We start from the raw sequence: 226,951 nt of genomic DNA, 5'->3' as shown, positions 1-226,951 counted from the left end.
AGAACTGGTCTGAAGGCATCTATAGCCGCCACACGACAGGTATGAAAAAGGCCGCATCCGGGGAAATCGGATGCGGCCTTTTGCGGTCGCTGCGCAACCGATCGCAGGCTGCGCCAGCGGCTACCGATCGCGAGGGCTTTCAAAGCCGCCAGAACGGCTTGAGCCCTTCCTGCCGCGCCTGTTCGCGACTCAGGCCGATATCGCGCAACTGTTCGGTGGTCAGCTCAAGCAGTGCCTTGCGTGTACGCAGTCGATGCCAGTACAGGCCCCAGAGACCGAGGCCGGACGGCGCATTGTGGACGGACGTCGCCCCTGCTGCCCGCTCCTGCCCAGCCGCCAGTTCCTGACTGTGTAACGACAGACGCACATCGCTCAAGCCGTTCATTTTTGCTGCTCCTGTTTACTTGGGTCGCTATGAGCAGACATCATGCACGGGAGCCAAAAACCATTACAGATTCAAAGTACCGCTATTATCTCCATACAGAATTTCCCCTATCCGGGCTGAATCCTGTAATTTTGCGCCATCTGTACTGGTTACCCGATTCAATCACCCCGAGGCTGCGCCATGACCCTGTATGTCAATCTCGCCGAACTGCTGGGCACACGTATCGAACAAGGCTTCTATCGCCCCGGCGACCGACTGCCCTCGGTACGGGCCTTGAGTGTCGAACACGGGGTCAGCCTGAGCACCGTGCAGCAGGCTTATCGGGTGCTGGAAGACAGCGGCCTGGCGACGCCCAAGCCCAAGTCCGGCTACTTCGTGCCGGTCAGCCGTGAGTTGCCGGCACTGCCCGCAGTGGGTCGCCCGGCGCAGCGGCCGGTGGAGATTTCGCAGTGGGACCAGGTGCTGGAACTGATCCGCAGCGTGCCGCGCAAGGACATCGTCCAGCTGGGCCGCGGCATGCCCGACGTCACCAGCCCGACCCTCAAGCCCCTGCTGCGCGGGCTCGCCCGCATCAGCCGGCGCCAGGACATGCCCGGTCTGTATTACGACACCATCTACGGCGTGCACGAACTGCGTGAACAGCTGGCGCGGCTGATGCTCGATTCCGGCTGCCAGCTCGGCGCCAACGACCTGGTGATCACCACCGGCTGCCATGAAGCCTTGTCCACCAGCATCCGTGCCACCTGCGAGCCCGGGGATATCGTCGCCGTCGACTCGCCGAGCTTCCACGGCGCCATGCAGACCCTCAAGGGCCTGGGCATGAAGGCCCTGGAAATCCCCACCGACCCACTCACCGGCATCAGCCTCGACGCCCTGGAACTGGCCCTGGAGCAATGGCCGATCAAGGCCATACAGTTGACCCCCAACTGCAACAACCCGCTGGGCTATATCATGCCGGAGTCGCGCAAGCGGGCCCTGCTGACCCTGGCCCAGCGCTTCGATGTGGCGATCATCGAAGACGATGTGTATGGCGAGCTGTCCTACACCTACCCGCGCCCGCGGACCATCAAGTCGTTCGACGACGATGGCCGGGTGCTGCTGTGCAGTTCCTTTTCCAAGACCCTGGCGCCGGGCCTGCGCATCGGCTGGGTCGCCCCCGGGCGCTATCTGGAACGAGTGCTGCACATGAAATACATCAGCACCGGCTCCACCGCGCCGCAACCGCAGATCGCCATCGCCGAGTTCCTCAAGAGCGGCAATTTCGAGCCGCACCTGCGGCGCATGCGCACCCAGTACCAGCGCAATCGCGACCTGATGATCGACTGGGTCAGCCGCTATTTCCCCACCGGTACCCGCGCCAGCCGGCCGCAGGGCGGGTTCATGCTGTGGGTCGAACTGCCGGAAGGTTTCGATACCCTGCGCCTGAACCGCGCGCTGCTCGGCCAGGGCGTGCAGATTGCCGTGGGCAGCATCTTTTCGGCCTCGGGCAAGTACCGCAACTGCCTGCGGATGAACTACGCTGCCAAGCCAACGGCACAGATCGAGGAAGCCGTGCGCAAAGTCGGCGCAGCCGCCATCAAGCTGCTGGCTGAAGATTGCGCAACGGACTGACCTTTTCCTGTGAAACCGGCGTCACAGCTAGACCATCGCAGCGATTCGAGATGAGCTGACTTGAGATCCAGACAGGCCCTGGCCTTCCTTATGCTGATCGCGCTGTGCCTGAGCGGCTGCGTCAGCCTCGATGTGCCTCACGAGCCCAGCCAGGCACTGCCGGCCACCGACTCGGCCTTCGGTCGCTCGATCCAGGCCCAGGCCGCCCCCTATCAGGGACGCTCGGGCTTTCGCCTGCTGTCCGACAGCAGCGAAGCCTTCATGGCCCGCGCCGAGCTGATCCGCAACGCCCAAAGCAGCCTCGACCTGCAGTACTACATCGTCCATGACGGCATCAGCACCCGGATGCTGGTGGACGAACTGTTCAAGGCCGCCGACCGCGGCGTGCGCATCCGCATTCTGCTGGACGACACCACCAGCGACGGCCTGGACCAGATCATGGCCACCCTCGCCGCCCATCCGCGGATACAGATCCGCCTGTTCAACCCCCTGCACCTGGGGCGCAGCACTGGCGTGACCCGTACCATGGGTCGTCTGTTCAACCTGTCGCTGCAACATCGACGCATGCACAACAAGCTGTGGCTGGCGGACAACAGCGCGGCCATCGTTGGCGGGCGCAACCTGGGGGACGAGTACTTCGACGCCGAACCCAACCTGAACTTCACCGACATCGACATCCTCGGTTTCGGCCCGGTGGCCGAACAGCTCGGGCACAGCTTCGACCAGTACTGGAACAGCGCCCTGAGCAAACCCATCGGCGAGTTTCTGTCGCGCCTGCCATCGGCCCGGGAGCTGGCCAACACCCGGCTGCGCCTGCAGCAATCGCTGGACGACGCCCAGCAGCAGGAGCATGCCCTGTTCCAGGAACTCAAGGCCTATCGGACCCAGCCACGCATGGACGTCTGGCGCAAAGAGCTGATCTGGGCCTGGAACCAGGCGCTGTGGGATGCCCCGAGCAAGGTCCTGTCCAACGGCGAGCCCGACCCGCACCTGCTGTTGACCACCCAGCTGGCGCCGGAGCTACAGAGCGTCAGTAAAGAGTTGATGATGGTTTCGGCCTATTTCGTCCCCGGCCAGCCAGGCCTGGTCTACCTCACCGGACGTGCCGACGCCGGGGTTGCGGTGAGCCTGCTGACCAACTCCCTGGAAGCCACCGACGTGCCGGCGGTCCACGGCGGCTACGCGCCGTATCGCAAGGCGCTGCTGCAACACGGCGTGAAACTCTATGAACTGCGACGCCAACCCGGTAACGGCGGCGGCAGCGCTCCTCATCTGTTCCATAGCGCGTCGTATCCTGGCTCGGACTCCAGCCTGCACAGCAAGGCGATGATTTTCGACCGCCAGAAATCCTTTATCGGCTCCTTCAATTTCGACCCGCGCTCGGTGCTGTGGAACACCGAAGTCGGGGTGCTGGTGGACAGCCCCGAGCTGGCCGAACGCGTTCGCGGCCTGGCGCTGCAAGGCATGGCGCCGGCCCTGAGCTACGAGGCGAAGCTGCAGGACGGCAAGCTGGTCTGGGTCACCGAAGACAACCAGCAACTGCACACCCTGACCCGCGAGCCTGGCAGCTGGTGGCGGCGCTTCAATGCCTGGATGAGCAATACCATCGGCCTCGAACGGATGCTCTGAGCGCCTGTAGGAACAAGCTGGCTCGCAATGGCGGAATCACACTCAGCCAGGCTGTTGACTGTCAGCCCCTTATCGCGGGCAAGCCTCGCTCCTACAGGGTTTGTGGCTGGGCCGCGCCAAACGCGCCTTCGCGCAACAACAGCACAATCAGCCCCAGGGCCCCGGCCGCCATCAGCAACAGCAAGGCATGCCCGCTGACCCACTGGCTGCCCGCCCCCGCCACCAGCGGCCCGATCAGGCAGCCAATGCCCCACAGCTGGGCGACGTGGGCATTGGCACGCACCAGCGCATCGTCGCGGTAGCGCTCGCCGATCAGGATCAGCGACAAGGTGAACAGGCCACCGGCGCTGGCGCCGAACAGCACCCACAGCGGCCAGATCAGCAGGGTGTCGAGCAGCAACGGAATGGCCAGGCTCGACAGCAGCAGGATTACCGCGCAGCCGGCGAACAAGGCGCGCCGCGATACGCGATCGGCCAGGGCGCCGATGGGCAGTTGCAACAAGGCATCGCCCACCACAACGGTGCTGACCATCGCCAGGGCAATGTCCTCGGTAAACCCCTGGCGCAGGCAATAGACCGGCAACAGGGTCAGGATCATCGCCTCGAACGCGGCGAACAGCGCCACCGCCCAGCCAATGGCCGGCAGGCCACGACAGAAGCGCCACAGATCACCGAAGGTCACGCTGCAAGACTCGCTGCTCGGCGCGCCGCTGCGGCCCATCAGCAACAGAGGCGACACCACCAGCAGCACGACGCCCACCCAGAAACCGTAGTCATGCTCGGTGCCCAAGGCGCCCAGCAGCAGCGGGCCAGCCAATTGGCTCAAGGCATAGCTACTGCCATACAGCGCCACCAGGCGACCGCGCCACTGCTCCACCACCAACTGGTTGATCCAGCTTTCGCCGAGGATGAAGACGATGGTCAGCACCACGCCGATCATCAGCCGCAGCACCAGCCATAAGGGATAACTCGGCAACAGCGCCAGCAGGCCAATGGAGATCGCCCCGCCCCACAGGCACAGGCGCATCAGCCCCGCCGTGCCGAAGCGTGCCGCCAGGCGGCTGGACACCTTCGCCCCGAGCAAGACGCCAATCGCCGGCATCGAGGCCATCACGCCGATTGCAAAGGGCCCATATCCCCAGCTCTCCAGGCGGAACGACACCAGCGGCATGCTCACGCCCAAGGCCAGCCCCACACTCAGGACAGCCGCCAAAACGGCGAAATAAGTTGCCCAGCGCATTTCCACGCTCCTGTGGATGGTTTTTTTAATACAGAGACAACGCAGCCGGACCTCCCCTGCGGAAAGTCCGGCTGCGATATGGATCGGGTAACGGTGCGCGGGGTGGCGTCTGTTCAGACGCCCGATATCCGCGCCCCTTGAATTACAGCTTGATCCAGGTCGCCTTCAGTTCGGTGTACTTGTCGAACGCGTGCAACGACTTGTCACGACCGTTGCCCGACTGCTTGAAGCCGCCGAAGGGCGCGGTCATGTCGCCGCCGTCATACTGGTTGACCCAGACACTGCCGGCCCGCAGAGCCTTGGCGGTCAGGTGAGCCTTGGAGATATTGGCCGTCCATACCGCCGCGGCCAGGCCATAAGGCGTGTCGTTGGCAATCTGGATGGCTTCTTCCACGGTGTCGAAGGCGATGACCGAGAGCACCGGGCCGAAGATCTCTTCCTGGGCGATCTTCATTGCGTTGCTGACGCCGTCGAAGATGGTCGGCTCAACGTAGGTCCCGCCGGTTTCCTGCAGGGTGCGCTTGCCGCCCACCACCAGCTTGGCGCCGTCGGCATGACCGGACTCGATGTACGACAGCACGGTGTTCATCTGCTGGGTATCCACCAGCGCGCCGACGTTGGTGGCCGGGTCCAGCGGGTTGCCCGGTTTCCAGGCCTTGAGGGCCTCGATCACCAGCGGCAGGAATTTATCCTTGATCGAACGCTCCACCAGCAGGCGCGAACCGGCGGTGCAGACTTCGCCCTGGTTGAAGGCAATGGCGCTGGCCGCGGATTCGGCCGCGGCCTGCAGGTCCGGGGCATCGGCGAACACAATATTCGGGCTCTTGCCGCCCGCCTCCAGCCAGACGCGCTTCATGTTCGATTCGCCGGAGTAGACCATCAACTGCTTGGCGATCTTGGTCGAACCGGTGAACACCAGGGTATCGACGTCCATGTGCAGGGCCAGGGCCTTGCCCACGGTGTGGCCATAACCTGGCAGCACGTTGAGCACGCCCGCCGGGATCCCGGCCTCGACAGCCAGCGCGGCGATGCGGATAGCGGTCAGCGGCGATTTTTCCGACGGCTTGAGGATCACCGAGTTACCGGTGGACAGCGCCGGCCCGAGCTTCCAGCAGGCCATCATCAACGGGAAGTTCCACGGCACGATGGCGCCGACCACGCCCACCGGCTCGCGAGTCACCAGGCCCAGTTGGTCGTGGGGCGTGGCGGCGACTTCGTCGTAGATCTTGTCGATGGCTTCGCCGCTCCAGCTCAGCGCTTGCGCCGCGCCAGGAACGTCGATACCCAGCGAGTCGCTGATCGGCTTGCCCATGTCCAGGGTTTCGAGCAGGGCCAGTTCTTCGGCATGCTTCTTCAGCAGGCCGGCAAAACGAATCATGGTGGCTTTACGCTTGGCCGGCGCCAGGCGCGACCAGACACCGGAATTGAAAGTGGCGCGGGCGTTTTCCACGGCACGTTGCGCGTCGGCGGCGTCACAGCTGGCAATACTCGCCAGCAGACGGCCATCGACCGGGCTGATGCATTCGAAGGTTTCGTTGGAAACGGCGGCGGTGTATTCGCCATTGATGTAGGCGCGGCCTTCGATTTTCAGCTCGCGGGCGCGTTGCTCCCAATCGGCTCGAGTCAGGGTGGTCATGCGAGTGTCCTCCTCTTGTTGGATACAGGCGCCACGCGATCGATGCCGGCACCTTCAGGAATTCTGCCCGGCCAGCCTGCTTCGGCCCATGGCATTCGCCACCCTAAACCAGCGGCACCCGAAGTTTCAATATATTTGACAGCGGCCAGGAAAACGCCATTGCTATGTTCATTTTAATAAACATAGACTTTGGGCTTTCCAGCCATTCGCAGCGCAATCAGGGGGGAATACCAGCATGAGCATCCAGGACATCGTCGACTTCAATCAGGCCAACACTGCGGCCGAGCGGTATCGCCCCGCCCAGGAAAAAGTCCTCAAGGGCGACCCTGAGCAAACCGTGTTCAACCACTACAACAGTCCGGGCGGCCAGATGAACGCCGGGGTGTGGGAAGGCGCGATCGGCCAGTGGACGGTGAACTACACCGAGCACGAGTACTGCGAGATCGTGCAGGGGGTTTCGGTCCTGCGTGACGGCGAAGGCAATGCCAAGACCTTGCGCGCCGGCGATCGCTTCGTCATTCCCGCAGGCTTTCGCGGCACCTGGGAGGTGCTGGAACCGTGCCGCAAGATCTATGTGATCTTCGAACCGAAAGCCTGAATCGCAGGCACAAAAAAACCCGCTTGAAGGCGGGTTTTTTTGTCAGAAGAAAAATCAATTACTTGATTTTGCCTTCCTTGTAGATCACGTGCTTACGAACAACCGGATCATATTTCTTGATCTCGATTTTGTCCGGAGTAGTGCGCTTGTTCTTGTCGGTAGTGTAGAAGTGACCAGTACCGGCGCTCGAAATCAAACGAATCAATTCACGCATGATTAGCTCCCTTAAACCTTGCCATCGCGACGAAGTTCGGCCAGCACGACATCAATGCCACGCTTGTCGATGATACGCATGCCTTTGGCAGATACGCGCAGACGCACAAAACGTTTCTCGGACTCAACCCAGAAGCGGTGATGCTGCAGGTTCGGCAGGAAACGACGACGGGTTTTGTTGTTTGCGTGGGAAATGTTATTCCCAGTCACCGGACCCTTACCGGTAACTTGACAGACTCTCGACATGCCTCAGCCCTCTAAAACCACATGCCCAACCCGGCATGGGTTGGCCGCTTAATCTCTCAGTCATTTGGCGCCAGGCGCCGCGTTTCTTTAGGGTCTTACCGGCTACACCTACAAGCGAAGGAACCGGGCCCCTAGAAAAGAGCGCTGCTTTATACCAGAAAGACCCCGTAGCAACAACAGCCGGTGTGCTTTGGATTTCGAAAAGTCCCTGTTTTCTTGCTCCGGATGCCTGCACCAAAGGCTGGCGCCATGGCTGACCGCTCGTCGCAGAATAAATTCTGCGTGGGTGAAACAAGCGGCAGAATCACCATGCACAGCCACCGCACCGCTCGTTCCACGTCAATATATGGAAAAAACCTCTGTCAATTTATGCCTAATGTGGCCATGACTGCCGGCCGCCAACAGGCTCGACGCTGCAATAAATGCCAACGTATCCGGCCCACGAGCGAAAAAAGGGGATAGTCATTTTTCAACGGGGCCACTAGGGTAAGCCTTTTTCCAGACTGCACTCGCAGATGGGCCTTCGATCTGCAAAGGAAGCCAAACATGCGCCTCGCTGCCCTCCCGCTCCTGTTCGCCCCTCTTCTTCTGAGCCCGCTGGCCCACGCCGCCGCATTAAGCGTGTGCACCGAGGCCAGCCCGGAAGGTTTCGACGTAGTGCAGTACAACTCGCTGACCACCACCAACGCCTCAGCCGACGTGCTGATGAATCGCCTGGTGGAGTTCGACGCCAGCAGCGGCAAGGTGGTACCGAGCCTGGCCGACAGCTGGGAAGTCTCGGCCGACGGCCTGAGCTATGTGTTCAAGCTGCACCCGAAAGTGAAGTTTCATCGCACCGCGTATTTCAATCCGAGCCGCGAGCTGACCGCCGAAGACGTGAAGTTCAGCTTCGACCGCATGCTCGACCCGGCCAACCCCTGGCATAAAGTGGCGCAGAGCGGCTATCCCCATGCCCAGTCGCTGCAGCTGCCGGCGCTGATCAAGAAGATCGACGCCCTGGATCCGCTGACCCTGCGCTTCACCCTCGACCACGCCGATTCGACCTTCCTCGCCACCCTGAGCATGGGGTTTGCGTCGATCTACTCCGCCGAATACGCCGACCAGTTGCTCAAAGCCGGCACCCAGGACAAGCTCAACAGCCAGCCGATCGGCACCGGCCCCTTCGTGTTCGGCCGCTTCCAGAAGGACGCATCGATCCGCTACAAGGCCAACCCCGACTATTTTGCCGGCAAGCCGGCGGTGGATTCGCTGATCTTCGCCATCACCCCGGACGCCAACGTGCGCCTGCAGAAGCTGCGCCGCAACGAATGCCAGATCGCCCTGTCGCCCAAGCCGCTGGACGTGACCGCCGCGCTTGAGGAGCCTGCGCTCAAGGTCGAGAAAACCGCGGCCTTCATGACCGCGTTCGTCGCCATCAACAGCCAGCACCCACCGCTGGACAAACCTGAAGTACGCCAGGCCATCAACCTCGCCTTCGACAAGGCCAACTACCTGAAAGCGGTCTTCGAAAATACCGCCGAACCCGCCAACGGCCCCTTCCCGCCCAACACCTGGAGCTACGCCAAGGAGCTGCCGGGTTACGCCCATGATCCGGCGAAGGCCCGCCAATTGCTGGCCAAGGCCGGCCTGAAAGACGGCTTCCAGACCACGATCTGGACCCGCCCTTCCGGTAGTTTGTTGAACCCCAACCCGAGCCTGGGCGCGCAACAGCTGCAAGCAGACTTGGCACAAGTCGGGATCCAGGCGGAGATCCGCGTGATCGAATGGGGCGAGCTGATCCGTCGGGCCAAGGCCGGCGAGCACGACCTGCTGTTCATGGGCTGGGCCGGCGACAACGGCGATCCGGATAACTTCCTCACCCCGCAGTTCACCTGCGCGGCGGTGAAGTCCGGGACCAACTTCGCCCGCTACTGCGACCCCGGCCTGGACAAGCTGATCACCGCCGGCAAGACCACCACCGAGCAGGGCGTGCGCAGCAAGCTTTACCAGCAGGCGCAAACCCAGATCCAGCAGCAGGCCCTGTGGCTACCGCTTGCCCACCCGACCGCCTTCGCCCTGACGCGCAAGGATGTCCATGGGTATCAGGTCAGCCCGTTCGGTCGCCAGGACTACTCGAAGGTCAGCCTCAAGCCCTGAGCCGCGAGCTACATCCAGCCGTACTCGGCCATCGACAGCGGCTCGCCCTCGCCGACGATGAAATGGTCGAGTACGCGCACATCCACCAGGTCCAGCGCCTCCGTGAGCCTGCGGGTCAGCACCCGATCCGCCTGGCTCGGCTCGGAAACGCCCGAAGGATGGTTGTGGCACAGGATCAGCGCGGCCGCGTTGTGCGCCAGGGCACGCTTGACCACTTGCCGCGGATAGACGCTGGTGGTGTTGATGGAGCCCTGGAACAACGCCTCGAACGCCAGCACCCGGTGCTTGGAGTCGAGAAACAGGCAACCGAAGACCTCATGCGGTTCATGGCGCAACATCGCCTTGAGGTAGTCGCGGACCGCCACCGGGCTTTCCAGCACCGAATTGCGACTGAGTTTTTCCGCCAGATGCCGCCGCGCCATTTCCAGCACCGCCTGCAATTGCGCGAACTTGGCCGGGCCCAGGCCAAGCTGCCGACTGAAGGTCAATTGGTCCGCCTCGAGCAGGCCACGCAGGCTGCCGAACTGATGCAACAGGTGTCGCGCCAGGTCGACCGCGCTTTTTCCGGCGACCCCGGTGCGCAGGAAAATCGCCAGCAATTCAGCGTCGGAAAGGGCCAGCGCGCCCTGCTCGAGAAGCTTCTCCCGCGGGCGCTCCGCCGCAGGCCAGTCGCGAATGCTCATAGCACCTCCATGTGTGTGGGCGCCGCTGTTCCATAGCGGTCGCTGTGCTATCTTAGCCCATCTTTTTGCGTGGAATTTCCCCTGGGGAGGGGGTGTTACACGCAGCAATCATTGAACTGAAAGGCAGGCCTATGCAGCGGCTGTATCGGAAACGCATCGTTCTCGGCGTCGGCGGCGGCATCGCTGCCTATAAGAGCGCCGAGCTGGTTCGCCGACTCCTCGACCACGGCGCAGAAGTGCGTGTGGTCATGACCCGTGGCGGCAGTGAATTCATCACCCCGCTGACCATGCAGGCCCTGTCCGGGCACCCGGTCCACCTGGACCTGCTCGACCCCGCGGCCGAAGCCGCCATGGGCCATATCGAACTGGCCAAATGGGCCGACCTGGTGCTGATCGCCCCGGCCACCGCCGACCTGATCGCCCGCCTGGCCCAAGGCATCGCCGACGACCTGCTGACCACCCTGGTCCTGGCCACCGACGCCACCGTCGCCATCGCCCCGGCCATGAACCAGGCCATGTGGCGCGACCCGGCCACCCAGGCCAACACCCAACTGCTGCAAAGCCGTGGCCTGAAGGTCTTCGGCCCGGCTTCCGGCAGCCAGGCCTGTGGCGACGTCGGCCTGGGCCGCATGCTCGAGGCCAACGATCTGGCGCTGTGCGCCGCCGACTGCTTCCAGCATCTGGCGCTGACCGGCAAACACGTGCTGATTACCGCCGGCCCGACCCAGGAAAACATCGACCCGGTGCGCTACATCACCAACCACAGCTCCGGAAAAATGGGCTTTGCCCTGGCCGAAGCCGCGGTCGAAGCCGGTGCCCGGGTCACCCTGATCACCGGTCCCGTGCACCTGCCGACCCCGGATCGCGTGACCCGGATCGACGTGGTCAGTGCCCGCGACATGCTCGCCGCCTGCGAGGCCGCCATCCCGTGCGACCTGTTCATCGCCTCGGCCGCGGTCGCGGACTACCGCCCGGAAGTCGTCGCCCCACAGAAATTGAAGAAAGACCCTACGAACGGCGACGGCCTGCTGCTGCAGATGGTGCGCAACCCGGACATCCTGGCCACCATCGCCACCCTCCCCGACCGTCCGTTCAGCGTCGGCTTCGCCGCTGAAACCGAACACTTGCTCGACTACGCTGCACGCAAACTCAAAGACAAGAACCTCGACCTGATCGTCGCCAACGACGTGGCCAACCCGAGCATTGGCTTCAACAGCGAGGAAAACGCCTGCAGCGTGATTGACCGGGAGTTGCACGCAACTCTCTTCGCCCAGACCAGCAAGGGCAAGATTGCCCGCCAACTGATCTCTTTCATCGCCGAACGGCTGAACCAGGTTTAACTCGCATGCACGCTTTACAAGCCAAGATCCTCGACCCACGCATCGGCAACGAATTCCCCCTGCCGCAGTACGCCACGCCAGGCTCCGCCGGCCTCGATCTGCGCGCCATGCTCAAGCAGGACACCCTCCTGGAACCGGGCCAGACCCTGCTGATTCCTACCGGCCTGTCCATCTACATCGGCGACCCAGGCCTCGCCGCGCTGATCCTGCCGCGCTCCGGCCTGGGTCACAAGCACGGCATCGTCCTGGGCAACCTGGTCGGCCTGATCGACTCCGATTACCAGGGCGAACTCATGGTTTCCTGCTGGAACCGTGGCCAGACCGCCTTCAACATCGCGGTGGGCGAACGCATTGCCCAGTTGGTTCTGGTACCCGTGGTCCAGGCGCACTTCGAAGTGGTCGAAGCCTTCGACGAAAGCCAGCGCGGCGCGGGCGGTTTCGGTCACTCCGGCAGCCATTGAACAAAAAATCCGGGCCGCGCCAGCGGCTCGCCTAAGATTGGTAGGCTGCGTTTCAGCACGAACACTCAGCAAGTTTATTCGCGGACTTGACCACCCGGAATCACGGCACAAGGTGATCGAAAAAGAGCTGACGCTCATCAGATGGCATTTTTGCACCATGAACCCAAGGGCAAAAACGCCGTCATACCCTTCAGTTTGAGCCTTCCGGTCAGTATTCCGGCCTGTCCTGCCCCCTTTTAGACGGAGCACCCCCAGTGATGAGCAATGCAGCCCAAGTCGTACCCAAGTTCCCTGAAAGCATCTTTCGCGCTTACGACATTCGCGGAACCGTTCCGGAAACCCTGAACGCTGAAACCGCCTACTGGATCGGTCGCGCCATTGGCTCCGAGAGCCTGGCCCAGGGCGAACCCAATGTTTGCGTAGGCCGTGACGGTCGCCTGTCCGGCCCCGAGCTGGTGGCGCAACTGATCCAGGGCCTGCACGACAGTGGTTGCCACGTCAGCGATGTCGGCCTGGTACCGACACCGGCGCTGTATTACGCGGCCAATGTGCTGGCTGGCAAATCCGGGGTGATGCTGACCGGTAGCCACAACCCATCGAACTACAACGGCTTCAAGATCGTCATTGCCGGCGACACCCTGGCCAACGAACAGATCCAGGCCCTGCACGATCGCCTCAAGACCAACAACCTGAGCAGCGGCCAGGGCAGCATCACCAAGGTCGACATTCTCGATCGCTACGGCAAGGAAATCACTGCCGACGTCAAACTCGCCCGTCGCCTGAAAGTGGTGGTCGATTGCGGCAACGGCGCGGCCGGCGTCATCGCGCCTCAGCTGATCGAAGCGCTGAATTGCGAAGTCATCCCGCTGTTCTGCGAAGTGGACGGCAACTTCCCCAACCACCACCCGGACCCGGGCAAGCCCGAGAACCTGGAAGACCTGATCGCCAAGGTCGCCGAGACCAACGCCGATATCGGCCTGGCCTTCGACGGTGACGGCGACCGCGTTGGCGTCGTGACCAACACCGGCAGCATCGTCTTCCCCGATCGCCTGTTGATGCTGTTCGCCAAAGATGTCGTAGCGCGCAACCCGGGCGCGGAGATCATCTTCGACGTCAAATGCACCCGCCGCCTGATCCCGCTGATCAAGGAATACGGCGGTCGCCCACTCATGTGGAAGACCGGTCACTCGCTGATCAAAAAGAAAATGAAGCAGACCGGTGCGTTGCTGGCCGGTGAAATGAGCGGGCATGTGTTCTTCAAGGAACGCTGGTTCGGTTTCGACGACGGTATCTACAGCGCCGCGCGGCTGCTGGAGATCCTCAGCAAGGAAAAATCCAACGCGGAAGAGCTGTTCGCCACCTTCCCGAACGATATTTCTACGCCGGAAATCAATATCCATGTGACCGAAGAGAGCAAATTCAGCATCATTGATGCGCTGCACGACGCGCAATGGGGCGAAGGCGCCGACCTGACCACCATCGACGGCGTACGAGTCGACTACCCCAAAGGCTGGGGCCTGGTTCGCGCCTCCAACACCACGCCGGTGTTGGTACTGCGCTTCGAAGCCGATGACGAAGCCGAACTGCAGCGCATCAAGGATGTGTTCCACACTCAGCTGAAACGTGTTGCACCTGACCTCCAACTACCGTTTTGATTTTCTTCAAGCGCCTTTATTGAAGTGCCGGAGCCCTGAATGACCCTCGAACGCGATGCCGCCGCCAATACCGCCAAGGTCCTGTCCGAAGCGCTGCCTTATATTCGCCGCTATGTCGGCAAGACCCTGGTGATCAAATACGGCGGCAACGCGATGGAAAGCGAGGAGCTGAAGACCGGCTTCGCCCGCGACATCGTGCTGATGAAGGCTGTCGGGATCAACCCGGTGGTCGTGCATGGCGGCGGCCCGCAAATCGGTGACCTGCTCAAGCGCCTGTCCATCGAAAGCCACTTCATCGATGGCATGCGCGTCACCGACGCGGCGACCATGGACGTGGTGGAGATGGTCCTCGGCGGCCAGGTGAACAAGGACATCGTCAACCTGATCAACCGCCATGGCGGCAGCGCCATCGGCCTGACCGGCAAGGACGCGGAGCTGATTCGCGCGAAGAAGCTCACCGTCACCCGCAAGACGCCGGAAATGACCACCCCGGAAATCATCGACATCGGCCACGTAGGCGAAGTGGTCGGCATCAACACCGACCTACTGAACCTGCTGGTCAAAGGTGATTTCATCCCGGTGATCGCACCGATCGGTGTCGGCGCCAACGGCGAGTCGTACAACATCAACGCCGACCTGGTGGCCGGCAAGGTGGCCGAGGCGCTGAAAGCCGAGAAGCTGATGCTGCTGACCAACATCGCCGGCCTGATGGACAAGTCGGGCAAGGTGCTGACCGGCCTGACCACCCAACAGGTCGATGCCCTGATCGAAGACGGCACCATCTACGGCGGCATGCTGCCGAAGATTCGTTGCGCGCTGGAAGCGGTGCAGGGTGGCGTGGGCAGCTCGCTGATCATCGACGGTCGGGTACCCAATGCGATTCTGCTGGAGATCTTCACCGATACCGGTGTCGGCACCCTGATCAGCAATCGCAAGCGTCCTTAAGCGCTGCAAATAAAAAGCCCCCGCCTGGGCAAGCCAGGCGGGGGCTTTTTATTGCGCCTTCTGTAGGAGCGGAGCTTGCCCGCGATAGCGGTGCATCAGGTCAGACCGCTATCGCGGGCAAGCCTCGCTCCTACAATACTCAGACGCCGAATTGCGCGCGGTAGGCTTCCACCGCCGGCAGATGCTGCTTGAGCGCCGGATCGTCCGCCAGGAACTGCAGGACCTGGGTCAGGGAAACGATGCTCACCACCGGAATGCCGAAGTCGCGCTCGACTTCCTGGATCGCCGACAACTCACCATTGCCACGCTCCTGGCGGTTCAGGGCGATCAACACACCCGCGGCCTTGGCGCCCTCCTGGGATTCGATGATCTGCATCACTTCGCGGATCGCGGTGCCCGCGGTGATCACGTCGTCGATGATCAGCACGTCGCCAGTCAATGGCGCGCCGACCAGGCTGCCGCCTTCGCCGTGAGCCTTGGCTTCCTTGCGGTTGAAACACCATGGTAGATCGCGCTGATGATGCTCGGCCAGGGCCACGGCCGTCGCCGCCGCCAAAGGAATGCCTTTGTACGCAGGACCGAAAAGCACATCGAAAGAAATGCCGCTGTCGACGATCGCCGCGGCATAAAAACGCCCCAGCTGCGCCAGGGCCGAGCCGCTGTTGAACAGGCCGGCATTGAAGAAGTAAGGACTGGTACGCCCGGACTTCAGGGTGAACTCACCGAAGCGCAAAACCCCGCGATCGATGGCAAAACGAATGAAATCGCGCTGATACGCCTGCATGAAAAAGCCCCAAATACCACGGATTTAGCTAATTAGGTAGACCTCGGGTATCATACACGCACGTGATTTTTGGGGCCATTTATGCGGATCATCAGTGTGAACGTCAATGGTATTCAGGCTGCAGTGGAGCGAGGTTTGCTCAGTTGGCTGCAAGCACAGAATGCCGACGTCATCTGCCTGCAGGACACCCGCGCCTCCGCCTTTGAACTGGACGATCCAGCCTTCCAACTGGATGGCTACTTCCTTTATGCCTGCGATGCCGAAGTTCCCGCCCAAGGCGGTGTGGCTTTGTATTCGCGGTTGCAACCGAAGGCTGTCATCAGCGGTCTCGGCTTCGAGACGGCCGACCGCTACGGGCGCTACCTGCAAGCCGATTTCGACAAGGTCAGCATCGCGACCTTGCTGCTTCCTTCCGGGCAGAACGGCGATGAAGACTTGAACCAGAAGTTCAAGCTTATGGACGACTTCGCCCGTTACCTGGATAAACAGCGGCGCAAACGTCGCGAGTACATTTATTGTGGCTCGCTGTACGTGGCGCAACAGAAGCTGGATATCAAGAACTGGCGTGACAGCCAACAATCTCCGGGTTTCCTGGCGCCTGAGCGTGCCTGGATGGACGAGATTGTCGGCAACATGGGTTATGTCGATGCCCTGCGCGAAGTCAGCCGCGAAGGCGATCAATACAGCTGGTGGCCGGACAACGAACAGGCCGAGATGCTCAACCTGGGCTGGCGCTTCGACTATCAGCTGCTGACCCCGGGCCTGCGTCGCTTCGTGCGCAGCGCACGCCTGCCACGCCAGCCGCGCTTCTCGCAGCACGCGCCGCTGATCGTGGACTACGACTGGACGCTGACCATCTAAGCGTCTTTTCGCAGCCACAAAAAAGCCGACATCAGTGTCGGCTTTTTTGTGGGCGCTCGGCCTATTTGATCAATCGCCAGGTGAACGGGTAACGGTACGCCACCCCTTCATTGGCCTTGACCCCGGCGATGATGGTCAGCACCAAGGCGCCGATCGCCAGCAGACCGAAAAGCAGGAAACCCACCAGCACCACCATCAGCAGGAAGCAGACCAGCGAGGCCAGGGCCACGGTGATCTGAAAGTTCAGCGCTTCCTTACCCTGGGCATCGATGAACGGATCGGTCTCGCGCTTCATCTGCCAGAGTACTAACGGACCGATCAGGGTGCCGAACGGAATCCAGATGCCCAGCAAGGCCGACAGGTGACAGAACATCGCCCACTGACGCACCTCATGGCTCGGGACAGGTTGCGGAAGCTGGTCGTCGTTCATGCGGCTCTCCTTGCTGAAAGCTACCGGGCAATCAGTCAGCCAGGGCTGCCTGTTGCAATTCAAAGATCTCGCTCATGCCTTTCTTGGCCAGCGCCAGCATGGCGTTCAGTTCTTCCGGCTGGAACGGCGCGCCTTCGGCAGTGCCCTGGACTTCGATGAAACCGCCAGTGCTGGTCATGACCACGTTGAGGTCAGTCTCGGCCGCCGAGTCTTCCAGATAATCCAGATCCAGCACCGGCTCGCCCTGGTACATGCCCACGGACACCGCTGCGATCATTTGCTTGATCGGGTCGCCGCCCTTCAGGCCGCCCCGCTTCTTGATCACTTTCAGCGCATCCACCAGAGCCACCATGGCACCGGTGATCGACGCGGTACGGGTACCGCCATCGGCCTGGATCACATCGCAGTCGACATACAGGGTGACGTCGCCCAGCTTGGTCATGTCCAGCGCAGCGCGCAGGGAACGGCCGATCAGACGCTGGATCTCCAGGGTGCGGCCGCCTTGCTTGCCGCGACTGGCTTCACGCTGGTTACGCTCGCCGGTGGCGCGCGGCAGCATGCCGTATTCGGCGGTCAACCAACCCTGGCCCTGGCCCTTGAGGAAGCGGGGTACGCCGTTCTCGACGCTGACCGTGCAGATCACTTTGGTATCACCGAACTCGACCAGTACAGATCCCTCGGCGTGTTTGGTGTAGTTGCGGGTGATGCGGATCGAGCGGAGCTGATCGGCAGCGCGACCACTTGGACGTTTCATAGGGAAATACCTGTACGGGGACGGAAAACTGCCGATCATTATAGAGCCCGCGGCCCTGCCTGGGCAGTTCTAAAAACCCCGGCCCGTCGGCGACGCCTCTGGAACGGCCCTCCGGTCGCCCCGCAGCGCTTTGTCACACCCGCAGTTTGGGAGCATCCACCGCACTGCGCTACAATCCTGCGCCTTCGCAGCCTGTCGGCTTCAATTCATTCATATCGGGCCCGTGCAACCCTTCGCGGTTGGCGGCGGACCTGTATCGGAGGTACCTCCATGGTGCACAGCATGACCGCCTTCGCCCGGGTAGAACGGGCCGGCACTCAGGGCACCCTGAGCTGGGAACTGCGCTCGGTCAACAGCCGTTACCTGGAACCGCACCTGCGCTTGCCGGAATCCTTTCGCGACCTGGAAGGCGCGGTCCGTGAGGCGCTGCGCCAGGGACTGTCGCGCGGCAAGCTCGAATGCACCTTGCGCTTCACCGAAGAAACCACCGGCAAACCACTGCAGGTCGACCGGGAGCGCGCCGCGCAACTGGTGGCGGCAGCCGAGTCCGTTGCCAGCCTGATCAAGCAGCCAGCGGCGCTGAACCCACTGGAAGTGCTGGCCTGGCCCGGCGTCCTGGTGGCCGACGCCAGCGACCCGCAGGCGCTGAACAACGAAGCCCTGAGCCTGTTCAACCAGGGGCTGAAAGAGTTGAAGAGCGGCCGCGAGCGCGAAGGCGCGGAGCTGGCCCGCCTGATCAACGAACGCCTGACCTCCATCGAGGAAGACGTCGTGACCCTGCGCGAACTGGTCCCGCAGATGCTCGCCACCCAGCGCCAGAAGGTTCTCGACCGCTTCGCCGACATGCAGGCCGAGCTGGACCCAACACGCCTGGAACAGGAAATGGTGCTGCTCGCCCAGAAGAGCGACGTCGCCGAAGAACTGGACCGCCTGAGCACCCACATCATCGAAGTTCGCCGCGTGCTCAAGTCCGGCGGCGCCGCCGGCCGGCGCCTGGACTTCCTGATGCAGGAACTCAACCGCGAAGCCAACACACTGGGCTCCAAGGCCTTCGACCCGCGCAGCACCCAGGCTGCGGTCAACCTCAAGGTGTTGATCGAGCAGATGCGCGAACAAGTACAGAATATTGAGTAAGGCTACCCCGACATGAACCACAGCACCGGCACCCTCTACATCATTTCCGCCCCTTCGGGCGCGGGCAAGACCAGCCTGGTCAAGGCCCTGATCGACGCCGATCCGTCGATCCGCGTTTCCGTGTCCCACACCACCCGCGCCATGCGCCCGGGCGAAGTGGACGGCGTGAACTACCACTTCGTCTCGCGCGAAGCGTTCGTGAAGATGGGTGAACACGGCGACTTCCTCGAGCGCGCCGAAGTCTTCGGCAATCTCTATGGCACCTCCCAAAGCCACTTGCAGCAGACCCTGGACGAAGGTCACGACCTGATCCTGGAAATCGACTGGCAAGGCGCCGAGCAGGTGCGCAAGCTGATGCCCCAGGCTCGTTCGATCTTCATCCTGCCGCCGTCCCAGCAGGCCTTGCGCCAGCGCCTGACCAACCGCGGCCAGGACAGCGACGAGATCATCGAAGGCCGGATGCGCGAAGCGGTCAGCGAGATGAGCCACTACGTCGACTACGACTACCTGATCATCAACGACGATTTCGCCCATGCGCTGGACGATCTGAAGGCGATTTTCCGCACCAACCAGCTGCATCAGAAGCGCCAGCAACAGCGTTTCGGCAAATTGCTCGCCGAATTGCTGGGCTGAATAGCACTTCCCAAACCCGCTGCAAGGGCTTTACATTGGCACTTGTAGCGGGTCGGAAAGCTTGGTTAAAAAATCAGCGCTTCCCTAATCGCTGGTGATTTTTTAAACTGTTGAGTCCGCTCGCCCATCCGGGCAGCGCGCATATTGCATTTGCTACGAGGAAGACCATGGCCCGCGTAACCGTTGAAGACTGTCTAGAACACGTGGATAACCGCTTTGAGCTGGTCATGCTCTCTACCAAGCGTGCCCGTCAACTGGCAACCGGCGGCAAAGAGCCGAAAGTAGCATGGGAAAACGACAAGCCTACCGTCGTCGCCCTGCGCGAAATCGCTGAAGGCCTGATCGACTACGCAGCTATCGCCGAAGCCGAAATCGTTGAAGATGAACCGCTTTTTGCTGCATTCGAGGACGAGTCCAACGAGGCCGTCTAAGCCTATGCCTGGTCGACGTAGCACGGCGCGGGATCACAGCTTACGGCAGGAGTCATCATGCCGAGCATAGACGCCCTCGCCGATCGCTTATCGACCTATCTCGGCACGGATCAGGTCAATCTGGTCCGCCGAGCGTATTTCTACGCCGAACAAGCCCATGACGGTCAGCGCCGTCGCAGCGGCGAGGCGTACGTCACGCACCCGTTAGCGGTCGCAAACATTCTCGCCGACATGCATATGGACCATCAGAGCCTGATGGCGGCCATGCTGCATGACGTGATCGAAGACACCGGTATCGCCAAGGAAGCGCTGCAAGCGCAGTTCGGTGAAACCGTGGCCGAACTGGTCGACGGGGTCAGCAAACTGACCCAGATGAATTTCGAGACCAAGGCCGAAGCCCAAGCGGAAAACTTCCAGAAGATGGCCATGGCCATGGCGCGCGACATTCGCGTGATCCTGGTCAAGCTGGCCGACCGCCTGCACAACATGCGCACCCTGGAAGTGCTGTCCGGCGAAAAACGCCGGCGGATCGCCAAGGAAACCCTGGAGATCTATGCACCCATCGCCAACCGCCTGGGCATGCACAGCATCCGCATCGAATTCGAAGACCTCGGTTTCAAGGCCATGCATCCGATGCGTTCCGCGCGGATCTACCAGGCGGTCAAGCGCGCCCGGGGCAACCGCAAGGAAATCGTCAACAAGATCGAAGAATCCCTGAGCCACTGCCTGGCCATCGACGGTATCCAGGGCGAGGTCAGCGGCCGCCAGAAGCACTTGTATGGCATCTATAAAAAGATGCGCGGCAAACGCCGGGCCTTCAACGAGATCATGGACGTCTACGCGTTCCGGATCATCGTCGACAAGGTCGACACCTGCTACCGCGTGCTCGGCGCCGTACACAACCTGTACAAGCCGCTGCCGGGTCGCTTCAAGGATTACATCGCGATCCCCAAGGCCAACGGCTACCAGTCGCTGCATACCACGCTGTTCGGCATGCACGGCGTGCCGATCGAGATCCAGATCCGCACCCGCGAAATGGAAGAGATGGCCAACAACGGCATCGCCGCCCACTGGCTGTACAAATCCAGCGGCGACGAGCAGCCCAAGGGCACCCACGCCCGGGCTCGCCAATGGGTCAAGGGCGTGCTGGAGATGCAGCAACGCGCCGGCAACTCCCTGGAATTCATCGAAAGCGTGAAGATCGACCTGTTCCCGGACGAGGTCTACGTGTTCACGCCGAAAGGCCGGATCATGGAACTGCCCAAAGGCTCCACGGCGGTGGACTTCGCCTATGCGGTACACACTGACGTCGGCAACAGCTGCATCGCCTGTCGGATCAATCGCCGCCTGGCGCCGCTGTCCGAACCGCTGCAAAGCGGCTCCACCGTGGAAATCGTCAGCGCCCCGGGCGCACGCCCCAACCCGGCCTGGCTCAACTTCGTGGTCACCGGCAAGGCTCGCACCCACATCCGCCACGCACTGAAACTGCAACGCCGCTCCGAGTCCATCAGCCTGGGCGAACGCCTGCTGAACAAGGTGCTCAACGGTTTTGACAGCGCCCTGGAAAAGATTCCGGCCGAACGCGTGCAAGCGATGCTCACCGAGTATCGCCTGGAGCTGATCGAAGACCTGCTGGAAGACATCGGCCTGGGCAACCGCATGGCTTATGTGGTCGCCCGCCGCCTGCTCGGCGAAGGCGAACAGCTGCCAAGCCCGGAAGGTCCGCTGGCCATTCGCGGCACCGAAGGCCTGGTCCTGAGCTATGCCAAGTGCTGCACGCCGATCCCGGGCGACCCGATTGTCGGCCACCTGTCCGCGGGCAAAGGGATGGTGGTGCACCTGGACAACTGCCGCAACATCAGCGAAATCCGCCACAACCCGGAAAAATGCATCCAGCTTTCGTGGGCCAAGGATGTCACCGGCGAATTCAACGTCGAGCTGCGCGTCGAGCTGGAGCACCAGCGCGGCCTGATCGCCCTGCTGGCCAGCAGCGTCAACGCGGCCGACGGCAATATCGAGAAAATCAGCATGGACGAACGGGATGGTCGCATCAGCGTGGTCCAACTGGTGGTCAGCGTGCACGACCGCGTGCACCTGGCCCGCGTGATCAAGAAACTGCGCGCCCTGACCGGCGTCATTCGCATCACTCGCATGCGTGCATAGCTCGCTATATAGCCCGCCCATTACAAGGAGTCATTCATGACCAAGACCGTTATCACCAGCGACAAGGCACCCGCCGCGATCGGCACCTATTCCCAGGCGATCAAGGCAGGCAACACCGTCTACATGTCCGGCCAGATCCCGCTCGATCCAAAGACCATGGAACTGGTGGAAGGCTTCGAAGCCCAGACCGTCCAGGTATTCGAGAACCTCAAGTCCGTGGCCGAGGCCGCCGGTGGTTCGTTCAAGGACATCGTCAAACTGAACATCTTCCTCACCGACCTGAGCCACTTCGCCAAGGTCAACGAGATCATGGGCAAGTACTTCCAGCAGCCTTACCCTGCCCGTGCCGCCATCGGCGTTGCCGCCCTGCCAAAAGGCGCGCAGGTTGAAATGGATGCCATCCTGGTCATCGAGTAACACGTCCGGCGCGGCTACCCAGGCCGCGCCGTCTCCGTTCTGAAAGGATTTTCTCATGCGCAAAGCGCTAGCCCTCTCGTTGTGCGCCCTGTTCCTCGGTGGCTGCGCCAGCGATCCCGCCGACCGTGACATCAGTGGTACCTGGATCAATCAGGTCGCCATCGACGCCGCCGCCAAAGGCGGACCGCTGCGCGAAGCCCTGCAAGGCTACGGCCCGAACCTGGAATGGGACGTCAACACCAAGGCCAGCCAGGCGCGCTACACCAATGGCTTCGAAAACGTTGAAGGCAAGGTGTTGGCTGAAGAGTCCGGCGCCTGGAAAATCGATTTCTACGGCAGCTCCGCCAGCGAATTGAAGCGCGACGGCAAACAGCTGCTGCAAGAAGCCAACGACAACGAGCCGGAACAGGTCTTCGATCGTCCCAAGGACCCGGCCCCGGAAGGCGCGCCACTGGGCGCCAACTTCGAGCGCGCGCTGTACTCGGCTTACCTGGGCGGCGAATGGAAAATCGTCAACGGCCCGGGCGAAGGCGGCACCGTGCTGTTCCAGTCCAACGGCCAGGTCATGGGCCTGCCGGGCGCCGATCGCTACGCACTGTGCCTCGCCGGCGACTGCGCCTCGATGAGCGGCGGCTACGACAACCTGTGGCTGCAGCTCAACGGCCAGGGCAACCCGTGGATCTTTGCGCGCAACGGCAAGCAACTGGAGATCTTCCAGCCCATCAACGCCTCCCAGGCGAACGAGGTACCTTCCCTCACCCCGGGTACGCGCCAGTGGCTACTGGAAAAACAGTGATCCAGCAAAAAGGAGCCGAAAGGCTCCTTTTTCTTTATTCATGATGCGGCTCAGCCCTGCCCTTCGATAATCTGCGCATACCCCTCGCGAAAACTCGGATAACGCGGCGCCCAGCCCAGGGCCCTGGCGCGGGCATTGCTGCAGCGCTTGCTGCCGGAACGCCGCACGCTCGAGCTGTCCGCCCACTCGGTCACGCCCAGGTACTCCCGTAGCCAGCCCACCACCTCGGCCAAAGGCACCGGTGCATCGTCGACCCCGATATAGCAATCCTCAAGCACCACGCCGCGCCGATCGGCCTGCAACAGGAAGGCCAGCAACCCCGCGGCATCGTCGGCATGAATGCGGTTGCCATACAGCGGTGGATCGATGGCGACGCGATAACCCTGACGCACCTGATTCAACAGCCATTCCCGCCCCGGGCCGTAAATCCCGGTCAACCGCACCAGGCTGGCTGGAATGCCACTCTGCAAGGCCACTTGCTCGGCCTCGAGCATCAGCCGCCCGGAATAGCCGTCGGCCTGGGCCGGCGAGGTCTCGTCGATCCACTCGCCATTTTTCTGCCCGTATACGCTGCTGCTGGAAACGAACAGCAAGCGTTTTGGCGACTGCCCGTTCTGCTTGAGCCAACCCAGGACATGGGTCAGCCCCTCGACATAGGCCGCACGATAGCCCGCCTCGTCATGCTCGGTCGCGGCCGCGCTGTACACCAGGTAATCCAGCGACGTGGTGGGCCAGGCTGGCGGACACTGCTCACTGAAAAGATCGCCCGCCACGCCGATCACCCCTTCCGGCAATTGCGAAACCGTGCGCCGCAGGCCGTAGACCTGCCAGTTTTCAGCCAGCAGTTGCTTCGCCAGACGGCTGCCGACATCACCGCAGCCAGCGATCAGAACAGAAGGGGCGGACATCAGAAAACTCCTATCAGAAAGGCACAGACTAGCGTCGGCAATGGACGAGCGGCTAGCAATCAAAGAAAAAAAGATACTCTATTACTTCTGTTAACAAGAATTAGTTGCAATAATGACGGCCCATTTGTTCTCGGCCCTGCGAGGCCTAGAAGGACACTTACCCTTTTCCCTCTCAGGTCCGGCCAGCATGACACGCAATCAATTCTCCGCTTCGCCAACCCAACGCCCAAGCCCGCTGCGCGCCATGAGCGCGGCCGCAGCGTTGCTGTTCAGCCTGCTGCTGGCACCGACCGCCGCCTTCGCCGATGAGCAGGCCCCGGCTGGCGCCGCGACACCTGCGGCAGCCCACGCGCCGGCCGACGCCACGGCGCCGGTAGCCACTCCGGTCGCTGCAGCGCCGGCACCTGCCGAAGGCGAAGCAGCCGTTGATGCACCTGAAGTCCTCGAAGCGGACAACTCCCTGGGCATGGCCCACGACCTGTCTCCCTGGGGCATGTACCAGAACGCCGACATCATCGTGAAGCTCGTGATGATCGGCCTGGCCATCGCCTCGATCATCACCTGGACCATCTGGATCGCCAAAGGCTTCGAGCTGATGGGCGCCAAGCGTCGCCTGCGCGGTGAAATCCTCAACCTGAAAAAGGCCACCACCCTCAAGGATGCCAGCGTCACCGCCGCCAAAGAAGGCACCCTGGCCAACCTGCTGGTCCACGACGCCCTGGAAGAAATGCGCCTGTCGGCCAACAGCCGCGAGAAAGAAGGCATCAAGGAACGCGTCAGCTTCCGCCTCGAGCGCCTGGTAGCCGCCTGCGGCCGCAACATGAGCAACGGCACCGGCGTGCTCGCCACCATCGGTTCCACCGCGCCCTTCGTCGGCCTGTTCGGTACCGTGTGGGGCATCATGAACAGCTTCATCGGTATCGCCAAAACCCAGACCACCAACCTCGCCGTCGTCGCCCCCGGCATCGCCGAAGCTCTGCTGGCAACCGCCCTGGGTCTGGTCGCGGCCATTCCAGCGGTGGTCATCTACAACGTCTTCGCCCGCTCCATCGCCGGCTACAAGGCCCAGGTCTCCGACGCCTCCGCGGAAGTCCTGCTGCTGGTCAGCCGTGATCTCGATCACCTGCCGACCGCCGAGCGCTCCGCGCAACCTCATGTGGCCAAAGTAGGGTAATCCGCCATGGGCCTGCATTTGAAAGAAGGCGCAGAAGACGATCTCGCCGAAAACCACGAAATCAACGTCACGCCGTTCATCGACGTGATGCTGGTACTGCTGATCATCTTCATGGTCGCCGCGCCGCTGGCGACCGTGGACATCAAGGTCGATCTTCCGGCCTCGACGGCCAAACCGGCACCACGCCCCGAGAAACCGGTGTTTCTCAGCGTCAAGGCCGACCAACGCCTGTACCTCGGCGACGACGAAGTGAAGGCCGAAGCCCTCGGCGCCACCCTCGACGCCAAGACCCAGGGCAAGAAAGACACGACGATCTTCTTCCAGGCCGACAAAGGCGTGGATTACGGCGACCTGATGAGCGTGATGGATGCCCTGCGGGCCGCCGGATACCTGAAGGTCGGCCTGGTCGGACTTGAGACGGCTACCAAGAAATGATCACGACGCGCCAAAAACTGACGCGTTACAGCGGTAGCCTGGCCATCGTATTGGGGGTCCATGCGGTCGCGATCCTGCTCGCGCTCAACTGGAGCTCCCCCATGCCGGTCGAGCTGCCACCGCAGGCGATGATGGTCGAGCTGGCGCCGCTTCCGGCACCGCCTCCTCCCGCGCCGCCCAAGGTCGTGACGCCACCGCAGCCGCCGGCTCCGGTCGAAGAGCTGCCGCTGCCCAAACTCGCGGAAGCGCCGAAACCGACGATTTCCGTGCCCAAGCCGGTCAAACCCAAGCCCAAGCCGCAACCGCCCAAGCCGGTGGAGAAAAAGCCGGAACCGCCGAAGGAAAAGCCGAGCGAAGAGAAGCCTAGCGACGCTCCGCCGACGCCCACCGCGGCACCGTCCTCGGCACCTGCTCCGGGCCCGTCGCCGGCGCAGATCGCCGCCAAGGAAAGCTGGCAAGGCACGCTGCTGGCGCACCTGGCCAAGTACAAGAAGTACCCGCCGGGTGCCCAGGCGCGCGGCAAGGAAGGCCTGAACCGGCTGCGCTTCGTGGTCGATGCCCAAGGCAACGTGCTGTCCTATGAACTGGTAGGACGCTCGGGCAACGCCGATCTGGACCGGGCCACCCTGGAAATGATCCGCCGCGCCCAGCCGCTGCCCAAGCCGCCGGCGGACATGCTCAACAACGGCTCGATCGAGATCGTCGCGCCCTTCGTTTACTCCCTGGAGAAACGTCGCCGTTGACAGCACCAGCGCCTTTGTAGGAGCGAGCTTGCTCGCGATGAGGCCAGCGCAGCTACCGCCGGATAAGCGGGCATTTGGCCGCTTAGGCGGATCGCGAGCAAGCTCGCTCCTACAGGGCATGAGGGCGGCAGCGCAAACCTATTAAAGGCACCCAAAGGTGCCTTTTTGCTTTTCCAGGCATGACCGGCATGCATTGCCCGGTGTCACAGCGAGCATTGAGTCTGATAACGTGCGTCTATCGATTGCAGCCGGTATGCTTGGCCCGCAACCTCATGGACGTCCGCTATGACTCTTACTGAATTACGCTACATCGTTACCCTCGCCCAAGAGCAGCACTTCGGCCACGCGGCCGAGCGTTGCCATGTCAGCCAGCCGACCCTGTCGGTGGGCGTGAAGAAGCTTGAAGACGAACTCGGTGTGCTGATTTTCGAACGCAGCAAGAGTGCGGTACGTCTGACGCCGGTCGGCGAAGGCATTGTCGCCCAGGCGCAGAAGGTCCTCGAACAGGCCCAGGGCATTCGCGAACTGGCCCAGGCCGGCAAGAACCAGCTGACCGCCCCGCTGAAGGTCGGCGCCATCTACACCGTCGGCCCGTACCTGTTTCCGCACCTGATCCCGCAACTGCACCGGGTCGCCCCGCAGATGCCGTTGTATATCGAAGAGAACTTCACCCACGTGCTGCGCGACAAGCTGCGCAACGGCGAACTGGACGCGATCATCATCGCCCTGCCGTTCAACGAAGCCGACGTGCTGACCCTGCCGCTGTACGACGAACCCTTCTACGTGCTGATGCCCAGCACCCACCCCTGGACCCAGAAAGAGACCATCGACGCCAACCTGCTCAACGACAAGAGCCTGTTGCTGCTGGGCGAAGGCCACTGTTTCCGCGACCAGGTCCTGGAAGCCTGCCCGACCCTGACCAAGGGCAACGACGGCGCCAAGCACACCACGGTGGAATCCAGTTCCCTGGAAACCATCCGTCATATGGTCGCTTCCGGCCTTGGCGTCTCGATCCTGCCACTCTCGGCGGTGGACAGCCATCACTACGCTCCGGGCGTGATCGAAGTGCGGCCGCTGACCGCGCCCGTGCCGTTCCGCACCGTGGCGATCGCCTGGCGCGCCAGCTTCCCGCGGCCGAAAGCCATCGAGATCCTCGCCGACTCGATCCGCCTGTGTTCGGTGGCCAAGCCGCCTGCCGCGAGTTAAACCGTCGCGATGACTGAGCTGTCGAACGTGCCGGTCACGGCACTCAAGGGCGTCGGCGAAGCCATGGCCGAAAAGCTGGCCAAGGTCGGCCTGGAGAACCTGCAGGACGTACTGTTCCACCTGCCCCTGCGCTATCAGGACCGCACCCGCGTGGTGCCGATCGGCGCGCTGCGTCCCGGGCAGGACGCGGTGATCGAAGGCACCGTCAGCGGCGCCGACGTGGTGATGGGCAAGCGCCGCAGCCTGCTGGTGCGCCTGCAGGACGGCACCGGCGGGCTCAGCCTGCGCTTTTACCATTTCAGCAACGCGCAGAAGGAAGGCCTCAAGCGCGGCACCCGCGTGCGCTGTTATGGCGAAGCCCGTCCCGGCGCCTCGGGGCTGGAAATCTACCACCCGGAATACCGCGCCATCAGCGGCGATGAACCGCCGCCCGTGGACCAGACCCTGACCCCCATCTACCCGCTCACCGAAGGCCTGACCCAGCAGCGCCTGCGCATGCTGTGCCAGCAGAGCCTGGCCCTGCTCGGCCCGCGCAGCCTGCCGGACTGGCTGCCGCAAGAGCTGGCGCGGGATTACCAGCTGGCGCCGCTGGACGATGCGATTCGCTACCTGCACCACCCGCCGGCCGACGCCGATGTCGACGAACTGGCCCTGGGTCACCATTGGGCCCAGCATCGCCTGGCGTTCGAAGAGCTGCTGACCCATCAGCTGTCCCAGCAGCGCCTGCGCGAAAGCCTGCGCTCGCAACTCGCCCCGGCGCTGCCCAAGGCCACCCGGCTGCCGGCGCTGTACCTGAAGAACCTCGGCTTTCCACCCACCGGCGCGCAGCAACGGGTCGGCAACGAGATCGCCTATGACCTCAGCCAGCCCGAGCCGATGCTGCGGCTGATCCAAGGCGACGTGGGGGCCGGCAAGACCGTGGTCGCCGCCCTCGCCGCCCTGCAGGCGCTGGAGGCTGGCTATCAGGTGGCGCTGATGGCACCGACCGAGATCCTCGCCGAGCAGCACTTCATCACCTTCAAGCGCTGGCTCGAACCGCTGGGGCTGGAAGTCGCCTGGCTGGCCGGCAAGCTCAAGGGCAAGAACCGCACAGCGGCCCTGGAACAGATCGCCGCCGGCGCGCCGATGGTGGTCGGCACCCATGCGCTGTTCCAGGACGAAGTGCAGTTCAAGAACCTGGCGCTGGTGATCATCGACGAACAACACCGCTTCGGCGTGCAGCAGCGCCTGGCCCTGCGCCAGAAAGGCGTGGGCGGACGCCTGTGCCCGCACCAGCTGATCATGACCGCCACGCCGATCCCACGGACCCTGGCCATGAGCGCCTACGCCGACCTCGACACTTCGATCCTCGACGAGCTGCCCCCTGGCCGTACGCCGGTGAACACCGTGCTGGTGACCGACTCGCGGCGGGTCGAAGTCATCGAGCGGGTGCGCGCCGCCTGCGCCGAAGGGCGCCAGGCCTATTGGGTGTGCACGCTGATCGAGGAATCCGAAGAGCTGACCTGCCAGGCCGCGCAAACCACTTACGAAGACCTGAGCAGCGCCCTGGGCGAACTGCGGGTCGGCTTGATCCACGGGCGCATGAAGCCGACGGAAAAGGCCGAGGTCATGGGCCAGTTCAAGGCCGGTGAATTGCAGCTGCTGGTGGCCACCACCGTGATCGAAGTCGGCGTCGATGTGCCCAACGCCAGCCTGATGATCATCGAGAACCCCGAGCGCCTGGGCCTGGCCCAGCTGCACCAGTTGCGCGGTCGCGTTGGTCGGGGCAGCGCCGCCAGCCATTGCGTCATGCTCTACCATCCTCCCTTGTCGCAGATCGGCCGCCAGCGCCTGGGCATCATGCGCGAAACCAACGACGGTTTTGTCATCGCCGAAAAAGACCTGGAACTGCGCGGCCCCGGCGAGATGCTCGGCACCCGCCAGACCGGCCTGCTGCAATTCAAGGTCGCCGACCTGATGCGCGATGCCGACCTGCTGCCGGCCGTGCGCGATGCCGCCCAGGCCTTGCTCGAGCGCTGGCCGCACCACGTCAGCCCGCTGCTGGAACGCTGGCTGCGCCACGGGCAGCAATACGGCCAAGTGTGAGCAGCGTCTCAGTTAAGGGGCGAATGCCCCGATCAAGCTGGTTATACTCCTGAAATTGTTTGAAAACGGATACAGACCATGACAGAAGTTGCCCTCGCCACCGCAGCCCCGCACGCTCCGTCTGTAATCCGGCTGCTGCTCGGCAAGCTGGACATCGGTTTCACGGAAGTCCTCGACCATCCTGGCCTGCCGGCCGCGCGCAAGGTACAGGCGGTCCTGCTGGACGACGCCGTCGGCGCGCTGATGGTGCTGTTCCCACAGAGCCAGTTGCTGGACCTCAACCGCCTCGCCGAACTGACCGGCCGCCGCCTGACCGCCGTCTCCACGGAACGCCTGGAGCGCATGCTCGGCAAACACAACCTGAGCCTGCTGCCCGGCCTGCCGGCGCTCACCAGCTCGCCCTGCCTGTATGAAGAAAGCCTGCTGCGCGAGCCGACCCTGCTGATCAACTCCGGCGAGCCGGGCCTGCTGCTGGAAATCACCAGCGACGCCTTCAAGAGCATGCTGAGCAAGGCCAGCGCCGGCAACTTCGGCGAGGCCCTGAGCAGCATCCGCCCGAACCTCGACCGCCCGGACGACGACCGCGAGGAAATCACCCAGGCGATGCAGGCCTTCACCGCCCGGCGCATCCAGCAACGCCTGGAAGCGACCATCGAGATTCCGCCGCTGGCCGAAACCGCGCAGAAGATCATCAAGCTGCGGGTCGACCCCAACGCCACCATCGACGACATCACCGGCGTGGTGGAAACCGACCCGGCCCTGGCCGCGCAAGTGGTGAGCTGGGCCGCTTCGCCCTACTACGCCTCGCCGGGCAAGATCCGCTCGGTGGAAGACGCCATCGTCCGCGTGCTGGGCTTCGACCTGGTGATCAACCTGGCGCTGGGCCTGGCCCTGGGCAAGACCCTGAGCCTGCCCAAGGACCACCCGCAACACAGCACACCGTACTGGCAGCAGTCGATCTATACCGCCGCCGTCATCGAAGGCCTGACTCGCGCCATGCCGCGCGCCCAGCGCCCGGAAGCCGGCCTGACCTACCTCGCCGGCCTGCTGCACAACTTCGGCTACCTGCTGCTGGCCCACGTCTTCCCGCCGCACTTCTCGCTGATCTGCCGCCACCTGGAGGTCAACCCGCACCTGTGCCACAGCTACGTCGAACAGCACCTGCTGGGCATCAGCCGCGAACAGATCGGCGCCTGGCTGATGCGCTACTGGGACATGCCGGACGAGTTGTCCACCGCTCTGCGCTTCCAGCACGACCCGAGCTACGACGGCGCCTACGCCGAATACCCGAACCTGGTATGCCTGGCCGTGCGCCTGCTGCGCAGCCGCGGCATCGGCTCCGGCCCTGTCGAAGACATCCCTGACGCCCTGCTCGAACGCCTCGGCCTGTCCCGCGACAAAGCCGAAGACGTGGTCAGCAAAGTCCTCGAAGCCGAAGTGCTGCTGCGCGAACTGGCCTCGCAGTTCAGTCAGCACTGACACCCAGAAAAAAGCCCCGCTCCCGTAGGAGCGAGGCTTGCCCGCGATCATCTTCCGGCTGGTATACAGCCCGCCCTCAAGCCTTCGGCTTGGCCTTCTTCGGCTTCAGGTACTTGGTCAGCCCCTGGAACCAGATCACCAGCGCCGGGTTGCCCTTGATCTGGATCGACTTGTCCTGAATCCCGGTCATAAAGGCCAATTGCTTGTTCTTCGCCTGCATCGTGGCAAAACCATAGGCCGCGTCTTTAAAGGCAATGGCGAACGCTGGCTCGGGATACACACCCGCCTTGCTGGTAATCCGCTGATCCTTCACCCGGAAATGCCGCGCCACCTTGCCATCCAGCGTCTGCAGCTGGAACACCAGTTCCTTGTCACCCAACTGCTGCTGGAACGCCGGATTGGTCCGGCTGGCCTTGCCCATCAACAGCCCCATCATCCACAGCAGAAAACGAAATTTCATGCGCAAAGCCCCAAAGGAAAAATGAACGGCTGGCGCAGTGTAGCGGCTTCGGAGGGGAACGCCACCGTTATGCAGCGTTAGAGAAAGATGACTGTCTTTTTAGCGAAAATGACCACCAAGTCACTTCAGACTCCCTGTAGCCGCTGCCGCAGGCTGCGATCGAGTGCGCAGCCCTCGCAAAGGGATGTGGACCCAACACTATCGTTGCTCAAGGCAACTGCTGTAAGCCCGAGCAAAACGCTCGTCATACCTCAACACCACCGGTTCCTCAGGATCCACCGTGATATCCAGCAACGACCCATCGTTCACACCATACCTCACCCACCCGAGCGTTCCCGTTCCCTGCGTAGCGAAAAACACCTTGGCCCGAATCGTCTCGCCATCGTCCTCGTCGATCAGCAAGTTGGCCTTCTCGTTGGCGACCTCCCGAAAGGGAAAGTTACTGCTCCTGACCAACTCGGTGAGGTAACCGTAACAACCCTCTCCCGACTCTTGGCCTTTCGCTGAACACGTCATGATCGGCAACAGTGTTCCGAGCAAGACACCAGCACCGAGTCGGCTCATACGCTTTACAGAGAACAGGCCTTCAAATGCGTTAAAGGAAGGGTGCTGAATGACAAACCTCATGGATTTTCCACCTTAAACAAGAGAACTCGCGACAACTCGCCATAGTCATGCCTGGCGGCCTCCATCCTCATGAGGCCCCAAAACTGATCAAAGAACCGGGCACGCTGCCGGCTCCTTCATCTGGAAGTATTCCCGGTCGGGGTAGTTGGGATTGCTGGGCGTATAGCAGGTTGTCGATACCCGCACCTGATCGCAGGGAAGGAAGTGAACCTGGAGTGCACAGACTTTCTCCCCGTACTGCGGGATATCCACAGCAGCGCGATGTTGGGTGTACTTGGCAGCGTGCTTTCGGTATGCCTCGCGATAAGCGTCCGTTCCAAGGGGAGGCCAATTTACAGACTCACCTGGGTGGGGATCCTTTTCCCACGTCACTGTTGCCTTCAAACCCGGGCGCCAATCGCGGGGTAAGACAGCGCAACAAACCTCACCCCCACCAGCCAAATTCGGACCAAGATTTGGGCCTCCGGCCCCGTTAATAGTGAAGGAGTTGATAGTCGCCGAAGTGTGGTTGTATCCGGTTACTGGTGCGCTCAACATTTCCGGACTGGTCTGACACGCTAAAAGCACCAGCATCCCAGCTATTCCAACTGTCATTCGCCCAGGCAACGCTCCCCACCTCATAGCACGCCTCATCAGTCCGGACATACTTTGGGCTCCGGCATATTCATCGGAAAGTTGTAGGGATAACCAGGGTACCCAGGAGTAATGCCTGTAGCCGAAACCCGCACTTCATTACACGGAAGAAAGTGAACCTTCAGGCTTCCTGGTTCATCATATTTTGGTATTTCCACTGTCATTTCATGACGTGAATATTGTTTTTTATGCACTGCCATACGCGCCCTCCATTCATCAGAGTAAGGGCGCTCACTCCATTTTCCGTAAGCATAGGGCGCGGGATCCTTTTCCCACACCACAATAGCTCGCAAGCCTGGAGTCCAGTTTCGCGGGACCATGCCACAACACACCTCACTGCCACCCGCCTGATGCGGACCCGCATTACCACCTCCAGCGCCATTGACGCTGAACCAGTTGATCGCAGCCGAGGTGTGGTTGTACCCCGCCACCGGAGCACTCAGCATTTCCTGACGGACCTGGCATGCAGAAAGCATCAGCGCCCCCAACATCCCCAGCGCCATTCCTCCGAACAATCGCTGCTGGTTCATATCAGCCACCGCATCGGTCGTTGGTAACAACGAAGGAGTCATCCTTCGGCCCTTCTTTATTCGCCGCCAGCTCACCACAACCTGGGTCATAGCAATCAAAGCCAGGCAGAGAGTTGAAGTACTTTTCGTTGAAGAGGATGAACATTGCTTACTCCCTGTCGATAGCCATCCATTACGTCCGTGAGGCCATGAAGAGTTGCTCATCGAAGCCCAACGAGAAACTCACAAGACGCTACCAAGTTGAGCGTTTGGCGAATGTAGGAAAACACCAATTTAGCGGCACGATGATTCCTATTTGATGCACGACGAATAAGGATTTGGCTGGAAACGATCGCGAAGGCTTACTGAAAGGCCCGACACGTATGTTGTTGGGCCAGCTTTATGAGAAAACGAGGGACCATCGTTTAAATGTGATGCAGTCTTGCTCAACCACCTGCAAAAGCACGGTTGAATCAGCAAGCAAAGGGCGACTCAACGAGTACCGCCCTTTACTGCCTTACAGCTACACCTTCTTCTCGGACGATTTCAGATTGCCGACCTGATTCGCCAGCATGTCTTTCCAGCCACCGGGCTTGTCCTCATCGTTGGCAGCTTTCGCCAACATCCCGGCCAATGATCCCGCGTCCTTGTTGCGGGCGGCCTCTATAGCCTCCAGCGCCTGGTGCGCCACCAGGATTTTCTGCAACGCTGGCGTGTTGGCGGTCGCTTCGTTCAATGGCAACAGTGGCGGCAATGCCGCGACTTTAGCGGTGAGATCTCCCGGTGCCTTGGTGAACGCCCGCAGCGAATCCATATTGCTCATCATTGGCAGGGCAATGCCCGTGAGTGGATCGAAGGCGCTGACTTCCGGCTGTTCCGGCAGGCCGACCTTGCCGCTGAGCACTGGCAGCGCCAGGGAGGGCAAGAATAGACCTAACAACATGCGCGGGTCTTTCTTCTTGATACTCAGGCCAACACTGGCCACGGCGATACCGAGCCCGATTACCCGGCCAGCAGTAGCCAGCAACGACAGCTGCTTGTTTGACTCGTTGTCGAAGTGCACCAGGCGAATACGGAAGTAATCGGTGAAGGGCTCACGAGGCACAACGCCGGAGCTGTTCATGAACCATGCGCGAGAGTCGTGTACCTGATCGTCAAACAGCGACACTAACGCTTCCTGACCTGCTCTAGGCTGGTTGGGTGCACTGAACATCTCTTCGTAACGATCCGTACCTTCTTTATGGAGGTAGGCGTACTCCTCGGCTTCATCCTCTTCGTTGATCAGGTACACCGTGCCACCAAGCAGCATGTCGATAACCGCAACACTGGTATGACCGTCGCCGACCAACCCCCACTCGCGCCGATAGTCATGACGGAACTCGGCAGCCGCTCCAAGCAACTGACGGGTATCGAGCGAAGGCTCGAAGGCTTTTTCCCAACGGGCGTTTTCGTACTTGTCCTTGCCAACGATTTGTATGTTGAGCTGATGCTCTCTTTCCTCGCTCTCGGAATAAGTCGGTGCAGGTTTCCCCTCCGCAGCTGCAGTGGTTTCGGCTTTGTGGCGTTTCTCCAGCGCCTCCCACGCATCGATCTTGGCCTGAGGCATATCGGCAGACACGTTTTTGAAAAAATCACGCTGTGCCAGGCCACCCGCGTAGCGGTCGATACGCCAGGCGGTAATCAATGCTTGCTGGCGTTTGATCATGTCTTCGAGCGGACCGCCGCCTTGGCTAGCGGCATCGGATTGCCAAGCGTTGAAGCGAGTGATGAGTTCGTCGGAGACGTTGAACTCATCAAATGTATCTCTATCCATCACCCGCCATTCGTCGTGAGTGCCTTCTTGTCGAGCGAGCGCCGGCACTTGCAAAGGTGCTCCAGCTTGAAACGCCTCTGCGTAGAGATGTTGCAATGCGATCTGAGAAAGTAGATGACCTGTACCAGCCATGGCTTTTCCCTGATCTTTCGGTGGATAACCACCACCGACGTCTGAGTGCACACCGGGATACAGATACTCAACAGTTCCACTACGGTAGCTGGATGGCTGACTCGTGTCTCGCTGCCCGGTGGCGTTTTTTGGACGACGACGAATCGAGTCCAGTGGGAAACTGGCTCGCTGTTCATGTGCAGACGCCAAGTGCACACAGCGCTTTAGAAAGTGGCAGTCTTCCGGCAGCGATGTCTCCATGCACTGTTCTACGACCTCATCAGGCAAACGCATGGTGCCATCAGCCCAGTCCATATGCCCGGCAGCAAAGGGGGCACTGTCGGCAAGGCCCACAGCCGCCACTGTGTCGCAGATACCAAGAAACTCAATGGAGATCGGCAACCCAGCAAAACGATACTCCACCTTGCCATTACTGCCTTGGCAGCGCGTGAGCGCCTGGAGCCAGTTGGTGAAGGTCCGCGCCTGTGCCGCCCCCCGGGAGAACCCATAAACATACAAACGCATGGCCAGAATATGTGGCTTCTCTTCAGAATCCTGGCGTTGCTTCAGGACTTTTTCCAGCTCGTCCATATAGGGGCGCATGGCGGCTTCGCGTTTTTTTCCGCCATTTTCCAGAAGACCCGCGCTAAAGACATTGCCGTACCAATTAGTGGCCATGGCATCCACCAGTGCCTGAGTGTTAGCCAGCGAAAGAGGATCTTGTCCTGGGAGCGCATCCTTTAACACTGCAATCATCCGAGTCAGGCCCCAGTTGATCCGGTTTTCACCACCGCTGGCCGCCACCAACCCCATATTTTTTGGTGTGAATTCACGAATGTCGGGAAATACAGTTCCCACGCCAGGGCTGTAATAACGATAAAAACCTTCTGTCTGGGTAGTTGGGTCCGCACCCAAGCTCGCATGAAAGAGCCGTGCGATATTGCTACATGATGAAGGCGTCGAGGCACTATCGGCTTGATCATTGTTATTAGTGCCATCGAAAGCCACCGTAACATGAAGCGTTTTGCAGCATGGCGCGCCAATATTTGCATCACCCTTGGCCTGAAGCGACTTACGTTGCTGATTGCCAAATGCAGTTTCGTCACGCTTTTGGTGCTTGATATTTTCCGAAAGCTGCTTGGGATCCGTAGGTAGTCGTCCACCTATCGGGAAAATTGGTGCAATCTTTGCTGCACTAGGACGCGGCTTAACTCCTTTGCTCATGGGTTCGGACATACCTTTGGCTCCTCCATGTTCATCGGGTAGTTATAAGGATATCGAGGATCACCTCGCTTGATATTATCCGCAGAAACACGAACTTGATCACATGGTAGAAAGTGGACCTTAAGACTTCCTGCTATTTCGTATCTTGGGATATCGACAATAACTTTATGATGTGAGTATTCTTGTTTTGCCTTCTCCATACGTTTATTCCACGCATCTGAATAAGGACGCTCAGGCCATTTTGCATAAGAATATGGATCAGGATCCTTTTCCCACTCGACAATTGCCCGCAACCCCGGAGTCCAGTAACGAGGAACCATGCCGCAGCAAACTTCACTGCCCCCCCCCTGATGAGGAGCAACGTTCGGGCCTCCAGCTCCATTGACCGTGAAACGGTTGATTGCTGCTGAAGTATGGTTATAGCCGGTCACTGGTGCCGATAACATCTTGGACTCAGCTTGACAGGCACTTACGCCCAATAATCCAAAGACCAGTAAAATCCGATAACTAGAGACTTCAAAGCGCCTAAATTTGAAGACACTCCGCCTGAATACAGAAACGCCTACTCTTAACCTCAATAGACCAATCACAGCACCCTTTACTATTAATCGGAACATACCTTCGGCCCCTCCATGTTCATCGGGTAGTTATAGGGATAACCCGGAGAGCCGGGTTTAATATTGTCAGCAGAAACACGTACTTGGTCGCACGGAAGAAAATGCACCTTCAAACTCCCCGCTACAGCGTACCGAGGGATCTCAACCGTGACTTTGTGGCGTGAGTAGTTGGCGGCATGGCGCTTGTAGTCCTCAGGATCAAGCTGACCATACTGGTCTCGTTTGATGTAGCCGCCAGGATCAGGATCCTTTTCCCACTCAACAATCGCCCTAAGTCCCGGTACCCACTCGCGAGGAACAACACCACAGCAAGCCTGTTTTCCCCCTCCCTGATGAGGCCCCAAATTCGGCCCACCAGCACCATTGACCGTAAAACGGTTGATCGCCGCGGACGTGTGGTTGTAGCCCGTCACCGGCGCGCCCAGCATCTTGGAGGGGCTCTGGCAGGCCGAGATCATCAGCACACTGCTGACACCCAACAACAGCCGTAGCACCAGGCTGTTGGCGCTTCCCTTAAAAGACCGATTCATATCAACGGCCTCGCTGGCTCGTCGATGACGAAAGGCGAGTTATCCAGCAGCCATTCCTGGATAAAAGGCTGGCGCTCTTCCGGCTCCTTGAGGCCTTTTTTATTGGCGGCCAGCTGGCTGTGGAACAGGTGGCGGATCAGGCCTTCCTTGCGGCTCATGCCGTAGTCCTGCGGGGTGGCGCAACGTTCGATGCGGTAGTTGTCGGCCTCGGTCCAGGCCAGCAGGTTGGCCACTTGCGGGTGGTCGAACATGAAGGGCTCGATAACCGGTGGCGGCGCGTGGCGCACGTAGTTGCCGGGCAGGCTCTGGGCCTGCTGGTCGCGGTCGAGCCAGTGCCAGACGATGACCGGGGTGTGGAAGGCCTGGCCTTGCGCCGGAGTCAGGGTTTCGCACACCGGCACGAACATGCGCGGGTCGTAGTAGCGCAACACACCTTCGGAGCGGCCCTGGTTCCAGCGCGCCTGGGTGCAGCTGCACAGGTGCCCGGCCAGGGCTTCGAAGCTCCAGGGGCTGAACAGCGCCAGCACATGCTGATTGCAGTCAACGGCGCTGATAAAGGTTTTCAACCAGGGCTTCTGCGCCTTGTTCACCCGCAGCAGCAGAGGGCCGAAATCGGCGATCGCCACTTCCGGGGTGTTGTCGAACAGCTTGGCCAATACCGGTGCGTCCGGCTGGTTCGCCAGTTCCTCCAGCAACGGGTAGTCGAGGCTGGTGGCGTCGATCAGCAGGTCGATATGCTCCTGGCCCAGTCGTTGGGTTTCGTCCCATAACAGCTCGTGCCACTGCGGATTGCTTGCGTACATGTCAGGGTCCTTTAGCGTGCCGCCAGGGCTTGGCTGTTACGTTTGGCCCGGGCGAGGCATTCCTTGCACACGGGTGGCGGTGGCATGGGCGTGTTGCCAGGTGCAACCAGGGGCAAATCACCCGCCTTGTCCTTGTCCACCAACCCCGGCAACGTCGGCGGTTTGATCCCAATCCCGGTCCCACTCCCCGGCGCTCCCCCGGCATTGATCTTCACCACCGCCCCCACCACCGTGACGCCGCCGGCATCGAGTTTGATAAAGCTGCCGCCGGCCTTGATCGTCAGTTCGCTGCCCGCCTCGATCACCATCTTGGCGCCAGCCTTGAGGTGGATTTCCTGGCCGGCTTTGGTCAGTTGCGCGGTGCCGAGTTTGATGTGCTGGTTTTCGCCCACGGTGAGGTGGTCGTCGACCTTGGTTTCGATCTTGCGGTCGGCGTGGGTGATGCGGTGTTCTTCGGCCTTGAGTTCGGTGTAGGTGTTCTTTTCCACGGTGTCGTGGCGTTCGTGGCCAATGCGGATTTTCTGGTCGTGCTCGATGTTTTCGTCCCAGTCGCGCTGGGCGTGGATGAAGATCTGTTCGGCGCCTTTTTTGTCTTCGATGCGCAGTTCGTTGTAGCCGGCGCCGCCTGGTGAGCTCATGGACTTGAACACCGTGCGGGTCTTGTTCGCCGGCAGGGCGTACGGCACCGGGTGTTCCTTGTGGTACAGGCAGCCGGTGATCAGCGGCTGGTCGGGGTCGCCTTCGAGGAAGGTCACCAGCACTTCCATGCCGATCCGCGGGATGACGAGGGCGCCGTAGCGGTCGCCGGCCCAGCTGGAGGACACGCGCAGCCAGCAACTGGTCTTGTCGTCGGCCTTGCCTTCGCGATCCCAGTGGAACTGCACCTTGACCCGGCCGTACTGATCGCAGTGGATTTCTTCGCCCTTGGGCCCGGTGACCACCGCGGTCTGGCTGCCGAGGACGCGCGGTTTCGGGTGGTTCAGGGCCGGGCGGTAGAACACCTGCCAGGGCGTGGCGAGAAAGCGGTTGCGGTAGCCCTGGTGGAAGTCGTCCTTGTTGTCGGTGGTGTCGCTGGTCACCGACTCTTCCAGCACCTGCGGCTGCTTGCCTTCATGAACGATATGGGTCAGCAGCCACAGGTCGTTCCACTCGCTGCGCGGGTGCTCGGACAGTTCCAGGAAGTGGCCGCTGACCAGTCGTGTCTGGTCGCCCCAGCCTTCGGCCTGCTGATAGTCGGCACGGTGGCGTTCGAGGGCGCGCTGGCTGAGGAACTTGCCACGCGCGCGGTCGGTGAAACGGCCCGGGTAGTCGTAGTCTTCCAGGTCCGGTTCTTCACTGTCGGTCTCGGGTTTATAGGCCGCTTCCAGTTGCAGGCGCGGCTTCTCGAAGTCGTAATCGCGGCGGGTGGTGCGGCGGGTGCGGGTCTCCAGGCGCAGGTTGAAACCCTTGATCACCGGCTCGTCGGCGACCATGCCACTGCCCTGGATATAGGCGGTGGGCTGGCCAAGTTTGGGGAACACGGTCTGGTCGTCGCCGAACACCAGCAGATGGCCCTGCGGGCTGTGCTGGAAGTGGTAATGCAGGCCTTCCTCTTCGCACAGGCGCTGGATGAAGTGCAGGTCGGTCTCGTCGTACTGCACGCAGTAGTCGCGCTCCGGGCACGGGGTGCCGAGCTGGAACCGGTAAGCGTTGCCCTGGATGCCGTGCTCTTCGAGGATCAGCGCGATGATCTTCGGCGCCGACAGCTGCTGATAGATGCGCTGGTTGGTGCGGTGTTCGAGATAGGCCAGTTGCGGCACCAGCGACACCTTGTAGCGGGTCAGGCGCTTGCCGGCATCGCCCTGGGCCACGCGGTAGATCTGGCCGTGGATGCCACTGCCTTGCGGATCAAACGCTAGAAAAGCCTGCTTGTGCAGCAGGGTTTCCAGGTCCAGGTCGGGGTTCTCGCTGACCAGCTCCAGATCGAAACGGAACGGCTGGCTGATGCCTTCGATCCCCTCGAAAGACAGCACCTGCAAGTCACCCTGGAAGTCGTCGACCGTCAGGCTGAAGTGGGTTTCATTGGAAGGATTGAACATAGCTTGCTCCCTGTTCGATGGTCATCCGTTACGCCGATGGAACCAGCGTTGCAGCCAGGACGAATCCGCGCGCATGGCGTCGCGCAATGCTTGGGCGGAAATGGTGCGCTCCGCCGCGTCGAGGGCCAGCGCCGCGCGCAGGGCTGGCCAACAGTGTCTGGGTAGATGCCTGGGCGCCTGTAGCGAGCGGTCCAGGCGTTCGTCGCGGGCCTGGGTCGACGGCAACCGGCGATACGGGTGCTTGCCGCAGGCCAGTTCATAGATCACACAGGCCACCGCGTACAGGTCGGCGCTGGCCGACAAGGTGCCGCCCTCCAGCAATTCGGGGGCGGCATAGCCAGGCGTCCAGGCGTTGAAGCGGCTGCGGCTCAGTTGCGGCAGGCCGGGAAGGATGCCCTCCTCGGCCTGACTCAGGCCGAAGTCGAACAGCCGCACGCCGTCTTCGCAGAGCATCACGTTGCTCGGCTTCAGGTCGCCGTGCAGCACACCGCGAGCGTGGCTGTACGCCAGGGCATCGAGCAGTGGCCGCACCACATCGCGCAGCTCTTTCCACGGCAGCCCCAACGGCCGCTCGCAGAGCAGTTTGTCCAGGGTCAGGCCGCGCATCAGTTCCATGGTGATGAAGGCGCGCTGGCACTGGGTGTCCACCTCGAAGCTGTGCAGGCGCACGACGTTCGGGTGGCGCAGGCGTCGGGTCAGGGCGAACTCGCTGTAGAGCAAGGCGCTGGCATCCGGCGTCTCGGAAAATTCTTCGCTCATGACTTTGAGCGCTATGTAAGGGTCGGGATCGCCGAACTGCTCATGCAGCAGGTCCCGCGCGCGGTAGACCGCGCCCATGCCACCGGCCCCGAGCAGGCGCTCGAGGCGGTAACGTCCGGCCAATACGTCCGGCAACCCGCCCACCGGCGCCCCGGCCTGGGCCTTGGAGCGGGGGCGGTTCCTGGAGCGGTTGCGGCCTTTGCCCTTGGCCTTGGGCGCCACGGGACGCGGCGCCTCATTGGCCTTGGCGAAGGCGAAATAGGTCAGGTTGCTGGCCTCTTCCTCGCTCATCAGGATGTTATCCAGACCGGATTTGAGATCACTCATTGGCGGATCACCACGGCTGTCAGGTTGTCCCGCGCCGAACCACGCAGGGCGCCGTCGAACAGACGCTCCAGCGCCACTTGCGGCGAAGCCAGGCTCAAGGCATTGCCCAGCGCGTCGCTGGTCAGGCCCTGGTACAGGCCGTCGCTGCACAGCAGGAAGGCATCGCCGGGGTAGACCTGCAGCTCCAGCACATCCAGGGTCAGCTGCTCGCTGGCGCCCACCGCCCGGGTCAGGGCATTGGCCGCCGGATGGGCCCGCGCCTGCTCGACGCTCATCTGCTGCTCGTCGATCAGTTGCTGCTGCAGCGAATGGTCCTTGGACAGCTGGTACAGACGCTGCCCGCGCCACAGGTAACAACGGCTGTCGCCGGCCCAGATGCACGCCGCGCGGTCGCCTTCCAGCAACAGCGCGACCACGGTGCTGCCCATGATGCTGTCGTGGCGCTCGGCGGTGACAGTCAACTCCTGGCCCAGGCGCCGGTTGAGCCAGTGCAGGCACTGGCGCAGGCCCTTGAGCCGCTCGTCGAAGCTGTCTTGCGCCGGCAACTCGGCCAGGCTGGCGACGATCAACTGGCTGGCGATGTCGCCACCCTGATGCCCGCCCATGCCGTCCGCGACCACCCAGAGCCCCTGCTCCGGACAGTCGAGGAAGGCATCTTCGTTGCGCGCCCGAACCTTGCCCGGGTCGGTACGCGCAGCGCTGCGCCAGGTACTGGCAACCAGCATCAGAGCTGCACCGGCATGCGGAAGGTACGCAGCACGCCCATGTCGAACGGGTTCGGCGTGCGCTGGCTCATCAGCAGATAGTTGGCGCGCAGGCCGCCCAGGTCGGCCTTGAGCACCAGCACGTCACGGCCGGTCAGGTACTCGGTCTGCATCAGGTCGAACAGACGGAACAGCGACCAGGGGCCGGTGTTCTTTTCGATACCCACCGGGCGCCCGGCCATCTTGTCCAGCACCAGGCTGGTGCGACCGTCTTCGGCATCAGTCGGCCACTTGAAGGACACCGGCACGATCGGGCCATGGCGGTATTCCATGGTCTTGTCGCCGAAGCGGAACTCGGAACGGCTCACCGCCGGGTCCAGGGTGTAGGGCTCCAGCTTGAACTGCACCTGCGGCTCCGCCGGGTTCTCCGAGAAGAAGCTCTGGCGGATCACCTGGGCGGCGGCCATCTGGTCGAGGTAGACCTTGGACATCGGCAGGCTGTGGCCGTCGATGCTGCGCAGGCGGTAGTTGCCTGGATCGCCGCTGACGAAAGGCCGCATGTAGGTTTCAAAGAAGCGATCGGCGATGCCCTGGGCCTTGAAGAACTCGCGGAAGTCGCTGATGGCGACATCGCTGGTGCTGTGGGCGCTGAACGGATAACGCTTGCTGATGGCCTTGCCGTAGAAGCTGTACAGCTCGCTCTGATAGCGCTGGTTGAGGTACTGGTAGGAGTCGTTGAGCACCAGGCGCCAGGTGTCTTCCGCCAGCACGTTGAACCACACGCTCACCGGACGCGGCAGGCGCACCGAGGCGTTGCGCAGGTTGCTCAGGGCATCGCGCTGGCCGCTCATGCGGGTCTTGGCCATTTCGAACGCCGCCTGCTCGGGCGCGCTGGCACGGGCCAGGCCGGCCAGTTGCAGTTGCAGGTCGTTCAACGCTTGCAGCGCTGGCGTCAGGTCCGCCGCCGGGCCGTTGTTGTCATCCAGCAGGCGGTGCAGCGGTTCGAAGCGACGTTGCAGCGACTTCTTCGCGGTGTCCGGCAGGTTCTTGGCCAAAGCTTCCTGGGCCTTGCCCGCGGCAGCCGCCGCGACCTTGCCCAGCGCCCCGCCCTTCTCGGCGGCTTTATCCGCCGCGGCGGTCACGTCTTCGGCGCTTTCGGCGATGGCCTGGAAGCGGGTGTTCTCACGCACTTCCACCAACAGTTGCAGCACCGGCGAGTTGGCCGAGGTCAGGCCGGCGACCTGATCGGCGCCTTCGCCGGCATCGTTGAACGGCTGCAGGCCGACCTGGCCCACTGCTTCGCTCCAGAAGTTGGCGTAGTCGCGGAAGTACAGCTGCTCCAGCTCCACCATCAGGCGGCGCAGGTCCATGCCGCTGATGCCGCTGCCTTCGCCCAGCACCCAGTTGTCACGCAGGATATCGGTGACCAGCGCCGTGCCCTGGACCGAGAAATACTGCTGGTAACCCTGCTGGGTGTAGAAGCCCGGGATCGCGTAGTCGGTGCCGACAAACAGGCTGCCCTGCGGCCCCAGGTGCTGGCTCAGGCGGTACTCCGGCAGGCTCCGCGCCTGTTCGCGCAGCACGCGATAGACCACGTTGGCCAGCGACTCGCTGCGCAGCACCTGGCGCGCCTGGGCCACCAGCGTGTCGTTGAGCGGGTAGCTGAACGGCAGCTTGAGCAGGCGTTCGAAGTGCGCGCCCAGGCCGTTCTGCACCGCGGTGTTGCCGGCGTAGCGCGTCGACCAATCAGTGGCCACCCAATCCTTGAGCCAGGACGGATCGCGGCGATCCTGCATGTTCAGCATCAGGTACGCCCGCAGGCTGTTGAGCAGGCGGTCGCGGTCGCGCATGTTGCTGCGGATCTGCCCTTCGAGCATCTGCGCCACCCGTGGCAACAGCTGCGCTTGCAGCTCACGCTCGTAGGCGCTGAGCACCACCGGGTTGCTTTCCTCGCCCTGGTACAGGCCGACCCGCTCGTGCAGTGATACATCACCCTTGGCCGGGAACACCTTGGTGGCTTCGAAGCTGGTGTCCAGGGTCTTGAGCGCCGCCATCGCGTCGTCGCGGGCGGTCAGCGCGGTGCGCTGCTGGTTCCAGTTCTGCGCCAGGGAGCGCAGGTTTTCCAGGCGCTCGTAGTTGGCGGAGAAACCGCCGGCCCAGAGCAGGCCGAACAAGGCCAGGGCCACCAGCGCGCCAACGTACAGCGCACGCTGGCCCCAATGGATGCGATTACGCTCGCGCTTGTCCAGGCCAGCCAGGTCGGCCTCGGGGAAAATCACCCGGCTCAGCAGGTGGTGAATGAAGCGCGAACGGCCGCTGCGCAGGGTCGGCAGCACGCCGGCCGCCATGCCCAGGCTGGCGCCGATGCTGGCGGTGTCGGGGTCGAGCTTTTCGGTCAGGTGCGGTGCGCTGGTCAGGTAGAAACCGCGCAGCTGGCTGGCCCGCTGGTAGCGGTTGCCGGTGAACGCCATGTCGACGAACAGGCACAGGCGCTCGCCGATCTGGCCCAACTGATGCGGGAAGTCGAGGATGCGGCCACGGCGCTGGGTGTCGCGCTCCTGGTGCATGCGCATGATCACCTGGCTGTTCAGGCGCCGCAGCAGCTCTTCGAACTCCTGGCGCAGCACGGCGACGTCGGTGCCGTTCTGTTCCTTGCGGAAGCTGGTGCCGAGCACCTGGTCGCTTTCCTCGCGGCTCAGCTGGTCGAAGAACTCGTCGAAGCCCAGCAACTGGTCGGCCTTGCTCAGCACCAGGTACACCGGCACATCGACATGCAGTTTCTGGTGCACGTCCTGCAGGCGCGCGCGGACCTGGCGCGCCAGGGTCTCGAGATCCTGCTCGTTGCCGCTCAGCAGCAGCTCCACCGGAATGGTCACCAGCACGCCATTGAGCGGACGCCCGCGACGGCGCTTGCGCAGCAGGTTGAGCAAGGTGCTCCAGGCGCTGGCGTCGACTTCCGCGTCGGGCTGGGTCAGGTAGCGGCCGGCGGTGTCGATCAGCACGCCATGGTCGGCGAAGTACCAGTCGCAATGCCGGGTGCCGACGGTGTCGCGGGTCAGCTTGCGGTCGATCTTGTTGATCGGGAACTCAAGGCCCGAGAAGTCCAGCAGGCTGGTCTTGCCGCTGCTCTGCGGACCGATCAGCAGGTACCAGGGCAGGTCGTTGCGCCAGCGCTCGCTGCGCCCGCGGTACAGGCTGGAGGTTTTGAGGGTGCGCATGGCTTCCTTGAAGCGGCTGCGCAGCTCTTTCTGTTCCTCGTCGATCAGCTCTTCGCGGCGCAGGCGTTCCTGGCCGTCTTCGCTGTCTTCCATTTCTTTCTTGCGGACCCCGGCGCGCCAGCTGACGAAGACCATGGTCAGGCCCCAGATCAGGAACAGCACGCTGATGGTCAGCAGGCGCGAGGTCGCGCTTTCCCAGAACTTGTAGTCGTTGACCGCCAGCAGCGGCCCGACGAACCACACCAACAGTGCCACGAACAGCACCAGCAACAGCGTCCAGACCCACGTCTTGCGCAGGAAGGCGCCGACTTTCTTGAAGAAGTTTTTCATCACACATCCCTGTATTACGGCTGGGGCTGGACCACGGCCGGGTCAAGCTGCTGATAAGGTTGCAGAACGGTCTCGCGCTGCTCGCCCAGAACCCAGGCGAACCCCGAATACATCACCACCAGGCAGACCACCGTGAACAGCGCGACCATCCACCACGGCACGATGCGCACCAGGCTGCGGCGCTTGTCGTGCAAGCCTTCCCAGTGTGGCGACAGCTCGCGCGGCACGTCGCCACGCAACTGACGGATCTGCCGGTACAGCGCATCGCGAATGCCTTCGAGTTCGAGCATGCCGCGGGCCATGACCCGGTACTTGCCCTCGAAGCCCAGCGACAGGCACAGGTACATCAGCTCCAGCATCGGCAGGTGCTTGACCGGGTTCTTCGACAGCCGGTCCAGCAGCTGGAAGAACTTCTCGCCACCAAAGGTCTCGTTGTGGAAGCTGCTGAGCAGGCTCATCTGCGACCACTCGCTTTCATTGCCCCACGGGGTGGTGACCACCGCCTCGTCGACCACGGTGCACAGCACGTAGCGGGCGGCCATGACCTGGCTGCTTTCGGCGCCGTTGTGCAGGGCGCGCACCTCGAACAGCTTCAGGGCCGAGGTCAGGCGCTCGTTGAGCGCGTACAGGTCTTCGCGGGTGTCGCTGTGCTTGAGGCGCACCACTTCCGACAACAGGTCCGAGGCCGCCGCCACCAGCGCGTTCAGGCTGATGTTGAAGGCCTCGGCCGGGCGCAGGCGCGCGGCGTAGATCATCCGTTCTTCCAGTTGCTCGAAGCGCGGCGGCGCGGCGAAATCGGTCAGCGGACTCTGCGCCGGGCCATGGCCCTGGCGATCGAGCAGGACGGTCTTGTCGTCCTGGTTGTGTTCCATGTCCTTGATCATGTCGGTCAGTTCCTGATGGCCCAGAATTTCAGTTCAAGCTCGGCGAATTCGCCGGACACGTGGAAGGCGAAACCGCCGGAACGCTCCAGTTGCGCCAGGTCTTCGGAACTGAGTTCGAGGATGAAATAGGTTTTGTTGGAGTGGAACGCGATCTGCCGTGGCGCCACCGGCAAGGGTTTGACCTTGATCCCCGGCAGGTGCAGGTTGACCAGCTGGCGAATCCGCTCCACCGGGCCGACCTTGAGGTGCGCCGGCAAGCGATGGCGCAGTTCTTCGGAGTCGCAGTTGGCACTGGCGGCCAGGACGAACGAGGCCGAACCCAGCAGCTTGTGGTCGTGCAACGGCGACACGATGATCCCGTACTGACGCGCCTGCAGCACCAGCTCGATGGCGTGCTGTTCGAGCACCATCGACAGCACCTGGCGGATCGCGTCCATCAACTTGCGAAAGCTCGCGCCCTGGTCGCTGTGCTGGTAGCGGCTGTCCAGGCGCGGGCGCTTGCTGTCGCTGGCGAAGGTCGCCAGATCGCCGAGCATGGTCAGCAGCGTGCGGTACAGCTCTTCCGGGTGCACCTGCTCCAGGCCCAGGTAGTGGCGCAGCAGCAGTTCGGTGCGGTTGATCAGTTGCAGCATCATGAAGTCGCCGACTTCGGCGCCGCCGACCTTGCCGTTGGAGCGGATCCGGTCGGCAATGGTGTCGCCGCGGTGGCTGAGCATGCTGATCACTTCTTTCAGGCACGACAGCAGGTAGCTCGAGGCATGGGCGTGGATGAAGGTCGGCACGAAGTCCGGGTCGAGGCTGATCACCCCGTCGGGCGTGGTGTCGAGGACTTCGCAGAGCTTGAGCTTCACATAGGCCTGGTCGCTCTGTTGCTCGCCCAGCAGCAGGCGGAAGTCCGGCCGGGCACAGCTGACCTGGCTGCTGGAATCGTCGCCGGCGTTGGAGTCGGCCACCTCCGCCTCGTAGGCGGTGTAGCGCGCCAGCACGTCGGACTGCTCCGGACGGCGCGACTCGATGTGGTTGCCGGTCACCAGCGGCAAGGCCAGGTAGACCGGGGTGTTGCCGGTGTTCGGCGGCACGTCGAGGGCCAGCGGCTCGGTGTTGCCGCCCAGCTCGAACAGGCTGCCGTCGGGCAGGATGCCGGAGGCCTGACTGATCACCAGCTTGCCCATGTTGAGGAACTGCAGGTCGATCTCCAGGCTCAGGAATCCCCAGGAATAACTGCCCAGCAACTGGGTGCGGGTTTTCATCTGGTAGTCGTAGTAGCGATCGTTGTGCTGGAAGTGCTGCGGGCGCAGCAACATGCCTTCCTGCCAAATGACTTTATGCACGTTCATGATTACTTGTCCGCCTTGGCGAGCGTTGCGTTGCTGGTGCGGATACCGGCCTGGTCGAGGGTCAGGTCGGCTTCGGTCAGCTCCACCGGAGTGAGCTGCACCACATAGCGCCACTGGGCTTCGGAGATATCGCGGTAGGCCGCCAGCACGCCGACGTAACGGCTGCCTTCTTCGACGCTGAGCTTGAGTTCCACGGTTTCACCCGGACGCAGCTCCAGCTCTTCGCTGGCCACCATGTCCGGGGCCAGGGACTCCTTGGCGCGCTCGTAGAGGCTGAAGAAATCGGCGTTCTCGAAGGCCACCGGATGCTTGAGCTCGATCAGCCGCACCACGATCGGCGACGGGCGACCGTTGAGGTCCGGGTTGAGCTGGTCGCTGGCGGTCAGTTTGAGGTTGAGCTTGGTCATGGTCGAGTACGGCGACAGCGACGAGCAGCCGGCCAGCAACGCCAGGGCGGTCAGCATGGCCAGCGTCTTGAGTAACAGGGTCGAGCAGCGAGACATGCGCATCATCCTTGGTGTTCGGTGTGAAGGGTGGAGATCAGGCGGATCTGTTCTTCGTAGGCCTGGGCGAAGTCACGGGCCAGCAGGCGTTCGCTCCAGTCATCGTCCTGACGCAGGGCCTGGTGATAGCGGTTGTAGGCTCTCCAGCGGCTGCCGGAGGTGGCCAGCAACGGCTTGTTGTCGCGCTCGAAACGCAGGGTCAGCTGCTGCGGCGAGAAATGCTCGAGGGTGCCGCGCACGGCCGCGCGGCTGGCGGTCAGCAGCGCCACCTGATGCGCCTGCAGATCGCGGAAGGCACGGGAGATCGCCTGCTCGGCCGGCAGCTGGCCAGGCTTGTTGCCTTGCAGCAGGATGCCCAGCGCTTCGCTGGCGTCCACGGCGAACTTCAGTGGGTTCTTGCTGCCGCCCTGGGCGGTGGTCAGGGCCAGGCGCAGTTCGTTTTTCAGCTCGCTGCGGGTGCGCAGGCTCTGCTGCAGGCCACCGATGCTTTGCTTGAGCAGGCGCGCGGCATTGAGCGCCAGGGCTTCGCGGCTGTCGTGGTCGAGGCCTTTGAGGTCCACCCCCAGCGCCGCGCCGAAATGCTCCCAGAAGCCTTCGCTCTGGCGTTCCACCGGGGCCGGCTCGACGGCGACCGGCGCCTCGGGCTGCGCCACCAGTTCCGGCACCAGCAGGCTTTCCATGTCGATGCGCGCATAGTCCGCGCGCTGGCGTGGTTCCTGGCGCGGCGTGTTGAGCGCGGTCAGCTCGTCGATTTCCGAATACACCCGCTCCTGCTGATCCAGCGCGTTGAGCGGGTCGAGGTCGAGGAATGCGTCATCGGGAATGATGCTGCCAGCGGCCTGCGGACGCCCGACTTCGGCGTCGAAGGTCGCCGGATCGCGCACCAGGCGCGCACGGATCTCGAAATCCCCCAGCACATAGATGCTGCCGTGCTCGATACGCTGCGGCTCGCCCTTGCGCAGGCGCGCGCCGCTGTCGCTGGCCTGGATACCATTGCTGCTGGTATCGGTGAGGAAGAACGTACCGTCGCGGTAGCTGACGATCGCGTGGTGATTGGACAGGTGACGCTTGCGGTCCGGAATGATCCAGTCGCAATCCTCACCCCGCCCGATCACCCCGCCGGCCTGCTTGAAGGTTTTGCTGCTCAACTCCGTGGGCACGAACTGCTTGGTGTTCAGCATTTCGAAAACCAGTTCCATGATGATGCTCCTTGCGGTCACTTGCCGCGATTGACCGCCTGCGGATCACCCAATGGGCGATAGGTGTTGTCGTTGAATTTGTAATTACCGCTACAGCCGCCGAGGCCGCTGAGAACGATCAGAGCCAGCAGGGCGGCTTGCCAGTGACGAACAGACATCAGAGGGTCTCCATGGGTAGACAATGCACAAAGCGCCGACCCTTGCGGGCGACGCCTGGCGAAACGAAAAAGGCGCTGGGGAAAGTCATGTCGCGCTAACCCTCGAAGTCGCCAAGATTGATGTTCAGCCGCCCGAGGCGGTACAGCAGCGTGCGCCTGGGCAACCCCAGCTCGCGGGCCGCCAGGGTCTGGTTGCCGTCGTTCTTGCGCAGGCAATCGAGCAGCAGATGACGCTCGACCTTCTCCAGGCGTTCGCGCAGGTTCAGCCCGGGTTCCTCCGGCAACGCTTCGATGCTCAGGGAGAAATGCTCGGCCAGCAGCTCGCCGCCTTCGCACAGCAGCACCGCCCGCTCCACCAGGCCCTTGAGCTCGCGCACGTTGCCCGGGAAGGTGTAGCCCGAGAGGTGATTGAGGGCGGTTTCCGACCAGCTCACCGGGTCGCGCTGGAGGAAGGCGCAGGCCTTGTCGGCGAAGTGCCGGGCCAGGTCGAGGATGTCGCCTTCGCGCTGGCGCAGGGCCGGCAGCTCGATCGGGAACTGCGCCAGGCGGTAGTACAGGTCCTCGCGGAACTTGCCCTCGCTGACCAGCACCGCCAGGTCGCGGTGGGTCGCGGCGATGATGCGCACGTCGATCTTGTGGGTGTCGTTGGAACCCAGCGGACGGATCTCGCCCTCCTGCAGCACGCGCAGCAGCTTGGCCTGCAGGGACAGCGGCATGTCGCCGATCTCGTCCAGCAACAGGGTGCCGCCATTGGCCGCGTCGAACAGCCCCGGCCGGTCGCGATCGGCGCCGGTGAAGGCGCCCTTGCGGTAGCCGAACAGCTCGCTCTCCAGCAGGTTCTCCGGGAACGCCGCGCAGTTCTGCACGATGAACGCCTGGGAGCGCCGCGGACCGTAGTCGTGGATGGCCCGCGCCACCACTTCCTTGCCGGTGCCGGTCTCGCCGCGCAGCAATACGGTGTAGGGGCTGTGCAGCACCTTGCTGATCAACTGGTAGGTCTGGCGCATGGCCGTGCTGTTGCCGATCAGCCCGTAGCCGCTGGCGCTGACCAGGGTGCTGGCCACCGGCGCCGCGTCGCCCACCGGACGCCGCAGGCGTTGCAGCAGGTGCAATTGCCCGAGCACGAACGAGCCCAGCTGGCCCATGGAGTCGGCGAAGCCCTGCAGGTCGACATGTTCGCGACTGGCGCACAGCAGCAGGCCCTCGACAGCCTTTTGCGTGTTCACCAGCGGCACGCACAACAGCGACTGCCAGGGCGTGTCCCGGGCCGGCAGGAAACTGGTTTCGTGCAGGCTGCCGCTCAGCCCCACCAGGCTCACCACGCGGTTCTGGCACAGGGCGAACTGCAGCAGCTGCTCACCGTTGTAGTCCGCCGGCAGGCTTGCCGCTTCCCGCGGTTGCAGGATGCCGCCCAGGCATTCGGCGCTGAGGCCGAGCCGGGTATGGGTGGCATCGAGCAGGTACAGCTGGCTCAGCTCGCAACCGCTGAGCCCGGCCACGCCGCGCACGAAATCGCCCAGCAGCGCGCCACCGTCGGCCGCCCGCGACAGGCTGGCGAACTGCGCCAGCAGCGCCTCGGCGTAGATCAGCGGTTGCGGTACACGAGTGAACATCACACCCACCTCAGGCGAACTCGCAGGTCACGCCGCCGCTGCTGTCGAGCGTCGCGTGCACGCGCTTGAGGTTCTCGCCGGTGGCCATGGCGTCCAGCAGGCGGTCGGCCACCAGCGGCAGTACGTGCAGGTCGAGCAGATGATCGATCAGGCGCGCGCCGCTTTCGCTCTGGGTGCAGCGCTCGGCCAGATGGTCGACCAGGTTCTGGCAGTGAGTGAAATCCAGCTGGCGACGGTTCAGGCGCTCACCTAAACGGCCCAGCTTGATTTCGATCAGTTCGCGCAGCACCGGGCCGCCCACCGGGTAGTACGGCACCACGCGCATGCGCGCCAGCAGCGCCGGCTTGAAGTGCTTGCTGAGCACCGGACGGATGGTCTCTTCCAGGGTCTCGGCGCTCGGCCGCTCGCCGTTCTCGCACAGCGCGCTGATGCGGTCGCTGGCCAGGTTCGAGGTCATCAGGATCAGCGTGTTGCGGAAGTCGATCTCGCGCCCTTCGCCGTCGTTGGCCACGCCCTTGTCGAAGATCTGATAGAACAGGTTGAGCACGTCCGGGTCGGCTTTCTCGACCTCGTCGAGCAGAATCACCGAATAGGGTTTTTGCCGCACCGCCTCGGTGAGCATCCCGCCTTCGCCGTAGCCGACGTAGCCTGGAGGCGCGCCGATCAGGCGCGACACGGTGTGCTTCTCCTGGAACTCGGACATGTTGATGGTGGTGATAAAGCGGTCGCCGCCGTACAGCAGGTCGGCCAGGGCCAGGGCGGTTTCGGTCTTGCCGACGCCGCTCGGGCCCACCAGCAGGAACACGCCCACCGGCGCGTCCGGCTTGTTCAGGCCAGCGGCGGTGGCGCGCATCGAACGATCCAGGGCGTGCACCGCCTGCTCCTGACCACGAATGCGCGCGCGCAGGTCGGTGGCGAAACTCGCGACCTTGGCGTTGTGCTCGCGGGCCAGTTGCGTCAGCGGCACGCCGGTCCAGGCACTGATCACTTCGGCCACCAGGCGCGGGCAGACTTCGAAGCTGACCAGGCGCTCCTGGCTCTGGGCATCGCTCAGGGCGCGATGGGTTTCGTTGAGGGCGGCTTCCAGCGCCTCGACGCTCTGCCCCTCTTCCACTTCGGCGGCGAGGGTCTCGATCACCGTGCCTTCGGCATCTTCTTCAACGCTGACGGTCGGCTCGACCGCCGCGGCCTCGCGGGCCTTGGCCAGTTGCTGGCGCAGTTCGAGCAGGCGCTCGGCCAGGGTGCGCTGTTCGCTCCACAGGGTTTCCAGGGCTTGCTGCTCGGCCTCGGCCTCAGCCAGACGGGCCTCCAGCGCGTCCAGGGCTTCCTGGTCGATCACCAGGCCGGCCTCGGCGTCGCGGCGCAGCGCCTGACGCTGACGGCCACCTTCGGCCAGCTCGCCACGCAGGCGCTCCAGGCTCTCCGGCGCCGCCGCCAGGCTGATGCGCACCCGGGCACAGGCGGTGTCGAGCACGTCCACCGCCTTGTCCGGCAGTTGGCGGCCGGCCAGGTAGCGGGCCGACAGTTCGGCCGCGGCCACCACCGCGTCGTCGCGCAGGTAGATACCGTGGCTTTTCTCGTAGACCTGGGCCAGGCCACGCAGGATGGTCACCGCCTCGCTGACGGTCGGCTCGTGCAACTGCACCGGCTGGAAGCGACGGGCCAGGGCCGGGTCCTTCTCGAAGTACTTCTTGTACTCGGCCCAGGTGGTGGCGGCGATGGTGCGCAGCTCGCCACGGGCCAGGGCTGGCTTGAGCAGGTTGGCCGCGTCGGAACCGCCGGCGTTGCCACCGGCGCCGATCAGGGTGTGGGCTTCGTCGATAAACAGAATGATCGGCTTAGGCGAAGCCTTGACCTCGTCGATCACGCCCTTGAGGCGGCGCTCGAACTCGCCCTTCACACTGGCGCCCGCTTGCAGCAGGCCCATGTCCAGCGACAGCAGCTCGACGCCCTTGAGCACTTGCGGCACTTCACCGGCGGCGATGCGCGAGGCCAGGCCTTCGACCACCGCGGTCTTACCGACGCCGGCCTCGCCGACCACGATCGGGTTGTTCTTGCGGCGACGGGCGAGGATGTCGACCATCTGGCGGATCGCGCCATCGCGGCACAGCACCGGGTCGAGCTTGCCCTCGCGCGCCTGCTGGGTCAGGTTGTGGGTGAAGCGCTGCAACAACGATTCGCCCGGCGCTGCCGGCTTGCCGCTGGCCGGCTCTTCCTTCTGTGACAGGGCGAAATCCTTCAGGCGCTCGATGTTCAGCTTGGCCAGCAGCGGCTGGTAACGGCTACCGGCATAACGCATCGGATTGCGCAGCAGCGCGAGGATCAGCGCCGCCTGCTCGACCTGGCTCTGGCCCAGCTCGAGGTTGGCCACCAGCAAGGCGTCCTGCAGCCACTGCACCAGCTCCGGGGCGAACACCGGGTTGCGCGAGGCGCTGTGTTCGACCCGCGATTGCAGCGCCGCGCTCAGCTCGCCGGCATCCACTTCGGCGTCCTGCAACGCGCGTGCGAGCAGGCCTTGCGGACGCTCCAGCAAGCCCAGCAGCAGGTCTTCGACCAGGATCTTGCTGCCGCCCCGGGCGACGCAGCGTTCGGCGGAGCTTTCCAGGTCACGGCGGGTTTCGGCGTCCAGCGCCTGGATCAGTTGCTGCAGGTCTACGTTGATCATGTCATCTGTCCTTAATGAATTTTGCTGCCCAGGGTCACCACGCCGTCCGCGCGTTCGCGGCCGAGCCAACTGGTCCACCCCAGGCGACAGGCGTTCTGCTCACCGATGCGCAGTTCGCGGATTTCTTCCTGGCGCAGGACCAGGCGAATGTCGTAGTCCAGCGGGTCACGCAGGGTGAACCGCACCAGCGCGCACAGCGGCTGGTAGCCGAAACCGATCGGCAGGAATTCGTGGAAGCGTTGCCAGTCGAGCTGGCGGATATGGATGCGGAACTTGCCGCTGCGGTCGCGCACCCGTTCGCCCAGCACCAGGTCTTCGCCGAGCTGGCTGTTGGCGCGGCCGAGGCGGTTGCGCTGCTCTTCGAGAATCTCCACCCGGCGCTCGATGCACTGCTCGATCACCAGGTCCGCATGCTTGAAGTAGTAGCGCAGCACGGCTTCGATCAATGCCGCCGAGTGGGCCCGCAGGCTGAGCAGGCCGAGGTACGGCAGCAGGCGCTTCCAGTTCAGTTCCTTGGCCTTGCGGATGTCTTCGCCGCCGAGGCCGATCAAGGCGAACAGCTGGGCGGAAAACGGGTCGAGCGCGCCGCTCTTGAAGCTGGCGCGGTAGCGGTACTTGCGCCAGATCGGCAGCATCAGCCGTTGCAGGCGATGGTGGAACAGGTCGAGGAAGTTGCGGGTCGGGTTGCCGTCTTCGCTGTCGCCCAGGGCTTGTTCACCGTAGAACGCCGGCAGCGGCGAGCCGGAACCGAACAACCCGATCAGGTTGAAACGCAGGCGCGCACGCATCTGCCCGTGCTCTTCGAAAAACTCCACGCGATCGACGTCGCTGCCAGGGAAACCCAGGCTCGGATTGGCCTGGAATTCCAGCTGGTCGTAGAGATCCTCTTCGCTCAGGCCCGGATGGGAATCGCGCAGCCGGTCCACCACCAGCAGCACGGCCTGAAACAGCGAGTACTCGCGAATGACCCGGGTCAGCCCGCTTAAAGCAGGGGCTGTAGACCCATACGTGGTGTCCATTGGTACACCTCTCCCTGTGTACTTTTTACCCGCAGCTCGTGGTACGAGTTGAGACTGGCGTAAAGAGCGAAAAACTCGTTGAGAACCGAGGCGAAGACGAACATGTCGCCTTCACCGATATAGCCTTCCGGATCGATGGTCAGCTCGGTGCGCAAACCGCGCAGCGGCAGGCCCCGATGCAGCCGGTCGACATGCTCGTGGCGGATCGACTTGAGCCCGCCCAGCAGGCGCTTGCTGACCTTTTCCAGGTGCTGGTCGTAGTAGCGCGGCAAGTCGTAGGTTTCGAGAATCACCTTGAGCGCATCGACGTTGGCCAGCGACAGATAGTTGAGCGACATGTTGCTGATCAGCTTCCACAGGAAGTCGCGGTTCAGCGGTGGCGCGTAGCTCGAGGTGGCCGGGGTGATGTTGCGGAAACTGAGGAACTCCGGGGTTTCCTCGCACGCCTGGTTGATCTCGCCGAGCTTGAGCCGGCGCGGCAGGTTCTGGTTGGTGCAGGTCAGCTCGATGGACAGGGTTTCGTGGGCTTCGGTGTGGCGGATGCCGAAGCTCAGGTAAGTGTCCAGACCGTCGTGCAGCAGCGAGGAACGCTGGCGGATGCTGTAGTGCGGGCGGCTTTGCGGGACGTCGAAACTCGGGTCGTGCTCGAAGGATTCGAACGGCACGTATTCCTGGTAACCCAGGCCGCCGGGCTTCCAGCCGGTCACGGTTTCCACCGAGAATACGCCGCAGTTTTCCAGGTCGTACTCAGCCGGCAGCAGCAGGTACTCGTCCTGCTTGCCGTCGAGGCGGATCGGCAAGGCGTCGTGCTTGAACAGGTTGGCGATCGGCGTGCAATACAGCTTCACGTTGTCCAGGGTCGGCCGCAGGCGCTGGATACCGCTCTTGCGGATGTCGAAGCGCACTTCCAGGCCGTGCAGCTGCTTGAGGGTGTCCTCCGGCAACGATTTGAGCAGGTCCAGGCCGTTCAGGTCGACGAACAGGAACTTGTCCTGGAAGGCGAAATACTCCTGCAGGTAGCGATAGCCGCGGAAGGTATTCAGCGGATACGGGATCAACGCCTCTTCCTCGGCAAAGCCCACCGGCTGCACGCGGTTGCCGGGCATCTTGAACGACATGGCATTGCCGCTGACACCCGAGAATGGCTTGCCGTCCATGCCCAGCGGCACCAACTCGATGCCTTCGAGGTTGCGCAGCAAGCTCAGGTAAAGCATCTGGCTGATGTAGCGCTCGCCCGCCAGGTGCAGGCGCAGGCGGCTCAGGTTCAGCTCGCCGAGGTGGCCGTCGCAGCTCATCTCCAGGCGCAGGCTGAGCAGCGCGCCGTCGCCTTTCACCGAGTAGTTCAGCGCCGTCAGGTCCAGCGGCAGGACTTCGGTCGGGTAGCAGGTGCGGAAGCGGCAGCGCACGTCATCGATGGGCTTGCTCTCCACCGGCGTATCACGCTCCACGCGCAGGGCCGGCCCGGACTGCTTCAGCGGGTCGAACTGCAGAATGCTGAACGCCGGCAACGGCCGCATGTAGTTCGGCCACAGCAAGTGCATCAGCGAGTGGCTGAGTTCCGGCAGCTCGTCATCGAGCTTCTGCCGCAGGCGACCGGTGAGAAAGGCGAAACCTTCGAGCAGGCGCTCCACATCCGGATCCCGTCCGGCCTGGCCCAGGAACGGCGCCAGGGCCGGACTACGCTCGGCGAAACGGCGACCCAGCTGGCGCAGCGCGGTGAGTTCGCTTTGGTAGTAGTGGTTAAAGGACACGGGGGTTACCTGTCTGATCAATAATTTTTTAGTTCGAAAGCTGCACGCACTTCAATTCCGACCGCCCCATCGTTCCACAACCAATCGCGCAACTAACGCCAACCCGCTCATAGAAGCCGTAAGCCCACCATATGCAATTGCCCTTACCGGGTTATCCGGAAGAAAATAGAACAACACAACACCCAACATCAAAACCAACAGTAAAATTTTCAAATATATCTTCGGTACAAAAAAAACAACAAAGTTAACAAAAATAAAAAAATAAAACGTCAACTCAGCAGTACCACCTATCGCTGCTCCACGGTCTGTAAACCCGCCCATATTTTCTTTGTAGTAAGCAACGCCAAAATCATGAACAAAGAAATACAAAACACCAGCCAAAAAATAAACTACAGCGCCCGCAAAGATTTTCAATTTCATGGCTTCCACGTTTTATATTTCGCCAATGTGCCGGAATCAATCAAAGTTTTCAGTCGCGTAGCTGAAGATGGCTTGAATACTGTACTCGCCACCGTTGCCCCACTAGGCCCGAACCTCTGAGCACTCACCGGCCTTTTCTCAAGTACCAATTCAAAGTTTTCGGACGCCCATAAACATGCCCTTATGATTATGAAATTGTCGTATACGTTCTCACTTCCATTGTCACTTCCACCGAGTGTTCCATCAGCCCAGTCGAGTCCGGTCTGACCTGTTTTCAGAATCGCGGCATCAACCTCGCGGGTTTCCTCCCAGTACTTCCGGAAGGTATCCACCGCAAATGGAATCTGTCCCAGGCCGTCAGTCCAATAAGGATCACCTTCGACTAAGCAAAGTAGAAATTTAGCGCCCCCTTCAGATTGCTTTTTCCAATCCCCTGGCAGATTTCTGTAGTAAACAAAAGATGGTCGGTCAACAATTGCAAAATCTATAATCGTTTGCCATGTGTGCTGTTTGTAGGCATCGTACACCTCCGAGCCTTCAACACTACTCTTAGGATTTACCCATAGCCGCTCACGATAGAAGTCAGCCAACGGCTCAAACCATTGAATCTTTTCAGCGTAAAGTTTATCAGCACTTAAAATTCGAAATGGCTTATCACAGACATCAGGCCGCACTGCAAATAAAGGCATGCCATTGGAGCGAGTCACCAACCAGATATCTGGAAGATGCAGATCCGCAGGATTTGTATCATTACTGGCAGTGGTTTTATTATCCAGCCTTAATGCAGTAGTACCATTTTCCGTAACAAAGGTGTAAGGCACACCATCAACTTCAACTATTGTTTCCAAGGCCTTACTCCGACGTTACAAAAATCGAGACAGCCTCAGGATTCTGCCCCGTAGAAAAACAGCCAGTTTTTCCGGCCTGTGCAGTACCGAACTTTTCTATCCCACTTTCGGACGTGATTCGGTAACTCAACCCATCTACCGCCTTCCCACTGGCCGTTTTAAAGGCAAACACTCGATTGAAAACACCGGGAATAACTACCGGCAACGGCGGCACAAACTGCGCTGGCGAATGCGAATTGCCGATAATCACCGTCCCCGAGCCGGCCGTGACTGTGTTGCCGTGGGTGCCCACCGAGCCGACAGTCGCCGCCGGCTTGCCATTGATCAGCACGGTAGTCGCCAGGCCACCGGACATCGCACCACCACACGCCGAGGCATCGCCCTGGCGGGCGGCCGCGAGGCCATCGAAGAACACATCGCCGGAACCGGCGGCGATCGGGTTGGTTGCGTGGCCGGGGAGCGGGCAGGCGGTGGGGTCGCTGACGCGTGCTGCGGGTTTACCTGACATCCTCGTCTCCTTAACTGACCTTGACCTGACCGCTGCCATCCAGGCGCGCGGAAAAACTGACCTGGCGCTTGAACCCGTCCACCTCAAGCAGGCCTTCGATATTGAAAGCCAGCTTGAGCTGGTCGTGATCACGCGGCAGGGAAACGACACGCACGTTGCTCAGACGCGGCTCGTAGGCTTCGATGAAGCTTTCGATGGCCAGGCGGGCCTGGCTCAGGGCGTCGTGCAGGCTCAGGCGCATGTCGTTGAGATCGGGCAACCCGTAATCGGACAGCGTCTGCACGCTGCCCGCACGGGTGCTGAGCATCTTGCCCAGATGGGCAGCCACCGACGCCATGGCGGAAACCTCGCGGCTCCAGCCGACACGTTTGTCGGCCTCGCCACTCAGGCGTTCGAAAAGGCTGCCGTATCCGGTCATGACCTAGCTCCTGGTTACTCTTTGTCCAGCTTGCCAACCAGCGACAGGGTGAAATCGGCACCCATGTACTTGAAGTGCGGGCGCACGTTCAGGCTGACGCGGTACCAGCCCGGCTCACCTTCCACATCGCTGACGATGATCTGCGCGGCGCGCAGCGGACGACGGCCACGCACTTCGGCGCTCGGGTTTTCCTGGTCGGCGACGTACTGGCGGATCCACTTGTTGAGTTCCAGCTCGAGGTCGGTACGTTCTTTCCACGAACCGAGTTGCTCGCGCTGCAGCACTTTGAGGTAGTGAGCCAGGCGGTTGACGATCATCATGTACGGCAGCTGGGTGCCGAGCTTGTAGTTCAGCTCCGCAGCCTTGCCTTCGGCGCTGATGCCGAAGAACTTCGGCTTTTGCACCGAGCTTGCGGAGAAGAACGCCGCGTTGTCGCTGCCTTTGCGCATGGTCAGGGAGATGAAGCCTTCCTCGGCCAGTTCGTATTCACGACGGTCGCTGACCAGTACCTCAGTCGGGATCTTGGTTTCGATTTCGCCCATGCTTTCGAAGTGGTGCAGCGGCAGGTCTTCTACCGCGCCACCGCTCTGCGGGCCGATGATGTTCGGGCACCAGCGGAACTTGGCGAAGCTGTCGGTCAGCTTGGTACCGAACGCGTACGCGGTGTTGCCCCACAGGTAATGCTCGTGGCTGTTGGCAACGGTTTCCTTGTAGACGAAGGATTTGACCGGGTTCTCTTCCGGATCGTACGGGTTGCGCAGCAGGAAGCGCGGTACGGTCAGGCCGATGTAGCGCGAGTCTTCCGACTGGCGGAAGCTCTGCCATTTGGCAAATTGCGGGCCTTCGAAGTGATCTTTCAGATCCTTCAGGTCCGGCAGGCCGGTGAAGCTTTCCAGACCGAAGAATTTCGGACCGGCCGCAGCGATGAACGGCGCGTGGGACATGCAGGCAACGCTGGACACGTATTGCATCAGCTTCACGTCTGGCGAGCTTGGCGACATGAAGTAGTTGGCGATGATCGCGCCCACCGGCTGGCCACCGAACTGGCCGTATTCAGCGGTGTAGATGTGCTTGTACAGGCCGGCCTGCATCACTTCCGGCGAATCTTCGAAGTCGTCCAGCAGGTCCTGCTTGGAGACGTTGAGGATTTCGATCTTGATGTTTTCGCGGAAGTTGGTGCGGTCGACCAGCAACTGCAGGCCACGCCAGGCCGATTCCAGGGACTGGAAGTCTTCGTGGTGAAGGATTTCGTCCATCTGGCGGCTGAGCTTGGCATCGATCTCGGCGATCATGCGGTCAACCATGGCCTTCTTGACTGGCTCGCCATCGTTCTGAGGCTTGAGCAGCTCTTCGATGAAGGCCGACACGCCGCGCTTGGCGATGTCGTAGGCTTCGTCGTCCGGAGTCAGGCGGGTTTCGGCGATGATGCTGTCGAGAATGCTGTACTCGCCGTTCTCGTTGCTTTTCTGTTGTGCTGCACTAGTGCTCATAGTGTTTGGCTTCCTTGACTGATAGAGACTCAGGCTTCGGTGGCTGCGGCGTTCAGGCCCAGCTCACCGAGTACACGACCGCGCGATTCGTCGTCGGCGAGTACGCCTTCGATGGCTTTACGGAATGCAGGGGCGTTACCCAGCGGACCCTTGAGGGCCACCAGCGCGTCGCGCAGTTCCATCAGTTTTTTCAGCTCAGGCACTTGCTCGACCAGGCTGGCCGGGTTGAAGTCCTTCATCGAGTTGACGCGCAGCTTGACCGCCAGCTCTTCGGTGTCGCCCTCTTCCTGAAGACGGTTAGGCACGCTCAGCGTCAGGCTCAGCTCCTGCTTGGCCAGCACTTCGTCGAACGTCATTTTGTCGATGCTGATCGGCTTGCGGTCTTCCACTTTGCGCTCGTCCACGCGCTGGGTGTAATCACCGATTGCCAGTAGCTTCAACGGCAGTTCAATCTCTTCCTGAGCACCGCCGGTGGCGGGTTTGAAGGTGACGTTGATGCGTTCCTTGGGGGCTACCGAGCCTTCTTTGGCCATGGCTTTTCTCCTTGCGGTTGTTGGCCCTGGGGCCTATTCGAGTACCACTTCGAGGTCGAGGTGGCACAGCCTGCGATAAATCTCTTCCTTGCGTTCTCGCACTGCGTGGTTCTGCGGCAACAACTCACAGCAGCTATGCAGGAGGTGCAGCACTTCCAACGCAAGATCCGGCTCCCAGGCATGCAGGCCCGAGCTCAGTAATTCTTGATCGAGGGTTTCGAGCTGGGTCTTGGCCAGCTCGTATTTCTTGGCCATGAAGCACAGCCGCGCCAGGCTGAACTGCCAGAAAAACCTCACCCGCCCGCCATGGGCGTTCTGCAGGCCTTGCTTGAGGATCTGCACGGCGGCCTTGAGGCCGTCCTTGCGCAGGATCGGCAAGACCTCTTCGAGGGCTTCTTCCCAGGCAGGCTGGCTGGCAGTCGCTTCGACCTTGCGCGGCGCGCTGGCGCTTTGCAGATGGGGCATGACATGGGCGCTAATCCAGCCGCGGGTGGCCGGGTCGGCGAAAGGCGCGCCGTCGTGGAAACGCAACTCGACCACCCCCGGCAGGCGCTGCAACAGGAGCGCGAAGTGAAACTCCACTTCGCGCATCGCCTGGTCGGCGTTCAGCCCCTGCAGGCATTCCCAGACCATGCGCTGGCCGTCGAACCAGAACGGCGCCCTGGCCAGGCTGGCTTCGAGTTCCACCAGCAGGTCGGCGTATTGCCCATTGGCAAAACGCTCCTGGTAGGTCTTGAGCTTGTCGGCCGGCAGCCCGCGCAACGCAGTGATCTGCTCGGCGTTGCGCTCCGGGACGGCATCGATGGGCAACCACAGCATGGTGCGGTTCAGGCGCAGGGCGCGTACGTCAGTGGCCTTCTGCTTGAGCCACCAGGCGCTCAGTGGACGGGCGTTTTCCTGCATCGCACGCAGGGCCTTCTGCGCTTCCTTCTCGTTGTCGATCGGCGCGCCAGGCGTGAACAGCTGGGTCGCGGCCTGCTTGACCTGGGCCACCACCGCGCCCACGGCGCCGGGTTCTGGCTGATTGTCGGCGGCGCGCTGGACCATGGTCGACAGCCGCCGGCAGATCGGCAGCAGCAAGGGCGCGTTGTCACCCAGATGCTCGGTGAGCGCGGCATCGAGCCCTTCCAGGTGTTCCACCAGACGGCGGAACAGCGGCAACTGCTCCTTGATCGCGACGTTTTCGCCCAGCACCTGCTCGAGACGCGGCACCAGCCAGCCGACGGCGGCAGCCCGGGTACGCAGCTTGGCGGGGTGGATCTGCGCCCAATGCTGTTCGCACAGGTGCTGCAGAAGACCAAGGCCGGCCAGCAGGCCGGGGAAGGATTCACGCTGATACAAGGCCCAGGTGAGCCAGGCGGCCACCCGCAGATCCTTGGACTGGGTACGCAGCAGCGCGTCACTGTTCTCGAGGATTTTCAGCCAGTCGATCTGACCGCTTTCGTGCATGGATTGGGCTTTGCCCAGCTCACTTTCCAGTGCCTCGTATTCGCTGGAGAAGCGAACGTCCTCGCCCGCAAAACTCTCTTTGGAAACAGAGGCCTTGGCGAGTTCGAGGTAATGGGCAGAAAGTTTACTTGAGTAGGACATCCATGGCCTTTTTCGAGATTACGGTCTATACGCCCGCGAGACATTTTTCGCGTGCTTGACAGTATCAAAGAGCGTACTCATCCAATTGAGCCTGCTCTTTCAAGAGCGCGCATCGTAATCAGTATGATGGCCACTAGCAAGCATCCCCTCAAACAACAAGACGAACTGTCATCGGCTGTTCGTAAGAGATTGCCTTATATATGGCAGGGTTTCCCCCTAGACAACCAGTTGACCCCCTATTCCAACCAGCAACGCCAGAAGCCGCGGGCCAGAGCCTTGCGCGATATAAACCAGAGAGCGATTCAATGATTAAGGGGTAATGCCAGGCAGAATCGAAAGTGCCGGGTACGGAAATAAATCCTAATTCTGAACTTTTATGAAAGAGTGCAGTCGCGGATACCTCTAACTTTGCAAAGTGCCACTAATATGATGGCACTCAAGACGATAGTTTGCCATCAAACAGTCTGTATGTTTTTTGAGCAATACAGATGTAGTTCCTCGCGAAACTTGCTGCATGCATTCCCGTTCTTTATATGCCGAACAACCATCCATAAAAAATGGGCATCCGAATTATCGGTTTGCCCATTTTTCAATACGGTTCTCCCTACTATCGAGGGAGTTCGCAACAGTTATGGATTGACGCTGTCTTTCAGCGATTTGCCTGGCTTGAAGGCTACGGTGTTGCTGGCCTTGATCTTCACCGGCTCACCGGTTTGCGGGTTCTTGCCGGTACGGGCGCCACGGTGACGCTGCAGGAAGGTTCCAAAACCTACCAGGGTGACGCTGTCTTTGCGATGCAGGGCGCCGGTGATTTCTTCGAGAACGGCATTGAGAACGCGGTTGGCTTGTTCTTTGGTCAGATCCGCTTTTTCAGCAATTGCAGCGGCGAGTTCTGGTTTACGCATAGTGAAGCCTCTTTGACGGTTTTTTGTTGTTATGTCCGTGCTGTTCTTCCGGAACAGCGCCCAAGGCGCCGCAGGCTCTACTCTGCGGCAGACGGGTGTGAGGATGGCACGCAGTTAGGAGTGGCGCCAGTCTCTGCGCGACCTTTGTAGTGGCAAACACATGATTATTCCGACAGAACGACCGGTATTTAGGCCAACAAGCCGGGAAGCTCTTTGTTCAGGGCCAGTTTGTCCATGACCGCGGCCCCGGTCAGCGCATAGCCCAGCAGTTTGCCGCTGGCATCGCGGCACAGCGCCTTGATGTCGGCGCCCTGCCCTTCGACCGTCCACACGCCCTCCAGGCCGCGTGGCGGTGGCGAAACCACCAGCGGGCAGACCGGGGTTTTCACGGTGATCGGCATCGGGCCATAGCTGACCGCCGTCGGGTTACCCGCCAGGGTCTGCGCCAGCGCTCGCGCACAGCTCATGAGGGGCATGACGTACAACAGATTCAGCCCATCGACCTCGGCGCAGTCGCCCAAGGCATAAATGTTGGCGTGGGAGGTCTTGAGATGCCGGTCGACCACCACCCCACGGTTGACCATCACCCCCGCGGCGGCGGCCAGGTCAATGCGCGGACGCAGGCCGATCGCCGACACCACCAGATCGCAGGCAATCACTTCACCGTCGGACAGATGTGCCTCGAGGCCATCCGCCGTGCGCTGCAAGCGATTGAGTACCGGCCCCAGATGGAAGCGCGCGCCCAGGCTTTCCAGCCCGGCCTGCACCGCGGCGGCGGCCGCAGGGTGCAGCAACGTCGGCATGACCTGCTCGCAAGGCGCCACCAGGTCCACTGCATAACCGCCGAGGATCAGGTCGTTGGCGAACTCGCAGCCGATCAGGCCGGCGCCCAGCAGCAGCACCCGGCGCTTGCCGGCCGCAGCCGCGCGAAAGCGCGCGTAGTCTTCCAGGTCGTTGATCGGGAAGATCAGGTCGCCAGCATCGCCCTCCACCGGTACGCGCACGGTTTCCGCGCCCCAGGCCAGGATCAGGTCGCGGTAGTTCACCGCTTCTTCACCCATCCACAGGCGCTTGTGGCCAGGGTCGATGCCGCTGATGCGGGTATGGGTGCGCACCTCGGCCTTCAATTGCTCGGCCATGGCGCCGGGCTCGGCCATACTCAGGCCGTCGGCTTCCTTGTTCTTGCCGAAGCCGGTGGACAGCATCGGCTTGGAATAGGAACGCCCGTCATCGGCGGTGATCAGCAGCAGCGGCGTTTCGCTATCGAGCTTGCGAAACTCCCGGGCCAGGTTGTAGCCGGCCAGCCCGGTGCCCACGATGACGACAGGTGCGTTCATTCCTTACTCCTTCAGGTTCAGGGGATCACAGGGTGTGATCAGCCGATTTCGATCATTTCGAAATCCATTTTGCCGACGCCGCAATCCGGGCAGAGCCAGTCTTCAGGCACGTCTTCCCAGCGGGTACCGGGCAAGATTCCGTCGTCCGGCCAGCCATCGGCTTCGTTGTAGATCAGGCCGCAGACCACACATTGCCACTTTTTCATTTACGCGTTTCCTCAGGTTCTCAGGCTGTTGCCGGCGGGATGGTCGATGAATCGACTCTGGATGACGCCAGGGGGCGCGTCCGGCCCAGCGCGTTTTGTACTGATGAGCACCGACGGATGCAAGCACGTTCGCTGCAGGCGGCCGCTCCATTGCGGAAAAATCGCCTGGCACCATGCTAAGCTCGCGGCCTCATTTGCTGCCAATAATGACCCACTGTGCCGCACTCAATCTCTGCATTTTCCACCCCGGACTGGCTCTCGCAAAGCCGGCTGACACCCCTCCCCGACGCACAGACCCTCGACTGGCTGTTCGATGAAGGTTCGCTGACCCGGCGCCTGACCCGTCTCTCCAACGACGGCTTCAGCGTGACGCCGCTGGTCGAGGGCTGGCAGCCCCTGCGCGCCGACGAATGCGCCGCGCTGGACCTGCAGCCAGGCAGCCAGGGCTGGGTACGCGAGGTGTATCTGCGCGGTCACGGCCAGGCCTGGGTATTCGCCCGCAGCGTGGCGGCCCGCAGCGCCCTGCAGGATGGCGGGCTGAACATGGACGAGTTGGGCAGCCGCTCCCTGGGCGAGCTGCTGTTCTGTGACCAGGCCTTTCAGCGCCGCCCCATCGAGGTCTGCCATTACCCACGCCCGTGGCTGCCCGACGAGGTGCAGGCCGATGACCTCTGGGCCCGCCGTTCGCGCTTCGATCGCGCAGCCCTGAGCGTGCTGGTCGCCGAAATCTTCCTGCCGTCCCTGTGGAGCGCCGTCGGCGCCCAGCCGGAGAACCGCTGATGTATCAGAGCCTGCTCAAATCCCTCAACCACCTGAATCCACGCGCCTGGGACTTTATCCAGCTGACCCGCATGGACAAGCCGATCGGCATCTACCTGCTGCTCTGGCCGACCCTCTGGGCCCTGTGGATTGCCGGCGAAGGCTCGCCATCGCTGGCCAATATCGTGATTTTCGTCCTTGGCGTAACCCTCACCCGGGCTGGCGGCTGCGTGATCAACGACTGGGCCGACCGCAAGGTCGACGGCCACGTGAAACGCACCGAACAGCGCCCGCTGGTCAGCGGCAAGATCAGTTCCAGAGAAGCCCTGGTGTTCTTCGCCGTGCTGATGTTCATCAGCTTCCTGCTGGTGCTGTGCACCAACGCGACGACCATCTGGCTGTCGTTGGGCGGCCTGGCCCTGGCGGCCAGCTACCCCTTCATGAAGCGCTATACCTATTACCCGCAAGTGGTGCTGGGCGCGGCGTTCTCCTGGGGCATCCCGATGGCCTTCACTGCCGAAACCGGCGAGCTGCCGGCCACCGCCTGGCTGTTGTACATCGCCAACCTGCTGTGGACCGTGGCTTATGACACCTATTACGCGATGACCGACCGCGACGACGACCTGAAGATCGGGGTGAAATCCACCGCGATCCTGTTCGGCGAAGCCGACCGGGTAATCATTCTGACCTTGCAGGGCCTGGCGCTGGGGTGCCTGCTGCTGGCGGGCGCGCGTTTCGAGTTGGGTATCTGGTTCCACCTGGGTTTGCTGGTGGCGGCCGGATGTTTTGCCTGGGAGTTCTGGTACACCCGCGATCGCGACCGGATGAAGTGCTTCAAGGCCTTCCTGCATAACCACTGGGCGGGGTTGGCGATTTTCCTGGGGATAGTCGTGGATTACGCCGTTCGCTGAAGATCGTGATCGCGGGCAAGCCTCGCTCCTACGTAGGAGCGAGGCTTGCCCGCGATGAAAGCACCAAGGTCAATCAGGCTTGGCCACTTTCCAGGCGCCATCCATCTTGCCGTCGCCGGTCATGTCACCGGCTTTCTTGTCCATCACGAAGGTGTACAGCGGCTTGCCGTCGTAGGCCCACTGCATGGAGCCGTCGTCACGCTTGATGACGGTCCACTCGCCCATCGCCTTGTCACCGCTGGCGGCCATCAGCGGCGGCCAGTTGGCGGCGCACTTGTCGTTGCACATGGACTTGCCGCCGCTGTCCTTGGCAAAGGTGTACAAGGTCATGCCCTTGTGGTCGACGAACATGCCGTCTTTGGTCATCGCCGGTTCCGCAGCGAACGCCAGCCCCGGCAGGGCCAGCGCAGCGCTCAGCAACAGGGCTTTCCAGGATTGCGTGTGTTGAGTCATGGAAACCTTCTTTGGTGGTTGTCAGGATTCGGACCCAAAGCTTAGTCCACGAATGCAGCCCTCGCACCAGCACCTAAAATACTGTCACACGACTGCAATAATTCCGTTATCTAATGCGGCGCAAGACAGTTAAATGACAAGAGGATTAAGCATGGTTGGCAGGAGCATTCTGATCGTTGACGACGAAGCGCCCATTCGCGAAATGATCGCCGTTGCGTTGGAAATGGCCGGCTACGACTGCCTGGAGGCGGAGAACTCCCAGCAGGCCCATGCCATCATCGTCGACCGCAAGCCCGACCTGATCCTGCTCGACTGGATGCTGCCCGGCACCTCCGGCATCGAGCTGGCGCGGCGCCTGAAACGCGATGAGCTGACCGGTGACATCCCGATCATCATGCTCACCGCCAAGGGCGAAGAGGACAACAAGATCCAGGGCCTGGAAGTCGGCGCCGACGACTACATCACCAAGCCATTCTCCCCTCGCGAGCTGGTCGCGCGCCTCAAGGCCGTGCTGCGCCGCGCTGGCCCGACCGACGGCGAGGCACCGATCGAAGTCGGCGGCCTGCTGCTGGACCCGATCAGCCACCGCGTGACCATCGACGGCAAACCGGCCGAGATGGGCCCGACCGAATACCGCCTGCTGCAATTTTTCATGACCCATCAGGAACGCGCCTACACCCGCGGCCAGTTGCTGGATCAGGTCTGGGGCGGCAACGTCTATGTCGAAGAGCGTACCGTCGACGTGCATATCCGCCGCCTGCGCAAAGCCTTGGGCGATGCCTACGAGAATCTGGTACAAACCGTGCGCGGCACCGGCTACCGTTTTTCCACCAAGGCCTGAAGCCGGCCCCTTATTCGCCAGACGCTTACAAGGACGCGTGTTAAGTGAACCAAAACTGGCATGGCACCCTGATTCGCCACATGCTGCTGTTGGTCACCGGCTGCCTGCTGGTGGGCCTGATCAGCGGTTACTACGGCTGGAGCCTGGCCATCGGCCTGGGGATCTATCTGGCCTGGACCCTCAAACAGCTGCTGCGCCTGCATGAGTGGCTGCGCCTGCACCAACCCGATGAAGCACCGCCCGATGGCTACGGCCTGTGGGGCGAGGTGTTCGACAGCATCTACCACCTGCAACGCCGCGACCAGCGGGTACGCGGGCGCCTGCAAGCGGTGATCGACCGGGTCCAGGAGTCCACCGCGGCGCTGAAAGACGCGGTGATCATGCTCGACAGCGACGGCAACCTGGAGTGGTGGAACCGCGCCGCGGAAACCCTGCTGGGCCTGAAGACCCCGCAGGACAGCGGCCAACCGGTGACCAACCTGGTGCGCCATCCGCGCTTCAAGGAATATTTCGAGCAGGACAATTACAACGAGCCGCTGGAAATCCCCTCGCCGACCAACGACCGGGTACGCATCCAGCTGTACATCACCCGCTACGGCAACAACGAACACCTGATGCTGGTGCGCGACGTGACCCGCATCCACCAGTTGGAACAGATGCGCAAAGACTTCATCGCCAACGTCTCCCACGAGCTGCGCACGCCGCTGACGGTGATCTGCGGCTACCTGGAAACCCTGCTCGACAACGTCGAGGAAGTGAATCCGCGCTGGAGCCGCGCCCTGCAGCAGATGCAGCAGCAAGGCGGGCGCATGCAGACCCTGCTCAACGACCTGCTGCTGTTGGCCAAGCTGGAAGCCACCGACTACCCATCGGACAACCAGCCGGTGCCGATCGACGTGCTGCTGCAGTCGATCAAGAGCGATGCCCAGGCGCTGTCCGGGGAGCGCAACCAGCGCATCACCCTGGAAGCCGACGCGCAGGTCCTGCTCAAGGGTAGCGAGGCGGAACTGCGCAGCGCTTTTTCCAACCTGGTGTTCAACGCCGTGAAATACACCCCGGCCGAGGGCAACATCCGCATCCGCTGGTGGGGCGACGAGCAAGGCGCGCACCTGAGCGTGCAGGATTCGGGGATCGGCATCGACAGCAAGCACTTGCCACGCCTGACCGAACGCTTCTACCGGGTCGACTCCAGCCGCAACTCCAACACCGGCGGCACTGGCCTGGGCCTGGCCATCGTCAAGCATGTGCTGCTGCGCCATCGGGCGCGCCTGGAGATCAGCAGCGTACCGGGCCACGGCAGCACTTTTACCTGCCATTTCGCCCCGGCCCAGGTGAAAAGATTGCGTGCCGACACCCTGACCGACCAGCGGTGACAGCCACGCGCCACTAGGCAATCGCCCTGCCAGCCGCTACATTGGCTGGCTTGCGCCTGCCATTGCGCCGCGCATTTCTCTCTTTTTCGAATACACGGAACCCGCAAAACTCCATCATGGACCCTTCCCCTGGTTTTACCCTCGCGTCTCTTTTCGCCGACTTCGGCATGATTCTTTTTGCACTGCTCCTGGTTCTGCTCAACGGCTTTTTCGTAGCCGCCGAGTTCGCCATGGTCAAACTGCGCTCGACCCGGGTCGAGGCCATCGCCCACAAGAACGGCTGGCGCGGGCAGATCCTGCGCACCGTACACAGCCAATTGGATGCCTACCTTTCCGCGTGCCAGCTGGGGATCACCCTGGCCTCCCTCGGCCTGGGCTGGGTCGGTGAGCCGGCCTTCGCGCATTTGCTGGCGCCGCTACTCAGCGCCGTGGGCGTGGACTCGCCGGAGGTGGTCAAGGGCGTGTCGTTCTTTACCGCCTTCTTCATCATTTCCTACCTGCACATCGTGGTCGGCGAACTGGCGCCCAAGTCCTGGGCCATCCGCAAGCCCGAGCTGCTGTCGCTGTGGACGGCGGTGCCGCTGTACCTGTTCTACTGGCTGATGTACCCGGCGATCTACCTGCTCAACGCCAGCGCCAACACCATCCTGCGCATCGCCGGCCAGGGCGAGCCCGGCCCGCATCACGAGCACCACTACAGCCGCGAAGAACTGAAGCTGATCCTGCACTCCAGCCGGGGCCAGGACCCCAGCGACCAGGGCATGCGCGTACTGGCCTCGGCCGTGGAAATGGGCGAGCTGGAAGTGGTGGACTGGGCCAACTCCCGGGAAGACCTGATCAGCGTGGAATTCAACGCGCCGCTGAAGCAGATCCTCGCCCTGTTCCGCCGCCACAAGTTCAGCCGCTACCCGGTCTACGACAGCGAGCGCAACGAGTTCGTCGGCCTGCTGCACATCAAGGACCTGCTGCTGGAACTGGCGGCGCTGGACCACATCCCCGAGTCGTTCAACCTGGCCGAGCTGACCCGCCCGCTGGAGCGCGTTTCCCGGCACATGCCGCTGTCGCAGCTGCTGGAACAGTTCCGTAAAGGCGGTTCGCACTTCGCCCTGGTGGAAGAAGCCGACGGCAAGATCATCGGCTACCTGACCATGGAAGACGTGCTGGAAGTGCTGGTCGGCGATATCCAGGACGAACACCGCAAGGCCGAGCGCGGCATCCTCGCCTACCAGCCCGGCAAGTTGCTGGTGCGCGGCGATACCCCGCTGTTCAAGGTGGAGCGCCTGCTGGGCATCGACCTGGACCATATCGAGGCCGAAACCCTTGCCGGCCTGGTCTACGAGACCCTGAAACGGGTACCGGAAGAAGAAGAGGTCATGGAGGTCGAAGGCCTGCGCATCATCATCAAGAAGATGAAAGGCCCGAAAATCGTCCTGGCCAAGGTGTTGATGCTCGATTGAGCACGGTCTGACACCTCATCGCGAGCAAGCTCACTCCTACAAATGAACCGCGTTCATCTGTAGGAGCAGCCGGTCGAGGCTCGATTGCTCGCGATCCCCTCCCCCGATTATCACCTGTTCCGCCGATCACCCTGTAGCCGCTGCCGAAGGCTGCGATCACCTGGGCGGCACTCCGACGAAGCGGGCGCAGGATATTGAGATCGCTGAAGGCCTTCGGCCTTATCGCAGCCTTCGGCAGCGGCTACATGACTACTTTTTGCCCAGCGCGAAGTTCGGCAGGCTGCCGATGGGCTGGTTGAACTGATAGGGAATCGACACCAGCCCCAGCCCCGTATTGCGCTGCACCACGAAGTGCAGGTGCGGGCCGCTGCTGTTGCCGGTGTTGCCCGACAACGCCAGCGGGCTGCCCACCACGACCCGCTGGCCTTCACGCACGCTTACCGAGCCGCGCTTGAGGTGCAGGTACACCCCCATGGTGCCGTCGTTGTGCAACACCCGCACGAAATTGCCGGAAGGGTCGGTGCCGCGCCCGCTCTGGCGGTTCTCGGTCTTCACCACCACCCCGCCACGCGCCGCGATGATCGGCGTGCCCTCGGGCATGGCGATGTCCATGGCATAGCGGCTCTTGGGGCCGAAATGGCTGTACCGGCCGTTGGCGCCCTGGGTCAGGCGAAAGGGGCCGCCACGCCAGGGCAGCGGGTAACGATAGGCTTGGGCGGCGCCTGCAGGGTCGCCCAGGGAGTAACGAAACTGCGGGACATAGATCAGCGGCTTGCCCGCCTGCATGGCCGTGAGCTGTGCCAGGCGCTGTCGGCTGCGGGCCGGCAGTACCCGGCGAATCGGCTGCCTGGGGGCACTGCGGATGTTCTTCAGGCCGGTAAACCCCAGCTCGATCTCCACCGGCGCATACAGGTCGTTACGCACAAAGACGCTGTCCACGCCCCAGCTCTTCTCGACGTCCAGACGCACCTGGCGTTCCAGGTGCTCGACCATGCGATCGCGAAACACGAACACCTGGGCGCCCGGCGACGGACGGTCGCTGTAGGACACCACGCCGTTGGCGTCGGTGGACTTGTAGATGGTCATGGCCATGGCCGAGGTGGCAGCCAGCAACAGACCGCAGGAAAACAGCAGGTGCATGAACATGGGCAAGATTCTGAGGAAAGCCTGAAGTCAGGCTAGCAGCCCGACGTGGACTTTGTATGAATCAACCCTGCACCAGAGGTTCCATTGCCGACGGACTGAAACTGATATCGACCCCCAGGTGCGCGGCGTCGGAGAGGTTGACCAGCGCATCCAGGGAAAACTTGTTGATCTTGCCGCTGAGCACGTCGTTGAGCCGCGGCTGGGTGATATTGAGCCGCCTGGCGGCCTCCTTCTGCGAAACACCCCAGGCTTTGATGGTCTTGCCCAGCTCCAGCATGAGCTTGGAGCGCAGGCGCATATTGGCGGCTTCCTGAGGCGAACCTTCGAGCGCGTCCCAGACACTGGCGAAACGCTCGGTATGCATGTGATCGGTCATGGCGTGCACTTATCTCCTGAAGTCTGGCCCGAGCCAGCTCGATGTCCCGCGCTTCGGTCTTGCGGGTGGTCTTGCGCATGGCGTGCAGCACATAAATGGCCGCGGGCCGGTTGGCCACGTAAAACACCCGAAACGCTCCTGAATCCTCACTGATCCTGATCTCGAACACCCCCGGCCCCACGGTTTTCATCGACCGACAGTCATAGGGCGGCTCGCCCTGCTGCAACAGATCCAGCTGAAAACCCGCGGCCCTTCGCGCATCCAGCGGAAAAGCCCGGAGGTCCCGGAGCGCGCTCCCGACAAACACCACATCCTTGTGCCTAGACATCGAACCTCTCCCGTTACTGACCCCAGAGAGGTTAAACAACCCGACCGCCACAGCGCGCGACCGGGTTGTTTCAAAGCGTGGCCAGGCATAAGAAAAGCCAAAAGCACAGACCACAACCTATATCAGTACAGATATAAATCAACCTGAAAAACCGAGAATCGGACACACGGCATCAAACCACTGCCCTTTCCCCCAACGCCTTGCTCTGCGCAGCCTGCAACACATCACAACCATCATCCAGCAACAGATGCAGCGCCTGAGTGACACGCCCCAGATCACCCTCGTCAGCATGCAAAAGCGTGGTACAGGAAAGTGTTTGCAGCAGGTTTCGCGCCGCATTCAAACGCAGACTGGCACTGGCCTGCAGATCGACCAGCGACGCATCCGGGTTGATCAGTAGAACGGGGGAGTCGCCGGTGTTGGACTTGAGGGGAATTGGCTTGGACATCGATAACGCTCCTATTTTGGGAGCTGTCAGCCATCGTCGCCAAACGATAGGGTGGCAGCTGTACGCAGGTTGGCGAACCGGGTAAATAGGAAAACCGGCAGACCCGAAGGTCTCCCACGCACAGCCGCCATAACACGGCGAACACGAAATGCCCGACATGATACATGGCGCTGTTACGCCTATTAACACGAGTCGCCAAACCCGGTCGCGGAATTGGCCGCGACAAACCAGAGCCTAGGTTTGAGCCCAGAAGGAAGCAATCGAGGGATTGTGTGGGGATGTGAAAGGTCGGGGGCCAGCGGTCCGGAGAATGCAGCGTCAGAGCGGACGCTATCGCGGGCAAGCCTCGCTCCTACGCAAGCGTGGCTGCCCGTGAAACAGGGGGGCAGGAACCCCTCAGGCGCCGGGGACGAAGTGCTTCTGCGCCGTGCCGCGGGCGATCAGGCGGGAGATGTAATCGAGTTTCTGCGCATCCTGGTCGACGAAGCGGAAGGTCAGTTGCAACCACTCGCTGTCCGGCTTCGGCTCATAGGCCACCACCGCATGCAGGTAGCCGTTCAGGCGCGCCACTTCGGCATTGTCGCCCTGCTCCAGGTCCAGCACGGCGCTGTCGAGCACCTGCGGCAGCGTATCGGTGCGCTTCACCACCAACAGCGCCTCCTTGATGCTCAGCGCCTTGATCACGCATTGCTGAGTACCGTTGGGCAGGCGCAACTGCCCCTGGCCACGACCACCAGCAGACGCAGCGGCGGCAGGAGCCGGCGCCTTCACCGGAGGACTGTTGAGCAACCCACGAGACGGGGCTGCAGCGGGAGCAGGAGCGGACACCACGGCAGGTTTGGCAAACGGATTGACCGCCGCAGCCGCCGGCGCGGCGCCGATGACTTCGGCCTTGCCGCCGGTCAGTGCACTCAGGGAGTCATTGCCGAACGCCGAGTTCATCTTGGTCGGCGCGCTGTTCATCAGGGTGTCGAGCTTGCCGACCTTGTTCAGCGCCTGCTTGACCTTGGTCAGCAGTTGCTCGTTGGTGAACGGCTTGCTGACGTAGCCGGAGACGCCGGCCTGGATCGCCTGCACCACGTTCTCCTTGTCGCCGCGACTGGTGACCATGATGAACGGCATGGCCTTCATCGCCTCCTGGCCGCGGCACCAGGTCAGCAGCTCCAGGCCAGACATTTCCGGCATTTCCCAGTCGCACAGGACCAGGTCGAAGGCTTCACGGGCCAGCAGGGCCTGGGCTTTACGGCCGTTGATGGCGTCCTCGATCTTGATGCCAGGGAAGTAGTTGCGCAGACATTTCTTCACCAGGTCACGAATGAACGAAGCGTCATCCACCACCAACACACTTACCTTACTCATCGACCACCCCTTTAAAAATCCCGGCTAGCATAACGCTTTACTGATGGCACTTTGCCAAAACTCTTCAGTCACGCCGGGACTTTTCGTTCGCGGGCGCTGCTTTTCAAGTTAAATCCCCATAAACGAAAACGCCCGGCCAAAGGGCCGGGCGCTTCTCTCGGGCAACCTTACTTATCGTCAGCTTCACCCGGAACATTAGCGCTTTCGGCACTGGTGCCTTCAACTTCTTCCTTCATCCGCTTCAGGCCCAGATGGCGCACATCGGTGCCGCGCACCAGGTAAATCACCAGCTCCGAGATGTTGCGCGCGTGGTCGCCGATCCGCTCCAGGGAGCGCAGGACCCAGATGATGCTCAGAACGCGCGAGATCGAGCGTGGATCTTCCATCATGTAGGTGGCCAGCTCGCGCAGCGCGGTCTTGTACTCGCGGTCGATGATCTTGTCGTACTGGGCCACCGACAGCGCCAGGTCGGCGTCGAAGCGGGCAAAGGCGTCCAGCGCATCGCGGACCATGTTGCGCACCTGGTCGCCGATATGCCGCACTTCCACGTAGCCGCGCGGGGCTTCGCCTTCTTCGCACAGCTGGATGGCGCGACGGGCGATCTTGGTCGATTCGTCGCCGATGCGCTCCAGGTCGATCACCGACTTGGAAATGCTGATAATCAGGCGCAAGTCGGAAGCCGCCGGCTGGCGACGGGCGAGAATGCGCAGGCATTCTTCGTCGATGTTGCGTTCCATCTGGTTGATCTGGTCGTCGATCTCGCGCACCTGCTGGGCGAGCCCCGAGTCGGCTTCGATCAGCGCGGTGACGGCGTCGTTGACTTGTTTCTCGACCAGCCCGCCCATCGCCAGGAGGTGGCTGCGCACCTCCTCGAGCTCGGCGTTGAACTGCTGGGAGATGTGATGCGTGAGGCCTTCTTTACTAATCATGGTTGGCGTCCTTGGAGCGTCCGGTAAGGTGCGGTGGACCGCAGCGTCAGTTCAGTGAGCAACAACAGCTTCCTAGCCGTAACGACCGGTGATGTAGTCTTCGGTCTGCTTCTTCGCCGGATTGGTGAACAGCGTGTCGGTGTCGCCGAATTCCACCAGTTTGCCCATGTACATGAACGCCGTGTAGTCGGAGACACGCGCGGCCTGTTGCATGTTGTGGGTCACGATCACAATGGTGAACTTCGATTTCAGTTCGTAGATCAGTTCTTCGACCTTCAAGGTGGAGATCGGATCGAGCGCCGAGCACGGTTCGTCGAGCAGCAACACTTCCGGTTCCACGGCGATGGTGCGGGCGATCACCAGACGCTGCTGCTGACCACCGGACAGGCCGAGTGCCGATTCATGCAGGCGATCCTTGACCTCGTCCCACAGCGCCGCGCCCTTGAGGGCCCACTCGACGGCTTCGTCGAGGATGCGCTTCTTGTTAATGCCCTGGATGCGCAGGCCGTAGACCACGTTCTCGTAGATGGTTTTCGGGAACGGGTTGGGCTTCTGGAACACCATGCCCACGCGGCGGCGCAGCTCGGCCACGTCTTCGCCCTTGCGGTAGATGTTGTTGCCGTAGAGGTTGATCTCGCCTTCCACGCGGCAGCCGTCCACCAGGTCGTTCATCCGGTTGAAGGTACGCAGCAGGGTCGACTTGCCGCAGCCGGACGGGCCGATGAAGGCGGTCACGCGCTGCTTCGGAATGTTCATGCTGACGTCGAACAGCGCCTGCTTCTCACCGTAGAACAGGCTCAGGCCCGGGACTTCGATGGCCACGGTTTCCTGGTCCAGGTTCAGGCTCTGCTTGTCGCGGCCCAGGGCCGACATGTTGATGCCATGGGTATGTGCTTCTTGCTGCATGGGTCACTCCCTACGCTAACAAATTCGTTTCAATGAGCCGCTGGCCTCACAAAATGGGCCAGCGGTGTTGCCGTTCTGTAGGAGCGGTGTTAACTATCCAGCGCCTTGTATTTCTCGCGCAGGTGGTTACGAATCCACACTGCCGACAGGTTGAGCGTCGCGATCACCAGCACCAGCAGCAGCGCCGTGGCGTAAACCAGCGGCCGCGCGGCCTCGACGTTGGGGCTCTGGAAGCCGACGTCATAGATGTGGAAGCCCAGGTGCATGATCTTCTGGTCCAGGTGCAGGTACGGGTAGTTGCCGTCCACCGGCAGCGACGGCGCCAGTTTCACCACACCCACCAGCATCAGCGGCGCCACTTCACCGGCGGCGCGGGCCACCGCGAGGATCATGCCGGTCATCATCGCCGGGCTGGCCATTGGCAGCACGATCTTCCACAGGGTTTCCGCCTTGGTCGCGCCCAGGGCCAGGGAACCTTCACGCACGGTGCGGGGAATCCGCGCCAGGCCTTCCTCGGTGGCCACAATCACCACCGGCACCGCCAGCAGCGCCAGGGTCAGGGAAGCCCAGAGCAGGCCCGGGGTACCGAAGGTCGGCGCCGGCAGCGCTTCGGGGAAGAACAAGCGGTCGAGGGAACCGCCCAGCACATAGACGAAGAAGCCCAGGCCGAACACCCCATAGACGATGGCCGGCACGCCCGCCAGGTTGTTCACGGCGATGCGGATCACCCGGGTCAGGGTGTTCTGCTTGGCGTATTCGCGCAGGTACACCGCCGCCAGCACGCCGAACGGGGTGACGATCATCGCCATGATCAGGGTCATCATCACGGTACCGAAGATCGCCGGGAAGATACCGCCCTCGGTGTTGGCTTCACGCGGGTCGTCGCTGAGGAATTCCCAGACCTTGCTGAAGTAGAAACCCAGCTTGGTGAAGGTGCCCATGGCGTTCGGCTGGTAGGCATGCACCACCTTGCCCAGACTGATCTCGATCTCTTTGCCGTTGGCGTCGCGGGCGGTGAGGCTGTCACGGTTGAACTGCGCGTGCAGGTCGCTCAGGCGGGCCTCGACGTCCTGGTAACGGGCGTTCAGCTCGGCGCGTTCGCTTTCCATGTCGGCCTGGGCGGCGGCATCGAGCTTGCCGTCCAGTTCCAGCTTGCGACCGTGCAGGCGGATGCGCTCGAGGCCGGCGTTGATCGCGCCGATGTCGACTTTCTCCAGGGTCTTGAGCTGGGCCGCCAGCTTGTTCACTCGCTCGATCCGCGCCTGCAGTTCCGGCCAGGCCGCTTCGCCTTCGGCGATGACCTTGCCATCCTGCTTGACGTTGACCAGGTAGCCGTAGAAGTTGCCCCACTCGCGCCGCTCGATGGCCATCAGCTCCGGCGGCGTGGTCTGGTTGGTCAGCCAGTCGCCGACGATCCAGGTGAAGTCGTTGCCGTTCAGGTCACGGTTGCCGACCTTGATCAGCTCGCGGGTCATGAACTCGGGGCCTTCGTCCGGCACCGGCAGGCCGGCGCTCTTGAGGCGTGCCCGCGGCACTTCTTCTTTCTGCACCACTTCGCCGATGACCAGGTGGTTGGCCTGGCCCGGCACGTCGTAGTGGGCATGCACCAGGTCCGCCGGCCAGAAGTGGCCCAGACCGCGCACGGCGATCACCGCCAACAGGCCGATAGTCATGATGACCGCGATGGACACCGCGCCACCGCTGATCCAGACGCCCGGGGCGCCGCTCTTGAACCATCCATTCAGGGAGTTCTGTTTCACAGACTTCTACCTTTCTTAAAGCGACGAGTATTTCTTGCGCAGACGCTGACGGATCAGCTCGGCGAGGGTGTTCATGACGAAGGTGAACAGCAGCAGCACCAGCGCCGAGAGGAACAGCACGCGGTAGTGGCTGCCGCCGACTTCCGACTCCGGCATTTCCACCGCGACGTTGGCCGCCAGGGTGCGCAGGCCTTCGAACAGGTTCATTTCCATGACTGGGGTGTTGCCGGTGGCCATCAGCACGATCATGGTTTCGCCGACCGCGCGGCCCATGCCGATCATCAGCGCCGAGAAGATGCCCGGGCTGGCGGTGAGGATCACCACGCGGGTCATGGTCTGCCACGGCGTGGCGCCCAGGGCCAGGGAACCCAGGGTCAGGCCGCGCGGCACGCTGAACACGGCGTCTTCGGCGATCGAGTAGATGTTCGGAATCACCGCAAACCCCATGGCCAGGCCGACCACCAGGGCGTTGCGCTGGTCGTAGGTGATGCCCAGGTCATGGGAGATCCACATGCGCATGTCGCCGCCGAAGAACCAGTTCTCCATGAACGGGCTCATGTACAGCGAGAACCAGCCCACCAGGATGATCACCGGGATCAGGATCGCGCTTTCCCAGCCATCCGGCACCTTGAGGCGCACCGACTCAGGCAGGCGGCTGAAGACGAAACCGGCCACCAGGATGCCGATCGGCAGCAGCATCAACAGGCTGAAGATGCCCGGCAGATGGCCTTCGACGTAAGGCGCGAGGAACAGGCCGGCGAAGAAGCCGAGGATCACCGTCGGCATCGCTTCCATCAGCTCGATCACCGGCTTGACCTTGCGGCGCATGCCCGGAGCCATGAAGTAAGCGGTGTAGATCGCCGCGGCCACCGCCAGCGGAGCTGCCAGCAGCATCGCGTAGAACGCTGCCTTCAACGTACCGAAGGTCAGCGGCGAAAGGCTCAGCTTGGGTTCGAAGTCGGTGTTGGCCGCGGTCGATTGCCAGACGTATTTAGGCTCGTCGTAGTTCTCGTACCAGACCTTGCTCCACAGCGCGCTCCAGGACACTTCCGGGTGCGGGTTGTCGAGCACCAGCGGTTGCAGCTTGCCGCCGGCTTCGACGATCACCCGGTTGGCCCGTGGCGACAGGCCGAACAGGCCTTCGCCCTCGACCACCTGGTCCACCAGCAGGGTGCGGTGCGCGGTGCTGTGGAACACGCCGAGCTTGCCCGAGGCGTCCAGGGCGACGAAGCCCTTGCGGCGCTCTTCGGCAGTGATTTCGATGATCGGCGTGGTGCCCATCTGGAAGGTACGGATCTGCTTCAGGCGCAGTTCGCCGTCCGGGTCGCGGGCCATGAACCACTGGGCCAGGCCGCCCTTGGAAGTACCGATGATCAGCGAGATACCGCCCACCAGCTGGGTGCTGGCCGTCACTTCGGCATCGGCATCCTCCAGCAGTTTGTAGCGACCGTTGAGGCTCTTGTCGCGCAGGCTGAATACGTCGGCCTGGGCACGCCCGTTGATCACGTACAGCCACTGCTGGCGCGGGTCGATGTACATGGCCTTGACCGGTTCGGTCATCTGCGGCAGCTCGATGCGGTTCTGCTCGCTGGTGACCTCGCCGGTCATCATGTTTTCTTCGCGGGTCAGCTGCAGCACGTGCAGTTGCGCGCCGCTGGAACCGGCCACCACCAGCGCCGAATCGGTGGCGTTGAGGTTGACGTGCTCCAGGGCACCGCCCTGCTCGTTCAGCACGATCGGGGTTTCGCCGTAGGGGTATTCGATGGCCGGCGAGATGGTTTTCTTGCCTTCCGGATAGCTGACCTTATAGGTGTGACGGAACACCAGCGCCTGGCCGTTGGACAGGCCAACCACCACCAGCGGGCTGCCCGGCTGATCCTTGCCGATAGCGGTGACGGTGGTGCCGGCCGGGATCGGCAGGTCGACGCGGCGCAGCTCGGCACCGTTGTCGATGTCGAAGAACAGCGCCTGGCCCTTGTCGGAAACCCGCATACCGACCTGGTTCTGCTCTTCCAGGGAGAACATCAGCGGCTTGCCGGCGTCCTGCATCCAGGCTGGCGTCAGCGGGTCCTTGGCGGTCAGGTCGGCGCCCTGGAACAGGGGCAGCACGACATAGGCGAGGAAGAAGAAGATCAGGGTGATCGCGGCCAGCACGGCCAGACCGCCAACGAGGACGTACCAGCGGGTCAGGCGATCTTTCAGCGCGCGGATGCGGCGCTTGCGTTGCAGCTCAGGCGTATTGAAGTCAATGCGCTTGGGGGGAGAAGTCGGAGTCATGGTGGAGTTGGCCAGATCATTCATGCGCACACCCTAGCGATCCTGTATGACAGAAAGATGACAATGCAGTGACGCAACAAATCCGCCGCGGAGCAGAGCTGGCAGCGGATCGAAAATTGAGGGGTGTAGGAGCGAGCTTGCTCGCGATGGGAGCCGCCAGACACAGATGCTGCGTTGGCCTCGCCATCATGTCGCGAGCAAGCTCGCTCCTACAAGGTCCGGGACAGGCCCGGACCTAGGGTGTTACTTCTTTACGACTGCAGCGCCTTCCTGCAGGCCCAGGTCAGCCAGTGCCTTGGCGGCGACTTTGGCTGGCAGTGGGATGTAGCCGTCTTTCACTACCACTTCCTGGCCCTGTTTCGACAGAACCAGTTTCACGAACTCGGCTTCCAGCGGGGCCAGAGGCTTGTTCGGGGCCTTGTTGATGTACACGTACAGGAAGCGGGACAGCGGGTACTTGCCGTTCAGGGCGTTTTCTTCGGTGTCTTCGATGAAGTCGCTGCTGCCTTTCTTGGCCAGGGCCACGGTCTTCACGCTGGCGGTCTTGTAGCCGATGCCCGAGTAGCCGATGCCGTTCAGCGAGGAGCTGATGGACTGGACCACCGAAGCCGAACCAGGCTGTTCGTTGACGTTAGGCTTGTAGTCGCCTTTGCACAGGGCTTCTTCCTTGAAGTAGCCGTAGGTGCCGGATACCGAGTTACGACCGAACAGCTGGACCGGCTTGTTGGCCAGGTCGCCGGTCACGCCCAGGTCGCCCCAGGTCTTGACGTCGGCCTTGGCGCCGCACAGGCGGGTCGACGAGAAGATCGCATCAACCTGTTCCATGGTCAGGTGCTGGATCGGGTTGTCCTTGTGCACGAACACCGCCAGGGCGTCCACGGCAACCGGGATGGCGGTTGGCTTGTAGCCGTACTTCTGCTCGAAGGCAGCCAGTTCGGTGTCCTTCATCTTGCGGCTCATCGGGCCCAGGTTGGAGGTGCCTTCGGTCAGCGCAGGTGGCGCGGTGGCGGAGCCAGCGGCCTGAATCTGGATGTTTACGTTCGGGTATTCTTTTTTGTAGTGCTCGGCCCACAGGGTCATGAGGTTGGCCAGGGTATCGGAACCGACGCTGGACAGGTTGCCCGATACACCAGTGGTCTTGGTGTAGCTCGGGATAGCAGGGTCAACAGCGGCAACCGCGTGGGCAGTCGCAACGCCAGCAGCGACAAAAGTCATTGCCGCCATCAAACGCTTCAGTTTCATGCCTTACTCCTAGCAGATAGGGTGTGTTAAGTCGGGCCAAGTATCTGTAGGCCGTGTGAACACTCTATGGCTGAAATATGACAATTAGATGAAAGGCCAGCATTCGCGATGGAAGGCTGGCCTTTCTTTATAGAGCGTTTTGTAGCCGCTGCCGAAGGCTGCGATAGGGCCGCAGGCCCTTCTGCGCGTAGAAGACCGACGCGCCCCTTCGGGTCGATCGCAGCCTGCGGTAGCGGCTACAGGGGCGTGCGCAAGGCCGGGATCAGCGGCCCTTTTTCCACAGGTACAGGCCGACCAGGATCCCGATGCTGCAAATAATTGCAACATAATAGGCCGGGCCCATCGGGCTCTCCTTGAGCAGCGCGGTCACCACCATCGGCGTCAGGCCACCGAAGATCGCGTAGGCCAGGTTGTAGGAGAACGACAGGCCGCTGAAGCGCACCACCGCCGGGAAGGCCTTGACCATCACATACGGCACCGCGCCGATGGTGCCCACCAGCAGGCCGGTCAGCGCGTACAGCGGGAACAGCCAGTCCGGGTGATCCAGCAGGCTGTGGTAGAAGGTCCAGGAAGTCGCCAGCAGCAGCGCGCTGCCGAACACGAATACCCGGCCGGCGCCAAAACGGTCGGCCAGCGCGCCGGACGCCACGCAACCCAGGCTCAGGAACACGATCGCCAGGCTGTTGGCCTGCAACGCGGTGGTCGGGGTGAAGTGATAGACCGTCTGCAGCACGGTCGGAGTCATCAGGATCACCACGATGATCCCGGCGGACAGCAGCCAGGTCAGCAGCATCGAGAGAATGATCGCGCTGCGGTGGTCGCGCAGCACCGCGCGCAGCGGCACTTCCTCGGCCAGGGCCTTGCGCAGCTGCAGCTCGGCGAACACCGGGGTTTCGTGCAGCCAGCGGCGCAGGTACACCGAGAACAGACCGAACACGCCGCCGAGCAGGAACGGAATCCGCCAGGCGTAATCGGCGACTTCGCCCGGGGTATAGATGCTGTTGATCGCGGTGGCCACCAGCGACCCCAAGAGAATGCCGGCCGTCAGGCCCGAGGTCAGGGTGCCGCAGGCGTAGCCGATATGCCGCTGCGGTACATGCTCGGAAACGAACACCCAGGCGCCCGGCACTTCACCGCCGATGGCCGCGCCCTGGATCACCCGCATCAGCAGCAACAGGATCGGCGCCCACATGCCGATCTGCGCGTAGGTCGGCAGCAGGCCCATGATCAGGGTCGGCACCGCCATCATGAAAATGCTCAGGGTGAACATCTTCTTGCGCCCGAGCAGGTCGCCGAAGTGCGCCATGACGATCCCGCCCAGGGGCCGGGCCAGATAGCCGGCGGCGAAGATGCCGAAGGTCTGCATCAGGCGCAGCCACTCGGGCATATCCGCCGGGAAGAACAGCTTGCCGACCACCGTGGCGAAGAACACGAAAATGATGAAGTCGTAGAACTCCAGCGCGCCGCCCAGGGCGGACAGCGACAGGGTCTTGTAGTCATTGCGGGTCAACGGACGAGCAGGTTGCGCGGGCTGCGCGACGCTCGAAGGCACAGTGGTCATGGCAAGGGCTTCTCTTATAGTCGGTTCTGGAAGCCGCAACAGCGCTGGTTGTGGCCTGGCAGGTTCGGCACGATAGCAAATTGTTCGAAAAAGCACATAGACGGGCACAATTGACAATCAAAATCAGAACCGGATGGTCGTCGCCGGGCCTGTCGACCGATATACTCGCAGGCATTGGAGCAACGCCGCCCCGGCAAGGGTTGCTGTGCGAAAACGCCGCTGGGCGCCCCAGGCGCCGACTGGGCCAGCCGGTTTCGCAGAGTTTCCCTTTAGTACGCCTTACGAAGAACGTGACGAACGTAGTATGTTCGGGCTGAATCGTTTTTCCTCAAGACGGCTATTCACCTGAAGTACCAATGAAGAGTCACGGGTCAGAGGCACCCCCGGCATGATAGAGCTCGAACAAGAAGATCCGATCCCGCAAGGCGACCTGGCCTTGCAAATCACCGCGCTTCCCCGCGAAACCAACGGCTTTGGCGATATTTTCGGCGGCTGGCTGGTGGCCCAGATGGACCTGGCGGGTACCGCCATGGCCAGTCGCGTGGCCGGCGGGCGTGTCGCCACGGTCGCCATCGACCGCATGGCATTCCTGGTGCCGGTCGCGGTCGGCGCGCAGCTTTCCTTTTATACCCAGACCCTGGAAATCGGTCGCAGCTCGATCCAGATGATGGTCGAGGTCTGGAGCGACGATCCGCTGTCCAGCGAATGGCGCAAGGTCACCGAGGCGGTGTTCGTGTTCGTTGCCATCGACGGCAGTGGCCGCACCCGCTCGGTTCCACCCAGGGCCCGTTAAATTCGGCGTGGGTTAAACCCGGCGGCTGTTACGTGGTCCATAGCAGCCCTGCTTTTGAACGAGAACAGCACCATGCCTACCCCTCACGTTGAAACGGTGAAACTGGATGAACTGAACTGCTGGCGCATCCGCCACGGTCAGGCCGAACTGCTGGTGGCCCAGCAAGGCGCGCACATCCTCAGCTATCAATTGGCCGGGCAACCGCCGCTGATCTGGCTCAACGACGAGGCCGTGTTCAAGACCGGCAAAAGCATCCGCGCCGGCGTTCCGGTGTGCTGGCCGTGGTTCGGCAACTTCGCGCGCAACCCGCAAAGCGTCCAGGCCATGCGCCAGGGCAGCGAGCCGGCCGGCGCCCATGGCCTGGTCCGCGCCACCGACTGGGAACTGCTGGGCATCCAGGCCGAAGGCGAAAGCCTGCTGGTGGAACTGCAACTGCCGATCCCCGAAGGCGGGCTGCCAGGCTGGCCGCACCAGGTCGAGCTGAAGCTGAGCATCCGCCTCGATGAGCAACTGCACATCAACCTCACCAGCCACAACCTGGGCGACGACACGGTCACCATCAGCCAGGCGCTGCACAGCTACTTCGCGGTCAGCGATGTGCGCAAGGTGCATGTCGAAGGGTTGGACGGCCTGAATTACATCGAGACCCTGGATGACTGGAAGACTGCACAGCAGTCCGGCGACCTGCATTTCACCGGCGAAACCGACCGTATCTACCTCGACCCTCCGCCACAGCTGAGCATCGTCGACCCGGCCTGGGAGCGGCGCATCCAGCTGACCAGCAACGGCTCGCGCTCGGCGGTGATCTGGAACCCGTGGATCGCTCGCGCCGAGCAGTTCAGCGACATGGCCGACGATGGCTGGCAACGCATGCTGTGCATCGAGACCGCCAACGTGATGGATGACGTGGTGACCCTGGCGCCGGGCGCCAGTCATACCCTGGGCGTGAGCGTTACCAGCGTAGCGCTGTAACGCCGTCCTACAGATCCGACTCCTGCACCACCCGCACTTTCTGCGCATCCAGCGCATAGGCCGCGTCGGCCAGGTCGTTGCTGACCGTCTCGACCTTCAGGTGGCCGGTCACCCACAGCGGCGTGTAGATATCGTCCAGCTTCACGCCCTTGGGGAAACGCACCAGCACCAGTTGATTGGGCGGCGGTGGCGGCACATGGATACAGGCGCCCGGGTAAGGCACGAGGAAAAACAGCGTGCTGCGCCCCTTGGCATCGGACTCCAGCGGCACCGGATAACCGCCGATGCGGATGTCCTTGCCGTTCATGGCCGGCACGGTCTTGGTCGAATACATCACCGCCGGCAACCCCTTGCTCTGCTTCAGGCCGCCCTTTTCGGTAAAGGTGCCATTGGCTTCGGGGGAGTTGTGATCGATTTCCGGCATTTGCTCGAGGGCTTTCTGGTCCGACTTGGGCATCAGTTCGAGCCAGTCGGTTTCCGGCAGTTCGCCGGCATGAGCCAGGCCCGGGCCCAGCAGAACAAGAATCAACAGAAGACGGCGCATGGAGGAGCTCGGCAAGAAAGGGACAAGACAACGCCGGGCATTCTAGCCCTCTCTACCTGCGCAGCAGAGAGGGCTTTGTCGCTAAATCAGTTCTTTTTGACCAGGCCGTAGATCACCAGCAGCACGACCGCGCCAACCAGCGCGCCGATGAAGCCCGCGCCCTGGCCCGCCTGGTAGATGCCCAGGGCCTGGCCGCCGTAGGTGGCTGCCAGCGAACCGCCGATACCGAGCAGGATGGTCATGATCCAGCCCATGCTGTCATCGCCCGGTTTCAGGAAGCGAGCCAGCAGGCCAACGATCAAGCCGATAAAGATGGTTCCAATAATTCCCATGGCATTTCCCTCTGTATGAGTTAGGTATGCCAAAGCCTAGTTAGCGCATTGGCATCCTGCCATCAGAGAACGGCGGCCCCGATTGGTTCCACCGCGGCCTCAGGAAGTTATTCGGCGATCAGCGCTTCGACCTTGAGGATCTGCGCCTCGAGGGTTGCCTTGTCCTTGCAGCGCAGGTTGGCGTGACCGACCTTGCGCCCGACCTTGAAAGCCTTGCCGTAGTGATGCAGGTGGCAATCGTCGATGGCGATGACTTTCTCCACCGCCGGCACTTCGCCGATGAAGTTGATCATCGCGCTCTCGCCGACCTTGGCGGTCGAACCCAGCGGCAGGCCGGCGACAGCCCGCAGGTGGTTCTCGAACTGGCTGCACTCGGCGCCTTCGGTGGTCCAGTGCCCGGAGTTGTGCACCCGTGGCGCAATCTCGTTGGCCTTGAGGCCACCGTCGACTTCAAAGAACTCGAACGCCATCACGCCGACGTAGTCCAGCTGCTTGAGCACACGGCTGGAGTAGTCTTCGGCCAGGGCCTGCAGCGGGTGATCGCTGCTGGCCACGGACAGCTTGAGGATGCCGCTGTGGTGAGTGTTGTGCACCAGCGGGTAGAAGCGGGTTTCTCCATCGCGGGCGCGCACGGCGATCAGCGAGACTTCGCCGGTGAACGGCACGAAGCCCTCCAGCAGGCACCCCACGCTGCCCAGCTCGGCGAAAGTGCCGACCACGTCTTCAGGGCTGCGCAGGACTTTCTGGCCCTTGCCGTCGTAACCCAGGGTGCGGGTTTTCAGCACGGCCGGCAGGCCGATGCTGGCCACGGCGGCCTCCAGGTCGGCTTGCGACTGGATGTCGGCGAACGCCGGGGTCGGAATCCCCAGGTCCTTGAACATGCTCTTCTCGAACCAGCGATCTCGGGCGATGCGCAGGGCTTCGGCGCTCGGGTAGACCGGGACGAACTGCGACAGGAAGGCCACGGTTTCCGCCGGCACGCTTTCGAACTCGAAGGTCACCAGGTCCACTTCGTCAGCCAGCTGGCGCAGGTGATCCTGATCGCCGTAATCGGCTCGCAGGTGTTCGCCCAGGGCAGCGGCACAGGCGTCCGGAGCCGGGTCGAGGAAAGCGAAGTTCATCCCCAGCGGAGTGCCCGCCAGAGCCAACATGCGACCCAGTTGGCCGCCACCGATTACACCGATCTTCATCGTCAAAAACCTCAGGCGATGCGTGGGTCTGGATTGTCCAGGACGCTGTCTGTCTGCTCAGCGCGGAATTTTTTCAGCACAGTATGAAATTGCGGATGCTTGGCGCCAAGGATGCTCGCCGACAGCAGCGCGGCGTTGATCGCGCCGGCCTTGCCGATGGCCAGGGTGGCGACCGGAATGCCCGCGGGCATCTGCACGATGGAGAGCAGCGAGTCGACGCCCGAGAGCATCGATGACTGCACCGGAACGCCCAGCACCGGCAGGTGGGTCTTGGCCGCGCACATGCCTGGCAGGTGGGCCGCGCCACCGGCACCGGCGATGATCACCTCGATGCCACGCGCTTCGGCATCGGTGGCGTACTGGAACAGCAGGTCCGGGGTGCGGTGGGCAGAGACCACTTTCACCTCGTAAGGGATGCCGAGCTTTTCCAGCATATCGGCGGTGTGGCTAAGGGTGGACCAATCGGACTTGGAGCCCATGATCACGCCAACCAATGCACTCATCGTCGTGCCTCTTCTCTCTGGGCGCCCGCGGGCGCGTCAAAAACAACAAGCCACGCGGAGTGCGTGGCTTGAATGTGCGAATTATGGCCGGACGAACCGGCCGAAGGCCGCGCAGTATACCGAAAAAGGTGCATTAAACGCACTTTTGCCGACCATCTGTCATACACCATGTTTCAGGCGCAAAGCGGCGGTTTTATTGACTTTTGGGTCAGTCAGCATGGGCCAGGATCGTTGCCAGATTCCTGTAGCCGCTGCCACAGGCTGCGATCGACGGCGAAGCCGGCGCAAAGGCGGTATTCCCACTCCTTCAGACAGACCGCGTCGCCAGGTTTTGCGGCCCCTGCGACGGAGTGCCGCCCAGAGCGAGCGCAGCCTTCGGCAGCGGCTACAGGTCAGGTGTTGCCTGTGCCCTGCGCCGCGCCACCTTCGAGCTTGCGCCACAGCAGCCGGACGTTGGCCTTGCGCACCAGGGCGCAGCGGTACAGGCGGATCTCCAGCGGCACATGCCATTGCGCGCCGCCGCAGACCACCAGTTCGCCGCGGGCCAGTTCGGCGCGCACGCTCAGGTGCGGCACCCAGGCAATCCCCAGGCCTTCCAGGGCCATGCTCTTGAGGCTGTCGGCCATGGCGGTTTCATAGACCGTGGTGAACCGCAGGTTGCGCTGGCGCAGCAGCTGGTTCACCGAACGCCCGAGAAACGCCCCGGCGCTGTACGCCAGCAGCGGCACGCTGGCCTCGCCTTCCAGGTCGAACAGCGGCTTGCCGGCGGCATCCGCCGCGCACACTGGCAGCATCTCGGTCTGGCCCAGGTGCAGTGAAGGAAAGATTTCCGGGTCCATCTGCATGGCCGAGTCCGGGTCATAGAAGGCCAGCATCAGGTCGCAGCCGCCTTCGCGCAGGGCATGCACGGCCTCGCCGACGTTGGTCGCCACCAGCCGCGTGGCGATGTTCAGGCCTTCGTTACGCAACTGGGCGATCCAGCGCGGGAAGAAACCCAGGGCCAGGGAGTGCGCCGCGGCGACCTGCATCACTTCGCCCTGCCCGCCTTCGAGGTGATGCAAGTGCCGCAGCACTTCGCCCAGTTGCTCGACCACCGTGCGCGCGGTCACCAGGAACAGCTGCCCCGCCGCCGTCAGTTCGATCGGCGTGCGCGAGCGGTTGACCAGGGTCAGCCCCAGCGCCGCTTCCAGGCTGCGGATCCGTCGGCTGAAAGCCGGCTGGGTCACGAAGCGCCGTTCGGCGGCCTGCGAGAAGCTGCGGGTGGCGGCCAGGGCACTGAAGTCCTCGAGCCATTTGCTTTCCAGATTCATCACGTCCTCCCGGGGAACGCACCATTTTAGGTCACACGCTTGCCGCGCAAGCGGCGTCACACGGGCATTATGCCGTTTATGCATAGGCCAGTGTTTAACAGCATTGGCCCAAATTTTCCCGCAGGCCTAGGATTCGCAGCGTTCCGGCACAGACCGGGTCCATATCGAGATGATTTCTATCATGTCCTCCGCTGCATCTTTCCGCACAGAAAAAGACCTGCTTGGCGTACTCGAAGTACCTGCTCAAGCGTATTACGGCATCCAGACCCTGCGAGCGGTGAACAACTTCCGCCTCTCTGGCGTTCCGATTTCGCACTACCCAAAACTGGTCGTGGCCCTGGCAATGGTCAAGCAGGCAGCTGCTGACGCCAACCGCGAGCTGGGTCACCTGAGCGAAGCCAAGCACGCTGCCATCAGCGAAGCCTGTGCCCGTCTGATCCGCGGCGACTTCCACGAAGAGTTCGTGGTGGACATGATTCAAGGCGGCGCTGGCACTTCGACCAACATGAATGCCAACGAAGTCATCGCCAACATCGCGCTGGAGGCCATGGGCCACAGCAAGGGCGAATACCAGTACCTGCACCCGAACAACGACGTGAACATGGCGCAGTCGACCAACGACGCCTACCCGACCGCGATCCGCCTGGGTCTGCTGCTGGGCCACGACGCGCTGCTGGCCAGCCTCGACAGCCTGATCCAGTCGTTCGCCGCCAAGGGTGAAGAATTCAGCCACGTCCTGAAGATGGGCCGTACCCAGCTGCAAGACGCCGTGCCGATGACCCTGGGCCAGGAGTTCCGTGCCTTCGCCACCACCCTGAGCGAAGACCTGGCCCGCCTGAAGACCCTGGCGCCGGAAGTGCTGACCGAAGTGAACCTGGGCGGTACCGCCATCGGTACCGGCATCAACGCCGACCCGCGTTACCAGGCCCTGGCCGTCCAGCGCCTGGCCACCATCAGCGGCCAGCCGCTGGTACCGGCCGCCGACCTGATCGAAGCCACCTCCGACATGGGCGCCTTCGTGCTGTTCTCCGGCATGCTCAAGCGCACCGCGGTCAAGCTGTCGAAGATCTGCAACGACCTGCGCCTGCTGTCCAGCGGCCCGCGTACCGGGATCAACGAGATCAACCTGCCAGCGCGTCAGCCAGGCAGCTCGATCATGCCCGGCAAGGTCAACCCGGTGATCCCGGAAGCGGTCAACCAGGTGGCGTTCCAGATCATCGGCAACGACCTGGCCCTGACCATCGCGGCCGAAGGCGGCCAGCTGCAACTGAACGTGATGGAGCCGCTGATCGCCTTCAAGATCTTCGACTCGATCCGCCTGCTGCAACGCGCCATGGACATGCTGCGCGAGCACTGCATCACCGGCATCACCGCCAACGAGCAGCGCTGCCGCGAACTGGTCGAGCACTCGATCGGCCTGGTCACTGCGCTGAACCCGTACATCGGCTATGAAAACGCCACCCGTATCGCCCGCATCGCCCTGGAAAGCGGCCGCGGCGTACTGGAACTGGTGCGCGAAGAAGGCTTGCTCGACGACGCCATGCTCGCCGACATCCTGCGCCCGGAAAACATGATTGCCCCGCGTCTGGTCCCGCTCAAAGCCTGACCAACGCCCGCCCTGGCCACAGGGCACCGCTCACCAGGTCGAGGGACTAGACACCTCTCACCTTTTGAGGGCTTGGAGATTCTTCTCCAAGCCCTTTTTTTTGCCTGTTCCTTTACCTGCCCTTGAAACCGCCGCGCCCGCTTCGCGGTCGATCGTAGCCTGCGGCAGCGGCTACAGATCCAGGCCTTCGCGATACTTTGCCCAGGCTTTGGCCAGGCACAACCGGCCATCAGGGTAGATAATCGACCTCCCGCCGCGACCGGCAACGAATACCAAGGCATCCCGTCGATGGACCCGACGCACATCCAGGCCCTTCAACAACTGCGCAACCTGATCCCCATCGGCCTGCGCCACGCCCAAACCCTGCTGGCCCGCTGCGCGGGCAATCCCCAGCAAGCCGCCGAGCTCTACAAGTCCGAGCTGTTGCAGTTACTGGTGGACAAGTCCGGCCTGCCTCCCGAGCAAGCCCGCGAACACCTGCACAACGCCGGCTACGACCTGAACCGTGCCCTGCACGCTATAGAAGAAGCACGCTTCACCCTGACCCAGCGCATCCTGCGCAAACATCACCGAGACAAGGGCCGGGCCCTGGACCTGATCGCCCAGGCCATCGAAACCGAGGAGCAACTGCCGCGCCAGTACTGGCTGGCCTTCAAGCCGCTGGAACAACTGGCACCGGCGCCGCGCTGCTTCATGGTGCTCCACGAGTGGCTGGCCTTTGAGGACTGGGAAGGCTTTGACAGTGCCCTGCACTTTCACCTGCCCCAGGTCATCGCCCAATTCAGGCACCTGCAACTGGACGCCCTGGCGGACACCCTGGAACAGGCCGATCAGCGACAGAAACACCTGAGGGCGAGCCATGCCGGGAGCGACAGCCCCAGCGCGTTGGCCGCGCGGATCAATCAGGACCCGCTCTTCAACAGCCATCAGGGCGCCTACAACCGCTACCGAGCGCTGCTCGACGAGCGCCTGTTCGAGTGGGTGGAACAGCATATACAGCAGTTTCCAGCCTGAGCGGCGAATGGCCGGGGCGTTACCTGACATAAGGGCCTGGCCTGCCGCATCGCCAAACACAGTGACCTCATGCCGCCCCAGGAGTATCGACAAGGACTGCAACCGTTCTTGAGCACATGCCCGGTAACCCCCGAGCCGGCCTGGTCCCGCTTGCAGATACTTTTCTTGAGGACCACAAACGCCCTCAAGGCCTCTTTCTTCCCCTGATAAAGCGACAACTTTTACTTGCTCTGTTTCATATACAAAACAAGTAAGCGATTTATCCCGCTTTTTGCGTTACCCGAACAAGCACCGACTTCTTGCAACTTCCCAGGCTTTGCCCGGGCAGTGTGCAATTTCGTGCCAAATAAGAAACCATGTTTCATATATGGAACGTTTCATTTTCAACTAAATAACTACAACTCATTAATAAACAAGGACTTTTAAACTAAAACACCGCGTTATAAAGCACTGGCATTGTTCATGCACTAAACGGCGTATCACCTATAAAACAGACCAGAGTACCTTCCCAATGGCTGTGAAAGAGATGTACGCCGTCGCCCCTCAATGGAATAAGCCCGCTCCCAAGGAAGATCTGGAGCCGACTGAAATTGAATTTCGCAATGTCGGCAAATGTTTCCCGGCCAAGGGCCAATCCGCAGCGCCATTCGCTATTCGCGAGGTGAACTTCAAGATTCGCCGGGGTGAAGTGGTATCGATCATCGGCCCTTCCGGTTGTGGCAAGAGCACCATCCTCAATATGGGTTCCGGCCTGTATCGCCCCAGCGAAGGCGAAGTGTTCGTCAGCGGCGAGCCGGTCACCGGCCCGGTACGCCAGGTCGCCTTCATGTTGCAGAAAGACCTGCTGATGCCCTGGCGCAGCATTCGCCGCAACGTCGAGCTGGGCCTGGAGATCCAGGGCGTGCCCGCCGCGACCCGGCAGACCGTGGCCAACGACCTGCTCGAACGCTGCCACCTCAAGGGCTTCGCCGATCACTACCCGTTCCAGCTGTCCGGCGGCATGCGCCAGCGCGCGGCCCTGGCCCGGACCCTGGCCATCGACCCGCAGGTGCTGTTCCTCGACGAGCCGTTTTCCGCCCTCGACGCCCAGACCAAGATGATCCTGCAACAGGACATGGCGCGGATGCTCTACGACGAAAAGAAGACCGCCCTGTTCATCACCCACGACCTGATCGAAGGCATCGCCATGTCCGACCGGTTGCTGGTCATGAGCGCCCGCCCCGGCACCATCATCGAAGAAATCAGCATCGACCTGCCGTTTCGCGACAACCCGCTGGAGCGCCGCAAGCTGCCGGAAATCGGCCCGCTGGTGGGCCGCCTGATGGAGTTGCTGCAAGTCGGCGCGGACACCGAACTGCACTGATCACCGCCCTCGCGGCCCCCAACCGATTCAGGAGTCCCCATGCTCAAGTCTCTGTTTCAACGTCTTTGTGCATTCAGCCTGGGCCTCGGCCTGGCCTGCACGGCCCAGGCCCGGACCGACGTCACCTACCTGCTGCCGGCACCGCCCAACTCGCCGGCCTTCGCGCCCTGGATCATCGCCAAGGAGAAGGGTTACTACGCCGACCAGGACCTCAACCTGACCTTTATCGCCGCCAAGGGCGGGGTCGACGTGGCCAAGCAGATCGGTGCCGGTAATGCCTTGCTCGGCGGCGCCATCGGCGACACGCCGATCGTGGTCCGGGCCAATGGTATTCCGGTGCGCGCCGTGGCGGTGCTGGGCTCCGGCGGGGTGACTATGATCGCCACCAACGCCAAGGAAAATATCGAGTCCATCACCGACCTCAAGGGCAAGACCATGACGGTGATGTCCTACTCCGACACCACCTACTACGCCCTGCTCGCCTCGCTGCGCAAAGCCGGCCTGAGCAAGACCGACGTGAATATCCAGGCCGCCGGGCCGGCCGGGGTCTGGCAGCTGTTCTCGGCCGACAAGGCCCAGGCCATGGCGGGCGTGCCGGACTGGGTGGTCAACGCCGAAGAGGCCGGGGTGCGGATCAAGCTGATTCCCCAGGCGCAGATTTTCGAAAGCATGGCCCAGGCGATCCTCGCCTCCGACGACGCCATCAAGAACCAGCCCAAGGTCGTGCGCGGCGTGGTCCAGGCCACCCTGCAAGGCATGCGCGACATTATCCAGGACCCGCGCGCCGCCGCCGTGACCTTCGCCAAGGTCGTGCCGGCCTACGCCGGCAAGGAAGACTCGCTGGAGAAGGTTTTCAAGCTCTACGTCGAGCATGTCTACGCCAACCAGCGCGTGCTCGGCCACATCGATCCGCAGCGCCTGGACAAGGTCCGCCAGTTCTACGTCAGCGAAGGCATCGTCAGCCAGGAGCCCAAGCTCGAGGACCTGTTCACCAACCAATTCGTCGACAGCCCGGTCGCCGCGCAATGAGCCACCGGGACAACAAGGTACGCACACGATGAAAAGCCTGAATAACTCCATGCTCGGCAGCGCCGCGCTGCTGGTCCTGTTCCTGGTGCTCTGGCAATGGGGCCCGGGCCTGCTCGGCATGCCCGAATTCGTCATGCCGCAACTGAGCCGCGTGGCCCAGGAAAGCCTGGTGATGTGGCACAGCGGCGGCCTGCTGCAACACACCCTGATCACCGCGCTGGAGATCATCGTCGGCTTCGGCCTCGGCGCCCTGCTGGGAGTGGTGATCGGCGTGTCCCTGGGCCTGTCGCCCGCCGCCGAAGCCATGTTGTCGCCCTACATCCTGGCCTTGCAGATCGCCCCGAAAGTCGCCTTCGCGCCGCTGTTCGTGATGTGGCTGGGCTACACCATCTACCCGAAGATCCTGATCGCCATCCTGATCGTGTTCTTCCCGGTGATGATCAACGTGCTCTCGGCGATCCGCACCGTCGATCCGGACATGATCAACCTGGTGCGCACCATGAACGCCAGCCGCTGGCAGATCTTCCGCCTGGTGGAGTTCCCCTCGGCCATGGCCGCGCTGTTCTCCGGCCTGCGCATCGCCTCGACCCTGGCGGTGATCGGCGTCACCGTCGGCGAGCTGGTCGGCGGCAACCAGGGCCTGGGCTTCTTGCTGGTGGACGCCGAGGGCCAGGGCAACACCGCCGGGGTGTTCGTCGCCATTGTCATGCTCACCCTGATCGGGGTGATCGCCTACGGCGCCGTGGTCTGGGCGGAAAAACGCGTCCTGCACTACATGCCCAAAGCCATGCTGAGCACCCAATAATGAACAGCCAGAATCTTCTGCTTGAAGGGCGCCAGGTGCTGGTCACCGGCGGCGCCCGTGGCCTGGGCTACGCCTTCGCCCAGGCCATCGGCCGGGCCGGTGCCCGGGTGGTGATCGCCGACGTGCTGCAAGAGCGCGTGCAGCAAGCCGCCAGCGAACTGCGGGCCCAAGGCCTGGACGTCCAGGCTGTGACCCTCGACCTGGCCCAACCGGCCTCCATCGACGCCTGCATCGCCGCCACCCTGGACCTGCTCGGCGGCCTCGACGGCCTGGTGAACAACGCCTCGATCACCAACTCCGGCGGCAAAGGCTGCGAAGAGCTGAGCATCGACACCTGGGACCAGGTGATGCAGGTCAACGTGCGCGGCACCTGGCTGATGACCACCGCCTGCCTGCCGGCCCTGCGCGCCAGCGGCCACGGCGCCATCGTCAACCTGGCCTCCGACACCCCGCTGTGGGGCGCGCCGAACCTGCTGGCCTACGTCGCCAGCAAGGGCGCGATCATCGCCATGACCCGCAGCCTGGCCCGCGAGCTGGGCGCCGACAACATCACGGTCAACGCCATCGCCCCCGGCCTGGTGCTGGTGGAGGCCACCGCCTACGTGCCCGAGGCACGCCACCGTTTGTACAACGACCAGCGGGCCATCCAGCGCCCGCAACTGCCCGAAGACGTCAGCGGCGCCGTGCTGTTCGCGCTGTCCGACCTTGCCCGCTTCATCACTGGACAAACCCTGCCGGTCAACGGCGGGTTCGTCATGCCTTGATCTGGAGACTGTCATGACCGATCTATCTGCCCAAAACGCCACCCCGAAAAGCTGGGACCGCCCTGCCGGCGCGAGCCTGGAAACCTGGATGAACACGCGCATCGCCCGCTACCAGACGCGCAAGTACGACTGGGACGCGCTGAAGTTCCAGGCCGACTACGACCCGAAATTCCGTCGCGCGCAAATGCGCTACATCGGCACCGGCGGCACTGGTGTCAGCAGTGACATGAACACCATTGCGTCGGAGCACTTCACCTTCTCCACCATGGTCATCCCGGCCGGCCACGAAGGCCCGCCACACCTGCACATCGACGTCGAGGAAGTGTTTTTCGTGCTGCGCGGCAAGCTCAAGGTGGTGCTGGAAAAGGATGGCGAGCGCTTCGAGACCATCCTCACCGACCGCGACGTGATTTCCGTGCCGCCGGGCGTGTACCGCGAAGAGATCAACATCGGCGACGAAGACGCGCTGATGTGCGTGATGCTCGGCGCGAAAAAGCCGATCACCCCGACCTATCCGCCAGAGCACCCTCTGGCCTCGATCAAGCGCGGATAAGCCCATGTTGCCAGGCCTCTCTCAACCCGTATCGACGGCGGACCTCCAGGCCCGACTGGCCCGCGACTTTGCCCAGCGCCTGGTGCCCGTGGCCGGCGGCCGGCAGGCCCTGCGCGAATGCGGCGCGGGCCCGGCGATCGTGCTGCTGCACGGCATCGGTTCCGGGGCGGCGTCCTGGCTAGAGGTGGCCCGACAGCTGGCGCCCCAGGCCCGGGTCATCGCCTGGGACGCGCCCGGCTACGGCGATTCCAGCCCCCTGGAATCCCCCGCGCCCAAGGCCGAGCACTACGCCGCCCGCCTGGTGCAGATGCTCGATGCCCTGGACGTCGAGGAATGCGTGCTGGTGGGGCATTCCCTCGGCGCGCTGCCGGCCCTGGCCTTCGCTCGCAGTTCACAGGCGAGCCGGGTGAGTCGCCTGGTACTGATCAGCCCGGCCCGGGGTTATGGCGCCCCGGAACGCGGCGAGCAGCGCCAGCTGGTGCGCCGCCAGCGCCTGGAGAACCTGGAGCATCTGGGGATCGCCGGCCTGGCCGAACAACGCAGTGCCCACATGCTCTCGCCCAACGCCGCGCCGCAGGCCCTGGCCTGGGTGCGCTGGAACATGGCGCGGCTCAACCCCGCGGGTTATCGCCAGGCCATCGAGCTGCTGTGCGGCGACGACCTGCTGCGCCACGGCCAACCCGGCATGCCCTGCGAAGTGCATTGCGGCGAGGCCGACCGCATCACCCCGGCCGAGACCTGCCTGACCCTGGCCAAGGCGCTGGGCGCCAGCTTCAACCTGATCGCCGACGCGGGCCATGCCAGCCCCATCGAACAACCGCTGGTGGTCGCGGGCCGCCTGGCCTTTGCCATCAAAGAATCCCTGACAGGTAGAACCCTATGAACGACTCCGATCCGCTGAAGGACGCTCAGGACAAATACATAGTGCCGGGCCTGGAGCGTGGCCTGTTGCTGCTCTGCGAGTTCAGCCGGCGCAACCGCACCCTGACCGCGCCGGAACTGGCCCGCCGCCTGGCCCTGCCGCGCTCGACCATCTTCCGCCTGCTCACCACCCTGGAAACCATGGGTTTCGTCACCCGCAGCGGCAACGAATACCGCCTCGGCATGTCGGTGCTGCGCCTGGGCTTCGAATACCTGGCGTCGCTGGAGCTGACCGAGCTCGGCCAGCCGCTGCTGGCGCGCCTGTGCGACCGCCTCAACTACCCGAGCAACCTGGTGGTGCGCGACGGCCGCTCGATCGTCTACGTGGCCAAGGTCTCGCCGCCCTCGGTGTTCTCCAACGCGGTCAACGTCGGCACCCGCCTGCCGGCCCACGCCACGGTGCTGGGGCGCATCCTCCTGGAAGACCTGTCCCTGGCCGAACTGCGCGAGCTGTACCCCGAAGAGCATCTGGAGCAGTACTCCCACAGCACGCCGAAAACCGTGCTGGAGCTGTTCGACATGGTCCAGGCCGACCGCCAGCGCGGCTTTATCAGCGGCGAAGGTTTCTTCGAATCAGCGATCTCCACGGTGGCCGCGCCAGTGCGCGACCAGAGCGGGCGCATCGCCGCCGCCCTGGGCGTGACCATCCCCACCACGCAGATCGGCCATGTCAATTTCGAGGAACTGCTGTCGCAGGTCCGCCGCAGCGCCGACGAGCTGTCGCGCCTGCTCAACTACAACGGCGTGGCCCACGACGGGCAACAGCGCGTGACCGCCTTGATGAGGGATTGAGATGAGCCTTTATCAACTGCAAGGCCGCACCGCGATCGTCACCGGCGGCTCCTCGGGCATCGGCCTGGCCTGCGTCGAGCTGCTGCTGGAAGCCGGCGCCGCCGTGGCCTTCTGCGGACGCGACGGCGAGCGCCTGCGCAGCGCCGAAGCCGGCCTGCGCCAGCGCTTCCCCCAGGCCCGGATGCTGGCCCAGGTGTGCAACGTGCTCGACGCCGAGTCGGTCAGCGCCTTCGCCCATGCCAGCCAGGCCGCGCTCGGCGAGGCCAGCGTGCTGATTAACAACGCCGGGCAAGGCCGGGTCTCGACCTTCGCCGACACCAGCGACGCCGCCTGGAGCGAAGAGCTGAACCTGAAATTCTTCTCGGTGATCAACCCGGTCCGCGCCTTCAAGGCCCAGCTGGAAAGCCAGCGCGAGGCCGCCATCGTCTGCGTCAACTCGCTGCTGGCCTGCCAGCCGGAACCGCACATGGTCGCCACCTCGGCCGCCCGCGCCGGGGTGATGAACCTGGTGCGCTCGATGGCCACCGAATTCGCCCCGCAGGGCATCCGGGTCAACGGCATTCTCATTGGCCTGGTGGAGTCCGGGCAATGGCGCCGGCGCTTCGAGGCCCGCGAAGAACGCGACCTCGACTGGGCGCAATGGACCGCCCAGCTGGCGCAACGCAAACACATTCCCTTGGGGCGCCTGGGCCTGCCGCTGGAAGCGGCCCGCGCGATCCTGTTCCTGGCCTCGCCTCTGTCGGCTTACACCACAGGCAGCCATATCGATGTATCCGGAGGCCTGTCCCGCCATGCGTAACGAAAACACTGTCACCGTGGGCGCTGCCATCACCGCCTTTCTCGAACAATGCGAGGTCAAGGCCGCGTTCGGCGTGATCTCGATCCACAACATGCCGATCCTCGATGCCTTTGCCGTGCGCGGCAATATCCGCTTCGTCATGGCCCGCGGCGAAGCCGGCGCCGCCAACATGGCCGACGCCTATGCCCGCACCACCGGCGGCCTCGGCGTGTGCCTGACCTCCACCGGCACCGCGGCCGGCAACGCCGCCGGCGCCATGGTCGAAGCGCAGACCGCCGGCACGCCGCTGCTGCACATCACCGGGCAGATCGAAACGCCGTACCTCGACCAGGAACTGGCCTACATCCACGAAGCCCGCGACCAGCTGAACATGCTCAAGGCGGTGTCCAAGGCGGCGTTCCGCGTGCGCAGCGTCGAGACCGCCATCAGCACCCTGAAGCTGGCGGTGCAGACCGCCCTGACCGCGCCGACCGGGCCGGTGAGCGTGGAAATCCCGATCGATATCCAGTCGACCTTTATCCCGATGCCCACCGACCTGTCGCCGTTGCCGATCCCGGTCGCGGTGCCGGCGCCGGAAGCCCTCGACCTGGTCGCCGAACGCCTGGCCGGGGCCAAGCGTCCGCTGCTCTGGCTCGGCGGTGGCGCCCGGCATGCCGGGGCGCAGGTCAAGCGCCTGCTGGCCATGGGCGTGGGCGTCATCACCTCGACCCAGGGCCGCGGCGTGGTCAACGAAGACGACGAGCGTTGCCTCGGGGCCTTCTCGCAGAACAAGCGGGTCGAGCAGTTCCTGCAAACCTGCGACGCGCTGCTGATCGCCGGCTCGCGGCTGCGCAGCAACGAGACCTTCAAGTACGCCCTGAAGCTGCCGCAGAACACCCTGCGCATCGACGCCAACCCGGCCATCGAAGGCCGCAGCTACGCCAGCGAACTGTTTATCTGCGGCGACGCCGCGCTGGCCCTGGAGGGCCTGGCCGACCGCCTCGAAGGCCGCCTGCAGACCGACCCGGACTTCCTCGCCGAACTCAAGGCGGTCCGCGAGCAATCGCGCAGCCAGCTGGTGGCCGACCTGGGGCCGTACTCGGCGATGGTCGAACAGCTGCAGGCCAGCACCGGCCGCAACTTCTCCTGGGTGCGCGACGTGACCCTGTCCAACAGCATCTGGGGCAACCGCCTGCTGACCCTCTATCACCCGCGCGCCGGGGTCCACGCCCTCGGTGGCGGCATCGGCCAGGGCCTGGCGATGGGCATCGGCGCGGCCGTGGCCGCCGCCGAAACCGCGCCCGGGCGCAAGGTCTTCGCCCTGGCCGGCGACGGCGGTTTCATCCTCAACCTCGGTGAGCTGGCGACCCTGGTCCAGGAGCGCGCCAACCTGGTGATCCTGCTGATGAACGACCAGCGCTACGGGGTGATCCGCAATATCCAGGACGCGGTCTACGGCAGCCGCCATTGCTACGTCGACCTGCACACCCCGGACTACACCAAGCTCGCCGAGTCCCTGGGGCTGCGCCACGGCCTGGTCACCGACCTCAAGGACTTCGGCAAGGTGGTGGACAGCGCCCTGAGCCAGCCCGGCCCGTTCCTGCTGGAAGTCGACATGCTCAGCGTCGGCAACTTCGCCACCCAGTTCGCCGGCCCGCCCAACAGCGAAACCAAAGCCCAGAAGGCCACCGCCTGAGGATCGCGCCATGTTGCATATCACCATGATCGGCTGCGGCGCCATTGGCGTCGGCGTGCTCGAACTGCTGGAGCAGGACCCGCAGTTGTGCGTGGACTACGTCATCGCCTCCCAGGGTTCCGAAGCCCTGGTGCGCCAGCGCCTGGCCAGCTTCAAGCAGCCGCCGCAGGTACTCACCGCGCTGCCGGCCGACGCCCGTCCGGACCTGCTGGTGGAATGCGCCGGCCACCGGGCCATTGAAGAACACGTGCTGCCGGCCCTGGAGCGCGGCATCGCCTGCCTGATCGTCTCGGTCGGCGCGCTGTCCGAAGTCGGCCTGGTGGAGCGCCTGGAAGCCGCCGCCGAACGCGGCCAGACCCGCATCGAACTGCTGCCCGGCGCCATCGGCGGCATCGATGCGCTGTCGGCGGCCAAGGTCGGCGGGCTGGACTCGGTCAACTACACCGGGCGCAAGCCGGCCCGCGCCTGGAAGAACACCCCCGGCGAGCAGGCCTGCGACCTCGACAGCATCAGCGAGGCCACGGTGATCTTCCAGGGCAGCGCCCGCGAAGCGGCGCGGCTGTACCCGAAGAACGCCAACGTCGCCGCCACCCTGTCGCTGGCCGGCATCGGCCTGGATCGCACCCAGGTGACGCTGATCGCCGACCCCCACAGCGAGGAAAACGTCCACCACTTCGAAGCCCGGGGCGCCTTCGGCGGTTTCGAGTTGAGCTTGCGCGGCAAGCCGCTGCTGGCCAACCCCAAGACTTCGGCGCTGACCGTGTACAGCGTGGTCCGCGCCCTGGGCAACCACGCCCACGCGATATCCATTTAAGGAGCCGGTCGATGACCCTCGAACAGACTTTACCGATCTGCATCGCCGGCGAGTGGCGCCTGGGCCGCGGCGAGCGTTACGCCAGCCGCTACCCGGCCACCGGCGAAGCCGTGGCCTGGCTCAACGCCGCCGATCTGCAGGATGTCGAAGACGCCATCCAGGGCGCGCACCAGGCGTTCCTGCACAGCGGCTGGGCCCAGCGCAAACCCCACGAGCGGGCCGGCGTGCTGTACCGCATCGCCGAACTGATCCGTGAGCGCGGCGAAGAGCTTGCGCAATTGCAGCGCCAGGACAACGGCAAGCCGATCAACGAGACCCGCGCCCTGGTGGCCAGCGCCGCCGGCACCTTCCAGTTCTTCGCCGCGGCCTGCGAAACCCTGGAAGAAACCATCACCCCGTCGCGCGGCGATTTCGTCAGCATGAGCGTGTATGAGCCAATGGGCGTGGTCGCTGCGATCACCCCGTGGAACTCGCCGATCGCCAGCGAGGCGCAGAAGGTCGCGCCGGCCCTGGCGGCGGGCAACGCGGTGGTGATCAAGCCGGCGGAAATCACCCCGCTGCTGGCCCTGCGCCTGGCCCGCCTGTGCGAAGAAGCCGGCCTGCCCAAGGGCCTGGTCAGCGTGCTGCCCGGCAAGGGTTCGCTGCTCGGCGACGCCCTGACCCGGCATCCGCTGGTCAAGCGCGTGTCGTTCACCGGCGGCACCCGCACCGGCAAGCACATCGCCCATATCGCCGCCGACAAGATGATGCCGGTGTCCCTGGAACTGGGCGGCAAGTCGCCGACCATCGTCCTCGACGACGCCGACCTCGACCACGCCGTGGCCGGGGTGCTGTACGGCATCTTCAGTTCCTCGGGTGAAGCCTGCATCGCCGGCTCCCGGCTGTTCGTCGCCCGCGCCTTGTACGAGCCGTTCATGCAGCGCCTGGTGGCGGCCGCGGCCAACCTGCGGGTCGGCGACCCGGCCGACGAAAACACCCAGATGGGCCCGCTGATCAGCGCCGGCCATCGCGAATCGGTGGAGCGCTACGTGGCCCTCGGGCTGGCCGAGGGCGGACGCCTGCTGCTCGGCGGCCAGCGCCCAACCGGCGGCATCTACGATCAAGGCTACTTCTACCCGCCGACCATCCTCGAAGGCCTGAGCAACAGCCAGCAGACCTGCCAGGAAGAAATCTTCGGCCCGGTGCTGGTGGCCATGCCCTTCGATGACGAAGCGCAGCTGCTGGAGCAGGCCAACGACAGCCTGTACGCCCTCGCGGCCGGGATCTGGAGCCGCGACTACAAGCGCGCCTGGGCCCTGGGCCGGCGCCTGCAGGCCGGCACGGTGTGGATCAACACCTACAAGCAGTTCTCGATCTCCACGCCCTTCGGCGGCTGGCGCGACAGCGGCCTGGGCCGCGAAAAAGGCCGCCTGGGCATCCTGCAGTACATGGAACAGAAGAGCCTCTATTGGGGCATGAACGAACAGCCACTGGCCTGGGCCGGTGTGCCACGAGAGGTAGCGCTATGAGCGTGTTAGGCATCGATGAAGTCACCTATGGCGTCGAGGATCTGGACACCTGCGTGCGGTTTTTCAGCGACTGGGGCCTCAAGCAGGTCAGCGCGCAGCCCGACGAGGTGATCTTCGAAACCCTCAACGGCTGCCGCGTGGTGCTCGCCGACCTGGACAAGCCGGGCCTGCCGCCCGCCATCGAGGCCGGCTCCACCGTGCGCGAAGTGGTCTGGGGCGTGGCCAGTACGGCGGACCTGGCGCTGTACCGCCAGCGCATCGCCCATGACCCAGGGTTTGTCGAGACCGACGGGCGCATCGGCTGCACCGATCCCAACGGCCTGGCGATCCGCCTGCAAGTGACCCGCAAGCGCGAGATCGACATCGAGTGCAGCGGCCACAACACCTGGCAGACCAAGGGCCGGATCAACAAGGCGGCGCCGGTCTATGAACGCGCGACGCCGATCGAAGTCGGCCACGTGGTGTTTTTCGTCAAGGACGTGAACGCCTGCGAAGCCTTCTACCACGAGCGTTTCGGCTTCCAGGCCTCGGACCGTTATCCGGACCGCGGGGCGTTCTTGCGCACCGCCGAGGAAGGCGGCCACCACGACCTGTTCATGCTGCAACTGCCGGCGCCGCGGGCCGGGCTCAACCACGTGGCGTTCACCGTGCGCGACGTGCACGAAGTGTTCGGCGGCGGCATGCACATCTCCCGCAGCGGCTGGACCACCGAGATCGGCCCGGGGCGGCACCCGGTGTCTTCGGCGTTCTTCTGGTACTTCAAGAACCCCGCCGGCGCGCTGGTGGAGTACTACGCCGACGAAGACCAACTGACCGGCGAATGGCAGCCGCGCACCTTCGAACCGGGGCCCACGGTGTTCGCCGAATGGGCGATTGCCGGCGGCATCGACGGCCACACCCGGCGCCAGCAGAACGTCGAGGCGCCGCAAGGCAAATTCCTCACCGACAAACCGAAACCCTGAGCAGGAGTCGTCCATGTCTTCCCTGAACATTGCCATCGCCGGCGCCGGTATCGGCGGCCTGACCGCCGCCATCGCCCTGCACCGCGCCGGCCACCGGGTCACCGTGTTCGAACAGTCGAAAGCCTTCCTGCGGGTCGGCGCCGACATCAACCTCACGCCCAACGCGGTGCGCGCGCTGGACGGCCTGGGCATAGGTGCCGCGGTGCGCCTGCCGGCCGCCCGGCCGACCCATCGCATCAGCCGGATGTGGGACAGCGGCGAAGAAACCTCGCGCCTGGAAATGGCCGACGCCGCCGAGCGCAAATACGGCGCGCCGCAACTGACCATCCACCGCGCCGACCTGCTGGCGGCCCTGGCCGAAGTGTTCCCGCTGGAGCAGGTGCAATTCGCCAAGCGCGTCGAGCGGGTGATGCAAGACGACGACGGCATCGCGCTGCACTTCAAGGATGGCAGCCAGCACCGCTGCGATGTCTTGATCGGCGCCGACGGCATCCACTCGGTGGTGCGCAACGCGCTGTTCGGCGAAGAACATCCGCGCTTCACCAGGGTGGTGGCCTACCGCGCGGTGGTGCCGGCCGAGCGCGTGGCCCAGGTGCCGAACATCCAGGCCTTCACCAAATGGTGGGGCCCCAACCCGCAGAGCCAGATCGTCACCTTCCCGCTGAACCAGGGTAAGGACATCTTCATCTTCGCCACTACCGCCCAGGACAGCTGGCACGAGGAGTCCTGGACCAGTGCCGGCGACGCCGAGGAACTGCGCAGCCACTACCGGGCGTTCCACCCGGACGCCCGCGCCCTGCTCGACGCCTGCACCGATGTGCTCAAGACCGCGCTGTACGAACGCGACCCGCTGCCGTTCTGGTCCAGGGGCGCGATCACCCTGCTGGGCGACGCCTGCCACCCGATGATGCCGTTCATGGCCCAGGGCGCCGGCCAGGCCATCGAGGACGCGGTGGTGCTCGCCCGCTACCTGCACGACCTCGACAGCCCGGCGTCGGTCGCCGCGGCCTTGCAGGCCTACCAGCAGGCGCGCCTGGCGCGCACCAGCCAGATCCAGATCGGCTCGCGGGGCAACCAGTGGCTCAAGGACGGCGGCAACGCCGACTGGGTCTACGGCTATGACGCCTGGGCCGTGCCCACCGACAGCGCGGCCTGAACATGAGCGAGACATTGCTGGTGACCGTGCTGCTCAAGCACGACCAATCGAAGAACCTGGAAGACATCCAGCGCCACATGAAGCAGCAGGACTGGTGGGAGCGCTTTCCACCGCAAGGCGTCGAGCTGGTGTCGTGGACCGTGGCCATGGGCCTGGGCCAGATCGTCACCCTGCGCTTGCCGCCAAGCCTGCTGCCGGCCCTCAACGTCGAGCTCGAACGCTCGGCCTGGGGCGTGTTCGGCACTGAGGTTTTCCCGACATACGACTTTATCCCGGTACGCGAAACGATCCGCGAACGGGTACGCAACGGAGGTCAATGACATGAACACCCACGAACGATTCCTCGAACCCCATCAGGCGCGCAAGCGGCCCAACACCCAGTTCGAAGAGCTGCTGGGCGATTCCATCGAGCGCGCTTTCGGCAATGGCGTGAGCGAGCTGCCGGCGCTGCTCGCCCACCTCAACCTGGCCGGGCCGCCCTGCCCGCTGACCAGCGGCGAGTGGACCGAGGATGCCTATAAAACCCTGATGGCCCGGCTGGGCGAATGACCCGGCAGAAGGAATAACAAGATGAATACGCAACTGACCGTCGACCCTGTTGAAAATCACCTGGCCAATGGCCTCAAGGACCTCTGGTTCCCGGTATTGCCCTCGGACCTGCTGGGCGAGAAGCCGGTATCGGTGCGCCGCCTGGGCTACAAGATCGCCCTGTGGCGCGACAACGATGGCAGCGTCCATGCCCTGGAAGACCATTGCCCGCATCGCGGCGCGCCGCTGTCCCAGGGGCCGGTGCTGGGTGATCGCCTGCAATGCCCTTACCACGGGATCGAAGTGCGCTGCGACGGCACCGTGACCAAGGTGCCCGGCAGCCCCGGCTGCAAGCTCGAAGGCAGCCGGCCGACGCGGATGTTCCACACCCGCGAAGCCGCCGGCGCGATCTTCCTGTTCAACGCCACCGACCCGCACTTGGAAACCCCGCCGGAACTGGTGCTGCCGGAGCAGCTGAGTTCCCCCGAGTGGAGCAGCTTCGTCTGCTACACCGAGTGGAAAGGCGACTACCGCTACGTGCTCGACAACGTCATGGACCCGATGCACGGCACCTACCTGCACAAGATGTCGCACTCGATGAGCGAAGGCGAAGCCACCGCCAAGTTCGTCACCCGCGACACCGACAACGGCTTCTTCTTCGAGAAGGAAGGCCAGCGCGGGGTGAACTTCGACTGGACCGAGTTCATGGACAACGGCTGCCACTGGCTGCGCCTGGAAATTCCCTACCCGAAAACCGGCGGCCCGGGCGGCAACTTCACCATCATCGGCAGCTACACCCCGAGCAGCCGCTCGCTGGCGGCGGTGTTCCACTGGCGCTGCCGTCCGCTGACCGGCTGGCAGCGCGACACCTGGCGTTTCCTCTACAAGAACCGCCTGGAAGCACGGCACTGGGCGGTGCTGGAGCAGGACCGGGTGCTGCTGGAGTTCATGGAGCCGGACGCCAACCAGCGCGAAAACCTCTACCAGCACGACCTGGGCGTGGTGCGGCTGCGGCGCTACCTGAAGAACGCTGCCAAGGCCCAGCTCGAACTGATCGAAGCGAAGCAGTTGCCATGAACCGGGCCGTGCACCGGGTGCGCAGCGCAGCCGTGGCCGAGCCGGCCGGCGCCAGTTGGTCCAATGCCCTGGTGATTGGCCGCGAGGTGCTGCTGTCCGGCATGACCGCGCACCCCGCCAGCCGCGAGGCCGCGCAAGCCGGCGCGGCGCTGGATGGCTACGCCCAGACCCTGCTGGTGCTGGGCAAGATCCAGGCATTGGTGGAAGCCGCCGGCGGCCATATCGGCAATATCTGTCGGCTGACGGTGTACCTCACCGACATCGCCGACAAGGAGCAGGTGGGCCGCGCCCGGCGCGATTTCTTTGCCGGGCAGGCGCTGTTCCCGACCTCCACCCTGGTGGCGGTCAGTGCGTTGGTGTTTCCCGAATTACGGGTCGAAATCGAGGCCGACGCCCGGCTCGATGTCGACCTGCGTACCGTCATAGAGGTGAACGATGTCTAAACCCTCCTTCCTCACCGCCCGCGTCCACACCCTGCGCTACGAAGCCGAAGGCATCATCAGCGTCGAGCTGCGGCCCCTGGGCGATACGGTGTTCCCGCCGTTCGACGCCGGCTCGCACATCGACCTGCACCTGGCCAACGGCCTGGTGCGCAGTTACTCGCTGCTCAACTCGCCCAGCGACCAGGGCCGTTATGTGGTCGGCATCCTGCGCGACCGCAACAGCCGCGGCGGCTCGGAATACGTGCACAGCCAGCTGCGGGTCGGCATGCACCTGTCGATCGCCGCGCCGCGCAACAACTTCGAACTGGAACCGAGCGCCAGCCACAGCGTGCTGGTGGCCGGTGGCATCGGCATCACGCCGATCTACTGCATGTTCCGCCAACTGCTGGCCCTGGGAAAATCCGCCGAGCTGATCTACTGCGCGCGCTCGCGCCAGGAGGCCGCGCTGGTGGAAGAGCTGAGCGGGCTCAAGGCCCGGGTGATCTACCACTTCAACGACGAGAAAGGCGCGCCGCCGGACCTCGCCGCCTACCTCGCCGGCCAGCCGGCGGACACGCACTTCTACTGCTGCGGCCCGACGCCGATGCTCGATGCCTTCGAAGCCACCTGCGAGCGCCTGGGTTATCCCCATGCCCATATCGAGCGCTTCGCCGCCGCCGAGTTGCCGCCCAGCGCAGACGCCCAGAGCAGTTACAGCGTCGAGCTGAAAAAGTCCGGCAAGACCCTGTCCGTGGAGCCCGGCCTGAGCCTGCTGGATGTGCTGCTCGAAGCCGGCTGCGACATCGACCACAGCTGTCGCGAAGGGGTCTGCGGCTCCTGTGAAACGCGGGTGGTGGAAGGCGAGATCGACCACCGCGACGGCGTGCTGACCAAGGCCGAACGGGCGGCCAACCGATCGATGATGGTCTGCGTTTCCGGCTGCAAGAGCCGACGCCTGGTGCTGGATCTCTAGCACGCTATGTAATTGCTACGTAACGGTTACGTAATTGCTACGTAATCGTTGCCAGGCAAAGGCTGTACGGCTATTACATACCGCCAAAACCGCTGAAAGGCTGCAAAACGACCGCTGTAGCCGCTGCCGAGGCTGCGAGGCTGCGATCGGTTGCGCAGCAGCCGCAAAACCTGCCAACCGCACTTCCATTGATGCACCCCGACGTCCGGATGGCGGCCCCTGCGGTGCCGTTCGCAGCCTCGCCCGCTCGGCAGCGGCTACAGGAATCCAGGCATGTCGCCGGCCGACACTCCCACACAATGGCCGCCACAACCGCTGAGAAGCTGCAAAACCGCTGTTGTAGCCGCTGCCGAGCCTGCGAGGCTGCGATCGGTTGCGCAGCAGCCGCAAAACCTGCCAACCGCACTTCATTGATGCACCCCGGCGTCCGGATGGCGGCCCCTGCGGTGCCATTCGCCGCCTCGCGGGCTCGGCAGCGGCTACAGGCAGTGATGTCGGCCTTTTTTAGGCTCGCGGTTTATGGCGAAAAATGAACTTTCGCTGTAACCGACAGGCATCTGATTGTTCACCAGTAAAACAAACTTCCTGCCCGCTTATTTAACAGCGTGCAATAAAGACGCACCCATAACGCGCAACTTTGTTACCCACTTTCCCCGCTGTTTCACAGGCTGCACAGAAGCCTGTGTTTCCCATATAAACAATTGTTTTCAATAACCTTTTCATAAACATCCAAGATGCAGGATGCCTGGCACAGTTCCTGCTCTACCCCCTGTAAATCCACGGGCCAAACGGCGTTCCACCGATAAAACAACAATAACCAGCACTTAATCCGGCAAGACCCACTCCCGCCACAGTTGCCTTATCAGGCAAGCGGGTAAGTGTTGCCGATCATCAAGTAGCGCCGAGCATTAAAGGTGAGGTCAAAAATGAAACGTCATGTCTTATGTGCAGGATTGATGGTAGTCAGTTGCGCAAGTTTCGCCGTCGAACCCATTCCTTCCGCCCCCGTGCGGGCCAACGCCGCCAGCAAGCCTTTTCCGCATATTTCCTGGCGCAGTGACGACGGCGACAGCAGCCTGGATATCGGCGGCACGCTGCGCACCAATTACCGCGACGAACATTGGGACACCACCGAGAATAACGGCCGGTTCCTGTTCGACACCTTCCGCCTGGATGTGCAAGCCACCTACAAGAACCTCTACAGCGATATCGGCTACTGGTTCCAGGACGACGGCAAGCGCTCCATCGACCGCGGCTTCGTCGGCTACCGGCTCAACGCCAACGCCAGCCTGCAACTGGGGGCGCCGTTCAAGCCCTTCGGCCTGGAGCCCTATCCGCAGTTCGGCTGGAGTTATCACATCCCGTTTTTCATGGGCTACGGCGTGAGCGCAGGCTCGGGCCTCAAATACACCTACAAGGATCAGGACTGGGACGTGCAGCTCGGCTACTTCCCGCGCATGTTGCCCACGGATATTCGCTACTCGCCGGAAGTCGGGCGTTACGCCGACCTCGATAACAACGCCATTGCCTTCACCCAGTCGCGCCAGGACAACGAGAAGCGCAACCAATTCAACGCCCGCGTGGCGCGGACCTTCAACAGCGATGGCTGGAAGACCGAGATCGGCGCCTCGCTGGCCACCGCCCAGCTCTACAACGCCACCACCAGGGACGATGGTGACTACTGGGCCGCGGGCGTGCACGCGGTCATCAGCAAGGGTCCGTGGACCGTCACCACCCAGGGCATCCGCTACGAGTTCGATCCCCAGAACCCGACCGGCGTCAGCCAGGATTCGGTGCTGATGGGCGGCAACGGCCTGACCCCGGCGTACCTGATCGCCTCCAAGGCCACCATCGCCTCGTTCAACGTCGGCTACGACATCTACACGCCCAAGCTCGGGCAATTGAAGAAGATCAAGCTGTACAACGACTACAGCCGGATGATGAAAGACCGGAGCGGCTGGGACGACTCGCAGATGTACACCGTGGGCGCGCAGTTCCTGGCCATGCCGATCATGGCCTGGGTCGACCTGACCTGGGCCCGGAACGCCAACCCCTACGGTGGCGCGGAGAACGGCAGCGGCTTCACCAGCACCAGCTCGGTGGGCAGCAACCAGTGGTACTACCGGACCAATGTCAATATCGGCTACTACTTCTGAGGCCTGCCGGACCGCGCCGCCCCCCATCGCGGGCAATCGAGCGTCGACCGACCCGCTCCTACGAAAACGCAAAGCTGTCGCCGGTATCGTCTGCGACGGGAATCTTCTGTAGGAGCGGCCGGTCGACGCTCGATCGCTCGCGATAGCCGCAAAGCGGCGCTCTGCCAGCCACACCGCATTTTCGTTGACGTTCATCGCGAGCAAGCTTCGCTCCTACGGAGGCGATAAAGCGTGCCGAGGCGCTCGATTCAGCCCCTTTCCCCGTCTGCCGTTCCTCGGCTCGACGCGCTATATGCAGACGGCGGGCGCGCGCACCGGTATAGTGCGCCCCCTCTTCACATGGACAGCCGTCGGTAACGAGGCTCAACCCCATGGGAAACCCGAACTAATAACAACCCGCGAATTGGAACCGGGACGAACACTCGCCCCACCTGTCGTGCTGCCCGCGCGACGGTGTGTAACTCGATGTTTCGGACCGCCCAGCTTCTGCCTTTACAAAAAACAGCGAGGAATACTCCATGCTCGAAGTCATCAACGACTTCCTCTCAGGGAAAGTACTGATCGTGCTCATTGTCGGGCTCGGTAGCTACTTCACGATCCGCTCGCGTTTCGTTCAATTGCGCCACTTCTTCCACATGTTCGCGGTGTTCCGCGACAGCCTCAAAGGCAGCGCCGGGCAGCTCAGCTCGTTCCAGGCCCTGATGCTCAGCCTTGCCGGCCGTGTCGGTGCAGGCAACATCGCCGGTGTCGGCATCGCCGTGACCCTCGGTGGTCCGGGTGCGGTGTTCTGGATGTGGGTGACCGCACTGGTCGGCATGTCCAGCAGCTTCTTCGAATGTACCCTGGCCCAGGTCTACAAGCGCGCCGATGGCGACGGCCTGTACCGTGGAGGTCCGGCTTACTACATCCAGCACGGCCTGAAGCTCAAAGGCATGGCGGTGGTGTTCTCGATCCTGCTGCTGGTCACCTACGGCTTCGCCTTCATCGGCCTGCAGTCCTACACCGTGACCCACTCGCTGCAGAACGCCTTTGCCTTCGACCCACAACACACCGGTATCGTCCTGGCGGTGCTGCTGGCCATCACCTTCATCGGCGGTATCAAGCGCATCGCCTCGGTGTCCGACCTGCTGGTACCGATCAAGACTCTGGCCTATATCGGCGTGACCCTGTACGTGATCGGCACCCAGATCGAACAGGTCCCAGCCATGCTGGAAACCATCTTCAAGAGCGCCTTCGGTCTCGACCCGGCCTTCGGCGGCTTGCTCGGCAGCGCAATTGTCATGGGCGTGAAGCGTGGCGTATTCGCCAACGAAGCGGGCCTGGGCAGTGCGCCGAACGTCGCCGCCGTGGCCGCCGTGAAGCACCCGGGCGCCCAAGGCGTGGTCCAGGCTTTCAGCGTGTTCCTCGACACCTTCGTGATCTGCACCTGCACCGCGCTGCTGATCCTGCTGTCGGGCTTCTACACCCCAGGCTTCGAAGGTGACGGCATCGTCCTGACCCAGAACTCGCTGGCCGCCGTGGTCGGTGACTGGGGCCGCATGTTCGTCAGCGTCGCGCTGTCGCTGTTCGTCTTCACCTGCATCCTCTACAACTACTACCTGGGCGAGAACAGCCTGCAGTTCCTCACCCGCAACCGCGCTGCGCTGATGACTTTCCGAGGCCTGGTGCTGGCGCTGGTGGTCTGGGGTTCGATGCAGGACCTGTCGACCGTGTTCGCCTTCGCCGACATCACCATGACCTGCCTGGCCTTCGTCAACCTGGTGGCCCTGGCCATGCTGTTCAAGGTCGGCCTGCGCGTGATGCGCGACTACGACGAGCAGCGCCGCGCCGGCGTCAGCCAGCCAGTGTTCGACTCCAGCAAATTTACCGATCTGGACCTGGACCTGAAGGCCTGGCCGACCAGCCCGTCGGTTGCTGCCGAGGCCAACGTTCAGCCGCAAGGTATTCCCGCAGCGCAACGCTGATCGGGTAAAAACCGGGCGCATGTCTTGCGCCCGGCGTGACACAAGCGGCGGTCAGCTTCATGCTCGACCGCACGCTGTCATCGTTCCGGAGACTCCCCAATGAATGCCAACACCTATCCTGCCGCGCAGAACGTCATGGTGCTCTACACCGGCGGCACCATCGGCATGCAGGCCAGCGCCCACGGCCTGGCCCCGGCCTCGGGTTTCGAGGCGCGGATGCGCGACTACCTGCACAGCCAGCCCGAGCTGGTGGTGCCCGACTGGCGCTTTCGCGAGATGGCGCCGCTGATCGACAGCGCCAACATGACCCCCGCCTACTGGCAGCGCCTGCGCGAAGCCGTGGTCGATGCGGTCGACGTGCAAGGCTGCGACAGCGTGTTGATCCTGCACGGCACCGACACCCTGGCCTACAGCGCCGCGGCCATGAGCTTCCAGCTGCTGGGCCTGCCCGCCCGCGTGGTGTTCACCGGCTCGATGCTGCCGGCCGGGGTGACCGACAGCGATGCCTGGGAAAACCTCGGCGGCGCCCTGGTCGCCCTCGGCCAGGGCCTGGCGCCGGGCGTGCACCTGTACTTCCACGGTGAACTGCTGGCGCCGACCCGCTGCGCGAAGATCCGCAGCTTCGGCCGTCATCCGTTCGCGGCGTTGCAGCGCCAGGGTGGCGCAGCCAAGGCGACCTCGATTCCAGCGCAGCTGGATTACCGCCAGGCCAAGCAACTGGCCAGGGTCGGCGTATTGCCGCTGGTGCCGGGGATCGCCGCCGAACAGCTCGACGCCCTGCTGGGCAGCGGCATCCAGGCGCTGGTGCTGGAGTGCTTCGGCAGCGGCACCGGGCCGAGCGATAACCCGCAGTTCCTGGCCAGCCTGCAACGCGCCCGGGAACAGGGCATCGTGGTGGTCGCCATCACCCAATGCCATGAAGGCGGCGTGGAGCTGGACATCTACGAGGCCGGCAGCCGCCTGCGCGGCGTCGGCGTACTGTCCGGCGGCGGCATGACCCGCGAAGCGGCCTTCGGCAAGCTCAACGCCCTGCTGGGCGCCGGCCTGGACAGCGCCGAAGTGCGGCGCCTAGTGGAACTGGACCTGTGCGGCGAGCTGAGCTGACAGCACGTCATCGTTCACCTTCATCGCGAGCAAGCTCGCTCCTACAGAAGCTCCACAGTCCCTTGTAGGAGCGAGCTTGCTCGCGATAGCCGCAACGCGGCGATCCAGCCGCCGCCCCACGCCATCGTTGGAATTTGTCGCAGGCGCGGCATACAAATTGCTCCGTTTTCAGCATCCCCCGGGCTGGAAACGGACATGCTGCACTCTCACCTCACCACCCTCAACGCCGTCTCGCTGGTGCTCAACACCTTCAAGGACCAAGGGCTGCCCAGTGACGCGCTGCTGGCCGGCAGCGGCATCAACGCCGCCGACCTGAGCCGCGCCGACACCCGCATCACCACCAACCAGGAAATGCTGGTGTGCGCCAACGCCGTGGCCCTGCAACGGGATATCGGCCTGGAGCTGGGCCGGCGCATGCACGTTTCCAGCTACGGCATGCTCGGTTATGCCCTGCTCACCAGTGCCACCTTAGGTGACGCTTTGCGCCTGGCGCTGCGTTATCCGGCGCTGTTGGGAACACTTTTCGAGCTGAGCCTGGAAACGGATGGCGAGCTGATCTGGCTGACCGCCGCGGATTACCGCGAGAACCCGGCGCTGGCGACCTTCAATATCGAGTTCTGCCTGGTGTCGATGAAGGTCATCTGCGACGACCTGCTGGGCCATCCGCTGCCCTTGCGCGGTGCCCGCTTCGACTACCCCGCCCCCGATTACCAGCGCCGCTATGCCGAGCGCTTCGACTGCCCGCTGCAATTCGATGCAACCTGCAATGCCTTCGCCTTCGACCGGCGCTGGCTCGAACAGCCGCTGCCCCTGGCGGACGCCATCACCCACCAGGCCATGGCCGAACGCTGCCGCAAGCAGAACACCGAATTCACCGGGCGCCAGGCGTGGCTGGGGCGTATCCGCCAGCTGCTGGCGGCGCAACTGGACGCCGCGCCGGGACTGGAAGGCCTGGCCGAACAGATGAACTGCTCGGCCCGCACCCTGCGCCGGCACCTCAAGGACCTGGGGTGCAGCTATCAGGAACTGCTCGACGAGCTGCGCTTCGAGCGGGCCAAGCAGATGCTCTGCGAGGACGACCTGCCGATCTACCGCATCGCCGAAGCCCTGGGCTTCAGCGAAACCGCGAGCTTCCGCCATGCCTTCGTGCGCTGGAGCGGCGTCGCCCCGAGCCAGTTCCGGCCCTGACACAAACCCCGGCATAAAACCGCCGATTGCATTACATTGCCGGCCTTTCATACCGGCAAGGGACTGCAAACGTGAACTTCTTTACAGGCATCGTTGCCAGGCACATCCGCTTTTGCGCGAACGGCCTGGCGCTGCTGATGCTCGCCATCGCCCCCGCCGTCCAGGCATTCGACCTGGACCTGGCCAAGATCAAATGGTGGCAAGTCTCCCGCGGCATCGTCCTGGACGAACCGGAAACCGCCACCCTGCAGATCAAGCCGTTCCCCCTGCCAGGCCTTGAGCAGCTGCCGGCGCGGATCGTGCTCAGCCAGTACCGCGGGCTGTTTTATCTCAACGCCTACCAGGACACGCAGTACCAGCAGCGCATCTACAAGTCGCCGCCCTTGCCGCTATTCAGCCCCGAGGAACTGCGGGCCTGCGTCTCGCCGGACGACCCGATCCAGGTCTCGGACAACTGGCCGCCGAGCAATCAGCTCGAAGTCGGGCTGAGCCTGACGCCCTTGAGCTTCAATTGCATCAGCCCGGACTGGCAACTCAGCCAGCGTTATCTGCTGATCGACCAGCGCTATCCGCAGCAGCCGATGCTGGCCGTCAGTCACCGCCGCGACCTGACCCAGATGGACTTCACGCCGCTGCAACCGATCGGCACCGAGATCGAGCAACAGTGGTTGTACGCCCTGCAGCGCTTTCCTGCGTGGTTCCGGCCCTTCAGCAGCGGCGCAGGTCCGATCACCTTCAATGCCTATGCGCCAGCGGCCACGGCGGATGACGTCTGGGCGCGGTTCCGCGAACTCCACGAGCAACTGCGCAAAGCCAAGGACAAGGGGCCGGGCATCCGCCAGGTAGAAGACTTCTTCGCCGCCCATGACTTTCGCACCATGGCCCAGGACCGCAGTGAATACCCGGGCCTGCTCAACGACATCGCCTACTGGACCAGCGAGGCCGGCCAGCTGAAAACCGCCCGCCCCTGGCTGCTGGAGGTGCTGCGCCGGGAACCCGGGCGCATGCCGACCTACCTCAACCTGGCCGACCTGGACTGGGCCCAGTTCGAACAACGGCCGCTGGACAACATCCACCAGGGCCGCGCCATCGAGCGCTATCGGCTGTATTGCGGCCTGCGCCTGCAACGCCAGTTGAGCGTGCCGCCGCGCGTATTGCAGCGCCTGGGCCTGAAGTCCGCCAACCCGCAGGCGTGCCAGGGCTTCTGGCCGCTGGTGGCCGCCGTGGATGCCGGCGACGCGGCCGAGGTCCGGCGCTTGCTGGCCGGTGGCGTCAGTGGCGAAGTCATGGCCGACGACGGGCGCAGTGCCCTGCTGCATGCCCTGGATGCGCCAAACCTGGAGATCGCTCGGCTGTTGCTGGCCCACGGCGCCCATACCAGCGGCCAGTACAAATGGACCACCCTGGCTCTGCAGGCCATGGAGCGCGACCTCAAGGACAGCCCCGACCTGAACCAGGGCGGGCGTCTCAAATTCCTCCTGGAAGCCGGCGTCGCCATCGACGAGCAAAACAGCCGGGGCTACACCCCGCTGATGCAACTGGCCGAGCAGAAGCGCAACCTCGAAGGCTTCACCTGGCTGCTGCAACACCCGCAGAACCTCGAACTGCGCACCGTGGATGACAACGAAACCGCACTGTACCGGGCGTTCTGGGGCAACAACTACACGGCCATGAGGCAGCTGATCGAAGCCGGTGCCAATCTCAACCTGAACTACGGTCGCGGCACCTGCTCCAACCAGCAACCCGGCGGCCAGAGTCTGCTGACGTTCGTCGCCGACAAGACCTCCGCCGACGACAAGTCCCCCACTGTCAGCCAGCAGGAGACCCTGGACATGTTCACCCTGCTGCTGGAGAAAGGCGCCGATCCGAATGCCGGCCAGCGCTGCGAGAAAAACGGCCGCGCCCTGCTGCTGGGTATCCTCACCCGGAAAAAACGCGAGGACATGCTCCAGGTGCTGCAGCGCTTCGATCAAGCGCCGCCCGCAAGCTGACCCCGCTGGCGCCCCGCAATGGGGCGCCGTGCTGTTTCAAGGGGCGAATTGCGGACACAGGTTTTGGCCATATCGATCCCCTTTTGGCCGCTCCTGCCGTTCTCCAAAAGCCCCGGCGCCGCAAGACTGTGAGCACCGAACCAGCCTGCGGAGAACAAGAAATGCTGACGATCTACTCGGACGATCACCACCTGCACCACGGCCGCTGCGAACTGATCGACGGGCAACTGATGCCCTGCTTCGAAATGCCGTCGCGCGCCGACCACGTGCTGGACCGCGTGAAGTATCGCAACCTGGGCCCGGTCGAGGCGCCCAGGGACTTCGGCCTGGGGCCCATCGAACGCATCCACAGCCGCGCCTATCTGGACTTCTTCAAGGGCGCCTGGGACCGCTGGGCCGCCCAGGGCATCGACGGCGACCTGCTGCCCTACACCTGGCCGGCGCGCACCCTGCGCAGCGTGATCCCCACCAGCCTGCACGGCCAGCTTGGCTACTACAGCTTCGACGGCGGCGCGCCGATCACCGCCGGCACCTGGCAGGCGGCCTACAGCGCCGCGCAAGTCGCCCTGACTGCCCAGGCGGTGATCCAGCGCGGCGCGCTCAGTGCCTTCGCCCTGTGCCGGCCACCGGGACACCATGCCGCCGGCGACCTGATGGGCGGCTACTGCTACCTGAACAACGCGGCCATCGCCGCCCAGGCCTTCCTCGACCAGGGCCACAAGAAGGTCGCGATCCTCGACGTCGACTACCACCACGGCAACGGCACCCAGTCGATTTTCTACGAACGCAGTGACGTGCTGTTTACCTCGATCCACGGCCACCCGGAAGCCGAATTCCCGTTCTTCCTGGGGTATGCGGACGAACTCGGCGAAGGTGCCGGCGAGGGCTTCAACTTCAACTACCCGCTGCCCGCCGGCAGCGGCTGGGACAGCTGGAGCGCGGCGCTGGAACAGGCCTGCGAGGAAATCCGCCGTTATGGCGCCGACATAGTGGTCGTATCGCTGGGCGTGGACACCTTCAAGGACGACCCGATCTCACAGTTCAAGCTCGACAGCCCGGACTACCTGGCCATGGGGCAACGCATTGCCGCCCTGGGCACGCCGACGCTGTTCGTCATGGAAGGCGGCTACGCCGTGGAAGAGATCGGCATCAACGCCGTCAACGTTCTCGAAGGCTTTCAAAACGCCCAGTGAAGGAAACCCGCCACATGAACAGGCTCAAAAGCTACCTCTTGCCCGCGCTCTGCGCGGCGCTGCTGGGCAGTGCCGCACAGGCTGAAGAACGCACCCTGCGCGTCTACAACTGGTTCGACTACATCACCCCCAAGGCCCTGGAAGACTTCAAGGCCGAGAACAGCCAGGTCAAGCTGGTCTACGACATCTTCGACACCAACGAGGCGCTGGAAGCCAAGCTGCTGACCGGCAACTCCGGCTACGACGTGGTGGTGCCGTCCAACGTGTTCCTCGCCAAGCAGATCGAGGCCGGGGTGTTCCAGCCGCTGGACCGCAGCAAGCTGCCGAACTGGAACCACCTCGATCCCAAGCTGATGCAGCTGATCGAGGCCAACGACCCGGGCAATAAGTTCGCCGTGCCCTACATGTACGGCACCATCCTGATCGGCTTCAACCCAGCCAAGGTCAAGGCCGCCCTCGGCGAGAACGCGCCGGTGGACAGCTGGGACCTGATCTTCAAGGAAGAGAACATCAGCAAGCTCAAGCAGTGCGGCGTGGCCCTGCTCGACTCGCCGTCGGAGATCCTGCCGCTGGCCCTGCAGCACCTGGGCCTGGACCCCAACAGCAAGCAGCCGGCGGACTACGCCAAGGCCGAAGCGCTGCTGCTGAAGATCCGCCCCTACGTCACCTACTTCCACTCGTCCAAGTACATGGCCGACATCGCCAATGGCGATATCTGCGTGGCGGTGGGGTATTCCGGCAGCTTCTCCCAGGCCGCCAACCGCGCCAAGGAAGCCAAGAACGGCGTGGTAGTAGACATGCGCCTGCCCAAGGAAGGGGCGCCGATCTGGTTCGACATGCTGGCGATCCCCAAAGGCGCGAAGAACCCGGACGATGCCTACCGCTTCATCAACTACCTGCTGCAACCCAAGGTGATCGCCCCGGTCAGCGACTTCGTCGGCTACCCGAACCCGAACAGGGACGCCACCGAGCAGGTCGATCCGTCGATCCGCAACAACCCCAACCTGTACCCGACCGACGCGGCGATGAGCACGCTGTACACCTTGCGGCCGCTGCCACGGGACGCGGAACGGGCGCGGACCCGGGCCTGGACCAAGATCAAGGCCGGGACCTGATTACCCGGCGTCCGTAGGAGCGAGGCTTGCCCGCGATAGGGGCGCCGCAGTGTATCGGCTACACCGCGTTATCGTTCATCGCGGGCAAGCCTCGCGCCTACGGAAGCTCAGCAGCCCGTCAGCCCTTGCGACTGACGCTCCTCGGCAAAGAACCACGGCCGCAGGCGCACGCCCACGCCGTTGCCGATAAAGGCCGCCACCAGCCACAGCCAGCCGTGCAGGCTGCCGGAGGCGATGCCGCTGAAGTAGGCGCCGATGTTGCAGCCGTAGGCCAGGCGCGCACCGTAACCCAGCAGCAAACCACCGATCACCGCCGCCACCAGCGAGCGCGCGGGAATCTTCAGGCTTGGCGCGAAACGCCCGGCCAGGCCCGCCGCCAGCAAGGCGCCGAAGACGATGCCGATATCCATCACGCTGGTGATGTCCTGCCACACCGGCGCGGCCAGGACCTTGGCGTTCGCCGCGCCCTGCCAGAACACCCAGCTGCCGACATCCACCCCCAGCCCTCTGGCGACCTTGGCGCCCCACAGGGCAAACGCCGAGGTGATGCCCCAGGGCCGTCCGGCCAGGGCCAGGGTGGCGAAGTTCAACAGGGCCAGGGCGACCGCGCCCCACACCAGCGGCCAGGGCCCGCGCAGCAGGCGGCGCCAGCCCTGGTGCGCGCTGTCGACCGGCGCTTCCAGCGTGCCGTGGCGGCTCTTCTCCAGGCGTACCGTAACCAGGGCGATCAGGGCGAACAGACCGAGGCTGAGCCCCAATGCCGGCGCTACGCCGAAGCGCTGCACGATGGACACCGGCGGCAGCGACGGCAAGGCGAACCACCAGTCCACATGGTGGGTGGCGATCAGCGAACCGCAGATGAAAAACAGCAGGGTCACCAGCATCCGCGCGTTACCGCCGCCCACGGTAAACAGCGTGCCGGACGCGCAACCGCCGCCCAGCTGCATGCCGATGCCGAAGATGAACGCACCGACAATCACCGAGACCCCGGCCGGCGCCACCAGCCCCGTGACCGGCGAACCGAACAGGCTGCCCGCGCCCAGGGCCGGGAAGAACAGCAGCACCGCCAGCGCCAGCATGACCATCTGCGCCCGCAGGCCGGCGCCGCGACGATCGCGGATAAACACCCGCCAGGCCGAAGTGAAACCGAAGGCGGCGTGATACAGGGTCAGGCCCAGGGCCGCGCCCAGCAGCAACAGCCACACCTGGCGCGAGCCGACCTGGGCCTGCAGGAATACAGCGCCGGCCAGCAGCACGATCAAAGCGAACAAGGGCGCGCCGAACTTGCGTTCGGGCGTCGCGGAAAGAGTCAGGCTCATAAGGGTTCTCGACAAAGACAATGGCCGCGAGTATAGCCGTCACACGCCCCAGGCCCGGCGCAGACGCTCCAGGGCACAGGCGATAGCGGCCTCGGGCACCGCGGCGAAGCCCAGCACCAGGCCAGCGCGCTGGTCCGCCGGCTGGGGCGAGTCCGGCAGCCAGTAGTTGCTCAGGCCGTTGATCTCGACATCCACGGCGGCGGCCTTTTCCACCAGTTCGCGCTCCCGCGCCAGGCTCTGCACCGGTATCGTCAGGTGCAGGCCCGCCGCCACATTCGGTAACTTGCCCACCCCGGGGATATCCACAGGCCAGCCGGCCAGCAAGGCATTGCGCCGACTCAGGGCGGCGCGGCGCATGCGCCGGATATGCCGCTGGAAATGCCCGGCGGCCATGAACTCGGCCATCACCGCCTGGGTGCTGACCTCGGAATGGCGCACATCCAGCGCCCGGCGCTGAGCGAAGGGTTGCACCAGCGCCGGCGGCAGCACCAGGTAACCCAGGCGCAAGGCCGGGAACGCGACCTTGCCGAAAGTGCCGACGTACAGCACCCGGCCCTGCCGGTCGAGCGCCGCCAGGGGGGCCAGCGGCGCGCCGCTGTAGCGGTACTCGCCGTCATAGTCGTCCTCGACTATCCAGCCGTTGCTGCGCTCGGCCCAGGCCAGCAGTTCCAGGCGCCGGGCCAGGCTCAGGGTGACCCCGGTGGGGTACTGATGGGACGGCGTAACGTAGACCAGTCGGCAATCGCTCAGGGCTGCCAGCGCCCCGCAGTCGAAGCCCTCGTTATCCACCGCCACCCCGTGCAGGCGCGCGCCGGCAATCGCGAAGGCATGCCCCGCCGCCCGATAGCCGGGATTTTCCACCGCCACCCCGTCGCCAGGGTTCACCAGCAACTGTGCACAAAGGCTTATGCCCTGTTGTGCACCACTGGTGATCACAATTTGTTCAGCGCTGCATTGCATGCCGCGCGAACTGCGCAAGTAGGCGGCGATCAATCCGCGCAGGCGCTCCTCACCGGCCGAATCGCCATAACACAGCTGGCCCAGATCCGGTTTGCGCCAGAAAGCCGCATTCAGCTTGGCCCAGACCTCGAACGGAAACAGATCGAAGGCCGGAATCCCCACCCGAAAAGCCCGTGGCGGACCGCTTTGCGGAGTCGCCAAATGGTGCTGTTCGACCCGTTCCAACGCCTCGCTGTGGATAACTTTACTGGATGTAATCCCAGGTAAATCCAGGCATTTTGTGGATAACCCTGTGGGTAAGCCTGGTGATAACCCTGTGGATACTTTTGTGGATAAATTTCTCGCCGACTTTTTGATCGGTAGCCGGCTCTCGGGCAATTGCGCCACGTAGGTGCCATCGCCCACCCGGCCTTCGATAAAACCTTCGGCGTACAGCTGGTCATAGGCGCGCACCACGCTGTTGCGGGAAATCTCCAGGGCCGCCGCCAGGTCGCGGCTGGCCGGCAGGCGCGTGCCGCTGGCCAGCCGGCCGTCCAGCACCCGCTGGCGCAGCGCATGGTACAGCTGGCGGCTGAGCCCCTGGCCGCGGTCCAGCTCGATACCGGCGGGGTTGAAGGAAAGCGGCAATGTCGGGCTGTTCATGGACTCCCCCCGGCCGGCTGAATGGACCCGCCAATGGACCTATGAAAATGACTGAAGATGGCTCTTACAACAGACCAATAGCCTGCCTAGGATGCAGCCATTCGCCAAGGATATTTTTCCATGTACCTACCCCGCGCTTTCGCCGAAGAAGACCTGCCTACCCTGCACCAGCTGATCGGGGAAACCCGCCTTGCCACCCTGGTGACCTACGGGGAGCGCGGTCTGCAGGCCAATCACCTGCCGCTGTCGTTCGCCCCGGACCAGGGCCCGTACGGCACCCTCTACGGCCACCTGGCCAGGGCCAACCCGCAATGGCAGGAACTGGCCAGCGGCGCCGAGGCGCTGCTGATCTTCCAGGGCGCCGAAGCCTACGTCAGCCCGTCGCTGTACCCGAGCAAGGCCGAGCACGGCAAAGTGGTGCCGACCTGGAACTACGTGAGCGTGCATGCCTACGGCGTGGCCGAGGTGTTCCACGATCCGCAGCGCATCCGCGAAGTGGTCAGCGCCCTGACCGACCAGCATGAAGCCGGCCGCGCCAGCCCCTGGAAATTCGAGGACGCCCCCGCCGAGTTCATGGACAGCATGCTGCGCGCCATCGTCGGCTTCGCCCTGCCGATCCAGCGCCTGGAGGGCAAGCGCAAACTCAGCCAGAACCGCACCGCCGCCGACATCGCCGGCGTGCGCGAAGGGTTGGCCGCCAGCGCCGATCCCCATGACCAGAGCATTTCCCAACTGATGCGCCAGGAGCAGCCATGAGCCAGATCCAGATTCGTCCCGTCACCGCCGCTGACCACGCAGCCTGGCTGCCGCTGTGGCAGGCCTACCTGCGTTTCTACGAGACCGAGCTGGCCGACGCGGTCACCCGCAGCACCTGGCAGCGCTTCCTCGATCCCGCCGAGCCGACCCACGCCGCCCTGGCCTGGGACGGCGAGCAGGCGGTGGGCATGGTGCATTTCATCTACCATCGCTCCAACTGGAGCATCGAGAACTCCTGCTACCTGCAGGACTTGCTGGTGGTCCCGGAGCAACGCGGCACCGGCGTCGGTCGCCAACTGATCGAATTCGTCTACGCCACCGCCAAGGCCGACGGCTGCTGCAAGGTCCACTGGCTGACCCACGAAACCAACGCCACTGCCATCCAGCTCTACGAGCGGATCGCTGAACGCCCGGGTTTCATTCAATTTCGCAAAGCCCTTTAAGCGTTCAAGGAGAACCCATGCCGACCTCACTCGCCGATTGGAAAGGCGTACCGCCGCCGTCGACCACCCTGCTCGAAGGGCGCTTTATCCGCCTGGAAAAACTCGACCCGGCGCGCCACGCCGACGACCTGTGGCACGCCTTCCAGGGCCCGGGCGCCGACCCCAAGCTGTGGGACTACCTGCCCTACGGGCCCTTTACCGAGCGCAGCGCCTTCAATGACTGGCTGAACAACCATGCGGCCAACAGCGACCCGTATTTCTTCAGCGTGGTCGACCGGGCCAGCGGCCAGGTGCAGGGCCTGCTCAGCCTGATGTCGATCGTCCCGGCCCAGGGCCGCATCGAGATCGGCCACGTCACCTTCGGCGCACCCATGCAACGCTCGCCCAAGAGCACCGAAGCGGTGTACCTGCTGGCCAAGGAAGCCTTCGCCCTCGGTTATCGCCGCCTGGAGTGGAAGTGCAACAACGCCAACGCCCGCTCGCGTTATGCGGCCGAGCGCCTGGGTTTCAGTTTCGAAGGGGTGTTCCGCCAGCACATGGTGGTCAAGGGCCAGAACCGCGATACCGCCTGGTATTCGATCCTCGATTCCGAATGGCCAAAGGTCGGCGCCGGGTTCGAGCGCTGGTTGAGCGAGGACAACCAGAGCGGTTCGGGGCAGTTGAAGGGGTTGGCTGAGTGCCGGGGGTAACACCCTTGTCAGGCGGTGTTTGATCCGACGTCATCGCGGGCAAGCCTCGCTCCTACAGGTTCAGCATCCGGCCTTGTAGGAGCGGCCGGTCGACGCTCGATTGCCCGCGAGGCTTTTAAGTCAGCTGCCGCGCCAGCACTGCAATGTGCTCCGGCCCGATACCGCAGCAACCGCCCAGGTGGCTGGCGCCGCGTTGCCGCCAGTCGGCCGCCCATTGCAGGTAACCCGGAGGATCGAGGTCGTCGCGCAGCGGGTCGAGGCCATCGTTGGCCGTGGCTTCTTTCGGTTGCGGCGGGAAGGCGTTGGCATAGGCGCCGATATGGATCTTCACCCCCAGCCGCTCGAAGGTTGCCTGCGCCGCGTCGATCGCCGCGCCTATCACTTCCGGCTGGCTGCAGTTGAACAGCAGGGTTTCCACCCCCAGCTCGGCGGCCACCGCCGCCGCGTCCGCCACCGGCTCGCCGGAGCGCAGGCGTGGCACCTGGTCAGGGTTCTCATCGTGCAAGGTGAACGATAGCCAGAAAGGTTTGCCGTCCTTGGGCAGGCCGGCGTGGATCGCCCGCGCCTCGACCGTGGAGCTCTGGGTTTCCGCCAGCCACAGGTCGACATGCGGGGCCAGGCCGTTGACCAGCGGTGCCAGCAACTCGGCGGCGCGATCGGCCTCGAACAGGTCCGGGCGATAGGAGCCGAACAGCGGCGGTAGCGAACCGGCTACCCGCACCGGTTTGCCGGAAGCCTGGACCGCGCGCCGCGCCAGTTCGCCGGCCAAGGCCGCCAGCGCCTGGCCTTCGGCGGCAAAACGCGCTTCGCCGATGTGGAACGGCACCACCGCGTAGCTGTTGCTGGTGATGACGTTGGCACCGCTTTCGATATAAGCCGCATGCACCGCTTCCACTGCCTGCGGTGCTTCGCTCAGGGCCAGCGCCGACCACTCGGGCTGCCTGAACGGCGCCCCGCGGCGTTGCAGTTCACGACCCATGCCGCCATCCAGAATTACCCTGCTGCCTGCGCCCATATGCTCTTTACTCATATGCTTATGAAAATAACTCACTATCTGAGTCGTTCTTATAACTATTTAATACGCACCGTTCAGTTAATAACAACCTTTTTTCTGCCCGGGATTCCAATGAAATTCAAACCGCTGCTGGCCCTGGGCCTGACGATTCTCGCTGCCTCCAGCCAGGCTTTTGCCGGTGCCACCCTGGACCGTATCGAACAGAAAAAAGAGTTGGTCGGCGTGCTGATGGAAAGCTACCCGCCCTTCTCCTTCCTCAACGATCAGAACCAGCTCGATGGCTTCGACGTCGACGTGGCCAAGGCCGTGGCCGACAAACTGGGGGTGAAGCTGCGCCTGGAAACGCCGTCCTGGGACGTGATCGCCGCCGGCCGCTGGAGCGGCCGCTACGACATCTGCATCTGCTCCATGACCCCGAGCAAGGCCCGCGCCGAAGTCTTCGACTTTCCGGTGCAGTACTACGCCTCGCCGGCGGTGATCGTGGTCAACGCCAAGGACCAGCGCATCCACGGTGCCAAGGACCTGAGCGACAAGAAGGTCGGCCTGACCAGCGCGTCCAGCTACGAGAGCTACCTGAACAAGAGCCTGGTGATCGAGGGTGCCGAGGACACCCGGTTGCAGTACCCGTTCGACAACGTGCAGATCGCCCCGTACGACACCGACAATGTGGCCTTCCAGGACCTCGGCCTGGGCGCTGGCGTGCGCCTGGACGCGATCCTCACCAACCTGGTAACGGCCCAGCCGCGCCTGGCCCAGGACCCGCGCTTCAAGCTCGCCGGCGAGCCGCTGTACGCCGAACCCAACTCGGTGGCCATCGAGAAAGGCGACGCCCAGTGGCATGCCAAGGTCCGTGAAGTGTTCGCCCAGCTGAAGCAGGACGGCACCCTGAGCAAGCTCTCGCAGAAATGGATCGGCGCCGACATCAGCCAATGACTTCTCTTTCGCAACCACCTCGGCCACCGCAAACGCTGGCCGAGCCGCTGGTCAAACGCCTCTTCGGTTTCCGTGCCCGCCTGTACCTGACCTGGGCGGTACTGTTCGGCCTGTTCGCCAGCTTCTTCCTGAGCTTCGACCTGAAGTTCTCGATCATCCTCGACAAGCTGCCCAACCTGCTCGGCATCACCCTGGCCCCCAACGGCTTTCTGCAAGGCGCGGCGCTGACCCTGTTCCTCTGCCTCTGCTCGATCGTGCTGTCGTCGCTGCTGGGCTTCGTCACCGCGCTGGCCCGGTTGTCGAAAAGCGCCGTGGCCTTTGGCATCGCCAGCTTCTACGCCTCGTTCTTTCGCGGCACGCCGCTGCTGATCCAGATCCTGCTGATCTACCTCGGCCTGCCGCAACTGGGCGTGGTGCCGAGCGCCATCGCCGCGGGGATCATCGCCCTGTCGCTGAACTACGGCGCCTACCTCAGCGAGATCTTCCGCGCCGGCATCCTCGGCGTGCCCCACGGCCAACGCCAGGCGGCCCTGGGCCTGGGCATGAGTGACAGCGTGATCTTCTGGCAGGTGACCCTGCCCCAGGCCATGCGCACCATCATCCCGCCGGCCACCAACCAGTTCATCTCGATGCTCAAGGATTCGTCGCTGATCTCGGTGATGGGCGTCTGGGAAGTGATGTTCCTGGCCCAGTCCTACGGCCGCTCCAGCTACCGCTACATCGAAATGCTCAGCACCGCGGCAATCATCTACTGGCTGCTGTCGATCGGCCTGGAACTGATCCAGGCGCGGATGGAAAGGCATTACGGCAAGGCCTACGCCAAGCGCGACTGAGGCTCAGTGGGGTGCCAAGGGTTCGGGCGTACCCGGGCCCTTTTCCAGGCGCTCGAGATCACTGAGCAGCGAGCGGGCGCGACTGGTTTTCTGCACGGCCAGCACCCCCATCTGCAAACCGAAGGGCTTGAACACCGCGTTCAACGACTTGAGGGTCGGGTTGCCGTCACCGTGTTCGATGTGGATCAGGGTGCGCAGGGAAATCCGGCACATCCTGGCGAACTGGCTCTGGTGCAGCCCCGTGACTTCGCTGCGCAGGCGCCTGACCGCATCGCCAAGCGGCAAGCGGCCGGCCGCCAGCTCCTGCTGGATGTTGTCGATCAGCGCGCCGCGTTCTTCCAGGGTTGTACTCATCGCAGTCCCCACTCCTGCAGGCGTCGGTCCAAGTGGCGCAAGTGAATGCGCGGGTGATTCAGGGTGGCGTCGGGCAAGCCGCTGGCGTGCAACAGGTCCGGCAAGGCCCGTAGCCGTTCGGCATCCTCCCGCAGGCGTGTCAGGGCGGCTTCAGGGTCGAGCAGCGGCTTCAGGCTCGCGCATACCAGGCGCCAGTCCACGTCACCCGCCACTTCCATGCGCCCGGGCCATTTGATGGTCCGGGTAATGCCCTCATCGTCCATGACCGTGGGTGCCAGATCGTAGATCGGCGCCAGCTGCACCCGACTGTCGGTGCGGATGATCGAGAGGTTGCGTCCATGATTGTCCGAGTTGCCGAGGATCTTGTTGAGCAGGTCCCGGCGCAGGTAATCCGCCACCAGCTCGGGGATCGCCGATTCCTGGCCCGTGGCTCGCCACAGTTCGGCGAGGATCCCCAGCACCTCGGTGTGCCGCATGCCCTGGCCATGGCCCACCAGCCCCGCCAGGGAATAGATCGACTCCACCGCCAGGCGCTCCACCCCCGCCGGCGTTACCCGACGGTCGAAGCGCTGCATCCACAGGCTGGGCCTGGGTCCTTCTTCCAGGGCCAGGCCCTCGGCCGGCAGCGTATCGATGCCCAACTGTTGCAGCGCCCGGTAATAGTGGAATTCGCTCCTGAGGATGTCGCCGTCATTCTGCGTGGCCGGGTTACGGGGAAACTTCACCCACCAGTGGCGCGCCGCCGAGGCGTCGTCGGGCAGCGCATCGGGGTACAGCAGGCCCTCGCGGTTTTGAGTCAGCAGCAGCTTGGGCGCTTCGCCGCCGATGCTCGCAGTACCGCCGAACGCCGCGCCCTGCTCGTGGGCGTACTCGAGAAAGCGATTATCGAGGACGATCACCTGGTCCCGGGAAAACCCCAGCGCCGGACGCCTGCGCAAGCCCGCCAGCGATTCCTTGATCCGCAAGTTGCCGATGGGCGCCGCGGTGGACCGACTCAAGAGGAACAACTCGACGCCCATGCCGTCCGGCCGCTCGTGGCCAATCTGGCGCAGCAGGAAGCGCCCGGTCGCTGCCGCCGGGGCAAGGTCATAGAGAAAGGCCGGGGCCCGTTCTTCCCGCCACGACTCCCAGCCCAATGGGATCTGCGCACTGACCGACCTGGCCAGCGGGCTGGCGACAGCCTCCAGGTTATCCACCAGGTACTGCTGGACATAACCAAAACGGCAGGGGCTGGCGAAGCCCTCTTCGGGCCTGTCGAAGGTCAGGGTCATGGCGTCGTTCCATGCCCCTGCGCAGTAGAGCTGCAAAGTCAGCCGAAGCACTTTGTCACCTGCATTTTAGTGCACTTTTAATGAACCATAAGGCATTCACGCACATTATAATGCAGATAGATAAAATTCATAACGGAATAAGTGCATTAAAATACACTCGCATGATGTTCGTTCCAGCCTGGAAATATCCCTCAAGCCGCCTGTAGCGGCACGCGCATCGCTCCCCCGCCGCCCCCGGGCAACAGGCAAAAAAAAGGGGGGCATGTGCCCCCCCGAGGTAAAACGTTACCGATGAAGGATTGAAAATCAGCCTTCGATCTCGATCAGGATTTCGCCCGGATTGACCCGGTCGCCCTTGGCCACGTGGATGGCGGTGACCTTGCCGGCGATGGCCGCCTGGACTTCGGTTTCCATCTTCATGGCTTCGGTGATCAGCACCGCCTGGCCGGCCTTGACGGTGTCGCCTTCCTTGACCAGCACGTCGACGATGTTGCCCGGCATGGTGGTGCTGACATGGCCCGGCGCGCTGGCCTGCTTGCGCTTGCTGCTGCCGCTGCCGACGAACTCGTTGAGCGGCTCGAACACCACTTCTTCCGGCATGCCGTCGATGGACAAGTAGAAGTGGCGCTTGCCTTCGGCCTTCACGCCGACACCGGTGATGTCGACGCGGTAGGTCTCGCCGTGCACGTCAATGACGAACTCGGTCGGTACGCCTTCGCCGCCGGCCGAGGTCACACCACCCGCTTCCGGAATCGGCAGCAGCACTTCCGGAGTCAGGGTGCCGGCTTCGCGTTCTTCGAGGAACTTGCGCCCGATGTCCGGGAACATGGCGTAGGTCAGCACGTCTTCTTCGGATTTGGCCAGGGCGCCGATGTCATTGCGCAGCTTGGTCATTTCCGGCTTCAGCAGGTCGGCCGGGCGCACGTCGATCACTTCTTCGCTGCCGATGGCCTGGCGCCGCAGCTTCTCGTCCACCTCGCCCGGTGCCTTGCCGTAGCCGCCTTGCAGGTACAGCTTCACTTCGTTGGTGATGGTCTTGTAGCGCTCGCCGGCCAGCACGTTGAAGAACGCCTGGGTGCCGACGATCTGCGAAGTCGGGGTCACCAGCGGCGGGTAGCCGAGGTCGTGACGCACCCGCGGGATCTCCGCCAGCACTTCGTTCATGCGGTTCAGGGCGCCCTGCTCCTTGAGCTGGTTGGCCAGGTTGGAAATCATCCCGCCCGGCACCTGGTTGACCTGCACCCGGGTGTCGACCGCGGTGAATTCGCTTTCGAACTGGTGGTACTTCTTGCGCACGGCATAGAAGTACAGGCCGATCTCCTGCAGCAGTTCCAGGTCCAGGCCGGTGTCGAATTCGCTGCCTTTAAGGGCGGCGACCATCGACTCGGTGCCCGGGTGGCTGGTGCCCCAGGCGAAGCTGGAGATCGCGGTGTCGATATGGTCGGCGCCGTTCTCGATGGCCTTGAGCTGGCACATCGCGGCCAGGCCGGCGGTGTCATGGGAGTGGACGAACACCGGCAGCGATTGCTCGGCCTTCAGCGCCTTGACCAGTTCGCCGGTGGCGTAAGGGGTCAGCAGGCCGGCCATGTCCTTGATCGCCACCGAGTCGCAACCCATGGATTCCATTTGCTTGGCCTGGGCCACGAACGCCTCGATGGTGTGCACCGGGCTGGTGGTGTAGGCGATAGTGCCCTGGGCGTGCTTGCCGGCGGCTTTCACCGCTTCGATGGCCACCCGCAGGTTACGCACATCGTTCATGGCGTCGAAGATGCGGAACACGTCGATGCCGTTGACCGCCGCCTTGGCGACGAAGGCCTTGACCACGTCGTCGCTGTAATGGCGGTAGCCCAGCAGGTTCTGCCCGCGCAGGAGCATTTGCAGGCGGGTGTTGGGCAGCGCGGCGCGCAGTTTGCGCAGGCGCTCCCACGGGTCTTCCTTGAGGAAGCGCACGCAGGCATCGAAGGTCGCGCCGCCCCAGACTTCCAGCGACCAGTAGCCGACTTTGTCGAGCTTGTCGCAGATCGGCAGCATGTCTTCGGTGCGCATGCGGGTCGCCAGCAGCGATTGGTGGGCGTCGCGCAGGATGGTGTCGGTAACGAAGATCTTCTTGCTCATTGTTCTTTTCCTCACAGGCCTGCGTGGGCGGCGATGGCGGCGGCGATGGCCAGGGCCAGCTCTTCGGGTTTGCGCTTGATCGAGTAGTTGGTCAGCTCAGGGTGGCTTTCCACAAAACTAGTGTTGAACTGGCCGCTACGAAATTCCGGGTTACGCAGGATTTCCTGGTAATAGGCAGCAGTGGTCTTGACCCCTTGCAGACGCATGTCGTCCAGGGCGCGCAAGCCACGGTCCATCGCCTCTTCCCAGGTCAGGGCCCAGACCACCAGCTTCAGGCACATGGAGTCGTAGAACGGCGGAATGGTGTAGCCGGTGTAGATCGCCGTGTCGGTCCGCACGCCGGGGCCCCCGGGCGCGTAGTAACGGGTGATCTTGCCGAAGCTCGGCAGGAAGTTGTTCTTCGGGTCTTCGGCGTTGATCCGGAACTGCAGGGCGAAACCACGGTGGTGGATGTCTTCCTGCTTCACCGACAGCGGCAGGCCGGAAGCGATGCGGATCTGCTCGCGAACGATGTCGATGCCGGTGATTTCTTCGGTGATGGTGTGTTCCACCTGCACCCGGGTGTTCATCTCCATGAAGTACACCTCGCCGTCGGCGAGCAGGAACTCCACGGTACCGGCGTTCTCGTAGCCCACGGCCTTGGCCGCGCGCACCGACAGGTCGCCGATGTAGGCGCGCTGTTCCGGGGTCAATTGCGGGCTGGGGGCGATCTCGATCAGCTTCTGGTTGCGGCGCTGGATCGAGCAGTCGCGCTCGAACAGGTGCACCACGTTGCCGAAGCTGTCGCCGAGGATCTGCGCCTCAATGTGCTTGGGATTGACGATGCACTTTTCCAGGAACACTTCGGCGGAACCGAACGCCTTGGTCGCCTCGGAAATCACCCGCGGGAACGCCTGTTCCAGTTCGTCCCGGCTGTTGCAGCGACGAATGCCGCGGCCGCCACCGCCGGAAGTGGCCTTGAGCATCACCGGGTAACCGATGCGGTCGCCTTCGCTCAGGGCTTCATGGATATCGGCGACGTTGCCTTCGGTGCCCGGGGTGACCGGCACGCCGGCCTTGATCATGCTGCGGCGGGCTTCGGTCTTGTCGCCCATGCGGCGAATCACTTCAGCCGATGGGCCGATGAATTTGATCCCACGTTCGGCGCAGATGTCCGCCAGCTCGGCGTTTTCCGAAAGGAAGCCGTACCCGGGGTGCAGCGCGTCGCAGCCGGTTTCCACGGCCAGGTTCACCAGCTTGCGTGGGTTCAGGTAGCCGGCCAGGGGTTCGGCACCGATGCTGTGGGCTTCATCCGCGCGCTTCACATGCAGGGCATGGCGATCGGCGTCGGAGAAGATCGCGACCGAGCGAATGCCCATCTCGGCGCAGGCACGCACGATTCGTACGGCAATCTCACCACGGTTGGCGATCAGGATCTTTTTTATCACTTGGAGGTACCCTTGAGCCGTTGGAACAAAAGACCCGCTAGACCGGGTCGGCGCGTGACCAAATGTTTCAAGCCAGTCGCAGGCCCACACTATTCCTGTCGATGAATTAACAAAAATCAATAATTATTGGGTCGCTCATAAGCAAAGACTTATAGTTGACCCGACAGCCTTCGGCGCGAGACCTTAGATAATGCGTAAGTCCTTGATGCGTATGACATTACGCCAATTGCAGATTTTCAATGAGGTCTGCGATCTGCGCTCCTACAGCCGGGCGGCCGACGAAATGTCCCTGACCCAGCCCGCCGTCAGCCTGCAGATTCGCCAGCTGGAAGAGCTGATCGGCCAGCCCCTGTTCGATTACGTCGGCAAGAAGCTCTATATGACCGAGGCCGCCGAGGCGCTGCAACGGGCCAGCCGCGACATCTTCGGGCGCCTGGAAAACCTCGACATGCAACTGTCGGACATGCAGGGCTCCTTGCAGGGCCAGCTGAAACTGGCGGTGGAATCCAGCGCCAAGTACTTCGTGCCGCACCTGTTCGCCGCCTTCAAGCGCCAGCACCCGGAGGTCAACCTGCAACTGACGGTGGTCAACCGGGGCCAGGTGATCCGCCGCCTCTCGGACAACCGCGACGACCTGGTGATCATGTCCATGGTCCCGCAGGACATGGGCCTGGAATTCCTACCGTTCCTCAACAACCCGATCGTCGCCGTGGCGCCGCCCGACCATCCGCTGTGCCACCTCGGGCCGCTGCGCCTGCAGGACCTGGAACCCTACAACCTGCTGGTGCGCGAACAGGGTTCGGGCACGCGCCTGGCCTGCGAGGAATATTTCAAGGAAAAGCGCGTGCACTTCACCCAGACCCTGGAAGTGTCGTCGGCCGAAGCGCAGCGGGAGTGTGTGCTGGCGGGTCTGGGCGTGGCGCTGTTGACGCGCCACGCCCTGAACCTTGAGTTGGCAACCGGAGGACTCGTCGAGTTGCCGGTCGAAGAGCTGCCGTTGTATCGCAGCTGGTGCCTGGTGCAGGCCAAGGCTAAACGCCTGTCACCGGTAGCGCATGCGTTCCTGGGGTTTATCCGCAGCGAACGGGTGCAGATCAGCGGGCTTGTTGAACGTTTTGACGGGAAGCTGCCGAGGCTGCCTGCCAGTAATTGACGGCGTCCAGCTCGGGGTAGTCGTTGATTTCCTGCTGCAGACGGCGCAGCTCACAGCGATGTTCGATCGCGCGGCGAAATTCCATGCGGCGCTGGTCTTCCTGTTGACGACGGGTCTTGACTGCGCTGCTGCTCTCTTCGTAAGGCCGGGCCATTTCGAGTCTCCCAATGCGAGTACGGGAGCTTCACGATGACGCCTGCCAATGACGATTTGGCTGCGGGTCGGTTACAGGATGATGAAAGTTGCCCCCACCGCCTGTAGGAGCGAGGCTTGCCCGCGAAGGCCCCGCCGCTGGGCTTCTGGCCCACCGCGTCATCATTCTTCGCGGGCAAGCCTCGCTCCTACGGAAGACCGGGCTAGTCGTCCAGGGCTTTTACCGACTTGGGCGACAGGCGCAGGCTGCGAAGGCTGCGCTTGACGCTCTTGAGGTGGTTGACCAGGCTCGGGCCGCGGGCCATGGCCACGCCCATCGCCAGGACGTCGATCACCACCAGGTGGGCGATACGCGAGGTCAGCGGGGTGTAGATCTCAGTGTCTTCGTGCACGTCGATCGCCAGGTTGACGGTCGACAGCTCGGCCAGCGGTGTCTGGCTCGGGCACAGGGTGATCAGCGAGGCACCGCTTTCACGCACCAGGTTGGCGGTGATCAGCAGGTCCTTGGAACGCCCGGACTGGGAAATGCAGATCGCCACGTCGGTGGGCTTGAGGGTCACCGCCGACATCGCCTGCATATGCGGGTCGGAATAGGCCGCCGCGGTCAGCAGCAGGCGGAAGAATTTGTGCTGGGCGTCCGCCGCCACCGCGCCCGAGGCGCCGAAGCCGTAGAACTCCACGCGCTGGGCCTGGGACATGAGGGTCACAGCCCGTTGCAACTCCACCGGATCGAGCTTCTCGCGAACCTCCATCAGGGTGTGCAGGGTGGTGTCGAAGATTTTCAGGCTGTAGTCGGCGACCGAGTCGTCTTCATGAATCGCGAACTGGCCGAAGCTCGCCCCGGCGGCCAGGCTCTGGGCCAGCTTGAGCTTCAGGTCCTGGAACCCCGAGCAACCGATGGCGCGGCAGAAGCGCACGATGGTCGGCTCGCTGATACCCACGCTGTGGGCCAGGTCGGCCATGGAACTGTGCATCACAGCCGCAGGGTCGAGCAGCACATGATCGGCGACCTTGAGCTCCGACTTGCGCAAGAGATGGCGTGATTGGGCAATGTGCTGCAACAGATTCAAAGGGCTGGACTCATTGTTATGGGGCAGACGCCCAAGGATGTAGCAATTTTGTAGTTATACTACATGAATTCGCTTTTTGCCTGCTCAATGCGTAACTGAATCACCTTTGCGCCCCACTGTTTTAGCCTCGCCTGCTCTTTGTAGCTGCTGGAGCCGGGCAGCCGGTATTCGTAAAAACTTCAGATATTCCTGGCCTTTTGCGGCCGCTGCGCAGCCGATCGCAGCCTGCGGCAGCGGCTACAGGGTCTCGGCCCGCAACAGCGCCGCAAGCCCCTCGGCTTCCACCGGCCGACTGATCAGGTAGCCCTGCACCTCATCGCATTTCTGCTCCTTGAGAAATGCCAGCTGCTCCGGATGCTCCACCCCTTCGGCCACCACCTTCAGCGACAGCCCGTGGGCCATGGCGATGATCGCCCGGGTGATCGCCGCGTCGGCGCTGCCTTCGCTCAGGCCGCGGATGAATGCCTGGTCGATCTTCACGTAGTCCACCGGAATCCGCTTGAGGTAGCTCAGCGAGGAATAACCGGTGCCGAAGTCGTCGATGGCCAGCTTCACCCCCAGGTCACGCAGTTGCTGGAAGGTGGAAACGATGTGTTCGACGCTGTCGAGCAGATGGCTTTCGGTCAGCTCCAGCTCGAGGAAGTGCGGCGCCAGCCCGGTCTCTTCCAGCACGCTGCGCACCTGGCTGACCAGCTTGCCCTGGCGCAGTTGATGCACCGACAGGTTCACCGAGACCCGAATCGCCGGCAGCCCCTGGCGCTGCCACTCGCAGGCTTGCCAGCAGGCCTGGCGCAAGACGAATTCGCCGATCGGGCCGATCAGCCCGATCTCTTCCGCCAGGCCGATAAAGTCCCCCGGCGGCACCCGCCCCAGATCGGGATGGTCCCAGCGCACCAAGGCTTCGGCGGCGTTCAGGCGGCCGGTGGCGAGGCACAGTTTCGGCTGGTAGAACACCTTCAGTTGGCGCTCCTCGACCGCCTTGCGCAGCTGGTTCTCCAGTTGCAGGCGCTCCAGGGTGCTGGCTTGCAGGCTGGCGGTGTAGAACTGGAAGTTGTTGCCGCCCAGGTGCTTGGCGTGTTGCATGGCGATGTTCGACTGGCTGATCAGCGCCGGAATTTCCCGCGCGCTGTCGGGCAACATGCTGATGCCCATGGAAGCGCTGACCACCAGCTCATGGCCTTCCACGGTGATCGGCAAACGCAGCTTCGCCGACAAGCGGGTGGCCACCCGGGTCAGGCTCGACAGGCTGCCATAGGCATCGAACAGCACCGCGAACTCATCGCCGGACAAGCGGGCAATGGTGTCGGCTTCCGGCAGCGCGTTGACCAGCCGCCGCGCCATTTTCTGCAACAGCTGGTCGGCGATGTCGTGGCCCAGGCTGTCGTTGAGCAGCTTGAAACGGTCCAGGTTGATATGCACCAGGGCCAGGCTGCGGCCGCCCTGGCGCATCCGTTGATGGGCTTCGCGCAAGCGTTCGCGAAACAGCGAACGGTTGGCCAGGCCGGTGAGCTCGTCGTAATGGGTCAGGTAGCGCATGCGCTCTTCGGATTCGCGCCGCGCCGACAGATCGGCGAAAAAGCCCACAATATGGCTGACCTTTCCCCGCGTATCGCGCACCACGTTCAATTGCAGCCACTGCGGGTACAGCTCGCCGTTCTTGCGCGCCTCCACCAGTTCGCCCTGCCAGCTGCCGTGCTGTTCGAGGGCTTGATGAATCACCGGAAAGTGCCGCCGTGCGTCGCGGCTGCACGGCAGGTCGACCACATTGCGCCCGAGCATGTCCTCGATCTGGTAACCGGTAACCCGGCTGAACGCCTGATTGACCGCCAGCAGCACGTAATCGGGGTCGAGGATCACGATGCCCTCGCTGGCCGCCTCGAACACCATCGCCGCCAGGCGACGCTGCTCTTCCTGTTGCTTGCTGGCGCTGATATCGCGCCGGGTGCCGACCATGCGCAGCACCCGCCCGCCTGGGCCGCGCTCCACGGCACGCCCACGGTCCTCGATCCAGACCCAGCGGCCATCGGCATGCCGCACGCGATATTCCACCAGGTAATCCTCGGTGCGCCCCTTCAGGTGCTCCACCAGCGCGCGCTTGAGCAGCGGCAGGTCTTCGGGATGCAGCAGCGGCTTGAGGTGGCTGAGCATCGCCCGCACGAACTCCGGCTCCAGGCCGAACAGCTCCTTGATATGGCTGTGATGGACCTCGTCGGTCTGCAGGTTCCAGTCCCACAGCCCCAGCTGGCTGGCCTTGAGGGCCAGGGCCAGGCGCGCCTCGCTCTTGCTCAGGGCCTGGTTGGCCGCGTCCAGCTCGAGGCTGCGCTGGGCCACCCGGCTTTCCAGGCCGACCTGGGCTTCGCGCAATTGCTCTTCGGCGCGGCGACGCTGCTCGACCTCCCGCAGCAGCTCGCTGTTGAGCTGTTCGCTGCGGCTCTGCGCCTGTTGCAGATGTTCGATCAGGGCCTGGTTCTGGAAACGCCGCAGCAAGCCCATCTGGATCAGGCGGTTGACCTGCCAGGCCACCACGCTCAGCGACACCAGCAGGATCAAGCCCAGCCAGCCCCAGCCGCGCTGCTGCTCGTCGCCGCCCCAGAACAGGTAGCCGATCGCCGGTAGCAAACAGGGCAAGGTAAAGGACAGGAAGGCCGGCAGGCTTACCGCGTAGGCCACGCTGGCCGAGAGGATCGCCGCGCCGATCAGGCCGAAGACCCAGGCCTGCTGCAGGAAATTGTCGGTGGGCATCAGGGCGATGCCGGCGCAGGCCAGGGTCAGGCCGCTGACGGCGGAGCCGAGCAGGAACATGCGGCGCCAGACCGGCTGCGCCTGGCGGCTGGGAATCGCCGAGTCGAACGCCGCCACCTGGATCACCCGCAGGGCGACCAGGGCCAGCAACCAGACCATCCACACGCTGACCAGCCAATAACGCTCGGGGCTCCACAGCAGCCAGGCGCAGACCAGGCCGTTGAGCAGCATGAACAGGGTGGGCAACAGGGAGCCCTGATAAAGCAGGCGCGTGCGCTCTACCGCCATCTCCATGGCGTATTGCTTGCGAACAACCCGAGGCTCCACGGAGGGTCCGGACGGGCCAGTGCTGAGTGTCATAGGCAGTGTTCTTATAATGATTGAGCCCGAAACGTCGCCGGAGCATACACAAGCAACCGCCCGGACCAAACTGCCTGGAATCATAAAATCGGCAAATCCGCGCGAGCGCCGATCCCTGCGAAATTCCTCCAGCCAAGCCCGGCCAACGGCTGCAGCCCGTGACCGACCGGTCGTCCCCGGCGTTCTTTTATCGGCTAAACCAAAGCTTGGTTTGCCCGGTGTGCGCCAGCCCCCTAGAATGCCCCGATGCGCGATGATCTCTCCCTTCTGCTGAACTCCCTCAACGATGCCCAACGCCAGGCCGTAGCCGCCTCCTTGGGTCGTCAGTTGGTCCTGGCCGGTGCTGGCTCCGGTAAAACCCGAGTGCTGGTGCACCGTATCGCCTGGTTGATCCAGGTCGAGAACGCCTCACCCCACTCCATCCTGTCGGTGACCTTCACCAACAAGGCCGCTGCCGAGATGCGCCAGCGCATCGAGCAGTTGATGGGTATCAACCCGGCCGGCATGTGGGTCGGTACCTTCCACGGCCTGGCGCACCGCCTGCTGCGGGCGCACTGGCAAGAGGCCGGCCTGAGCCAGACCTTCCAGATCCTCGACAGCGACGACCAGCAACGCCTGGTCAAGCGGGTGATCCGCGACCTCGGCCTGGACGAGCAGCGCTGGCCGGCCCGGCAGGCCCAGTGGTTCATCAACGGGCAGAAGGACGAAGGCCTGCGTCCGCAACACATTCAGGCCAGCGGCGACCTGTTCCTGGCCACCATGCGCGGCATCTACGAAGCCTACGAGGCCGCCTGCCAGCGCGCCGGGGTCATCGACTTCTCCGAGCTGCTGCTGCGTGCCCTGGACCTGTGGCGCGACCACCCGGGCCTGCTGGCGCACTACCAGAAGCGTTTCCGCCACGTGCTGGTGGACGAATTCCAGGACACCAACGCCGTGCAGTACGCCTGGTTGCGCCTGCTGGCCAAGGGCGGCGACAGCCTGATGGTGGTGGGCGACGACGACCAGTCGATCTACGGCTGGCGCGGCGCGAAGATCGAGAACATTCACCAGTACTCCGAAGACTTCCCGGACACCGAAGTGATCCGCCTGGAGCAGAACTACCGCTCCACCGCCGGCATCCTCAAGGCCGCCAACGCCCTGATCGCCAATAACACCGGGCGCCTGGGCAAGGAGCTGTGGACCGACGGCGGCGAAGGCGAAGCGATCAACCTGTACGCCGCCTTCAACGAACACGATGAAGCGCGCTACGTGGTGGAAACCATCGAAAGCGCCCTGAAAACCGGCCTGGCCCGCAGCGATATCGCCATCCTCTATCGCTCCAACGCCCAGTCGCGGGTGCTGGAAGAAGCGCTGCTGCGCGAGCGCATTCCGTACCGCATCTACGGCGGCCAGCGCTTCTTCGAACGCGCCGAAATCAAGAACGCCATGGCCTACATGCGCCTGCTCGAAGGTCGCGGCAACGACGCGGCCCTGGAGCGGGTGATCAACGTGCCGACCCGCGGCATTGGCGAAAAGACCGTCGAAGCAATTCGCGAACACGCGCGCCACAGCCATGTGTCGATGTGGGAAGCGATGCGCCAGCTGGTGGCCAATAAAGGCGTGACCGGGCGCGCCGCCGGTGCCCTGGGCGCCTTCATGGAGCTGATCGAGCACCTGGCGGCGAAAACCGCCGAGATGCCGTTGCACCTGATGACCCAGACCGTTATCGAGCAGTCCGGCCTGATCGCCTACCACGAAGCGGAAAAAGGCGAGAAAGGCCAGGCCCGGGTAGAAAACCTCGAGGAACTGGTCAGCGCCGCGCGCAACTTCGAGCACACCGAAGAAGACCAGGAACTGACGCCGCTGGCGGCCTTCCTCGGCCACGCTTCGCTGGAAGCCGGCGACACCCAGGCCGACGAGCACGAAGACAGCATCCAGCTGATGACCCTGCACAGCGCCAAGGGCCTGGAATTCCCTTACGTGTTCCTGGTGGGCATGGAAGAAGGCCTGTTCCCGCACAAGATGAGCCTGGAAGAGCCCGGCCGCCTTGAAGAGGAACGTCGCCTGGCCTACGTCGGCATCACCCGGGCGATGCAGAACCTGGTGATGACCTACGCCGAAACCCGACGCCTGTACGGGAGCGAGACCTACAACAAGGTGTCGCGTTTCGTACGGGAGGTGCCGAAGGGGCTGATCCAGGAAGTGCGCCTGTCCAACAGCGTCAGCCGTCCGTTCGGCGGTGGCCAGTCGCAGAGCACCAGCAGCCTGTTCGGCGGCAGCGAGATCCCGGACACCGGCCTCAGCCTCGGCCAGGCGGTACGCCACTCGGTATTCGGCGACGGTGTGATCCTCAACTTCGAAGGCGCCGGCGCCCAGGCCCGGGTCCAGGTGAACTTCAGCGAAGGCAGCAAGTGGCTGATGCTCGGCTACGCCAAGCTCGAAGCCATCTGACGCCTTGACCTCCTTCGCCATGCCGGGGCGATGCTTCTGAACCAGAAGCATGCCCCGCGGCATGGGGCGAAATCGGGCTGACCGGCCACTGAGCCGTTGCATCCGCCCAACGGACAAACCTGTACAGGGCCCACTTGCCTCGACCCAAGCTGAACCGTGGCTGTCAGGCAAAAGCCCGAAACACTCTGCCGCTAGCCAGTGACACTTCACCTGTGCAACATGGCGCGCGTGCCATCCACAAATGGGAATTCCCTTTATGAAACGTTTTCTTAGCATCGCCATGGCGTTGTGCATCGGCCTGACGATGAGCCTCGACGCCAACGCCAAGCGCTTCGGTGGCGGCAAAAGCGCTGGCGCCGCGCCGACCCACCAGACCAGCCAGATGGCTCCGTCCTCTTCCGGCATGGGTTCCACTGCCGCGACCGCCGGCGCTGCCGGTGCCGCGGGCGCTGCCACCAAGGCCAGCGGCGCTTCGCGCTGGCTCGGCCCATTGGCCGGTATCGCCGCAGGCGGCTTGCTGGCCTCCATGTTCATGGGCGACGGCTTCCAGGGCATGCAGATCTTCGACATCCTGATCATGGCGGTCATCGCCTTCCTGGTCTTCCGCTTTATCGCCGCCCGTCGTCGCAAGCAGCAGGAGCAGTACGCTCCAGCCGGCCACGCACCGATGCAGCGTGAAGCCTTCGAGCCAAAACCTGCCTCCGGTTCGATCTTCGGTGGTTCGGCTGCACCTGCCGCCGCGGCCCGTCCGGTAATCAACGCGCCAGCCTGGTTCAACGAAGAGCGTTTCGTCGAAGCCGCGCGCAACCACTTCCAGTCCCTGCAGCAACACTGGGACGCCAACGAAATGGACAAGATCGCCGAGTTCGTGACCCCGCAGATGCTGCAATTCCTGAAGCAGGAACGTGCCGATCTGGGCGACGGCTTCCAGTCGACCTACATCGACAACCTCAATGTGCAACTGGAAGGCGTCGACGACCGCGCCGACAAGACCATCGCAACCCTGACCTTCACCGGCGTGTCGAAGACCTCGCGTTTCGACCAGGGCGAAGTGTTCAGCGAAAGCTGGAACATGGAGCGCGCCCAGGGCGAAAATCAGCCTTGGCTGGTTGCAGGTATCCGCCAGAACGGCTGATTCTCTCCAGTGTCACATCGGTAATCGCAAAACCCCGGCTCAGGTCGGGGTTTTGCATTTCACGATTGCACTTATAGCGAGCTACTGTATAAACCGCCGTCTATTAAACCGCGCCATAGAGCTAAGAGGACCCAGGCCGTGGAAGAAGTCATCGAGCAACTCCGTGAAGCAAACGAACCGGTACCCGTTCCCCTGGAACTGCCGGATGAAGACCTGCTGGTGGAAATCGAAGAACAGCTGTTCATCAATATCCCGTTCGTCTTCAAAGAGTTCCTGTTGACCGTGAGCGATGTCGTCTACGGCAGCCTGGAGCCGGTCACCGTGACCGACCCGCAATCCCACACCTACCTGCCGGAAGTGGCCGCCACCGCCTGGGACATGGGCGTGCCGCGCGAGCTGATCCCGATCTGCCAGGACGGTGATGACTACTACTGCGTCGAGGAAGACGGCACCGTGGTGCTGTGGTCCGGCGAAGAAGAGCTGATCACCGAAGAATCCTGGGAATCGGTATGGCACTGGGCGCGGGACGTCTGGCTGGAAAGCTGATCGGCCTTGCGCGGTTTCGCCCCGCGGGCGCAGGCGCATGGATCGACTGCCACCCGTTGCATGACGTTCACAAGCGGTCGCGCCACCCGGTCGATCGCCGCATTGACACTACTCGCCAGCAGCCTGCTGGCGGGTTGTCAGTCGCCCATGGCTCAGTTGCAAAACCTGAGCACGCAGTACGCCCATCAGGTCGAAGTCCTGCCCACTTCACCCTTCCCGCTCGCCAGCAGCCTGCCCCTGCACTTATCCAAACAACCCCGCCTGCGCGTCTACCTTGAAGGCGACGGCCATGCCTGGTCGACAGCCCGCCAACCCAGCCTCGACCCCAGTCCGCAGCACCTGCTGATGGTGCAACTGGCGCTGAGCGATCCCCGTCCCAGCGTCTATCTGGCCCGCCCCTGCCAATTCGTCAGCGCGGCCGACTGCACGGCGGCGATCTGGACCGACCAGCGCTTTTCCCCAGCGGTACTACGCAGCCTCGACCAGGCCCTCGACCGCCTCAAGCTGCGTTATGGCAATCAGGATTTCGAGCTGATCGGCTATTCAGGTGGCGCGGCACTGGCCCTGTTGCTGGCCGCGCGGCGAGACGATATTGCCCAGGTGCAAACCCTGGCCGGCAACCTGAGCCCTCGGCTATGGGTCAGTGCGCTGGGGCTGAGCCCGTTGCACGGCTCCCTCGAGCCGCTGGACCAGGCTCCCAAGCTGGCCCTGGTAGCGCAACGGCATCTGCTCGGCCAGGCCGACCGCAGCGTGCCTGCCAGCCTCTACCCCGCCTACCGACAGGCGCTGGGGACGAAAGCCTTCTGCGTACAATCCGTCAGCCTGCCCGGGGTCACCCACGACCAGGGCTGGGTCGAAGCCTGGCGACACTGGCGCGACCAACCGCTGAGTTGTGCATCACCGGGCAATTAGTGCCCATTGTCTTCCTTGTGGTTATCCAGGGTATCCAGCAAGGCCACCTGCATGCGGGTGTGCACGCGGATGAACCAGCGCCACAGCAGCGCGGCCACCGCCGCCGTCACCACCGCAATCAGCACCAGCAGCTCGGTGGTCGGCAAGATGCTCGAAGACAGCGCCGCCAGCAGCAGGAAGATCACCAGCAGCGACAGCACCGGAATCACCTCGGCGATCACCCGGCGCACGCGCTGGGTGTGACGCCCGGCCATTTCCGGCTTCACCCCCATCTCCGCCAGCAGCATCGACAGGGCCTTGAGCTTGCGATAGGCGGCGATCAGGAACGGCAGCGACAGCAGCAGCGCCCCGCCCCAGATCAATGCCTTCTGCCAGCTCGGATCACTGATCCAGTCCTGCAGGTATTCGCCAATGCGCGCGGCGAAATAACCGCCGGAGAAGAAGATCGCCACCACCAGCGCCAGATTGACCCCGACCTGCAACAGGATCCGCCGGATCATCGACGCCAGCAGCGCCCCCTCGCCATGGAGCTGGATACTGCGCAACCATTCGCCGTACATGCCCAACACCCGGCTCAGGCGGGTCGGCATCACGGCGGCGAGCTTCAGCGACAGCGGGTCGGCGGCGCGGATCAGGTAAGGCGTGAGCAAGGTGGTAATGGCCGATACGGCGACCGCCACCGGGTAGAGAAAGTCGCTGGTGACCTGCAGGGTCATGCCCAGCGCCGCGATGATGAAGGAGAACTCGCCGATCTGTGACAGGCCCATGCCGACCCGCAGCGAGGTGCGGCCATCGTTGCCGGCGATAAAGGCGCCCAGGCCGCAGGACAACATCTTGCCCAGCACCACCGCGACGGTGATCACCGCGATCGGCCAGGCGTATTGCAGGAGGATCTGCGGGTCGATCATCAGGCCGATGGCGACGAAGAAGATGGCGCTGAACATGTCGCGTACCGGCTCGATCAGGCGCTCGATCTTCAGCAATTGCCGCGACTCGGCCATGATCGCGCCAATCAGGAAGGCGCCGAGCACCATGCTGTACTCCAGCTTGACCACCAGCAGGCAGAAGCCGAAGCACAGCCCCAGCACGGTAATCAGCAGCATCTCGTTGCTTTCGAACCTGGCCACGTAGGCCAGCAGCCGCGGGACCAGCAGGATGCCGATGACCAGGGCGACGATCATGAACAGCGAGAGCTTGCCGACGGTGGAGAACACTTCCCCGGAACTGACGGTGCCGCTGACCGCGATGCTCGAGAGCAAGGCGATGATACCGATGCCGAGGATGTCTTCGACGATCAGCACACCGAAGATCAGCTGGGCGAAGCGCTGGTTCTTCATCTTCAGGTCGTTGAGCGCCTTGACGATGATGGTGGTCGAGGAAATCGCCAGGATCGCGCCGAGGAACAGCGAGTCCATGGTGTTCCAGCCGAACCAGCGGCCGATCTCGTAGCCGATCCAGATCATCAGCACGATTTCCATGAACGCCGCGATAAAGGCCGTGGCGCCGACCTTGAACAGCTTGCGCAGGCTGAACTCCAGGCCCAGGCAGAACATCAGGAAAATCACCCCCAGCTCGGCCAGGGTCTTGATCGTGTCTTCGTCGTGGATCAGGCCGAACGGCGGGGTGTGCGGGCCGATGATGAAGCCGGCGACGATATAGCCGAGGACCACCGGCTGCTTGAGCCGGTGGAAGAGAATGGTCACCACGCCTGCGACCAGCATGATCACTGCCAGGTCCTGAATAAAGCTGATGGCATGCATGGCGTGGGGCTCCTTGGGGTCGTGTTCTTGCGGGCGGCGCGGGGGCGTTGCGCAGCCTGCCGGCCAGCGGGAAAAGCCCTTGGGACGGGCTTTTGAAGGTTAACATCGCGACTTGTGCCAGAAAGGCGGTGCAATATATGGAAACAGATAGATCGCCGCGTGACGGCGATCGCGGGCGCAGCGTCCCGTTATCGATGGTTTGAAACGCTGACCAAGCACCCGCAGAGGTGCGCCCCGCAACCCCTGCCTTAACCCGTGAGTGTGCTATGGAACCCGGAAACGCCCAGCTGTCGATGACGGTATTGATGACCCCTGACATGGCCAACTTCTCAGGCAATGTCCACGGCGGCACCCTGCTCAAGTACCTCGATGAAGTCGCCTACGCCTGTGCCAGCCGTTATGCCGGCCGTTATGTGGTGACCCTGTCGGTGGACCAGGTGATCTTCCGCGAGCCGATCCACGTCGGCGAACTGGTGACCTTCCTGGCCTCGGTCAACTACACCGGCAACACCTCGATGGAGGTCGGTATCAAGGTGGTCACCGAGAACATCCGCGAGCGCTCGGTGCGCCACACCAACAGTTGCTTCTTCACCATGGTGGCCGTGGACGACCAGCGCAAACCCGCCGCCGTGCCGCCACTGCAACCGCAAACCAGCGAAGACAAGCGCCGCTTCATGCAGGCCCAGCAACGCCGGCAGATCCGCCAGGAGCTGGAAAAGCGCTATCAGGAAATCAAGGCCGACGCCTGATCGTCCGAGACAGGCTCGCTTCTGCCGAGCGAGCCTGTTGGCGATAAGCCCCCGCGCAACCCGTTAGTTACAGCTCGATCGGTACCGCCTCGAACCGCACCCGTGGATGGGTGATCCGGTCCTGGGCCCGTATCAGTTGCAGTTCGTAACTGGCGCAGGCCTGGGTTTCCAGCAGCACTTCATGGACCGCCGCGGCGGTGAACTCGAACGCCGCCACCAGGCTGTCGCCCAGCAGCACCCGGGCCAGGAACAGGCCCGAAGTCAGGTCGCCCACACCCACCGGCTGACGCGGGAATGCCAGCAGCGGACGACGCAGGTGCCAGCTGCCTTCGGCGGTCACCAGCAACATCTCGAAGCCGTCCGGCAGCTTGCCCGGGTAATCCAGATGCTTGACCAGCACCGCTTTCGGACCACGCGCCAGCAGCGCCCGGGCCATGGCCAGGCAGTCGAACAGCGACTGCGGCTTGCGCCCGGCGAAACTGTCCAGCTCCAGTTGGTTGGGGCAGAGGAAATCCGCCACGGCCGCCGCCTCTTCCAACAGGAAGTCGCTGACCTCCTGGGGCACGCTGCAACCCTTTTCCGGGTGACCCATCACCGGGTCGCACAGGTACAGGGCCTTGGGGTTGGTCGCCTTGATCCGCGCCACGCCACCGAGGATCGCCCGCCCCTGCGCCGCGCTGCCCAGGTAGCCGGACAGCACCGCGTCGCAGTTACCCAGTTCGCCGATGGCGGCAATGCCTTCCACCAGCTCCGGGATCTGGTGCGGCGACAGCACCTCGCCGGCCCACTGGCCGTATTGCGTGTGGTTGGAGAACTGCACCGTATTGAGCGGCCAGACATTCACCCCGACCCGCTGCATGGGAAACACCGCGGCGCTGTTGCCGGCATGGCCGAAGACCACATGGGACTGGATCGCAAGCAGATGAGGCGTACGTTTCATTCGGGTCATTCCGTAAAACGATTGAAATTCGAGCCGCGCAGTATGCGACTAAACGCAACCTGTACGACAGACCGAAGACGCAGTTAAGCTGGTGCGACTTCGTTGGAGCGCACCTCATGCTGACCCTTGGAAACATTTTCGTGCTGATGCTGCTGGCGACCGGCGCCGCCTGGCTATGGCACAACCACGGCCTGCGCGAGCGGGCGCTGGAGAGGGTCAAGCAGCATTGCGCGCGGCTCGATATCGAGCTGCTGGATGGCAACGTGGCGTTGAAGCGCATCGGTTTCGTCAGGGACGCCAGTGGTCGCCGGCGCCTGGCCCGGATCTACACCTTCGAATTCACCGTCACCGGCGAAACCCGCCATGCAGGGACCATCACCCAGTTCGGCGCCCACAGCGCGCAGATCGAGCTGGCGCCCTACCCGATTGCAACGCCCGCGCCGCCACCCGTGCCGACACACAGCGCCGAAGTGATCGAACTGAGCCAATGGCGCGAAGGACGCAGCAAGTAAGGCCAACCGCCTATGCACTCCTGTAGGAGCGAGGCTTGCCCGCGATAGCCGCGAAGCGGTGATTTTTCCTGGCAAAACGCGTCATCGTTGACGATTTTTTCGCGGGCAATCGAGCGTCGACCGGCCGCTCCTACAGAAGCAGGGGTTGGATTATTGGCAGCACTCAGCCAGGGACTGTTGCAGGGTGGCCACGTCCTGCGGCTCGCTGAAGATCAACTCGATACGTGAATCGCGGCGCCACTCGCTGGCTTGCCAGTGCAGCGCGGCGTTATCCAGGGCGTTGCCCGAGACCCAGCCCTGCGCACCGTGGATCACCAGCTTGGCCCGGCGCCAATCAAGGCTCGCCAGCCATTGCTCGACGTGCCCGACCTCGAACACCCGGCTCGGGTGCCAGCGCCAACCGATGCTCCAGCCGCCCTCCTGGGCCTGGCTCAGGCAGATGGGCCGGGCCGGATCGGTCCAGATTGCCGGCAGCTGCGCCAATCCCTTGGGTACTTCGAAGGCCTCAATGGCAGCCCCCGCGCGAGCCTCCACGCCAGGCAAGCGCTCCAGCGCCAAGGTCCCGCGGGTAGTCCAGAGTAGCGGACAGGCCGGCAACTGCTCGAGAATGCCCTGACGCTGCGCCGCGTCGAGCCCTTCGTCCTTGTTCAGCAGCAACAGGCCGGCACTGGGCAGCGCCTCCTGTTGGGCCTGCGGCAGCGGCTTGCCGGCCGCCAGCGCCTGGGCATCGAGGACCAGCACGCAAGGTTGCACGGCCAGGACCTTTTGCCAGGGCGCCTCACGCAATTGCTGGAGCAGTTGCGCCGGGTGCCCCAGGCCGGAAGGTTCGATAAACAGACGGTCGGGCCGGGCCTTGCGCAGCAGGCGCCCCAGGCCCACCTGGAACGGCGCGCCGTTGACACAGCACAGGCAGCCGCCGGCCACTTCGCCCAGGGCGATACCGTCCTCGTCCCGGGCCAGCAGCGCCGCGTCCAGGCCGATCTGGCCGAACTCGTTGATCAACACCGCCCAGCGCTCATGGGCCGGACGCTGCGCCAACAGGTGCTGGATCAGGCTGGTCTTGCCCGCGCCGAGGGGGCCGGCGATGACGTGGGTGGGGATGTTGTGCAGCATGGGGGGAACGCTCGGAAAGGAGGTGATTGATCCTACGCGCTAACCCGCGGCAGCGAAATTCCCGTAGCCGCTGCCACAGGCTGCGATAAGGCGCGCAGCGCCTTCCGAGGGCCTCAAGAGCACGTCTCCTGCGGAGCCGATCGCAGCCTGCGGCAGCTACAGGGTCAGCCGAGCCAGTCCAGGGTGAGGATCAGCCGGCGCTCGCCGGGGGCCGGTTGCGGCGAGCGGTGGATCAGGCCGAAACCCTCGTTGCCCAGCCATTTCTCACCCTTGAACAGGGCCACCTCGCCGCTGGCCATCTGCTGGATCAGCGCGCCATCCGTGGGTTCGGCCTCGGCCTGGCCCAGTTGCCGACGATCCATCGCGCCCTCGCGCAGCCATTGGCTGCCGGCGCCGGCATAGGTGGTGATCAGCCGTACCGGCACATGGTCGACATGAAAGCGCGGGCACATGGCCTTATCCAGCACCCGCAAGCGCAGGCCGACGCGCTTGGCCCCCAGCAGGCAGGCAAAGGCGCTGACCAGCCAGGCGACATCGGCGATAAAGCCATCGTAGCCCAGCAGATCGCTGAAGCCAGAAGCCAGGCCGCGCAGGTTCGGCTCGGCGTCCTCGGTGTCGAGTTCCAGCGACAGCGACTCGGCCAGCGGTTCGTTCAGCGACAGCAGCAAGGCGCCGAAATCGGCGATATGCGCCGGCAACTGGCGCTGCCACAGGGCCAGGTTGACCTCGTCGTCCAGCACCTCGGCGAGGACGATAGGGGCCGGGCCGCAAGCCTCGCGGCGTATCGGTTTTTGCAGGGTTGGTCGCAGGAGCGGCTTCGCAAGCAGGTGCGCTCCCACAGGGGACAGTGGTTGGTAGAGCATCAGGCGGCGGCCTCTTCATGCCAGGGGCCGAACGGGTCGCGCATCAGGCGCCAGCCTTCCGTGCCCTGGGCCATTTCGTCGTCCGTCAGCAGGCAATCGTCGAGTTCGGCGGTGAGCCGGGCGAAGTCGATGTTCTGGCCGATGAACACCAGTTCCTGGCGGCAGTCGCCGGTGGCGGCAGTCCAGTTCTGCATGATCGCCGCAGTGCTTTCCGCGTCCTGCGGCCAGTGTTGCTTCGGCACGAAACGCCACCAGCGTCCGGCGAAACCATGACGCATCAGCCCCCCCGCCTGGGACCAGCTGCCGGCCTCCTGGTGCTTGCTGGCGAGCCAGAAAAAGCCCTTGGAACGCAGCAGTTTGCCGTTGCTCCAGGGGCGGTTGATGAAGTCGAAAAAGCGCTGTGGATGGAAAGGTCGGCGCGCCCGATAGGCGCTGGAGGCGATGCCGTATTCTTCGGTTTCCGGCACGTGCTCGCCGCGCAGCTCCTGCAACCAGCCTGGCGCCTGGGCAGCGCGCTCGAAGTCGAAACGACCGGTGTTGAGGATCTTCGCCAGCGGCACTTCGCCCATCACCATGGGGATGATTTCCGCCTGGGAATTGAGGCGTTCGAGGATGGCGATCAGTTCCTGGCGCTCGTCGCTGCCGATCAGGTCGATCTTGCTGATCAGGATCACGTCGGCGAACTCGATCTGTTCGATCAACAGATCGGTGATCGAGCGCTCGTCTTCCTCGCCCAGGGTTTCGCCGCGGGACGCCAGGCTTTCCGCGGCCTGGTAATCGAGCAGGAAGTTCATGCCGTCGACCACGGTGACCATGGTGTCCAGCCGCGCGATATCGGCCAGGCTCTGCCCCGCTTCGTCGCGAAAGGTGAAGGTCTCGGCCACCGGCAGCGGCTCGGAAATGCCGGTGGACTCGATCAGCAGGTAATCGAAACGCCCGTCCCTGGCCAGCTTGCCGACCTCTTCCAGCAGGTCTTCGCGCAGGGTGCAGCAGATGCAGCCGTTGCTCATTTCGACCAGTTTTTCTTCGGCGCGGTTGAGGCTGACATCGCGCTGCACCTCGCTGCCGTCGATGTTGATTTCGCTCATGTCGTTGACGATCACCGCCACCCGCAGGTTGTCGCGGTTGCGCAGAACGTAGTTGAGCAGCGTGCTTTTGCCGGCGCCGAGAAAGCCGGACAGCACGGTAACGGGAAGACGGTCGGTCATCAGGTGATCCTCATCGGGGGCTGGGTGGCTGGGTCAGATCGCCCGTTGATGGCGTTCGCGCAGCTCTTGGCGTTCTTTGGCTTCGATACACAGGGTGGCGGTGGGCCGCAGCAGCAAGCGCCTGAGGCCAATGGCCTCGCCGGTTTCACGGCACCAGCCGTACTCGCCACGGGCCAGGCGTTCGAGGGCTTCGTCGATCTTGTCCAGCAGCTTCTTTTCCCGCTCCAGCAGGCGCAGTTGCCACTGACGCTGCTCTTCGGCGCTGCCGATATCGGCTAGGTCGCTGTGGGGCTCCTGCTCGCGCAGCACCTCGAACTCGCCATCGATGCGTTCTTGCAGCTCGACGCGCTGCGCCAGCAGCAGCTCACGGAAATAGGCCTGCTGGACGTCGTTCATGTAGTCCGCCTCGGGCTGGGCGAGAAGTTGCGCTTCGGTCATCGGGCGTTCAGTCATGGTGGGTCACGGGTCAGGCTTTATTTAATGTTATAGTATAACAATACAAATAAGCCAACCCTCTCTTGCCGCCCGCGACGAAGGGCGGGATGCTTGAGCCTCCCCTGCCGAGAAACCCCATGCGCCACGCCTTGAAATACACGCTGCTGAGCCTGTCCCTGCTGGTCGCGGACACCGCCATCGCGCAAGTGCCCAGCGCCCTGGCCACCTGCACCCGCAGCGCCAACCTGCTGGCCTGCGTGGATGCCGAAGGCAACGCCTACAGCGTCGCGGCCGCGGGCAGTACAACCTATCTGCGGGGTTTCGAGGTCGCCGGCAAACGTTATTGGGCGCAGACCAACAGCCGTTATGGCCAGCTGACCTTCTTTACCGGCCTGGCCTCCGACGGCGAAGCCTGGGTCGGCTATAGCCAGCGCGTCGGCTGGACCACCCGCAACCGCTTTTCCAGCTCCGGCGGCAGCAGCGGCAAGTTCACTTGCAGCCGGATCAGCGGCTGCTGAGCAAAGCATTTTGTAGGAGCGAGGCTTGCCCGCGATCGACGCTTACGCGGTATAGCTGATACACCGCAGCGTCTTCATCGCACGCAAGCTGTGCTCCTATAGAAGGCTGGGCCGCGTCAGGCCTGGGCTTTTTTCTGTTCCTGCAACCAGGCCATGTAGCTGTTCACCGGCGGATTCTTCTGGAAGTAGCTCTGCAAGCCCGCGAACAGCCCATCGGCAATCGCTTGCTGGTGCCGCGCGGTGACCAGGCGCTGGCTGTCGCGGCTGTTGGAGATGAAGCCCGTCTCCACCAGGATCGAGGGCACGTCGGGGGACTTGAGCACCGCGAAACCGGCCTGTTCCACACGCTTCTGATGCAGGGTGGTGATGCCCGCCAGGCTACCCAATACAGTGCCGCCCAACTGCAGGCTGGCGGCGATGGTGGCGTTCATCGACATGTCGAGAATCACCCCGGCGAGCATCGGGTCCTTGTCTTTCAGGTTGAGCAGGCTGGTGGCGCCCAGCAGGTCGGCGCCGTTCTCCCGCTGCGCCATGAAGCGCGCCGTGGCCGACGTCGCACCACCTTCCGACAGCGCGTAAACCGAAGCCCCGGACGCCGTCAGGCGTGGCGCCGCATCGGCATGCACCGAGATAAACATGTCGGCCTTGTGCTTGCGGGCGATCTCCACCCGCTTGCGCAGCGGCACGAAGAAATCGTCGTTGCGCACCAGCTTCACATCGAAGCCCTTCTCACGCTTCAGCCGCTTGGCCAGCAGCTGGGCGATCGCCAGTACCACATCCTTCTCCCGTTCGCCACGGGCGCCGACCGCCCCCGGGTCCTTGCCGCCGTGACCCGGGTCGACCACGACGATGATGTCGCGCTTGGGATGCGCCCGGTCCGCCGGTGTTTCACGCGGCAAAGCGGGAGCGGCGACCGCCGCGATCTGCTGCGGGACGCGGCTGGCGTTGCTCAGATCGAGCACCAGGCGGTGGCCCTGGCCGTCCTGGGGCGGCAGCAAAAAGCTGTCGAGCCGCAGCGGTTCGGCCAGGTCGAGGACGATCCGCGTATCGCCCTGGCCAAAGTGCCCGGAACGGATCGAGCGAATCGGCGTATTGGCCAGGGCCAGTTGGCTGAAATCGCCACTGAGCTGCGCGCCGCGAAGGTCGATGATCAGCCGTTCCGGCGCGCTGAGAGAGAAGGTCTTGTAGTGCACCGGCCCACTCAGATCGAGCACCAGGCGCAGCTTGTCGGCCGAGTTCCATAAACGCAGGTTGCGAATCTGGGTGGCGGACACCCCCAAAGGCAGAACCAAGGCCGCGCTGGCCAACAGCAGGTTGAGCAACTGACGTCTGTGCATGACTTACACCGCAGATTGAGGAGCATCCGTACTCGAAAGGCTTGGTGAAAAAACGTTCAGGAAAAAGGTTTCATCGACTGCATTGTTATAATATAACATGGCAAATTGTTTCCAACGATGGACCTGCTCATGAATGCGCTGACTCTGCCGGATATCGCCGCGCAGGCCGCACGCCAGGCCCTGCCCCTTGAGTGGGTGGGCATGTGTGGCATTGCCTTACCTGTGTTGTTTGATGGCCAGCGGATTGGCGCAACAGCGGATGCCGGCGTCAGCCTCGACGACGGCGAAGCCCGCGGCATTCATATGTCGCGCCTGTATCTGGCGCTGGAAATGCTCGAACAGGAAAATCTCACCCCGGCCCTGATGCGCCAGGTGCTGCAACGCTTTCTCGACAGCCACGACGGGCTGTCCAGCAGTGCCTACTTGCGAATTCATGCCGACCTGCTACTGAAACGCCCCGCCTTGATCAGCCCGTTGGCCGGCTGGAAAACCTATCCGGTGAGCATCGAAGCGCACCTGAAAAACGCAATGTTCCACGTGGAACTAAAAATCGAGGTGCCTTATTCCTCGACATGTCCCTGTTCCGCCGCGCTTTCCAGGCAGCTGATTCAGCAACAATTCATCGATGATTTCGCCAACCGGGCGCTGCACCATGAAGACATCCTGACCTGGCTCGGTTCCTCGAAAGGCATAGTCGCCACGCCCCACAGCCAGCGCAGCACCGCGCAATTGCAGTTGCGCCTGGATGACTTTCTCGACGAGTTGCCGTTGATGGCGGCGATCAACGACGCCGAAGCCGCCCTCGGCACCGCCGTGCAAACCGCGGTGAAACGCGCCGACGAACAAGCCTTCGCCCTGGCCAACGGGCAAAACCTGATGTTCTGCGAAGACGCCGCGCGCCGCCTGAACCTCGCCTTGCAACGTTCGCCAGGCATCCGCGCCTTCCAGGTGCGCGTGGTTCACGCCGAAAGCCTGCACGCCCACGACGCCGTAGCGGAAAGCCGCTGGAACTGGGAGGCTGCATGATCGACCTGCAATCGCTGCGTTGGGGCACGCCCGGCCAACCGCTGACGCCGGCACTCGACCTTGAGCTGGAGCCCGGCAGCCTGACCGCCATCATCGGCGCCAACGGCTCGGGCAAAAGCAGCCTGCTGAAAGTCATCGCCGGCCTGCAAAAGCCCTTGGCCGGGAAGATCAAGTTGCAGGTCCCTCGCCGTGGCGGCCTGTCCTTTCTACCGCAGCAGCAGTACCTTGACCGGCAGTTCCCCATCACCCTGCAGGAATTGGTGGCCGCCGGTTTCTGGGGCGATCGGCAAAGCGCGCAACAGCGTGCCGGACGTTTGCAGCAGGTGCTCGCAGACTGGTGCCTGAGCGGCCTGGAACAACGCCCGTTGATGGCCTTATCCGGCGGCGAATTGCAGCGTGCCCTGCTCGCCCGCCTGAGCCTCGCCGATGCCCCGCTGTTGCTGCTGGACGAACCCCACGCCGCTCTGGACGAACTGGGCCAGGCCCTGCTGTGGAAACACATCCACACCTGGCAGCAGCAAGGTCGCACGCAAATCGTGGTCTGCCATGACCTCGCCGCCGTGCGCCAGCACATCCCCCAGACCCTGCTGATCAAAGCCAGCGGTTGCCGGTTCGGCAGCAGCGAGGAACTGATCGTCCAGCCCATTCAGATGCAGGTGGCCTGATGCTCGCCGCCGCCCAGCTCTGGCAGCCCTTCCACGAGTTCGTGTTCATGCGCCGGGCATTGCTCGGCGGCCTGGCGCTGGCATGCAGCACCGCACCGTTGGGGGTGTTCCTGATCCTGCGGCGCATGAGCCTGATCGGCGACGCCGTGGCCCACGGCATTCTCCCCGGCGCGGCGCTGGGCTTCTGGTTCGCCGGGCTGAGCCTGCCGGCACTGACGCTCGGCGGCCTTGGCGCCGGACTCGGCATGGCCGGCCTGGCCGCCTGGATTACCCGGCGCACCGGCTTGCGCGAGGACGCCAGCCTGGCTGCGATCTACCCGATTTCCCTGGCCAGCGGCGTGCTGATTCTCGGCCTCGCCGGCAAACGCCTGGACCTGCTGCACCTGCTGTTCGGCTCGGCCCTGGCGGTGGATGGGCCGACCCTGGAGGGCATGCTTTGGGTCTCCGGGTTCAGCCTGCTGGCCATGGCGCTGATCTACAAAGCGTTGCTGCTGGACACCCTCGACCCACTGTTCCTCAACAGCGTCAGCCGCCTCGGCCCCCTCGCCCACGGCCTGTTCCTGACCCTGGTGGTGCTGAACCTGGTGATCGGTTTCCAGGCCATCGGCGCCTTGATGGTGGTCGGCCTGATGATGCTGCCGGCCGCCGCCTCGCGCTTCTGGAGTCGGCGCCTGCCGGTGCTGATCGGCATTGCCGCGCTGCTCGGTTGCCTCTCGGTGTGGCTCGGCCTGTTGCTGTCGTTCCACTACTCGCTGCCCAGCGGCCCGGCCATCGTCCTGGTGGCGGGCGGCCTGTACCTGCTGTCCGTGGTGTTCGGTCCGGTGCACGGTCTGCTGCGCCGCCCGCCTTTGCTCACATCCCCATGAGGTGTTCCCCGATGCGCGCCCTACTCGTGCTCTTCAGTCTGTTGCTGCCGCTGTCGCTGTCGCCCGCCCAGGCCGCGGACAAACTCGCTGTGGTCACCAGCTTCAGCATCCTCGCCGACATCACCCGCCAGGTCGGCGGCGAGCATATCCAGATCACCGACATGGTCGGTCCGGACGCCGACGCCCATACCTACGAACCGACACCGGACGATGCCAAGGCCCTGCTCAAGGCCCGGTTGATCATCAAGAACGGTCTGGGTTTCGAGCCCTGGCTGGATCGCCTGGTGGCCAGTACCGGCGCCCGGGCCCCGGTGATCACCGCCAGTCGCGGAGTGATCCCGCGCTCGTTGGATGAGGACAGCGAGACCATTCCTGACCCGCACGCCTGGCACAACCTGGCGAACGCCGAACTCTATGTGAGCAACATCACCAAGGCGCTGGTCGCCGCCGACCCGGCGAACAAAGCTGATTACGAACGCAACAGCCAGGCCTACCTGAAACGGATCTACGCGCTGCTGGCCGAAGCCAAGGCCAAGTTCGGCGCGCTGCCGCCGGGCAATCGCAAGATCGTCACCTCCCACGACGCCTTCGGTTACCTGGGGCAGGCCTATGGCATCGACTTCATGGCCCCGCAAGGCCTGTCCACCGAACGCGAACCCTCGGCCACCGAAGTCGCGGCGCTGATCACCCAGATCCGCAACGCCAAGGTCAAGGCGGTGTTCATGGAGAACATCAAGGACGCGCGCCTGCTCAAGCAGATCGCCGACGAAAGCGGCGCCCATATCGGCGGCACCCTGTACTCCGACGCCCTCGCTGCGCAGGGGCCAGCCAGCACCTTCACCGGGTTGTTCGAATACAACCTGAACACCCTGTACGACGCCCTGAGCCAACCATGAACAAGCGCCCACCGCTGTCGATGCTCGACCTGGAAAGCGCGCCCCTGGGCAGCCGTTGGCCGCTCACCAGCGTGCTCGATGCCCTGCCATGGAACGCCGACGGCCTGATCGCCGCCATCGCCCAACAGCACGACAGCGGCGAGGTGCTGATGCTGGCCTGGATGAACCGCAAGGCGCTGGCCGAGACCCTGGCCAGCGGGCAGGTCTGCTACTGGTCGCGCTCGCGCCGGCAACTGTGGCGCAAGGGCGAAAGCTCGGGGCATCGCCAGCGTCTGCTCGAAGCGCGCCTGGACTGCGACGGCGACGCCGTCCTGCTGCTGGTGGACCAGCAAGGCCCGGCCTGCCACACCGGGCGCCCCAACTGTTTCTACAACGCCATTCGCGACGGTGCGGTGCAGGTCATCAGCGCGCCGCTACAGGAAACCCCAGCATGATTCGCAAGAACCCCTCCGGTGATCTGCCGGTCATCGCCGAGTCGGCCTATGTCGACAAGACCGCCATCATCTGCGGCAAGGTGGTGATCGGCGAGAACGTATTCGTCGGCCCCTACGCGGTGATCCGTGCCGACGAAGTCAACGAGCAAGGCGCCATGGACCCGATCGTCATCGGCGCCAATTCGAACATCCAGGACGGCGTGGTGATCCACTCCAAATCCGGCGCGGCGGTGACCATCGGCGAGTTCACCTCCATCGCCCACCGCTCGATCGTCCATGGCCCGTGCACGGTCGGCGACCGGGTCTTCATCGGCTTCAACAGCGTGCTGTTCAACTGCGCGGTCGGCGACGGCAGCGTGGTGCGACACAACTCGGTGGTCGATGGCCGCGACCTGCCGCAAGGCTTCTACGTGCCCTCCACCACCCGTATCGGGCCCAATACCGACCTCTCGCAGTTCCCGCCGGTCAGCGTCAGCGCCTCGGAGTTTTCCGAAGACGTGGCGCGCACCAACGTCGATCTGGTGCGCGGTTACAAAGCCCTGCAGAACGAGTTCTGAACATGAACAGCGTGCTGATTCGCAACGCCCGGCTGGTCAATGAAGGATGCGAGTTCGACGCCGACCTGCTGGTAGACCATGGGCGCATCGTCAAGATCGCCAGCAGCATCGAAGGCGAGAATGCCCGCACCGAGATCGACGCCCAGGGCCAGTGGCTGCTGCCGGGAATGATCGACGACCAGGTGCATTTCCGTGATCCCGGCGCGCCGGAGAAAGGCAGCTTCCACAGCGAGTCGCGGGCGGCCGTAGCAGGTGGCATCACCAGTTTCATGGACATGCCCAACACCCAGCCCGCGACCCTGACCCTGGCCGCGCTGGAGGACAAGAAGCGCCGAGCGGCGATCCACTCGGTGGCCAACTATGGCTTTCACTTCGGCGTCAGCCGCGACAACCTCGACACGGTCGCCGCCCTCGATCCGTGCCGGGTGGCCGGGGTCAAAGTGTTCATGGGCGCCTCCACCGGCAACATGCTGGTGGACGATCCGCAGGTCCTCGAGCGCTTGTTCGCCGAGGTGCCGACCATTCTCCTGGCGCACTGCGAACACACGCCCAGCATCCAGGCCAACGAGCGGCGCATGCAGGAGCGTTTCGGCGAAGCGATTCCCGCCGTGGCCCACTCCCTGATCCGCGATGCCGAAGCCTGCTATCGCTCCTCGTCGCTGGCCGTGGATCTGGCCAAGCGTCACGGCACTCGCCTGCATGTCTTGCACCTGACCACTGCCCGCGAACTGGAACTGTTCGAAGACCAGCCCCTGGCGCAAAAGCGCATCACCGCCGAAGTCTGCCTGCACCACCTGCTGTTCGACGACCGTGATTACGCGCGCCTCAGGCACCTGATCAAATGCAACCCGGCGATCAAGACCCGCGCCGACCGCGACGCCCTGCGCCAGGCCTTGCTCGGCAACCGCCTGGATGTAATCGGCAGCGATCACGCGCCGCACACCTGGGCACAGAAACAGCTGCCCTACCGCCAGGCGCCTTCCGGGCTGCCGCTGGTGCAACACGCCCTGCCCGCCCTGCTGGAACTGGTGGCCGATGGCGTGCTGCCCATCACCACCCTGGTGGAGAAAACCAGCCACCGGGTCGCCGACCTGTTCGCCATTCCCGATCGCGGCTACCTGCGCGAAGGCTACTGGGCCGACCTGGTATTGATCAGGCCCGAGCCCGAGGGCCTCGCCGTGGCCCAGCAACCGATCCTCGCCCAGTGCGGCTGGACGCCCTTCGCCGAACAGCGTTTCCGCCATAGCGTCGACACCACCCTGGTATCGGGGCAGTTGGCCTGGCACGCCGGGCGCCTGTACGACAACTGCCAGGGCCTGCCGCTGCGTTTTACCCGCTGATCCCTTCCCTGAACCCCTCCCCCTGGAACACCAAGGAACACCCGATGATTCACATCACCCTGCCCGACGGCTCACAACGTGAGTACGACCAGCCGCTTTCCGTGTACGAGGTGGCCGCGAGCATCGGCCTCGGCCTGGCCAGGGCGGCGGTCGCCGGCCGGGTGAACGATCGACTGGTGGATTGCTCTTTTATGCTCGAGGGCGATGCCCGGGTCAGCATCGTCACCACCCGCGAGCCCGAGGGCCTGGAGATCCTGCGTCACTCCTGCGCGCATCTGCTGGCCATGGCGGTGAAGGAGTTGTACCCCTCGGCCCAGGTCACCATCGGCCCGGTGATCGAGGACGGCTTCTTTTACGACTTCGCCTATGAACGGCCCTTTACCCCCGACGACCTGCAGCGCATCGAAGCGCGCATGACCCGCCTGGCCGCGACCAACCACGCGGTACGCCGGCGCGAGCTGAGCCGTGACGACGCCCAGGAATACTTCGCCAACCTGGGCGAGCACTACAAGGCCGAGCTGATCCGCGACATCCCGCAGGACCAGGTGCTGTCGCTGTACCGCCAGGGCGATTTCGAAGACCTGTGCCGTGGCCCCCACGTGCCGTTCACCGGCATCCTCCAGGCGTTCAAGCTGACCAAGGTCGCCGGCGCCTACTGGCGCGGCGACGCCAGGAACGCCCCGCTGCAACGGATCTACGGCACCTGCTGGGCCACCCAGAAAGACCTCAAGGACTACCTGACCCGCCTGGAAGAAGCCGGCAAGCGCGACCACCGCAAGCTCGGACAGCAACTGGACCTGTTCCACTTCGACGACTGCGCGCCGGGTTCGGTGTTCTGGCATGCCAAGGGCTGGACCCTGTTCCAGCAACTGATCGGCTACATGCGCCGGCGCCAGGACCAGGCCGGCTATCAGGAAGTGAACACCCCGGACGTGATGGACCGCGGCCTTTGGGAAACCTCCGGGCACTGGCAGAACTACCGCGACCATATGTTCAGCACCACCACCGAAGACCAGCGGGTGTTCGCCCTCAAGCCGATGAACTGCCCCGGCGCGGTGTCGATCTTCAGCCGTGGCCTGAAAAGCTACCGCGACCTGCCGCTGCGCATCGCCGAGTTCGGCAAGGTGCATCGCTACGAACCCTCCGGCGCGTTGCACGGGTTGCTACGGGTGCGCCACTTCACCCAGGACGACGCGCACATCTTCTGCACCCCGGCGCAGATGCAGGCGGAATGCGCGAGCACCATCGCCCTGGTGTTCGACATCTATCGCGACTTCGGCTTCCACGACGTCGCGGTCAAGCTCTCCACCCGGCCGGCCCATCGCATCGGCAGCGACGCGCTGTGGGACCAGCTGGAAGGCGCCTTGTCCGGCGCCCTGGAAACGATGGCGATCGACTACCGGATCAACCCCGGCGAAGGCGCGTTCTACGGCCCGAAACTGGAGTTCGTGCTGCGCGACGCCATCGGTCGTGACTGGCAATGCGGCACCCTGCAGGTCGATCTCAACCTGCCGGAACGTTTCGATATCAGCTACATCGACGAGCACGGCGAACGCCAGCGCCCGGTGATGCTGCATCGCGCGCTGTTCGGTTCCCTGGAGCGTTTTATCGGCATCCTCATCGAGCATTACAGCGGCGCCCTGCCCTGCTGGCTGGCGCCGCGGCAGGCGGTGGTGATCAACATCAGCGAAGGTCAGGCGGACTATGCCCGGTCGGTGGCCGACAGCCTGTCACGCCAGGGCCTGCGAGCCAGCGCCGACCTGCGCAACGAGAAGATCAGCTACAAGATCCGCGAGCACAGCCTGCAAAAGGTGCCGTACCTGCTGGTGGTGGGCGACAAGGAAAAGGACGGGGGATTTGTCAGCTTGCGCAGCCGCAATGGCGAGGACCTGGGGCGGTGGGCGGTGAGCGAGGTGGCGGAGCGCTTGCGGATAGAGTTGTAGCGACAGACGCCATCGCGAGCAAGCTCGCTCCTACAGGTTTAACACGATCCCCTGTAGGAGCGAGCTTGCTCGCGATGCTCTTAGGCCCTTGGCTTGACCGTCCCGCAATCCTGCCCCAGCCACACCGCACGGGTGTCCATGCTGCCCTTCTGCTGGAAGCCGGTGGCATTGAAGGTACCGATGACGTTGGTGGTGAACTCACGATCGCTGAGGAATTTCGCCACGCCCGAGCCCTGGGCTTTCGGGCAGCTGAAGCGGAATTTCCACTGGTTGGAGGTGCGGTCGGTAACCTCCTGGCGGCAACCCGATTGCGGGTCCTGCAGCGGGATGGTGTCGGACTTCACCTGCTCCGGCGTCAGGCACACGCGGATGCCCTTGCCGCCCATGGTCACGCCCTGCTTCTCCAACTGCGCCCGTTGCTCGGGCGTCAGCTGTTGTTGCAACTGACCGAGAATCAACGACAGGTCCGGCAGGCTCTGGTCATCGACTTTCATGTTGCTGGTGGTCAGTTCCCACAGGCCCGGTTGCAGCATCTGGGCCTGCGCGGCCAGCGGAAGCGAGACAACGGCGGCCATGGCCAAACCCAGTAGACGAAGCTTCATCGAATGACTCCTAGACAGTAGTGGCCGTTAGACGCCAAAAATGCAGCGGCGTTGCATGGCGAATTAATTAGCGACAATCATGCTCGAACATGGTCTGTTAGGGTCTGCAACGAAGAGTTGGCGAGCAAGGTCGCGCTTGTTTGCACGTAGCGCCGAAGGCGCCCGGCACGCCGCTTTTCATACGGACCCCAGCATTGAATCTTCAGGAGCAAGGCTGTCCCCATGGATTATTTTGGCCCACATATTTTTGGCTATCTGATTGCCACCCTGCACTTTCTCGGCCTGATCGCCGCCATCCACGCCGTGCTGACCGTCAGGACCGCCCAAGGCTCCATCGCCTGGGCCCTGTCGCTGTTGTTCATGCCGTACCTGACCCTTATCCCTTATCTGGTGTTCGGCCGCAGCACCTTCGATGCCTATATCAAGGCCCGGCGCCAGGCCAACCTGGAGATGCGCAAGGCGATCAACGAGCTGAACTGGCGCCCCTGGATCGAGGAGGCCCTGAGCGCCCGCGCCTCCGCCGCCTACACCTCGCTGCGGGCCATGCCCAAGCTGGGCCGCATGCCCTGCCTGGCCAGCAACCATGTACAACTGCTGATCAACGGCGATGCCACCTTCGCCGCGATTTTCCAGGCCATCGAACGTGCCCGCACGGCGGTGCTGATCCAGTTCTTCATCATCCACGACGACGACCTTGGCCGACGCCTGCAAGCGCTGCTGCTGAAAAAGGCTGGCGAAGGCGTGGCGATCCACCTGCTCTACGACCGCATCGGCAGCCATTCCCTGCCCCACGCCTATGTGCAGCCCCTGCGCGACGCCGGCATCCAGGTGCATGCCTTCGCCACCCGCAGCGGCTGGCTCAACCGCTTCCAGATCAACTTTCGCAATCACCGCAAGATAGTGGTGGTGGATGGCCTGCTGGGGTTTGTCGGCGGGCATAACGTGGGCGACGAATACCTGGGGAAAAAACCGCCTCTGGCACCCTGGCGCGATACCCATGTTTCGGTCAGCGGTCCGGTGGTGGCCTGCCTGCAGGAATCCTTCGCCGAAGACTGGTTCTGGGCCTCACGGCAATTGCCGCCGCTGATCCTGCCGGACACCTACCCCGATGACGGCGTGCTGTGCCAGGTGCTGGCCAGCGGCCCGGCGGACCCTTATGAAACCTGCTCGCTGTTCTTCGTCGAAGCCATCCACGCGGCGACCGAACGGGTGTGGATCACCAGCCCCTATTTCGTTCCCGACGAGGCCGTGTTCGCCGCCTTGCGCCTGGCTGCCCTGCGCGGGGTGGATGTGCGGATCCTGCTGCCGTCGCGCGCGGACCACCGGATCGTCTACGCGGCGTCCAGCCTGTACGCCTTCGAAGCCGTACGCGCCGGGGTGCGGGTGTTCCGTTACCAGCCGGGTTTCCTGCACCAGAAAGTGGTGCTGATCGACAGCGAAATCAGCGCGATCGGCAGCGCCAACCTGGACAACCGCTCGTTCCGCCTGAATTTCGAGGTGATGTTGCTGACCGTGGACGAAGCCTTCGCCAGGGAGGTGGAACATATGCTCAACCTCGACTTCGAGCGTTCCCGCGAAATCGCCAAAGAAGAAAGCCGGGAAACCCACCGCCTGCAACAGCTTGGCATGCGGGTGGCCCGGCTTATTTCACCGATTCTCTAGCGTCGGCGCTTCACGAGTAATACAGGTCGTCGCGAGTCCAGGGCAGCTCATGACTGCCATCGGCGTGAGCCTTGACCGCGAGAATCTGGTGCAGGTTGATCCAGCCGCGGGCGAAGGCATAGGCACAGCCGGCCAGGTACAGGCGCCAGATGCGCAAGACTTGCGCCGGCACCAGCCGGGAGGCGGCTTCCAGGTTGTCTTCCAGACGCTCGCTCCAGTGGTCCAGGGTGCGGGCGTAATGCAGGCGCAGGCTTTCCACGTCGACGATCTCCAGCCCCGCTTCGCTGATCTCGGCCGAGATCATCGCCAGGTGCGGCAGCTCGCCATTGGGGAACACATACTTCTCGATAAAGTCGCCGGCTCCACGGCCCACGGGACGTCCATCGGTGTGCTTGGCGGTGATTCCGTGGTTCATCACCAGGCCGCCTTCGCGCACCGCGCCAAACAGTGTCTTGCAGTACTGCGCCAGGTTGGCGTGGCCCACGTGCTCGAACATGCCGACGCTCACCACCTTGTCGAAGCGGCCGTCCTGGGGCAGGTCGCGGTAGTCCAGCAATTGCAGTTCCACCAGGTCCTGCAAGCCTTCGGCGATCACCCGCTCCCTGGCCAGCGCCAGTTGTTCCTTGCTCAGGGTGATACCGAAGACCTTGGCCCCGAATTCTCGCGCCGCGTACCGCGCCAGCCCGCCCCAGCCGCAACCGACATCCAGCAGATATTCACCAGGCTGCAAGCGCAGCTTGCGGCACAGGTGGCGAAATTTGGCCTGTTGGGCCTGTTCCAGGCTCTCACTGCCGGTCTCGAAATAGGCGCAGGAATAGGCCATGTCGCTGTCGAGCCACAGCTGGTAGAAGTCGTTGGAAAGGTCGTAGTGGTAGGAGATGGCGGCCGCATCGGTGGCCTTGTCGTGCAGGGAACGTACTGGCAGCACTTCTTCCTCGCTGTCCAGCAGCGCTTGGCTCAGCTCGTCGCAAACCCGGATGACTTCGCTGATAGAGCCTTCCAGCTCAAGTTTGCCCTCGACGAACGCCGCTCCCAGCGAGTTGAGAGTGGGATGGGCGAGCTGGGTGACCAGTTGCGGGTCCTTGACCACAATAGTGACGCTGGGCGCCGGCCCCAGGTTGAACTCATGGCCGTCCCAGAGTCGCAGGCGTAGCGGTAGTTGCAGATTCTGTAAGGCCGGTGGAAGTTGCGCGAGCATGGATTATCCCCCTTGTTTCAGACGTCTGAGTGAGGTTAGACCATACTGAAAAATTAGCAGGCTATCGATCTGATAGCTGAAATTCATCAGTGCCGGCAGTGCAACAATCCCTGCTGAACAGCCAGCCGACCGTCCCGGAAGCTGGGTCCTCTTCACAGATGACCGCCAGGCGGGCGCACAGTTCGACCTGGTTTAATTCTAGCTCCAGACGCTCAAACCCGCGCTTTTCCGCCCCGGCCCACGCCCCTACAACTTGAGCAATGGCTCCTGGAAACGCAGCAAGCGCCCGGCATTGCCCAGCACCAGCAAGGTGCTGAGGTTATGCAGCACCGCCGCGATCATCGCCCCCGCCGCGCCGAGCCAGCCGAACGCGGCAAAGGCGACGATGGCCAGGGTCCAGCCCAGGCCGATGATCACATTGACCTGCAGGGTCTGGCGGCACTGGCGACTCAGGCGCACACAGGTGCCGAGGCGCCGCAGGTCGCTGCCGATCAGCACGATATCGGCCGACGCCAGGGCAATGTCCGCCCCACCCGCGCCCATGGCCACACCGACCACGCCAGCCTTGAGCGCCAGGGAATCGTTGATCCCGTCGCCCACCACCATCGGCCGGAAACCGCTGTCGATTTCCCCCAGCACGCGCTTGAGCTTGTCTTCTGGTAGCGCCTGGGCTTCGACATCGCCGATGCCGACATCCCGCGCCAGGCTGTCGGCCACGCTCTGGCGGTCGCCGGTCAGCAACAACTGGCGGCCCAGCCCCAGTTCGCGCAGCTCGTCGAGGGCAAACCGCGCTTCCGGCTTGACGCTGTCGGCCAGCAACAGCCAGGCGAGAAATTCGCCGTTCAGCGCCAGCCCGGCAATCGGTCCGTCATGTTCGGGCACTGCCGTGGTGGCGATGCCGAGCTGGCCAAACAATTCGGGACGCCCCAGGGCGGCTTCGCCCTGCTCGGTCTGCGCCACCACTCCCAGCCCCTGGCGCTCGCGAATATCCGACAGCACCAGGAAATGCTCCTGGGCCACCAGGCCAGCCAGCGCGCGGCTGACCGGGTGGCTGCTGGCCGAACCGAGGCTGGCCGCCAGGTTCAGCAAGGCCTGGCGATCTTCCCGCGGGCTGTCGATCGATTGCAGGCGCAAGGTGCCGAAGGTCAGGGTGCCGGTCTTGTCCACCACCAGCGAGGTCAGGTCCGCGAGCTCCTCGAGGAACGCCGAACTGCGAATCAGGATGCCGTGCCGCGCCGCCACGGCGATCCCGGCAATCGCCGTGGCCGGCGCGGACAGCACCAGGGCACAGGGGCAGGCCGCTACCAGCACCGCGAGCATCGCCTGGGCATCGTGGGTGATGAACCAGGTCACCGCCGCCAGCAGCAACACCAGCACCATGTAGCTGCCAGCGTAACGTTCGAGCAAACGGGTGATCGGCGGCTTGGAACGCTCGGCGCTTTGCATCAGCGCGATGACCTTGCCCAGGGTCGATTCGTGGCCGGTGCGGGTCACTTCCAGGCGCAACAGGCCGTCGAGGTTGATCGCCCCGCCGAACACCTGCATGCCGACATCGGCCTCCAGCGGCACCGACTCGCCAGTGATCGGTGCGGTGTCGAGGCTGGCCTGTCCGGAGAGCACCAAACCATCGGCGGGCACCCGGTCGCCGGCGCGCACTTCGACGACATCGCCGGCCTTGAGCGTGGCGTTGTCCACCTCGCCAATGCTGCCATCGGCCTGCACCAGGCGCGCATGGCTGCGGGTCAAGCGACCCAGGGCATGAATAGCTTCCTGGGAGCCGATCACGCTGCGCTCTTCCAGCACGTGGCCGAAGATCATGATGATCGGCAACAGCGCCGCGGTCAGCAGGTCGCCGGTGGCCCAGGCGCCGAGCATGGCCAGGGCGATCAACTGGTCGGTGATGCCATGCAGGCTCGGGTAACGCAGGCTGTACCAGGCCGAACGCATCACCGGCAGCGCCACCAGCAACGAAGCGAACCCCAGCAGCAACTGGCTGACGCCGGTCTGCTCCGGGACCAGCCAGCGCCAGACCAGGCCCAGGCCGAGCAGCCCCAACGCGAGCATGGCCAGGGTCAGCTGACGCGCGGCGCTACGTTGTTCGGCAGAGGTGAGCATGCTCGCCGGCGCGGCGGCATGGGTGTGAACAGTCATGGTTGGGCTCCCTGAATGATCAGGCGGGAATCGTCTTGGGGATTGACCGTGGTCACCGAGCCGGCCTGCCCAAGGATCTTCGGCAAGCGCTCACGGTAGATACGCAAGAGCATTTCCGGGTCGGTGCCGTTGCGTTGCGCCTGGGCCAGGCTCTGGATGGTCGCGGTATCGGCCTGGGCCTTGGCCAGGCGCTCACCGGCCTGGGCGTGCGCCACCTGCAAGGTGCGGTCGGCCTGTTCGTTGGCGGTTTGCGTGAGTTTTTCGGCTTCGGTGCGGGCGTTGGCCACCGCCTTGTCGGCCTGCTGGCTGGCAGTCAGTACCGCATTGAAGGCGCTGACCGCCGGCCCCGGCAAACTGGACTGGACGTCGACCCGGGTCACTTCGATACCGATCCCCCCCTGCCCGGTCGCCGCCAGATCCGCCAGCCGCTGGTTGATGCCTTGCACCAGATCACCGCGCAGCCGTTCGCGACGCTCGGCGGCCTGGTTGTCGGCCCCGATCAGTTCCGGACGCGCCACCAGAATGGTGTCCAGATCGCGGGCGGCGGTCAGGGCCAAGGCACTGCGGGTCACCAGTCGATCCAGCGCCGGCAACACATGCTCGCCCTGCAATACAAAGGCATAAGGCTCGGTGACCTTGTAGAACACCCGCACATCCAGCTGCACCACCCCGGCGTCGCCGGTCAGCAGATAACCGGAACCAGCCAGGGCATCGCTCAGGGGCACGGCGAAACTGGCCACCTTGTCACCCTTTAAGGCCGCATCGGAACGCAGCAGGCTTTCCACCCGGCGTTCGATCACCCGGTCTGCGGCGGGCAACAGCACCACCTGTTCGAACGGCTGCGGCCAGGCCAGTAGCAAGCCGGCGTTCTGGATGCGATCCAGGGTGCCGAAATGCAGGACCACCGCGCGATTTTGCGGATCGATCTGCCGCACATTGGAAAACGCCCAGGCCAGGGCTGCCAGCACAGTCACCGCATACAGGGCGAGAAACGCCAGACGACCGGCCTGAATCCATGGGCTGCCAAGTTCATGTGTTCCACGTGGAACCAAACTCATGGTTGCGACCCGGCGGCTTTATTGCCGAGTGTCGGCGGCCCGTCCACCAGCACCCGGAACGGCGCGGCGTCAGTGCGCAGAATCAGCTTGGTGCCTGGGGTCACCACAGTGCCCAAGGTGTCCAGCGAACGCAGCAGGTTGTACAGCTGCGGCGAACCGGCGTAGGCGCGACCGTAGATCTCCGCCGCCTGCACCCGCGATTGCGCTTCGATGTCCGCGGCTTTCACCGTGGCATCAGCCTGAACGATGCGCGCATCGCGCTCGGCGGCGGAACGGATTTGCGCCGCTTCGCGCTTGCCGATGGCCGTGCGTTCGGTGGCGATGGTTTCACGCTCGGCGCGCATGCGGTCGACGGTGGCGGTCAGGGTCACCGAGGGCAGGGTCAGGCGCTCGACACCGACTTGCAGCACCCGCACGCCGTAAGTGCTCAGCAACTGTTGCTCGATCTGTTTACGCAACTGGGCTTCGAAGTCGGCGATGCGCACCTTGCTGGCATCGGTGTTCACCAGATTGGCCAGGTCAAAACTGCTGGCGGTGGTTTCCAGGGCCGAGCCGACAAAGGTGCGGATCTGCCGCGCCGCTTCATCCGGCTGGTTCTGCACCGCGCGCATAAAGCGTTTCACGTTGTCCGCATCGCCCTGCACCTGCCACGCCACATAGGCCTGGACGATGATGCGCAAACCGTCGCGGGTGCCGACATCCTGCAAACCGCTGGAGGTGGTGCGCAGGCGCAGGTCCACCGGGATCGCCGCCTCGAACGGTGCCGGCCAGCGCCAGCCGAGGCCCGGCTCCAGCAGCACCCGCGCCGGGTTGCCGAAACGGGTAATCACCGTGGCTTCGCCGGAGCGCACTTGCACCAGGCTTGCCGCGGCGACGGCGAACAACACCAGCAACAGCGCCCAGGCCATGCGCCGCCAGGGAAAGGGCCCCGCCTCTTCCGGCGCGCCGTGGTGGTGATGATGGTGTCCGTGATGGCCGCCGTGGCCGTGATCGTGGCCGGCGTGATCCTGATGATCGTGGGAATGGGACTGGCTCAATGGACGGCTCCTGGCTGAGCGGTGTTACCCGGTACCGAAGGCTCGGTCGGCAAAGTGAATGTACGCAGGTCGAGGGTCGGTGCGTTGGCGCCGCCCAGGCGATGATCGAGCACCAGCAACTTGGCGTTGCGCAGGCCCTGGCTCAGCTGGCTCAAATACTGCTCCAGCACGAATGCCTGGCCGGCGCTGGCATAGGCCTTTTGCTCGGCGCTGAACCGCAGGTCGGCCGCTTGCGCCGTGGCCTGCACTTCATGGGCCGTGGCCTGGGCCTGATCGCGGGCGATGCTGGCCTGCAATTGCGCCTGGTTGGTCTGCTCGCTGGCCGCGCCACGCTCGCGGGAGATCAGCGCCTGGGCGCCGATCTGCGCGGCCTGGACGCCGCGATAAGCATTGGCCGCGCCGGCCGGCGGGTGAATGGCCTCGACCACGGTGGCGAGGATCTCCACCCCGCTGTCGAGTTTCTCCAGGTCGGCCTGCACCGCGCGGCCGATATCCTCGGCCAGGTTGGTACGGTCTTCGCCCAGCAGGCCGTCGAGGGTGCGCGAGGCGAAGTCGTGGACCAGGATGCGGCTGGCGGTGCTGCGGATCAGCATCGGAATGTCGGCGCTGTTGTAAGTCGCCGCCAGCGCCGCCTGATCGCTCAGGCCGATGCGATAGACGAAGCGCACGTCCATGTTGACGATCTGGAAGCTCTGCTTGTCGGCAGCGCCGCTGGCAATCACCTGGGACTTGTCGTTGACATGGCTGGCGTCCCACAAGCGGTTGGCCACCAACGGTGGCGGCCCTTCGGCGGAGGCCGGTTCGATCACGCTGGTCGCTTCGCCGACGCTGGTGGCCAGTTCGTGCACCACGCCGTTCTCGACACTCAGCACCCGGCCCAGCGGCCAGGGCAGGCCCGCGTGCAAACCCGGGCCAAAGACCGCCACCGGTTTGCCGAAACGCTCGTAGATGCCCCGCCCCTGCAACGGCACTTCATGCAGGCCGGTGAGCAGCCAGCCCACCCCGAGCACCACCAGCAGCACCGGCAGGAACGCACGGCGCATATAAGTGAAGGCCCAGATCTGCCGCAGGTCGATGCCGAAGCGGTTGTGCAATTCGTGCTGCAAGGCCAGCAAGGGTTGCGGCGGCCAGCGCAGCAGATCGGCGACCACGCTGTGGGCCAGCATGCGCGGCTCCAGTTGCGCGCGACGCGGGCTGAACAGCGAAAGCACCGCGCGCAGCAGGAACTCCAGGGCCACCAGGGCCGGCAATACCCCGATCAGCACGCCCAGGCGCACCGGCCAGAGCGCCGTGTCGCTGCTGAACAACAGGCACAGCGCCGCCAGCACCAGGCTGATGATCGCCACTCGCGCCAACTGCGCCAGCGCCGCGGCTTCCGGCCATTCGCCGGGGTGTTCCTGGCTCAGTTGACGCTCGAACACCAGCAAGCCGAAGGCCAGCAACAGCGCCAGAACCGCGCCGACATTGCCCGCCAGGCCTAGGGTTCCGGCGGGCAGGCCGAGGTTCCACACCTGCTCGATCACCAACAGCACCAGCAAGGCCCAACCGCCCAACCACAAGGTCGGCGCGCCGATCTGCGCCAACAAACTGGACCAACGCCGGCTGATGCCCTCCAGCAGGCGTTCGTACCAGCCGTCGTCGGGTAGCGGTTCATCCGCAACCGGCTCCGGGCTCGGCGCCACCTCTGGCGCCCGCAACGCACCCGCGCGCCAGGCACTGACCCAGCCCGCCGCCTGCAGGCCGCCGACCAGCACCAGCAAGGCTGCGGCCAGATTGACCAGCAACACCGGCCATAAGGATTGCGGGGCAAACAGGCCGACGAAAAACGCCAACACCAGCCCCACCCCGGCCAGTCCCGCCAGCCCGATGCCCCAACGCTTCAGACGGCGTTCGTGAAAGGCCGCCCGCTGAAACCTCGGCAAGGCTTCGACCCCCGCCCCTTCAGTCTCAAGATCGACTTGCATAGCACCCCAACGCTGGTCGTTAACCCATTCGGGCCTGTGGATAACTCTCCGGCAGGCCGCTGTATTTGTCACAAATCGTTACGATATAACAATAGTAGTGAAATTTTCGTCCCTTACCTATGCCTTTATTTGCCGTGGGCGCGTCACAAACCCAGGGAAAACCGCTGCTGTGCTGATGCCAGCCCGCGAGATCTGTGGCCATAATCCGTGGCCCACTTTGTGACAAGGAAACGTCCAGCCATGCTCTCCATCTACCAGCTCAAACCGCGCTTCCAGAACCTGCTGCGGCCATGGGTCCAGCGCCTGTACGAGAACGGCACCACGGCCAACCAGATCACGGTGCTGGCGGGAGTGATTTCGGTGCTGGTGGGCGCCCTGATCGCCAGCTTCGCCAGCCACCTCTGGCTGTTCATCCTGATCCCGCTGTGGATGATCCTGCGCATGGCGCTGAACGCCATCGACGGCATGCTGGCCCGGGAATTCGGCCAGCAATCGCGCCTGGGCGCCTACCTCAACGAATTGTGCGACGTGATTGCCGACAGCGCGCTGATCCTGCCTTTCGCGCTGATTGCCGGCGTCAGCCTGCCGCTGGTCCTGCTCGTCACGCTGCTGGCGCTGTTCAGCGAATACGCCGGCGTGCTGGGGCCGATGATCGGCGCCTCGCGCCGCTACGACGGGCCCATGGGCAAGAGCGACCGGGCGTTCGTGCTCGGCGTGCTGGCCACCGGCATCGCCCTGGGCTGGCTGAGCGCCGCCTGGATCAACGGCGTGCTGGCGCTGGTCGCCGCGTTGTTGGTCTACACCTTGATCAACCGGGTTCGCCAAGGCCTGCTCGACGTACAACTGCAAGACACCCAACGACAAGAAGTGCAGCAAAACGCCCCCTCGGAATAAGGAAGTTGCCATGCGCGAAGCTCTCCACCAGACCTTCACCACCCACGACGGCGTCGAGCTGTTCTACCGCCACTGGCCGGCCACCGCCGCCCCCTCGGACGCCCCGCGCCAGGCGGTGCTGCTGTTCCACCGCGGCCATGAACACTCCGCGCGCATCGCCCACCTGGTGGACGAACTGGACCTGCCAGCCTTCGATTTCTTCGCCTGGGACGCCCGTGGCCACGGCCAGTCGCCCGGCGCCCGGGGCGACAGCCCGAGCTTCGCCACCAGCGTGCGCGACGTGCAGACCTTCTGCGATCACCTGCGGGCCAGCCACGGCATCGACGAAGAACACATGGCCGTGGTGGCCCAGAGCGTCGGCGCGGTGATCGCGTCCACCTGGGTCCACGACTACGCGCCGCGCATCCGCGCCCTGGTGCTGGCGTCGCCGGCGTTCAAGGTCAAGCTCTACGTGCCTTTCGCCCGCCCGGGCCTGGCGCTGATGCGGCGTTTTCGCGGCAACTTTTTCGTCAACAGCTACGTCAAGGCGCGCTTCCTCAGCCACGACCCGGCGCGGGTGGCCTCCTATGACAGCGACCCGCTGATCACCAAGGCGATCTCGGTGAACGTGCTGCTGGGCCTGTACGAAGCCGCCGAACGGGTGGTGGCCGATGCCCAAGCGATCCAGGTGCCGACCCAGCTGCTGATCTCCGGCGCCGACTTCGTTGTCCACCGCCGGCCCCAGGAACAGTTCTTCGAGCGCCTGGGCAGCCTGCACAAGGAAAAACACATCCTGCCGGGCTTCTTCCACGACACCCTCGGCGAGAAGGCCCGGGCCCCGGCCGTCGCCAGCGCCCGGCGCTTCATCCTGCAGAGCTTCGCTCGACCGCTGAACCGCCCTGCCCTGCTCGACGCCGACCGCCTGGGCCTGACCTGCGCCGAGTCCGAGGCGCTGGCGGCGCCCCTGCCGCACAACTCCCTGCGTGACCTGTACTGGCGCATGACCCGCGCCAGCATGCGCCTGGGAAGCCAGCTCTCGGCCGGGGTCAAGCTGGGTTTCGACACCGGTTTCGACTCCGGCAGCACCCTGGACTACGTCTACCGCAACCAAGCCACCGGCACCTCGGCCCTGGGCCGGATGATCGACCGCAACTACCTGGACTCCATCGGCTGGCGCGGCATTCGCCAACGCAAGCTGCATGTGGAAGAACTGCTGCGCCTGGCCATGGAAAAACTGCGCGCCGAGCAGCGCGAAGTGCGCATCGTCGACATCGCCGCCGGCCACGGGCGCTACATTCTCGAAGCCTTGCAGGGGGTCAGCCCGCTGCCGGAGTCGATCCTGCTGCGCGACTACAGCGACATCAACGTGCGCGACGGCAACGCGCTGATCGCCGAGAAAGGCCTGGGCGAGATTGCCCGCTTCGTCAAAGCCGACGCCTTCGACCGCGACGACCTCGCGGCCCTGGCGCCCAAACCGACGCTGGCGGTGGTCTCCGGCCTGTACGAGCTGTTCGCCGACAACCCGATGGTCAGCGATTCCCTGGCGGGCCTGGCCGCCGCCGTGGAGCCTGGCGGTTACCTGGTCTACACCGGGCAACCGTGGCACCCGCAGCTGGAGCTGATCGCCCGCGCCCTGACCAGCCACCGCGCGGGCCAGGCCTGGGTCATGCGTCGCCGGACCCAGGCCGAGATGGACCAACTGGTGGAAGCCGCGGGGTTCCGCCGAATCACCCTGCGCGTCGATCAGTGGGGCATTTTCAGCGTGTCGCTGGCGCAGCGGGTGCAATGATGACGGTCGCCGCGACATACACCCGCGAGCCCGGCTTGCTGAAACCCGCGGTGCTCTGGCTGTTGCTGCTGGCGCCACTGTTTTTCGGCACCTACGGCTTCGCCACCTGGGTCACCGCGCAACGGGCCGAGGTCGGCAGCCTGGTGTTCGACTGGGAGCGGCAGATGCCGTTCTGGGCCTGGAGCATCGTGCCCTACTGGTCGATCGACCTGCTGTACGGTTTTTCCCTGTTGTTGCCCACCAGCCGCGAAGAACTCAAGCGCCACGCCTTGCGCCTGCTGACCGCGCAAGTCATCGCCGTCAGTTGCTTCTTGCTCTGGCCGCTGCGTTTCACCTTCCAGCGCCCGGAACTGGATGGCCTGTTCGGCTGGCTGTTCGACGTGCTGGCCGGCTTCGACAAGCCGTTCAATCAGGCGCCGTCACTGCACATCGCGCTGCTGGTGGTGCTGTGGGTCTGCTACGCGCGGCATGTCCAGAGCGCCTGGCGCTGGCTGGTGCACGGCTGGTTCGCGCTGATCGGCGTGTCGGTGCTGACCACTTATCAACACCACTTTATCGACGTGCCCACAGGCGCCCTGGCCGGCTGGCTGTGCGTCTGGCTGTGGCCGCTGGACCGCCCAGGGATGCTGCACAACCTGCGCCTGGCCCGCGACCGCCAGCGCTGGCGCCTGGCGTCGTTCTATACCGTGGGCGCCGCGGCGCTTGCCATCCCGGCCTTGGCCTTTTCCGGTGCCTGGTTGTGGCTGTTGTGGCCGGCACTGGCTCTGCTGCTGGTGGCGCTGAACTATGGGCTGTTCGACGCCAAGGGTTTCCAGAAGGGCGCGGACGGCCGCCTGGGCAACGCCACGCGCTGGCTGCTGGCGCCTTATCTGGCGGCGGCCTGGATCAATTCCCGGCTATGGACACGCCAGCATCCACAGCCCGACGAGGTTGTGGATAACGTCTGGCTGGGGCGCATCCCGACCCCGGGCGAACTACAGGACAGCCCGTTCAGCGCGGTGCTCGACCTGTGTGCCGAACTGTCCGTGGACGGTCGCCACCTGGCCTATCGCTGCGTGCCGGTGCTCGACTTGACCGCGCCCACCACCGAGCAATGCCGCGAGGCCGCGCAAGCCATCGAAAGCCTGCGCGAGCACGCGCCGCTGCTGGTCTGCTGCGCCCTGGGTTATTCGCGCAGCGCCACCGCCGTGGCCGCCTGGCTGTTGTACACAGGCCGCGCCGCCAGCGTCGATGCGGCGATCGTGCAGATCCGCCGCGCGCGCCCGCAGATCGTCCTGCAACCCGCGCACCGCAAGGCCCTGGAGCCTTTATCCACAGCCCAGGGGAGCGCCCATGGCCACTGATATGGAACTGCATGCGGTGGCCAGCCTGTTGCGCCGCGGGCATTCGCTGGACCTGTTATCCACAGGCCTGAGCCTGCTCGGCGCCCTGCTCGGCCTCGGCCAGTGGCTGCTCGGCGTGTCCGCCCCCTGGGCCATCGTCCTGAGTGTTGCCCTGCTGGTGCTGGGCTTGCTGCAAAAGTACTGGGCGTTGCGGGTGGCCTTCGATGCCGAGCTGTTCCAGCGGGTGGCGGACAGCCCGCTGCCGCTGGCCGAACGCAGCGCTGCCCTGGACCAGGCGCTGAGCGCCCTCGGCCTGCAACCGGCGAATGCCGGCGGCCGCCCGTGGCAACAACGCAGCCACGGCGCCCTCAACCTGTTGCGTCGCCAGGCCTGGCTGCTGGCGGCGCAAGTACTGCTGACACTGGGCTTCATCCTGGCCAGCCCCTGGCTGGCCGTCGCCGGATAAGGAATTCTCATGCTCGAACCCCTGGTCGCCACCCTCATCACCTCCGCCGCCCGCACCATCACCGGGGCGCGCAGCCTGTGGCTCGGCTGCGGGCCGCAGGCGGTGCAACGCATCTACTTCGCCAACCACAGCAGCCACGGCGACTTCGTGCTGCTCTGGGCCTCGCTGCCGCCCGCGCTGCGCAAGGTGACGCGGCCAGTGGCCGGCGCCGATTACTGGCAGACCCGCCCGCTGCGCCGCTACCTCATCAACCGGGTGTTCAATGGCGTGCTGATCGACCGCGAGCGCAAGGAGCCTGTGGATAACCCCTTGCAGCCAATGCTCGATGCCCTGGCCAACGGCGATTCGCTGATCATCTTCCCCGAAGGCACGCGCAACCTGGAGGAGGAAGGCCTGCTGCCGTTCAAGAGCGGCCTCTACCATCTGGCGAAAAGTTACCCACAGGCCCAGGTGATTCCGGTGTGGATCGCCAACCTCAACCGCGTGATGCCAAAGGGCCGTTTCCTGCCCCTGCCGCTGTTATGCACCACCAGCTTCGGCGCGCCGCTGTCCCTCGAGGACGGCGAAAGCAAAGAGCAATTCCTCGAACGCAGCCGCGCAGCGCTGCTGGCCATGGCCCCGGAGCATTCTTGAGATGGATAGGCAAACCCTGATGTTGTTCGGCGGGATCGGCGCGGTACTGGTGCTGGCCTCGCTGATCGGTTTTCTGCTCAAGCTGCGCAGTCGTGGCGCGCCGAGTTCGGTGATCGACAACCTCAATGCGCGCATCAACGCCTGGTGGGTGATGGTGCTGGTGATCGGCATCGCCTTCTGGCTCGGCACCAGCGCGGTGATCCTGCTGTTCTACGCGGTGTCCTTCTACGCCCTGCGCGAGTTCCTGACCCTGATGCCGACCCGGCGCAGCGACTACCCGGCGCTGGTGGCGGCGTTCTACCTGGCCCTGCCGGTGCAATACCTGCTGATCTACTTCGACTGGTACGGGCTGTTCTCGATCTTCATCCCGGTCTATGTGTTCCTGCTGCTGCCGATCCTCGCGTCCCTGGGCGGCGACAGCACGCACTTCCTGGAACGCGCCTCCAAGGTCCAGTGGGGGCTGATGATCGCGGTGTTCTGCGTGTCGTTCGTCCCGGCGCTGCTGACCCTGGACATCGCCGGCTACGAAGGGCGCAACCTGTTGCTGATCGCCTATCTGGTGATCGTGGTGCAGATGTCGGACGTGTTGCAGTACGTCTGTGGAAAGCTCTTCGGCAAACGCAAGATCGCCCCGCGGCTGTCGCCATCCAAGACCGTGGAAGGTTTTGTCGGCGGCATCCTCCTGGCCTCGCTGATCGGCGGTGCGCTGTGGTGGATCACCCCGTTCACTATCTGGCAGTCGTTCCTGATCGCCCTGCTGATCAACCTGTTGGGCTTCGCCGGCGGCATCGTCATGTCGGCGATCAAGCGCGACCGCGGGGTGAAGGACTGGGGCCACATGATCGAAGGCCACGGCGGCATGCTCGACCGCCTGGACTCGGTGTGTTTCGCCGCGCCGATCTTCTTCCATCTCGTGCGCTACTGGTGGACCTGAACACTCATCCCCTTCTTCTGTAGGAGCGAAGCTTGCTCGCGAAAAGATCGCCAACGATAACGCGTGCCGGTTGACGGCACGCCGCTTCGCGGCTTTCGCGAGCAAGCTTCGCTCCTACAAGGAAGACGCAATTGCGTGCTTGACCAGGGTTGCTTTGCGCACTCATATTACGATCATAATTTTTTGCTCGACTACCTTTAAAGCCTTCTTTTCCGATTGCAGGAGAACAGCCATGAGCAGCTACGACGTCGTCATCCTCGGTGGTGGTCCCGGTGGCTACAACGCCGCCATTCGCGCCGGCCAGCTGGGCCTCAAGGCCGCCTGCGTCGAAGGTCGCGCCACCCTCGGCGGCACCTGCCTGAACGTCGGCTGCATGCCGTCCAAGGCCTTGCTGCACGCCTCGGAGCTGTATGACGCGGCCATGGGCAAGGAATTCGCCGAACTGGGCATCGAGGTCAAGCCCAGCCTCAACCTCGCCCAGATGATGAAGCAGAAGGACGACAGCGTGGCCGGCCTGACCAAGGGCATCGAGTTCCTGTTTCGCAAGAACAAGGTCGACTGGATCAAGGGCTGGGGCCATATCGACGGCCCGGGCCAGGTCACGGTGACCGACAGCGCCGGGGCCAAGACCCGGTTGCAGGCCAGGGACATCGTGATCGCCACCGGCTCCGAGCCGACGCCACTGCCCGGGGTGGAGATCGACAACCGGCGCATCCTCGACTCCACCGGCGCGCTGTCCCTCGGCGAAGTGCCCCGGCACCTGGTGGTGATCGGCGCCGGAGTGATCGGCCTGGAGCTGGGTTCGGTCTGGCGGCGCCTGGGGGCCCAGGTGACGGTGGTCGAGTACCTGGACCGCATCTGCCCCGGTGTCGATGGCGAAGCCGGCAAGACCCTGCAACGGGCCCTGGCCAAGCAGGGAATCGCCTTCAGGCTCGGCACCAGGGTCAGCAGCGCCAGCACCTCGGCCAATGGCGTGCAGTTGAGTATCGAACCCGCCGCGGGCGGCACGGCGGAGCTGCTGGAAGCCGACTATGTGCTGGTGGCCATCGGCCGCCGGCCCTACACCCAGGGCCTGGGCCTGGAGAACGTCGGCCTGGGCACCGACTCGCGCGGCATGCTCGCCAACCAGCGGCACCGCACCGCGGCTCCCGGCGTGTGGGTGATTGGCGACGTCACGTCCGGGCCGATGCTTGCCCACAAGGCCGAGGACGAGGCCATGGCCTGTATCGAGCAGATCGTCGGCAAGGCCGGCGAAGTGAATTACGACCTGATCCCCAGTGTGATCTACACCAAGCCGGAGCTGGCCAGCGTCGGCAAGACCGAAGAGCAGCTCAAGGCCGAGGGCCGGGCCTACAAGGCCGGCAAGTTCCCTTTCACGGCCAACAGCCGGGCCAAGATCAACCACGAGACCGAAGGTTTCGCCAAGGTCCTGGCGGACGCGCAGACCGATGAAATCCTCGGCGTGCATCTGGTAGGACCGAGCGTCAGCGAAATGATCGGTGAATACTGCGTGGCCATGGAGTTTTCCGCCTCGGCCGAAGACATTGCCCTGACCTGCCACCCGCACCCGACCCGCTCCGAGGCGTTGCGCCAGGCAGCGATGGATGTGGAAGGGATGGCGACGCAGATGTAGAACCTGTAGCCGCTGCCGCAGGCTGCGTAAGGCCCGAAGGGCCTCGGCGATCTTGAGACTTGCGCGCCCTTCGGTCTCGATCGCAGCCTTCGGCAGCGGCTACAGATGATCGCGTCAGGTCGGCAAATGCCCCAGCGGCAGCGCGCCCGGGGTTTTCACCGTGTGGATCGCGAAGTTGCTGCGGATATCGCTGACGCCCGGCAGTTTCAGCAGGCTGCCGGTAAGAAAACGGTCGTAGGCGCGCAGGTCCGGCACCACCACCTGCAGCAGGAAGTCCGACTCGCCGGACACCAGGAACGCCGAAAGCACCTCCGGCAGCGCCGTCACCGCCTTGTGGAAGGCTTCGGAATGCTCATCGGTGTGCCGCTCGACCTTGACCCCGACGAACACCGTCAGCCCCAGGCCCACTTCATCACGATCGAGGTTGGCCTGGTAGCCGCGAATCACCCCGGCTTCTTCCAGCATCCGTACCCGGCGCAGGCAGGGTGAAGGAGACAGGCCGATCTCCTCCGCCAGTTGCACGTTGCTCAGGCGGCCGTCGCGCTGCAGGGCGGCGAGAATCTTGCGGTCGTAGGCGTCCAGTTTCATTTTTGGCATTTTCCGATAGTCACTCCATGTCCAGGTGGAAGATTATGCCAATTTCCACCTCCTTGCTGGCTGACTACGCAAGCACCTGCCCTGCCCTTCGGCCCTAGACTCTACCTACCGAATCGACAACGAAAGGGGGTGGCAAGGTGGCGCAACTGTGGATGTTTTTCCTGGCATTGGCGGTGGTCTATCTGCTGCCCGGCCCCGACATGATCCTGCTACTGCAAACCGGCGCCCGCCAGGGCAAGGGCCTGGCGCTGGCCACCGCGGTGGGTCTGGCGATTGCCCGGGGCTCTCATGTGGCACTGGCGGCATTGGGCCTGGCCGCCCTGTTCAAGGCCGCGCCCTGGACCTTCGAGGTGGTGCGCCTGGGCGGGGCCGCGTACCTGTTGTGGCTTGGCGTGCAGTGCCTGCGGGCCAACCTGCTGCCCAGTCTGCAAAACGGCGAGGCCGCGAGCGCCCTGCCCTGGCGCGAAGCGATCCGCCGCGGCCTGCTGACCAACCTGCTCAACCCCAAGGCGCTGCTGTTCTGCTCGGTGCTGCTGCCACAGTTCATCGACCCGCAGGCCGGCCCCGTGGCCGCGCAGTTCGCCAGCCTCGGCCTGCTGCTGGTGCTGGTGGGTTTACTGTTCGACAGCGCCTACGCCCTGGCCGGTGCCTGGATCGGCCGCTGGCTGGCGCACAACCGCGCCGCCCAGCGGGTCCAGCAATGGCTGTTCGGCAGCCTGCTGATCGGCTTCGCCCTGCGCCTGACTTTCGTGCAACAGGCCTGAAGCTCTGTAGCCGCTGCCGCAGGCTGCGATCGCGACCGAAGGGCGCGCAAGGTCGCAAGATCGCGGGAGGCCCTGCGGCCTTGCGCAGCCTTCGGCAGCGGTTACAGGGGCCGGTTCAGGCTGGCTTGCGGGCGATGATGACCTGGCTCTTGGCGACCACGGCGTCCAGCGCGTGCTTGATCTGCACCCCGCGCGGCGAGTTGAGGATGGTCTGCCAGGTGCTGGCCCATTGGTCGAGCAGCGGGTGGTCGGGGTTGCTGAATTCGACCTTGGCTTCCCAGAACAGCAGCATCCACATCGACCAGTAGAAGCCGTACTGGCTATGGCTGAGCACCTCCAGCCCGGCGTCGCCGACCATCTGCTTGAACTGCTCTTCGCTGATGATGCGGATATGGTTGGGCTTCTGGAAATACTCCGGCGCGGCGATGTCCTTTTGCAGGTCCTCGGAGCTCGGGTGCGGCACGCTCAACAGGTACAGCGCGCCCGGCTGGCCGACCCGCACCAGCTCGCAGAGAAACTGCGCCGGATCGTCCACATGCTCGATGACCTCGGTGGACACCACCCGGCTGGCGGTGCCGTCGGCAATCGGCAGCGGGTTGCAGTCAGTGACATGGCATTCCACGCCACGGGCCGGCGTATCGCTCAGGCGCTGGCGCGTCGCCTCGACCTTGGCCGCGTCGATGTCGGCAATGATGATCTTCGCCCCGCGCATCGCGCAGTAATGCACGTTGCCGCCGTCACCACAGCCAACGTCCAGCAGGGTGTCCTCGGCCGTCACCGGAAAGCCGGTGAACAGCTCGCCGTTTTCCTGGTTGAACCAGCCGCTGAGCATGGCGTCCTGCAGGCCCAGCATGTACGGATCGACCTTGGCCGGCGGCGGTGCGTCGGGCGCTACGGCCGCAGGAGCGCTCGCCGTGAGTTTTTTCAGAAGGCTCAGCATGAAGTGACTCCAGTGGAAGGAACGGGAGAACGGGATGTGCCCAGGCGTTGCACCAGCTCGGCGCCCCGATTGCGCAGGGGCAACTCGATGACACGGTAGTTGAGTTCGCTCAGCAACAGCAGCAGGCCCAGGGCGCAGGCCAGCGCCAGCAGCGGCTGGTCGTTCAGCCCGGTCGTGCCCAGGGGCGCCAGGCGGAACCAGGCTTCGCGGACCAGCAGAAACACCGGGATATGGATCAGGTAGATCCCGTAGGAACGACTGCCGACCCAGGCCAGCAGGTTTTTCAGCGGGCCGCGGGGTAACAGGTAGTCGCGGTCGTAGGAAGCGATCCACACCAGCAGCGCGCAGAGCAGCGCCAGGGCGCCGACCCGATAAAAAGTCGCATGGAACCCATCGGTGGCCAGCCAGCCCATGCCCAGGCAGGAGAGGATCAGCAGCAACGGGCCGAGCCCGGGATGCCGCCCCAGCCACTCCGGCTCCCAGTGCCGGTAGCTGGATCGGGCTGTCCACAGCGCCAACAGCACGCCGAGGGCCATGGCGTCGGTGCGGATGAACATCAACAGCACCGAGCGCAAGCTCACCAGTTGCACGACCACCAGCGCCAGCAACACCCAGGCCAGGTACCTGCGACACAACAGCACCAGCAGCGGCAGCAACAGGTAGAACTGCTCCTCCAGCGACAGGCTCCAGTAGACGAAACTGGCGCCGTACTCGTAGTGGAAAAAACTGTCGGCGAAACGGAAATTGGCGAACTGCAACAGGCCGGCAACCGTGGCCCACAGGTTGGCGTGCAGACTACCGAAGGCCCCCGAACGATTGAGGAACAGGCTCGCCAGCAACATCAGCAGCAGCCACAACCAGGCCGAGGGCAGCAGGCGGAAGGCGCGGCGAATCCAGAAGTCGCGGGTCCGTTGCCAACACTGCGCGGCGCTGGTGCAGGCGCGCAGCTGCGGGATCAGGCTACGGGCGATGACAAAACCGGAGATGGCGAAAAACAGGTCCACGCCCCACCAGAACTGGCCGTAGGCGGCGACGCTGCCCAACCAGGCGAGCCCGTCGCGAAACAGATTGCCTTGCAGATGATGGAACACCACGCCCAGCACCGCGATGCCCCGCAGCAGCTCGATGTCCATGATCCGCTTGTCGTTCAAGACGGCTCAGCCACGGCGCCGGACAGCGGCTTGCGGGCAATGATGACCTGGCTTTTCGGCATGAAGCCATCGAGCACCTGCTTGATCGCCAGCCCGTCGGGTTGCGCCAGCAGCTCCTCCCAGGTCCGCGCCCAGCCTTCCATCAGCGCCGGGTACGGCGCCTGGATGCGGTCGCGCACGGCGCCCGGCGGCTCGCGTCCGGCGGCCCGTTCGCTGGCCCAGAAAAAGATCATGCCCATGACCCAGAAAAAGCCCGTGGCCTGCCGATGTTCGATGACCAGCCCGGCGTCCTCGATCATCTGGCCAAAGCCTTCGCGGGAAAATACCTGCACATGGTTCGGCGCGCGGTAGTAGCCGGACGGCGCGATGCCCTTCTGCAAATGCTCGCCCACCGGGTCCGGAACGCTGATCAGGTACTGCGCGCCGGGACGGCCCATGCGCACCAGCTCGGCGAGGAACGGCTCGGGCTGTTCGATGTGCTCCAGCACTTCCATGCACACCACTTTGCTCGCGCAGCCCTGGGCCAGCGGCAACGGCAGGCTGTTGCTGACCAGCCCCAGGGCCGCTACGTCCGATTGCTCGGCGACTTGCCGGGCCAGGTCGCTCACCTTGTCGAACTCGCTGTCGGTGAAAATCACCGAAGCGCCCTGGCGCATGGCGAACAGCGTCGCCACGCCTTCGCCGCAACCGACATCGAGCAGGGTGTCGTCGGCGCTGATGGCAAAGCCCTTGAGCAGCTCGCCGGTTTCGGAACGGAACCAGCCATCGAGCATGGCGTCGCGCAAGCCGCAATCGCGGGGAGAAACCGCGGGCCTGGGCGCTTCGGCCAGCAGCGGCGCGGGCAACGGCGCGCCCCTGCGCAAACGCCGCAGAAACGCCCGCATCACGCGGGAAGCCCGGGGGTGGCAGGCGCCTTGCGCCGCTCCAGCACCTGCTGGAAGAACTCGCCCAGGCGCTGTTCAGCCGTGGCCTGGCTACAGAAGCGCCGCAGGCTTTCGATCGCATGGCTCGACATGCGCGCATAACGCTCGGGGTCCTGCTGGGCGACGTCGTAGCTGGCGCGATAGGCCGAGCACAGCGAGTCCCAGTTGGTGATGTAGCGCAGGGTCCGGTAGGCCGCCCGGGGATCGTGGGGCCAGGCGGTCAACTCGTCGGTGGAGTCGACGATGAAAGTGTTGTCGTGGTCGATGTAGTCGGCCATCGCGGTGTTGCACGGCGCCACCGCCGGCTTGCCGCAGGACATGAACTCCATCAGCGGCAGGCACTGCCCTTCGCCGAACGAGGAATTGACCACATAGCGGGTGGCCTCCACCAGCCGCTCGTAGTCCGGGTCGGACAAAAAGCCGTGGATCAGCACGATCCGGCACTGGTAGGACTGGTTCTTGTAGAGGTGGTGCAGCATGTCGGCCAGCGCGTTGCCGATATCGTGGTGGGTCAGTTTCAGCACCAGGGTGGCGTCGGCACAGTCGCGAAAGGTGGTGCAGAACGCACTGATCATGTCCTGCCAGTTCTTGCGCCCGTCGTAGGGGTTGAACACCGAGGTGTAGACCACCCCGTCGAGCAGCAGCTGGCAGTCGCGGGCCGTGGCATCGAGCGCCAGCGGCATGCCTTCGTGCAGCGTGCCCGGGCCGTAGGCACTCAGGTCCAGGGTCCGGCTGTCGAGCAACAGTCCGTGTAGGTTGAGGGTCACACGGGACGCCCGTGGCTGCTTGCCCAGTTGCTCGCCACGGCGGGCGAAGCGATCCCAGACCGGGGCCGGGATCGCGCAGATCGGGTAGTCCTCGCCCATCACATCGCGCACCGCTCGCACGGTAAAGCTGGAATGGGTGATCGCCGCGCCCGCGGTGCCCAGGACCAGCCGCCAGTCATGGCGCGGCTCGCCCTGCCAGCTTTCGGTGGGAATGGTGCTGAACTCCCAGGCGAACACCGGGATGGTCGGGCAGGCGTAATGGTTGGGCGTGCGATGGGGCGGCGAGAACGACAGGAAGATGCACGCCTCGCCGCGGCTCTGGCAGTCGAAATACAGGCGGTCCACCAGCTCGTCGGGGTTGCTGACCTCCAGCACCTGGCCCAGGCGTTCCAGCACCGGCCGGAACTCCTTGAGCACAAAGTAGTAGCTGTATTCGGGACGGCCCAGGTTCTGCTGAATGTTGCTCTTGTTGGTTTCCGAATGGATGAGGATCAGCATCAGGCGTTACCCGCCACGGCCAGGGAGGACGCGCCACCGGCCTCGGTCAGCGGGGTCAGGGCGAAGAACTCCCGCAGGCGCCCCTGGACGCTGGCGAAGCTGCTGTACTCCTGCATGCGCCGGGCCGCGGCCAGGGACATCGACTGGTACCCCGCGGGGTTTTCCTTGGCCATGCGGTAACTGTCCTGGTAAGCGGTTTTCAACGAGCCCCAATCCGGGCGGTGACGCAGGGTGCGAAACAGGATGCGCGAGTCCTGCGGCCAGATCGCCGGCTCCTGGCTGGACTTGACGATGAAGGCCACGTCCTCGTCGATGTAATCGAGCATGGCCGTGTGCAGCGGCGCGATCACCGGCTTGCCGCAGGCCATGAACTCCATCAGCGGCAGGCACAGGCCTTCGCACCGCGAGGCGTTGACGTAGAAACTGGCCGCGCCGTACAGCCTTGCGAATTGCTCGTCGTCCAGATAGCCGTGCATGGCCACCACCCGGCAGCTGAACGGTGACAGCTGCGACAGCAGGGTCAGCATTTCGACGTAATAGGTCGACAGGTCGTTCTGGGTCATCTTCAACACCAGGGTGGCGTCTTCGGTGTCGCGCATCGCCCAGCAGAACGCGGTAATCAGTTGATGCCAGTTCTTGCGGCCGTCGTCGGGGTTGAACACGCTGACATAGACCACGCCATCGACCTGGAACTCCACCTGCTGGTCGGTGGCCGGGAGGACGGCCTGGGGGTGTTCCGGCTCAGGCGCGGGTGCCGGCAGGACGACGGGCAGCGCTGCCGCGTGCTCCGGTCTCGATTTCGCCATCAGCGCCCGCAGGCGCGCGGGGACCCGGTCGCGCAACCCCTCGCGGTAGCATTCGCGAACATAGTGCTTGCTGATGAACAGCGGCCGGCGCCATTCGCCGCCGGCCAGCGCCCGATACCATTCGCGCAGATAGTGCTTGGCGATGAACAGCCGGCGCCTGGCGGTCAGTGGCGGGGCTTCGACGATTTCGGCCTCGACTTCGACTGGAGCAGGAGGCGGTGGCACCTCTTCCAGTACCGGCGCGATCAGGCCATCGGCGCAAAGCCCCAGCGTCCGGCTGTCGATGATGCAGCCCTTGATCTGCAGGGTGGTGCCGGCGTTGACCGGTACATTGGGGTATTGCCCGCGGACGCCATCGAAGCGCTCCCACAACGGGGTAGGCAGCACCAGCACCGGAAAATGCTCACCCAGCACCCGACGCACCGCACGGGCCGTATGGCTGGACAGGGTGATCACCCGGCCATGGCGGCCAAGGGTGCGGCTCCAGTCCTGGTGCGGGTCGTTATCCCAGTATTCGTGGGGGATCGAATCGAACTCCCAGGCCACCACGCACAGGGTCGGGCAGTCCAGGTCGACCGGGGTTTTCTGGGGTGGGGTGAACGAAAGAAACAGGCAGTCTTCGCCCTTGAGCCGCAGTTCGTGATACAGCCGGTCAACCTCGGCCGGCGTCTGCACCACATGCACGCGCCCAAGGCTTTCCAGCACCGGGCGGTAGGCCTTGAGCACGAAGTAATAGCTGTATTCCGGACGCCCGAGGCTCTGGCTGATGGAGCCGTCGTTAACATCCGAATAAAGAATGAAATTCATGGCATCTCACGATGAAGCCGCCGTCCTGGCACCTTCACACAATGACGGTAGAGCCATGGCGCCACGCCTGTGTTGTGGGCGTGCATCCATCGTTCTCATGCCCGTCTACGTTCTTGTTCTATTGGTCAGTTTCCAGCGGCTAAAGACAGCCGCTTCTGATCGTTTGGGTCGAGACGAAAGGCATTCTAAACACATCCATCGAATGTTCGGGAACCTACCGGAGAGATTTTTCCTATGCTCAAAAAGGAGAACTTACCGGTCACGATAGGACTTATTGAAATTGCCGCGCAATTGGCACAGATTGATTGCCAAATAACTACAACAATAACTTCGCGTGGCAGGCCATTCTCGATACTTTTCGGAAGTTCCTGAATTTTCCCGCATTTAAGCCCGGGATTTCGCGCAAGTTCGTGATGAGGGGACTGCCGCTTGAAGAAGCGTCTGTTTGTAACGGGCCTGAATGGATTCATGGGTCGTCACACCCAATCCCGCTTGAGCAGCATCGGCTCAGGCCGGAGGTCGCTGCCTGCCTCCTCCCATGGCCCGAGCGCCCACCAAAACTTCCAGCGCCCGTTACCCCGGTCACCCGACTCGGCGATCCACCTGACTGGCCAGCGCAACAACATCCGCCCCCTGCTCGAGCCTCTGACCCCGCTTGCCCCGGCCTCCACCACCGCGCTCCAGCCCCCTGCCCGTCCATGGCGGACAGCATCGCGTTGCGTCCATGGTGGCCATGGCGAGCGGCTGAACAGCGGATGGGCGCCTGAAACACCTATACAACAATCCCTGCGGGCGATCCTGTCCGACTGGGAGTCACGGGTACTACAAGAATGACAAAAAGTGCACTGATCACAGGGATCACGGGGCAGGACGGCGCCTATCTGGCCAAGTTGCTGCTGGACAAGGGCTATCAGGTTCACGGACTGGTGGCGCGACGCAGCAGCGACTCGCGCTGGCGCTTGCGTGAGATGGGCATCGAGGGCGAGATCCGCTACCTGGATGGCGACATGGCCGACGCCTGCTCCGTGCAACGGGCGGTGATCAAGGCGGCGCCCGACGAACTCTACAACCTGGCGGCGCAAAGCTTTGTCGCCGCCTCCTGGGACCAGCCGGTGACCACCGGTATCGTCGACGGGCTGGGCGTGACACACCTGCTCGAGGCGATCCGCCAGTTCAGCCCGCACACCCGCTTTTACCAGGCCTCCACCAGCGAAATGTTCGGCCTGATCCAGGCCGAGCAGCAGGACGAAAATACCCCGTTCTACCCGCGCAGCCCCTACGGCGTGGCCAAGCTCTACGGGCACTGGATCACCGTGAACTACCGCGAGAGCTTCGGCCTGCATGCCAGCAGCGGCATCCTGTTCAACCACGAATCGCCCCTGCGTGGCATCGAGTTCGTGACCCGCAAGGTCACCGATGCCGCCGCCCGGATCAAGCAGGGCAAGCAGCAGGAGCTGCGCCTGGGCAACATCGACGCCAAGCGCGACTGGGGATTCGCCGGCGACTATGTCGAAGCCATGTGGCTGATGCTGCAACAGGGCAAGGCCGATGATTACGTGGTGGCCACCGGCGTCACCACCACAGTGCGCGACATGTGCCGGATCGCCTTCGAACACCTCGGCCTGAACTACCGTGACTACGTGAAGATCGACCCGACGTTCTTGCGCCCGGCGGAGGTCGATGTACTGCTGGGCAACCCGGCCAAGGCTCAAAAGCTCCTTGGCTGGCGGCCCAAGACCGATCTGCAGGACCTGATCCACATGATGGTGGATGCGGACATGACACGTGTTGCCAAGGAGTAAGGCATGTTGATTCCTGTAATTGTTTCCGGCGGCGCCGGCACCCGTTTATGGCCAGTGTCACGCGAAGGCCAGCCCAAGCCCTTCATGACCCTGCCGGACGGCCAGAGCCTGCTGGGCAAGACCTACCGTCGAGCTGCCGGGCTGCTGGCCGGCAACGGCGAGATCGTCACGGTGACCAACCGTGAGCACTTTTTCCAAAGCAAGGACCATTTCCAGGCCGCCAGGCTGGAACAGCACCACGGCCACTTCATCCTCGAACCCTCGGGCCGCAACACAGCACCGGCGATTGCCGCCGCCGCGCTGGCCGTGCAGGCACGGCACGGCGATCAGGCAACCCTGGTGGTCATGCCCGCCGACCACCTGATCCAGGACGAGGCGGCCTTTCGCAATGCTGTCGCCCACGCCGTGCAACTGGCCGAAGCCGGTTACCTGGTGACGTTCGGCATCACCCCGACCGCGCCGGAAACCGGTTTTGGCTACATCGAATCCGGCGATAGCCTGGACGAACGTGGCGGCGCCCGGGTTCGCCGCTTCGTCGAGAAACCTGACCCGCTGACCGCCCAGGGTTACCTCGACAGCGGCCGGTTCCTGTGGAACTCGGGGATGTTCTGCTTCACGGTCGCGACCCTGCTGGCCGAGTTGCAGCAGCACGCTCCCGCGCTGCTGGAGCTGGGCCGCGCCTGCCAGGCGGCCAGCACGCCGGTGGAAACCGGACGCATTGTCCAGCACGAGTTGTCGGCGGCGCATTTCGCCGATATGCCGGATATTTCCATCGACTACGCGCTGATGGAAATCTCGGACAAGGTCGCAGTGATCCCAGCCGGCTTCGACTGGAGCGATATTGGTTCCTGGTGCGCGATCAGCGCCCTGGTCGACGCCGATGCCCAGGACAACCGCGCCACCGGCGAAGCCCTGTTCATCGACAGCCGCGGCAATTTCGTGCAGAGCGAAGGCCGGATGATCGCCACGGTGGGCGTCGACAACCTGATCGTGGTCGAGACCGCCGACGCCATCCTGGTGGCCCACGCCGACCGCGCCCAGGACGTGCGCCAGGTGGCCAGGCAGCTCAAGGACCGCAACCACGAAGCCTATCGCCTGCATCGCACGGTCAACCGGCCCTGGGGCAGCTACACCGTGCTGGAGGAAGGCCCGGGCTTCAAGATCAAGAAGATCGTGGTCAAGCCGGGCGCCACGCTGTCGCTGCAGATGCATCACCACCGCAGTGAGCATTGGGTGGTGGTCCAGGGCACGGCCAGGGTCACCAACAACGGCGAAGGCTCGCATCTGCTCAACAGCAACGAATCCACCTTCATCGCCGCCGGGCACAAGCACCGCTTGGCGAACCCGGGGGTGATCGACCTAGTCATCATCGAAGTGCAGAGCGGCGAATACCTGGGCGAGGACGACATCGTCCGTTTCGAAGACCAATACGGCAGGACAGCCTGATGCTGCTCAATCTGTACCGCTCGCTGCGCAGCTATCGGGGCTTCATCCTCGGCAGCGTGCAGCGCGAGTTCCAGGCGCGTTATCGCAACTCGCTGTTCGGCGCCTTGTGGACCGTGCTCAACCCGCTGTCGATGATCGTCGTCTACACGGTGATCTTTTCCCAGGTGATGCGCGCTCGCCTGCCGGGGGTCGAGGACGGCCTGGCCTACAGCGTCTACCTCTGTGCCGGGCTGCTGACCTGGGGCCTGTTTTCCGAGCTGACCCTGCGTAGCCAGAGCATGTTCCTGGAAAACGCCAACCTGCTGAAGAAGATCAGCTTCCCGCGCATCTGCCTGCCGGTGATCGTGCTGCTCAACGCCGGCATCAACTTCGCGATCATCCTCGGCCTGTTCCTCGGCTTCCTGCTGATCACCGGGCGCCTGCCGGGCCTGGCGCTGCTGGCGCTGATCCCGCTGCTGCTGTTGCAAGTGCTGTTCTGCACCGGCCTGGGGATGATCCTCGGGGTGCTGAACGTATTCTTCCGCGATGTAGCGCAGTTCTTCGGCATCTTCCTGCAGTTCTGGTTCTGGCTGACCCCCATCGTCTACCCCATCAGCATCCTGCCCGAGTCGATCCAGCGCCTGCTGGCGCTCAACCCGCTGACCGCGCTGATGCACAGCTACCAGAACCTGTTCCTGTACGACCAGTGGCCGCAATGGAGTTCGCTGACCCCGATGCTGGTGATCAGCCTGCTGTTCTGTGGCATGGGGCTGCGGCTTTTCCGCCAGCGCGTCGGTGAAATGGTGGATGAGCTCTGATGGGACATATACGCGTCACCGGCCTGGGCAAGGCCTATAAGCAGTACCCGAACCGCTGGAGCCGGCTGTTCGAATGGATGATTCCGTTTTCCAAGCCGCGCCATCACCTGCACTGGGTGCTGCAGGGCGTCGACTTCGAGATCGAGCCGGGCCAGGCCGTGGGCATAGTCGGGGTCAACGGCGCCGGCAAAAGCACCTTGCTGAAAATGATCACCGGCACCACCCAGCCGACCTGCGGCGAGATCCACCTGCGGGGTCGGGTAGCGGCGTTGCTGGAGCTGGGCATGGGTTTCCACCCGGACTTCACCGGGCGCCAGAACGCGGTCATGGCCGGCCAGCTGCTGGGCATGCAGGTCGAGGAAATCCAGGCCCTGATGGCGGAAATCGAAGCCTTCGCCGAGATCGGCGAGGCCATCGATCATCCGGTACGCACCTATTCGAGCGGCATGCAGATGCGCCTGGCGTTCAGCGTGGCCACGGCCCGGCGCCCGGACATCCTGATCGTCGACGAGGCGCTGTCGGTGGGCGACGCCTACTTCCAGCACAAGAGTTTCGAGCGCATCCGCAGCTTCCGCCGCGCCGGCACCACCCTGCTGATCGTGTCCCACGACCGCTCGGCGATCCAGTCGATCTGCGACACCGCGATCCTGCTCGAGCAGGGCCGCGTAGCCATGCACGGCAAGCCGGAAGAGGTGATGGACTACTACAACGCCATGCTCGCCGAACGCGAAGGCCAGACGGTGCGCCAGGAAATGCTCGCCAACGGCCAGGTACGGACCATTTCCGGCACCGGCGAAGCCGCGATCCTCAGCGTGCACCTGCGCGACGAACGCGAGCGTTCGATCGAGATGGCCGAAGTCGGCCAGCCGGTGGTGCTGGAAGTACAGGTCGAGGTGCGCCAGGACATCGAACGGCTGGTGCTGGGCTTCATGATCAAGGACCGTCTCGGCCAGCCCATGTATGGCATCAACACCCATCGCCTGGACCAGGCCCTGACCGACTTGAGCGCCGGCGAAAAGGTCACCTTCCGCTTCGCCTTCACCATGGGCCTGGGCAAGGGCAACTACTCGGTGGCCCTGAGCCTGTCGCGGCTGGATTCGCACCTGGATCGCAACTTCGAATGGCGCGACTACGGCCTGGTCTTCCACGTCATCAATAACCGCCAGGAAGACTTTGTCGGCTGCTCCTGGTTGCAGGCGCGGACCAGTATCGAGCGCACCCTCCCGGGCTCCGTGGAGCCCGTCCAGCCAATCAGCCAGCAGGTGGAACCATGAGCCGCCTGTTGATCGAATGCACCTACGTGTTCGAACACCCCGAAACCAACTCAGGCATCCAGCGCGTGGTGCGCAACGTCATCCGCGAGTTGCCCGCGGCCAGCGGCGCGGTGGAATGCATTCCGGTGGCGATGCTCGGCGGCAAGCTGTATCGGGTTCTGAGCCTCAAGCCACTGCCGACCCGGCGCTGGAACCTGATGAGCCTGCGGGTACGCCTGGAGCAGATCGCTAACGTTTTCTGGCTGCGCCACCGGACTCTGGAACGCCGCAAACCCTTTGCCGATTCATACATCGCCCGGCGCTTGCTCTACATCGCGTGCCGCCTGACGGCCTTTGCCTTTCTCAGCATCCCCCTGCGCCTGTGCAACCGCTTGGTGAACGTGGATGAAATTCCCCAGCGCTGTGTGCCGCTGCAACATCAACCGGGCGATCAACTGGTGCTATTGGACTCGTCGTGGCACGCCGACTTTTTCCCCTTGGCCGAACAGCTCAAGCGCGACGGCGTGGGAATAGTTTCGGTGATCTACGACCTGATCCCCCTGACCCATCCGCAGTTCTGCGACGCCGGGCTGGTCCGGGTGTTCAACCACTGGTTCGACTGGATAGCCCGCACCGCCGACGGCTACGTGGCGATCTCCGCGACCATCCGCGATCAGGTGCACGCGGAAATGCTCCGCCGGGTTGGCCGCGAGCAGGTCGCGCAGCGCTGGTTCGACTATTTCCACCTGGGTTCGGAACTGGATCAGTGCAGCGAGAACTCGCGGATAGACCCGGACCTGACGCAGCTGTTCATGCATCGGGCGCCGGTGTTCCTGATGGTCAGCACCATCGAACCACGCAAGAACCATGGTTTCCTGCTCGACGCCTTCGAGCGTGTCTGGGCCAGTGGCTCCCAGGCCCGCCTGTGCATCGCCGGGCGCATCGGCTGGAAATGCGAGGCGCTGATCGAACGGATTCGCCGGCACCCGGAGTTGAACCGGCGCCTGTTCATGTTCAATTCACTGGACGACAACAGCCTGGAGTACGCCTATTCCAAGGCGACGGCGCTGGTGTTCCCCTCCTATGTCGAAGGGTTCGGCCTGCCCCTGGTGGAAGCCATGCAGCGTGGCCTGCCCGCCATGGGCAGCGACATCCCGGTATTTCGCGAAATCGGCGGCGAGTTCATGGCCTATTTCGACCTGAACGATCCGCAGAGCCTGGCCGAGCTGGTCACCCAGCAGGAGCGCACAGGGGTGTTCCCCGCAGCCCGTGATGTGGATGAGTGGCGTTGGCTGACTTGGCGCGACGCCAGCAACCAGTTGATCGAACGCATTGTCCGCCAGCACCGGAACGCCCCTGCGGCCCTGGAGATGAACGATGCGTGTAGCCCTTAACGCGCGCATTCTCCAGGCGCCACGTACCGGCATCGGCCACTACGTCGCGGAGCTGGCCCCGGCCCTGGCTGGCGAACCGGGCCTCGAACTGGCGCTGTTCCATGGCTGGGGTTGGAGCAGTGAACTGCCGGCTGCCGCGATGCCCGGTTATTCCTGGCTCAGCCCCTGGCTGCGCCAGGTTCCCGGGGCCTACCAGGCGCGGCGCTGGCTGGAACAGCGGCGCTTCGACCAGGGCCGGCACGCCACCATCGACCTCTACCACGAACCCACCTTGTGGCCGATGTCGTTCGAGGGGCCGACCGTGATGACCCTGCACGACCTGACCCATGTGCATTACCCGGCCACCCAGCCACCGGCACGGCTGAAGGAAATCGAGCGACGCCTGGGCGCGGGTATGGAGCAGGCGCGGGTGATCCTGACCGATTCGCAGTTCGTCGCCGATGAAGCCCAGGCCTACTTCGGCCTGCCGCGCGAGCGTTTTGTCGTGGCCCCGCTGGGGGCGGCTCCACGCTTTCATCCCCGGGCTCCGGCCGAGCTGGAGCCCTGCCTCGCGACCTACGGGCTGCAAGCCCACGGCTATCTGCTCTGCGTGGGCACCCTGGAACCGCGCAAGAACCTGTCCCTGGCTTTGCTGGCGCATGCCCGGCTGCCGGAAACCCTGCGCCAGCGTTATCCCTTGCTGATCGTCGGCATGGCGGGCTGGGAACAGGGGCAATTCAGCGAAACGCTGTACAGCGCCCTGGCCAGCGGCCATGTGCGCCTGCTGGGCTACCTGCCGGACGAACAGCTGGCACAGCTGGTCGCCGGGGCCAGGGCCCTGGTTTTTCCTTCGCGTTACGAGGGCTTTGGTCTTCCGGTCCTGGAAGCCATGGCCAGTGGTACGCCGGTGGTACTGACGCGATGTTCGGCGATGCCGGAAGTCGCGGGTGCGGCCGGCAACTATGTCGACCCCGACGATATGGACGGCTTGCGCCACGCCCTGCTGCGCCTGATCGAAGACGACGGCCATTGGCAGGCGTGCCGCGAAGCGGGATTGGAACAGGCAAGACTTTTTTCCTGGGGGCGCTGCGCGCGGATCACCGCGCGTGCCTACCGTCAGGCCATGGGAGGCTGAATGCGGGTCTTACACTTCTACAAAACATACCTGCCTGACTCGGTCGGCGGCACTGAGCAGGTCATCTTCCAGCTCTGCGAAAGCGGTGCCCACTATGGCATCGACGGCCAGGTCCTGACGCTGAGCCCCACTCCCTCCTCCGGCGCACTGAAGGTGGGCCAGCATGAGGTGCATCAGGCGAAGCTGGATTTCCAGTTCGCCTCCACCGGCTTTTCCTACAGCGTGTTCAAGCAGTTTCGCGAAATGGCCGCCGAAGCCGACGTGGTCAACTATCACTTCCCCTGGCCGTTCATGGACCTGGTGCATTTCATGAGTGGCATGAACAAGCCCTGCGTGGCCACCTATCACTCCGACATCATCCGCCAGCGCCACCTGCTCAAGCTGTACCGGCCATTGATGAACCGCTTCCTGCACAGCGTCGACCGGATCGTCGCCGCGTCGCCGAACTACCTGCACACCAGCAATGTGCTGCAACAGTTCCCGGACAAGACCCGGGTCATCCCCTACGGCCTGAACAAGGCTGGTTATCCACAGCCCGACGCCGAACGCATGGCCCAGTGGCGCCAGCGCCTGGGCGAGCGTTTTTTCCTGTTCGTCGGGGTGATGCGTTACTACAAGGGCCTGCACATCCTGCTCGATGCCCTCAAGGACGTGGACTACCCGGTGGTGATCGTCGGCGCCGGCCCGCTCGAAGCCGAACTGCATGCCCAGGCCGCGGCGCTGGGCCTGCGCAACCTGCATTTCCTTGGCCGCCTGGGGGATGAAGACAAGGTGGCCCTGCTGCAACTGAGCTATGCCATCGTCTTTCCCTCGCACCTGCGCTCCGAGGCGTTCGGCATCTCGTTGCTCGAAGGCGCGATGTACGGCAAACCGATGATCTCCAGCGAGATCGGCACCGGCACCAGCTACATCAATATCCATGGCGAAACCGGCCTGGTGGTGCCGCCCAGCGATCCCCTGGCCTTCCGCGCCGCCATGCGCCAGCTCTGGGACAACCCGGAACAGGCCGCTCGGATGGGCCTCAAGGCCGAGGCCCGTTACCGGCAGCTGTTCACCGCCGACCAGATGGGCCAAAGGTGGAGCAAGCTGTACCAGGAGTTGCTGGAGGAAAAAGCCCTGTCCTACGCCTGACGCAGCTCGCTCCTACATTTTCCTGAACGCCGCAACACCTGTAGGAGCGAAGCTTGCTCGCGATGCAAACACCGTGGTGGGTCAGCCACGGCCCTATCGCGGGCAAGCCTCGCTCCTAGGATTTTTTACGTCGGACGCCAGCGCAGGGCCAGCGCCGCGGGCCGGCGCACCAGTTGCTCGACCTCGAAGCGCCACAGGCGCTCGGCGCCCGGAAAGGTGGCGATCTGCGGGTCGTCGAGCACGACTTCAGTGCGGCCGCTGAGCTGCAGCAGGTCGCCACGGCTGAAGTCGATGAACAGCAGGCCGGCGCGGGGGTTGAGCAGCAGGTTGCCCAGGGTGTTGAAGTGCAGGTTGCCGGCGAAATCCGGAATGCTCAGGCGGTTGCCCTCGACCCGCACGAAACCGGCCGGGCCGCCGCGGTGGGACACATCGACCCAGAGCCGTCCCTCGAGCTCCACGTAACTGGCGACAAAAAACGTATCGGCGCCCCGGATCATCGCCCTCGCCGCTTCATCCAGCGCGTTCAGGCGCTGCACCGGCCGGTGCGCGGCCAGCGGCACCGACTCGAACTGTCGCAGCTGGATGTAGCGCGGGCAATTGCCGAAGGACTGCTCGACCCCCAGGGCAAAACCGCTGTCGTCCAGCTCGACGATCCGCCCGTTGAGGCGGTTGCGCCGCCGGGTGTGCAGCTCGATGCCCAGCAGGCCGATGGCCGCACCCGGCGCCAGTTGGGCGGGGTCTTCGGCGGCGAGCAGGCTGTCGAGCCTTAGCCGCCCGGGGGTTGGCGATTGGGCGAAACCGACAGCCCCTTCGAGCACGCTGGCCCAGGGGTTGCCCTGGTTATCCACAGCCCCGAGCAGCATGAACGGCAGCTGTTGATAAAACTGCCGGTGCTGGTCGAGCATCTCGCTGCGGATCACCTTGCGCCCGACGACGTCCATGCGCTCGGCAACGCCAGCCTGGGCTTGCAGGCGGGTTTCGCCTGCATGCCAGGGGGATTCGATGTTCATGATGGGGCTCCCCTGCGTCGATGACGCAGCAGTCAGCGGGCCCGGAGGGTGCCGGGCCGCCAGATTCAGGCGCTTTGCAGACCCACCGCGGTGCGCGGCATGCCGACGAAGCCAGGCAAGGCTTCGATGCGCGCCAGCCAGGCGCGGACCTGTGGATAATCCGCCAGCGACACATTGCCCTCGGGGGCGTGGGCGATGTAGCTGTAGCCGGCGATATCGGCGATGGTCGGTTCGCTGCCCGCCAGGTAAGGGCTCGCCGTCAATTCCTGCTCGACCACCTTGAGCAGCGCATGGGAGCGGGTGATGGCCTCCTCGGCGTTGCGCTGGGCGCCGAATACGGTGATCAGCCGTGCCACCGCCGGGCCGAACGCAATCGGCCCCGCCGCCACCGACAACCAGCGCTGGACCCGTGCCGCGCCCAGCGGATCCTCAGGCAGCCAGCGACCCTGGCCATATTTGCGCGCCAGGTACACCAGGATCGCGTTGGAGTCGGCCAGTATCACGCCCTGGTCGTCGATCACCGGCACCTGGCCAAAGGGGTTCAGCGCCAGGAAGTCCGCCTGCTTGTGCTCGCCTTTCGCCAGGTCGACGAAGACCAGCTCGAAAGGCAGCCCCAGCAGCGACAACATCAGTTCGACGCGATGGGCATGACCGGAACGGGGGAAGCTGTAGAGCTTGATGGCGTGCATGGCAGACTCCGCTGGGCAGGGGTGCGGCTCACAAGAGCGGCACTGACGGACGCCATCTTCCCTCTCGGGTCAAAACAATAGAATCACCAGAAAACACAATCCATCATTTCAGCCAGCGCAATAATCCGCGCTACGGTTGCAACGCCGGGTGTTCGCGCAGCGCCTGCACCGCGAAGTCGACGAAACTGCGCACCCGCGCCGGGGCCTTGCGCCCGCCCTGATACACCACATGGATCGGCAGCGGCGCCAGTTCGAACTCCGCCAGGACAATCTCCAGCTCGCCCGCCGCCACCTTGCCCGCGACCTGGTACGACAGCACCCGGGTCAGGCCCAGCCCCAGGCAGGCGGCACTGATCGCCGCCTGGTTGGCGGTGACCACCAGCCGCGGCTCCGGACGAATATTCAAGGGCGTTCCGTTATCGTCGAACAGCCAGCTTCTGGACTGGCCGATGGACGACGGCGCAATCACCGGCGCCTGGCGCAGTTCCTGGGGATGCCGTGGTCGGCCATGCCGCGTCAGAAACCCCGGGGAAGCACAGATGACCCGCCGCACCTCGCCGACGCGCATCGCGTGCTGGCCGCTGTCGGGCAACTCGCCGATGCGCACCGCGACGTCCATGCCTTCCTCGACCATGCTCACCACCCGGTCGACCAGCAGGGCATTGATGCTGACCTCGGGAAAGCGTTCCAGGTAATCCACCATCAGCGGGGTCACGAACAGCTCGCCGAACAGCACCGGAGCGGTGATCGTCAGTTGTCCGCGCGGGAGGGCATGGATGCCGGCGGCCGAGGCCTCGGCGTCCTGCAACTCGGCGAGTATGCGCCGGCTGTCTTCCAGGTAACGCTGGCCGGCTTCCGTCAGCAGCACATTGCGCGTGGTGCGGGTCAGCAGCTGGGTGCCGATACGCTGCTCCAGCGCCGCCACCGCCCGGGTCACGCTGGGCGCGGACAGCCCCAGGCGCCGGGCCGCGGCAGCGAAGCCCTGCTCCTGAGCGACGCTGATGAACACCTGCATTTCCTGGAATCGGTCCATGACGGTCCTCGCAGTACGGCGCCCTGCCCCGGTACCGTCCCGCATGGACCGCCCGGGCTCAGGCAGGGACCTGGAGTCGCTGCCACAAGGCCTCATCGTTGAAGTCCCGGATGATACTCCGCGCACCCGCCTCACGAAGCTGAGTTTCCTCCAGGCCCGAGAGCAGGCCAAAGGTGTGGATGCCCGCCGCTGCCGCGGAACGCACGCCGGCCAGCGAGTCCTCGAAGGCCAGCGCCTGATCGGCGCTCGCGTCCAGCAAGCGCAAAGCCGTCAGATAAGGCAGCGGGTCGGGCTTGCCGCGCGCCAGCTCACCGCCGATCACCAGTGCATCGAAACGCTCGGCAATCCCCAGGCCCTGGAGCATGGCTTCGGCGTTTTCCCTCGGCGCGTTGGTCACCACCGCCATGGGGATACCGGCCGCCTGGGCATAATCCAGTGTACGCAGCACGCCAGGAACCGGAATAGTCTCGCGCAGCTGGGCGCGGAACATGGCCTCCTTCTGCGCCGCCAGCTCCGGGTATTGCGTCGCCGGCGCCTGGGGAAACAGGCCGGAGAAAATCATGTCGTCGGGAAAGCCCATCACATGGGCCTTGTAGTAATCCAGGCTCATGGATTTTCCCCAGCGCGACAGCAACTGGTTGTAGGCGTTGAGGTGCAGGTCATCGGTGTCGATGAGGGTGCCGTCGAGATCGAACAACAGGGCAGAAAGCTTCAAGGGCGTGCTCCGGAAAAATGCAGACCGCGGGCGATCGGCAGCATGAGAAAGGGATAGACGATCAACAGGCTGAAAGCCGCTTCGACACCGATCCGCGAGGACAGCAAGCCCAGCAGGAAAGGCGCCAGCAGCAGCGCCACACCCACCGCCTGCGAAGCCTGGGCGCTGATGGCCGAGCTGGCCTGGGGCGCGATGCGCATCGCCGAACCGAGGATCAGCGGGAAGAAATTGCCCAGGCAGGCGCCCAGGACAAAGATGAACAAGGCCGTCGGCAGCCGGGTCTGGCTGAAGTACAGCAGCACCAGGGTGGCGATGGCCCCGAGCATCACGCCGACCAGCAGCGGCAACGGGCTGATGCGGATCAACGCATAACGGCTGGCCAGGCGCCCGCACACCGTACCGGCAAAATACAGGCTCATCAGCGTGGCCGCGGCCGAGGCGCTGACCTGGACATGCACGGCCAGGTATTCCGCGCCCCAGAAACCGACGCCCCATTCCGCGGAAATACCCAGCAGCACCAAGGCCCACAGGCTCAGTTGCACCCGCCGGGTCATGTGGGTCTGCCCGCTCTCACGGGCTTGATCGGTGGCGGCGAGTATTGCCGGGGCGTTCCAGGCACTCCGCGAGAGCAAGGTCACCAGCAGCGCGACGGCGGCGATGCTGCTTGGCACCAGGCGCCAGGACAGGCCCAGGCCGGTTATACCACCCACCAGCAGGGCGCCGCCGAGCACGCACAACCCGGCGACGATGTGCGCCTCTACCAGCCTCGGCGCGGCCTGTTCGCGATAACGCTCGCCCAGGGCCGCCTGCCCCACCGCCAGTACAAATCCGCCCGACAGGCCCATCGCCCCGGCGGCGAGCAAGCTCAGCGACCAGTGTCCGGCAAGGGCGAACAGGCTGCTGGCAATAACCACCGAGAGGCAGGCAATGGTGCTCATGCTCGTCGAGCGCAGCCGTCGTTCCAGCCAGCGATAGGGCCAGCCGACCAGCGCCAGGCCGGCGGCATAGGCGGCGAAATGCAGGCCGGCCCAACCGAGGTCGAGGGCCAGGGTGTCGCGCAGGAACGGCATGATCGGCCCGAGCAACCCTTGCTGGGCGCCGAACAGCCCGAACAGCAGGTAAAGGAACCACGGGCGTGCCTCGCGGACCTGCTCCTGGCGGCTGAGCGCTTGACTGGAATCTCGCGCGGCTTCAGCCATGAGCCGTCTCCCGGCTAAACAGCGCCTGCCAATGCCGACAGCGCGCCGCCTTGTCGCGACTGGCCTGCAAGGCCGCCAGCGGTTGCAGCACGCCGACCGGGTGAGCCTGGCCCGGCACGACCTTGCCATAACGCTGGCTGATCTGCGCCGCGGCCGGGGTGAGCATCCATTGCAACGCCTGCTGCGCATAGGCGGCGTTGGGTGAGCCGGCCCGGCAGGCGAACACCTCGTCCTCATAACAGCGTGCATCTTCGGGCACGCACCAGCGCAGTTGCGGGTGCTGTTCGGCAGCGCGGGTGGCCGCGGTCGACACCGTCACCCCCAGCCAGGCCTGCCCCTGCACGACGGCCTCGATCGGCGCCGTGGAGGAGCCGCTGATCGCAGGGCCATGCCCGGCCACCTGGGCCAGCAGCGCCCAGGCGGGTTCGCCGTAATGTTCGAGCAACGCGCTGAGGTGCAGGTATCCGGCACCGGAGCGCGCGGGATCGGGCAAGGCGATGCGCCCGGCCCATTCGGGGCCTGTCAGGTCCTGCCAGCGGGTCGGCACCGACAGGCCCTCGCGGGCCAGGACCTTGGGGTCATAACAGAAGGCCGGGACAAAACCCGATGCCGCGAACCAGCGGCGATCCGTGGCCACCGCGGCGTCCGGCAGGCCGGCGAATTCGATGTCCGTCAGCGGCATCAGTTGCCAGGCCAGGGCCGGGTCGAGCAAGGCGGTGGCCGCCGTGCCCAGCAACAGGTCCCAGGCCCCGGCGCTGCCACTGTGCAGGCGCTCGATCAGCTCCGAGGTGGAACAACGGGTCAGGCGCACCGGCATGCCGATGTGCTGGCTGATGCCGGCGATGAATTCGGCCAGCTCGGCGTTTTCCATCGAGCTGATGGCGTTGAGTTCAGTCATCGGCGGCGACCTCCAGCAGACGATGCAGCTTGGCGTACTGCAGCAGCATGATGGTCTTGCCGTCGCAGATCTCGCCGCTGTCGATCATCGCCAGGGCCCGGTCGATCGGCAGCTCCAGCACCTCGATCTCTTCGCCCTCGTGTTCCAGGCCGCCACCCTCGCTTTGCTTGTCTTCATCGAAATATTCGCCGACGAAAAAGTGCAGGCGCTCGGTGACCGACCCCGGGCTCATGAAGGCTTCGAACACCTTGCGCACCTCACGGATGCGATAGCCGGTTTCCTCCTCCGTCTCCTTGTGGATGCAGGTCCGCGCATCGTCCTTGTCCAACAGCCCGGCGCAGGTTTCGATCAGCATGCCGTCGTGTTCGTTGACGAAGGCCGGGAAGCGAAACTGCCGGGTCAGTACCACCGTCTGCTTGACCCTGCTGTACAGCAGGATGGTGGCGCCATTGCCGCGGTCGTAGGTTTCCCGGTCCAGGGTGCGCCAGACCCCGTCGCGGCCCTGGAAGTCGTAGGTGGTCTTGCGCAGCACGTACCAATTGTCCGAAAGCACTTCGACCTGATGGATCCGCACCCGGTCCTTGGTGGAGATGGCCTGGTTCATCGCTTCATTCCTTGCTCGCAGAGAGATGAGTGGCATGGGGCGCAACGCTCAACAGACGCTCGACCATCCGCGGGTCCCTGTGCTCGGGCGCGGTCATCACCGCGGTGTCCAGGGCGCGATCGCAACCGCAGGGGCAGGCACCTGCATGCTGGCCCAGGCGGGTCACGGCTTCGGTCACCAGGCGCCGGGTCAGGTTGAAGGTGTCCGCCATGCGTTGCGCCACCAGGGTGGCGTTCACCGGCTCGTGGGATTCGTGCCAGCAGTCGAAATCGGTCGGAATGGCAATCATCGCGTAGCAAAGCTCGGCCTCGCGGGCCAGCTTGGCTTCAGGCATCGCGGTCATGCCGATCACCGTGCCGCCCCACTGGCGGTACAAGTGGGACTCGGCGCGGGTGGAGAACTGCGGGCCTTCCATGACCACGTAGGTGCCGCCGTTGCGCGCCTGGATATCAGTGGCCTCGGCACTCTCGGCGAGCACGCCACGCATGCGCGCGCAGACCGGCTCGCCGAAAGGCACATGGCCGACCAGCCCGGGGCCGAAAAAGGTTTTTTCCCGCTGGATGGTGCGGTCGATGTACTGGTCGATCAGCACAAAGCTGCCGGGAGGCGCGTCGTGGGTCAGGCTGCCCACCGCGCTGACCGACAGCAATTGCGTGCAACCGACGCTGCGCAGCGCGGCGATGTTGGCCCGGGCATTGATCGAGGCCGGCGGAATCACATGCCCCACGCCATGCCGTTGCACAAAGGCCACGGGCACGCCATTGAGCGTGCCCAGGGTGAGCGGCGACGACGGCGTGCCGAAGGCCGTCGTGCATTCCACTTGCTGAATGTCCTGCAGGCCAGGCAGCTGTTGCAGGCCGCTGCCGCCGATGATGCCGATACGTTGAACGTGCTGGGTTGGAGTGGAATGGGTCACAGGCTACCTCTCGACTTCAGGGGGGACGGTTCGTGTTCGGTGCACACCAGGCGCTCATAGAGTTCGGACAGGGCCGTGGGCGCATTGCCGCGAGGCAACAGCAGCCCTTCGCTGGCGTTGCTGCTGTAGCGCGGTTCGTGGATTTTCAGGTGCCGGTCGATCGCCGGCAGGTAGTTCCAGCGCACGCCGGGGTACAGGGAATGCGCCAGGTGATAGGCGTCGGACGTCGGGGCGATGAATACCCGCACCAGCCAGCCGGAAACCCCGAAGTAATCGGTGGGCCGGCCCGCCAGGTATTCCAGCTCGCGGCGATTGCGCGCGGTGCCCTCGATGAACCAGCGGTGCTCGGTCAGCAGCGAGATCCAGGCAAAGACCGGATAGGACGTCAGCAACGGCAGCAACCAGCCGAACAACACGCCTTTCCAGCCACCGAAGGCGTACAGCAACACCGCCACCGCCGCCACACTCAGGCACCGCGCCAGGGTGGTCAGGCGTGAGTGGTTGAGCAGGCTGCTGCGCACCAGGGTGGTGAGATTGACCCAGGCCCCGCGGGGGGTCAGCGGGTACAGCAACAGCGCATAGAAACCGCTGGGCGACAGGCCCGCCACATAGCCGCCGGCATGCACCCGGGCGCGGTTGGGATCGAGTTGCGGATGGTTGGGGTGGCGATGGTGTTCCAGGGTGTGGGTCTGGTGCCGGCTGCGCATGTCGCGCTTGAACATCGGGAACTGGTAGAACACGTTGCTCAGCCACCACTGCCAGGCATGGTGGCGACACAGGGCGAAGTGCACCGCGTTGTGCCCGAACTCCTGCAACGCGCGCATGCGCCCGCCGCTCCACAGCAGCACGGCCAGCCAGGCCAGCGGCGACGAGTAGATCGACGCCGCCTGCACCGCGGCGACTATATCCAGCCACGTCCAGACAAAGGGCAACGGCGCGAACCAGGTATCCAGCGGGCGGTAGTACTGCTCCCGCCGCCCCTCCAGGCGCGGTATCAGCTTGAGCAGGCGCAGCACCCGCTGCGCATCCCGGTAATAGAACGCCACCAGCGCGCGCAACAGCAGCGAAGCAGCGATCAGGCCCAACAGGACAATGTGCTCGGTGTCCATGATCAGGCCCCCTCGTGAACGACGGCGCGCCGCTCGTCACTGGCGTAATGGCCCAGCAGTTCGCCCAACCCACCGAAGACCGGGGCGTCGGCCTGCCGCAGGCGGTTGAGGTCCTGATGGCCGGTGCTGACCAGCAGCGGCTGCCAGCCGACGGCCCGCGCCACGTCGTAGTCGTGCAGGGTGTCGCCGATGAACAGGGTGCGCCCGGCCGGTGTGCCGAGCTTCTCCTGCAGCATCAGGGCCTCGGCGGTCTTGCTGGTGGCCTGGTTGTGGCTCAGCCCCACGACATGCTCGAAATGCCCGAGCAGGCCCTTGGCTTCCAGGGTCTTGCGCAGCACGTCGCAATGCGAGGCGGACACGATGGAGACGCCGATACCGGCATTGCGCGCCGCCTCCAGCACCTCGAATACCCCTTCGTGCAGCGGGCACTGCGCAACATGCGTATCGAAATGCTCCAGGTAGTGTTCGACGATTCGCGCGAAGGGCGTGCGCTGCAGGTCGAACCCCAGGGAGGCGTAGAAATCGGCAATCGGAAAGTCGAACAGCGCACGGTAGCGCCCGGCATCGATGGGCGGCACCGCATAGCGCTCGCCACAGCGATTGACCGCGCTGACCGCCAGGGCGATGTCGTCGATCAGGGTGCCGTTCCAGTCGAAGACCAGGTGTTCGATCCCCGAGAAGTGCAGTCGATCATCGATCATGGTCGGGTTTTCTCCGCAAGAAGGGCGTTGAGGGCGATACGCGAGGCGATCGCCGGTGTGTAGAGCTTGCTGGGCTCCATCACCAGGTTGGTCACGCCAATCTGGGTTTCCAGGGCCCGCCGATTGTTCGCCGAGACCTGGCCCAGGCCGGCGCCGTACCAATGATGGAAACGCGTGCGCCAACTGCGCTGGCCAACGGTTTCAGGAAAGCGGAAGTCTTCGGTGGTGGCCATGCTCCAGGCGCCATCGACCACTTCGCACAAGCGGCCCTGCAATTGGCGAAAGCCCTGGCCGCCCTGCAATACCTGGTCGATGTGGTGGTCGATGCAATCGGCCTCCAGCGCGCCGATGGTCATGCCCTGGCTGTACAGCGGGTTCATGCTGCTCAAGGCATCGCCGACCACCAGCAGCCCGGCCGGCCAGTGCTCGACCCGATCGAAGTGCGTGCGGCGACTGCCGGGCATCTTGAAGGTGTAGACCGGCGACAGCGGCTCGGCGTCGCGGATCACCTCATGGATATCTGGCACCGGAAGCGCCGCCAGCGCCTGCAGGAACTCCTGCGGGTCGTTGCCGGGAAAGTGACCGAACCAGCCACCGGTGGTGACCATCCAGCGGTCGCCTTCGATCGGGCTGATCACTCCCATGGAACGCTGCAACGGCGCCTTGGGCAGCACCAGCAGGACCTGCCACTGCTCGGCATAGGCCGGAAGACGCCGGTAGATGCGCGACGCATAACCCAGCTCGGTCTTGACCACGCTGGTCTCGACTTCGCCGAAGCCGGCCTCTTTCAGCCACGTCGGCAAGCGCGTGCCACGCCCGCTGGCGTCGACCAGCAGGTCGCAGCGCAGGGTCCGCTCGCCGTGGCCATCGTCGACGGTCACCGCCTCGACCCGCCGGGAAGGATCGACCCCGGTGAACTCGATCTGCGTGACCCGGGTGCTCGACAGCACCTCGATGTTCAGCACGCCGAGCAGGGCCCGGCGCAGCTGGTTGTCGATCAGGCGCCGGCTGCAGTAATGGGCATAAATGCCACTGCGGTAACGGTTTTTCCAACGCCCGCCCTGGTACCACTTCACGTCGTGACCCAGGTCGGCCACCTGCGCGCCGCCCTGCTCCAGGGCGCTCAAGGTGCCGGGGAAGATGCCTTCGATAATCTGCTTGCCGCGCAGCAGCAACAGGTGGACGTGATGCTCCTGGGGCAAGCTCTGGCGCGGCCCGGTCTCGTCGAAGAAATCGCTCTTCTCGATCACCGTGACACGCTGGAAACGCCGGGCCAGGACCGCGGCCGTCAGGCAGCCCGTCACGCTGCCGCCGATGACCACGGCATGGCGACCGCCCGTGGCGGTATCAGGCTGGGGAGTAGTCATTGAGCACCTTTGCAATGTAGGCCAGGTCGTCGCCCGCCAGGCCCGGGTGCAGCGGCACCGTGGTCAGCGAACGCAGCAACCGGGCGGCGTTGGGGCAATCGCGGCGGTACTGCGCCAGCAGCGGCAACTGGTACAGCGGCTGGTTGTCGTACTTGCCGATGTCCGAAGGGATGCCGTGACGCTGCTGGTAATGCACCAGTTCACGCCCGTCGTGCCCCACCGCCTGCAACAGCAAGGCATAGGCGTTGGCCTCTCCACCGGGGGTCAGCGGCAGTTCGCGGATCGCCGGGTTGTCCAGTTGCTCCAGCAGCTGCCGACGGTTGGCCTGGCGCTGGTGCAAGCGGCTTTCCAGCTGCCGCGAACGCGCCAGCCCGAGGGCGGCCTGCAAGCCGCCGAGCTTGAGGTTGATGCCCAGGGTTTCGCCGGTGAGGTTGCCGAAGCGGGTGTAGGCGCGGATACGGCTGGCACGCTCATCGTCATCGGTCATGACAAAACCGCCCTCGCCGGTGGACATGAACTTGCAGTCGTGGGTGCTGAAGCAACTGATGTCGCCATGCTGCGCCAACCAGCTGCCGTTCAGGCGCGTCAGGTGCGCATGGGCCAGGTCCTGGATCAGCGGAATGCCGGCCTGGCGCGTGGTGGCCCAGGTGGTATGCGAGGCGATCGGATACCCCCACATCGGCACCTCGATCACCGCGCAGGTACGCGGGCCGATGCAGCGTTGCAGGTCATCCGGGTCGAGCCCGAAGTTGTCCGGCGCCACATCGCAGAACACCGGGACCAGGCCCAGGGACAGGATCGGCAGGACGGTGCAGATCGGGCACGTGGGCGCGACTATCACTTCGTCCCCCGGCTGGAACCGCACGCCGGCCAGCGCCGCGGTGACCGAAGCGGCCCCCGACGACACGGCGATCACATGACGCACGCCGTACAACACGGCAAGCGCGGTCTCGTAGTCCTCGACGATCTGCGAGGTGCCGGTCAGCCCTGTCGCCAGGGCGCGTTGCAGCTCGGGCACATCGTCGGCGGTATCGTGGCCACACTTGTCCGCGATGACCCGGGCCTGTTGAGCAAGGGCCTGGTTCATGGCGCCACCTTCCGGCCGACCATGTCCCACACCTCGGCATCGGCGAACACCCGGTCCACCATGCGCCGGAAGTTGGGGAACATCTTCAGCTCGGCGGTTTCCTGGCGGCTGAAGAAGCGCGCGTTTTCCACCTCGCGCTCCGGCGGGCAAGCCCGCAGGTCGGTGGCGGTGAGGTAGATCAGGTCCAGGTGGTAATGCGGCCCGCGCTTGTCATCGATGTATTCGCAGAGGATCCGGTAAGGCTGGTGCAACACAGTGACATCGGTCTCGGCATCGGCCAGTTCCAGGTCACGCTCGCCCAGCAGGGCGGCGTGAATCCCGGTTTCTTCGTAGATCTCGCGCAGCACCGCCACATCAGGGGTTTCCCCCTGTTCTATGTGGCCGCCCGGATACAGCCAGACCCCCAACTTGCGGTGGTGCAACAGGAGCATCTTGCGGTCGGGGTTCAACACGAACGCCGAGGCCGTGAAATGCCGGTCCAGGGTCGAACGATCAAGAACGTCCGTCATCATGCGGCCCCGTACTGGTTGATCCGTTCGGCCATGTAGTCCAGTTCGGCGCGGGTAATGTCCGGATGGACCGGGATGGTGGTCATGCTGGCCAGCAGCGCCTCGGCGTTGGGGCAGTCGTTGCGGTACTGGGCCAACGCCGGGAACTCGTAGAGCGCCTTGCAGCCGTAGCGCTTGATGTCCGACGGGATGCCCGCCTCGTCCAGGTAATCGATGAAGGCCCGGTTGTCGGCGAAATGCAGCTCCAGGTTGAGGAAGTAGTAGTTGGTCCGTCCGCCCTCGATGATGACCTTTTCCCGCACCTTGCTGTGGTCGAGCTGCTGCAGGAAGTAGGTGGCATTGGCGCGGCGCTGCTCGATCTGCGCGGCCAGCGAGTCCAGGCGGTTGGCGCCCAGGGCGGCAGGCAGCGCGGCCAGCTTGTAGTTGAGGCCGAAGTCCTTGCCGTTGAGGTTGCCGAAGCGGCTGTAGTCGCGGCAACGCTGGGCCAGTTGGTCGTCGTCGGTGAGGATGAATCCGCCCTCGCCGGTGGCCAGCGGCTTGCGTTCGTGGGTGCTGAAGCACGACAGGTCGCCGTAGGCCGACAGCGGCCGGCCATTGAGGGTGCTGCCATGGGAATGCGCCAGGTCGAGGATCAGCTTGATCCCCAGCTCGCGGGTCAGGCCTTGCAGCTCATCGACTTCGGTGGGGTAGCCCCACATCGGAATATCGATGATCGCCCGGGTCCGCGGGGTAATGCGGGCCTTGATCGATTCCGGGTCGGCGCCGAAACCATGACGGCGGGTGTCGACGAAGATCGGGTTGGCGCCCGCGGCGATGATCGGATAGATGGTGCACAGCGGGCAGCTCGGCGTCAGCAGGACGTCGTCGCCGGGACCGACGCCGGCGGCGTAGATCGCCACGCTCAGGGCCGCGCCACCCGAGGAGACCGCGATCGCATGCCGCGCCTCGAACCAGGCTGCCAGCTTGGCCTCGTATTCGCCCACCACATCGCTGGTGCCGGACAGCGGCCGTTCCAGGGTGTTCTGCAAAGTCAGCAGATCGTCGGCGTACACCGGACGGTATTTGTCGGAAACGGAGATGCGGGCGGTGCTGGACAGATTAGAGGACATTGGTCTGGGCTCCGAGAAAGGCTGGGGACTTGGCGGCATGGGTGGAATGGAGGGCAAGCACGGGGGCGACATCGGCGCGGGCGCTGTCGGCATGACAGATCTGCTCGATCACCCGGAAGGTCGGCAGCAGGCTCTCGAAGCTGGCCTCGTAAGGCGTACGGTTGCGCACCGCGTCGAAGAACTTCTCCAGTTCGCCGAAATAACCGCTGCGCTCATAACCCGAATCCAGCGGCCCTGGCTGCCACGCGCCGCGCCAGCGCTTGGCGGTGCCGGTTGCCCCGGTGCCATGCACCGGTTCGTGCAGGGTGATGTTCCACAGGTTGTTGAGCTCGACCATCATCGAATTGGAGCTGACGATCTTCATGTCGAATTCGAAGTACGGGAACATCGTCCCGCTCAGCAGGCTGACCGTCGCGCCGGAGCTGAAACCGAGCTCCAGGCTCACCAGCAGCGAGTCCTCGTGGCGCTGGACCCGGGATTCGATATCGCGCAATTCGCCGCCGCCGAAGGTCACGCCAAGGTCGATGGTGTGAATCGCCTGGGCCAGCAGGAACGAACGCAGCGTGGAATCCAGCCCCCACAGCGGCGCGGTGGGTTTGCTCGCATAGTGGTTGAGCTGGATGTGCACGACCTTGCCGAACTGCTCGGTGCGCGTCATATCGCGCAGCTGGCGCATGGGCTTGGCATATTTGAAGTTCATGCCCACGCCAGTGACCACCTGGGCCTGGCGCGCCGCGCCGATCAGGTATTCGAGCTCGGCGAGGGTGAAGCACGGCGGCTTCTCGACGAAGACATGCACGCCCTTGGCCATTGCCTTGATCGCCAGGTCCCGGTGCGCCTGGGGCGGGCACGCCATGACCACCGCATCCAGCGCAGCGGTATCGAGCATCTCATCGAAGTCGTCGGTGATCGCGACCTCGGAAATGAAACGGTGAATCTGTCCGGCGCGGGTCAGGTCGCTGTCGCACACGGCGACGATGCGAATATCCGGCATTTGCAGAAGCGTGGGCAGCAGGTTTTCTTGCATCTGCGCGCCGAGACCGACGATGCCAACTCTGAGTACAGTCATAACCATCTCCATCCTGGAAAAGTGGGTACTGCGTCATGAAAAGGTTGGACGAACGACTACACGGGATCCGCCTCGGGTCACCTGCGGAGTGAGCCGATCCGGTCCGACATTCGCTTCAATCGAGGCAGGATTGCCTCAGAACAACGGATCACCTTTACAGAGTCCGTTCGGGCTGTTGCCCAGGGTCACCCGGGTGGAACACTCGGATGTTTCTCGCCACACGCCGACACCCGGCTGATGCCGAGGAGTCATAGAAGCGTGATAGACAGAAGGGATAGCGCCGCGAAGGCAATAGGAAGGAGGGGAACCAGGTCGAATCGAACGCCGGTGGCAATGAGCAACCTGGCCGAAAACCTGGATCGAAGAATTGTGGCTTCGTTTAAAAACGGAACAACGACCGAAATGCCGATACGCATGCATGGCTGAATCATCCTTGAAGCGCTGTTTCTATCCCTTGTTATGCAGGAGCTCCGGTTCCGTGAGCCCTTGCTTTGCACACACCTCATCAATGTGTGGCTTGGATGTATAGATCAGCCTTTTTCGGAGCGCAAATCAGTTGCTATATCGTTTCATCATATTGTTTTGAATAATCCGGACATAAGGCAACGGGCCATATAGGCCCGGAGCCGGCGTCGTTGAATCCGCGGCCAAATTGACCCGCGCCATCCATTGCGTCTTTTGCGCAAGCGTCGCGACGACCGGGCATAGCGGGTTGCGCAATCTCACGACCTGAGGCCGCACGGGCCCTGGCGCTGAAGTTTGATCATTGTTGAGGATTATTGATTCGGATTATCCAGCCCCTACGGGCAACATTGCGCTACGCCTTGAGCGACAGACAGGCATCGCCTCGCGTCAGCTCAAGCGTGTATCGGGGGCAAGCTCAGGAAACCGCAATGTCAACTTTCAACACTGGGAAACAGAACATATGTGCATGTCGAACAAATGGCTCGTAGGAATTGTCCTGAGTTGCGTATTCCAGGCCGGCTGTGTCTCGAAGGTGGCGCAGCAAGGGCAATATTCGGGCTTCTTGCCTAACTATGAGGGCCTGGAAGAACACACCACGCCCAGTGAGCAGACAGTGCTGCGCTGGGTAGCGCCAGGGTTTGATCCTCACGCCTATTCCACCGTCGTGTTCAAGGAAGTGATGCTGTATCCCTCGCCGAAAGCGACCGAGCGGGTCAACCTGCAAACCCTCAGGGACCTGCAGGTCAACGCCAGCAACAGCGTAAGGAACGCATTCGCACCGTCCTACACGGTCGTCTCGAGTGTGCGCCAGGCAGCACCCCATTCGCGGACCTTGATCCTGCAGGCGGCAATCACCCAGGTCAGCGCCAGCAACGAAGGCATGCATTGGTATGAGGTCGTCCCCATCGCTGCAATCGTCGGCGCAACACAGGCCGCTACCGGTCATCGCGATCAGACGGCGGAGCTGTATCTCGAAGCCGATTTGATCGATGCTAAAACCGGTTTGCCGGTCGCCAAGATGGTTCGCAAGGTGTTCGGCGAGACCTTGGAAAATGCCAGCCAGCCGATAGTCGCCAATGACTTCAAGGCTGCATTCAAAAGCATGACAAACGACATGCAGACGTTGCTTTCCAAGCAGTAACCAGCGCGCAGGCCCGGGTGCAAACGTTGCATTGCATCGAAAGGTAGGGTTTCAGGAACGGCAGTCGCGCTGCGTCTGCAAAGACAAACCGCCAGGCCGGGTAACGACGGCCAATGAGAGTCCGACTTGATGAAAATTTTCAGCTTTGCCTTATCGGCCTTTGTATTGCTCGCCAGCTCCGGTGCGATGGCGGCGACGGTGGTTCCATTAAAGGGCCAGACTTCCCAGACGATCCAGCAAGACACCAGCGCCTGCCAGTCGCAGGCCAACGCGCAGTTCCCGACACAGAACACCGTGCCGGCCGGCGGCCGGGTAAAAGGCGCCACCACCGCGGCCATCGCCGGGGCCACTGCCGCGGAGGTCCGGGGTCGGCAACATGAAAACGTCTACGACCAGATCGACGACGATATCAAGCAGGACTATCGCCAGAACCGTGCACGCAGCGCCGCGACGGCCGGGGCAATGATCGGCGCGTCGAGACAGCGCCAGGAACGCAGGCAGGACCTGAAAACCAGCGAACAGAACATCACCGCCAATAACTCGGTGTACACCAGTTGCCTGCAACAGCGTGGCTACAACGTCCTGCCTTGAGCCGCCGGACTTTTACACAGCGCAGGCATTCTTGATGCAGATTGGAAAATCAATTTCGCATGCTGCACTGGAATGCCTGCACGTTCGCCCCTCCCCCCTGCCCCATCTTTCCTTCTCCCTCTGCCTGCAATCCTTGTCCAGCGGTTCACGGCAATACGACACGACGGATATGACTGGCCGCAAGCTTGTGCTTGAATAACAGGCCGTCCGATACACTGCCTTGCACTTTTCGGATGGCGCAGATGACTCGCACTGAGCATCATCGCTGCCTGCGATTAACTCCCGTGGATTTCCTTGCTTGATTCCAATGAGACTTTTGATGGGCTGTTCCAGCAGTGTCCAGTGATTCTCCCTGCACTTCGCGCGCCCATCCGCGCGCCATCGACGCCGTCTCTATACTCAGCCAGAACCACCTGAACGAAGGATTCCCATGCGCTACGCCTTCAAGCTGAAAAACGACGCCATGGTTGTTTTCGACCCGGATACCGCCTTGCTCTCTATCACTACACCTCTTGGAGAGGTGCAAAACTCCACGATAGGCAGGGCTGAATCGCGTCTACTGAATCTGCTGCTGATGGAACCGGGTCAGACTAAAAGCCGCGAAGAGATCATCGACTACACCTGGAATGACCGTGTCGTCGCCTCCGGCAGTTTGAATCAAGCCGTTTTCTCCCTTCGCAACATTCTCAACGACAGTCGAGATCACGAGATCTTGATGACGGTTCCGCGAAGAGGTTATTGCTTCAATCGCCAGTATGTAGTCAATGCGCCCGCCGACTTGCCGATGCCGCCAGATACCGCCGCACAACCTGTCGAGCCGGTCATGGAAGTGCTGGAGGCCAACCCGAAAGAAGCCCTGCCGTTGCCTTCGGAAAAAGCCAGGTCATCGACTCGCATCACCAAAGCCCAGTTGATCGGTTACATCCTGACCTTGGGCGTGTGTGCCTTTACCGGTTTCCGCTCCGGCTTCGACACGCCGAAAATTGAAGTTTCCAGCATAAAACAGAACGATCTGGTCATTCATGCAGTGGCCAACACGGTCGCCGAAGCCCAATCGCTGAGGGATCTTTCGGCGAAACAGGTTCAACAGTCACCCGAGTTGAAAGGCCAGGTCTGGTTGAATCTCGCTAAATCAAACTATTCCGTTTCGTGCGTCCGCCCGGATCTAAGCACTGCAAACCTGCAATCGCACAGCGAACAGAAAGATCTCGCACTGATGATCCGGCAATGTTTGGAAGCCACCCTATGAAGCCAACAGTATCGACCGCCCATTGGCTAGTGCTGGGAGCCATTAACGCCGCGTGTATTTTCTCGCTGACTTACTCGCCCACTCACTACATGGAAAACATCAGTTATCAAACCATCACCCAACAATGGCTGGAAGATTCGAACCAACTCAATACGGAAGAGTACATGACCATCGGGCACGGTCGACTTACCCAAACCACGCTGGAAAGCCTGAACGGAAAAATTCGTAACTCTACTATTTCAGCGGACGTTATCCGTGAGAGTAATCATCACGTTCAAATTAAAATCAGGACCGTCAAGTTAAGCCAGGATAACGAACTGTTCGCCATCGAAAAGACGCCGGATCTTTTTTTCAAACGCCAATACGTCCTGCAAGAAGGCGCTGTTCTAAATTACGAACTGATCCCCACTACCGATAAAAACACCATGTGCGTTTATGTGCATGAACTGAGTCGTCTGCGCTGCATGAACCACTAGTCACTGCCACGCCCCACCCGAGCTTGACCAGGCGACAGGGGCTTGATGCCCGTTGTCCGCCAATGCTGATTCAAGCAGAAAAATAATAATCACTGATTTGAATCAGACGCTCCCTCCCCCTCAATATCTCGCCATTGTCGCGTTCGGAGCCCTGCCTGTTGCCCCCGGCAGAAAACCGGCTCCGCGGCCCTCATTCAAACACTCTTGCGGGTGCCCGATGCAAACGTACCTTTTTTTGCGAGTCGTCAAATCGATGATAACCAGGATCCTGGCAGTGCTCTCTTTGGTTGCACTGCCCTTTTACTCGGCGGCGCAAAACGAGCACTCCAGCGCCAGCACCGAGATCGAGTTCTACCAGATCGAGTTGAGCCCGAACGAAAAACTGAAACTGTCGCAGTTGAAAATCTACTTTGAAAATGAACAGCATAACGACGAAGGCACGATGGATCTTCCTGTTCCTTTCCCGCCACCGGACGCGATTAATGAAGTTCAAGACTATTCATTAATTCCCATTTGATCATGGCTCCTTAGCGGGCTGGCCGGACTTTGAAAAAACGCAACCCGCTATTTGATCATCGACCACCTGAGTTCTGACCTTAATACGCATCGCAAGACTATCCACAGGCCACGGCTGACGCTGTGTTCTGCCTGAAAATCATTAATAGGGAACGCACATCAATGCTGCTGAAAAATCTCGTAACCGTCTCTTTGGGTGCCGTGCTTTCGCTCAAGGCCATGATCAAGGATGAGGAAGTCTACCGGCCTGACCTGACCACTATTGAAAACCGCAAAAAGACATTGGCCGATGAACAGTCCAACTACAGGATTCGCAGCGACTATCCAGCCAGCGATTACTTTGCCTTTGATGCAGCGGCCATCGACCCAACAGCTCAGAAAACAGCGATCTTCGGTTCGAAAACAGCGTTGTGCAAACTTCAAAACCTGAATTTGCCAACAAGCGATACGTACGTTTTTTCAGCAGCACTGGAGCTTACCCCAGAGCCATCGACGCCTGAAAAAACCGTTTAGCACTATCCATTGGCTGAAGAGTATTCAATTCCATGCGCAACATCCCTGATGACGTCTTTCATGTAACGTCAAGTCCCGCGGGCACTCCCAAGAGAACGATTGGGTCGTGGGGGATGAACCTCATTCCATCAGAGCGCAAAGCAAGCATTCGACAACACAGGCTCATTCATAGCTCCAGGTTCCAATGCAGCAGGCTGGAGTTCGATTCAACCGTCACCCTGACCGGTTCGGTTCCCCATGGCTTTGTGACCTTTGTCATTTCACAGACTTCCGTCGGCCGTCCGCTGGTGAACAACCACGCACTGCGGCCTAACGAAATCGTCGTGCTCTATAGCCGCGAGCCCGTGCATTACATTTGCGAACCGAATGAAACCATTTTCATCCTGAGCACGACGCTGGAACATTATGCACAGTGCCTCAAAGAACATTCGGTGATTGATGTATTTGCACATCGAAAGGAGCAGCGCTTTCAGGCTGCGAACTTCAAGCTGATTCAAGCTGCCCTGCAGAAAATTGGCACTTATTTTATCGACGCCAAACAGCGCCGCCGCGCCGCCATTGAAAGTGTTCTGCTGGCTTCTCTATTACGGGCCCTGACGCCTGCTAATCGCTCCGAACTTTACCCTCCGAGAAGAAGGAAAGTCGCGACAGAAGTCATGGATTACATTCACCAGAACACCAAGAAATCGCTCAACATCACCACGCTGGTCATGCAGTTTGAAACCACCTCGCGCAGTTTGCACCACGGCTTTTCCGAAACTTTCGGAATTTCGCCGATCGCCTATATTAAGAACCTGCGGCTCGCCAATGTTCGTCGAGACTTGATCCGCAACACCTGGCCAACGGTTACCGAAACCGCGATGTATTGGAACTTCCACCACCTGGGCCGGTTTTCCAAGGCCTATCAGGACGCCTATGGGGAGCCTCCGTCAGAGACAGCCAGGCGCAACGCCACGAACTGATGGCTTCGCAGCTCCCTGCAGCGGCACCAAGCCCAAGAAATGACAATCAATAGTTTTCATCCGCCAAGCCCAATGGCCAATATTGATTATTTCCAACTCAAGGGACGAACAAGCATGCGCTATCGATTAAATGCACTGTCGCTCAAACAGAAGATCTTCTATTGCCTCGCCGCCTATTTATGTGGAGTCGCATTGGCCTGGTTGATTGATTGTTACTAATACTCTTGCTTTGAAAACTTCGCTGCAGCAGTAGTTAGTTGTTTATATCAATAACTCCCGCGTTTCTTTTTGGGCGATGTCACGCATCAAAATCAATCAATGTCGTTATCGGCCTCGCGATCAATCGAATTCAGATAACCCAATCGATAAACCTGTAGAGGATTTTATTTCACATGCTATTGCGAAAAATTGGCTTCGTTTCACTGCTTTCGTTGCTGTCTTTTCAGGCACTGGCCGATGACAGAGGCCTGTATCTTGGCGCAGGCGTGAGCAGCATCGAAACCGACAAAACCCATCTGAGCGATGAGGACTACAGCTACAAGGTTTTTGCAGGTTATCGCGTCAACAGTTATCTGGCCTTTGAGGGCGCATTCGTCGATCTCGGCCAATTCAAGGACGAGGATCTCGATTTCGATGGTAAATCCGTTCAGGCCAGTGCCCACCTCGGCTTTCCGCTGGGAGAGCGGGTGCGCGTCTTCGGCAGTGTCGGTGCCCATGCCTGGGATGCCGACGGGAATGCCAGCGACGATGATACCGGGGTGAATATGACCTACGGTGCCGGCGTCGAGTTTGATGTGTTTCGCAACATCGGTCTTCGCGCCGAATATGAAGTGCTGGAAGTCGGCGACATCAACCTGAATCAGACAACGGCGTCCGCTTTTATTCTCTGGTAACGCCCGCAGGCATCGAGCGGCCAGACTGGCCGCTCAACGTGCCTCACATCTCTATGTTGGACTTGCCGCCTGAACCACGGCAGACCGGCCTACGCCGCTCCTCCCCTCACATGCCCCTCTTGCGAACAGCACGAAACGATCAAGAGCCAGCGCGCGAGTAAGCGCCATGACCGGCGTCGGAGCGATGTCGGACGCCGGTAGCCAGCCATTGAATTTAGAGAATTAAAACTGTCGCAGCTAGTTCCCGTATTTCGCGGCCTGCAGCCTCCTAGAGAGAAAACGCAAAACTGTCGCAATCCCCCATAATGACGGCTCGGCCTGATACGCTAGAGAATTAAGTCTGTCGCAGGCAGACACGACGTGGCCTTTACGTGCTTTCAAGCTCACCGGCGGCTGGTCGGTCGCAGGTGGGACAACGCATTGCAAATGCTTTGGGCAGTGCTGGGCATCTTCCTGACTGCTATCTGCTTGCAGGTCGAAAATAAGAATTGGTTGGGTGCGCTCGCGCTGGCCAGCATTCTTATTAGCTCCTACGCATATGTGGATGGTTTGCGGCATTCAAATAAGCAAGCTGACGGTCCTGCCACTGAGGTCGGCCAGACCAAAGCGGAATAGAGATCAGCGCCTAGTGCAAGCCAGCCCTGCTTTTGCTGGGCTGAGCTAAGAGTTACCAGCTGACCTCTATGCCCCAGCCTAAAAACTGGAGCCGAGCCCGTAGAAGCGCGAGCACCGAACCATGCCCCGAATCGAGCAAGATAGCCTAGATGTGATCGGCTGGTCCGCCGGCAGACTGGTTGGATGGCCGAGCAGGTCGCCGCGACATTTCATCTAACTGGGCTGGATCAATTTCACAACATCAAAACGGCGGCTCGATGATGAAGCGGATCAAGCACGTGATGAATGGCGGTCCCCGGCTGATCGCATGCGCGACGACGTGTAGGATTCCGCACGGACAAGCTGCCTGCTACATCCCGATCCTCGGCCGAGAAACTAGACGCCCGCCTACACGGCGGAGGGCCATAGCAGATCATCAAAGCCTTGCACAAACGCTCTATTCCTCTTTCTTGCTTTCTTTTTCCAGTTTTTTCTTCCAGGCATCTTTGGCCACTGGGCCAAGTGCGTCGGCCATGGCCTTTATCTCGGCTTTGCTTTGACTATCAAGTCCTGCAAGTGTGCCGGTTTCCACAACCGAGAAGTTGATGTACACATCACTGCTTGCCGGATACTTCAACGGTTTCGTGAAGTTGAAATAATCTTTGGCCACAAGCTTGTAGTTGAGCGGGCCATTGGTCCCTGGAGCAGATACCGTAATGCCGCCGATGCTTACTGCATCGGCAACATTCTCCTGCGCAGCGCCGGCCTTGAAGCCGGTCGCGGCAGCGGCGACACTCAGGCCGATACGGCCTTTGCCCTGCCCTTCGTTTGCGGTTAGTGCACGACTGGTCCTGGATGCCACTACTGCTGGCGCGAACTGAAAGGCGACCGTTTCCTTATCATGTGTCTGGAACGCTTGTTTCACCAGCAGAATGGACATTTGCGACTCTGGGTCTGACTGCCCCTTGACTCTTGCCAGCACCACGCATCTGGAAATGTTCCATGCGGCCTCGGGGCCAGACCAAGAGGCACTCCAAGACTTGATGGAACGCTCTTGGAACTCATCGACCTTGCGGTTGATGGCCGCCACGCCAAGGTCCCAGGCGGTGTTGCCGATCGCGATCAATACAGGCACCAGCGCCGGCGCCAGTGCTTGATTATCTTCTGGCACACACAGGCGCTCCCATTGGCGGCCATCATCCGGCTTGCCAAACAGTTGCTGCCACACGGATGCCTTGCTGCCCTGGGCCTGGAAAAACTGCGCAGTCACCGGAACCAACATGACGCGCTCCTGATCACCACTTGTTGGATCAAGCTTGGAAGTGGTGAAAATCGTCCATGTCTGGCAACCGCTCAACACTGCGCACGACAAAGCCACCGCCATTGAATTGCGCATTGAGACTCTCCTTTGGCACCGTTGCCAAATTGCAATTTACATGACTGGGTATAGTCCATATTGCTCTGCTCTCCAGATCGAGTTTGGGTCTATAAAACAATCATCCGACTAATGGCATTGCGCCTTTAAATAGCCATATCTATACCCACTATTGAAGTACCAACCGAAGCGGGTATCCATCACACACATCGTCGGTATTGCGCAGTCGGCGACTATGCAGAGGGCCTCCTCATGCTCAGCTGGTGTATGTCTCATCGACTGACCATCGCATTCGCAACCTTGTCAATTGTGCTCTCGCCAACGGCCTCGGCCCTAACACGGGGAGACATCGAAGCTGCTATCTCGGCACCCTCGTTTGATGCCGCCTTCAAGCCGTTCCTCGGCAAGCTACCGAAGGTGGAGATCGCCGAACAGGGCAATGCCATCTACTACATCGTCGAAGGCGACCTGTTGCTGGACGAAGAAGGTGTCCAGTCGTACCTGATGAACCTGCGCCGTGGCCAGGTGCCTGCCAGAGATGGCGAACTGCTGGTAATCACCGAGCAAGGCAAGAAGTCAATCTGGCCCAAGGGCCAGCGTCATCTGACCTATGCCGTGGACCGGCAGAGCTTTCCTAGCCAAGCGCAGTACCAGGCCGTGGTGGACAATATGCGAGCGGCCGCCGAGGACTGGATGTTTTGCCGGGAATGCGCAATCAGCTTCGTCCACAAGCCTGTGCTGGATTCGCAGCCTAAAACCGGCCAGGCAACCTTCATCGTGCGTTACTCAGCCAACGTCAATGGCGCCTTTGCCGTCAGTTTCTTCCCCAATTCACTGCCCTCGCTGCGCTACGTGCATATCACCCCCAGTTACTTCACGACCGACTACGACCGTGTCGGTATCCTGCGGCACGAGTTGGGTCACGTGCTGGGCTACCAACACGAACAAGCCGTAGGAATACCCGGCTGTGCCCTGGAGGGGAGGAACTGGCTGGAAGTATCGCCATACAATCCACGTTCGGTCATGCATTACCTGTGTGGTGGCGCCGGAAGCAAGCGCCTAGCCCTGCAAGACACCGATAAGGCCGGGCATCGCGCGACCTACATGGAGTGACCGCCTCATGAATCCACTCTGGTTGCTGGGTTTGCCTCTTGGAACGGCACTGGCAGCAGAACCTGAACTACCCCTGATTCCCCCACCAGATCCCGCCGCTTTTGAACAACTACGCAAAGACGTCGCCGAGGCGCCAGGCGCCCAATCACGCTTGCCAATCCAAATCGATAGCGGCGTTCTGGTGTCCTTCGAAGGCGGCAACGTAGGGCAGTCCGTCGCGCAGGTCATGCTGGACCTGGTCAAGCAAGGGCGACTGCCTAGCGATCGCTATCGGGTGCAAGCCGGCGACACCCTGTGCGGCCTGCTCGACCAACGTGGCTATCCACCACCGTGCCCACCCATGTTGGAAGTGGTTCACCAGCTTAATCTAGATCGACCGGCGACCCAACCGCTGAGGGCCGGAGAATCACTCAACCTGCCCACCCTGGCGACCTGGCCGGCAATCGCCAGCAAACGGGTGGCCGCCGCAGCTCCGTTCACCCGCGACGACTGCACTCCGGCGTCGGATGACCTGTTCAAATACTGGTCAAACCTACAGCCGCGGGTCGTCAACTGCATCCCGGCTGCCGCCGAACAGCCACCTAGCTCCGTCATTCAGTACCGCGCCTACCAATTCGTCGTGCCGACGGACACCGATGAAACATCTTTGAAAATCCGTGCGCAATTGGAAAACAGTAAAAGCGCCAATGTGTACTTCGATCTGATCCCCCATGCCACGGATAACGGCGCCCAGCTTTACTCAGAAAACGCGCCGACAGCGTACGCATGCTCCAATGGCCTGAGCGATGAAAAGCCCTTCGACTACCTGAATCAGTTCGACTACGACCGCGACGCACTGACGGCCGTGCGCGACAGCATGTACCCTGGCGGTGCGAAACGCGATATCCGGGTCGTGCCGGTTTACCTCATCGATACCCCACTGGACCCGTCCCCCAACCTGTTTCCCGCTTATGTGAAGACAAAACCCACGCAAGCGTTGAGCTGCCAATGGGCTTCCCCTTTCACTAATCGCTTCCACGGCACTCACCTAGCCGGTTTGATCGGCAGTCAAGGCTACGGTTTTCGCAGCATCTCCACCAACGCGGCAATATTTTCCTTCGTCTGGAACAAGGTTAGGGACGACGATCAACTGTACCCGGCATCCCCGGACCGAAATCTCCAGTTGCAGCAACAGATCCTTGGCGACGCAGACGCCCCCCCTGGTATGACGAGGGCGATCTACGTGGCGGCCACAGCGTTCTCTTTGAACACCCTGAGGCCTGTGGGTGAACGCCTGAGTAACCCCGACAATCGCTGGCAGGAAGCGATCCTCAAGGCAGTCAAGAACTCCCGGTCGTTATTCATAGTCTCCGCAGGGCAACCCGCCACAGAGCAGGAACAACCTATCGAGCTGACTAGCAACTCCAGCAAGGCGCCGCAGAACCTCGGCGACCAGGCTAATGTCATCGTGGTTACGGCTTGCACCACCTGCGATCGCAACAACACCCACCTGATGCAAAACGCCAACTTTGGCAGTGGCCCCAGCCCAATCGTCCAGCTCGCCGCGCCAGGAGGCCAGTCGATTCCCGGGTGGGTGACGGCAGACCGTATCAGTTCGGCTAGCGGTACTTCGCAGGCAACGGCGTTGATCGCCAGTATCGCGGCGGCGATGCGCGGAGCCTGGCCAGAGGCCTATCTCGAGCCTGTGGCAATCAAGGTGCGCTTGCAGGTCACTTCCAGGCCCATTTCAAGAAACAGTGACGGCACAATTAACCCAGATGAAGCCAAGGTCGCCACTGGAGTTGCCGATCCGGTTCTGGCACTGCTCGACCCTGACCGACACTGGTTGAAGGAGGGCGGCCAATGGCGAGCCGTTAAGATTCGTCAGATGCAACCACAATACATCTCGTTCACCGATACCAACGGCAAGCATGATCAAGCTAGCAGCAAGGCCCTCAAGCGCATCCTAACCTTGGCAGATGGCAGCCAGGCAGCCTACGCCTATGACCTGGTCGATGGTGTCGGTGAACCTGGGGTGGTACGTCGTATCGGCCCAACTCAAGTGGCCAAAGGCTCGCTGACGCTCTGCGACAGGGACGAGCCCCTTCCACTGGCCGATATCCAGGACATCATCCTTTCCCCACGGGGCATCGAGAGAAATGAGTGCCTTTAAATACACCTTCCTCCTCGCCCAGGTGCTACTGGCGGCAGGTGTGCTTGCCGAACAATGCAAGACTGCCGAGTCTGTAACCAGTTTCGGCGCCTGGTTCTCTCAGGGAGCACGGCTCACTGCCAACCAACCGTTCCAGCCCATTAAGGCGCCAGCCGGGGACTGGCCCGTCGACAGCATGAAATTGCGCCTCGAGGTTGCAGCGGGTACAGACCGGCAGTGGCATGTACTGATCTATGCCCCTGACTACCGGGTACTTGCAAGCTTTGGCCCGAACGATTTTACCGACAAAGGCCAGCTGACGGCATCACGTTGGACCGGACGCTTGTTCCACGATCGAGTTCAGGTCGAACTGGTGACGGCCAGGCCCGACTCGGACATTGTCATCAGGATCCCAGCAGGCATCGCCTTGCCGAAAGAAAGTAGCGGCCAACTCGTATTTTCCGTACAGACACCCGGCGTCGTTGGCTGGAACGATCTTTTCCCGAAGAATGGTGCAATGGGCGATACGCTTCCACGCAAGGCCGGCGCCAAGGTAGGCATGCTCATGACCGCTAGGCAGATACCCGGTGGTGACAGGAGCGCTTGGTGCTGCTCCGCCGTGATGGTCGGCCCAGGGTTAGCATTGACCAACTGGCATTGCGGGGGCGACAGCAGTTGGATGCAACCCGCCGACTACTGGGAGGGCAATGTATGCGTCAATGCCACGCTTGACCTGGCCTGGGACGGAGGCACGATCAGACGCCAGTACAACTGTACCCACATCGAAGCAAAGAGCGAGGCACTAGATTACGCTGTGCTGCGAGTGCAGCCTGTCGTAGGTACCGGTGGTGTGGCCGGCGAGCCGGTGTATGAGCGCCTGGCCAACGCACCTGATGCAAAACTAGGCGACGCATTCATAGTTCACCACGCCATGTGTCAGACCAAACAAGTAAGCGACAAATGCAGGATCACCACTCTCGACCATCAGAACTGGCTCAAGGGCGATGGTCCGCGCGAGATCACTCATGATTGCGATACTGAGCACGGCGCATCTGGGGCGCCGGTCTTCAACGCCCAGGGACAGGTAGTCGCACTCCACCACCTGGGCTTCCAGCGGAACCCGCAAACCTGTGAGCAGCAGGACAAGTTCAACAAGGCGGTGCCACTAAGCCATATTATCGACGACCTCAAGGCCAACACGCCTGAGCTGGCCAATGAATTGGGGCTGTGAGCCTCGGTTACGATTGTACGAAAAGTCGCAGGGACAAAACGCAATTGATGAGTCGTTTGATCTCTGGACCGCTGATTCACTAGTATTTACAAGTGGAAAACCACGATTAAGCCGCTAGGGTCTCAGTATCGTGATATGTGGGCTGACCTCTCTAGCCCTTACCAATCCTGACATAATTTGCCGAATAGCGATTTACATATAAAATCTCACTAACAGTGGCTCCTTTGACCGACGCCTGAGTTAAAATTAAAACGTTCGCTTGCTTCAAAGTCGAGCAACTTCAGTTTCGGCTGAAAATATCCTTTAATGTATTTTGGCGTTGGCAGATACAGAAGCACAGTATTCCAAGTTGACCACCTGATCGATATGAACTAGTACGCGAGGCAAGGATGTCTGGATATCACGATAGAGAAGTACTCAATGCCGGTACGTCTGGTACTTATCGAATGCATTCGCTGTTTACCAAGATCACCTGCGATGGGGACCTAGACCCGGAGTTCGGCGATCCATTTCCTATGGCGGTCGCGTTGCACGCTCACGAATACACCCATTATCTTCATAACTTGTCGACCGTTGCGGGTCTCCAAGCAATGCAGGCCTGTTTTTTACTGATGGTGCCGTTCATCAACCACACGGATGACCTTGGCTTCTTCACTGCTCCAGCGGAGTACAAATCAGATAGCACGGTATCATTTGCGTTCATTATGATGAACGAGGCGCGCGGGTCCATCGAAGGAAAGCCTCGAGAAAAGGGGTTTCAGTGGCCCGAGATTACCGAATGGGTGTTTAGCGAACTACAACCTGAACAGTTAGATGTTTCTCACTCAAACGAGCATCTCGGATCCCTTCAAGTCTACTACTCGACAGTTGAAGCCAAAGCCAAAAACGGGGAGTGCATTGAATTTACTCTCCGCCCAGGGTTAGATTTCATTTCCGAGGGGGTGGCTTATGAGGTGGAGCGCGAGCAGCGACGACTGTCGGGGGGAGCAGAGCATGAGTTAGACGCTGGGACACCGAGCTTTCCGTACCTTGCGTATCGCCCTTTTATTGAGTTTCTCATCGGGAGAAGCACTACCCCAGAAGAGCGGATATTAATCGGAAATCTCTGCCTCCTAATCGGCTCGCCCTCTACTGCACTATGGAATATCTGTAAGGCGACCAGGCAAGATGATGCTCGCGGAGACAACTCCAGCTTAAGCTTTAAATATGTAGAAAATTACATACTCCATGAATTCAAAAGACAAAGCTTTGAAAAAGAACAGTTACATACTTCAATTTTAAGTCAGGTCGCCGAAGGTTCCAGCGAGCTCAGCAGAGGGGCGGAAATCTATACTAAACTGATCAACAAAGCTCTGAAGCTCAGGGCAAAATTCCCTTCAATAGAACTTGTATTCTTGAAAGAGCCGCTCACAGGAGAAGAGTTCAAAAAAATAGCTGCAAGCATACTTGAGCATCTTGTCTTTCAGGAAAAAGCAGGACGGGAGGCCACACTGCAATGGATCGGTGCTCCTGGAAGCATCGTGAGTCTGACAGACTCAGAATTTGAGAAGCTGACTATATTACAAACAAGTATTCACTATCTTCAGCAGCACCTCACCACCAGCGGCCTCGCCAACACCTCTGAGCTAAGGGAGACTGCATGTCCATTTTATGGCGCATGTCAGATAGAGAGGGAATATGGAAATCCCCCAGACTGCAAGAGTAGGCCATGGTTGGTTTCAATCACACCTGATAGATCCAAGGTCTGCTGGTATGAGGCCGGTCGACTCTCGTTAAGGCTAGACCCAAGCGTGCCGCGTAATAGTAATGCTTGAATTGAAATTTGGATTCTCGTTGGACGACTTGGGGCTCCTCACCCGGGCTCCGGGCTCCAGGCTCACGCCTATCTGAGCGAACAGTTAACGCCTGAAGCGCCTTCACCGAGGGTCGTTTTGTCATCGACCTGAGAGGAATCGACTATCGCGAATGACACCTGCTTCAAAGTTGACCCCGCAGAGATAACTGAATTTCATTCTTTCATCATGCCTAGTTCGGCGTCATCAAGCAGCGCCTTGGCCAGGGCGCAGGTTGGCTTACTGGAGGTGCTGTGACTCACCACGGGGCTAGATGTGTATTACGACTACATCGACATGTCCAGGGAAGGCTGATTGATCGCCTGTCGTGCTTCTTGAGACAAGCAACAAGTAAAGCAAACGACAATGACTGCACATTAGTCGAAAGGATTCAGCTCGAAGCGCCGATCGCGCACTGCGATCTTGAGCTCCCGCTTGACAGTCCTGACATCATCCAGCGAACAGTCCCCGGCTGAGCTCGCCAGATCAAGGCTCTCAAGGCATTTGCTGACCGCTTCCTTGATTTTGAGATCTCCGCCAGCACGAGCTAGACGCTCCTTGACACTCTCCAGAATTGTCTTGGCCGCCTCTCCAAGCAAAACAAGATCAGCACATTCGTGAATGGATCGGCCAATCATAGGTACCTCATTTGTATTGGTGTCGCACAATGTTAGCAGCTAGCTGCTTCCGACCCTGCATGCGCTCCACGCCCGGCTAAAGTGGCCAATTCTCGAGCGCTGCTCTTTGCCCGTACATCAACGAGAGGTGTAGGTTAACGCCCAGTATGACGACGAACCCTAGGACAACGCTACCACGAGGGCCAAGCCAGTGCTGTTACCGGTTGCCCGACTCTGCTACGGATGGGAAGCTGCCGCTTTCGATCTATAGCGGGCTTGCACCAACGCAGCAGCGGCCCGAGCATTCAATGGTGATAGCAATAGGACAGCCTTCCTGACTAAGATGCTTTCTTTGGATGGAGTCAGGGTGTCGCTGTGATAGGGAATATTTTCAACGTTTTTTCGCGTCGCAAACAAAACCAGAGCCCGCCGAGAAAGCAGCTTACTGAGCAATTTCGGCAAAGGACGTTCATGCTAATTCGTGACGTTGGTCCGGGCCTGGTCGAAACTCTAGAATTCCTTCACGACCGGCTTTCCTATCTTCTCGGGCGTCGAATCCTTTCTGGGGAGAAAAATCTTTCCTACGCGGATGACGCTTTCGAGTTTCTGCATACCTGCAGCGACCCCCATTTCCTTGATGCCATCGAGTACTTAGTCCATCAGGAAGGATGGCGTTACATTGGCGGTGACCACGAACCGGTGATTGATCATCTGAACGAGTTTTTGAGCATTGATGATCTTCCCTACTTCATAACCAAGCCAGTATGGGAAACCACAGAAGAAATGTACCGGGGTGCTCTCACTCAGTTCACCGGAATCCGGGAGCACGCGAAGGTAATTCCAAAGGAAAGCCAGGCTATCCACGAGACAGCTATCGAGCCCGCCCTGAAACTATTACGTCAGCCAGCATTCCTCAATGCGAATTCCGAGTTCATGGCAGCTCTGGAAGACTTTCGGCACGGAAAATTCGGCGACTGCGTCACCAAGTGCAACAGCAGCTACGAGAGCGTCATGAAGGTGATCTGCGGCCAGAAGGGTTTCGGGTATGCCCAGGGAGACACAACCGCCAAGCTCATTCGGACCATCATGCAGAAAACCGAGATGGATACCTTCTGGGAGCAACCACTGATGACCGTCGGCACGCTTCGCAACAAACTGAGCACCTCGCATGGTGCCGGCGAGGTGCAGAAGATAGTGCCGGAGCATGTGGCGAAGTACACGCTGAATATGACTGCCTCTGCGATCATATTCTTGCACGATCACGCTTACCGGGCCAAATCCTCACTGCAATCACTGTGAACATTGCCGATTGCATCCTCGGAGGCGTGATCCTTCACTGGCCGACTCGGCCGAGTCACGAAATACTGCCCCAGCCTGAACCCAGACTGGACTGGGCAACGAATGGCATCACAGGGCGCGTACAGATTCAATTTATGGAAGTAGATAAATGACCCAGAGCACAAACTCGACGAATTCCACGCAGCCCTCTACGACATCTCTAAGTTCAAGTTTTTATGCTGGCTTTGCCCTAGCCATAACCGGAGTTATTGGCTTACTTACTTTATTGCAAAACTACTCAAACTTTAAAATTGTAGAAGCGACCTCATATATTTCTGCACGCGAGCTTACCGAAAACTACTATTCTAAGGATTTTATCAGCACCCACTATGTAGAAAAAATAGATCTAAATAAAAATTATGTTAGCAAGACCGATGTAGAAAAGCAGATTGCCGGTCTCCTCACACCAGAAAAAATAAAGAGCGAATACGTCCCGCTGGCGACTTATACCGACCTTCAGAAAACTGTATCAGAACTCAATGATAGGCTGAACGAAATACCAAATCCGTTTATCGTTAGGAAGAAAATTTTAAGCCATACTGGTGAGTGGGTAGATACGCAGCTTGGTATTACACTATCGGTACAAAGAACCGTATGGATTGAAAACGGCGAGAGTGTGCAGCTGATAATTTCTTTGCCAGACTCCCCGTTACACATTGAGAATTGCAGAAGCGATCAGTTGTCGCTTTGCAAATGGACATTTTTTAAGAACAACAGGGAATTTGAGCTTAAGGCGGAGAAACTCGACCCTCTAAACTTATCCGTTAGAGAAATTACACGCCAGCCCTAATCTTGAATTTAACAAGCGAAAACCACGATCAAGCATGTAACTATGGCAACAACTATTCATTTCGATGAATTTGCTAAATACTAGGCGATCGAACGTCTTTAGATCTAAAGATTGGACACTCGCGAGGTGCAACCCGCTCAGTCATTCAACACTTTGCGCAGCTCCCCTTCAAGGTGCTTGACGGCCGCGTCGATATTAGACAGCAGAGTCCTATCAAGAGATCGATAGCCGCTCGCATGTCGGTACAACATCACGTTTTTAGACATGCGATCTACATTGCGCCAGTAAGGAAGTGCTTCCAAAGCTGATTCACGTGAGCATGCAAAGCGCATAGTTTTCGAACCCTCGTGGGGCGTCGAGTGCAGATCTCTACATATCCGATAGAGCTTGAGGTCATTGGTCCCAACCCAATTATCAAGTGCAAACTCTCCTACATCGGTTTTGATCGGAACTCCAAAATCTTCCGACAAGTTAGCCCCACTGAGCCAGTACAAATCCATAGCGCCGTTAAAAGCAGCTCGCTTGCACTTGCTGACAGTGGACTGCTGCTTCGTGAAATTTTCCTTTATGTCCGCTCTTCTTCCGCGGACTCGGTCAGGAAGCCTGTCTATATCAACATGTGAGACTTCCCAAAACGCATACTTGGCGATCTCAAGCTCAAATGCGCTGACTAGGTCCAGCATGCTAGCCATGCTGTGGAGATATGCCTCAAATTTCTCTTCGGGGCTCAATGACGGATACGTTCGCCGTATGTTCTGCATTTGCAGGAGAGCAACGTATGCCAGACCGTAGACACATCTGGCCCCGTCACTCAACTCAGTAAACTTGACCCAACGGTCTGTAGAAGCTTCGTCAAACTTTCTGTGTGAGGCCTCAACATCGTCCCGGTGGTCGGGCCAAAAGGCCGCACAAAAGTTTTCATATGCCCACTTAGCCTTTGCAACACGGTTTTCAGGCATCTCATGTGTCCCCATAGCCGTAAGGGCAACACCAGGAGCACGCTCTAGAAACTCAACAAGGGGGAGAAGTCCAACCGCTTCAGCCGCTGCTCGGGACGGCTTGGCTGGTAGCTCCTCCATTCTCTGCAACGTGCAATTATCCAAGCCTATCTTGACGATATGTCTTTGTCCCAGCATACCCATTGCGTACTGCGGAGTAAGGACACGATGATCCTCTACAGGATCACGGCATGGTTTTATAAAATGAATGACCGACCTTTCGCTCAACTATCAATACTCCCAAAACATATGACTGACATTTACGTCCTGACTGCCCCCCAAGCGAATCTGCTTAGGGCGGTGCTGGTCAACCATGCATATCTGCCCGAAGAAGTGGAGCCGACCTTCTCTGATGACATGAGCCATTCAAGATCAGAATCAATGAGCTTATCGTAGGCCTTCGCCAAGTCTGCATTGGTCGGTTTCGTGAAGATGGGCTCAGCTTGTCAGTGTTGGAACCGCATGAACCGATCGGAACCTGGGAACCTCAGGCTCCCTCGTCCGCAGTTGGCTTTTTCTCAGTCTGCGCCTGGCTTTTCGGGCAGTTGAGCTTCTGAGATTGACAGGAAGTTTTGACTGATCGCATCCCAATCCATGAAATGTCCCTGAGCAAAATGCAAAAATCTGCCCATCAAATCGACCAGGAAGGGCTGGAAATCAACGCCCGGCGAAGACATTTGCTGCACCGCTCTACCCATATGGTGCACCGCTGTAGCCAACCGAAACTCAGCGCTCTCTGTACCGGACAGCTCAAGATAAAGTCTCAGTCCATGGTTAAATACGTGGGAGGTATACGTTATCCAGGGGCTGTACTTCGAATGTACTGCTAAGGCATCTCTGCCAAACAGGCAATCAAGGTGCAGATAGATTGTGTTCAGCAGGATTTTCGGGCGCCCTTCAGCCGCAAAGATCTCGCGCCCATGATTCTGAATGATCTTGAGGAGGATGAACCCGGCAAGCGTGCTCGGAGTACTCGCCAAGCGATAGATATCTTGGAACGTGAGCGGCAGGGGGAGCGCGCCCACAGCGTAGAGCACCAATGCGTGACGCCTTTGCTCGAAATCAAACGGCGCGCTTACCATGGCCTTAAGCAAGACTGCCTGGGCATTCACCAATGGGTGACCATTCACATTGTGAAGGGCGATAAAAGCCCCGTCCATGCAGAACCACGGAATCCGGTTGGCCATCGACAGCTGCATCGCGTCATAAACTGTAGCGTCGATACCCTCTTTGATCGTGAAAGCCTCAAGCTCTGCGTCATGCACAACCGGCCGGACAACGGTAGCGTTGTCCAGGATCAGCCGTAAGGTTTTGAGGACGTGGGCATCTCGCTCACGCAAATCCGATGCTGTCGTTCGGAAAAGCCTCCCTGCTTCTGTAACGCCCAAGAGCATGAAACCTTCGTCAGAGATTTCATTAAGGAATCGCTCAAGCGCCTCCTTCGTCGCAGCGGGAACGACGAACGAGATGCCAATGTCCAGTAAACACCTCGCAAGATTTGTAACCGCCAGATAGCCAATACTGAATCGCCCCGGGTTTCGTAGACACCTCTTTGCCTTAAACTGAGGCCAATCAGGAGGTGCCATGAGCAACCCGCGT

At 63.0% G+C, this 226,951-nt stretch carries 211 protein-coding genes and 3 pseudogenes (1 of these 214 cut by a window edge); 107 read left to right on the top strand and 107 right to left on the bottom strand.

Going from position 1 to position 226,951, the window contains the following annotated elements; all coding sequences use genetic code 11:
• Positions 1-13: the final stretch of an NAD(P)/FAD-dependent oxidoreductase gene (locus AC07PQ_RS16140; RefSeq protein ID WP_493185887.1), read on the top strand. The gene continues 1,301 nt to the left of window position 1, outside the view; the window shows 13 of its 1,314 coding nt (coding positions 1,302-1,314); its start codon lies beyond the left edge, outside the window; it ends in the stop codon at positions 11-13.
• A gap of 126 nt (positions 14-139) precedes the next feature.
• Here AC07PQ_RS16140 and AC07PQ_RS16135 read toward each other — a convergent pair whose 3' ends face one another.
• A complete protein-coding gene (locus tag AC07PQ_RS16135) occupies positions 140-385 on the bottom strand; it encodes a DUF1127 domain-containing protein (RefSeq protein ID WP_007921094.1) in 246 nt (81 codons plus the stop codon).
• Between the two features lie 180 nt (positions 386-565).
• Between AC07PQ_RS16135 and AC07PQ_RS16130 the strand changes: the two genes are divergently transcribed.
• Together AC07PQ_RS16130 and AC07PQ_RS16125 are read left to right on the top strand one after the other, a co-directional pair.
• The gene (locus AC07PQ_RS16130) at positions 566-1,996 is read left to right on the top strand and encodes an aminotransferase-like domain-containing protein (protein WP_007921095.1); all 1,431 of its coding nucleotides are present in this window, start codon (positions 566-568) and stop codon (positions 1,994-1,996) included.
• Between the two features lie 90 nt (positions 1,997-2,086).
• Entirely contained in the window at positions 2,087-3,625 is a 1,539-nt protein-coding gene (locus tag AC07PQ_RS16125; protein WP_493186013.1) for a phospholipase D family protein, read from the top strand.
• A 91-nt stretch (positions 3,626-3,716) separates the two neighbouring features.
• Here the strand turns inward: AC07PQ_RS16125 and AC07PQ_RS16120 are convergent, their stop codons facing one another.
• Together AC07PQ_RS16120 and AC07PQ_RS16115 are read right to left on the bottom strand one after the other, a co-directional pair.
• Positions 3,717-4,865, bottom strand: coding sequence for an MFS transporter (locus AC07PQ_RS16120; RefSeq protein ID WP_053263102.1), 1,149 nt, complete (start codon positions 4,863-4,865; stop codon positions 3,717-3,719).
• A 142-nt stretch (positions 4,866-5,007) separates the two neighbouring features.
• Positions 5,008-6,501 (bottom strand): aldehyde dehydrogenase, encoded by a 1,494-nt coding sequence (locus tag AC07PQ_RS16115; protein WP_007921100.1) that lies wholly within the window; start codon positions 6,499-6,501, stop codon positions 5,008-5,010.
• A gap of 235 nt (positions 6,502-6,736) precedes the next feature.
• Between AC07PQ_RS16115 and AC07PQ_RS16110 the strand changes: the two genes are divergently transcribed.
• On the top strand, positions 6,737-7,099 hold the full coding sequence (locus AC07PQ_RS16110; RefSeq protein WP_493185886.1) for a cupin domain-containing protein: 363 nt from the start codon (positions 6,737-6,739) through the stop codon (positions 7,097-7,099).
• Positions 7,100-7,157: 58 nt separating this feature from the next.
• Here AC07PQ_RS16110 and rpmG read toward each other — a convergent pair whose 3' ends face one another.
• The gene (gene rpmG / locus AC07PQ_RS16105) at positions 7,158-7,313 is read right to left on the bottom strand and encodes a 50S ribosomal protein L33 (RefSeq protein WP_003177274.1); all 156 of its coding nucleotides are present in this window, start codon (positions 7,311-7,313) and stop codon (positions 7,158-7,160) included.
• Between the two features lie 11 nt (positions 7,314-7,324).
• Complete coding sequence (gene rpmB / locus AC07PQ_RS16100) at positions 7,325-7,558, bottom strand: 50S ribosomal protein L28 (protein WP_007921114.1); 234 nt, start codon at positions 7,556-7,558, stop codon at positions 7,325-7,327.
• Between the two features lie 546 nt (positions 7,559-8,104).
• On the opposite strand from rpmB, the gene AC07PQ_RS16095 reads away from it, so the two are divergent.
• Complete coding sequence (locus AC07PQ_RS16095) at positions 8,105-9,694, top strand: ABC transporter substrate-binding protein (RefSeq protein ID WP_493185885.1); 1,590 nt, start codon at positions 8,105-8,107, stop codon at positions 9,692-9,694.
• 8 nt (positions 9,695-9,702) lie between these two features.
• On the opposite strand, the gene radC is transcribed toward AC07PQ_RS16095, so the two are convergent.
• Positions 9,703-10,377 carry a RadC family protein gene (radC, locus tag AC07PQ_RS16090; protein WP_007921116.1) on the bottom strand — a complete coding sequence of 225 codons (675 nt, stop codon included), beginning with the start codon at positions 10,375-10,377 and terminating at the stop codon, positions 9,703-9,705.
• A 131-nt stretch (positions 10,378-10,508) separates the two neighbouring features.
• On the opposite strand from radC, the gene coaBC reads away from it, so the two are divergent.
• The 4 genes and pseudogenes from coaBC to argB all read left to right on the top strand — a co-directional run bounded on the left by coaBC (position 10,509) and on the right by argB (position 14,778).
• The gene (gene coaBC / locus AC07PQ_RS16085) at positions 10,509-11,717 is read left to right on the top strand and encodes a bifunctional phosphopantothenoylcysteine decarboxylase/phosphopantothenate--cysteine ligase CoaBC (RefSeq protein WP_493185884.1); all 1,209 of its coding nucleotides are present in this window, start codon (positions 10,509-10,511) and stop codon (positions 11,715-11,717) included.
• 5 nt (positions 11,718-11,722) lie between these two features.
• Positions 11,723-12,178 (top strand): dUTP diphosphatase, encoded by a 456-nt coding sequence (dut, locus tag AC07PQ_RS16080; protein ID WP_007921118.1) that lies wholly within the window; start codon positions 11,723-11,725, stop codon positions 12,176-12,178.
• A 251-nt stretch (positions 12,179-12,429) separates the two neighbouring features.
• Positions 12,430-13,833, top strand: a pseudogene (locus tag AC07PQ_RS16075) (phosphomannomutase/phosphoglucomutase); the annotation flags it as partial.
• Between the two features lie 39 nt (positions 13,834-13,872).
• Entirely contained in the window at positions 13,873-14,778 is a 906-nt protein-coding gene (argB, locus tag AC07PQ_RS16070; protein WP_007921120.1) for an acetylglutamate kinase, read from the top strand.
• A gap of 139 nt (positions 14,779-14,917) precedes the next feature.
• On the opposite strand, the gene pyrE is transcribed toward argB, so the two are convergent.
• Positions 14,918-15,562, bottom strand: coding sequence for an orotate phosphoribosyltransferase (pyrE, locus tag AC07PQ_RS16065; protein ID WP_007921122.1), 645 nt, complete (start codon positions 15,560-15,562; stop codon positions 14,918-14,920).
• Between the two features lie 81 nt (positions 15,563-15,643).
• Here pyrE and crc point away from each other — a divergent pair, with 81 nt between their 5' ends.
• A complete protein-coding gene (gene crc / locus AC07PQ_RS16060; RefSeq protein ID WP_003176915.1) occupies positions 15,644-16,423 on the top strand; it encodes a catabolite repression control protein Crc in 780 nt (259 codons plus the stop codon).
• A 61-nt stretch (positions 16,424-16,484) separates the two neighbouring features.
• On the opposite strand, the gene AC07PQ_RS16055 is transcribed toward crc, so the two are convergent.
• Both AC07PQ_RS16055 and rph read right to left on the bottom strand, forming a co-directional pair.
• Positions 16,485-16,853 carry a DUF4870 domain-containing protein gene (locus AC07PQ_RS16055; RefSeq protein WP_007921123.1) on the bottom strand — a complete coding sequence of 123 codons (369 nt, stop codon included), beginning with the start codon at positions 16,851-16,853 and terminating at the stop codon, positions 16,485-16,487.
• A gap of 31 nt (positions 16,854-16,884) precedes the next feature.
• On the bottom strand, positions 16,885-17,607 hold the full coding sequence (gene rph, locus AC07PQ_RS16050; protein WP_007921124.1) for a ribonuclease PH: 723 nt from the start codon (positions 17,605-17,607) through the stop codon (positions 16,885-16,887).
• 270 nt (positions 17,608-17,877) lie between these two features.
• Between rph and AC07PQ_RS16045 the strand changes: the two genes are divergently transcribed.
• The 6 genes from AC07PQ_RS16045 to AC07PQ_RS16020 all read left to right on the top strand — a co-directional run bounded on the left by AC07PQ_RS16045 (position 17,878) and on the right by AC07PQ_RS16020 (position 23,181).
• Complete coding sequence (locus AC07PQ_RS16045; protein WP_007921125.1) at positions 17,878-18,741, top strand: YicC/YloC family endoribonuclease; 864 nt, start codon at positions 17,878-17,880, stop codon at positions 18,739-18,741.
• A gap of 12 nt (positions 18,742-18,753) precedes the next feature.
• Positions 18,754-19,374 carry a guanylate kinase gene (gene gmk / locus AC07PQ_RS16040; protein WP_007921126.1) on the top strand — a complete coding sequence of 207 codons (621 nt, stop codon included), beginning with the start codon at positions 18,754-18,756 and terminating at the stop codon, positions 19,372-19,374.
• A 167-nt stretch (positions 19,375-19,541) separates the two neighbouring features.
• Positions 19,542-19,805, top strand: a complete 264-nt coding sequence (rpoZ, locus tag AC07PQ_RS16035; RefSeq protein ID WP_007921129.1) for a DNA-directed RNA polymerase subunit omega — start codon at positions 19,542-19,544, stop codon at positions 19,803-19,805.
• A 57-nt stretch (positions 19,806-19,862) separates the two neighbouring features.
• A complete protein-coding gene (spoT, locus tag AC07PQ_RS16030; RefSeq protein ID WP_007921131.1) occupies positions 19,863-21,968 on the top strand; it encodes a bifunctional GTP diphosphokinase/guanosine-3',5'-bis pyrophosphate 3'-pyrophosphohydrolase in 2,106 nt (701 codons plus the stop codon).
• 36 nt (positions 21,969-22,004) lie between these two features.
• Positions 22,005-22,385 (top strand): RidA family protein, encoded by a 381-nt coding sequence (locus AC07PQ_RS16025; RefSeq protein WP_007921133.1) that lies wholly within the window; start codon positions 22,005-22,007, stop codon positions 22,383-22,385.
• A 55-nt stretch (positions 22,386-22,440) separates the two neighbouring features.
• Complete coding sequence (locus AC07PQ_RS16020; protein ID WP_007921135.1) at positions 22,441-23,181, top strand: putative periplasmic lipoprotein; 741 nt, start codon at positions 22,441-22,443, stop codon at positions 23,179-23,181.
• Between the two features lie 50 nt (positions 23,182-23,231).
• Here the strand turns inward: AC07PQ_RS16020 and AC07PQ_RS16015 are convergent, their stop codons facing one another.
• Positions 23,232-24,089, bottom strand: a complete 858-nt coding sequence (locus AC07PQ_RS16015; protein WP_493185883.1) for an SDR family oxidoreductase — start codon at positions 24,087-24,089, stop codon at positions 23,232-23,234.
• A 187-nt stretch (positions 24,090-24,276) separates the two neighbouring features.
• Here AC07PQ_RS16015 and exbB point away from each other — a divergent pair, with 187 nt between their 5' ends.
• The 6 genes from exbB (at position 24,277) to AC07PQ_RS15985 (ending at position 31,211) form a co-directional block, all read left to right on the top strand.
• Positions 24,277-25,263, top strand: a complete 987-nt coding sequence (gene exbB / locus AC07PQ_RS16010; protein ID WP_493185882.1) for a tonB-system energizer ExbB — start codon at positions 24,277-24,279, stop codon at positions 25,261-25,263.
• A 6-nt stretch (positions 25,264-25,269) separates the two neighbouring features.
• Complete coding sequence (gene exbD, locus AC07PQ_RS16005) at positions 25,270-25,698, top strand: TonB system transport protein ExbD (RefSeq protein ID WP_007921142.1); 429 nt, start codon at positions 25,270-25,272, stop codon at positions 25,696-25,698.
• Positions 25,695-26,441 (top strand): energy transducer TonB family protein, encoded by a 747-nt coding sequence (locus tag AC07PQ_RS16000; RefSeq protein WP_007921144.1) that lies wholly within the window; start codon positions 25,695-25,697, stop codon positions 26,439-26,441. Before exbD ends, AC07PQ_RS16000 begins: the two co-directional genes overlap by 4 nt.
• 285 nt (positions 26,442-26,726) lie before the next feature.
• Positions 26,727-27,647, top strand: a complete 921-nt coding sequence (locus AC07PQ_RS15995; RefSeq protein ID WP_007921147.1) for a hydrogen peroxide-inducible genes activator — start codon at positions 26,727-26,729, stop codon at positions 27,645-27,647.
• A 9-nt stretch (positions 27,648-27,656) separates the two neighbouring features.
• Positions 27,657-29,732, top strand: coding sequence for an ATP-dependent DNA helicase RecG (gene recG / locus AC07PQ_RS15990; RefSeq protein ID WP_007921149.1), 2,076 nt, complete (start codon positions 27,657-27,659; stop codon positions 29,730-29,732).
• 78 nt (positions 29,733-29,810) lie between these two features.
• Positions 29,811-31,211, top strand: coding sequence for an aminoacyl-tRNA deacylase and HDOD domain-containing protein (locus tag AC07PQ_RS15985; RefSeq protein WP_085532825.1), 1,401 nt, complete (start codon positions 29,811-29,813; stop codon positions 31,209-31,211).
• A gap of 76 nt (positions 31,212-31,287) precedes the next feature.
• On the opposite strand, the gene AC07PQ_RS15980 is transcribed toward AC07PQ_RS15985, so the two are convergent.
• The 32 genes from AC07PQ_RS15980 to AC07PQ_RS15825 form a co-directional block, all read right to left on the bottom strand.
• The gene (locus AC07PQ_RS15980) at positions 31,288-31,671 is read right to left on the bottom strand and encodes a helicase (protein WP_150053177.1); all 384 of its coding nucleotides are present in this window, start codon (positions 31,669-31,671) and stop codon (positions 31,288-31,290) included.
• Positions 31,672-31,869: 198 nt separating this feature from the next.
• Positions 31,870-32,298 carry a hypothetical protein gene (locus AC07PQ_RS15975; RefSeq protein ID WP_493185881.1) on the bottom strand — a complete coding sequence of 143 codons (429 nt, stop codon included), beginning with the start codon at positions 32,296-32,298 and terminating at the stop codon, positions 31,870-31,872.
• An 87-nt stretch (positions 32,299-32,385) separates the two neighbouring features.
• The gene (tli1a, locus tag AC07PQ_RS15970; RefSeq protein ID WP_414004192.1) at positions 32,386-32,931 is read right to left on the bottom strand and encodes a Tli1a family immunity protein; all 546 of its coding nucleotides are present in this window, start codon (positions 32,929-32,931) and stop codon (positions 32,386-32,388) included.
• Positions 32,931-33,461 (bottom strand): Tli1a family immunity protein, encoded by a 531-nt coding sequence (gene tli1a / locus AC07PQ_RS15965; protein WP_493185880.1) that lies wholly within the window; start codon positions 33,459-33,461, stop codon positions 32,931-32,933. The genes tli1a (AC07PQ_RS15970) and tli1a (AC07PQ_RS15965) overlap by 1 nt, the downstream gene beginning before the upstream one ends.
• Before the next feature lies 1 nt (position 33,462).
• The gene (locus tag AC07PQ_RS15960) at positions 33,463-33,606 is read right to left on the bottom strand and encodes a hypothetical protein (protein WP_493185879.1); all 144 of its coding nucleotides are present in this window, start codon (positions 33,604-33,606) and stop codon (positions 33,463-33,465) included.
• Between the two features lie 357 nt (positions 33,607-33,963).
• A complete protein-coding gene (locus tag AC07PQ_RS15955) occupies positions 33,964-36,600 on the bottom strand; it encodes a T6SS phospholipase effector Tle1-like catalytic domain-containing protein (RefSeq protein WP_493185878.1) in 2,637 nt (878 codons plus the stop codon).
• Positions 36,585-37,205 (bottom strand): Tli1a family immunity protein, encoded by a 621-nt coding sequence (gene tli1a, locus AC07PQ_RS15950; RefSeq protein ID WP_493185877.1) that lies wholly within the window; start codon positions 37,203-37,205, stop codon positions 36,585-36,587. The genes AC07PQ_RS15955 and tli1a (AC07PQ_RS15950) overlap by 16 nt, the downstream gene beginning before the upstream one ends.
• A complete protein-coding gene (gene tli1a / locus AC07PQ_RS15945; RefSeq protein ID WP_493185876.1) occupies positions 37,193-37,735 on the bottom strand; it encodes a Tli1a family immunity protein in 543 nt (180 codons plus the stop codon). Before tli1a (AC07PQ_RS15945) ends, tli1a (AC07PQ_RS15950) begins: the two co-directional genes overlap by 13 nt.
• A complete protein-coding gene (tla1, locus tag AC07PQ_RS15940; RefSeq protein ID WP_087087517.1) occupies positions 37,732-38,538 on the bottom strand; it encodes a toxin Tle1 chaperone Tla1 in 807 nt (268 codons plus the stop codon). Before tla1 ends, tli1a (AC07PQ_RS15945) begins: the two co-directional genes overlap by 4 nt.
• Before the next feature lie 11 nt (positions 38,539-38,549).
• A complete protein-coding gene (locus AC07PQ_RS15935; RefSeq protein WP_493185875.1) occupies positions 38,550-40,616 on the bottom strand; it encodes a type VI secretion system Vgr family protein in 2,067 nt (688 codons plus the stop codon).
• Positions 40,617-40,637: 21 nt separating this feature from the next.
• Complete coding sequence (locus AC07PQ_RS15930; protein WP_493185874.1) at positions 40,638-41,702, bottom strand: serine/threonine-protein kinase; 1,065 nt, start codon at positions 41,700-41,702, stop codon at positions 40,638-40,640.
• Positions 41,699-42,427: a PP2C family protein-serine/threonine phosphatase gene (locus AC07PQ_RS15925; protein WP_007930264.1), complete on the bottom strand. Its 729-nt coding sequence runs from the start codon at positions 42,425-42,427 to the stop codon at positions 41,699-41,701. The genes AC07PQ_RS15930 and AC07PQ_RS15925 overlap by 4 nt, the downstream gene beginning before the upstream one ends.
• Positions 42,427-45,954, bottom strand: a complete 3,528-nt coding sequence (tssM, locus tag AC07PQ_RS15920; protein ID WP_493185873.1) for a type VI secretion system membrane subunit TssM — start codon at positions 45,952-45,954, stop codon at positions 42,427-42,429. Before tssM ends, AC07PQ_RS15925 begins: the two co-directional genes overlap by 1 nt.
• A gap of 14 nt (positions 45,955-45,968) precedes the next feature.
• Positions 45,969-46,838 carry a type IVB secretion system protein IcmH/DotU gene (gene icmH / locus AC07PQ_RS15915; protein ID WP_007930266.1) on the bottom strand — a complete coding sequence of 290 codons (870 nt, stop codon included), beginning with the start codon at positions 46,836-46,838 and terminating at the stop codon, positions 45,969-45,971.
• A 5-nt stretch (positions 46,839-46,843) separates the two neighbouring features.
• Positions 46,844-48,175: a type VI secretion system baseplate subunit TssK gene (gene tssK, locus AC07PQ_RS15910; protein WP_007930267.1), complete on the bottom strand. Its 1,332-nt coding sequence runs from the start codon at positions 48,173-48,175 to the stop codon at positions 46,844-46,846.
• A gap of 2 nt (positions 48,176-48,177) precedes the next feature.
• On the bottom strand, positions 48,178-48,678 hold the full coding sequence (gene tssJ, locus AC07PQ_RS15905; protein WP_007930268.1) for a type VI secretion system lipoprotein TssJ: 501 nt from the start codon (positions 48,676-48,678) through the stop codon (positions 48,178-48,180).
• Between the two features lie 5 nt (positions 48,679-48,683).
• Positions 48,684-49,877, bottom strand: coding sequence for a type VI secretion system-associated FHA domain protein TagH (tagH, locus tag AC07PQ_RS15900; protein ID WP_493185872.1), 1,194 nt, complete (start codon positions 49,875-49,877; stop codon positions 48,684-48,686).
• 17 nt (positions 49,878-49,894) lie between these two features.
• Positions 49,895-50,035, bottom strand: coding sequence for a hypothetical protein (locus AC07PQ_RS15895; protein WP_007930271.1), 141 nt, complete (start codon positions 50,033-50,035; stop codon positions 49,895-49,897).
• Positions 50,036-50,130: 95 nt separating this feature from the next.
• Positions 50,131-51,648, bottom strand: coding sequence for a sigma-54 interaction domain-containing protein (locus AC07PQ_RS15890; protein ID WP_493185871.1), 1,518 nt, complete (start codon positions 51,646-51,648; stop codon positions 50,131-50,133).
• A 10-nt stretch (positions 51,649-51,658) separates the two neighbouring features.
• Positions 51,659-54,313, bottom strand: a complete 2,655-nt coding sequence (gene tssH / locus AC07PQ_RS15885) for a type VI secretion system ATPase TssH (RefSeq protein ID WP_007930275.1) — start codon at positions 54,311-54,313, stop codon at positions 51,659-51,661.
• A gap of 11 nt (positions 54,314-54,324) precedes the next feature.
• Positions 54,325-55,332: a type VI secretion system baseplate subunit TssG gene (gene tssG / locus AC07PQ_RS15880; protein WP_007930277.1), complete on the bottom strand. Its 1,008-nt coding sequence runs from the start codon at positions 55,330-55,332 to the stop codon at positions 54,325-54,327.
• Positions 55,296-57,083 carry a type VI secretion system baseplate subunit TssF gene (gene tssF, locus AC07PQ_RS15875; RefSeq protein ID WP_493185870.1) on the bottom strand — a complete coding sequence of 596 codons (1,788 nt, stop codon included), beginning with the start codon at positions 57,081-57,083 and terminating at the stop codon, positions 55,296-55,298. The genes tssG and tssF overlap by 37 nt, the downstream gene beginning before the upstream one ends.
• Before the next feature lie 51 nt (positions 57,084-57,134).
• The gene (locus tag AC07PQ_RS15870) at positions 57,135-57,503 is read right to left on the bottom strand and encodes a hypothetical protein (protein WP_081502476.1); all 369 of its coding nucleotides are present in this window, start codon (positions 57,501-57,503) and stop codon (positions 57,135-57,137) included.
• Positions 57,500-58,351 (bottom strand): hypothetical protein, encoded by an 852-nt coding sequence (locus tag AC07PQ_RS15865; RefSeq protein WP_493185869.1) that lies wholly within the window; start codon positions 58,349-58,351, stop codon positions 57,500-57,502. The genes AC07PQ_RS15870 and AC07PQ_RS15865 overlap by 4 nt, the downstream gene beginning before the upstream one ends.
• A gap of 4 nt (positions 58,352-58,355) precedes the next feature.
• Positions 58,356-58,859, bottom strand: coding sequence for a PAAR domain-containing protein (locus AC07PQ_RS15860; RefSeq protein ID WP_007930280.1), 504 nt, complete (start codon positions 58,857-58,859; stop codon positions 58,356-58,358).
• Between the two features lie 10 nt (positions 58,860-58,869).
• Positions 58,870-59,277 carry a type VI secretion system baseplate subunit TssE gene (tssE, locus tag AC07PQ_RS15855; RefSeq protein ID WP_007930282.1) on the bottom strand — a complete coding sequence of 136 codons (408 nt, stop codon included), beginning with the start codon at positions 59,275-59,277 and terminating at the stop codon, positions 58,870-58,872.
• Positions 59,278-59,291: 14 nt separating this feature from the next.
• Positions 59,292-60,767: a type VI secretion system contractile sheath large subunit gene (gene tssC / locus AC07PQ_RS15850; protein WP_007930285.1), complete on the bottom strand. Its 1,476-nt coding sequence runs from the start codon at positions 60,765-60,767 to the stop codon at positions 59,292-59,294.
• A gap of 29 nt (positions 60,768-60,796) precedes the next feature.
• Positions 60,797-61,300, bottom strand: coding sequence for a type VI secretion system contractile sheath small subunit (tssB, locus tag AC07PQ_RS15845; RefSeq protein ID WP_007930286.1), 504 nt, complete (start codon positions 61,298-61,300; stop codon positions 60,797-60,799).
• A gap of 33 nt (positions 61,301-61,333) precedes the next feature.
• Positions 61,334-62,890, bottom strand: coding sequence for a type VI secretion system protein TssA (gene tssA, locus AC07PQ_RS15840; protein WP_007930288.1), 1,557 nt, complete (start codon positions 62,888-62,890; stop codon positions 61,334-61,336).
• A gap of 629 nt (positions 62,891-63,519) precedes the next feature.
• Complete coding sequence (locus tag AC07PQ_RS15835) at positions 63,520-63,795, bottom strand: HU family DNA-binding protein (RefSeq protein ID WP_003213368.1); 276 nt, start codon at positions 63,793-63,795, stop codon at positions 63,520-63,522.
• Between the two features lie 188 nt (positions 63,796-63,983).
• A complete protein-coding gene (locus AC07PQ_RS15830; RefSeq protein WP_007930289.1) occupies positions 63,984-65,132 on the bottom strand; it encodes an NAD(P)/FAD-dependent oxidoreductase in 1,149 nt (382 codons plus the stop codon).
• A 38-nt stretch (positions 65,133-65,170) separates the two neighbouring features.
• Positions 65,171-65,338 carry a rubredoxin gene (locus AC07PQ_RS15825; RefSeq protein ID WP_007930291.1) on the bottom strand — a complete coding sequence of 56 codons (168 nt, stop codon included), beginning with the start codon at positions 65,336-65,338 and terminating at the stop codon, positions 65,171-65,173.
• A gap of 216 nt (positions 65,339-65,554) precedes the next feature.
• On the opposite strand from AC07PQ_RS15825, the gene AC07PQ_RS15820 reads away from it, so the two are divergent.
• Together AC07PQ_RS15820 and ubiA are read left to right on the top strand one after the other, a co-directional pair.
• Positions 65,555-66,118 carry a chorismate--pyruvate lyase family protein gene (locus AC07PQ_RS15820; protein WP_101336288.1) on the top strand — a complete coding sequence of 188 codons (564 nt, stop codon included), beginning with the start codon at positions 65,555-65,557 and terminating at the stop codon, positions 66,116-66,118.
• Positions 66,118-67,008 (top strand): 4-hydroxybenzoate octaprenyltransferase, encoded by an 891-nt coding sequence (gene ubiA / locus AC07PQ_RS15815; protein ID WP_493185868.1) that lies wholly within the window; start codon positions 66,118-66,120, stop codon positions 67,006-67,008. The genes AC07PQ_RS15820 and ubiA overlap by 1 nt, the downstream gene beginning before the upstream one ends.
• 69 nt (positions 67,009-67,077) lie before the next feature.
• On the opposite strand, the gene AC07PQ_RS15810 is transcribed toward ubiA, so the two are convergent.
• A complete protein-coding gene (locus tag AC07PQ_RS15810) occupies positions 67,078-67,461 on the bottom strand; it encodes a COG4315 family predicted lipoprotein (RefSeq protein WP_007930297.1) in 384 nt (127 codons plus the stop codon).
• Between the two features lie 151 nt (positions 67,462-67,612).
• On the opposite strand from AC07PQ_RS15810, the gene phoB reads away from it, so the two are divergent.
• The 3 genes from phoB to AC07PQ_RS15795 all read left to right on the top strand — a co-directional run bounded on the left by phoB (position 67,613) and on the right by AC07PQ_RS15795 (position 71,132).
• A complete protein-coding gene (gene phoB / locus AC07PQ_RS15805; protein WP_007896474.1) occupies positions 67,613-68,302 on the top strand; it encodes a phosphate regulon transcriptional regulator PhoB in 690 nt (229 codons plus the stop codon).
• An 80-nt stretch (positions 68,303-68,382) separates the two neighbouring features.
• The gene (phoR, locus tag AC07PQ_RS15800; protein WP_219735273.1) at positions 68,383-69,675 is read left to right on the top strand and encodes a phosphate regulon sensor histidine kinase PhoR; all 1,293 of its coding nucleotides are present in this window, start codon (positions 68,383-68,385) and stop codon (positions 69,673-69,675) included.
• A gap of 116 nt (positions 69,676-69,791) precedes the next feature.
• A complete protein-coding gene (locus tag AC07PQ_RS15795) occupies positions 69,792-71,132 on the top strand; it encodes a hemolysin family protein (protein WP_009051600.1) in 1,341 nt (446 codons plus the stop codon).
• Between the two features lie 249 nt (positions 71,133-71,381).
• Here AC07PQ_RS15795 and AC07PQ_RS15790 read toward each other — a convergent pair whose 3' ends face one another.
• From AC07PQ_RS15790 to AC07PQ_RS15740, 11 genes and pseudogenes are all read right to left on the bottom strand, one after another.
• The gene (locus tag AC07PQ_RS15790; RefSeq protein ID WP_007928535.1) at positions 71,382-72,278 is read right to left on the bottom strand and encodes a peptidoglycan DD-metalloendopeptidase family protein; all 897 of its coding nucleotides are present in this window, start codon (positions 72,276-72,278) and stop codon (positions 71,382-71,384) included.
• Positions 72,279-72,339: 61 nt separating this feature from the next.
• Entirely contained in the window at positions 72,340-72,654 is a 315-nt protein-coding gene (locus AC07PQ_RS15785) for a helix-turn-helix domain-containing protein (protein WP_037004383.1), read from the bottom strand.
• A 7-nt stretch (positions 72,655-72,661) separates the two neighbouring features.
• Positions 72,662-72,982 (bottom strand): annotated as a pseudogene (locus tag AC07PQ_RS15780) (type II toxin-antitoxin system RelE/ParE family toxin); the annotation flags it as partial.
• Between the two features lie 172 nt (positions 72,983-73,154).
• The gene (locus tag AC07PQ_RS15775) at positions 73,155-73,430 is read right to left on the bottom strand and encodes a hypothetical protein (protein WP_493185867.1); all 276 of its coding nucleotides are present in this window, start codon (positions 73,428-73,430) and stop codon (positions 73,155-73,157) included.
• Positions 73,431-73,826: 396 nt separating this feature from the next.
• Positions 73,827-74,789: a response regulator gene (locus AC07PQ_RS15770; RefSeq protein ID WP_493185866.1), complete on the bottom strand. Its 963-nt coding sequence runs from the start codon at positions 74,787-74,789 to the stop codon at positions 73,827-73,829.
• Between the two features lie 167 nt (positions 74,790-74,956).
• Complete coding sequence (phoU, locus tag AC07PQ_RS15765; RefSeq protein ID WP_007928528.1) at positions 74,957-75,718, bottom strand: phosphate signaling complex protein PhoU; 762 nt, start codon at positions 75,716-75,718, stop codon at positions 74,957-74,959.
• 72 nt (positions 75,719-75,790) lie between these two features.
• Entirely contained in the window at positions 75,791-76,624 is an 834-nt protein-coding gene (gene pstB / locus AC07PQ_RS15760) for a phosphate ABC transporter ATP-binding protein PstB (protein WP_007928526.1), read from the bottom strand.
• 89 nt (positions 76,625-76,713) lie between these two features.
• Positions 76,714-78,384, bottom strand: a complete 1,671-nt coding sequence (pstA, locus tag AC07PQ_RS15755) for a phosphate ABC transporter permease PstA (protein ID WP_007928524.1) — start codon at positions 78,382-78,384, stop codon at positions 76,714-76,716.
• A gap of 15 nt (positions 78,385-78,399) precedes the next feature.
• The gene (locus AC07PQ_RS15750) at positions 78,400-80,685 is read right to left on the bottom strand and encodes an ABC transporter permease subunit (protein ID WP_009041368.1); all 2,286 of its coding nucleotides are present in this window, start codon (positions 80,683-80,685) and stop codon (positions 78,400-78,402) included.
• A 219-nt stretch (positions 80,686-80,904) separates the two neighbouring features.
• Positions 80,905-81,903: a phosphate ABC transporter substrate-binding protein PstS family protein gene (locus tag AC07PQ_RS15745; protein WP_007928520.1), complete on the bottom strand. Its 999-nt coding sequence runs from the start codon at positions 81,901-81,903 to the stop codon at positions 80,905-80,907.
• 262 nt (positions 81,904-82,165) lie between these two features.
• On the bottom strand, positions 82,166-83,464 hold the full coding sequence (locus tag AC07PQ_RS15740; protein ID WP_007928518.1) for an MFS transporter: 1,299 nt from the start codon (positions 83,462-83,464) through the stop codon (positions 82,166-82,168).
• Positions 83,465-83,852: 388 nt separating this feature from the next.
• On the opposite strand from AC07PQ_RS15740, the gene AC07PQ_RS15735 reads away from it, so the two are divergent.
• A complete protein-coding gene (locus tag AC07PQ_RS15735) occupies positions 83,853-84,257 on the top strand; it encodes an acyl-CoA thioesterase (RefSeq protein WP_003229628.1) in 405 nt (134 codons plus the stop codon).
• Between the two features lie 72 nt (positions 84,258-84,329).
• Positions 84,330-85,229, top strand: coding sequence for a D-hexose-6-phosphate mutarotase (locus AC07PQ_RS15730; RefSeq protein WP_493185865.1), 900 nt, complete (start codon positions 84,330-84,332; stop codon positions 85,227-85,229).
• 7 nt (positions 85,230-85,236) lie between these two features.
• Here AC07PQ_RS15730 and AC07PQ_RS15725 read toward each other — a convergent pair whose 3' ends face one another.
• From AC07PQ_RS15725 to AC07PQ_RS15705, 5 genes are all read right to left on the bottom strand, one after another.
• Positions 85,237-85,773 (bottom strand): DUF3299 domain-containing protein, encoded by a 537-nt coding sequence (locus AC07PQ_RS15725; protein ID WP_493185864.1) that lies wholly within the window; start codon positions 85,771-85,773, stop codon positions 85,237-85,239.
• An 86-nt stretch (positions 85,774-85,859) separates the two neighbouring features.
• On the bottom strand, positions 85,860-86,105 hold the full coding sequence (locus tag AC07PQ_RS15720) for a GlsB/YeaQ/YmgE family stress response membrane protein (RefSeq protein ID WP_007928514.1): 246 nt from the start codon (positions 86,103-86,105) through the stop codon (positions 85,860-85,862).
• Between the two features lie 107 nt (positions 86,106-86,212).
• Positions 86,213-87,295: a 5-(carboxyamino)imidazole ribonucleotide synthase gene (locus tag AC07PQ_RS15715; RefSeq protein ID WP_007928513.1), complete on the bottom strand. Its 1,083-nt coding sequence runs from the start codon at positions 87,293-87,295 to the stop codon at positions 86,213-86,215.
• Positions 87,296-87,306: 11 nt separating this feature from the next.
• Positions 87,307-87,798, bottom strand: coding sequence for a 5-(carboxyamino)imidazole ribonucleotide mutase (gene purE / locus AC07PQ_RS15710; protein ID WP_007928512.1), 492 nt, complete (start codon positions 87,796-87,798; stop codon positions 87,307-87,309).
• A gap of 392 nt (positions 87,799-88,190) precedes the next feature.
• Entirely contained in the window at positions 88,191-89,108 is a 918-nt protein-coding gene (locus AC07PQ_RS15705) for a LysR substrate-binding domain-containing protein (RefSeq protein WP_007928511.1), read from the bottom strand.
• Positions 89,109-89,289: 181 nt separating this feature from the next.
• Here AC07PQ_RS15705 and aspA point away from each other — a divergent pair, with 181 nt between their 5' ends.
• From aspA to AC07PQ_RS15570, 27 genes are all read left to right on the top strand, one after another.
• Complete coding sequence (aspA, locus tag AC07PQ_RS15700) at positions 89,290-90,714, top strand: aspartate ammonia-lyase (RefSeq protein ID WP_007928510.1); 1,425 nt, start codon at positions 89,290-89,292, stop codon at positions 90,712-90,714.
• A gap of 288 nt (positions 90,715-91,002) precedes the next feature.
• On the top strand, positions 91,003-91,728 hold the full coding sequence (locus tag AC07PQ_RS15695) for a hypothetical protein (protein ID WP_493185863.1): 726 nt from the start codon (positions 91,003-91,005) through the stop codon (positions 91,726-91,728).
• Positions 91,729-92,254: 526 nt separating this feature from the next.
• Positions 92,255-93,091: an ABC transporter ATP-binding protein gene (locus AC07PQ_RS15690; protein WP_052034491.1), complete on the top strand. Its 837-nt coding sequence runs from the start codon at positions 92,255-92,257 to the stop codon at positions 93,089-93,091.
• Between the two features lie 39 nt (positions 93,092-93,130).
• Positions 93,131-94,120: an ABC transporter substrate-binding protein gene (locus AC07PQ_RS15685; RefSeq protein WP_493185862.1), complete on the top strand. Its 990-nt coding sequence runs from the start codon at positions 93,131-93,133 to the stop codon at positions 94,118-94,120.
• A gap of 28 nt (positions 94,121-94,148) precedes the next feature.
• Entirely contained in the window at positions 94,149-94,925 is a 777-nt protein-coding gene (locus AC07PQ_RS15680; RefSeq protein WP_007928506.1) for an ABC transporter permease, read from the top strand.
• Entirely contained in the window at positions 94,925-95,689 is a 765-nt protein-coding gene (locus AC07PQ_RS15675) for an SDR family oxidoreductase (RefSeq protein WP_493185861.1), read from the top strand. The genes AC07PQ_RS15680 and AC07PQ_RS15675 overlap by 1 nt, the downstream gene beginning before the upstream one ends.
• 13 nt (positions 95,690-95,702) lie before the next feature.
• Entirely contained in the window at positions 95,703-96,242 is a 540-nt protein-coding gene (locus AC07PQ_RS15670) for a cupin domain-containing protein (RefSeq protein WP_493185860.1), read from the top strand.
• A 4-nt stretch (positions 96,243-96,246) separates the two neighbouring features.
• The gene (locus tag AC07PQ_RS15665; RefSeq protein ID WP_150053138.1) at positions 96,247-97,125 is read left to right on the top strand and encodes an alpha/beta fold hydrolase; all 879 of its coding nucleotides are present in this window, start codon (positions 96,247-96,249) and stop codon (positions 97,123-97,125) included.
• A complete protein-coding gene (locus AC07PQ_RS15660; RefSeq protein ID WP_007928502.1) occupies positions 97,122-97,955 on the top strand; it encodes an IclR family transcriptional regulator in 834 nt (277 codons plus the stop codon). The genes AC07PQ_RS15665 and AC07PQ_RS15660 overlap by 4 nt, the downstream gene beginning before the upstream one ends.
• A 1-nt stretch (position 97,956) precedes the next feature.
• Positions 97,957-98,754: an SDR family oxidoreductase gene (locus AC07PQ_RS15655; protein WP_493185859.1), complete on the top strand. Its 798-nt coding sequence runs from the start codon at positions 97,957-97,959 to the stop codon at positions 98,752-98,754.
• Complete coding sequence (locus AC07PQ_RS15650) at positions 98,747-100,429, top strand: thiamine pyrophosphate-binding protein (RefSeq protein WP_007928497.1); 1,683 nt, start codon at positions 98,747-98,749, stop codon at positions 100,427-100,429. The genes AC07PQ_RS15655 and AC07PQ_RS15650 overlap by 8 nt, the downstream gene beginning before the upstream one ends.
• A gap of 10 nt (positions 100,430-100,439) precedes the next feature.
• A complete protein-coding gene (locus tag AC07PQ_RS15645; protein ID WP_493185858.1) occupies positions 100,440-101,243 on the top strand; it encodes an aspartate dehydrogenase in 804 nt (267 codons plus the stop codon).
• A gap of 11 nt (positions 101,244-101,254) precedes the next feature.
• Positions 101,255-102,751 carry an aldehyde dehydrogenase gene (locus tag AC07PQ_RS15640; RefSeq protein ID WP_007928494.1) on the top strand — a complete coding sequence of 499 codons (1,497 nt, stop codon included), beginning with the start codon at positions 101,255-101,257 and terminating at the stop codon, positions 102,749-102,751.
• Positions 102,748-103,713, top strand: coding sequence for a VOC family protein (locus AC07PQ_RS15635; RefSeq protein ID WP_102680247.1), 966 nt, complete (start codon positions 102,748-102,750; stop codon positions 103,711-103,713). Before AC07PQ_RS15640 ends, AC07PQ_RS15635 begins: the two co-directional genes overlap by 4 nt.
• 13 nt (positions 103,714-103,726) lie before the next feature.
• On the top strand, positions 103,727-104,869 hold the full coding sequence (locus AC07PQ_RS15630) for an FAD-dependent monooxygenase (protein ID WP_493185857.1): 1,143 nt from the start codon (positions 103,727-103,729) through the stop codon (positions 104,867-104,869).
• Positions 104,870-104,871: 2 nt separating this feature from the next.
• Positions 104,872-105,189 carry a hypothetical protein gene (locus AC07PQ_RS15625; protein WP_085532767.1) on the top strand — a complete coding sequence of 106 codons (318 nt, stop codon included), beginning with the start codon at positions 104,872-104,874 and terminating at the stop codon, positions 105,187-105,189.
• A gap of 1 nt (position 105,190) precedes the next feature.
• Complete coding sequence (locus AC07PQ_RS15620) at positions 105,191-105,418, top strand: recombinase-like helix-turn-helix domain-containing protein (RefSeq protein WP_007928486.1); 228 nt, start codon at positions 105,191-105,193, stop codon at positions 105,416-105,418.
• 21 nt (positions 105,419-105,439) lie between these two features.
• Complete coding sequence (locus tag AC07PQ_RS15615) at positions 105,440-106,474, top strand: Rieske 2Fe-2S domain-containing protein (RefSeq protein ID WP_493185856.1); 1,035 nt, start codon at positions 105,440-105,442, stop codon at positions 106,472-106,474.
• Positions 106,471-106,917 (top strand): Rid family hydrolase, encoded by a 447-nt coding sequence (locus tag AC07PQ_RS15610; protein WP_101336305.1) that lies wholly within the window; start codon positions 106,471-106,473, stop codon positions 106,915-106,917. The genes AC07PQ_RS15615 and AC07PQ_RS15610 overlap by 4 nt, the downstream gene beginning before the upstream one ends.
• Positions 106,910-107,869 carry a PDR/VanB family oxidoreductase gene (locus AC07PQ_RS15605; protein ID WP_007928482.1) on the top strand — a complete coding sequence of 320 codons (960 nt, stop codon included), beginning with the start codon at positions 106,910-106,912 and terminating at the stop codon, positions 107,867-107,869. Before AC07PQ_RS15610 ends, AC07PQ_RS15605 begins: the two co-directional genes overlap by 8 nt.
• Before the next feature lie 926 nt (positions 107,870-108,795).
• Positions 108,796-110,025, top strand: coding sequence for a hypothetical protein (locus tag AC07PQ_RS15600; RefSeq protein WP_493185855.1), 1,230 nt, complete (start codon positions 108,796-108,798; stop codon positions 110,023-110,025).
• Positions 110,026-110,543: 518 nt separating this feature from the next.
• Entirely contained in the window at positions 110,544-111,989 is a 1,446-nt protein-coding gene (locus tag AC07PQ_RS15595) for an alanine/glycine:cation symporter family protein (RefSeq protein WP_493185854.1), read from the top strand.
• Between the two features lie 99 nt (positions 111,990-112,088).
• Positions 112,089-113,093: an asparaginase gene (locus AC07PQ_RS15590; RefSeq protein ID WP_007927556.1), complete on the top strand. Its 1,005-nt coding sequence runs from the start codon at positions 112,089-112,091 to the stop codon at positions 113,091-113,093.
• A 195-nt stretch (positions 113,094-113,288) separates the two neighbouring features.
• The gene (locus tag AC07PQ_RS15585; RefSeq protein ID WP_007927557.1) at positions 113,289-114,281 is read left to right on the top strand and encodes an AraC family transcriptional regulator; all 993 of its coding nucleotides are present in this window, start codon (positions 113,289-113,291) and stop codon (positions 114,279-114,281) included.
• Positions 114,282-114,352: 71 nt separating this feature from the next.
• A complete protein-coding gene (locus AC07PQ_RS15580) occupies positions 114,353-116,272 on the top strand; it encodes an ankyrin repeat domain-containing protein (protein WP_493185853.1) in 1,920 nt (639 codons plus the stop codon).
• A 161-nt stretch (positions 116,273-116,433) separates the two neighbouring features.
• Positions 116,434-117,465: a histone deacetylase family protein gene (locus tag AC07PQ_RS15575; RefSeq protein ID WP_493185852.1), complete on the top strand. Its 1,032-nt coding sequence runs from the start codon at positions 116,434-116,436 to the stop codon at positions 117,463-117,465.
• Between the two features lie 14 nt (positions 117,466-117,479).
• Complete coding sequence (locus AC07PQ_RS15570; protein ID WP_492570545.1) at positions 117,480-118,580, top strand: polyamine ABC transporter substrate-binding protein; 1,101 nt, start codon at positions 117,480-117,482, stop codon at positions 118,578-118,580.
• A 107-nt stretch (positions 118,581-118,687) separates the two neighbouring features.
• On the opposite strand, the gene AC07PQ_RS15565 is transcribed toward AC07PQ_RS15570, so the two are convergent.
• Positions 118,688-119,899 carry a YeeE/YedE family protein gene (locus tag AC07PQ_RS15565; protein ID WP_493185851.1) on the bottom strand — a complete coding sequence of 404 codons (1,212 nt, stop codon included), beginning with the start codon at positions 119,897-119,899 and terminating at the stop codon, positions 118,688-118,690.
• A gap of 39 nt (positions 119,900-119,938) precedes the next feature.
• The gene (gene pdxR, locus AC07PQ_RS15560) at positions 119,939-121,501 is read right to left on the bottom strand and encodes a MocR-like pyridoxine biosynthesis transcription factor PdxR (protein WP_493185850.1); all 1,563 of its coding nucleotides are present in this window, start codon (positions 121,499-121,501) and stop codon (positions 119,939-119,941) included.
• A 120-nt stretch (positions 121,502-121,621) separates the two neighbouring features.
• Here pdxR and AC07PQ_RS15555 point away from each other — a divergent pair, with 120 nt between their 5' ends.
• The 3 genes from AC07PQ_RS15555 to AC07PQ_RS15545 are packed head-to-tail and all read left to right on the top strand — an operon-like array spanning position 121,622 to position 123,389.
• Positions 121,622-122,257 (top strand): FMN-binding negative transcriptional regulator, encoded by a 636-nt coding sequence (locus tag AC07PQ_RS15555; RefSeq protein ID WP_007927566.1) that lies wholly within the window; start codon positions 121,622-121,624, stop codon positions 122,255-122,257.
• Positions 122,254-122,700 (top strand): GNAT family N-acetyltransferase, encoded by a 447-nt coding sequence (locus AC07PQ_RS15550; RefSeq protein ID WP_007927568.1) that lies wholly within the window; start codon positions 122,254-122,256, stop codon positions 122,698-122,700. Before AC07PQ_RS15555 ends, AC07PQ_RS15550 begins: the two co-directional genes overlap by 4 nt.
• 17 nt (positions 122,701-122,717) lie before the next feature.
• Positions 122,718-123,389: a GNAT family N-acetyltransferase gene (locus AC07PQ_RS15545; RefSeq protein WP_085532737.1), complete on the top strand. Its 672-nt coding sequence runs from the start codon at positions 122,718-122,720 to the stop codon at positions 123,387-123,389.
• A 115-nt stretch (positions 123,390-123,504) separates the two neighbouring features.
• Here the strand turns inward: AC07PQ_RS15545 and AC07PQ_RS15540 are convergent, their stop codons facing one another.
• Positions 123,505-124,404 (bottom strand): homocysteine S-methyltransferase family protein, encoded by a 900-nt coding sequence (locus AC07PQ_RS15540; protein ID WP_493185849.1) that lies wholly within the window; start codon positions 124,402-124,404, stop codon positions 123,505-123,507.
• Positions 124,405-124,515: 111 nt separating this feature from the next.
• Here AC07PQ_RS15540 and AC07PQ_RS15535 point away from each other — a divergent pair, with 111 nt between their 5' ends.
• A complete protein-coding gene (locus tag AC07PQ_RS15535) occupies positions 124,516-125,337 on the top strand; it encodes an ABC transporter substrate-binding protein (RefSeq protein WP_493185848.1) in 822 nt (273 codons plus the stop codon).
• The gene (locus AC07PQ_RS15530) at positions 125,334-126,170 is read left to right on the top strand and encodes an amino acid ABC transporter permease (protein WP_493185847.1); all 837 of its coding nucleotides are present in this window, start codon (positions 125,334-125,336) and stop codon (positions 126,168-126,170) included. The genes AC07PQ_RS15535 and AC07PQ_RS15530 overlap by 4 nt, the downstream gene beginning before the upstream one ends.
• An 87-nt stretch (positions 126,171-126,257) precedes the next feature.
• On the opposite strand, the pseudogene AC07PQ_RS15525 reads toward AC07PQ_RS15530, so the two are convergent.
• The 4 genes and pseudogenes from AC07PQ_RS15525 to AC07PQ_RS15510 all read right to left on the bottom strand — a co-directional run.
• Positions 126,258-126,524: pseudogene (locus AC07PQ_RS15525) on the bottom strand (helix-turn-helix domain-containing protein); the annotation flags it as partial.
• Positions 126,521-127,795 (bottom strand): type II toxin-antitoxin system HipA family toxin, encoded by a 1,275-nt coding sequence (locus AC07PQ_RS15520; protein ID WP_493185846.1) that lies wholly within the window; start codon positions 127,793-127,795, stop codon positions 126,521-126,523. The pseudogene AC07PQ_RS15525 and the gene AC07PQ_RS15520, both read right to left, overlap by 4 nt.
• A 306-nt stretch (positions 127,796-128,101) precedes the next feature.
• A complete protein-coding gene (gene oadA, locus AC07PQ_RS15515) occupies positions 128,102-129,910 on the bottom strand; it encodes a sodium-extruding oxaloacetate decarboxylase subunit alpha (protein WP_007927580.1) in 1,809 nt (602 codons plus the stop codon).
• Positions 129,911-129,921: 11 nt separating this feature from the next.
• The gene (locus AC07PQ_RS15510) at positions 129,922-131,337 is read right to left on the bottom strand and encodes an acetyl-CoA carboxylase biotin carboxylase subunit (RefSeq protein ID WP_007927582.1); all 1,416 of its coding nucleotides are present in this window, start codon (positions 131,335-131,337) and stop codon (positions 129,922-129,924) included.
• Between the two features lie 190 nt (positions 131,338-131,527).
• Between AC07PQ_RS15510 and AC07PQ_RS15505 the strand changes: the two genes are divergently transcribed.
• Positions 131,528-132,490, top strand: coding sequence for a LysR family transcriptional regulator (locus AC07PQ_RS15505; protein ID WP_028683627.1), 963 nt, complete (start codon positions 131,528-131,530; stop codon positions 132,488-132,490).
• On the opposite strand, the gene AC07PQ_RS15500 is transcribed toward AC07PQ_RS15505, so the two are convergent.
• The 3 genes from AC07PQ_RS15500 to AC07PQ_RS15490 all read right to left on the bottom strand — a co-directional run bounded on the left by AC07PQ_RS15500 (position 132,432) and on the right by AC07PQ_RS15490 (position 136,815).
• Positions 132,432-132,644 (bottom strand): PA3496 family putative envelope integrity protein, encoded by a 213-nt coding sequence (locus AC07PQ_RS15500; RefSeq protein ID WP_007927592.1) that lies wholly within the window; start codon positions 132,642-132,644, stop codon positions 132,432-132,434. The genes AC07PQ_RS15505 and AC07PQ_RS15500 overlap by 59 nt on opposite strands.
• 202 nt (positions 132,645-132,846) lie before the next feature.
• Positions 132,847-133,713: a transcriptional regulator HexR gene (gene hexR / locus AC07PQ_RS15495; RefSeq protein WP_007927594.1), complete on the bottom strand. Its 867-nt coding sequence runs from the start codon at positions 133,711-133,713 to the stop codon at positions 132,847-132,849.
• Positions 133,714-133,950: 237 nt separating this feature from the next.
• Positions 133,951-136,815: a putative bifunctional diguanylate cyclase/phosphodiesterase gene (locus tag AC07PQ_RS15490; protein WP_493185845.1), complete on the bottom strand. Its 2,865-nt coding sequence runs from the start codon at positions 136,813-136,815 to the stop codon at positions 133,951-133,953.
• A gap of 246 nt (positions 136,816-137,061) precedes the next feature.
• Here AC07PQ_RS15490 and uvrD point away from each other — a divergent pair, with 246 nt between their 5' ends.
• The 4 genes from uvrD to AC07PQ_RS15470 all read left to right on the top strand — a co-directional run bounded on the left by uvrD (position 137,062) and on the right by AC07PQ_RS15470 (position 141,838).
• Entirely contained in the window at positions 137,062-139,245 is a 2,184-nt protein-coding gene (gene uvrD, locus AC07PQ_RS15485; protein ID WP_007927596.1) for a DNA helicase II, read from the top strand.
• Between the two features lie 256 nt (positions 139,246-139,501).
• Positions 139,502-140,380, top strand: coding sequence for a Tim44 domain-containing protein (locus AC07PQ_RS15480; RefSeq protein ID WP_007927597.1), 879 nt, complete (start codon positions 139,502-139,504; stop codon positions 140,378-140,380).
• Positions 140,381-140,518: 138 nt separating this feature from the next.
• Entirely contained in the window at positions 140,519-140,926 is a 408-nt protein-coding gene (locus tag AC07PQ_RS15475) for an SMI1/KNR4 family protein (protein WP_007927598.1), read from the top strand.
• A gap of 60 nt (positions 140,927-140,986) precedes the next feature.
• Positions 140,987-141,838: an alpha/beta hydrolase gene (locus AC07PQ_RS15470; RefSeq protein ID WP_495072391.1), complete on the top strand. Its 852-nt coding sequence runs from the start codon at positions 140,987-140,989 to the stop codon at positions 141,836-141,838.
• Here the strand turns inward: AC07PQ_RS15470 and AC07PQ_RS15465 are convergent.
• A complete protein-coding gene (locus AC07PQ_RS15465) occupies positions 141,835-143,598 on the bottom strand; it encodes a cation:proton antiporter (RefSeq protein WP_007927600.1) in 1,764 nt (587 codons plus the stop codon). The genes AC07PQ_RS15470 and AC07PQ_RS15465 overlap by 4 nt on opposite strands.
• A 266-nt stretch (positions 143,599-143,864) precedes the next feature.
• On the opposite strand from AC07PQ_RS15465, the gene AC07PQ_RS15460 reads away from it, so the two are divergent.
• Entirely contained in the window at positions 143,865-144,347 is a 483-nt protein-coding gene (locus AC07PQ_RS15460) for an acyl-CoA thioesterase (RefSeq protein WP_007927601.1), read from the top strand.
• 67 nt (positions 144,348-144,414) lie between these two features.
• Here the strand turns inward: AC07PQ_RS15460 and pdxY are convergent, their stop codons facing one another.
• Entirely contained in the window at positions 144,415-145,287 is an 873-nt protein-coding gene (gene pdxY, locus AC07PQ_RS15455; RefSeq protein WP_007927602.1) for a pyridoxal kinase PdxY, read from the bottom strand.
• A 116-nt stretch (positions 145,288-145,403) separates the two neighbouring features.
• On the opposite strand from pdxY, the gene AC07PQ_RS15450 reads away from it, so the two are divergent.
• Positions 145,404-145,799, top strand: coding sequence for a DUF3301 domain-containing protein (locus AC07PQ_RS15450; protein WP_007927603.1), 396 nt, complete (start codon positions 145,404-145,406; stop codon positions 145,797-145,799).
• Positions 145,800-145,949: 150 nt separating this feature from the next.
• On the opposite strand, the gene AC07PQ_RS15445 is transcribed toward AC07PQ_RS15450, so the two are convergent.
• From AC07PQ_RS15445 to dksA, 4 genes are all read right to left on the bottom strand, one after another.
• The gene (locus AC07PQ_RS15445) at positions 145,950-146,912 is read right to left on the bottom strand and encodes a CobW family GTP-binding protein (protein ID WP_493185843.1); all 963 of its coding nucleotides are present in this window, start codon (positions 146,910-146,912) and stop codon (positions 145,950-145,952) included.
• Positions 146,913-147,076: 164 nt separating this feature from the next.
• Positions 147,077-147,775 carry a DUF1826 domain-containing protein gene (locus tag AC07PQ_RS15440; protein ID WP_493185842.1) on the bottom strand — a complete coding sequence of 233 codons (699 nt, stop codon included), beginning with the start codon at positions 147,773-147,775 and terminating at the stop codon, positions 147,077-147,079.
• On the bottom strand, positions 147,775-148,983 hold the full coding sequence (zigA, locus tag AC07PQ_RS15435; RefSeq protein ID WP_087087430.1) for a zinc metallochaperone GTPase ZigA: 1,209 nt from the start codon (positions 148,981-148,983) through the stop codon (positions 147,775-147,777). Before zigA ends, AC07PQ_RS15440 begins: the two co-directional genes overlap by 1 nt.
• A 33-nt stretch (positions 148,984-149,016) precedes the next feature.
• Entirely contained in the window at positions 149,017-149,421 is a 405-nt protein-coding gene (gene dksA, locus AC07PQ_RS15430; RefSeq protein ID WP_037035045.1) for an RNA polymerase-binding protein DksA, read from the bottom strand.
• A gap of 134 nt (positions 149,422-149,555) precedes the next feature.
• On the opposite strand from dksA, the gene AC07PQ_RS15425 reads away from it, so the two are divergent.
• Complete coding sequence (locus tag AC07PQ_RS15425) at positions 149,556-149,936, top strand: hypothetical protein (protein ID WP_007927609.1); 381 nt, start codon at positions 149,556-149,558, stop codon at positions 149,934-149,936.
• Positions 149,937-150,052: 116 nt separating this feature from the next.
• Here AC07PQ_RS15425 and AC07PQ_RS15420 read toward each other — a convergent pair whose 3' ends face one another.
• Positions 150,053-151,273 carry an N-acetylmuramoyl-L-alanine amidase gene (locus tag AC07PQ_RS15420; protein ID WP_007927610.1) on the bottom strand — a complete coding sequence of 407 codons (1,221 nt, stop codon included), beginning with the start codon at positions 151,271-151,273 and terminating at the stop codon, positions 150,053-150,055.
• Between the two features lie 129 nt (positions 151,274-151,402).
• On the opposite strand from AC07PQ_RS15420, the gene folE2 reads away from it, so the two are divergent.
• Genes folE2 through thrS form a run of 8 tightly spaced genes read left to right on the top strand, consistent with a single transcriptional unit; the run spans position 151,403 to position 159,000 of the window.
• Positions 151,403-152,299, top strand: coding sequence for a GTP cyclohydrolase FolE2 (folE2, locus tag AC07PQ_RS15415; protein ID WP_493185841.1), 897 nt, complete (start codon positions 151,403-151,405; stop codon positions 152,297-152,299).
• Positions 152,296-152,964, top strand: a complete 669-nt coding sequence (locus AC07PQ_RS15410; RefSeq protein ID WP_493185840.1) for a metal ABC transporter ATP-binding protein — start codon at positions 152,296-152,298, stop codon at positions 152,962-152,964. Before folE2 ends, AC07PQ_RS15410 begins: the two co-directional genes overlap by 4 nt.
• Entirely contained in the window at positions 152,964-153,830 is an 867-nt protein-coding gene (locus AC07PQ_RS15405; protein ID WP_053263161.1) for a metal ABC transporter permease, read from the top strand. The genes AC07PQ_RS15410 and AC07PQ_RS15405 overlap by 1 nt, the downstream gene beginning before the upstream one ends.
• An 11-nt stretch (positions 153,831-153,841) precedes the next feature.
• Positions 153,842-154,726, top strand: a complete 885-nt coding sequence (locus AC07PQ_RS15400; RefSeq protein ID WP_493185839.1) for a metal ABC transporter substrate-binding protein — start codon at positions 153,842-153,844, stop codon at positions 154,724-154,726.
• Positions 154,723-155,160 carry a phosphoribosyl-AMP cyclohydrolase gene (hisI, locus tag AC07PQ_RS15395; protein WP_007927616.1) on the top strand — a complete coding sequence of 146 codons (438 nt, stop codon included), beginning with the start codon at positions 154,723-154,725 and terminating at the stop codon, positions 155,158-155,160. Before AC07PQ_RS15400 ends, hisI begins: the two co-directional genes overlap by 4 nt.
• Positions 155,157-155,717 (top strand): gamma carbonic anhydrase family protein, encoded by a 561-nt coding sequence (locus AC07PQ_RS15390; protein ID WP_493185838.1) that lies wholly within the window; start codon positions 155,157-155,159, stop codon positions 155,715-155,717. The genes hisI and AC07PQ_RS15390 overlap by 4 nt, the downstream gene beginning before the upstream one ends.
• A gap of 2 nt (positions 155,718-155,719) precedes the next feature.
• Positions 155,720-157,057 carry a dihydroorotase gene (locus AC07PQ_RS15385; RefSeq protein WP_493185837.1) on the top strand — a complete coding sequence of 446 codons (1,338 nt, stop codon included), beginning with the start codon at positions 155,720-155,722 and terminating at the stop codon, positions 157,055-157,057.
• 44 nt (positions 157,058-157,101) lie between these two features.
• Complete coding sequence (gene thrS, locus AC07PQ_RS15380; RefSeq protein WP_493185836.1) at positions 157,102-159,000, top strand: threonine--tRNA ligase; 1,899 nt, start codon at positions 157,102-157,104, stop codon at positions 158,998-159,000.
• A gap of 80 nt (positions 159,001-159,080) precedes the next feature.
• Here the strand turns inward: thrS and AC07PQ_RS15375 are convergent, their stop codons facing one another.
• Positions 159,081-159,602 carry a DUF3617 domain-containing protein gene (locus AC07PQ_RS15375; RefSeq protein ID WP_007927620.1) on the bottom strand — a complete coding sequence of 174 codons (522 nt, stop codon included), beginning with the start codon at positions 159,600-159,602 and terminating at the stop codon, positions 159,081-159,083.
• A gap of 222 nt (positions 159,603-159,824) precedes the next feature.
• Here AC07PQ_RS15375 and cls point away from each other — a divergent pair, with 222 nt between their 5' ends.
• On the top strand, positions 159,825-161,264 hold the full coding sequence (cls, locus tag AC07PQ_RS15370) for a cardiolipin synthase (RefSeq protein WP_102680215.1): 1,440 nt from the start codon (positions 159,825-159,827) through the stop codon (positions 161,262-161,264).
• 10 nt (positions 161,265-161,274) lie between these two features.
• Here the strand turns inward: cls and cfaB are convergent, their stop codons facing one another.
• From cfaB to hflK (AC07PQ_RS15345), 5 genes are all read right to left on the bottom strand, one after another.
• Complete coding sequence (gene cfaB / locus AC07PQ_RS15365) at positions 161,275-162,462, bottom strand: C17 cyclopropane fatty acid synthase CfaB (RefSeq protein ID WP_007927622.1); 1,188 nt, start codon at positions 162,460-162,462, stop codon at positions 161,275-161,277.
• Between the two features lie 246 nt (positions 162,463-162,708).
• Positions 162,709-164,613, bottom strand: a complete 1,905-nt coding sequence (locus AC07PQ_RS15360) for a cation-translocating P-type ATPase (RefSeq protein WP_493185835.1) — start codon at positions 164,611-164,613, stop codon at positions 162,709-162,711.
• Complete coding sequence (gene hflK, locus AC07PQ_RS15355) at positions 164,610-165,671, bottom strand: protease modulator HflK (RefSeq protein ID WP_493185834.1); 1,062 nt, start codon at positions 165,669-165,671, stop codon at positions 164,610-164,612. The genes AC07PQ_RS15360 and hflK (AC07PQ_RS15355) overlap by 4 nt, the downstream gene beginning before the upstream one ends.
• Positions 165,668-166,708, bottom strand: coding sequence for a protease modulator HflC (gene hflC, locus AC07PQ_RS15350; RefSeq protein WP_492570526.1), 1,041 nt, complete (start codon positions 166,706-166,708; stop codon positions 165,668-165,670). Before hflC ends, hflK (AC07PQ_RS15355) begins: the two co-directional genes overlap by 4 nt.
• Complete coding sequence (hflK, locus tag AC07PQ_RS15345; protein WP_493185833.1) at positions 166,705-168,672, bottom strand: protease modulator HflK; 1,968 nt, start codon at positions 168,670-168,672, stop codon at positions 166,705-166,707. The genes hflC and hflK (AC07PQ_RS15345) overlap by 4 nt, the downstream gene beginning before the upstream one ends.
• 240 nt (positions 168,673-168,912) lie before the next feature.
• On the opposite strand from hflK (AC07PQ_RS15345), the gene AC07PQ_RS15340 reads away from it, so the two are divergent.
• From AC07PQ_RS15340 to lpdA, 7 genes are all read left to right on the top strand, one after another.
• Entirely contained in the window at positions 168,913-169,566 is a 654-nt protein-coding gene (locus AC07PQ_RS15340) for a CDP-alcohol phosphatidyltransferase family protein (RefSeq protein ID WP_007927632.1), read from the top strand.
• 10 nt (positions 169,567-169,576) lie between these two features.
• Positions 169,577-171,334 (top strand): bifunctional alpha/beta hydrolase/class I SAM-dependent methyltransferase, encoded by a 1,758-nt coding sequence (locus tag AC07PQ_RS15335; protein ID WP_493185832.1) that lies wholly within the window; start codon positions 169,577-169,579, stop codon positions 171,332-171,334.
• Positions 171,334-172,677: a phosphatase PAP2/dual specificity phosphatase family protein gene (locus tag AC07PQ_RS15330; RefSeq protein WP_493185831.1), complete on the top strand. Its 1,344-nt coding sequence runs from the start codon at positions 171,334-171,336 to the stop codon at positions 172,675-172,677. The genes AC07PQ_RS15335 and AC07PQ_RS15330 overlap by 1 nt, the downstream gene beginning before the upstream one ends.
• Positions 172,667-173,122: a hypothetical protein gene (locus tag AC07PQ_RS15325; RefSeq protein WP_007927636.1), complete on the top strand. Its 456-nt coding sequence runs from the start codon at positions 172,667-172,669 to the stop codon at positions 173,120-173,122. Before AC07PQ_RS15330 ends, AC07PQ_RS15325 begins: the two co-directional genes overlap by 11 nt.
• A 9-nt stretch (positions 173,123-173,131) precedes the next feature.
• A complete protein-coding gene (locus tag AC07PQ_RS15320; RefSeq protein WP_007927637.1) occupies positions 173,132-173,755 on the top strand; it encodes a lysophospholipid acyltransferase family protein in 624 nt (207 codons plus the stop codon).
• 1 nt (position 173,756) lies between these two features.
• A complete protein-coding gene (locus AC07PQ_RS15315) occupies positions 173,757-174,689 on the top strand; it encodes a phosphatidate cytidylyltransferase (protein WP_007927638.1) in 933 nt (310 codons plus the stop codon).
• A gap of 232 nt (positions 174,690-174,921) precedes the next feature.
• Positions 174,922-176,322: a dihydrolipoyl dehydrogenase gene (gene lpdA / locus AC07PQ_RS15310; RefSeq protein WP_493185830.1), complete on the top strand. Its 1,401-nt coding sequence runs from the start codon at positions 174,922-174,924 to the stop codon at positions 176,320-176,322.
• A 114-nt stretch (positions 176,323-176,436) separates the two neighbouring features.
• Here lpdA and AC07PQ_RS15305 read toward each other — a convergent pair whose 3' ends face one another.
• Positions 176,437-176,910, bottom strand: coding sequence for an Lrp/AsnC family transcriptional regulator (locus AC07PQ_RS15305; RefSeq protein ID WP_007927641.1), 474 nt, complete (start codon positions 176,908-176,910; stop codon positions 176,437-176,439).
• Between the two features lie 146 nt (positions 176,911-177,056).
• Between AC07PQ_RS15305 and AC07PQ_RS15300 the strand changes: the two genes are divergently transcribed.
• Positions 177,057-177,683 (top strand): LysE family translocator, encoded by a 627-nt coding sequence (locus AC07PQ_RS15300; protein WP_493185829.1) that lies wholly within the window; start codon positions 177,057-177,059, stop codon positions 177,681-177,683.
• Positions 177,684-177,798: 115 nt separating this feature from the next.
• Here the strand turns inward: AC07PQ_RS15300 and AC07PQ_RS15295 are convergent, their stop codons facing one another.
• Genes AC07PQ_RS15295 through AC07PQ_RS15275 form a run of 5 tightly spaced genes read right to left on the bottom strand, consistent with a single transcriptional unit; the run spans position 177,799 to position 183,575 of the window.
• Complete coding sequence (locus AC07PQ_RS15295) at positions 177,799-178,623, bottom strand: class I SAM-dependent methyltransferase (protein WP_101336344.1); 825 nt, start codon at positions 178,621-178,623, stop codon at positions 177,799-177,801.
• On the bottom strand, positions 178,617-179,774 hold the full coding sequence (locus AC07PQ_RS15290) for an acyltransferase family protein (RefSeq protein ID WP_493185828.1): 1,158 nt from the start codon (positions 179,772-179,774) through the stop codon (positions 178,617-178,619). Before AC07PQ_RS15290 ends, AC07PQ_RS15295 begins: the two co-directional genes overlap by 7 nt.
• Positions 179,771-180,658: a class I SAM-dependent methyltransferase gene (locus AC07PQ_RS15285; RefSeq protein WP_492570520.1), complete on the bottom strand. Its 888-nt coding sequence runs from the start codon at positions 180,656-180,658 to the stop codon at positions 179,771-179,773. The genes AC07PQ_RS15290 and AC07PQ_RS15285 overlap by 4 nt, the downstream gene beginning before the upstream one ends.
• A complete protein-coding gene (locus tag AC07PQ_RS15280) occupies positions 180,658-181,962 on the bottom strand; it encodes a glycosyltransferase (RefSeq protein ID WP_493185827.1) in 1,305 nt (434 codons plus the stop codon). Before AC07PQ_RS15280 ends, AC07PQ_RS15285 begins: the two co-directional genes overlap by 1 nt.
• On the bottom strand, positions 181,962-183,575 hold the full coding sequence (locus AC07PQ_RS15275) for a glycosyltransferase (protein ID WP_101336348.1): 1,614 nt from the start codon (positions 183,573-183,575) through the stop codon (positions 181,962-181,964). The genes AC07PQ_RS15280 and AC07PQ_RS15275 overlap by 1 nt, the downstream gene beginning before the upstream one ends.
• A gap of 830 nt (positions 183,576-184,405) precedes the next feature.
• Between AC07PQ_RS15275 and AC07PQ_RS15270 the strand changes: the two genes are divergently transcribed.
• From AC07PQ_RS15270 to AC07PQ_RS15240, 7 genes are read left to right on the top strand one after another with little or no spacing between them, the layout of a single operon-like run.
• Complete coding sequence (locus tag AC07PQ_RS15270) at positions 184,406-185,377, top strand: GDP-mannose 4,6-dehydratase (protein ID WP_493185826.1); 972 nt, start codon at positions 184,406-184,408, stop codon at positions 185,375-185,377.
• A gap of 3 nt (positions 185,378-185,380) precedes the next feature.
• Positions 185,381-186,823 carry a mannose-1-phosphate guanylyltransferase/mannose-6-phosphate isomerase gene (locus AC07PQ_RS15265; protein WP_492570516.1) on the top strand — a complete coding sequence of 481 codons (1,443 nt, stop codon included), beginning with the start codon at positions 185,381-185,383 and terminating at the stop codon, positions 186,821-186,823.
• Complete coding sequence (locus tag AC07PQ_RS15260; protein WP_007924587.1) at positions 186,823-187,620, top strand: ABC transporter permease; 798 nt, start codon at positions 186,823-186,825, stop codon at positions 187,618-187,620. The genes AC07PQ_RS15265 and AC07PQ_RS15260 overlap by 1 nt, the downstream gene beginning before the upstream one ends.
• The gene (locus tag AC07PQ_RS15255) at positions 187,620-188,894 is read left to right on the top strand and encodes an ABC transporter ATP-binding protein (RefSeq protein WP_493185825.1); all 1,275 of its coding nucleotides are present in this window, start codon (positions 187,620-187,622) and stop codon (positions 188,892-188,894) included. The genes AC07PQ_RS15260 and AC07PQ_RS15255 overlap by 1 nt, the downstream gene beginning before the upstream one ends.
• A complete protein-coding gene (locus AC07PQ_RS15250; RefSeq protein WP_493185824.1) occupies positions 188,891-190,267 on the top strand; it encodes a glycosyltransferase family 4 protein in 1,377 nt (458 codons plus the stop codon). The genes AC07PQ_RS15255 and AC07PQ_RS15250 overlap by 4 nt, the downstream gene beginning before the upstream one ends.
• The gene (locus tag AC07PQ_RS15245) at positions 190,251-191,381 is read left to right on the top strand and encodes a glycosyltransferase family 4 protein (RefSeq protein ID WP_493185823.1); all 1,131 of its coding nucleotides are present in this window, start codon (positions 190,251-190,253) and stop codon (positions 191,379-191,381) included. The genes AC07PQ_RS15250 and AC07PQ_RS15245 overlap by 17 nt, the downstream gene beginning before the upstream one ends.
• The gene (locus tag AC07PQ_RS15240) at positions 191,382-192,512 is read left to right on the top strand and encodes a glycosyltransferase family 4 protein (protein ID WP_493185822.1); all 1,131 of its coding nucleotides are present in this window, start codon (positions 191,382-191,384) and stop codon (positions 192,510-192,512) included. It begins immediately after the preceding gene.
• 125 nt (positions 192,513-192,637) lie between these two features.
• Here AC07PQ_RS15240 and AC07PQ_RS15235 read toward each other — a convergent pair whose 3' ends face one another.
• The 15 genes from AC07PQ_RS15235 to AC07PQ_RS15165 form a co-directional block, all read right to left on the bottom strand.
• Positions 192,638-193,522 carry a pyridoxamine 5'-phosphate oxidase family protein gene (locus AC07PQ_RS15235; RefSeq protein WP_493185821.1) on the bottom strand — a complete coding sequence of 295 codons (885 nt, stop codon included), beginning with the start codon at positions 193,520-193,522 and terminating at the stop codon, positions 192,638-192,640.
• 65 nt (positions 193,523-193,587) lie between these two features.
• On the bottom strand, positions 193,588-194,211 hold the full coding sequence (locus AC07PQ_RS15230) for a glutathione S-transferase family protein (RefSeq protein ID WP_493185820.1): 624 nt from the start codon (positions 194,209-194,211) through the stop codon (positions 193,588-193,590).
• A 130-nt stretch (positions 194,212-194,341) separates the two neighbouring features.
• Positions 194,342-195,244 carry a LysR family transcriptional regulator gene (locus AC07PQ_RS15225; protein WP_493185819.1) on the bottom strand — a complete coding sequence of 301 codons (903 nt, stop codon included), beginning with the start codon at positions 195,242-195,244 and terminating at the stop codon, positions 194,342-194,344.
• A gap of 58 nt (positions 195,245-195,302) precedes the next feature.
• The gene (locus tag AC07PQ_RS15220; protein ID WP_007924552.1) at positions 195,303-195,959 is read right to left on the bottom strand and encodes an HAD family hydrolase; all 657 of its coding nucleotides are present in this window, start codon (positions 195,957-195,959) and stop codon (positions 195,303-195,305) included.
• The gene (locus AC07PQ_RS15215) at positions 195,956-197,158 is read right to left on the bottom strand and encodes an MFS transporter (protein WP_007924550.1); all 1,203 of its coding nucleotides are present in this window, start codon (positions 197,156-197,158) and stop codon (positions 195,956-195,958) included. The genes AC07PQ_RS15220 and AC07PQ_RS15215 overlap by 4 nt, the downstream gene beginning before the upstream one ends.
• Entirely contained in the window at positions 197,151-198,056 is a 906-nt protein-coding gene (locus AC07PQ_RS15210) for an ABC transporter substrate-binding protein (protein WP_007924547.1), read from the bottom strand. The genes AC07PQ_RS15215 and AC07PQ_RS15210 overlap by 8 nt, the downstream gene beginning before the upstream one ends.
• Positions 198,049-198,660, bottom strand: coding sequence for a GDP-mannose pyrophosphatase NudK (gene nudK / locus AC07PQ_RS15205; protein WP_493185818.1), 612 nt, complete (start codon positions 198,658-198,660; stop codon positions 198,049-198,051). The genes AC07PQ_RS15210 and nudK overlap by 8 nt, the downstream gene beginning before the upstream one ends.
• A 4-nt stretch (positions 198,661-198,664) precedes the next feature.
• Positions 198,665-199,576, bottom strand: coding sequence for an S-methyl-5'-thioadenosine phosphorylase (gene mtnP, locus AC07PQ_RS15200; protein ID WP_007924543.1), 912 nt, complete (start codon positions 199,574-199,576; stop codon positions 198,665-198,667).
• Complete coding sequence (locus AC07PQ_RS15195) at positions 199,573-200,685, bottom strand: fatty acid desaturase family protein (RefSeq protein WP_493185817.1); 1,113 nt, start codon at positions 200,683-200,685, stop codon at positions 199,573-199,575. Before AC07PQ_RS15195 ends, mtnP begins: the two co-directional genes overlap by 4 nt.
• A gap of 2 nt (positions 200,686-200,687) precedes the next feature.
• Entirely contained in the window at positions 200,688-201,386 is a 699-nt protein-coding gene (locus AC07PQ_RS15190; protein WP_007924532.1) for an HAD family hydrolase, read from the bottom strand.
• Positions 201,383-202,753, bottom strand: coding sequence for an NAD(P)/FAD-dependent oxidoreductase (locus tag AC07PQ_RS15185; protein WP_007924531.1), 1,371 nt, complete (start codon positions 202,751-202,753; stop codon positions 201,383-201,385). Before AC07PQ_RS15185 ends, AC07PQ_RS15190 begins: the two co-directional genes overlap by 4 nt.
• Positions 202,734-203,840: a DegT/DnrJ/EryC1/StrS family aminotransferase gene (locus AC07PQ_RS15180; protein ID WP_007924530.1), complete on the bottom strand. Its 1,107-nt coding sequence runs from the start codon at positions 203,838-203,840 to the stop codon at positions 202,734-202,736. The genes AC07PQ_RS15185 and AC07PQ_RS15180 overlap by 20 nt, the downstream gene beginning before the upstream one ends.
• The gene (locus AC07PQ_RS15175; protein ID WP_256593449.1) at positions 203,837-204,349 is read right to left on the bottom strand and encodes an NUDIX hydrolase; all 513 of its coding nucleotides are present in this window, start codon (positions 204,347-204,349) and stop codon (positions 203,837-203,839) included. The genes AC07PQ_RS15180 and AC07PQ_RS15175 overlap by 4 nt, the downstream gene beginning before the upstream one ends.
• Positions 204,349-205,458, bottom strand: coding sequence for a DegT/DnrJ/EryC1/StrS family aminotransferase (locus tag AC07PQ_RS15170; protein WP_253366481.1), 1,110 nt, complete (start codon positions 205,456-205,458; stop codon positions 204,349-204,351). Before AC07PQ_RS15170 ends, AC07PQ_RS15175 begins: the two co-directional genes overlap by 1 nt.
• The gene (locus AC07PQ_RS15165) at positions 205,448-206,527 is read right to left on the bottom strand and encodes a Gfo/Idh/MocA family protein (RefSeq protein ID WP_007924527.1); all 1,080 of its coding nucleotides are present in this window, start codon (positions 206,525-206,527) and stop codon (positions 205,448-205,450) included. Before AC07PQ_RS15165 ends, AC07PQ_RS15170 begins: the two co-directional genes overlap by 11 nt.
• Before the next feature lie 925 nt (positions 206,528-207,452).
• Here AC07PQ_RS15165 and AC07PQ_RS15160 point away from each other — a divergent pair.
• The 8 genes from AC07PQ_RS15160 (at position 207,453) to AC07PQ_RS15125 (ending at position 213,333) form a co-directional block, all read left to right on the top strand.
• Complete coding sequence (locus tag AC07PQ_RS15160; protein WP_007924526.1) at positions 207,453-208,133, top strand: DUF3313 domain-containing protein; 681 nt, start codon at positions 207,453-207,455, stop codon at positions 208,131-208,133.
• Between the two features lie 129 nt (positions 208,134-208,262).
• Entirely contained in the window at positions 208,263-208,724 is a 462-nt protein-coding gene (locus AC07PQ_RS15155) for a hypothetical protein (RefSeq protein WP_007924525.1), read from the top strand.
• A gap of 430 nt (positions 208,725-209,154) precedes the next feature.
• Positions 209,155-209,973, top strand: coding sequence for a winged helix-turn-helix domain-containing protein (locus AC07PQ_RS15150; protein WP_493185816.1), 819 nt, complete (start codon positions 209,155-209,157; stop codon positions 209,971-209,973).
• The gene (locus AC07PQ_RS15145; protein WP_007924523.1) at positions 209,970-210,449 is read left to right on the top strand and encodes a hypothetical protein; all 480 of its coding nucleotides are present in this window, start codon (positions 209,970-209,972) and stop codon (positions 210,447-210,449) included. Before AC07PQ_RS15150 ends, AC07PQ_RS15145 begins: the two co-directional genes overlap by 4 nt.
• Positions 210,450-210,723: 274 nt before the next feature.
• Positions 210,724-210,966 (top strand): hypothetical protein, encoded by a 243-nt coding sequence (locus tag AC07PQ_RS15140; protein WP_493185815.1) that lies wholly within the window; start codon positions 210,724-210,726, stop codon positions 210,964-210,966.
• Between the two features lie 161 nt (positions 210,967-211,127).
• Positions 211,128-211,478: a hypothetical protein gene (locus tag AC07PQ_RS15135; protein ID WP_007924521.1), complete on the top strand. Its 351-nt coding sequence runs from the start codon at positions 211,128-211,130 to the stop codon at positions 211,476-211,478.
• Positions 211,479-211,510: 32 nt separating this feature from the next.
• A complete protein-coding gene (locus tag AC07PQ_RS15130; protein WP_493185814.1) occupies positions 211,511-212,440 on the top strand; it encodes an AraC family transcriptional regulator in 930 nt (309 codons plus the stop codon).
• Positions 212,441-212,832: 392 nt separating this feature from the next.
• Complete coding sequence (locus AC07PQ_RS15125; protein ID WP_007924516.1) at positions 212,833-213,333, top strand: outer membrane beta-barrel protein; 501 nt, start codon at positions 212,833-212,835, stop codon at positions 213,331-213,333.
• Between the two features lie 1,051 nt (positions 213,334-214,384).
• Here the strand turns inward: AC07PQ_RS15125 and AC07PQ_RS15120 are convergent.
• Positions 214,385-215,323 (bottom strand): hypothetical protein, encoded by a 939-nt coding sequence (locus AC07PQ_RS15120; protein WP_493185813.1) that lies wholly within the window; start codon positions 215,321-215,323, stop codon positions 214,385-214,387.
• Positions 215,324-215,554: 231 nt separating this feature from the next.
• On the opposite strand from AC07PQ_RS15120, the gene AC07PQ_RS15115 reads away from it, so the two are divergent.
• The 4 genes from AC07PQ_RS15115 to AC07PQ_RS15100 all read left to right on the top strand — a co-directional run bounded on the left by AC07PQ_RS15115 (position 215,555) and on the right by AC07PQ_RS15100 (position 221,591).
• Complete coding sequence (locus AC07PQ_RS15115; RefSeq protein ID WP_493185812.1) at positions 215,555-216,415, top strand: zinc metalloprotease; 861 nt, start codon at positions 215,555-215,557, stop codon at positions 216,413-216,415.
• A gap of 7 nt (positions 216,416-216,422) precedes the next feature.
• Complete coding sequence (locus tag AC07PQ_RS15110) at positions 216,423-218,567, top strand: S8/S53 family peptidase (RefSeq protein WP_493185811.1); 2,145 nt, start codon at positions 216,423-216,425, stop codon at positions 218,565-218,567.
• Entirely contained in the window at positions 218,554-219,777 is a 1,224-nt protein-coding gene (locus tag AC07PQ_RS15105; RefSeq protein ID WP_493185810.1) for a trypsin-like serine peptidase, read from the top strand. Before AC07PQ_RS15110 ends, AC07PQ_RS15105 begins: the two co-directional genes overlap by 14 nt.
• Before the next feature lie 389 nt (positions 219,778-220,166).
• Complete coding sequence (locus AC07PQ_RS15100; RefSeq protein WP_493185809.1) at positions 220,167-221,591, top strand: hypothetical protein; 1,425 nt, start codon at positions 220,167-220,169, stop codon at positions 221,589-221,591.
• Between the two features lie 395 nt (positions 221,592-221,986).
• Here the strand turns inward: AC07PQ_RS15100 and AC07PQ_RS15095 are convergent, their stop codons facing one another.
• On the bottom strand, positions 221,987-222,247 hold the full coding sequence (locus AC07PQ_RS15095; protein ID WP_493185808.1) for a hypothetical protein: 261 nt from the start codon (positions 222,245-222,247) through the stop codon (positions 221,987-221,989).
• A gap of 450 nt (positions 222,248-222,697) precedes the next feature.
• Between AC07PQ_RS15095 and AC07PQ_RS15090 the strand changes: the two genes are divergently transcribed.
• Positions 222,698-223,525, top strand: coding sequence for an abortive infection family protein (locus AC07PQ_RS15090; protein ID WP_493185807.1), 828 nt, complete (start codon positions 222,698-222,700; stop codon positions 223,523-223,525).
• Between the two features lie 148 nt (positions 223,526-223,673).
• Positions 223,674-224,354, top strand: coding sequence for a hypothetical protein (locus tag AC07PQ_RS15085; protein ID WP_493185806.1), 681 nt, complete (start codon positions 223,674-223,676; stop codon positions 224,352-224,354).
• 137 nt (positions 224,355-224,491) lie between these two features.
• Here the strand turns inward: AC07PQ_RS15085 and AC07PQ_RS15080 are convergent, their stop codons facing one another.
• On the bottom strand, positions 224,492-225,496 hold the full coding sequence (locus AC07PQ_RS15080) for a hypothetical protein (RefSeq protein ID WP_493185805.1): 1,005 nt from the start codon (positions 225,494-225,496) through the stop codon (positions 224,492-224,494).
• Positions 225,497-225,870: 374 nt separating this feature from the next.
• Positions 225,871-226,951, bottom strand: a 1,081-nt coding sequence (locus AC07PQ_RS15075; protein ID WP_493185804.1) for a PIN domain-containing protein, incomplete at its 5' end; no start/stop codon positions are given.

This window comes from Pseudomonas sp. GW821-FHT09E12 (genome assembly GCF_059416085.1).
This window is presented reverse-complemented; position numbering and strand designations above follow the sequence as displayed.

Excerpts from the sequence above, each read along its gene's own strand:
- AC07PQ_RS16135 (WP_007921094.1), bottom strand. The coding sequence starts at position 385 with ATGAACGGCTTGAGCGATGTGCGTCTGTCGTTACACAGTCAGGAACTG.
- AC07PQ_RS16130 (WP_007921095.1), top strand. The coding sequence starts at position 566 with ATGACCCTGTATGTCAATCTCGCCGAACTGCTGGGCACACGTATCGAA.
- AC07PQ_RS16125 (WP_493186013.1), top strand. The coding sequence starts at position 2,087 with ATGCTGATCGCGCTGTGCCTGAGCGGCTGCGTCAGCCTCGATGTGCCT.
- AC07PQ_RS16120 (WP_053263102.1), bottom strand. The coding sequence starts at position 4,865 with ATGCGCTGGGCAACTTATTTCGCCGTTTTGGCGGCTGTCCTGAGTGTG.
- AC07PQ_RS16115 (WP_007921100.1), bottom strand. The coding sequence starts at position 6,501 with ATGACCACCCTGACTCGAGCCGATTGGGAGCAACGCGCCCGCGAGCTG.
- AC07PQ_RS16110 (WP_493185886.1), top strand. The coding sequence starts at position 6,737 with ATGAGCATCCAGGACATCGTCGACTTCAATCAGGCCAACACTGCGGCC.
- rpmG (WP_003177274.1), bottom strand. The coding sequence starts at position 7,313 with ATGCGTGAATTGATTCGTTTGATTTCGAGCGCCGGTACTGGTCACTTC.
- rpmB (WP_007921114.1), bottom strand. The coding sequence starts at position 7,558 with ATGTCGAGAGTCTGTCAAGTTACCGGTAAGGGTCCGGTGACTGGGAAT.
- AC07PQ_RS16095 (WP_493185885.1), top strand. The coding sequence starts at position 8,105 with ATGCGCCTCGCTGCCCTCCCGCTCCTGTTCGCCCCTCTTCTTCTGAGC.
- radC (WP_007921116.1), bottom strand. The coding sequence starts at position 10,377 with ATGAGCATTCGCGACTGGCCTGCGGCGGAGCGCCCGCGGGAGAAGCTT.
- coaBC (WP_493185884.1), top strand. The coding sequence starts at position 10,509 with ATGCAGCGGCTGTATCGGAAACGCATCGTTCTCGGCGTCGGCGGCGGC.
- dut (WP_007921118.1), top strand. The coding sequence starts at position 11,723 with ATGCACGCTTTACAAGCCAAGATCCTCGACCCACGCATCGGCAACGAA.
- argB (WP_007921120.1), top strand. The coding sequence starts at position 13,873 with ATGACCCTCGAACGCGATGCCGCCGCCAATACCGCCAAGGTCCTGTCC.
- pyrE (WP_007921122.1), bottom strand. The coding sequence starts at position 15,562 with ATGCAGGCGTATCAGCGCGATTTCATTCGTTTTGCCATCGATCGCGGG.
- crc (WP_003176915.1), top strand. The coding sequence starts at position 15,644 with ATGCGGATCATCAGTGTGAACGTCAATGGTATTCAGGCTGCAGTGGAG.
- AC07PQ_RS16055 (WP_007921123.1), bottom strand. The coding sequence starts at position 16,853 with ATGAACGACGACCAGCTTCCGCAACCTGTCCCGAGCCATGAGGTGCGT.
- rph (WP_007921124.1), bottom strand. The coding sequence starts at position 17,607 with ATGAAACGTCCAAGTGGTCGCGCTGCCGATCAGCTCCGCTCGATCCGC.
- AC07PQ_RS16045 (WP_007921125.1), top strand. The coding sequence starts at position 17,878 with ATGGTGCACAGCATGACCGCCTTCGCCCGGGTAGAACGGGCCGGCACT.
- gmk (WP_007921126.1), top strand. The coding sequence starts at position 18,754 with ATGAACCACAGCACCGGCACCCTCTACATCATTTCCGCCCCTTCGGGC.
- rpoZ (WP_007921129.1), top strand. The coding sequence starts at position 19,542 with ATGGCCCGCGTAACCGTTGAAGACTGTCTAGAACACGTGGATAACCGC.
- spoT (WP_007921131.1), top strand. The coding sequence starts at position 19,863 with ATGCCGAGCATAGACGCCCTCGCCGATCGCTTATCGACCTATCTCGGC.
- AC07PQ_RS16025 (WP_007921133.1), top strand. The coding sequence starts at position 22,005 with ATGACCAAGACCGTTATCACCAGCGACAAGGCACCCGCCGCGATCGGC.
- AC07PQ_RS16020 (WP_007921135.1), top strand. The coding sequence starts at position 22,441 with ATGCGCAAAGCGCTAGCCCTCTCGTTGTGCGCCCTGTTCCTCGGTGGC.
- AC07PQ_RS16015 (WP_493185883.1), bottom strand. The coding sequence starts at position 24,089 with ATGTCCGCCCCTTCTGTTCTGATCGCTGGCTGCGGTGATGTCGGCAGC.
- exbB (WP_493185882.1), top strand. The coding sequence starts at position 24,277 with ATGACACGCAATCAATTCTCCGCTTCGCCAACCCAACGCCCAAGCCCG.
- exbD (WP_007921142.1), top strand. The coding sequence starts at position 25,270 with ATGGGCCTGCATTTGAAAGAAGGCGCAGAAGACGATCTCGCCGAAAAC.
- AC07PQ_RS16000 (WP_007921144.1), top strand. The coding sequence starts at position 25,695 with ATGATCACGACGCGCCAAAAACTGACGCGTTACAGCGGTAGCCTGGCC.
- AC07PQ_RS15995 (WP_007921147.1), top strand. The coding sequence starts at position 26,727 with ATGACTCTTACTGAATTACGCTACATCGTTACCCTCGCCCAAGAGCAG.
- recG (WP_007921149.1), top strand. The coding sequence starts at position 27,657 with ATGACTGAGCTGTCGAACGTGCCGGTCACGGCACTCAAGGGCGTCGGC.
- AC07PQ_RS15985 (WP_085532825.1), top strand. The coding sequence starts at position 29,811 with ATGACAGAAGTTGCCCTCGCCACCGCAGCCCCGCACGCTCCGTCTGTA.
- AC07PQ_RS15980 (WP_150053177.1), bottom strand. The coding sequence starts at position 31,671 with ATGAAATTTCGTTTTCTGCTGTGGATGATGGGGCTGTTGATGGGCAAG.
- AC07PQ_RS15975 (WP_493185881.1), bottom strand. The coding sequence starts at position 32,298 with ATGAGGTTTGTCATTCAGCACCCTTCCTTTAACGCATTTGAAGGCCTG.
- tli1a (WP_414004192.1), bottom strand. The coding sequence starts at position 32,931 with ATGAGGCGTGCTATGAGGTGGGGAGCGTTGCCTGGGCGAATGACAGTT.
- tli1a (WP_493185880.1), bottom strand. The coding sequence starts at position 33,461 with ATGAACCAGCAGCGATTGTTCGGAGGAATGGCGCTGGGGATGTTGGGG.
- AC07PQ_RS15960 (WP_493185879.1), bottom strand. The coding sequence starts at position 33,606 with ATGTTCATCCTCTTCAACGAAAAGTACTTCAACTCTCTGCCTGGCTTT.
- AC07PQ_RS15955 (WP_493185878.1), bottom strand. The coding sequence starts at position 36,600 with ATGTCCGAACCCATGAGCAAAGGAGTTAAGCCGCGTCCTAGTGCAGCA.
- tli1a (WP_493185877.1), bottom strand. The coding sequence starts at position 37,205 with ATGTTCCGATTAATAGTAAAGGGTGCTGTGATTGGTCTATTGAGGTTA.
- tli1a (WP_493185876.1), bottom strand. The coding sequence starts at position 37,735 with ATGAATCGGTCTTTTAAGGGAAGCGCCAACAGCCTGGTGCTACGGCTG.
- tla1 (WP_087087517.1), bottom strand. The coding sequence starts at position 38,538 with ATGTACGCAAGCAATCCGCAGTGGCACGAGCTGTTATGGGACGAAACC.
- AC07PQ_RS15935 (WP_493185875.1), bottom strand. The coding sequence starts at position 40,616 with ATGTTCAATCCTTCCAATGAAACCCACTTCAGCCTGACGGTCGACGAC.
- AC07PQ_RS15930 (WP_493185874.1), bottom strand. The coding sequence starts at position 41,702 with ATGAGTGATCTCAAATCCGGTCTGGATAACATCCTGATGAGCGAGGAA.
- AC07PQ_RS15925 (WP_007930264.1), bottom strand. The coding sequence starts at position 42,427 with ATGCTGGTTGCCAGTACCTGGCGCAGCGCTGCGCGTACCGACCCGGGC.
- tssM (WP_493185873.1), bottom strand. The coding sequence starts at position 45,954 with ATGAAAAACTTCTTCAAGAAAGTCGGCGCCTTCCTGCGCAAGACGTGG.
- icmH (WP_007930266.1), bottom strand. The coding sequence starts at position 46,838 with ATGATCAAGGACATGGAACACAACCAGGACGACAAGACCGTCCTGCTC.
- tssK (WP_007930267.1), bottom strand. The coding sequence starts at position 48,175 with ATGAACGTGCATAAAGTCATTTGGCAGGAAGGCATGTTGCTGCGCCCG.
- tssJ (WP_007930268.1), bottom strand. The coding sequence starts at position 48,678 with ATGTCTCGCTGCTCGACCCTGTTACTCAAGACGCTGGCCATGCTGACC.
- tagH (WP_493185872.1), bottom strand. The coding sequence starts at position 49,877 with ATGGAACTGGTTTTCGAAATGCTGAACACCAAGCAGTTCGTGCCCACG.
- AC07PQ_RS15895 (WP_007930271.1), bottom strand. The coding sequence starts at position 50,035 with ATGTCTGTTCGTCACTGGCAAGCCGCCCTGCTGGCTCTGATCGTTCTC.
- AC07PQ_RS15890 (WP_493185871.1), bottom strand. The coding sequence starts at position 51,648 with ATGTTCACTCGTGTACCGCAACCGCTGATCTACGCCGAGGCGCTGCTG.
- tssH (WP_007930275.1), bottom strand. The coding sequence starts at position 54,313 with ATGATCAACGTAGACCTGCAGCAACTGATCCAGGCGCTGGACGCCGAA.
- tssG (WP_007930277.1), bottom strand. The coding sequence starts at position 55,332 with ATGGACACCACGTATGGGTCTACAGCCCCTGCTTTAAGCGGGCTGACC.
- AC07PQ_RS15870 (WP_081502476.1), bottom strand. The coding sequence starts at position 57,503 with ATGAAATTGAAAATCTTTGCGGGCGCTGTAGTTTATTTTTTGGCTGGT.
- AC07PQ_RS15860 (WP_007930280.1), bottom strand. The coding sequence starts at position 58,859 with ATGTCAGGTAAACCCGCAGCACGCGTCAGCGACCCCACCGCCTGCCCG.
- tssE (WP_007930282.1), bottom strand. The coding sequence starts at position 59,277 with ATGACCGGATACGGCAGCCTTTTCGAACGCCTGAGTGGCGAGGCCGAC.
- tssC (WP_007930285.1), bottom strand. The coding sequence starts at position 60,767 with ATGAGCACTAGTGCAGCACAACAGAAAAGCAACGAGAACGGCGAGTAC.
- tssB (WP_007930286.1), bottom strand. The coding sequence starts at position 61,300 with ATGGCCAAAGAAGGCTCGGTAGCCCCCAAGGAACGCATCAACGTCACC.
- tssA (WP_007930288.1), bottom strand. The coding sequence starts at position 62,890 with ATGTCCTACTCAAGTAAACTTTCTGCCCATTACCTCGAACTCGCCAAG.
- AC07PQ_RS15835 (WP_003213368.1), bottom strand. The coding sequence starts at position 63,795 with ATGCGTAAACCAGAACTCGCCGCTGCAATTGCTGAAAAAGCGGATCTG.
- AC07PQ_RS15830 (WP_007930289.1), bottom strand. The coding sequence starts at position 65,132 with ATGAACGCACCTGTCGTCATCGTGGGCACCGGGCTGGCCGGCTACAAC.
- AC07PQ_RS15825 (WP_007930291.1), bottom strand. The coding sequence starts at position 65,338 with ATGAAAAAGTGGCAATGTGTGGTCTGCGGCCTGATCTACAACGAAGCC.
- ubiA (WP_493185868.1), top strand. The coding sequence starts at position 66,118 with ATGTATCAGAGCCTGCTCAAATCCCTCAACCACCTGAATCCACGCGCC.
- AC07PQ_RS15810 (WP_007930297.1), bottom strand. The coding sequence starts at position 67,461 with ATGACTCAACACACGCAATCCTGGAAAGCCCTGTTGCTGAGCGCTGCG.
- phoB (WP_007896474.1), top strand. The coding sequence starts at position 67,613 with ATGGTTGGCAGGAGCATTCTGATCGTTGACGACGAAGCGCCCATTCGC.
- phoR (WP_219735273.1), top strand. The coding sequence starts at position 68,383 with ATGCTGCTGTTGGTCACCGGCTGCCTGCTGGTGGGCCTGATCAGCGGT.
- AC07PQ_RS15795 (WP_009051600.1), top strand. The coding sequence starts at position 69,792 with ATGGACCCTTCCCCTGGTTTTACCCTCGCGTCTCTTTTCGCCGACTTC.
- AC07PQ_RS15790 (WP_007928535.1), bottom strand. The coding sequence starts at position 72,278 with ATGTTCATGCACCTGCTGTTTTCCTGCGGTCTGTTGCTGGCTGCCACC.
- AC07PQ_RS15785 (WP_037004383.1), bottom strand. The coding sequence starts at position 72,654 with ATGACCGATCACATGCATACCGAGCGTTTCGCCAGTGTCTGGGACGCG.
- AC07PQ_RS15775 (WP_493185867.1), bottom strand. The coding sequence starts at position 73,430 with ATGTCCAAGCCAATTCCCCTCAAGTCCAACACCGGCGACTCCCCCGTT.
- AC07PQ_RS15770 (WP_493185866.1), bottom strand. The coding sequence starts at position 74,789 with ATGAGTAAGGTAAGTGTGTTGGTGGTGGATGACGCTTCGTTCATTCGT.
- phoU (WP_007928528.1), bottom strand. The coding sequence starts at position 75,718 with ATGATTAGTAAAGAAGGCCTCACGCATCACATCTCCCAGCAGTTCAAC.
- pstB (WP_007928526.1), bottom strand. The coding sequence starts at position 76,624 with ATGCAGCAAGAAGCACATACCCATGGCATCAACATGTCGGCCCTGGGC.
- AC07PQ_RS15750 (WP_009041368.1), bottom strand. The coding sequence starts at position 80,685 with ATGAATGATCTGGCCAACTCCACCATGACTCCGACTTCTCCCCCCAAG.
- AC07PQ_RS15745 (WP_007928520.1), bottom strand. The coding sequence starts at position 81,903 with ATGAAACTGAAGCGTTTGATGGCGGCAATGACTTTTGTCGCTGCTGGC.
- AC07PQ_RS15740 (WP_007928518.1), bottom strand. The coding sequence starts at position 83,464 with ATGACCACTGTGCCTTCGAGCGTCGCGCAGCCCGCGCAACCTGCTCGT.
- AC07PQ_RS15735 (WP_003229628.1), top strand. The coding sequence starts at position 83,853 with ATGATAGAGCTCGAACAAGAAGATCCGATCCCGCAAGGCGACCTGGCC.
- AC07PQ_RS15730 (WP_493185865.1), top strand. The coding sequence starts at position 84,330 with ATGCCTACCCCTCACGTTGAAACGGTGAAACTGGATGAACTGAACTGC.
- AC07PQ_RS15725 (WP_493185864.1), bottom strand. The coding sequence starts at position 85,773 with ATGCGCCGTCTTCTGTTGATTCTTGTTCTGCTGGGCCCGGGCCTGGCT.
- AC07PQ_RS15720 (WP_007928514.1), bottom strand. The coding sequence starts at position 86,105 with ATGGGAATTATTGGAACCATCTTTATCGGCTTGATCGTTGGCCTGCTG.
- AC07PQ_RS15715 (WP_007928513.1), bottom strand. The coding sequence starts at position 87,295 with ATGAAGATCGGTGTAATCGGTGGCGGCCAACTGGGTCGCATGTTGGCT.
- purE (WP_007928512.1), bottom strand. The coding sequence starts at position 87,798 with ATGAGTGCATTGGTTGGCGTGATCATGGGCTCCAAGTCCGATTGGTCC.
- AC07PQ_RS15705 (WP_007928511.1), bottom strand. The coding sequence starts at position 89,108 with ATGAATCTGGAAAGCAAATGGCTCGAGGACTTCAGTGCCCTGGCCGCC.
- aspA (WP_007928510.1), top strand. The coding sequence starts at position 89,290 with ATGTCCTCCGCTGCATCTTTCCGCACAGAAAAAGACCTGCTTGGCGTA.
- AC07PQ_RS15695 (WP_493185863.1), top strand. The coding sequence starts at position 91,003 with ATGGACCCGACGCACATCCAGGCCCTTCAACAACTGCGCAACCTGATC.
- AC07PQ_RS15690 (WP_052034491.1), top strand. The coding sequence starts at position 92,255 with ATGTACGCCGTCGCCCCTCAATGGAATAAGCCCGCTCCCAAGGAAGAT.
- AC07PQ_RS15685 (WP_493185862.1), top strand. The coding sequence starts at position 93,131 with ATGCTCAAGTCTCTGTTTCAACGTCTTTGTGCATTCAGCCTGGGCCTC.
- AC07PQ_RS15680 (WP_007928506.1), top strand. The coding sequence starts at position 94,149 with ATGAAAAGCCTGAATAACTCCATGCTCGGCAGCGCCGCGCTGCTGGTC.
- AC07PQ_RS15675 (WP_493185861.1), top strand. The coding sequence starts at position 94,925 with ATGAACAGCCAGAATCTTCTGCTTGAAGGGCGCCAGGTGCTGGTCACC.
- AC07PQ_RS15670 (WP_493185860.1), top strand. The coding sequence starts at position 95,703 with ATGACCGATCTATCTGCCCAAAACGCCACCCCGAAAAGCTGGGACCGC.
- AC07PQ_RS15665 (WP_150053138.1), top strand. The coding sequence starts at position 96,247 with ATGTTGCCAGGCCTCTCTCAACCCGTATCGACGGCGGACCTCCAGGCC.
- AC07PQ_RS15660 (WP_007928502.1), top strand. The coding sequence starts at position 97,122 with ATGAACGACTCCGATCCGCTGAAGGACGCTCAGGACAAATACATAGTG.
- AC07PQ_RS15655 (WP_493185859.1), top strand. The coding sequence starts at position 97,957 with ATGAGCCTTTATCAACTGCAAGGCCGCACCGCGATCGTCACCGGCGGC.
- AC07PQ_RS15650 (WP_007928497.1), top strand. The coding sequence starts at position 98,747 with ATGCGTAACGAAAACACTGTCACCGTGGGCGCTGCCATCACCGCCTTT.
- AC07PQ_RS15645 (WP_493185858.1), top strand. The coding sequence starts at position 100,440 with ATGTTGCATATCACCATGATCGGCTGCGGCGCCATTGGCGTCGGCGTG.
- AC07PQ_RS15640 (WP_007928494.1), top strand. The coding sequence starts at position 101,255 with ATGACCCTCGAACAGACTTTACCGATCTGCATCGCCGGCGAGTGGCGC.
- AC07PQ_RS15635 (WP_102680247.1), top strand. The coding sequence starts at position 102,748 with ATGAGCGTGTTAGGCATCGATGAAGTCACCTATGGCGTCGAGGATCTG.
- AC07PQ_RS15630 (WP_493185857.1), top strand. The coding sequence starts at position 103,727 with ATGTCTTCCCTGAACATTGCCATCGCCGGCGCCGGTATCGGCGGCCTG.
- AC07PQ_RS15625 (WP_085532767.1), top strand. The coding sequence starts at position 104,872 with ATGAGCGAGACATTGCTGGTGACCGTGCTGCTCAAGCACGACCAATCG.
- AC07PQ_RS15620 (WP_007928486.1), top strand. The coding sequence starts at position 105,191 with ATGAACACCCACGAACGATTCCTCGAACCCCATCAGGCGCGCAAGCGG.
- AC07PQ_RS15615 (WP_493185856.1), top strand. The coding sequence starts at position 105,440 with ATGAATACGCAACTGACCGTCGACCCTGTTGAAAATCACCTGGCCAAT.
- AC07PQ_RS15610 (WP_101336305.1), top strand. The coding sequence starts at position 106,471 with ATGAACCGGGCCGTGCACCGGGTGCGCAGCGCAGCCGTGGCCGAGCCG.
- AC07PQ_RS15605 (WP_007928482.1), top strand. The coding sequence starts at position 106,910 with ATGTCTAAACCCTCCTTCCTCACCGCCCGCGTCCACACCCTGCGCTAC.
- AC07PQ_RS15600 (WP_493185855.1), top strand. The coding sequence starts at position 108,796 with ATGAAACGTCATGTCTTATGTGCAGGATTGATGGTAGTCAGTTGCGCA.
- AC07PQ_RS15595 (WP_493185854.1), top strand. The coding sequence starts at position 110,544 with ATGCTCGAAGTCATCAACGACTTCCTCTCAGGGAAAGTACTGATCGTG.
- AC07PQ_RS15590 (WP_007927556.1), top strand. The coding sequence starts at position 112,089 with ATGAATGCCAACACCTATCCTGCCGCGCAGAACGTCATGGTGCTCTAC.
- AC07PQ_RS15585 (WP_007927557.1), top strand. The coding sequence starts at position 113,289 with ATGCTGCACTCTCACCTCACCACCCTCAACGCCGTCTCGCTGGTGCTC.
- AC07PQ_RS15575 (WP_493185852.1), top strand. The coding sequence starts at position 116,434 with ATGCTGACGATCTACTCGGACGATCACCACCTGCACCACGGCCGCTGC.
- AC07PQ_RS15570 (WP_492570545.1), top strand. The coding sequence starts at position 117,480 with ATGAACAGGCTCAAAAGCTACCTCTTGCCCGCGCTCTGCGCGGCGCTG.
- AC07PQ_RS15565 (WP_493185851.1), bottom strand. The coding sequence starts at position 119,899 with ATGAGCCTGACTCTTTCCGCGACGCCCGAACGCAAGTTCGGCGCGCCC.
- pdxR (WP_493185850.1), bottom strand. The coding sequence starts at position 121,501 with ATGAACAGCCCGACATTGCCGCTTTCCTTCAACCCCGCCGGTATCGAG.
- AC07PQ_RS15555 (WP_007927566.1), top strand. The coding sequence starts at position 121,622 with ATGTACCTACCCCGCGCTTTCGCCGAAGAAGACCTGCCTACCCTGCAC.
- AC07PQ_RS15550 (WP_007927568.1), top strand. The coding sequence starts at position 122,254 with ATGAGCCAGATCCAGATTCGTCCCGTCACCGCCGCTGACCACGCAGCC.
- AC07PQ_RS15545 (WP_085532737.1), top strand. The coding sequence starts at position 122,718 with ATGCCGACCTCACTCGCCGATTGGAAAGGCGTACCGCCGCCGTCGACC.
- AC07PQ_RS15540 (WP_493185849.1), bottom strand. The coding sequence starts at position 124,404 with ATGGGCGCAGGCAGCAGGGTAATTCTGGATGGCGGCATGGGTCGTGAA.
- AC07PQ_RS15535 (WP_493185848.1), top strand. The coding sequence starts at position 124,516 with ATGAAATTCAAACCGCTGCTGGCCCTGGGCCTGACGATTCTCGCTGCC.
- AC07PQ_RS15530 (WP_493185847.1), top strand. The coding sequence starts at position 125,334 with ATGACTTCTCTTTCGCAACCACCTCGGCCACCGCAAACGCTGGCCGAG.
- AC07PQ_RS15520 (WP_493185846.1), bottom strand. The coding sequence starts at position 127,795 with ATGACCCTGACCTTCGACAGGCCCGAAGAGGGCTTCGCCAGCCCCTGC.
- oadA (WP_007927580.1), bottom strand. The coding sequence starts at position 129,910 with ATGAGCAAGAAGATCTTCGTTACCGACACCATCCTGCGCGACGCCCAC.
- AC07PQ_RS15505 (WP_028683627.1), top strand. The coding sequence starts at position 131,528 with ATGCGTAAGTCCTTGATGCGTATGACATTACGCCAATTGCAGATTTTC.
- AC07PQ_RS15500 (WP_007927592.1), bottom strand. The coding sequence starts at position 132,644 with ATGGCCCGGCCTTACGAAGAGAGCAGCAGCGCAGTCAAGACCCGTCGT.
- AC07PQ_RS15490 (WP_493185845.1), bottom strand. The coding sequence starts at position 136,815 with ATGACACTCAGCACTGGCCCGTCCGGACCCTCCGTGGAGCCTCGGGTT.
- uvrD (WP_007927596.1), top strand. The coding sequence starts at position 137,062 with ATGCGCGATGATCTCTCCCTTCTGCTGAACTCCCTCAACGATGCCCAA.
- AC07PQ_RS15480 (WP_007927597.1), top strand. The coding sequence starts at position 139,502 with ATGAAACGTTTTCTTAGCATCGCCATGGCGTTGTGCATCGGCCTGACG.
- AC07PQ_RS15470 (WP_495072391.1), top strand. The coding sequence starts at position 140,987 with ATGACGTTCACAAGCGGTCGCGCCACCCGGTCGATCGCCGCATTGACA.
- AC07PQ_RS15465 (WP_007927600.1), bottom strand. The coding sequence starts at position 143,598 with ATGCATGCCATCAGCTTTATTCAGGACCTGGCAGTGATCATGCTGGTC.
- AC07PQ_RS15460 (WP_007927601.1), top strand. The coding sequence starts at position 143,865 with ATGGAACCCGGAAACGCCCAGCTGTCGATGACGGTATTGATGACCCCT.
- pdxY (WP_007927602.1), bottom strand. The coding sequence starts at position 145,287 with ATGAAACGTACGCCTCATCTGCTTGCGATCCAGTCCCATGTGGTCTTC.
- AC07PQ_RS15450 (WP_007927603.1), top strand. The coding sequence starts at position 145,404 with ATGCTGACCCTTGGAAACATTTTCGTGCTGATGCTGCTGGCGACCGGC.
- AC07PQ_RS15445 (WP_493185843.1), bottom strand. The coding sequence starts at position 146,912 with ATGCTGCACAACATCCCCACCCACGTCATCGCCGGCCCCCTCGGCGCG.
- AC07PQ_RS15440 (WP_493185842.1), bottom strand. The coding sequence starts at position 147,775 with ATGCTCTACCAACCACTGTCCCCTGTGGGAGCGCACCTGCTTGCGAAG.
- zigA (WP_087087430.1), bottom strand. The coding sequence starts at position 148,983 with ATGACCGACCGTCTTCCCGTTACCGTGCTGTCCGGCTTTCTCGGCGCC.
- dksA (WP_037035045.1), bottom strand. The coding sequence starts at position 149,421 with ATGACCGAAGCGCAACTTCTCGCCCAGCCCGAGGCGGACTACATGAAC.
- AC07PQ_RS15425 (WP_007927609.1), top strand. The coding sequence starts at position 149,556 with ATGCGCCACGCCTTGAAATACACGCTGCTGAGCCTGTCCCTGCTGGTC.
- AC07PQ_RS15420 (WP_007927610.1), bottom strand. The coding sequence starts at position 151,273 with ATGCACAGACGTCAGTTGCTCAACCTGCTGTTGGCCAGCGCGGCCTTG.
- folE2 (WP_493185841.1), top strand. The coding sequence starts at position 151,403 with ATGAATGCGCTGACTCTGCCGGATATCGCCGCGCAGGCCGCACGCCAG.
- AC07PQ_RS15410 (WP_493185840.1), top strand. The coding sequence starts at position 152,296 with ATGATCGACCTGCAATCGCTGCGTTGGGGCACGCCCGGCCAACCGCTG.
- AC07PQ_RS15405 (WP_053263161.1), top strand. The coding sequence starts at position 152,964 with ATGCTCGCCGCCGCCCAGCTCTGGCAGCCCTTCCACGAGTTCGTGTTC.
- AC07PQ_RS15400 (WP_493185839.1), top strand. The coding sequence starts at position 153,842 with ATGCGCGCCCTACTCGTGCTCTTCAGTCTGTTGCTGCCGCTGTCGCTG.
- hisI (WP_007927616.1), top strand. The coding sequence starts at position 154,723 with ATGAACAAGCGCCCACCGCTGTCGATGCTCGACCTGGAAAGCGCGCCC.
- AC07PQ_RS15390 (WP_493185838.1), top strand. The coding sequence starts at position 155,157 with ATGATTCGCAAGAACCCCTCCGGTGATCTGCCGGTCATCGCCGAGTCG.
- AC07PQ_RS15385 (WP_493185837.1), top strand. The coding sequence starts at position 155,720 with ATGAACAGCGTGCTGATTCGCAACGCCCGGCTGGTCAATGAAGGATGC.
- thrS (WP_493185836.1), top strand. The coding sequence starts at position 157,102 with ATGATTCACATCACCCTGCCCGACGGCTCACAACGTGAGTACGACCAG.
- AC07PQ_RS15375 (WP_007927620.1), bottom strand. The coding sequence starts at position 159,602 with ATGAAGCTTCGTCTACTGGGTTTGGCCATGGCCGCCGTTGTCTCGCTT.
- cls (WP_102680215.1), top strand. The coding sequence starts at position 159,825 with ATGGATTATTTTGGCCCACATATTTTTGGCTATCTGATTGCCACCCTG.
- cfaB (WP_007927622.1), bottom strand. The coding sequence starts at position 162,462 with ATGCTCGCGCAACTTCCACCGGCCTTACAGAATCTGCAACTACCGCTA.
- AC07PQ_RS15360 (WP_493185835.1), bottom strand. The coding sequence starts at position 164,613 with ATGACTGTTCACACCCATGCCGCCGCGCCGGCGAGCATGCTCACCTCT.
- hflK (WP_493185834.1), bottom strand. The coding sequence starts at position 165,671 with ATGAGTTTGGTTCCACGTGGAACACATGAACTTGGCAGCCCATGGATT.
- hflK (WP_493185833.1), bottom strand. The coding sequence starts at position 168,672 with ATGCAAGTCGATCTTGAGACTGAAGGGGCGGGGGTCGAAGCCTTGCCG.
- AC07PQ_RS15340 (WP_007927632.1), top strand. The coding sequence starts at position 168,913 with ATGCTCTCCATCTACCAGCTCAAACCGCGCTTCCAGAACCTGCTGCGG.
- AC07PQ_RS15335 (WP_493185832.1), top strand. The coding sequence starts at position 169,577 with ATGCGCGAAGCTCTCCACCAGACCTTCACCACCCACGACGGCGTCGAG.
- AC07PQ_RS15330 (WP_493185831.1), top strand. The coding sequence starts at position 171,334 with ATGACGGTCGCCGCGACATACACCCGCGAGCCCGGCTTGCTGAAACCC.
- AC07PQ_RS15325 (WP_007927636.1), top strand. The coding sequence starts at position 172,667 with ATGGCCACTGATATGGAACTGCATGCGGTGGCCAGCCTGTTGCGCCGC.
- AC07PQ_RS15320 (WP_007927637.1), top strand. The coding sequence starts at position 173,132 with ATGCTCGAACCCCTGGTCGCCACCCTCATCACCTCCGCCGCCCGCACC.
- AC07PQ_RS15315 (WP_007927638.1), top strand. The coding sequence starts at position 173,757 with ATGGATAGGCAAACCCTGATGTTGTTCGGCGGGATCGGCGCGGTACTG.
- lpdA (WP_493185830.1), top strand. The coding sequence starts at position 174,922 with ATGAGCAGCTACGACGTCGTCATCCTCGGTGGTGGTCCCGGTGGCTAC.
- AC07PQ_RS15305 (WP_007927641.1), bottom strand. The coding sequence starts at position 176,910 with ATGAAACTGGACGCCTACGACCGCAAGATTCTCGCCGCCCTGCAGCGC.
- AC07PQ_RS15295 (WP_101336344.1), bottom strand. The coding sequence starts at position 178,623 with ATGCTGAGCCTTCTGAAAAAACTCACGGCGAGCGCTCCTGCGGCCGTA.
- AC07PQ_RS15285 (WP_492570520.1), bottom strand. The coding sequence starts at position 180,658 with ATGCGGGCGTTTCTGCGGCGTTTGCGCAGGGGCGCGCCGTTGCCCGCG.
- AC07PQ_RS15280 (WP_493185827.1), bottom strand. The coding sequence starts at position 181,962 with ATGCTGATCCTCATCCATTCGGAAACCAACAAGAGCAACATTCAGCAG.
- AC07PQ_RS15275 (WP_101336348.1), bottom strand. The coding sequence starts at position 183,575 with ATGAATTTCATTCTTTATTCGGATGTTAACGACGGCTCCATCAGCCAG.
- AC07PQ_RS15270 (WP_493185826.1), top strand. The coding sequence starts at position 184,406 with ATGACAAAAAGTGCACTGATCACAGGGATCACGGGGCAGGACGGCGCC.
- AC07PQ_RS15265 (WP_492570516.1), top strand. The coding sequence starts at position 185,381 with ATGTTGATTCCTGTAATTGTTTCCGGCGGCGCCGGCACCCGTTTATGG.
- AC07PQ_RS15260 (WP_007924587.1), top strand. The coding sequence starts at position 186,823 with ATGCTGCTCAATCTGTACCGCTCGCTGCGCAGCTATCGGGGCTTCATC.
- AC07PQ_RS15255 (WP_493185825.1), top strand. The coding sequence starts at position 187,620 with ATGGGACATATACGCGTCACCGGCCTGGGCAAGGCCTATAAGCAGTAC.
- AC07PQ_RS15250 (WP_493185824.1), top strand. The coding sequence starts at position 188,891 with ATGAGCCGCCTGTTGATCGAATGCACCTACGTGTTCGAACACCCCGAA.
- AC07PQ_RS15245 (WP_493185823.1), top strand. The coding sequence starts at position 190,251 with ATGCGTGTAGCCCTTAACGCGCGCATTCTCCAGGCGCCACGTACCGGC.
- AC07PQ_RS15240 (WP_493185822.1), top strand. The coding sequence starts at position 191,382 with ATGCGGGTCTTACACTTCTACAAAACATACCTGCCTGACTCGGTCGGC.
- AC07PQ_RS15235 (WP_493185821.1), bottom strand. The coding sequence starts at position 193,522 with ATGAACATCGAATCCCCCTGGCATGCAGGCGAAACCCGCCTGCAAGCC.
- AC07PQ_RS15230 (WP_493185820.1), bottom strand. The coding sequence starts at position 194,211 with ATGCACGCCATCAAGCTCTACAGCTTCCCCCGTTCCGGTCATGCCCAT.
- AC07PQ_RS15225 (WP_493185819.1), bottom strand. The coding sequence starts at position 195,244 with ATGGACCGATTCCAGGAAATGCAGGTGTTCATCAGCGTCGCTCAGGAG.
- AC07PQ_RS15215 (WP_007924550.1), bottom strand. The coding sequence starts at position 197,158 with ATGGCTGAAGCCGCGCGAGATTCCAGTCAAGCGCTCAGCCGCCAGGAG.
- AC07PQ_RS15210 (WP_007924547.1), bottom strand. The coding sequence starts at position 198,056 with ATGACTGAACTCAACGCCATCAGCTCGATGGAAAACGCCGAGCTGGCC.
- nudK (WP_493185818.1), bottom strand. The coding sequence starts at position 198,660 with ATGAACCAGGCCATCTCCACCAAGGACCGGGTGCGGATCCATCAGGTC.
- AC07PQ_RS15195 (WP_493185817.1), bottom strand. The coding sequence starts at position 200,685 with ATGGACACCGAGCACATTGTCCTGTTGGGCCTGATCGCTGCTTCGCTG.
- AC07PQ_RS15190 (WP_007924532.1), bottom strand. The coding sequence starts at position 201,386 with ATGATCGATGATCGACTGCACTTCTCGGGGATCGAACACCTGGTCTTC.
- AC07PQ_RS15185 (WP_007924531.1), bottom strand. The coding sequence starts at position 202,753 with ATGACTACTCCCCAGCCTGATACCGCCACGGGCGGTCGCCATGCCGTG.
- AC07PQ_RS15180 (WP_007924530.1), bottom strand. The coding sequence starts at position 203,840 with ATGAACCAGGCCCTTGCTCAACAGGCCCGGGTCATCGCGGACAAGTGT.
- AC07PQ_RS15175 (WP_256593449.1), bottom strand. The coding sequence starts at position 204,349 with ATGACGGACGTTCTTGATCGTTCGACCCTGGACCGGCATTTCACGGCC.
- AC07PQ_RS15170 (WP_253366481.1), bottom strand. The coding sequence starts at position 205,458 with ATGTCCTCTAATCTGTCCAGCACCGCCCGCATCTCCGTTTCCGACAAA.
- AC07PQ_RS15165 (WP_007924527.1), bottom strand. The coding sequence starts at position 206,527 with ATGACTGTACTCAGAGTTGGCATCGTCGGTCTCGGCGCGCAGATGCAA.
- AC07PQ_RS15160 (WP_007924526.1), top strand. The coding sequence starts at position 207,453 with ATGTGCATGTCGAACAAATGGCTCGTAGGAATTGTCCTGAGTTGCGTA.
- AC07PQ_RS15155 (WP_007924525.1), top strand. The coding sequence starts at position 208,263 with ATGAAAATTTTCAGCTTTGCCTTATCGGCCTTTGTATTGCTCGCCAGC.
- AC07PQ_RS15150 (WP_493185816.1), top strand. The coding sequence starts at position 209,155 with ATGCGCTACGCCTTCAAGCTGAAAAACGACGCCATGGTTGTTTTCGAC.
- AC07PQ_RS15145 (WP_007924523.1), top strand. The coding sequence starts at position 209,970 with ATGAAGCCAACAGTATCGACCGCCCATTGGCTAGTGCTGGGAGCCATT.
- AC07PQ_RS15135 (WP_007924521.1), top strand. The coding sequence starts at position 211,128 with ATGCTGCTGAAAAATCTCGTAACCGTCTCTTTGGGTGCCGTGCTTTCG.
- AC07PQ_RS15130 (WP_493185814.1), top strand. The coding sequence starts at position 211,511 with ATGCGCAACATCCCTGATGACGTCTTTCATGTAACGTCAAGTCCCGCG.
- AC07PQ_RS15125 (WP_007924516.1), top strand. The coding sequence starts at position 212,833 with ATGCTATTGCGAAAAATTGGCTTCGTTTCACTGCTTTCGTTGCTGTCT.
- AC07PQ_RS15120 (WP_493185813.1), bottom strand. The coding sequence starts at position 215,323 with ATGCGCAATTCAATGGCGGTGGCTTTGTCGTGCGCAGTGTTGAGCGGT.
- AC07PQ_RS15115 (WP_493185812.1), top strand. The coding sequence starts at position 215,555 with ATGCTCAGCTGGTGTATGTCTCATCGACTGACCATCGCATTCGCAACC.
- AC07PQ_RS15110 (WP_493185811.1), top strand. The coding sequence starts at position 216,423 with ATGAATCCACTCTGGTTGCTGGGTTTGCCTCTTGGAACGGCACTGGCA.
- AC07PQ_RS15105 (WP_493185810.1), top strand. The coding sequence starts at position 218,554 with ATGAGTGCCTTTAAATACACCTTCCTCCTCGCCCAGGTGCTACTGGCG.
- AC07PQ_RS15100 (WP_493185809.1), top strand. The coding sequence starts at position 220,167 with ATGTCTGGATATCACGATAGAGAAGTACTCAATGCCGGTACGTCTGGT.
- AC07PQ_RS15095 (WP_493185808.1), bottom strand. The coding sequence starts at position 222,247 with ATGATTGGCCGATCCATTCACGAATGTGCTGATCTTGTTTTGCTTGGA.
- AC07PQ_RS15090 (WP_493185807.1), top strand. The coding sequence starts at position 222,698 with ATGCTAATTCGTGACGTTGGTCCGGGCCTGGTCGAAACTCTAGAATTC.
- AC07PQ_RS15085 (WP_493185806.1), top strand. The coding sequence starts at position 223,674 with ATGACCCAGAGCACAAACTCGACGAATTCCACGCAGCCCTCTACGACA.
- AC07PQ_RS15080 (WP_493185805.1), bottom strand. The coding sequence starts at position 225,496 with ATGGGTATGCTGGGACAAAGACATATCGTCAAGATAGGCTTGGATAAT.